This window comes from Burkholderiales bacterium, from assembly GCA_023511995.1.
GTDB lineage: Bacteria > Pseudomonadota > Gammaproteobacteria > Burkholderiales > Thiobacteraceae > Thiobacter.
Map to the genome: position 1 here is coordinate 56583 of JAIMAL010000001.1, position 220476 is coordinate 277058.

The following is a 220476-nucleotide window of genomic DNA, read 5'->3' on the forward strand; positions in this document are numbered from 1 at the left end:
TCGACGAGTTTGCGCTGGGATTTCTTGTGGGCGCGGGCTTCCTCGAAGAACTTCCAGATTTTGAGGAAGCCCAGGAAATCCGACTGCTCGTCGGCAAACTGGCGGTGGCGGTCGTCGGCGGCGCGCTCCTGGCTTAAGGGGCGCAGCCGCGGGTCCTGCACGGACAGCGCCGAGGCGATGATGAGCATTTCCGTAAGACACTGTTCCCGTTCCGCGGCCAGCAGCATGCGGCCGATTTTCGGGTCCACCGGCAGGCGGGCCAGGGCGCGGCCGATGGGTGTGAGCCGGCGGTTTGCATCCACCGCGCCCAGCTCGGTGAGTAACCCATAGCCGTCGGCGATCATGCGCCCGCTGGGTGGGTCGAGGAAGGGGAAATCCTCCACGGCGCCCAGTTGCAAAGCCTCCATGCGCAGGATGGTGCCCGCCAGCGAGGTGCGCAGGATTTCCGGATCGGTGAAACGGGGACGCGCGGCAAAATCCGCCTCGGAATAAAGGCGCACGCACACCCCTGCCGCCACGCGCCCGCAACGTCCCGCGCGCTGGTTGGCGGAGGCCTGGGAAATGGGTTCGATCAGGAGCTGATCCACCTTGTTGCGGTAGGAATAGCGCTTCACCCGCGCCAGCCCCGGATCGATCACGTAGCGGATGCCGGGCACCGTGAGCGAGGTCTCCGCCACATTGGTGGAAAGGACGATGCGCCGCGCCGCGTGGGGCTCGAAGACGCGGTCCTGTTCCTCGCGCGACTGGCGGGCGTAAAGGGGCAGGATCTCTACCCCCGGCGGGTGATGCTTGCGCAGCATCTCCGCCGTATCCCGGATTTCCCGCTCCCCCGGCAGAAAGATGAGAATGTCCCCCTCCCGGGAAAGTCGGGAGACCTCGTCCACCGCATCGACGATGGCCTGCTCCATGGCGTCTTCCCGCGTATCCTCGTCTTCCGCCTGCACCGGCCGGTAGCGGATTTCCACCGGATACAGGCGTCCGGACACCTCGATCACCGGCGCACCGCCGAAGTGGCGGGAAAAGAGCTCGGTGTTGATGGTGGCCGAGGTGATCACCAGTTTGAGATCGGGGCGGCGCGGCAGCAGGCGTTTGAGATAGCCGAGGAGGAAATCGATGTTGAGGCTGCGCTCGTGGGCCTCGTCGATGATGATGGTGTCATACTGGCGCAGCTCGCGGTCGGATTGCGTCTCGGCAAGCAGGATGCCCTCGGTCATGACGCGGATGAGATTGTCCGCTGAGGCCCGTTCCTGGAAGCGCACCTTGTAACCCACCACATCGCCCAGGGGGGTGCCCAGTTCCCGGGCGATGCGGGCGGCCACCGAGCGGGCGGCGATGCGCCGCGGCTGGGTGCAGCCGATGAGGCCCCCAATGCCGCGCCCCGCCTCCAGACAGATTTTGGGCAGTTGTGTGGTCTTGCCGGAGCCGGTCTCGCCAGCGACGATCACCACCGGATGTTGGGCGATGGCGCGGGCGATCTCCTCCCGTCGGGTGGCGATGGGCAGTTCCTCCGCATAGGTGATGCGCGGCACCCGCGCCGCGCGGGCACGCTGTTTTTCCGGGGGCAGGGCCATGTCAGCGGTTCGGTTTGCGTTTCCCCGCCGGCCGCTCCACGCCCGCGGGCAGGGTTTGCGCAAGATGCTGGGCGAGACGCGCGACGGTCTCGCTGCGGGGGCTGCGCCGCCGCCAGACCAGCGCAATGGTGCGGCCGGGCACCGGCGGGGCGAAGGGACGCAGGGCGATGAGCCGCTGGCCGCCGGCGGGCCCGCTGTGCGCGGCGAGCCGGGGCAGGAGGGTGAGCCCCAGGTCCATGGCCACCATCTGGCGCAACATTTCGAGGCTCGTGGCAGCCACCTCCTCCGACGGACGGCTGTATTCCCCGCACACCTCGAGGGCCTGCTCCCGCAGGCAATGGCCCTCCTCCAGCAAAAGTAGGGACTGGCCGGCGAGGTCGGCAAGGCGGATCGTCTCCCGGGCGGCGAGGGGATGACGGGCGGGCAGGGCGACGAGGAAGGGTTCGCGATAAAGGGGGAACACCTCCAGCCCCTCGCCCTCCACCGGCAGGGCGAGCAGCGCGGCATCGAACCGGCCTTCCTTGAGGCTTGCCAGCAGGCGCGCGGTGAGTTCCTCCCGCAAGACGAGTTTCAGCGCCGGAAAAGCCTTGTGCACCGAGACCAGGGCCTGGGGCAGGTAATAGGGACCGACGGTGGGAATGACCCCGAGGTGCAGCGTGGCCGCCATCACATCCTGCCTCACCGTGCGGGCGAGCTCGCGGATGCGGTCGGCCTCGGCGACGATCACCCGCGCGCTGTCGATGATGGCACGGCCGACGGGGGTGGGGACGATGCGCTTGAGACTACGGTCGAAGAGGGTCAGCCCCAGGTAATCCTCCAGTTTCTTCACCTGAGTGGAGAGGGTGGACTGGGTGACGTGGCAGGCTTCCGCGGCCTGGCCGAAGTGGCCGCAATCCGCCAGGGCGATGATGTAGCGGAGCTCCTGCAGGGTCATGCATGCAATCGATGGAAAAATCAAGATCCATCGATTGTATCGCACCCCTGCGGATGACAGAAGGCAGGGCTTGGGGCCGAAGGCGTTTCCGTGATGAGCCGCTTGAGTTCCGGCAGGCAGGCGCCACACCCCGTGCCGGCGTTGAGCCTCGCTTGAAGCTCGATCACCGTGGTGGCCCCGTTGCGGATCGCTTCCCGGATGCGTCCCTCGGCCACGCCGTGGCAGGCACAGATGAGCCGCCCCTGCGGCGCCCCTTCCGGCGGCTCACCCCGTAACAGGGCCAGACGGTCGGCGGTGTCGAGCTTCTCCCGGTCGAGGAGGCTGGCAAGCCAGGTGGGATCGGGCAGGCGGCCCTGTCCGGGTTCGATGAAGAGCAGGGCTTCCAGCCGGCCTTCCACCAGCCGGGCGAGGCGCAGCCGGCCCTGGGCGGGGTCTTCCAGACGCAGCCATTCCCCTCTCCCCGCCACAAGGGGCGGCAGGGCAGCGGTCCCCTTCGCCAACCCGGCGAGCTGCAGACGGTAGCCGCCGGGAACGGGCACGCGGTGCCACAGACAGCCGGCGGGAGGGGTGACGGGGTGGCGCGTCAGCAGCAGCGCCTGCCAGGCGGGGGTAATCGGGTCGAGCTCCACCCGGGCTGCCTTGAAAGCGGGTTGACCGGAGGTGGGGTCGCAGCAGGCGGGAATGATGGCGCCGACGCGTCCGGCAGCGGCGAAGAGATCGTTCCAGTGCATGGGCACGAAGATCTCGCCCGGCCGCTGGCCGGCGCTGATCTGCACCCGGGCGGCGATACGGCCCAGGCGGTTGGCCACCCACGCCCAAGCCCCCTCCTTCAGCCCTGCGCGTGCCGCATCGCGTGGATGCACGCTGACGACGGGTTCGGGGGTATGGGCAAAAAGCCGGGCCACGCGGCCGGTGCGAGTCATGGTGTGCCACTGGTCGCGCACGCGACCGGTGTTGAGGCAGAGTCCCGCGGCCTCCCCGGCTGGCGCTGGCGCCACCGGCTTCATCCGCGCCCGGCCATCGTCGGTGGCGAAACGGCCGTCACCGAACAGGCGCGCCGCACCAGCGGGCCACTGGTGGGGGCCGGCGAGATCATAGGCTTCCCGCGAGGCGGCGATCGAGGGGTCAAGGCGCAGCCGGGGACCGGCAGGGGAAAGCGCGGTGAGCGCCGCGTGTTCGCGGAAAATGGTGTGGGGGCCGGGGTAGGCGAAGGCTTGGCCAAAACCCATGCGGGCGGCCACCTGGCTGATGATCCACCAATCGGGGCGCGCCTGGCCGGGCAGCGGCAGGAAAGCGCGCTGGCGGGAGATGCGCCGTTCGGAGTTGGTGACGGTGCCGTCCTTTTCTCCCCAGGCCGCGGCAGGCAGCCTGACGTGGGCCAGGCGCAGGGTGTCATTGTCGGCCACCACGTCCGATACCACCACAAACTCACAACGGGCAAGCGCCGAGCGCACCCGTTCCGCTTCGGGCAGGCTCACCGCCGGATTGGTGGCCATGATCCACAGCGCTTTGATTTTCCCCGCATGCACGGCCTCGAACAAATCCACGGCCTTGAGCCCGGGCCTGGCGGCGATGCGGGGCGCCTGCCAGAAGGCCTGCACCTGCTGTCGGTTGGCGGCGGAAAAATCCCGGTGTGCGGCAAGCTGGGTGGCCAGTCCCCCCACCTCGCGGCCGCCCATGGCATTGGGCTGCCCGGTAATGGAGAAAGGACAGGCGCCCGGTTTGCCAATGCGTCCGGTGGCAAGGTGCACGTTCAGGATGGCAAGGCAATTGTCCACGCCGGTCACCTGCTGGTTGATGCCCTGGGAGAAAACGGTGACGGTTCGCGGCGTGGTGGCGAAGAGACGGAAGAAGGCGGCGACATCCGCCTCCCGCAGATCACAGCGGCGTGCCACTTCGGGGATGGACAGGCCGCTCACGGCATCGAGGGTGGCGCCGAAACCACGCACGTGGTTTTCGAGGAAAGTCCAGTCGAGACGCCCCTCCCGCTTGAGATACTCCAGGAGGCCGTTGAACAGCCAGATATCGCTCCCCGGCGAAAGCTGCAGATGCAAATCGGCGAGCTCACAGGTGGCGGTGCGCCGGGGATCGATCACCACCACGCGTTTGCCCGGGTTCTTTTCCTTGGCTTCCGCCATGCGTCGGTAGAGCACGGGATGGGTGAAAGCCGCATTCCAGCCCACCAGCAGCAGGAGGTCGGCCTGTTCCAGATCCTCGTAGCATCCCGGCACCAGGTCCTCGCCGAAGGCGAACTGCTGCGCCGCAGCGGGGGAGGACATGCAAAGCCTCGAATTGGTGTCGATGTTGGCGCTGCCGATGAAGCCTTTCATCAGCTTGTTGGCCACGTAGTAATCCTCGGTGAGGAGCTGCCCGGAAACGTAGAAGGCGATGGCTTCCGGTCCGTGGCGATCCACCACCTCGGCAAACTGCCGGGCCACCGTCGAAAGCGCCTTATCCCAGTCCACGCGCTCGCCGCGGATTTCCGGGTAAAGGAGACGGCCCTCCGGGCCGAGGGTTTCGGCAAGGGAGGCGCCCTTGGCGCACAGGCGACCGCGGTTGGCCGGATGGTCGGGGTCGCCCGTGATCTCAACCCTTTCGCCCACGCGGCGCACGAGGAGGCCGCAGCCCACCCCGCAATAGGGGCAGGTGGTGGCGATTCCGTCTTTCATGCTGCCTCGGGGGCCAAAGCCGACGCCGTGACACAGAGTTCCACCATCCCGTCCCGGATGCGCACGGGGTAGCGCGCCACACAACCCTCATCCGGGGCGATGGCGCGGCCACTGATGAGATCGATGCGCCAATCGTGCAGAGGGCAGGTGACGCTGGTGCCATGCACGATGCCTTGGGAGAGGGGGCCTCCCCGATGGGGGCAGCGGTCGTCCAGGGCGAATACTTCATCCCCTGCGGTGCGGAAAATGGCGATGTTTCCTTCCGCACGCCTGACCACCCGCGCGCCCCGCGGCGGGATGTCGCTCAGACGGCCGATGACGATCCACTGTTCCTCCATGATTCACTCCATGTGGGCGAGAGGTTGAAATTCATGGGCCTCCCGGCCTTGCGCCCGTTCGGCCCAGGGGTCGCGCTGCGCATGCTGCTGGGAGGCCTGGAAGCGCTCGGCAAGCGCCCGGCGTGATGCCCCATCGTGCACCACCCGTTCCTGGATGTAGTTGAGGCCCACGCGTTCCACCCAGGGTGCGGTGCGTTCCAGGTAGCGGGCTTCCTCGCGGTAGAGCTGGATGAAAGCCGCGCAGTGTTCCAGCACCTCGGCCTCGGTGGCCACCTTGGTGAGGAGATCGGTGATGCGGACCTTGATGCCGCCGTTGCCCCCCACGTGGAGTTCATAGCCGGATTCCACACACACCACGCCGAAGTCCTTGATGGTCGCTTCGGCGCAGTTGCGGGGACAGCCGGACACCGCCATCTTGAACTTGTGGGGCATCCACGAACCCCAGGTGAGTTTTTCCAGCTTAACCCCTAGCCCGGTGGAATCCTGGGTGCCGAAGCGGCACCACTGGCTGCCGACACAGGTTTTCACGGTGCGCAGCGCCTTGCCGTACGCATGACCGGAGACGAAGCCGGCAGCGGCGAGATCGCGCCAGACAGCAGGCAAATCCTCCTTGCGGATGCCGAAGAGGTCGATGCGTTGTCCGCCGGTGATTTTCATCTCCGGCACGCGGTACTTTTCCGCCACGTCGGCGATGGCGCGCAGTTCCTGTGGGGTAACCAGACCACCCCACAGGCGCGGCACCACCGAGAAAGTGCCATCCTTCTGGATATTGCCGTGGGCGCGCTCGTTGATGAAGCGTGACTGGGGATCGTCCCGATATTCCCCCGGCCACGCCGCGAGCAGGTAGTAGTTGAGGGCCGGCCGGCATTTGGCGCAGCCGTCCTCGGTCTTCCAACCCAGAGCGCGCATCACCGCCGGGATGGATTTCAGACCCTGCTCGACGATGGCGCGCCGCACCTCGTCGTGGCTCACCTCCGTGCAGGGGCAGAGGGGCTTGGCCGAGGGTTTGGCCGCGTACTCGCCACCCAGGGTGTGGGCGAGCAGGGCCTCCACCAAACCAGTGCACGAACCGCAGGAAGCGGAGGCCTTGGTGTGGGCGCGCACCTCTTCCAGGGTGTAGAGCTGTTTGTCGCGGATGGCGCGCACGATCTCGCCCTTGCACACCCCATTGCAGCCGCAGATTTCCGCGCCGTCGGGCAGCGCGGCGACCCGCGCCTTGGGATCGGTGCCGGCATCACCCACGTGGGGGCGGCCGAAGAGCAGGCTCTCTCTCAGCGCTCCGATGTCCGTGCCCTCGCGCAATAGGTCGAAATACCACGCGCCATCCACGGTGTCGCCATACAGGCAGGCGCCCACCAGCCGGTTGTCGCGCACCACCAGCTTTTTGTAAACGCCACGACCGGCATCTTCGAAGAGCAGGGTCTCATCGCCGGCTTCCGGCAGAAAGCGGCCTGCGGAGAAAAGATCGATGCCCGTCACTTTCAGGCGGGTGGCGACAGCCGAGCCGCCATAGCGGGCGATGCCCCACTCCGCCAGGTGATTGGCGCACACCTTGGCCTGCTCGAAGAGGGGGGCCACCAGGCCATAGGTCACGCCGCGGTGGTTCACACACTCCCCCACGGCGTAGATGCGCGGATCGGTGAGCGTCTGCATGGTGTCGTGCACGCGCACGCCCCGCTCCACCATGAGGCCGGCCGCCTGGGCAAGTTCGGTATCCGGGCGGATACCCACCGCCATCACCACCAGCGTGGCGGGCAACACCTCGCCGTTGGCCAGACGCACACCGCGCACTTCCCCATTCTCCGTTTCGATGGCCTCTGTCTGGCTGGCCAGGCGGAAGGTGATCCCACGTCCCGCAAGGTGCCGGGCGAGCAGCCCGGCCGCCGGTTCGTCCAGTTGTTTTTCCATCAGCCACGGCGCCAGGTGCACCACCGTCACCCGCATGCCGCGCGCCGCCAGACCATTGGCGGCTTCCAGCCCCAACAGGCCACCGCCGATCACCACTGCCGGCGCCCCGGCACGGGCGCGGGCAAGCATGGCCTCAACGTCGGCGAAGTCACGGAAGGCGACCACACCCGCCGCCTGCGCACCCGGTAGCGGCAGGATGATGGGACGCGAACCGGTGGCCAGCACCAAGCGGTCGTAACCCACCACCGAGCCATCGTCGGCGTGCACCTCGCGCCGCCAGCGGTCGATACGGGTGACCCGCACGCCCTGACGCAGGGTGATGCCGTGGCTTGCGTACCAGTCGGCGGGATGGGTGATGATCTCCTCCGGGGCCTGTTCACCGGCCAGCACCGGCGACAGCAGGATGCGGTTGTAACCCGGGTGGGGCTCGGCACCGAAAACGGTGATGGCAAAACGGTCGGGCGCAAGGCGCAGGAGTTCTTCCAGAAGGCGGGTGGCGGCCATGCCATTGCCGACCACCACCAGACGGATGCGGGAGGGAGGGTGCATGTCCATGGTGTGCTCCTCAGGCGGCCGGCCGCAACTGGCGCTGGTGGAGGAATTCCAGCACCCGGCGGCGCAGCAGGTGGTAACGGGAATCGTCGGCCAGGGCAAGGCGGGAGCGCGGACGCGGCAAATCCACGGTCAGAATTTCGCCGATGGTGGCGGCCGGCCCGTTGGTGAGCATGACGATGCGGTCGGAAAGCAGCACCGCCTCGTCCACGTCGTGGGTCACCATCACCACGGTGACCTGGCGGTCGGCAACGATGCGCATCAGCTCGTCCTGGAGGGCGGCACGGGTCAGGGCATCGAGGGCGCCGAAGGGCTCGTCGAGGAGCAGCACCGCCGGTTCCATGGCCAACGCACGGGCAATGCCCACCCGTTGTTTCATGCCGCCCGAGATTTCGTGGGGATAGCGCTCCCGCGCATGGGCAAGCCCCACCAGGGCGATGGCAGCGTCGGTGCGCTGACGCAGCTTTGCCTTCGTCTCCCGGGCGCCGAACACCTTGTGTACCGCCAGGTACACGTTGCCGAAGACGGTGAGCCAGGGCAGCAGGGAATGGTTCTGGAACACCACCGCGCGGTCGGGACCGGGGCCGGGAATCTCGCGACCGCTGCAGAGGGCGGCGCCGCTAGTGGGCATGACCAGACCGGCGATCACATTGAGCAGGGTGGATTTGCCGCAGCCGGAATGGCCGATGAGGCTCAGGAATTCGCCGCGGCCGATGGCGAGCGTGATGTCCTGCAGGGCAACGAAACGCCCGCGGGGTGTATCGAAGGTGACCGAGACGTGGTCGAGCACGACGTGTTTTTCCATGGCGGGTCTCCTCATTGGCCGGGGCTGAAACGACGGGCGACGAGGAGGATGAGCTGCTCCAGCGCCAAGCCCACGATGCCCACGACGAAGATGGCGATCAGGATGTGTTCCACGTTGAGGTTGTTCCACTCGTCCCACACCCAGAAGCCGATGCCCACGCCCCCGGTCAGCATTTCGGCGGCGACGATCACCAGCCATGCCACACCCACTGCCAGCCGCACGCCGGTGAGGATGGCGGGGAGCATGGCCGGCAGAAGAATGCGGGTGATCGTCTGCAGTTCGGAGAAGCCGAGCACCCGCGCGACGTTCAGGTAATCCTGGGGCACCTGGCGGACGCCGACTGCGGTGTTGAGGATCATGGGCCAGATGCTGGAGATGAAGATCACCCAGATGGCGGCCGGATGCGCCGCCTTGAATACCAGCAGCCCGATGGGCAGCCACGCCAGGGGCGATACCGGGCGCAGCAGGGCGATGATGGGTGCCGCCATGCCGGCGAAGAAGGCAAAACGGCCAATGAGAAAGCCAAGGGGAATGCCCACCGCCGCCGCCAGGCCGAAGCCGATGCCAACGCGGGAAAGCGAGGAGAGGAGGTTCCAGCCGATGCCCTGGTCGTTGGGACCGCGGTCATAGAAGGGATCGGCGAAGAGCTGCCGCGCCGCCTCCCAGGTGGCCAGCGGTCCCGGAATGCGGCCGTCGGCGGCGATGGCTGCCCACAGGCCGACGAACAGGGCAAGGCCCAGCATCGGCGCGGCAAGGGGGATGAGAAGACGGCGCAGGTGGCCGGCCGCCTGGCGCAAGGCATGGCCACGGCGCTGTGGTGGCAGCGGCAGGACCGGGGCCGGGCGGTCAAAGGGTTTTGCTGTGGGATAAGGCATCATGGCGGGCTCCACGTTCAGACCTTGATGGAAAAGCTGTCGGCATAGGCCTGGGGATTTCTGCCATCCCAGACCACGCCGTCGATGAGCCGGGAGGTGCGCAGCGGCTCCTTCGGTAGCGCCGTGCGGGTGGCGGTGGCGGCATCGCGGTAGAGGTCGATGCGGTTGATGGCCCGCGCGGTGGCGAGGTAATCCGGGTGCGCCTTGATGAGGCCCCAGCGTTTGTGCTGGGTGAGGAACCACATGCCGTCCGACAGATAGGGGAAATTGACCGCCCCCTCGTCGTAGAACTTCATGAAATGGGGGTCCTGCCACTTGCGCCCGATGCCGTTGTCGTACTGGCCCAGCATGCGGCCTTCGATGGAAGCAACATCGGTGTTGACGAACGACTTGGCGGCGATGATCTGCGCCACTTCCCGGCGGTTGGCCGGGGTGTCGATGTAGCGGGACGCCTCCAGCACAGCGCTGACCAGGGCGCGGGCGGTGTTCGGGTATTTTTCGACGAACTCGGCGGTGGTGCCCAACACCTTCTCCGGATGCTCCGGCCAGATGTCCTGGCTGGTCGCGGCGGTGAAGCCCACCCCATCGTGGATGGCGCGCGCATTCCAGGGCTCGCCCACGCAGTAGCCATCCATATTGCCCACCCGCATGTTGGCGATCATCTGCGGCGGCGGCACGGTGATCACCTTGACGTCGCTGAAGGGATGCACGCCATGGGCGGCCAGCCAGTAATACAGCCACATGGCATGGGTGCCGGTGGGGAAGGTCTGGGCGAAGGTGTACTCCCGGTTTTTCGTCCGCACCAATCTGGCGAGTCTGGCGCCGTCGGTGACCCCCTGGCCTTGCAATTGCCGGGAAAGGGTGATGGCCTGACCGTTGCGGTTGAGGGTCATGAGCACGGCCATGTCCTTCTTCGGCCCGCCGATGCCGAGGTGCACGCCATAGACCAGGCCATAGAGGACGTGCGCGGCGGAAAGCTCGCCATTGATTAGCTTGTCGCGGACCGCCGCCCAGGAGGCTTCCTTGCTGGGGACGATGCGGATGCCGTATTTCGCGTCGAAACCTTTGACGGAGGCGATGACCACGCTGGCACAGTCGGTCAAGGGAATGAAGCCCACCTTGACCTCGCGCAATTCCGGCGCATCCGATCCCGCCGCCCAGGCCGCATGGCGCACTGCGGGCGGTACCAGCCCCATCAGGGTGGCGGCGGCAGACAAGCCTGTGTTTTTGAGGAAGCGCCGGCGGTGCGGGTCACGGGGTGCGGTGTGCCTTCCGCTGCGCCTTGGGCGTGGGCTTGTGCGGTTTGACGACTCCATGGGTGTGCTCCAAAACAAAACGGCGTCCCCCTTCGCGGGGTGGACGCCGTTGTCCCTGAAAAACGTTCCGATCTTCGAGCCGGCACGCCATTGCACCGGCTCGCTTTCACGTCAAGCAATCCACGTGCCAGGGCGCCTTGAGCGCAAAACTGCATCCCTCAAGGCATTGCGCCGCAGGCCGTGCCCGCCCAAGGTGCAAACGGCGCAAACATCGCACCGGCCTGGTGCGCCTCAAGTGCGGCGGCTCCGTTGCAGAAGGCGCCGTGCCGCCTCCGCTTTGGTGATGCCTGCATCCATGGCCAGCCGGCGCAGGCGGGCATGGGCTTCACTCTCGCTCAACCCCTCCTGCATCAGCAGACGTTTGGCCGCATCCACCGCCTCCCGCCCGGCGAGTCGTTGCTTTGTCGCCTCGAGTTCCGCATGCAGGTTGCGCAGGGATTCGTGGCGCACGCGCGCCGCTTCCAGGATGGGCAACAGCCGCTCGGGGGCAAGGCCCGCGACCACATAGGCGGCCACGCCGGCGCGCACCGCGCGGCGCAGTTTGCCCACGTCCGGGTCTTCCGTGAACACCACCATGGGGCGGGGCAGCGCCGTGCCGAAGAGGCAGATGCTCTCCAGGGTGTCCCTTTCCATGGCATCCGCCGCCACCATGATCACATCCGGTTGCAGCGCGGAAATGGTGGCTTCCAGACGGAAGAGGGGGCCGTCAAACACCTCCACCCGGCAGCCAATGGCGGCCAGGCAGGAACGGGCCTCCTCCCAGTAACGGTCGTGGCCGCGCAGGAGCAGAACGGTGATGGGGGATTCCATGGCGGTGTGCGGACAAGGGCAATCTATGCAAACGTTGTGCCAGGCGGCCGATCGAGCCTATCGATGAAGACCATGGGAACAATCGATCACACCCCGAGGCGGCGGTGACCATAATAGAGATATGGGTGCAGGGCGGCAGGATACGGATCGAAGAGAACCCGCGTGGAGGCAAGGACCGATGGGCGCTGGAACATTTGCAAAGGACAGGCCGTTGATGGCCACACTGCGGCCGGCCAGGGCCGGCGACCTACCAGCCGTCAACGGCGTGATCCAACGGGCCATCGGCACCTGGCGGCTGCCGCCGCGGGTCAAGCGTCTGGCGGTGCCCCTTTATTGCTATCGTGAAACGGATCTCACCGCCCTCGAGCTCACCGTGGCCGAGCGCGCGGGCGAAGTGGTGGCGGTCGCCGCCTGGGAGCCCGCGGCGGCGCAGGATTTGCCGTCGGGGCAACGCGGTCTGTTGCTGCATGGGCTCTATGTGGACCCGGCCTGGCAGGGGCGTGGCCTGGGGCGGCTGCTGCTATACAGGGCCTGTGCTGCCGCGGGGGAGGCGGGTTTCGATGGTGTGCTGGTGAAGGCCCAGGCAGAGGCAGCGCCCTTTTTCGCCGCCGCGGGGTGTCGGTTGTTGCCGGTGCAGGATCCCGCGCGCGACTATCCCCACCGTTACTGGTGTGCCCCGGCGGCGGGCTGTCCCGGCGGCTGATCTGCCCGGGGGAATGTTTTGCGAGGCGACGTTGCCATGGAACTTGCCCCCCACTCCCAAGCCCCGGCCTGGCGCAGTGTCTGGCGCGCGCAAGCCCGGGCGCATCCCCATGCGGCGGCGGCGCTTATCGCCGGTGCCGGCGCCGTCCTGCTGCTTTTTGTGGTGAGTCTCAAGCGCCTCTTTGCAGGGGAGGCTGAAGGGGCGCTCCGGCTCGCCCTGCTGGGCGGGGCGGCCGGTTTCCTCGCCACCGCCCTGGGTGCCCTGCCGGCATTTTTCCTCACGCGGCTTGCCTCCCGCGTCGAAGACATTCTGCTGGGCTTCGCGGCGGGTATGATGCTGGCCGCCAGCGCCTTTTCCCTCATCCTGCCAGGACTTGCGGCGGGTGCCGCCCTCACCGGCCAACCCCTCGCCGGCGCCGGCCTGGTGGTGCTGGGGCTGATTTTCGGCACGGCGCTCATGGTGGGGCTCGACGATTTCATGCCCCACGAACACGCCCATCTCGGCGTGCACGGAGCGGGGGGTGAGCGACTGTCGCGGGTGTGGCTGTTCGTCTTCGCCATCGCCCTGCACAACCTGCCGGAAGGCATGGCCATTGGTGTGGCCTTCTCCCGCGGCGATTGGTCGGTGGGGCTGCCGTTGACCACGGCCATCGCCGTGCAGGACATTCCCGAAGGGCTGGCGGTGGCCATGGCCCTCAAGGCGGCTGCCCTCCCGCCGGGGCGTGCGGTGGCGGTGGCCGTGGCCAGTGGTCTGATGGAGCCGGTGGGAGCCCTGCTCGGGTTGGGCCTTGCCGGCGGGCTGGCCGCCGCCTATCCGGTCGGTTTGGGGCTTGCGGCCGGCGCCATGATTTTCGTCGTCTCCCACGAGGTGATCCCGGAGACCCACCGCAACGGGCACCAGACCCCTGCCACCCTGGGGCTGATGGCGGGGTTTGCGCTGATGATGGTGTTGGATACCACCCTGGGGTGAGGCGGTGACGGAAAAGTTTTTTCATCCCACCTGACGGAGGAAGCCATGAAGCGGAAAGCAGACAAATCGGGCGCCAAGGCAGAGAGCGCCTTTCTCACCGACATCAAGCTGTTGCGCGAGCGTGCGCGCAAACACATCGAGGATGGCGCCGTCACCCCCGGCTACAAGGCCGACCGGGAAACGGTGATCAAGCTCCTCAACGAAGCGCTGGCCACGGAGCTCGTGTGCATCCTGCGCTACAAACGCCACTACTTCATGGCGAGTGGCATCAACGCCGATGCGGTGGCGCAGGAATTCCTACAGCACGCCAACGAGGAGCAGATGCATGCCGACCAGATCGCCGCGCGCATCGTGCAACTGAAGGGGGAACCCAACTTCAACCCCGACGGCCTGTCCTCCCGCAGCCACGCCGAGTATGTGGAAGGCCGGGACCTGATCGACATGATCCGCGAGGACCTCGTTGCCGAGCGCATCGCCATCGACAGCTATGGCGAGATGATCCGCTACATCGGTGACAAGGACCCCACCACCCGCCGCATGCTGGAGGGGATCCTCGCCATGGAGGAGGAGCACGCCGACGATCTGGCAAGCCTCCTCGCCGATCTTGCGCGTTGAGGCGCGGCCGGGACGCACAAACCGTCTCCGCAATGAGGGGTTGCCCGCGGTTTCGCCGCGGGCTTTATCGCCGGGACAGCCTGCGCCTCAACTTCGTGTATAAAATGGCGCCAGCGCCACCCCCGCGCACCGGGACGGGGGCGGACGGCTTTCAGTGAGGGGGCGCAGAAATGAACAGAACAAGAATGCCGCGCGCGGTGCGGCTGGGTCTGCTTTTGCTGGGGTGTTTCGCGGCGACCGCTTTGGCAGAGGTGGTGCCGCAGGAAGGGAGCCCCAGGCCGTCGGCACCCCGCGGCGGCTTTGGTCTTTCCATTGATCTGGGCAGTCTCTTCGGGGCCATCCGCGATGCGGTGAAGAAAAGCGAGACGGCGGAGGAAACGCCGCCCCTTGCCAAGCAGGCGGTGCAGGTGAGCCCCGTTTCCGGCGGGGGTTACACCATCGACTGGGTGGTGCAGTACGCCAACAATACCAATGCCGTGCAAAACGGCGTGACCCTGGTGGACGGGCCGATCGCCACGATTCTGCCGGGCTCCCTGCAGCAGCCCGCGGGGTGGGTGGGGACCACCAATGCCAATCCTCCGGTGGACAACTGGGTGAAATGGACGGGCAACGCGCCGCCCCTTTCCGGTTACATGAGCGCCACCCTGCCCACGGCGGCACCCGCTTCCTTCAACCCCGGTGCCGGCTCCGGTGACGGCTTCATGCCCATCCCCTATCGGCGCGCGGGGGTGCTGCGCATCTATTTCATCAACCACCACATCGGCGGCGCGCTCCCGCCCAACGATGTGAACACCGCTAAGCCCTTCGGTTGTGTGGACACCACGACCGGCATGCCCTGTGCGGGGTTCCCCAAGAAGTTGCCAAAGGGCGATGGCAGCGGCCAGCCTTCGGCGGTGAACTTCTATCCCGAGGAGTATGACCTGCAGGGTGGTCTCCTGTTTTACGCGGTGACGGCGCGCGGCGCGGGCGGTGTCTGGGAATACGGGCTTGGCTGCTATGACCTCAACCTGGATCAGGAATGCGGTTTCTATCGTCTGGGCACGCTAGCGCCCAGCTACAGCGGCGAAGCCTATGTGAAGGGGCCTTGGCGGATTGGCAATCGCCTCTACCTCCTTGGCGGTGACCGCAGGCTCTATTGTCTGGACGCCGGCAATCCCTCCGTCTTTTGCCCGGGCCTGTCTTCCTACGCCACGGGCTTTATCCTGCCTGCGGCCGCCTTCCCCCTGCCGGGGCCCTTCAACTACTGGGGACCAGCGGTGTTCGGGGAGGTGATCGGCGGGCGCCTCTACCTCACCACGGACAGCAATCCCCAGAGTGGTTGGTCGGCGGTGGGGAAGACCCTGCGCACGTTTTGTTTCGATGCCACGACGCAGGGTCCCTGCGCCGGCTTCGCCGTGGTGCCGCGCAACGTCACTGCGGTGCGCACGACGACTTTTCTCTACTACGATGCGGCGGGGGTTGCCCGCCATGTCTGCACCCGCCTTATGGGCATGAACCAAAGCTGTGTCGATGCGGCCACCGGGGCGCCGAGCACGCCGCCGGTGGTGATGCCGGCTTTCTCCTCCAACGAGGGTTTCGGCTCCGAGGTGACGGTGGGTGGGCGTACCTATTTTCCCGACTACCACATGGGCGATCAGTCGGTGAAGTGCTGGGACTGGGCGACACAGGCGGCCTGCACGCCGGTCCCGTCCTTCCTGGCGTGGACCGCCATGCCCAAGAATTACGCGGTCAACGTGGATGATCAGGGCTGCATCTGGGTGCTGGGCGACAATGCCTCCGCCACCTGGAATTTCGATCCGCGCAAGCCCCTTGCCAACGGCAAGGCGCAGCGCTGCGGCGGTCCCGAGGGGGTGTACGAACAGGTGTTCCTGCCCTGGCGTTATTGCTCCGGGCCGCGGCCCTTCGCCTGGACGCAGCTGGAAATTGCCAACGCTGCGCTCGCCCAGTTCAGCAAACTCATCCTGCGCGTCAAGGATGCGGCCGGCAATGTGATCCTGACCTTCGATGCACTGGCCAATGGCAGCCTCATCGCCCCCCTTGCCGCCATCGATCCCCAGACCAACGGCCAGCCGCTGCGCGTGGAGGTGGAGTATGCCCTGGTACCCGGTGCCAGTGTGACGCCGGAGCTGCGCGCCCACTACCGCGCCTCGCCCCTGGAATTCTGTTTCCGCAGCACGCACACCTGCGGCCAGGGCCCGATCACCAACACCCTCGGCATCACGGCGCCCGTGGCGCTTCAGGCGCCACCCGTCACGGTGCAGGTGCCCCTGCCGACGGCTTGTGGGGAGGGCGCACCGGCGGAGGGGACGCCTGCTGGCGGCGCCTCATCGGCTTCCCCTGCCCCCGATACGGGCGGTGGGGCGGGCGGCGCCGGCCCGCTGGCGGGGGCGCTCGCGGGGGGTGTGGCCGCGGCCATCCTAAATCCCCAGGCGGCGGGCGTGGAGCCGGTGGAATGTCCGCCCGGCATCGCAAACTGCCGGCCTGCGCAAAGCACACCCGAGGCCCCGCCGAAACGCTGCTATTGGCGGCCCAAGGTCAAGGCGGCCCAGCCTGCGCCGGCCGCGGTCAAGCCGGCCCATTCAAGCGCGCCGCGCAAAGCGAGCCAGGGGACGGCGGCCAAAGCGGCCAGCACGGCCGGCAAGCCGGCCCGCGCGCCCGTTAAGCCCAAGGCGCGGCCGAAGGCGAAACCCAGGCAGCCGGAAATGGAATGGGTGTGCGATGAGTGAACGGCCGGCGCCAGTTCAGCCGGTGCTCCAGGCGCGGGGTTTGATCATCCCGGCAAGTTTGCACGCCTGCTTCACATAGCCATAGGGGAAGAGGCGGTAGAGGTGTTCCTTGGCCGCCTTGCGGTCCATGCCGCGCTGCGCAAGGAAATCCTGCACATGGCGGACATCGGGCGCGAGCTGGTGTTCGTTCCAATACCTGCGCATGAAGTGGAGTACCTCCCAGTGGTCATCGGTGAGCACGATACCCTCCTCGCGGGCAAGCTCCCGCGCCACGTCCTCGTTCCAGTCCTCGGGATTGATCAGATAGCCCTCCGCGTCCCGTGGCAGGGCCAGGGCATGGGCCTCAACGCTTTTCATCCTGTACCTCCGCAGCCGTAAAAACCCGTCTGGCAACATACGGGCGACGATGCATATAATCAAGCGATATTCTTTGCGGCTTGCTATCGAAAAAAGCGATAATAACCCCATGCACCCGGCGAAACGGCTGCCCCTCGACGTGGAACAGGCGAGGACTTTCCTTGCTATCGTCGCCCGCGGCAGTTTTCTCGAGGCGGCGCATCAGCTCAATCTCACCCAGTCCACCGTGAGCGCCCGCATCCGCGCCCTGGAAGAGGCGCTGGGGGTGCGTCTTTTTCAACGCAACCGCGCCGGTGCCAGTCTCACCCTTGCCGGCCGCCGGTTCCTGCCCCACGCCCAACGTCTGGTGCGCGTGGCGGAACAGGCCTGGCGCGAGGTGGGGCTGCCTTCCCGCTATCGCAGCACGCTGCGGGTGGGGGCGCGCATTGCCCTGTGGGAGGGGCTATTGCCCGCATGGCTTGCCCGCCTGCGCCGCCTGCACCCGGATGTCGCCGTGGAGGCGGAGATCGGCTTCGAGGCGGATCTGCAGGGCCGGCTCACCGAAGGCAGCCTGGACCTCGCCTTCATGTATTCCCCTACCCATACGCCGGGGCTGGTGGTGCGTCATCTCTTCGACGAGACCCTGGTCCTCGTCTCCGACCGCCCCCGCCGGCGGCCAGGGCGGGAGTACATCCACGTGCGCTGGGGACCCGGTTTCGATCAGCAGGAAGCGGCGGCTTTCCCCGGCCTCGAACCGCCGCCGCGGGTGGTCAATGTGGGCTGGCTTGCCGTGCAACTGCTGCTCGCCGAAGGCGGCTCCTGTTACCTGCCCTGGCGCATGGCGCAGCCCTTTGTGGAGGCCGGCCGTTTCCATGTGCTGCGCCAGGCGCCGCGCCTGGCATTGCCGGCCTATGGGGTGTACCGGGAGGAGGAAGGGCAGGGACTGCCGGGGACGGCGCTGGGGGTCTTTTCCGGCTTGCTGCGGCTGGCGCAAGCTTAGAGACGGTGTCGCGCATCGCGCAGGCCGAAGCCGGTGGGCAGGCGGTGGAGATTGCGGGCAAAGCCGATCACCTTGACGAGCTCGCCCATCTCCGCCGGTGACAGGAGGGTTTGCACCTCCGCCGCAAGGCGAAGATAGCGGGCATCCACGACCGGGGTTTCCGCAAGCCGCTCGGTGATGCCGCAGCCAAGCAGGAAGGCGGCCTGGCTGGTGTAGCCCAAAAGTTCCAGCCCCTCGCCCAGGGCGGCTTCTGCGATGGCGGTGAATTCCACATGGGCGGTGATGTCGGCAAGCCCCGGCCAGAAAAACGGATCGTCATGGACATGGTGGCGGTAATGACAGAGGAGGGTACCTGTGCGCCGCTCCGGGTGGTAATACTCGGCACGTCCAAAGCCATAGTCGATGAAAAGGAGCATGCCGGCGGCAAGGCGTCGGGCGAGGCTTGCCACCAGCGCAACGGCGGCGGGGTGCAGCTCCACCAGATAGTTTTCCGGAAGGTCGAGGGCGGCCGCCTGCGCGATGAGGGCGGGCGACCCACAGGGGCGATCCTTCCAGACGAAGGCGTCGCCGGCCACCGTCACCCCCCTTTCCAGCCAGATACCGTCGCGGCGCAGCAGCAGATGGACCGGCAGCGCATCCAGCACTTCGTTGCCGAAGACCACGCCGCTTGTCTTCTCGGGCAGTTCCTCAAGCCATTGCACGCGCCCGGCGAGGGTGGCGGGCAGGGCGGCGAGCCGCTGCTTCTGGCGGGCAGCGAGCTCGGCTGAAGGCTCCAGGATGAGATAGCGCCGCGGCAGACAGTCAAGCCTGGCCAGCTCCTGCAGCACATCCTCCGCCAGACGGCCGCTGCCTGCGCCCAGCTCCAGGATGTCGCCGCCGGTCTCGGCGAGCACGTCGGCAAGGCAGTGGGCGAGACTCCTGCCAAAAAGGGGGCTGATTTCCGGTGCGGTGACGAAATCGCCCCCGGGACCGAATTTGGCCGCCCCCGCCGCGTAGTAACCCAGCCCAGGCGCGTAGAGGGCAAGCTCCATGTAGCGGGCGAAGGAAAGCCAGCCGCTTTTGCGGATTTCCTCACGGATGAGCTGCGTAAGGCGCCGACTGTGCTGCGCGGCCTCGGGCGAGGGAGCGGGCAGGGCAGGCATGTGGTAGATTTCCCTTGACGGCCAGACCGGCCATTCTACCGTGGCGGCTTCGGCGGCAAGCCGCTGCGTTTTCTGACTCTAAAGCGATGCCCAACTCGGAAAGCGACAAAGTCGTCCTCATCACCGGCGGGGCCAAACGCGTTGGCGCGGCGATCTGCCGCATGCTCCATGCCGCCGGCTGCCGGCTGATGATCCATTACCGTTCCTCGCGCGGCGAGGCGGAGGCGCTGGCCGCGGAACTCAACGGGCGCCGTCCCGACAGTGTGGGGCTTACACAGGCAGACCTCCTGGATTGCGCCGGGTTGCCCCGCCTGGTCAAGGATACGCTGGCGAAATTCGGCCGGTTAGACGTGCTCATCAACAATGCGTCGAGTTTCTATCCCACCGAGGTGGGTTCCATCACCGAGGAGAACTGGACGGATCTCATGGGCACCAACCTCAAGGCGCCCCTGTTCCTCGCCCAGGCGGCGGCGGATGCCCTGCGCCATGCCCGGGGCGCCATCGTCAACATCGCCGACATCCATGCCGAGCGGCCCATGAAGTCCTACGTCGTGTACAGCATCGCCAAGGCCGGGCTGCTCGCCCTCACCAAGTCCCTGGCCCATGAGCTGGGACCCTATGTGCGGGTGAATGCCATCGGCCCGGGGCCGATCTTGTGGCCGGAGGACGACCCCACCTTCGATGAGACCGAGCGCCGCCGCATCATCGCCCATACCCTGCTCAAGCGGGAGGGCACGCCGGAAGACATCGCGCGGGCGGTGCGTTTCCTGATTTTCGATGCCACCTACACCACTGGTCACATGCTGACCGTGGACGGCGGACGGAGTGCCAGCCTGTGACGGAAACCGTGATCCCGCCACGCAGCCTGGTGGTACGCGCCGGGCGTGCCATCGGCGACTATGACATGATTCGCGACGGTGACCGCGTTCTGGTCGCGGTGTCCGGCGGCAAGGACAGTCTGTCGCTGCTCCACGTGCTGCTCCATCTGCAACGGAAGGCGCCAGTGCGTTTCCATCTGGCCGCCGCCACGGTGGACCCCCAGTCGCCGGACTTCGACCCGAGCCCCCTCAAGGACTACGTGCCGCAACTGGGCATCCCGTATTTCTACGAGTCTTTCCCCATTGTCGAGCAGGCGAAGACCTCGATGGAGGGCGATTCCTTCTGCGCCTTCTGCGCCCGGCTGCGCCGCGGGCTTCTCTATGGCTGCGCGCGCCGCGAGGGATACAACGTGCTGGCGCTGGCCCAGCATCTGGATGATCTGGCGGAGACCTTCCTCATGTCGGCTTTCTTCGGCGGCAAGCTGCGTACCATGCAAGCCCACTACGTGATCGACGCCGGTGATCTGCGGGTCATCCGCCCCTTTGTCTATGTGCGGGAGCGGCAGACCGCCGCCTTTGCCAGGCAAGCCGGTCTGCCGGTGATCCAGGAGAACTGCCCGGCGTGTTTCAAGCATCCCACCGAACGCATGCACATGAAACAGTTACTCGCCGGGCTGGAGAAGGCGCATCCGCGACTGTTCCCCAACCTGCTTGCCGCCATGCGGCCCCTGATGGGCCCGATGCAGGAAAAACTCCGCCACATGCCCCGCCGCGAGGCGGGCGCGCGGCTGGTGGTAGATTGAGCCTCAGGCGCCAAGCCGCCGGCGCACCTGGGCGGCCGCCGCCACCATGTTGGCGAGGGCGACCTCCACTTCCTCCCAATTCCGTGTCTTCAGGCCGCAATCGGGGTTGACCCACAGGCGTTGCGCCGGAAAGACCGCCACCGCTTCTTCGATGAGCTGCGCCATGGCCGCGGTGCTGGGCACCTGCGGGGAATGGACGTCGAAGACCCCGGGACCCAACTCGTTGGGGTAACCGATGCGGGCGAAGCCGGCGAGGGAATCCATGGCCGAGCGGCTGGCCTCGATGGTGAGCACGTCCGCATCCAGCTCCACCAGGGTGGGCAGGATGTCGCCGAATTCGGCGTAACACATGTGGGTGTGAATCTGGGTGCTGTCCCGCGTCTGCGCCGCAGCGAGACGGAAGGCGCGGGCGGCGGCCTGGAGATAGCCGGACTGCGCCGGACCCCGCAAGGGCAGCCCCTCCCGCAGCGCCGGCTCGTCAATCTGGATGATGTCGATGCCGGCCTCTTCCAGATCCCGCACCTCGTCCCGGATGGCCAGGGCAAGCTGCAGCAGGACCGTCGCCAGAGGCAGGTCGGTGCGCACGAAGGACCACTTGAACAGCGTCACTGGCCCGGTGAGCATGCCCTTCACCGGCTTGTCCGTGAGCCCCTGGGCGAGGCGTGTCCAGGACACGGTGATGGCGTGGGGCCGGTGGATGTCCCCATAGAGGATGGGGGGCTTGACACAGCGGGAACCATAGGACTGCACCCAGCCGTTGCGGGTGACGGCGAAGCCTTCCAGATGTTCGGCGAAGTATTCCACCATGTCGTTGCGTTCCGGCTCGCCGTGCACCAGCACATCGAGTCCCAGTGCTGTCTGCAGCCGCAGGGCACGGGCGATCTCCCTTTCCATCATGCCGCGGTAGGTGCCGGCATCGAGCTCGCCGCGGGCCAGGGCGGCGCGGGCCTGGCGGATTTCCCGTGTCTGGGGGAAGGAGCCGATGGTGGTGGTGGGCAGCACAGGCAGGGGATGGCGGGCCCGCTGGGCGGCGCGCCGCTTGCCATAGGGTGTGGCGCGGAAACCCGGCTCCTGCCCGAGGGCGGCGATCCTTTCCGCCACCTGCGGCCGGTGGACACGGGGGCTTATGCGGCGGGATTCCAGGGCGCGGCGCATCGCGGTCCAGTCCACCGCTTTGCCCCGCGCCGCGTTTGCAAGTTGCGCCAACTCGTCGAGCTTTTCCCGGGCAAAGGCGAGCCAGCTTTTGAGCTCCCCATCGAGGCCCGTTTCGCCGGCGAGCGTCAGCGGCACGTGCAGGAGCGAGCAGGAGGGGGCCAGCCACACCTCCGCTCTCTGTCGCAGCGCCGGCAGCAGGCGCGCGCTTGCTGCATCGAGATCGGTGCGCCAGACATTGCGCCCGTCGATGATGCCCAGCGAGAGTACCTTGTGCGCCGGTAGCCAGTCGAGCACGGGAACAAGATCGGTGCCTGCGCTCACGAGGTCGAGGTGCAGCCCCGCCACGGGGAGCTGACAGGCCAGGCGCGCATTTTCCGCAAGGGGCGAAAAATAGGTCGCGATGAGCAGGTTCACCCCACTGCCGGTGAGCGCCGCATAGGCGGGTTCGAAAGCCCTGCGCCAGGCTTCCGGCAGTTCCAGGCCCAGCACCGGCTCGTCCATCTGCACCCACTTCACCCCCAGGGCGGAAAGCTGTGCCAGCACTTCGCCATAGACCGGCAGCAGGCGGGGCAGCAGGTCGAGCCGGGAAAAGCCCGCGGCCTTTTCCTTGCCCAGCCAGAGGAAAGTCAGCGGACCCAGCAGCACGGCTTTCAGCGGCCGCCCGAGGGCGCGTGCTTCGGCCACCTCATCGAAGAGCCGTCGCGAGGCGAGGCGGAAAGTGGTGTCCGGCAGAAACTCCGGGACCAGGTAGTGGTAATTGGTGTCGAACCACTTGGTCATTTCCAGTGCCGCCCCGTTTGCCCCACAGCAGCCGGCCTGTTGACTCCCCCTTGCCATGGCGAAATAGCGGGCAAGCGCCGTGTCCGTGGGGGAAAAGCGGAAGCGGGCCGGCTCGCAGCCGAAAAGCTGGATGTGGTCGAGGACATGGTCGTAGAGGGAGAAATCGCCCACGGTGAGGAAATCGAGACCGGCCTCCATCTGGTGGGCCCAGTGGGTGGCGCGCAGCCCCCGGGCCACCGCCTCCAGTTCATCGGCGCGGGCTTCCCCCCGCCAGAAAGCTTCCAGGGCGAATTTGAGTTCCCGTTGCGCCCCCATGCGTGGGTAGCCCAGGATGTGGGTGCGGATGGTTGGTGTCATGATGTGCTCCTCGTTCCAAGGCAGGCATCATGGGGCGGGTGGTAAAATGAAGCAAGCGCATTCTTTTCATGAAATCATGAACGACCTGCATGATTGAGCTTCGCCACCTGAAGACCCTGCTCACCGTGGCGGAGACCGGCAGCATCAGCGCCGCCGCCAGCCGTCTCCATCTCACCCAGTCGGCGCTGTCGCACCAGATTGCGGCGCTGGAGGATGTCCTCGGCCTTGCCCTTTTCGAGCGCGGCCAGCGGCCCCTGCGGCTGACCGCTGCCGGGACCAGGTTGCTCGCGGTGGCGCGGCGGGTGGTGCCGGAGGTGGAAAACGTCCGTCAGGAGCTGCTGCGGCTGGCCAAGGGGGGTGTGCGCCGCGAGCTGCGCATCGCCGTGGAGTGCCATACCTGTTATGACTGGCTGATGCCGGCCATGGATGCCCATCGGGAGCGCCATCCGGAAGTGGAGCAGGACCTGGTCCCGGGCTTCCATGCCGATCCGCTGGGGCTGCTTGCCGCGCGCACGGCGGATCTGGTCATCGTCTCCGAGGCGCGGCCGCGGCGCGGGGTGGCCTACTTTCCCCTCTTCCGCTACGAAATGGTGGCGCTCCTTGCCCGCGGCCACAGGCTTTTGGAGCGGCCCTATCTGCGGCCGCGGGATTTCGCCGGCGAGACCCTCATCACCTATCCCGTTCCCGACCGCATGCTCGATGTGGTGCGGCGGGTGCTTCAGCCCGCCGGCGTCAATCCGCCGCGGCGCACGGCGGAGCTCACCGTGGCCATCCTCCAGCTCGTCGCTTCCAGAAGGGGGATCGCGGTGCTGCCCCGCTGGGCAGTGCAGGGCTATCTGGAACGGGGCTATGTGGTGGACAGACCGGTCGGGCCGCGGGGGTTGTGGGCGCGCCTCTATGCCGCGGTGCGCAGCGCGGAAAAGAGCCAGCACGCCGATTTCGCCGCCCTCCTCATCGACTGCGCCCGGCAGCACCTCAAGGGGGTGGGCGGGTAGGCGGGCGGCTTACGGACGCCGAAGCTTGATGACCTTGGCCGGGCCGCTGTGGGTGTTTTTGCGTGCCAGTTGTTCCAAGGCCAGGTGAAATTCCCGCGGCAGCCGCTTCATGGTTTCCCGGCCCTTGGTCTGGTAATACACCCGCTCATAGGGCACGGGCTCGTCCAGGGCTTGACGCAGATGGGGGGCAAAGCTTTGCCAGGCCAGTTCGATCTCCCGCCGGCCTTCGCGGTCCACGAAGATGATTTCCTCGTGGTCGATCACCGCCAGATACTGCATGCTGCGGATGGGGACGAAGACGCAGCCATGGGGGCTTCGCGCCAGCAGGATGCGGGTGAGGTTGTAAGTGGCGGCCGGCAGGCGGGAAGCCTCGCGGGCGATTTCGGCGTCGCGCCAGAAGGATTCTTCCACGGGCGCCTCCAGGGGTTGGCCAATCCTGACTAGTCGGCAAATTCCAGACGATCTTGCACCGCGGCCACGGCTTCCCACGCGCAGGCTTCATCCTTGTCGCCCCCGGGGGCGCCCGATACGCCCACCGCGCCCAAAAGCGCGCCTTGGGCGCGGATGGGCACCGCCCCTTCCAACATCAACAGTTCCCGCACGCTGTTGATTTCCTCGCGGATGTCCTGACGGGCGCGGCGGAACTCGGAGCCGGCAGCGCCCGACAGCGTCACCGCATTGGCCTTGCGCTGCGCCAGCTCCATGGTGAAACGGCTGGCCAGGTTGTCGCGCAGAACGACCTGCACGATACCGTCCCGGTCCACCACCACGGCGCTGACGTTGTAGCCCTGGCGGCGGCAGGATTCCACGGCCTTCTGCGCGATGTCCCGGGCAAGTTCCAGGGACATGCGGCGCAGGGGCAGCAGCTCGCCTGCGGTCGCGGCGGCGGCCAGGGTCAGGGCGGTGAGGAGGGCGGCAAGACGCAGCGCGGCGGGCATGTTTCCTCCGTTTTCCTTGCGGGGACAGGGCGCGTCTCCTATTGTGGGGAATACGTGGCGGGTTTTCCAGCGCCACGGACAAAACGTAAGGAGGAGACCATCATGACCCGCGTCCGTCTCGATACCCCTTTTGATCTGCGGCCTTTCACCGATTTGCTTTCCCTCTTCGCCCCGGCCACCGAGAGCGGCCAGCCCCTCGGGCACATCAACATCGATGTCCTGGAGACCAATGATGCCTTCGTCGTGGATGCGGAACTGCCCGGTGTGTTAAGGGACGCGATTCACGTGAAGGTGGACCGCAACCAGGTGGAGATCAGCGCCCAGGCCCGGCCGCGCCAGCTTGCGGAGGGTCAACGCTTCCTTGCCCGCGAACGCCACGAGGGGCTGTTTTACCGGAGTTTCAGGCTGCCTCAGGAGGTGGATCCGGAACGCGCCACGGGCCGCTTTGCCGACGGCGTCCTGGAGCTGGTCCTGCCGAAAAAGGCGGGGGCCCGCCGCGAGTTGCGTATCCAGTGAGGGGCGCTACGCCTTCTGCCGGTAGCCGAGGGCGGCGGAAATGGCCTGCGCCGTTTCTTTGACCTTCTGCGCCCAGTTGCGGTCGAAGCGTTCGGCGGGAGCGGAAATGGAAAGTCCCGCCACCAGCCGGCCGTCAGCATCGCGGATGCCGGCACCGATGCAGCACACCCCTTTTTCCGCCTCCTCGTCGTCGAAGGCCACGCCGCGACGCCGCACCCGCGCCAGCTCCTCCAAAAGCGCCTTTTCGTTGGTGAGGGTGTGGGGCGTGTAGGCGGGCAGTCCCGTGCGCCGCGCATAGGCCCGCGCTTCCTCATCCCCCGCCTCGGCGAGGAAAATTTTGCCCACCGCGGTGATGTGTAGCGGCGCGCGCGCCCCCACGATCTGCACCACGCGCATCATGGCACGGCCGCTGGCGGTGCGCTCCACGTACACCATCTCGTCCCCTTCGCGCAGGCTCAGGTTGACGGTTTCGTTGATTTCCTGATGCAGGCGCTGCATGAAGGGCAGTGCCTCGCGCCGGATGTCAAGCCGCGCCTTCACCAGGTTGCCCAGCTCCAGCAGCTTGAGTCCCAGCCGGTAAGTGCCGGGTTCCTGCTTGGCCACCAGCCCCTTTTCCACCATCACGTTGAGGATGCGATGGGCACTGGAGGGGTGCAGGCCGGTGAGGCTGGCGAGCTGCTTGAGATTCACCGGCTCCGTGTGGGCGGCCAGCACTTCGATCAGCTTCATCATGCGGTCGATGACCTGGATGGAGGATTTGCCGTCGTGGGTGTTCATGGCGGAACGGGGGTGATTTCAGATGGTGAAATGGTATTGCAAAATTTCCCCACGGCCAAGCCCGGCTTGATTAAACTTGCTCCATCGTGCAAACGGGCGCGGCCATGCGTGTGGGATTGTTCGTCACCTGTATCGCGAACCTGATGCGGCCTGCGGTGGGGTTCGCTGCTCTGCGTCTTCTTCAGGCGGCAGGCTGTGAGGTGGTCGTGCCCCCCGGCCAGACCTGCTGCGGCCAGCCCGCCTACAACTCGGGAGACTTCGAGACGGGCCGGAAGATTGCCTGCAAATGGGCGCAAGACTTCGCCGGCTGCGATTATGTGGTGGTGCCCTCCGGCTCCTGCGCGGGCATGATCCGCGTCCACTATCCGCGGCTTTTCGCGGAAAGCGACATGCAGGGCGAGGCGGTGAGGCAGCTTGCCGCGCGTACCTGGGAGCTTACCGCCTTCCTCGTCGAAGTCGCGGGACTGTCGCAGCCGCCGGGGTGGTACCAGGGAAAGATCACCTACCACGATTCCTGCTCCGGCCTGCGGGAACTTATGGTGAAGACGGCGCCGCGCACGCTGCTTGCCCGCATGCCGGGCCTGGTCCTCGAGGAGATGGACGGTTGCGAGACCTGCTGCGGCTTTGGCGGCACCTTCGCCGTGAAGTTCGGCGAGATTTCGAGCCACCTGGCGGACAACAAGTGTGCCGCCATCCATGCCACCGGGGCGCAGGCGGTGGTCGCCGGTGATCTTGGCTGTCTGCTCCACATCGAAGGCCGCCTGCGCCGTCTGGGCGATACCACCACACAGGTGCTGCACGTGGCCGAGGTGCTGGCCGGCAGGCAGGGGGAAGTGGCATGGAAGTGAAGGCCGTGGAATTCGTACGCAAGGCGCACGAAGCGCTCCACAATCCCCGCCTGCAGGAGGCCCTGCGCCGCACCGAAGCCAAGTTCGTGCAGGGCCGGCGCGAGGCCCTGCGTCACCTGGAGGACCCCGATGCGGTGCGCCGGCATGCGACGGCGATCCGCGACACCGTGCTGCGCCAGCTCGATGCCTGGCTGATCCATTTCGAGCGGCAGGCGCAAGCCCGCGGCGCCACCGTGCACTGGGCCGAGGATGGGCGGGAGGTGGCGCGCATCCTCACCGACATCGCCCGCCGCCATGGCGTGAGGAAGGCGGTGAAATCCAAATCCATGGTGAGCGAGGAGGTGGGGCTCAACGCGGCCCTTGAGGCCGCCGGCGTGCAGGTGGTGGAAACCGACCTCGGCGAATACATCCTGCAGCTAGCCGAGGAGCCGCCCTCCCACATCGTCGCGCCCGTGCTGCACAAGACGCGCGATGAGATCGCCGACCTCTTCGCCCGCCACCACGGGCGGCCGCGCAAGACGGACACTGCCGCGCTCACGCGCGAGGCGCGCGAGTTTCTGCGGCCCCATTTTCTGTCCGCGGACATGGGCATCTCCGGCGCGAATTTCCTCGTTGCCGAGACCGGCTCGGTGCTCATCGTCACCAACGAGGGCAACGGACGGCTTGCCACCACCCTGCCGCGGGTGCACGTGGCCATCACCGGCATCGAAAAGGTCGTGCCCACCCTGGAGGATGCGGCGACCCTGCTCCGTCTTCTGCCCCGCTCGGCCACCGGGCAGGACATCACGAACTACGTCTCCCTGCTCACCGGCACGAAACAGGCGGGGGATGCGGACGGGCCCGAGCATTTCCACATCATCCTCCTCGACAACGGCCGCAGCCGGCTGCTGGGCAGCGAACTGGAGCCTATCCTGCGCTGCATCCGCTGCGGCGCCTGCATGAACCATTGCCCGGTCTATCAGAGCGTGGGCGGGCACGCCTACGGCTGGGTCTATCCCGGTCCCATGGGCTCCATCCTCACGCCGCTGTTGGCGGGCCTCGAACGGGCCACGCCGCTGCCCAACGCCTCTACCCTTTGTGGGCGCTGCGCGGAGGTGTGTCCGGTGAACATTCCCCTTGCCGACCTGTTGCGGGAGCTGCGCCATGTGCAACAGGTGCGCGGACTGCGCCCCCGCCTGGAAACCCTGAGCCTGCGTCTTTGGCGGGCGCTGGTGCTGCGGCCCCGTCTTTATCACGCGGTGATGGGCATGGCCGCGTGGCTTCTTACCCGCCTTGCCGGTGCGCGGGGCCGGCTTTGCCGTCTGCCCGGCGCGGCGGGATGGTTCGCCCACCGCGATCTGCCGGCGCCCGCCGGCGAAACCTTCCTTGCCGCCTGGGCGCGCCGCCGGGGCAAACCATGAGCGCTCGCGAGCGGATTCTGGGGCGGCTTGCCGCCGCCCGCCGGGATGACACGCCGGTGGCGGCCCGGGTAGAAAATCCCGTGCGCGGCCCTGCCACGCCCCACTGCAGCGATCCCGCAAGCCGCTTCACCGAACGCGCCCGGCAACTGGCCAGCACGGTGGCGCGGGTGGCGGATTTCTCTGCCGTGCCGGCGGAGGTGGCGCGTTACCTCGACGCAGAGGGCCTGCCCCGGCGCCTTGCCGCCTGGCCGGAGTTCGCCAAGCTTGCCTGGCAGGCGGTGGGCATTGAGGCCGTCTTCCGCCCGGCTGGCGCGGATGATCCGGTGGGGCTGACCGGTGTCTTTGCCGCCATTTGCGAGACCGGCACCCTCATGGTGACGTCCGGTGAGGGCACGCCAGCCACCACCAGCCTCCTGCCGGAGACCCACATCGCGGTGGTGCCGGTGCAACGGCTCGTTCCCACCCTGGAGGATGCCTTCGCCCTGCTGCGGCGCGAAGCGGCCATCTGGCCGCGGGCGGTGAATCTCATCTCCGGACCGTCGCGCACCGCGGACATCGAACAGACGGTGACCCTGGGCGCGCACGGACCCTACCGGGTGCACATCATCCTGGTGGGACCCTGAGGGGAAGTCCCGGTGTCTGCGCCGCGATCAAAGTGAAGACCTGCCCCCGAGGTGCAGATCGAGGAGGTATTCCATGGCAGTGCTGCGCCCGTGGAGCGATGGCAAACGCGAAGCGGCCGCGTCGGCGACGTGTTCAATTCCGCCACGGAGCAGGCGGTGCGTCAGGTGGCGCTTCCCGGCGAGGAGGACGTGGCGCGGGCGCTGAGGCGGCCCGGCGCGCCGCTTCGAGCACGACGTGGAGGCGGGCATGGTGGGCATCAACGTGCCGATTCCGGTGCCCATGGCTTTCTTTTCCTTCGGCGGCTGGAAACAGTCCTTGTTCGGGGACCTGCACGTTCATGGCATGGAGGGCATATGGTTCTATACTCCAACGAAGACGGTCACCAGCCGCTGGCTGACCCCGACGCGGGAGCAGGCCGGCTTGAGCATGCCCACGCTCTGAGGGGGCTTGAAAATCTCCCGCTTGCGGTCTAGGCTTTATCACAGGACAAGACTCGTTTTCACGATGTAAAAAAATCGGCCGGTGCGTTGGCACGACCGTCTGAGTGGTCCCACGTCCCATCAACAACCGTCAGGAGGCAACATGAGCAAGACAAAAACCCCCACCCCGCAACAACCCAGCCGCCGCAAGTTCCTGGGCGCGGCCGCCGCCACCGCGGCCGGTGCCACGACCCTGGGCTTCCCCATGATCGCCAAGGCGGCCGGGCCCATCACCCTGCGCTTCCAGAGCACCTGGCCGGCCAAGGATATCTTCCATGAATACGCCTTGGATTTCGCCGCCAAGGTCAATGCCATGTCCGGCAACGAGCTCAAGATCGAGGTGCTGCCTGCCGGCGCGGTGGTCAAGGCCTTCGACCTGCTGGATGCAGTGAGCAAAGGCACCCTGGATGGCGGCCACGGCGTGGTGGCCTACTGGTACGGCAAGAACTCCGCGGTGGCCCTGTGGGGTTCCGGCCCGGCCTTCGGCATGGATCCCAACATGGTGCTCGCCTGGCACTACTATGGCGGCGGCAAGGAACTGCTGGACGAGATCTACAAGAGCATGAACATGGATGTGGTGTCCATGCTCTACGGCCCCATGCCGACGCAGCCTTTGGGCTGGTTCAAGAAACCCGTGACCAAGGTGCAGGACTTCCAGGGCCTGAAATACCGCACCGTGGGCCTGGCGGTGGACATCTTCAAGGAACTGGGCGCCGCGGTCACCCCCTTGCCCGGTGGTGAAATCGTGCCCGCCATGGACCGTGGCTTGATCGATGCCGCCGAATTCAACAACGCCTCTTCCGACCGCGTGCTGGGCTTTCCCGATGTGTCCAAGGTCTGCATGCTGCAGAGCTTCCATCAGGCCAGCGAGCAGTTCGAGATCCTGTTCAACAAGAAGAAATACGACGCACTCAATGCCGAGCACAAGTCCATCATCAAGCATGCGGTGGAGGCGGCTTCCGCCGACATGTCCTGGAAGGCCATCGACCGTTATTCCAAGGACTATTTCGAAATGTCAACCAAGCAGGGGGTGAAGTTCTACAAGACGCCCGATGCCATCCTCAAGGCGCAGCTTGCCGCCTGGGACAAGGTCGTCGCCGCCAAGAGCGCGGAAAACCCAATGTTCAAGAAGGTGCTGGAATCCCAGCGGGCCTTCGCGGCGCGGGCGGCGCGTTGGCAGAATGACACCTTGGTGGACTACAAGATGGCCTACAACCACTTCTTTGCCGCCAAGAAGTCCTGATCCCGATCACCCGCCGGCCGCAAGGCCGGCGGATTTTTGCAGGAAACCCCATGCAGAATTTCCTTCTCGCCGTGGACCGGCTGTCCACTTTCATCGGCCGCTTCTTTGCCTGGGCCATCGTGCTGCTGACGCTGATGGTGGTCTGGGAGGTCTTCTCCCGCTATCTGCTGCTCAATCCCCATGCCTGGGCGCTGGATGCCCAGATCATGCTCTACGGCATTCTGTTCATGATGGCGGGCGCCTATGCGCTGGCCCATCAGGCCCACGTGCGCGGCGACATTCTCTATGCCTCGTTTTCGCCCCGTGTTCAGGCCGCCATCGATCTCATCCTGTACGGGCTTTTCTATTTCCCCAGCGTGCTTGCCCTGACCTGGGCCGGCTGGAACTTTGCCAACGAATCCCTCGCCATCCGCGAGAACACCTTCAGTCCCGAGCCCTTGCCCCTTTATCCCTTCAAATTCGTGATTCCCGTTGCGGGCGCCCTGCTCATGCTGCAGGGTGTGGTGGAGGTCCTGCGCTGTGTCATCTGTCTGCGCGATAACCGCTGGCCGCCGCGCAGCAAGGACGTGGAGGAGATCGACGTGGAAGAACTCAAGGCCATGGTCAAGGATGCGCCGGAGGTCCGGGAATGAAGAAGCTCAAACCGGAGGTCGCCGTCGGCGCGACCCTGATGGCCCTGATCCTGATCGGGATCGCCGTTCTCACCCCCTGGTCATCCCTCAACAACGGCCATATCGGCATCATCATGCTGTGCCTGATCGTGGTCGCCATGATGATGGGCTTCCCCAGTGCCTTCACCCTCACCGGTCTGGGGGTGCTCTTCTCCTGGATCGCCTACCGTTCCGTGGACCCCAACATTGCCGTGCGCCAGACGCTGGACCTTGCCGTGCAGCGGGCCTATGGCGTGATGACGAGCGACGTGTTGATCTCCGTACCCCTTTTCCTCTTCATGGGCTATCTGGTGGAACGGGCAAACCTCATCAAGAAACTGTTCCACGCCGTCCACATCGCCACGGCGCGCATTCCTGGTTCCCTGGCGGTGGCCACCCTGGTCACCTGCGCCGTGTTTGCCACCGCCACCGGCATCGTCGGTGCGGTGGTGACCCTGATGGGGTTGCTGGCCATGCCGGCCATGCTGCGCGCGGGTTACGACACCAAGCTCACCTCGGGGGTGATCGCCGCCGGCGGCACGTTGGGCATTCTCATTCCGCCTTCCATCATGCTCATCGTCTATGGGGCGACGGCCGGGGTGTCGGTGGTGCAGCTCTATGCCGGCGCGTTTTTCCCGGGTCTCCTCCTGGCGGGAATCTACATCGTCTATGTGATGGTGCTGGCCAAGCTCAAACCGCAGCTTGCACCGCCCCTGGCCGAAGAGGCACGCCGGGTGCCGCTGCCGCCGCATCTTGCCGCTGTGGCGCAACGCCATGGCCGGCTGGCCCTGCCTGCTCTGCTGCGGGCTTGCGTGGCGGGGGATGCGGAAATCCCGCGCCGTGTCCTGTGCAAGGAGCTGGCGATTGCCAGCCTGCCGCTTGCGGCCTTCGTCCTCATCATGGGGCTCACCTGGAATGCACTCACCAAGCCTGATGAGGCTTACGACACCACCGGCCTCGTGGAAATGGGGGTGACGGCGGAAGCCCTCGACCAAAAGGCGGAAGGTGGTGCGCCGGGTATTGCCGAGCCACCGGCCGAGGAAGCCGCCCCGGCGATCGCCGAACCCCCCGCGGCAGAGGGCGCTACCGCGGCGGAAGCGACGCCTGCGCCGCAAAAGCCTGCCGAGGCCGCCCCCGCGGCTTCCCATGGGGCGAAGGAGACGTCGCGGCTTCCGACGCCGCCCGCCTTCTGGAAGGTGCTTGGGATCGGTGTGGCCGTGCTGGTGGTGGGTTATCTGCTCCTCAACTTCCCCCGCCTCGAGGTGTTCCGCATGTTGCTCACCTCGTTTTTCCCGCTGGCCCTGCTGATTCTGGGGGTGCTGGGTTCCATCATCTTCGGTCTGGCCACGCCCACCGAGGCGGCGGCCATCGGCGCCTTGGGCGGCTTCGTGCTTGCCGCCTTCTACCTGGCGTTGGAGCAACCAAAGGAAATCCGGCGCCGCTGGTGGCCGGCCTGGGCGGTGCTATGGGGGATTTTCCTCTTCTCCATCGTCTGGTTCATCCTCTACCGGGCGCAGGTAGTGAGCACGCCCCTTGATCGCACCGTGGGCACGATTTCCATGCTCGCCTTCCTGCTCTGGGCGGTGTTGGCGGTCCATCAGGTGAAGCTTCTGCCCGTGCTCACGGAATCGGTTTTCCTCACCGCGAAAACCTCGGCCATGGTCTGCTGGCTGTTCGTGGGGGCGAGCATCTATTCCGCGGCCTTCTCCCTCTTGGGTGGGCACCAGGTGGTGGAAAACTGGGTGCTTTCCCTGGACATGAGCCCCACCCAGTTCCTGATCCTCACCCAGTTCATCATTTTCCTCCTCGGCTGGCCGCTGGAATGGACGGAGATCATCGTCATCTTCATGCCGATCTTCGTGCCCCTGCTCTCCCACTACGGCATCGATCCGCTGTTCTTCGGCCTGCTGGTGGCGCTGAATCTGCAGACGGCTTTCCTGTCGCCCCCCATGGCCCCTTCCGCCTTCTACCTGAAAGGGGTGGCCCCGCCGCAGGTGACACTGACCCAGATTTTGCTCGGCTCCATGCCTTTCATGGCGCTGGTGATCGTCTCCATGGTGATGCTGTACATCTGGCCGCAGATCGGGCTTTGGCTGCCGGCCCAGTTCTACAAATAGGCCATGCACGGGACGGACACACTCGTCTCCTTAACCGCGACGCAGGTGGTTGCGGCGCTCACGGCGGGCGAACTTTCGGCGGCGGATTACGCCGAAGCGCTGGTTGCGGAGGTGGAAAAGCGCGAAGGGCGCATACACGCCTTCGCCTGGTGGGACCCCGCCCGCTGGCGGCAGGCCGCCCGGGACTCTGGCAGGAGCAGCCTTCTTGCCGGCATCCCGGTGGCGGTCAAGGACATCATCGATACTGCGGGCATGCCCACGGAATACGGCACTGTCGCCTGCCGGGGGCGTGTGCCCGAGTCCTCGGCCACCGTGGTGCGGCGCATCGAGGCGGCCGGAGGCTATGTGGCGGGCAAGACGGTGACTGCGGAACTCGCCTACAGCGAGCCGGGACCGACCCGCAATCCCTGGAACCTCGCCCATACCCCCGGCGGCTCCTCCAGCGGCTCGGCGGCGGCGGTGGCGGCGGGTTTTGTTCCCCTGGCCGTGGGCACCCAGACCAATGGTTCGGTGATCCGTCCCGCCGCCTTCTGTGGCGTGGTGGGATTCAAACCCTCCAGCGGCCTGATTCCCCGCACAGGCATTCTGCGTTTTTCCGCCACCCTGGATACGGTGGGCGTGTTTGCCCGCAGCGTGGAGGATGCGGCACGGCTGGCCTGCTGCCTGGCGGGGTTCGATGCCGGCGATGCCGCCGGGGTGGATGCCCCCCAGGTGCTTTGCCGGCTTAAAAGCCCACCGCCGGCGCGCGGTCAGCCGCCCCGTCTGGCGCTGGTGCGTTCACCCGCCTGGTGGCAGGCGGAAGTCCATCAGCGGGAACACCTTCTCGATGTGGCGAGCCGCTTCGCCGCGGCCGACGCCGTGGTGGAGGAGGTGGCGCTGCCGCCGGTGTTCGAGGAGGCGTGGACGTTGCATCGCACCATCATGTTCGGCGAAGGTGCGCGCGCCCTGCGGTCGTTCCAGGAACAGCACCGCGCGCAGTTGAGCGAGCGGCTCAACGCCCTCATCGACGAGGGCCTCAGCATTTCCGATGCCGAGATCGAGGCGGCGCTGGCCCGGCGGCTGCAACTCAACGGGGAGATGCGGGCCATCCTGGGGCGGTTTGATGCCATCCTCACACCCCCCGCCAGCGGCGAGGCGCCGGCGACCCTCGAACACACCGGTGACCCGGTTTTCTGCACCCTGTGGACGCTCACCGGACTGCCGGCGGTGACGTTACCCTCCGGTTTCGGTCCCAACGGCCTGCCGCTGGGGGTGCAGTTGGTGGGCGCCTATCTGCGGGATGACCGGCTGGTGGGCGTGGCGAAATGGTGTGAAGAGGTGATCGGACTGGCGCCCCTTCGGGCGCCGGATGCAGTGCATTGATTTTTTGAGGCACGGAGGAGAACACATGAACATCGCTTTCATCGGCATGGGCATCATGGGCAAGCCCATGGCCATCAATCTGAAAAAGGCCGGTCATACCGTCTATGTCCACGGCCGTCGTCCCGAATCCATGGAAGGGCCGGCCCAGGCCGGCTGCATTCCTTGTCCCTCCTCGGCCGATGCAGCCTCCCGCGCGGAGATCATCATCATCATGGTCTCCGACACGCCCGACGTGGAGGAGGTGCTGTTCGGTGAGAGGGGCGTCATCCACGGAGCGAAACCCGGCTCGGTGGTGGTGGACATGAGCACCATCTCCCCCACCGCCACCCGCCGCTTTGCCGCCATGCTGGGCCAAAGCCAGATCGACATGCTCGATGCGCCAGTCTCCGGCGGCGAGATCGGGGCCATCGAGGGTACCCTTTCCATCATGGTGGGGGGCAAGCCCGAGGTGTTTGAGCGGGTGAGGCCCGTCTTCGAGGCCATGGGCAAAAACATCGTCCACGTCGGGGATCATGGCGCCGGCCAGGTGGCCAAGGCCTGCAACCAGATCGTCGTGGCGGTGACCATCGAGGCGGTGGCGGAAGCGCTGCTTTTCGCACGCAAAAACGGTGTGGATCCGGCCAAGGTGCGCGAGGCCCTCATGGGTGGCTTCGCCGGCAGCCGTATTCTCGAGGTGCATGGCAAGCGCATGCTGGACAACGAATACAAACCCGGTTTCAAGACGCGACTGCACCAGAAGGACATGAATATCGTCATGCAGACGGCAAAGGAGCTGGGGCTTGCCCTGCCCGCCGCGGCGCTGGTGATGCAGCACTTGAATGCCCTGATGGGCATGGGCGGCGCGGAGCTGGATTCGGCGGCGGTGATGAAGGTGGTCGAGCGCACCTCCGGCATGGAGCGCTGAGTCGGCAATCCCAAACCCCATGGGTCAGGGCGGGGCAAAGTTTTTCCGCCGTGTCCTGCGTTGGGCAAGAGGCTTCTCATGAAACACAGGATCGTTTTCCTCGACCGCGCCAGCCTGATCGCGAACCTCCGTGCGCCCGCCTTTTCCCATGAGTGGATCGAATACGAGCGCACCCGCCCGGAGGAAGTGGTGGAGCGCATTTCCGGGGCGAGCATCGTCATCACCAACAAGGTGCGCCTCACGGCGGAGGTGCTGAGCCAGGCCCCTGCGGTGAAAATGATCGCGGTGGCCGCCACCGGCACCGACAACGTGGACCTTGCCTACTGCCGGGCGCATGGCATCGTCGTCTCCAACATCCGCGGCTATGCCGTGCATACGGTGCCGGAACACGTGTTCATGATGATGCTCGCCCTGCGCCGCAGCCTGCTGGGCTGGCGCGAGGATTTGCGCGCGGGCCGGTGGGAGACCGCGGACCAGTTCTGCCTCTTCACCCGTCCCATCCATGACCTCCATGGTTCCACCCTGGGCGTCATCGGCTATGGTTCCCTGGGCCGTGGCGTGGCGCGACTGGCGGAAGCCTTCGGCATGCGTGTGCTCATCGCTGAACACAAAGGCGCGCGGGAAGTGCGCGAGGGTTACACGGCCTTCGAAACGGTACTCAAGGAGGCGGACGTGATTACGCTGCACACGCCGCTCACGCCCGAGACGCGGCACCTCATCGGCTCCCGGGAGTTACTGATGATGAAGCCCAGCGCCATCCTCATCAACACGGCGCGCGGGGGACTGGTGGATGAAGCGGCGCTGGTGGATGCGTTGAAAAGCGGGGCGATCGCGGGGGCCGGCTTCGATGTGCTGTCGGTGGAGCCGCCGCGGCAGGGCAATCCCTTGCTCGAACTCGACCTGCCCAATTTCATCCTCACGCCGCATGTGGCCTGGTCCAGCCGGGAGGCGATGCAGACCCTCGCCGACCAGCTCATCGACAACATCGAGGCCTTCGTCGCGGGCACGCCACGCAACGTGGTGACGTGAACATCGTCATCGCACCCGATTCCTTCAAGGGCTCCCTCACCGCCCTCGAGGCGGCGCAGGCGATGGCCGCCGGTGTGCGTCGGGTGTTTCCCGAAGCGAACCTGCGCCTCGTGCCCCTGGCCGACGGTGGCGAAGGCACCCTTGACGCGCTTCTCTACAGCGTGGGGGGTGAGCGCCGCACCGCCAGCGTCAGCGGCGCCGATGGCCGGCCGGTCTCCGCGGCCTGGGGCGTGTTGTCAAGCGGTTCCCGCCTCGAGGCCGTCATCGAATCGGCGCAGGTGGTGGGCTTTGCCCAGGCCGGGCAAAGCCGGGTGGCGCACCGGTCGAGCCGCGGGGTCGGGGAGCTCTTGCGGCTGGTGCTTGAGGCAGGCTTTGCCCGCATCCTCGTCGGCCTGGGCGGCACCAGCACCAATGACGGTGGCGCCGGTTTCCTGGCGGCGCTGGGCGTGCGGCTCCTGGATTACGCCGGGCAGCCGGTGGACCCCACACCCGAGGGGCTTGGGCGCCTTGGCCGCGTGGATTTTTCCAACCTCGATGCGCGCCTGGCCGACGCACATCTCATCGCCCTTACCGATGTGGACAATCCATTGACCGGGCCGCAGGGTGCCACCGCGGTGTTCGGTCCGCAGAAGGGCGTGGAAGCCCACGAGGTGGCGGAATTCGATGCGCGGCTTGCCCACTTCGCCGCCCTTTGCGATGCCTGGGCGGGCCGTGCCGTCTCCCGCCTTCCCGGGGCGGGGGCGGCTGGCGGGCTGGGCTATGCCCTGCTCCTCATCGGCGCGCAGCGTATGCCCGGGGCGAGGCTGGTGTGCGAACGGGTGGGGTTGGCTGATGCGGTGAGAAAGGCCGACTGGGTGCTCACCGGGGAAGGGCGATCGGATGCGCAGACCCTGCACGGCAAGCTTCCCCTGGAGGTGGCGCGCATCGCCCGTCTCCATGGTGTGCCCGTGACCCTGGTCTCGGGCCGCATCGAGGCCGACGCACGTGATCTCCTCGCCCGCCAGTTCGATGGCTGTTTCGAGGCCGCGCCGGAACCCATGCCGCTTGCGACGGCGCTCAAGGAGGCGGCACAATTGCTGGCGCAGGCGGCGGAGGCGGCGGCGCAAAGGCGCAAGGCCCCGGGCCGCGTGAGCACGGAGGATGACAAAGGTGTCTGAGGACGAGATTCGCTACGGCCGGTGTTACAGCAACGGCGCCTATGGTGCCAAGTGGGCGGTGTATCAGGTCATCGCCGAAAACGCCGATGGGTCCATCACCTTCAAGGTCGTGGCCGGAGCCAACCGCCGCCGGACGGCCACTCTGCCCCGCGGGGACTTCGCCCGTTGGGCCCAGTATGAGGTGGTGCTGCGGGAAAACGAGTGGGTGCGGCTTGAGCAGTCATGAGGCGCTGCGCCGCGCCCGGCCCGTGACGGGGCAACCCCGCCCCGATTTTTGCCCGCCGGCAACAGGCGGGCAGGTCTGCTGACGCGGGTTTCCATGCTGGGCGGCTTCACCCTCCTGCTCCTTTTCCAGCTGGCCGGCGAAGTGCTGGCGAAGGCGTTGGCCCTGCCTGTCCCCGGGCCGGTGATCGGCATGGCACTCATGCTTGCCTTCCTGATCCTGCGCGGTGGCGTGCCTGCCGCCCTGGATGGTGCCGCCAACGGCCTGCTCGCGCATCTATCCATCCTCTTCGTGCCGGGCGGGGTGGGGGTGATGCTCTACCTGCCGCAACTGCGCGCCGAGTGGCTGCCCATCGCCGGCAGTCTGCTTCTCAGCACTCTCCTCACCCTCGTCACCACCGCCCTGCTGCTGCGCTTCCTCATGCGCCATTGGGGGAAAAAGCCATGAGCGGCCGGCTCGGCCATCTCTGGGTTTATCTTGCCGCCAGTCCCCTTTTGTGGCTCACCCTCACGTTGGCGGCCTACCAGGCGGCGCACGCGCTCGCCGCACGCCTTAACTTCCATCCCCTGGCCAACCCGGTGCTGTTGTCCATCATCGCCCTGGTGGCGGTGTTGCGCCTCAGCGGCACGCCCTATGCCGTGTATTTCGACGGCGCGCAGTTTGTGCACTTCCTCCTCGGTCCGGCCACCGTGGCGCTGGCCATTCCCCTCTATCAGCATTGGGATCGGCTGCGGCGCATGTGGCTGCCCCTGGGGCTGAGCCTCGTGGTGGGTTCGGCGACTGCTGCCCTGTCCGCCTTCGGCATCGCCCGCCTGCTGGGGGCAAGTCGGGACGTGGCGCTTTCCACTGCGCCCAAATCGGCCACCATGCCCATTGCCATGGGCATTGCGGAGAAAATCGGCGGCATTCCCAGCCTCACCGCGGTCTTCGTCGTGCTGACCGGCATCCTGGGTGCCATGCTGGGCAAGGGGCTCCTCGACCGTCTGGGCTGCCGCGACGATGCCATCAAGGGTTTTGCCATCGGGCTGACTTCCCATGGCATCGGCACCGCGCGCGCCTTCCAGATCTCCAATCTCGCCGGTGCCTTTTCCGGCCTGGCCATGGGGCTCAACGGCCTGATGACTGCGGTATTGGTACCCTTTCTTCGCGGCTGGATGACTGCATGAATCGTCCGCCCCGCATCGGTCTCGCCTTGGGCAGCGGCTCCGCGCGCGGTTGGGCCCATGTGGGCGCGCTGCGCGCGCTGGAGGAGGCGGGCATCCGGCCGGATGTGGTCTGCGGCACCTCTATCGGGGCGCTCGTCGCCGCCGCCTATGCCGCAGGGGAGATCGAGCGGTTCGAGCGTTGGATTGCCGGGCTGCGTGTTGCCGACGTGATCAGCTTCCTGGATGTGAAGCTGGCCGGCGGGTTGATCCAGGGCGAGCGTCTGATGGATTTCTTCCGCCGCAATTTCGTCGACCGGCCGGTGGAGGCGCTCGCCCTTCCCTTCGCTGCCGTTGCCACCGAGCTTGCCACCGGCAACGAGGTCTGGCTGCGCGAAGGTTCCACCATGGATGCGGTGCGGGCGTCCATCGCCCTCCCGGGTCTGTTCACGCCGGTGGTGCGGGACGGCCATCTGCTGGTGGATGGGGGACTCGTCAACCCCGTCCCGGTGTCGCTGGCGCGTGCCATGGGTGCGGACATCGTGATCGCCGTGGATTTGTCCGCCGACGTGCTCGGCCGCCATCTGCGCCCCAAGCGGCAGATCGCCCGCGAAGGGGAGGTGAGTGCCTGGCTGCGCAAGCTGCAGGAACGGCTGTCCGACTTCGTGCCGCGTAACGGCCCGGCGCTGCCTTCGCTGCTGGACGTGGTGGCCTCCAGCATCAACATCATGCAGGTGCGCATCGCCCGCAGCCGCATGGCGGGTGAGCCGCCGGATGCGGTGATCGCGCCGCGGCTTGCGCACCTGGGTCTCATGGAATTCCACCGGGGCAAGGAAGCCATGGAAGAAGGACGCCGCGCCACCCGGGCGGCGCTGCCCCAAATCCGTCAGGCTCTGGAAAGCTGGGGGTGATCAGGCGGCCTGGCGGCGGGCGAAGTCGCTGGCCAGCAATTCCTCGAGGAAAGCCTGGTAGTCGCGCGCGCCGCGACAGTTGGGGGCATGCTGGAAGACGTTCTTGCACAGGGCGGGGCTTTCCGCCACGCGCACGTCTTCGCAGATGGTGGTGCTGCACAGATCTTCGCCGAAGCGGGCGCGCGCGGCAGCAAGGATTTCCCGGGCCATGCGCCGGCGGCGGTCGAAACGGGTGATGAGGTAGCGCCGCGGCAGACGTCTCTTCAACACGTGTTCCAGGGCCTTCAAGGTCTTTTCCACCTGCTGGGCGCCGTTCAGGGCCAGGAAATCGGTGGAAATGGGCACCACCACCAGATCGCAGGCGAACAGCGCATTGAGGGAAAGCACGCCCAGCATCGGACTGCAGTCGATGATCACCGGCGCATTGGGGCTCACCAGGGCTTCCGCGCGCAGACTCGTGGCGAGCCGGGTGACGATGTTGTAGCTCTTGCCGAACACCGCATCCGCCTTGGCCAGATCCAGATGGGCGGGGATGAGCCGCATGCCACCAGCCACACGGACCAGCTCGGTGAGGGTGCGGCTGCGTTGAAAATAGGCGTAGAGACTCTGCTCGCCGGAGTCTATGCTGACACCCAAGGTGTGGCTCAGGTGGCACTGGGGGTCGAGGTCGATGAGGAGCGGACTTTGCCCGCGCGCCGCCATCGCCGCGGCGAGATTGAGGCTGGTGGTGGTCTTGCCCACCCCACCCTTCTGATTGAAGATGCTGATGACTGCCATGGTGCCCCCCTTGCCCCGCAGTCCGGCACGGAAAACAAAATATGCAACAAATCGAGCCCTTACGCAACGAATGTGAGGAATAGCTCCAACTATGGGCGCTAACTTTGCTCAGGTGTCTCTCCGCCGGCGGCTCCTCGCGTGGCTCGCGGGGCTTTTGCTATCGTCGGTCTGCGGGGCACAGGGGTGGGTGGACACGCACCTCCACCTGGATCAGGAACGGCGCCTGCGCCCGGAGTGGCTGGCGCGCATCAACCAGTTCCCGGACCGTTTCCTTTTGGGCAGCGACGCGTTCCTGCGCGTCCCCCGCGAGGGAAGACGGCGCGCCGGGGAACTGCTGGCCCCCACCCTGTCCATTGCCGAACAATTGCCGGAGGAGCTGGCGCGCCGCGTCGGCTACGAAAATGCCCAACGACTCTACCGCAGGCCCGCGTTCTGATTCACCGCCCGATGTCGCGGCCCTCCTTTCCGCGTGTCGGCCGCGCACCCTGCTGCTTTTGGGCATTGCGGAGGGTGTGAGGCCTCCCGCGGATTGTGTGGTCACCCACTGCCCCGCCGGGGAGGTCGGCGGTGCACTCGACGGGGCCGCCCGCTTCGACGTGGTTTTCGTCCGCGGGGTGCTGGAGGCGCTCAACAAGGTGGAGGGTCTGCGCCTGCTGTGCCGGCTGCGGGATTTCCACACTTCCCGCCTTTACGTGTGGGTCCGCCTCGATGCCTGGGAGGAAAACGATTTGTTCGGGCTCGGCATGGAGCGCCTCGCCGTCTGGCAGGAGGAAGGCCAAGCCCACGCCCTCTTCCGTTTCGACATCGCCACCTACAAGCCGGCCCCGGAATGGTTCAACGCCAAATACTGGGCGCATCCCGAATTGTGGGACAAATACCCCTGGCTACCCTCCTGAACGGCGGCCGGCGTCAATCCAGCGCGCCGGAATCAAGGCGCGGCACGATGGCGCGCGCCTCCTCGGCGAAACGGGCCGGGCTTTTGGCCTTGCCGAGGGCAAAGGCCGGCGGCTTGAGTTCGCCCGGATAGGGCAGCTCATCGCTGAATTCCTGCTGCGCTGCGTAGTCGGAAAGCGCCGCCATCCCCACCAGCGCCGCGGCAGACAGAAACGCCGTCACTCCCACCACCCGTGGCGTGAGCAGGGTGGCGAACCGCAGATGGCCATAAAGGGCAGCCGCCGCCACCACGATGGCCGCCACCTCGAAGACGAGATCGGCGGACATCTGGGCGGAAAAGGCAAAGGCGTAGTATTGCGCGGCGGTGTCGAGGAGAAAGAAGCCCACCACCGCCGCGCCGGCAATGGCCAGGTGGGGCACGAAATACGCATGGTGGGCAAAGCTGCGGCTCACCAGCGCCCACACCCCCGCCCACACCGGCAGGGCAACGGCGAGGGGCACTGCGGAGGCGAGGAGTTGCTGCGGACTCATCACCTCCGCGCTGCTTTGCACGTGTTCCAGCACCATGAGGCCCAGGGCGAGCATATAGGTCAGGGCCGCGCCCGCGCTGTGGGTGAGCCAGCGGGTGGCGGGGTTCAACCCCAGATTGTCCCGCCGCGCGGGCGGTACCTGGAAATCGGCGCGGCGCAGACGGATGAGGGTGTGCCCCAACCGCAGCAGGCTTTCCCCGGCCAACGGTTGGCGGGTGATGCGGGTCAATGCCGGCAGGAGAAAGGTGCCGTTGTCGCTGGCGAGATCGACGATGACCGGCTGGCCCGTTTCGTCCAGTTCGAGGCGGGCGTGGTCGGGGGAGACGAATTCATCATCGAGGATGATGTCGTTGTGGTAGGCGCGCCCGATGGAAACCGGGAAGTGGTCGAGGCGCAGCCGCTCGTGCACCCGGCCGGATTTGTCCAGTACCTCCGCCACCATCAGCGGTTCCATGGCCTGCTCCCCTCGCTGAAGCTTTCCAGATAATGGCGGGCGAAGCGCCGCGCATTGTCCTCGGTGACCCCACCCAGGATCAGGGTGGTGACCAGGCCCCGGGTGGGGGCGTTGAGGGTGGCCGCGCGCAGCACCGCATCATAGAGGCCGGGCACGGTCTTGTAGCGGCGCAGACATAGGGCGGCCTTGAAGGTGAGGCTGCCGTGGCGCACGAAGTCCGTATGGCAGGCGAAGCGGGAGACGTCTTCCCGCTCCGCGGGAATCTTCTCGTAGGGTTGATTGAATTGCGCCTGATACAGGGCATAGAAGCGGAAGCGGTTGATGTTGCGGCCGACGGAATAGTCGTGCTGATAGTGAATCATGCCCGTCTGCTGGGTGCGCGAGAGGTAGAGGTCATCCTCGGAGGAACATTGCTGGGTGACCTGCTCCACCACCTGGCCGGGCTCGCGCCGGGCATCCCCCCAACACCGCAGAAAGGAAGCGATGCGCCCGGGCACCTGGTATTCGCCGAGGCGCGTGGTGGCAAGGGGTGTGGCAAGCAGCGTTTCCACATAGCGGGCCTGGTTGGCGATGAGGTCGTGGCTTAGCAGCCGGCGCGCCGCCTCGGCGGTGAGGGGGGTGCGGTCCGGGGTGCGGGCCAGCAGCGCCGCCACATGGCGCGCCGGGACAAGGAAGCTCACCTGGTTGCCGGCGGTGGCCACATTCACGCCCACCACACGCCCGTCCCCGAGCAGCGCCGGCCCACCACTCATGCCGGGGTTGAGGGAGCCGGTGAAGTGGATTTTCTCGTAGAGGGAGTGCTGCAGCAGGCCGTTGTAGGTGCCTTCGACGATGGTGAATCCCAGATCGAGGGGCGTGCCGATGGAGTAGACCCGCTCCCCCACGGCCACCGGGCCGGTGGCAAGCAGCAGGTGGCCGCGGAAGGGCAGGTCTGTCGCCACCAGGGCGAGATCGTGCACCACGTCGAAGTTCACCAGATGCAGGGGCGCGAGCCGGCCATCGGCGGTCAACACCTCGCCCCGGTAGTGTGCCGGCTTGTGCACGAGATCCGCGATCACGTGATAGTTGGTGACGATGAGGCCGGAAGGCGAAGCAACGAAGCCGGAACCCACGCCCGCCTTGGCGCCGGAGGAGGCCTCCAAGATGCGCACCTGGACGATGCGATCCTGGTAACGGCTGAAGATTTTTTGCGTCTGCGCGGCGGCGCAAGGCGCCGCCAGCCCAAGCAGCAGGAGGGAAAAGCAGAAAAGTCGCAAGCGGTGCATCGCGCGATTGTACCCGGCGCGGCACGGCTCACCAACGTTGCGCGCGCCCGGAGACCGGGGCTTTAGCCCGTGTCACTGCAGACCCAGGCCCGCGCCTCATCGTAGTCGTCGAACACCTCGATGTCGGCATCGACGAAAATGCGCTGCAGCCAGGCGCTCCAGGCCACCCATTGGCTGTCGGTCACCACCGCGATCTTGTCGAAGTCGTACTGATGCTCGCGGGAGAATTTGATTTCCTCCCACACCACATCCAGGGTGTAGCCCACCATGTCGCGCAGATCGATGAGCAGGGTCACCGGCCCGAGCTTCGCCGCATAAAGGACGTGTTCCTCGAACTGCCGGAAATCGTCGAGGGTGAATTCACCCAGGACGGACAGGGTGACGACGTTCTTCTCCACGGAGAGGCTGATCATGATGGGCACCTCGACTGGGTTTCGCGCCCATTGTAGAGAGGCGCTGACAACCGGGGCAAGGCTTGGGGCGATTCTCCTACCGCCTAAGCGCCCGGGCGGCAATCAGCCCATGGCCTTGGCCTGGCCTGCCCGGCTCGCCCAGGCACCGCTCAAGGCGATGAGGAGGATGGCCAGCCACGAGGCTGGCGGCAGAACCTCGTTCCAGAGCATCAGGCCCAGGAGACTGGCGAAGACCACCGTGCTGTAGGCCAGACTGCCCACCACCAGGGGATGGCCCCGCTTCCAGGCGCGGGTCATGGCGAGCTGCCCCAGGGTGGCGGTCGCGCCCAGGCCGAGGAGGAGGGGCAGATCGGCCACACCGGGAAGCCGGATACCGGTGAACCCCATCCAGATGGCCGCCCCCACCGTGCACACCAGGGTGAAGTAGAACACCACGCGCCATTCCGGTTCGCCCAGGGCGCCGAGCTGTCGCACGTTGAGGTAGGCCACGCCGGCGAAAAAACCCGAGGCCAGGCCGAGGAGCCTGGGCAAAAACGCCGTCCCCTCGAAACGGGGATTGAGCAGCAGCACCACGCCGACGAAACCCAGCACCAGCGCCGCGATGAGCCACCAGGCGGGCTTCTCCCGCAGGGTGAGGATGAGGAGCAGGGCGAGGAAAAGGGGTGAGGTGTAGTTGAGGGTGATGGCGGTGGCAAGCGGCAGGGCGGTGAGGGCGTAGAAGAAAAGCATCAGGGCGAAAAAGCCGGCAAGCCCCCGCGAAACATGCATACGTAAGTGGGGCGTGGCCAGACTGAGGCGCTGCCAGCGCACGCTGCCATAGACCACAGCCAGACCGATGAGGGAGCGGTAGAAGACGAGCTCAACGGCGGAAAAATGGCGGGCGCCCAGTTTCACGAACACGCCCATGAGGGCGAACATGAACCCGGCCACCACCATCCAGCCGGATTTCATGCCGTGAAGAAGGCAAGCGGTGGCACGGGCAGGCCTTCAGAGGTGGGGCTCGATGTGCCGGCGCAGAAAGGCGTGGAAGTGGAGCATGCCGTCCTCGGTGGGCGACTGGTAGGGGCCGACTTCGTTGTCGCCCCGCTGCCACAACGCCTTGCGGCCATCCTGCATGCGCTGGCAGATTTCCTCGTCCTCCACCGCCGTCTCCATGTAGGCGGCCTGCTCCGCCTCGACGAACTCGCGCTCGAAGAGGACGATGTCTTCGGGATAATAGAACTCCACCACGTTGATGCAGGACTCGATGCCCGTTGGCCAGACAGTGCTCACCACCAGGGTGTGGGGGTACCACTCCACCATGATGTTGGGGAAATAGGTGAGCCAGATCGCGCCATAGGGGGGCAGTCTGCCCTCGTCGTAGCGCAGCACCTGCTCGTGCCATTTCTGGTAGACGGGTGAGCCGGGTTTGCGCAGGCCGTCGGCAACCCCCACCGTCTGCACGCTATACCAGTCGCCGAACTCCCACTTGAGGGCATTGCAATCGACGAAATGGCCAAGCCCGGGGTGGAAGGGCACGACGTGGTAGTCCTCCAGATAGACCTCGATGAAGGTCTTCCAACTGAAGTTGTAGGGCTGGATGTGCACCCGGTCCAACATGTAGCCCTCGAAGCTCAGCTCCTTGGCCACGCCCAGCCCGGCCAGATCACGCGCCGCATCCCGCGGGCCGGTGAACAGCAGGCCGTTCCAGGTTTTGAGGGGCGTGCGTTTGAGGTCGAGACAGGGCTGGCTTTCGAACTGGGGTGCCCCCATCAGTTTGCCGGTGAGATCGTAGGTCCAGCGGTGCAGGGGGCAGACGATGTTGCGGGTGTTGCCGCGGCCGCTCAACATCAGCGCCTGCCGGTGGCGGCAGACGTTGGAGAGGAGCTCGATGCCCTGCGGCCCGTTGACGAGGGCACTGCCCTTGTTCATCCAGTCGAGGACGTAATAATCCCCCGGGTTGGGGACCATCAGCGCGTGGCCCACATAGCCCGGCCCCTCATCGAATAGGAGCTTTTTCTCCAGCTCGAAAATCTTCGGATCGAAATACCACTCGATGGGAAGCTGGGTGGGGTTGCGCGTCAGCGCGGAAGTGGTGGACAGATCGGACATAGGCCCCTTGCGGATGGAACGCTGTCAGTCAACGCCCTCGGCGGTCAGGGATGACCGCTGTAGCCCCCTCTTGCGACGGCCGCCGGCAACTCGGCGCCCCGCGCTAAAAATGACAATTATGTCCACTTTTCGCGACCGCGGCAAGGGCCGCAGAAGGAGGGGCTTTCCGCATTGACCGGCCCGGCCCGGCTGCGGTACTTTTAGACTCTTTTCCCGCACAGGGTTCCCATGAGCAAATCCCAGAAAGCGCCCACCTTCGAGGCGGCCATCGCCGAGCTGGAAAAAATCGTCGCCAGCATGGAAAGCGGCCAGTTGTCCCTCAAGGAATCCCTCGACGCCTACCGCCGTGGCGCGGAACTCGTCAAGCTGTGCCAGCGCGAACTGCAAGATGCCGAACAGCAGGTGCGCATTCTCACCGAATCCGGCGAGCTTGCGCCCTTCGTGCCCGAGGCGGCCAAGTGAGCGGTCCTGACGCCGCGTTCTCCCCGGCCTTCGAGGACTGGGCGCATCGCCACTGGGCGCGCATGGAGGAGGTGCTCGGCCGCATGCTGCCCGCCCCCGACATCTCCCCCATGCGCCTGCACCAGGCCATGCGCTATGCCGTGCTGGGCGGGGGCAAACGGATACGGCCGCTATTGGCCTTTGCCGCGGGGGAGCTCGCCGATGCCCATCCCGAACGGGTGGAGGTGGTGGCCTGCGCGGTGGAACTCATCCACACCTATTCCCTCGTCCACGACGATCTGCCCTGCATGGACGATGACGTGCTGCGGCGGGGCAAACCCACCGTCCACGTGGAATTCGACGAGGCCACCGCCCTCCTGGTGGGGGATGGGCTGCACAGCCTCGCCTTCCAGCTCCTCGCCCAGTATCCCCTGGCGGACGATCCCCACCGGCAACTGGAAATGGTGGCCCTGCTGGCGGTCGCGGCGGGCTCCCGCGGCATGGTGGGGGGCCAGGCCATCGACCTTGCCAGCGTCGGCAGGCAGCTCACCCTGCCCGAGCTGGAATCCATGCACGTGCATAAGACCGGGGCGCTGATCCGCGCCTCGGTCATGCTGGGCGCCCTCTGTGGCCGGCTCGCCGAGGAGGACGTGGCGCGGCTGGATCACTTTGCCAAGTTCATCGGGCTTGCCTTCCAGGTGGTGGATGACGTGCTGGATGCCGAGGCCAGCACGGCCACCCTGGGCAAGACGGCGGGCAAGGACGCCCGGCAGAACAAACCCACCTATGTGAGCCTGCTGGGGCTCAACGAGGCGCGCCGCCTGGCCCAGGAAATGCGCGAGGATGCCATCGCCGCCCTGGAACCCTTCGGCGATCGCGCCCGGCGGCTTAAGGAGATCGCCGATTTCATCGTGCTGCGCCGTTTCTAGCCATGTCCACGTCTTGGCTGCTCGAGACCATCCACGACCCCCGTGACCTGCGGCGGCTTAACCGGCGCGACCTGCCGCGTCTGGCTGCCGAGCTGCGGGCCTTTCTCGTGGAAAGTGTTTCGCGCACCGGTGGTCATCTCGCCTCCAATCTGGGCGCGGTGGAGCTCACCATCGCCCTCCATTACGTCTTCAACACGCCGGAGGACCGGCTGGTGTGGGACGTGGGCCACCAAAGTTACGTGCACAAGATTCTCACCGGCCGCCGCGAAGCCATGGCCACCCTGCGCCAGCGGGGTGGGATTGCCGGGTTCCCGAAGCGGGAGGAAAGCCCCTACGACACCTTCGGCACGGGGCATTCCAGCACGTCCATTTCCGCGGCGCTGGGCATGGCCATCGCCGCCAAACGGGCCGGCCTCGACCGGCGCACGGTGGCGGTCATCGGCGATGGGGCGCTCACCGGCGGTATGGCGTTCGAGGCCCTCAACAACGCCGGGGCAAGCGATGCCAACCTGCTCGTGGTGCTCAACGACAACGAGATGTCCATCTCCCCCAACGTGGGGGCGCTGACCAACTACCTGGCCAAGCTTTTGTCCGGCCGCTTCTACACCGCCGTGAAAAAGACCGGCGGCCAGATGCTGGAGGCCATCCCCCCCATCCGCGAGCTCGCCAAACGGGCGGAGGAACATTTCAAGGGCATGGTCATGCCCGGCACCCTGTTCGAGGAATTCGGTTTCAACTACGTGGGCCCCATCGACGGCCACGACCTCGACGTGCTAATCGATACCTTGAGCAACCTGCGCCGCCTGGAGGGGCCGCAGTTTCTCCACGTGGTCACCCGCAAGGGGCAGGGTTACAAGCTCGCCGAGGAGGACCCCTGTCTCTACCACGGGGTGGCGCGCTTCAACCCGGCGCAGGGGCTCGCCAGCCGGTCCGCCCCGGCGAGGACCTATACCGAGGTCTTCGGCGAGTGGCTGTGCGACATGGCCGAGGCCGATTCCCGCCTCATCGGCATCACGCCCGCCATGCGCGAGGGGTCGGGCATGGTGGCCTTTGCCGAACGCTTCCCGGATCGCTTCTTCGACGTGGGGATTGCCGAGCAACACGCCCTCACCTTTGCCGCGGGGCTCGCCTGCGAGGGCCTGAAGCCGGTGGTGGCGATCTACTCCACCTTCCTGCAGCGGGGCTATGACCAGGTCATCCATGACATCGCGCTGCAGAACCTGCCGGTGATGCTGGCCATCGACCGCGCCGGCTTGGTGGGGGCGGACGGGCCCACCCACGCCGGCGCCTTCGATCTGTCCTTTCTGCGCTGCATTCCCAATCTCACCGTCTTCACCCCGGCCGATGAGAACGAATGCCGGCAGATGCTCTACACCGCCTTCACCCTGGATACCCCCACCGCGGTGCGTTATCCCCGGGGGGTGGGCCCCGGGGTGCCGGTGGAGCCCACCCTGCGCGCCCTGCCTATTGGCAAAGGGGAGATCCGCCGCCGGGGCAGACAGGTCGCGCTGCTTGCCTTCGGCAGCATGCTGGCGCCCGCCCTGGCCGCCGGGGAGGAGTTGGACGCCACGGTGGCCAACATGCGTTTCGTCAAACCCCTGGACGATGCGCTGGTGAAGCTGCTCGCGGAAAGCCATGGGCTGCTGGTCACCCTGGAGGAAAACGCGATTGCCGGCGGGGCGGGCAGCGCGGTACTCGAATCCCTGCAAAAACAAGGGCTTGTCGTGCCGGTCCTGCAGCTTGGGCTGCCCGATCGCTTCATCGAGCATGGGGACCCCGCCGAGCTTCTGGCCGAGTGCGGCCTCAATGTGGCGGGCGTGGTGGCCAGTGTCCGTCGCCATACCCGAGTACTTTACTCAAGTATTGAGCTGGCTTATACTGGGGCCAAGTGAACCCCGCCCGCTTGCGGGCTCCAGTCGAGAAGGACCTCCCCATGAACCAGTGTGAAGTGCTCCCCATGGCCGACGTGCAGGCCACGGCCGACACCCGACAGCTCGCCATCGACAAGGTGGGCGTCAAGTCCGTCCGTCACCCCATCCGGGTCGCCGACAAGAGCGCCGGTGTGCAGCACACCGTGGCCGTCTTCAACATGTATGTCTATCTGCCCCATCACTTCAAGGGCACCCACATGTCCCGCTTCCTGGAGATTCTCAATGGCTATGAGCGGGAGATCTCCGTCGAGAATTTCGAGCACATGCTGCGGGAGATGGTGCGGCGGCTGGAGGCGGAGTCGGGTTATGTGGAGATGACCTTCCCCTATTTCGTCAACAAGACGGCGCCGGTGTCAGGCGTGCAGAGCCTGATGGACTACGAGGTGACCTTCATCGGCGAAATCGACAAGGGACAATACCGGCAGACCATGAAGGTCGTGGTGCCCGTCACCAGTCTGTGCCCCTGCTCCAAGAAGATTTCCGCCTACGGTGCCCACAACCAGCGCTCCCACGTGACCATCACCGCGCGCTGCAACAGCTTCGTCTGGATCGAGGACTTGATCCGCGTGGCCGAAGAACAGGCCTCCTGTGAGCTTTATGGGCTGCTCAAGCGCACCGACGAGAAATACGTCACCGAGCGCGCCTATGACAATCCCAAGTTCGTGGAGGACATCGTCCGCGACGTGGCCGCCGTGCTCAACCGCGACGACCGCATCGACGCCTACATCGTCGAGTCGGAGAATTTCGAGTCCATTCACAATCACTCGGCTTATGCCCTGATCCAGCGGGACAAGACCAGGCAATCGGTGGTCTGACTCGAAAAGCCTGGGGCGGGCACCCGCCTCCGCCCCGCTGATCCCTGATTCCTGCTCCCTCAGTAGTTCTGGGTGAGGGTGAGGACGTTGCCCTCGCGGCTCATTTGCAGGCGGGAAAGAAAGCTGTTGCCCAGCAGGGCGAAGCCATCGGGCAGGCTGTCGACGACGGTGGCCTCGACGAAATTGAGGGAGATGGGCCCCACCTTGACGTTGTCCAGGGTGACCTTGTAGGCCATCACCATGCCGCCTGCGGTGGAAACCGCGCCCTGCGGAGCGCGGGTGAGGTCGATGCCCATCTGGCGCGCGGTGTTGGTGCTGAAGGAAACCAGGGTGGCGCCGGTGTCCACGAGGAAACGGATGGGCCGGCCGTTGATGCTGCCCGTGGTGGAGAAATGGCCGCCCGCGTCCGCCACCAGCTTGACGGTGGGCTTGGCGCCGCCGGCGTAGGCGGTGGCAATGCGCTGGCCCATGGCCACCCGCTTGCGTTGGCCATCCACTTCGAACACCGCCGCTGCCGAGTCGGCACTGATGAGCTTCACCCCTTCGGGGGAGGTTTGCCCCACGCTCATCACCCGGGGCGGGCCGCCGTTGATGGAGACCATGGCCTTGTTGGCGAAAAGCCCGCTGACTTCGATGTCCGTTGCCCACGCCGGGGCCGCGGCGAGCAGAAACAGCAGGAAGCGGTTAAAATGGCGGCGGATTCCCTTGCCCATTTCGTCTCCCCCATGAAGCCGGTTGCCGTCTTTCGTCATGCGCCCACCGAAGGGCCAGGCTATTTTGCCAGCTTTCTCGAACGCCGGGGTATTCCTTTGGCATTGATCCCCATCGACAATGGCGCCCCTGTGCCGCGGGAGCCCGATGCCTATGCCGGTCTGGTGTTCATGGGCGGCCCGATGAGTGTGAACGATGATCTTCCCTGGATTGCCCGCGTGCTGGAACTCATCCGGCGCGCGGTGGAGCGGGAGGTGCCGGTGCTGGGCCATTGCCTGGGTGGCCAGCTCATGGCCAAGGCCCTGGGCGGCCAGGTGGGGCCCAATCCGGTGAAGGAAATCGGCTGGGGCGAAGTGGAGGTGCTTGAAAACGACGCCGCCCACGCCTGGTTCGGCGATGCACCCCGGCGTTTCCTTTCCTTTCACTGGCATGGCGAGACCTTCACCCTGCCGCCGGGCGCAACCCACATCCTGCGTTCCGCCCATTGTGAGAATCAGGCCTTCGTGCTGGGCCCGCATCTGGGCATGCAATGCCACGTGGAGATGACGGCGGAGATGGTGAGGACCTGGTGCGAGGTGGGAGCGGAGGAAATTGCCTCCGCGAAAAGCCCGGCAGTGCAGACGCCCTTCGAGATCCTCACCGATCTCGAAGGGCGGGTGAGCCGCCTCAATGCCGTGGCGGACCGGCTCTACAGTCACTGGATCGCGGGCTTGCGCACGTGAAAGCCTCCCTCCCCCCGCCCTTCGGGGGAGAGGGAAACGCTTTGACGGAACGGATAAGGGGGAAGGGGAGCCTTGCCGAAAGACACCCCAAGGGCCCGGGCTTTGATCTGATGCTTGATGCCTGATCCCTGTCACCCCATCGCCTTGATGGCGGCGGACAGGCGGCTCTTGTGGCGCGCAGCCTTGTTCTTGTGCACGATTTTCTTGTCGGCGATGCGGTCGATGATGCGCATCGACTCGCGGAACACCTGCTGGGCCACGGTCTTGTCGCCGGCCTCGATGGCCTTGCGGACCTTCTTGATGGCGGTGCGCAGGCTCGAGCGCAGGCTCGCATTGTGCATGCGGGCTTTCTCCGACTGGCGCGCGCGCTTGCGGGCTTGGGCTGAGTTGGCCATGTAAGCTCCTGAAGACGAGAACTCGGAAAAAGGCGCAAATCCTACCCCAGAGTCGGCCGTTTTGCAACGTCACCAAGGGCTTGCACGCCTGCGCCGCGGCTGCCTGTATCATGCAGACTTTTCGCCTTTTCCATGAATCTCCTCAAAGCCCTGGCCACCGTGGGGTCCATGACCCTGGTGTCGCGCATCCTCGGTTTCGTGCGCGACGCCGTGATCGCCCGCGCCTTCGGCGCCGGGGTGATGACCGACGCGTTTTTTGTCGCTTTCCGCATTCCCAACCTGCTGCGGCGGCTCTTTGCCGAGGGGGCGTTCTCCCAGGCCTTCGTCCCCATCCTCGCCGAATACCGGACCCAGCGCGGCCAGGATGCCACGCGGCTTTTGCTGGACCACGTGGCGGGGATGCTCCTGCTGGCACTGTTTCTGGTGACGGTCCTGGGGGTGCTTGCCGCGCCGTGGGTGATCTATGTCAGCGCGCCGGGCTTTGCCGACGAGGCGGACAAATTCGCCCTCACGGTGGCCATGCTGCGCATCACCTTTCCCTACATTCTCTTCATTTCCCTGGTGGCTTTCGCCGGGGGCATCCTCAACACCTACAGCCGTTTCTCGGTGCCGGCCTTCACGCCGGTGCTGCTCAATCTCTCCATGATCGCCGGCGCCCTGTGGCTTGCACCCCACTTCGATCCCCCGGTGTTGGCGCTGGCCTGGTCGGTGTTCATCGGCGGGGTGCTGCAGCTTGCCTTCCAGTGGCCCCATCTGGCGCGCCTCGGCCTTTTGCCCCGGCCCCGCTTTGCCTTCCGCCACGAGGGGCTCTGGCGCATCCTGCGTCTCATGGGGCCGGCGGTGTTCGGTGTGTCCATCGCCCAGCTTTCGCTCCTCATCAACACCATCTTCGCCTCCTTCCTGGTGACGGGCAGCGTTTCCTGGCTCTACTATGCCGACCGGCTGATGGAATTCCCCACCGGCATTCTCGGCGTGGGCCTGGGCACCATCCTGCTGCCCAGCCTGTCCCGGCACTTCGCCAGCCAGGACCACGGCGAGTATGCGAAGCTGCTCGACTGGGGACTGCGGCTCACCCTGCTCCTTGCCCTGCCGGCGGCGCTGGCGCTGGCGCTCCTTGCCGTTCCCCTGATCACCACGCTCTTTCACTACGGCCAGTTTTCCGCCCACGACGTGTGGATGACGCGCAAGGCGCTGATGGCCTACAGCGTGGGGCTGGTGGGGCTGATCCTGGTCAAGGTGCTGGCGCCCGGCTTTTATGCCCGCCAGAACATCAGGACTCCGGTGAAAATCGCCGTGCTCACCCTGGCTGCCACACAGGCCATGAACCTCGCCTTCATTGGCTTCCTGCACCATGCCGGGCTTGCCCTTGCCATCGGCCTGGGGGCGTGTCTCAATGCGGCGCTCCTCTTCCGCGGCCTGCGGGGCGCGGGCGTGTATGTGCCGCAGCCGGGTTGGGGTGGTTTCTTGCTGCGCCTTGCCATCGCCCTTGCGGTGATGGGCGGGGTTCTGGCGTGGCTGGCGGGGCCTAACGAGGCCTGGCTTGCGGCCGGTGCCGCCCGCCGCGTCCTTCACCTCACCCTCCTGGTGCTGGCCGGTGCGGTGAGCTATTTCGCCATGCTCTTCGCCCTCGGCATGCGTCCCCGGGATTTCGTCCGCCGCGCGGCCGACTAGTGGCTTGCGCCGTGCCTGGCTGCCGTTAGAATCGGAAGCCTATGCTGAATACCCTCAAACTTACGCCCCGTGCCTGCCGGGCGCAGGCCGGTGTGGCCCTCACCATCGGCAATTTCGATGGCGTGCACCGCGGACACCAGGCGATGCTCGCCCGGCTTCGGGCCGCCGCCAATGAGTGGGGATTGCCCGCGGCGGTGATGACCTTCGAGCCCCATCCGCGGGAATTCTTCGCTCCCCAGCAGGCGCCGGCGCGGCTTACCACGCTGCGGGAGAAGGTCGAGCTGATGCGGGAGCTGGGGGTGGACCTCGTCTATCTTTGCCGCTTCGGCGCGCGGCTGGCCGCCATGGCTGCGGAAGCGTTCATCGAGCAGGTGGTGGTGGGCGAAGCGCGCGCCAAATGGGTCCTGGTGGGGGACGATTTCCGTTTCGGCGCCGGGCGCAAAGGCGATTTCGCCCTCCTTGAGGCTGCAGGCCTCCGCCATGGCTTCACCGCGGAGAGCCTGGGGAGCGTCATGGTGGATGGCACGCGTGTGTCCTCGACGGCGGTGCGGGAGGCACTCGCCGCCGGTGACATGGCGTGGGCGGCGCGTCTGCTGGGACGTCCCTACAGCATCAGTGGCCGGGTGGTGCATGGCGACAAGCTGGGTCAGGTGTTCGGCTTTCCCACCGCCAACATCCAGATGAAGCACAACCGCCCGCCGTTGTCCGGCATCTTTGCGGTAGAATTGTGCGGCCTCGAAGGCGCCTGCCTGCCCGGGGTGGCAAGCCTCGGGGTGCGCCCCACGGTGAAGCGGGACGGAGCCCCCACCCTGGAGGTCCACATCTTCGATTTCCACGAACGCATTTACGGCGCCCATGTGCGGGTGAATTTCCTGCACAAGCTGCGCGACGAGGAAAAATACCCCACCGTCGAAGCCCTCATCGCCCAGATCGAACGCGACGTGGCGCAGGCAAAGCTTTTTTTCAAGGCAAGGGCACAAGGCTAGCGAGGGCTTCGTTCCCCTTGCTGCCTGCATTTGGATTGGACATGGCTGACTACAAGAGCACGTTGAATCTGCCGGATACGCCTTTTCCCATGCGGGGCGATCTGGCGAAACGGGAACCGGGCATGGTGGAGCGCTGGCAGCAGGGGAGGCTCTACCAGCGTATCCGTGAAGCCTGCCGCGGCCGGCCCAAGTTTATCCTGCATGACGGACCGCCCTATGCCAATGGCGACATCCATATCGGTCATGCGGTGAACAAAATCCTCAAGGACATCATCGTCAAGAGCAAGACGCTGGCCGGCTTCGATGCGCCCTACGTGCCGGGCTGGGACTGCCATGGGCTGCCCATCGAGCTGCAGGTGGAAAAGACCCATGGCAAGAACATCGACCCCGCCCGCTTCCGCGAGCTGTGCCGTGCCTATGCGGCAAGCCAGATCGAGCGCCAGAAAAAGGACTTCATCCGCCTCGGTGTGCTGGGGGATTGGGACAATCCCTATCTCACCATGGATTACCGCTTCGAGGCGGACATCATGCGCGCCCTGGGGAAAATTCTGGAAAGCGGCTATCTCTACCAGGGCATGAAGCCGGTGCACTGGTGCGTGGATTGCGCCTCGGCGCTGGCCGAGGCGGAGGTGGAATACGAGGAGCGTGTCTCCCCCGCCATCGATGTCGCCTTCGCCGCTGAAGACAGCGCCGACATTGCGCGGCGCTTCCATCTTGCCGGCGTGGCGGCACCGGTGTTCGCCGTGATCTGGACCACTACCCCCTGGACGCTGCCGGCCAACCAGGCCATCTGCGTGCATCCGGAGTTCTATTACGACTTGGTGCAGACGGAAAAGGGTGTGCTGCTTTTGGCCCGCGATCTGGTGGAAGCCTGCATGGCGCGCTACGGTCTTGCCCAGTGGGAGGTGCACTCCAGCGTCCGCGGTGCCGCGCTGGAAGGGGCGCGCTTCGTCCATCCCTTCCTTTCCCGTGTGGTGCCGGTGATTCTCGGCGAGCACGTCACGCTGGAGACGGGCACCGGGCTTGTGCACACCGCGCCCGGCCATGGTCTGGAGGACTACGTGGTGGGCCTGCGCTACGGCCTGCCGGTGGAGGCACCGGTGGGGGACGACGGCCGTTTCCTGGAGGGCACCGCGTTTGTCGCCGGGCAGAACGTCTGGGCGGCCAATGAAACCATCCTGCGTCTGCTCGCCGAGGGCGGGCGGCTTTTGAAGCACGACAAGGTGCAGCACAGCTATCCCCATTGCTGGCGCCATAAGACGCCCATCATCTTCCGCGCCACGCGCCAGTGGTTCATCGCCATGGACCGACCGGGACGCAGCCGTGAAGCGACCCTGCGCAGCCAGGCCCTCGCCGCAGTGGAACACACCCGCTTCTTTCCCCACTGGGGGCGGGCACGCCTGGAAGCCATGATCCGCAATCGCCCGGACTGGTGTGTCTCCCGGCAGCGCAACTGGGGCGTGCCGTTGCCGCTGTTCGTCAACCAAGAGACTGGGGAGCTCCATCCGCGCACACCGGAATTGATCGAAAAGGCCGCACGCCGTGTGGAGGAGGCGGGCATCGAAGCCTGGTTCAGCCTCGATGCGCGGGAATGGCTGGGGGAGGAGGCGGAGCGTTACCGCAAGGTCACCGACACCCTGGATGTCTGGTTCGATTCCGGTGTCACCCATGCCTGTGTCCTGAAGCGTCGCGCCGGGCTTAGCCATCCCGCCGATCTCTATCTGGAAGGCTCCGACCAGCACCGCGGCTGGTTCCAATCCTCACTCCTTACCGGTTGCGCCATCGATGGCCATGCGCCTTTCAAGGCGCTGCTCACCCATGGTTTCGTCGTTGACGGCCAGGGTCACAAGATGAGCAAATCCAGGGGTAACGTGGTGGCGCCGCAGAAGGTGGTGGACACCCTGGGGGCGGACATCCTGCGCCTATGGGTGGCGGCCACCGATTACTCCGGGGAGCTCTCCATCTCCGACGAGATTCTCAAACGGGTGGTGGAAGCCTACCGCCGGCTGCGTAACACGTTGCGCTTTCTCCTTGCCAACGTGGCGGATTTCGATCCCCGCCAGCATGCCCTGCCGGTGGATGAATGGTTCGACCTCGACCGTTACGCCTGGGTGCTCACCGCCGATTTGCAGGCGGAGCTGGAACGGCATTACGCCGAGTTCGAGTTCCACCACGTGGTGCAGAAACTGCAGACCTTTTGCTCGGAGGAGCTGGGCGGTTTCTATCTCGACATCCTCAAGGACCGTCTCTACACCACCGGCCGCGACTCCCGCGCGCGCCGTTCGGCGCAGAATGCCCTCTACCACATCACCCACGTCCTCACCCGCCTGCTGGCGCCGGTGCTCTCCTTCACCGGCGAGGAGGTGTGGGCGGTGCTGACGGGGCGCGAGGATGACAGTGTCTTCCTCACCACCTGGCACCGCCATCCGCTGCCCAAGGATGCTGCGGCCCTGCGCGCCAAGTGGCAGGCGGTGCGCGAGGTCAAGGCCCAGGTGCAAAAACGCCTGGAAGAGGTGCGGGTGGCAGGCAGAATCGGCTCCTCCCTGCAGGCCGAGGTGGACATTTATGCAAGCGGCGCCCGCTACACCGTGCTGCGCGAGCTGGAGGACGACCTGCGCTTCGTGCTCATCACTTCCCAGGCGCGACTCTTCGAAGTGGCCAATGCTGCGGAGGAACGCATCGAAGTGACACCCAGCCCTCACCCCAAGTGCGAGCGCTGTTGGCACTACCGCGCCGACGTGGGGGCGGACCCGCGCCATCCCACCCTGTGCGGCCGGTGTCTGGCCAATCTCTTCGGCGGCGGGGAGCCACGCCGCCATGCCTAAGGCGTGGGCGGATCTTGTCCGCTGGTACGCGGTCGCCCTTGCCGTGGTCGTGATCGATCAGGCGAGCAAGCTCGCAGTGACGAAGTTTATGCTGCCCGGCAGAGAGATCCTGGTGACGCCCTTTTTCAATCTGGTGCTCGCCCACAACACCGGTGCCGCTTTCAGCCTCCTGGCCGGGGCGGGGGGCTGGCAGCGGGGGTTTTTCATCGTCGTCGCCACCATTGCCGCCGTGGTGATCGGTGTGCTCCTTGCCCGGCATCGCGAGGAACCGCGTTATTGTCTCGCGCTGGCCGGCATCCTGGGCGGCGCCCTGGGCAATCTCCTGGACCGGCTGCGGCTCGGTTATGTGGTGGATTTCCTGGATTTCCACGTGGCAGGCTGGCACTGGCCCGCCTTCAACGTCGCCGACATGGCCATCACCGGCGGCGCGGCCCTGCTCATCTGGGACAGCCTGGCCCGGGGGCGGGCGCAATGAACACCGTGGCGCCCGGCGACACGGTGGTCCTTCATTACCGCCTGGCGGCGGGGACGGGGGAGGAACTGGAGGGCACCTTCGGCGGCGAGCCGGCTACCATCACCCTTGGCCAGGGCGAGCTGGCGGAGAACCTGGAGCGCTGTCTCATCGGGCTTGCCAGCGGGGAGCAGCGGGTTTTCCTGCTGCCCCCGGAGCAGGCCTTCGGCCATTGCGACCCCGCACTCCTGCAGCGCCTGCCCAGGGCGGCCTTTCCCCCCGACATGGCCGTGGCCCCGCGCGCCCTCATCCGTTTCACCCTGCCCAACGGCAACGACCTGGTGGGCACGGTCGTGGAATGCGGGGCGGAGACGGTCGTGGTGGATTTCAACCACCCGCTGTGTGACTGTCCGGTACAGTTCGAGGTGCAGGTTTTGGCGATCAGGCGGCGGGGGAATCCGGCGCCGGAACGACGTTGATGGCGTGGGCCCCCTTTTCGCCATAGGCCACATCGAAGCTCACGCGCTGTCCATTGCGCAGGGTGCGGTAGCCATCCATCAGGATGGACGAATAGTGGACGAACAGGTCCTCGCCCTCCTCGGGCTCGATGAACCCATAGCCCTTGCTGTTGTTGAACCACTTGACGACGCCCATGGCCATGGCAGGCTCCTCCTCCTTCCAGTGAAACACCGGCGGTTGCCGTAAAACCTTGTTATTATTGGAAGCGCATCCTATTACACCATCTGAGGCAAACATGCAAGTCCTGCTGGCCAATCCCCGTGGCTTCTGCGCCGGGGTGGACCGTGCCATCGAGATCGTCGAGCGCGCATTGGAAAAATTCGGCGCGCCCATCTATGTGCGCCATGAAGTCGTGCACAACACCTTCGTCGTCGAGAGTCTGAAGGCCAAGGGCGCGGTGTTCGTTGACGAGCTATCCCAGGTGCCCCCTGGCGCCACGGTGATTTTCAGCGCCCATGGCGTGTCCAGGGCGGTGCGCCAGGAAGCCGAAGCGCGCGGCCTGCGGGTGTTCGACGCCACCTGCCCGCTGGTGACCAAAGTGCACGTGGAAGTGGCGCGCATGCGTGCGGCCGGCAAGGAAATCGTCATGATCGGCCACCGCGGCCACCCGGAGGTGGAAGGCACCATGGGCCAGGCAGACGGCGGCATGTATCTGGTGGAAAGCGTGGAAGACGTGGCGAGCCTCCGCGTCGGGGAGCCGGAAAACCTCGCCTTCGTCACCCAGACCACCCTTTCCGTGGATGATGCCGCCCAGGTGATCGCCGCCCTCAAGGCGCGCTTTCCCCTCATCCAGGGGCCGAAGAAGGACGACATCTGTTACGCCACCCAGAACCGCCAGGACGCCGTCAAACGCCTGGCCGCTGCCTGCGACGTGGTCATTGTCGTGGGCTCCCGCAACAGCTCCAACTCCAACCGTCTGCGGGAAGTGGCGGAAAACCTCGGCACCCCGGCCTACCTCGTGGACACCGCCGACGACCTGCGCCCCGAGTGGTTCGCCGAAAGCCAGCGGGTGGGGGTCACCGCCGGCGCCTCGGCGCCGGAAGTGGTGGTGCAGCAGGTGGTGGCCCGCCTTCAGGCCATGGGCGCCGAAGTCGCCGAAATGCCCGCCCCCGCCGAGATCGTGCACTTCCCCCTGCCCAGGGGGCTCGCTGACTGAGCCCCCGGCGCCTTCACTGATCGACGATCTCCCGCCACATGATGCGCCGCTTGGCGCTGCCGCTGGTGGTCACCGGCACGCTGCCACCTTTCTGGGTCTGGTCTGACTGCTGGGTGAGCCACTTGGGCTGGCCGTTGGGCAACATGATCACCGTCGGCCGGCTGGCAAGCGCATTGCCAAGCGACATGCCACTTGCACTAAGCGTCGAACCATAGACGCTGCTGCTGAAGGCGTAGTCGAAGAAATAGATCCAGCTGCTGCCGCCCGGTTCACAGGGATCGCTGTTGGGCACGTTGGTGGTGACCACCAAGGTGCCCAGGGCGAGGAAGGGAGCGCCGATGACCCGCTGTCCCACCGTCGAGGGGGTGGTGGCCGTGGTGTTGGGGAAGTCCACGAACCAGCCTTTCTTCGTGTTCCAGTTCACCGTGGTGGGCGTGATGGAGACCGTGCTGCCACTGACGCTGATGGTCTGCTGCACCAGATTGCTGCGCAGGGGATTGATCAGCGGATTGGGCGAAAGATCGTCCAGCAACGCATAGAGGCTTTGCGTCTGGGTGGCATGGGCATTGGCGCCGGCTGTGCCGGGGATGTCGCTCTGACCGAGATAACGGCCGGTGCCCACATAGACCACGCGCTTGCCCAGCGTGGCCAGTTCCGCCAGTTCGGGTGGCGTGGTGATCGGCTGGTAGTTGCCGGAAGCATCCACCAGTGTCGCCAGTTTCTTCACGTTCCAGCTCCCCGAGGCACCGGTCAGGTCGAACCGCCACACATTGCCTTTCAGGTCACCACCGTAGACGTAATCGGTGGTTGCATCCACGTCGCCGTTCTGCACGTAGGCGCTGATGAAGGCGAGCCCGCTGGGGTCGGTGGAAGAACCCACGCCCGTGCTGATGTCCTTGATGAGATTGCCGGTTTTTGCATCGAGGACGAACAGGTGGCCTTCCCCGTCGCCCCCGGTGTCGGAGCCGTTGTTGTAACCCGAGGTGACCAGCACCACCCAACCCTTGCTTTGGGTTTTGACGATGATGGGGGTGCCGAAGGAGTAGCCGATGTTTTTCTTCACGCTCGGGGGCGTTGAATTATTGGGGAACTCCCACAACACCTTCGCCGCCACGTCGGCATCCGAGCTGGCGGAAGGATTGGTGATGTCCAGGGCGTAATAGCCGCGGCCCCCCTTGCCCAGGCCGCCCACCAGGATGGTGTGCCAGTCGGGGCTGCCCGAGGAGCTGGCGGTATTGTTGAAGTCCACATCGCCGGAAACCGGTGTGGCATCGATATAGTTGAGGTGGGTGAAACCTGTGCGCAGGCTGAGGTTCACCAGGCTGCTCGTCCCGGTGTAGCTGCCGAGATTGGTGTTGAGCAGGATGCCCGGCACATAGGCCCACATCTCCTCGCCGGTATCCGCCTTGAAGGCATGCAGCATGCCATCGTTGGCCCCCTGGTAGAGCATTTTGGTGCGGCTCGCCTGGGCGGTCTTGAACGCCCCGTAGCCGCTGTCCCCGTAATTGGCGCGGGGTGGCGGCACATAGACCGCCTCGGCATTGATGATGTCACCCAGAATATGGGTCCGACCGCGGTAGTCCAAGTTTTCCCGGCTCCGGTCGCCGCGCAGGAAATCGAGCACCTTATTGCCGTCGCTGGTGCCGGGCGGACTCACCGGGGTGTTGAGCCTGCTTTTGAGGCTGGACGGCAGGCTCGACCAGGTGAAGGGGATGCCGCTGCTTCCGTTGTAGGTGGCGATCTTGCGGCTGCTCCAGGGCATGGCGTCAAGCTGGATCTGGGCGGGGCTAACCCATTTGGGAGCGCTCAGGTTGGGCAGTCCGGTGACGAGGTCGATGGCGTAGGCATTGAGCTCGCCAAACCAGTTGCCCGAGTTGTAACCGGAAATGAAAGCCGAATTGTCGCTGCTGGTGACATAGGGATTGCTCACCGTGATCGCCGCCGCCGCCCCCTCGCGGCCGATGATGTTGTTCAGCGCATCGATCAGCCCCTGGGCGAACTCGGTGGGATTGGAGGCACTGAAGAAGCGCCCATGCCCGTTGATGGCGGCGTGGAAAAGATCGTCCACATTCTCAAACGTACCGCTAGCGGAGGGCTGGGGCCAGGAAATGGCGTAGCAGGCCGTCGCATTGTAGGGTGGCGGGCAAGTCGCGGGATTGATGGAGCCAACCACCCCCAGGCCCACGGTATAGGTCACCATGTGTTGCCAGAAGGCCTCGTCTTCTGCGGTGCGGCGCAGCTTGTTGGGCAGGTCCGGGCGCAGGTCACGATACCAGTAATACATGGCTACATCGGCCAGGGTGTTGCTCCAGTTATCGCTGTAGGGCGCTGCCTTCACCGTCTGCGGGTTGCTGTAGGGGGGTGAGCCCGTGGGAGCCTTGTACTGGTAGCTCAGGGCGGCACCCGTCGCGGGATCGGTGCCACTGATGAGGGGCCCGTTGGTGTTATCCACGTTCCCGGTGGCGGTGGAGGCAGCCGTGCTGTTCCAATAACCGTCGGTCATGAGCACCGTATAGTTCTGCCGGCAGTAGGCATGGGGCGTGGTGGAGGTGCTGGAGCCGGGATTGTCCCCCCACGGCCCTGCATTGTCGGTACGCATGAAATATTGGCCCACGTCATCCAGGGCCCTGCGCAGGGGTGTTCCTGCCGCGGGGATCACGTGGTTGTAGAGGGTGGAGAAGAAGTTTCCGCGGTCGGTGCCCGTGAAGGGCCGCACGCCGTTGATGATGGTGGCCGTGGCTACCCCGTCCACCGTGGTGGAACCCTTGTTGATGGCACCAAAGCCCACGCGCGGGGTCTCGGGCAGGCGGGAAAAAGCATGACCTACGCCGGCGCGAGCGGCCAGTACCCGGGAACGGTAGTAGGTGTACCAGTTGGCGAAGTTCTGGATTTCCTCCGCGTAGGTACAGGTGGCGGTGGCCGCACTGGCGCAGTCGGTGCGGTTTTCCCGGCCCTCACCCGTATAGGTGGGGGTGCTTGATTTGATCTCCACCTTGGTGAAATTGCTCCAAGCCGTGCCAGTTCCCGAGTCGAGGCGGAAGTAGGTCGCCGGGTAGTAGCTCTTGGATCCCGTACTGCAGCTCCACGATCCTGGCCATGTGGGCCCTACCTTGCACCACGTCGCCGACTCAGTAAGCGTGGTGGTCAGATTGCGGCAACCCTTGGAGGTGTCGGCTGGGTTGTTGTAGGCACAGGTGGGGCTGGCGGCAGGCCACAGCGTCCCATCTGCCTTGGCCCAGGGACGGTAGGTCACCGCAGGGTTGTAGTAGAGCTTGTTGATGTCCTTTGAGCGGCTGCGGGCGTTGAAGGCGTCATTGTTGTCCGGGGTGGGCACCATATTCGAGTAGTCGCTACCACCGTATATACCGCTCACCAGTCTGGGAAAGACGTAGTAAACCCAAGTCACCTCATCGGGCAGCAACTCCCACTGCATGGACCCGGAGTCATCCAGCACGAACATGATATTGGGCGCGGCGCGGGTGGTGACGGCCATGGGTACATCGGCAATGTCGGTGGAAGCCGCGTGCGCCATGGGCAACGCCGTGGCCAGCAGCGCAAGCCAGGGAGGGAAACGGGATGGACGGTTCATGGATGGGTCCTCCTCATCAGCGGAAACCGACGACGGCCTGGGCCAGGGTCGTGGTGCCCCGCGGCCCCTGCACCCTTGCCGTGACGCGGTAATAGATCATCCCGGTGCCTGCAAAAACGGGGACACCGGCTCGTTTCGAGCCGCCACCGGTGGCTTGATCCTGCACACAGTTGGCATCCTTGTCCGTCACCGGCAGGCTGCCCTGGCAGAGGCGGTCGATCACGTACTGGATGCGGTCGGCGCCGGCGGCAACGCTGCCACATGTCACGGCGGCACCAATAGCGGTGCGGCAGGGCACGGTGCTCCAATCGATGGTGGTGGGTACGCCAAGGGGATCAACCGGTTGTTGCAGGGCAAAGTACTGGTTGGGGACATCTGCCTCCGCGGTGGTGGACAGGTTGGCCGCCAGCCAGTCGAGGGCCATTTCGAAGGCCTGGTCGGTGGCCTGCAGGGTGTCCTGCTTGAAGGCCATGTTGCCGGCAATGAGGCTGCCGGTACTGTGGGAACGCACCAGACCGATGGCAGCCAGCGTCATCGCCACCAAGGCGATGAGGGCGATGATCAGCACCACGCCGCGTTGACGATTGATTCCGCTCATACGCTTCCCCAGATGACATTGCGCAAGGGCACGACGGTTTCATAGACGCGGAAACGATGGCATTGCCAGTTGGCGGGCAGGTTGAAATTGCCGCCGCTCCAGGTGGGGGCCACGGTGGTGGTGTCACATGCCCCTCCGGCCACGGACGGCTTTTCCGCGATGGGTGAGCGCACCAGCACCGCCAGACGCACCGCCCGGATGCCGCGAACCTGGGCCGCCGTGGGGGTTTGCCAGTTCCCGGGGGCGCAGGCGCTGCCGGCCGCTGTGGCATCCACCCAGCAGGTGACCTGCTGGCTGCCCGCGGGGGCGACGCCATACTGGGCTTGTAAATCCACGACGTCCGCCGCCAGGGGGCTTGCGCCGGCACCTGGCGGAATCAGTTCCTCCACAAAAAGGGACTGGGTGGCGGCGGAGGGTTGGACGGAGTACCGGCGCGATACCAGTTGCCCCAACTGGTAGACGTTGGCACCGATCCCATAGGCGGGCCAGCCGCTGGTGATGGCGCCACTCATGTTGTAGGGCGCGCCAGCGCCGTTGTTGTGCACGAAGCCGAACAGCCCGGACCCCCCCGCGGGAGCCTGGATGTTGGTGATCTGCATGAGGCTGCAGTTCACTCCGTCGCTGACGATGATCACGTCGCCGACACTGAAGCCGGTGGTGTTGGTGACCTTCAAGTCCCCAGCCGGGGAGGGCATGGCCTGGCGGATTTGCACGGGAATGCCGGGGCGCAGGGAGGCACTGGAGATGAGTTCGATCTGGTCGGGGTTGCTCCCGCCTTCGATGATGCGCACTGGCATGATGGCCGTGGTGCCGAGACCGGGCGCCGGGGTGACCACGCCGCCCGGCCCATCGTAGCCGCTGAAGACATTCGTGCAGGTCATGAGGGGGTTGGCGGTGAGTCCGTAGCCCGCCATGCGGATGTCGCGTTCCAGGGTGAGGAGGGCGGCGAGGCCGTTTTCCTGGGTATTGGCACCCGCAACGCTGGTGCGTTTCTGCCCCTCGAAATTGGCGTACATCTGGGTGATGACGAGGGTGGCGATGAGCGCCACCGCCATCCCCACCAGCAATTCCACCAGGGTGACGCCGAGCTCACGCAGACGGAAGGCATTCATAGGGCGTTGGGTCCTTTGATGAGGGTGCTCACGCTGTGACTGTGAAAGGTGCCGCTACTCACGTCCTGCGCGGCCTGCCAGCAGAGGGTCACCGTGACGCGGCGGCTTACGGCATCGACGGTGATCTGCTGCCGGTTGGCGCCGGCACCGGGCAGGGTGGCGTTGACCTGGGCCTGCCATTTGGCGATGTTGGTGGCGGCCTGGGAGCCGCCGGGCGCGGCGGACCCGCCGACGAAAGCGCAGTTGGCACCACCGGTGTTGAGGGCATACTGGGTCAGATTGTTGTCCGGGTCGTCCGACCACATGGCGCCAATGATCGCGTTGGCGAGAAAGGCCGCATCCGCCCGGTACTTGGCATCCCGCACATCGCTGATGGCCGTGGCTTGCAAACCCATGAGGGCGAGGATGCCGAAGGAAAAGATCAGGATGGCGATCAAGGCTTCCAGGAGCGTGAAACCCCGGACATTGCCCCGGCTCCGTGAGCGCTGCCGCATGGTTTTCTCCTCAACAGGCCTGAACGTTGCCGGCAGGCAGCGCCGGATCGCACAGCCGCACCTGCCCGGCGGGGCTCACCGTGGCGCGTAGGGGCCGGGTGGCGGCCGCCACACTGCTGCCGAAATCGATGGTGACATTGCCCCCGCCCGCCAGCCGCCCCTGGCCATTGAAGACCAGGGAGGCCTGGGTGGCGTTGACCGTGGCGTTGGCGGTGCCTTCGGCGCGGGTCCGGCCCTCGATGAAGTCGTCGGCGCCATACACGCCACTTGCCCGGAACACGCGCACCACCCAATGGGGGCCCTGGGGGTCCGGCGCCAGGGCGTTGACATTGGCCGCCACCGGCTCCGTGGAGGTGAACAGAAATTCCACCGGAGCATTGCGCCGCACCGCTTCGGCCCGCGCCCGTTGCAGGCCGGCCATTGTGGATTCGGCATAGGTGCGGATCTGGCTGTTCTGCATCCACTCCGTGAACGCGGGCAGGCCTAGGGTGAACAGCACCGCCATGAGCAGGATGGTGATCATGAGTTCGAGGAGGCTGAACCCCGCGGCTTTCAGCATACGCCTCCCCTCCGGGTGATCCAGCAGTTGGTCAAGGGCGCGGCCCAGCCCCCGCCTGCCGTGATGACGGAAGTGCGGTTGCCATCCTGATCGATGGTGTAGGTGAAGTTCGCCATGGGACCGATACCATTGGCCGTCAGGACGAAAGTCTGACCGCCATTGGCTGTCACGCAGTTGTAGGTGAAGAACTGGGTGTTGGGGCAGGGCACCCCACAGTTGCCCCCGCACTGGGCTCCGGCATAGGTGCGGTTGTCCTGATAGAACTGTTCCATCCGCACCCGCAGGGCGGCCAGGGTGCTGGTGCCATCCTGTATCTGGCCACGCCGGACGTAATCCTGGTAGGCGGGTACGGCGATGGATGCGAGGATGGCGATGATGACCACGACGATCATCATCTCGATCAGGGTGAAGCCATTTGCTGTCTTGGGCTGCGCCATGGGAACCTCCTCTGTTACGCTCCGGATGCTAGCGGCATGGCCTGGCGCGTGCCAGCCCGGCCCGACGAGCGGTCAGCGCCGCGGAATGACCGGCCGGGTGGTTGCCGCGGGGGTGGTTTTCGATCCATCGGGGCGGCCGGGTCGCAGGGGGTTTGTTAGAATCCTCTGATTCATTGATAGGACGGGCGAGGGGCGGGATTTTGCGTGATTTCCTCATTATCGGCGGTGGCGTGATCGGCTGTGCCACCGCCTGGGAGCTCACCGCAACGGGGGCGCGGGTGACCCTCGTGGAGCGGGGCGCGCTGGGTGGGGAGTCGTCCTGGGCCGGGGCCGGGCTGCTGTTTCCCCTGTTGCCCTGGGACTACCGGCCAGAGGTGGCGCAGCTTGCGCAGGCGGGCCGCCGGCGCTTTGCCGCGTGGGCGGCTGAGCTGGCGGCGGAAAGCGGTGTCGATCCGGAATACCTGGAAAGCGGCCTGCTGGTGCTGCCACCCTATGACCGCGAGGCGGCGCTCGCCTGGGCCGCGGCGGAACGGGAGGAGGCCGCGGAAGTGAGCCCGCGCCTGGTCGAGCCGCAGCTCGACGCCAGGGGGGTGGCCCTGTGGCTGCCCCGGGTGGCTCAGGTGCGCAATCCACGGCTGCTTGCCGCGCTGCGCGGCGCGCTTGCCGCCCGCGGCGTGCCGATCGTGGAAAACGCGGGCGTGATGCGCTGGCAGGTCAAGGCCGGGCGCATCGAGGCTGTGCTCACCGCCGATGGGCAACGGCTGGAGGCGGAGCGATACGTGGTTGCCGCCGGTGCCTGGAGCGCCTCCCTGCTCGCGCCCTTGGGGCTTGCGCTCCCCGTCTGGCCGGTGCGGGGTCAGATGCTGCTTTTCCACGCGCCGGGCGCACTCGGCCACATGGTGCTCGCCGGCGGCCGCTACCTCATCCCCCGCCGGGATGGCCACCTGCTGGTGGGCAGCACCCTGGAGGAGGTGGGGTTCGACAAAGCCGTGACGGAGGCGGCGCGCAGCGAACTTCTGACGCTCGCCCAGACCCTGGTGCCGGCCCTGCGGGGCCGCGTGCCCCTGCGTCAGTGGGCGGGGCTGCGCCCGGCCAGCCCCGACAATCTGCCCGTCATCGACCGCGCCCCCGGTTTTTCGAATCTTTGGCTCCACACCGGTCATTTCCGCTATGGCGTGACCATGGCCCCCGCCTCGGCGCGGCTTTTCGCCGACCTCGTCCTCGGCCGGGAGCCCCTCCTCGACCCCGTGCCGTACCGCTACAGGGATCAGTGATCAGGCATCAGTGATCAGGGGACAGGGGACAGGCGACAGGGAACGCCGTGCTCTTCCGCGACCGTGGCGCTTGGGCCGCAAGAAGCCTGCATCCCGGATGGTGGAATGACCCTGGCGCGGGGCAGGGAGCGCACTTTACAGCCCTGGGGGAGGTTCATATACTGCGGCCACTGGCGCCATAAAGAGAATTTATGCAGTCAGCATAAACCGTCGCCGGTCCGGCTCTGCCGGTTGCGTCCGTTCCCCAACCCGTTCGAGGAGGCATCGTGGAAATCACCGAAAAGCATCGCGAGTACTGGCGAAGGAATCTCGTCCTTACCGGGGTTCTGCTCGTCATCTGGTTCGTGGTCACCTTCGTGGTGGGCTATTTCGCCCGGGAGCTCAACCAGTTCACCTTCCTTGGCTTCCCCTTTGCCTTTTACATGGGCGCGCAGGGGTCGCTGATCATCTACGTGATCATGATTTTCTACTACGCCAAGCGCATGAACCGCCTCGATGAGGAATACGGGGTGGCGGAAAGGGAGGAAAAATAAATGGCTGCCACGACTCAGGCTCAGTTCACCCAGTCGCTCAAGAAGTACTACAGCTTCTACACGGGTGGCTTCATTCTCTTCATCATTCTGCTCGCCATTGCCGAGCAGATGGGCATGCCGGCGAAATGGATCGGCTATGTCTTCCTCTTCGCCACTGTGGCCCTCTACGCCGGCATCGGCATCATGAGCCGTACCGCGGACGTGGCCGAGTATTACGTCGCGGGGCGCCGCGTGCCGGCGGTGTTCAACGGCATGGCCACCGGCGCCGATTGGATGAGCGCCGCTTCCTTCATCGGCATGGCGGGCGGCCTCTACATCCAGGGCTATGACGGCCTTGCCTTCATCATGGGCTGGACCGGCGGTTATGTGCTGGTGGCGCTGTTGCTTGCCCCCTACCTGCGCAAATTCGGCCAGTTCACCATTCCCGATTTCCTCGGCGCCCGCTATGGCGGCCATACCGTGCGCACCATCGGCGTGCTGGCGGCCATTCTGTGCTCGTTCACCTACGTGGTGGCGCAGGTGATGGGGGTGGGGCTGATCACGGCGCGTCTGACCGGCATCGAGTTCCAGATCGGTGTCTTCGTCGGCCTGGCGGGTATCCTGGTCTGCTCCTTCCTGGGCGGCATGCGCGCGGTGACCTGGACGCAGGTAGCGCAGTACATCATCCTCATCATCGCCTATCTGATTCCGGTGGTCTGGCTTTCGGTGCAGCAGACCGGCAATCCGGTGGCGCAGATCGCCTATGGTCAGCAGCTTGCCAAGGTGTCGGAGCTGGAAAAGAAAATCAAGGACGATCCGAAAGAGATCGAGGTGCGCCAGATCCACAAGGAGAAGCAGCTGGCCCTGGAGGCGCGCATCAAGGAGCTGGACGCCAATCCCGAAGCCGTGTACGCGGAGGAGAAGGCCAAGGTGCAGGCGAAGCTTGCCGAGCTCAAGGCTTCACCCACAGCGGATGAGAAGGCCATCGCCGCTGCGGAAAAAGCGGTGAAGGAGTTTCCGCCCACGCCGGCCAAGCTCAAGGAGAAGCTGAAGAAAGATGCCGACGCCGCCAAGGCGAAGGCGGCTCCGCCGCGCGCCCATGCCGAGGCCTTCCCGGGCAAGGACGAGGAGGAGCGTAACGTGAAACGGCGCAACTTCCTGGCGCTGATCTTCTGCCTCATGCTGGGCACGGCGGCACTGCCCCACATCCTGATGCGCTACTACACCACGCCCTCGGTGCGGGAAGCGCGGGAATCGGTGGGCTGGTCGCTGTTCTTCATCTTCCTCCTCTATTTCACCGCGCCGGCGCTCGCCGTGCTGGTGAAGTTCGACGTCTACAGCCACCTGGTGGGCACAAGCTTTGCCACGCTCCCGGCCTGGGTGGCGAAGTGGGCGGCGGTGGATCCCACGCTCCTGTCGGTGAAGGATGTCAACGGCGATGGCATCGTTCAGCTCGCCGAGATCTCCCTGGGTCAGGACATCATCGTGCTCGCCACACCGGAAATCGCCGGCCTGCCCTACGTGGTGTCGGGCCTGGTGGCGGCGGGGGGTCTGGCGGCGGCGCTGTCCACTGCGGATGGGCTTCTGCTCACCATCGCCAATGCCCTCTCCCATGACGTCTACTACAAGATGATCAACCCCAATGCGTCCACCAAGACGCGGCTCACCGTGGCCAAGACGCTGCTTCTTCTGGTGGCGGTGGCAGCGGCGTCGGTGGCGGCGCAGAAGCCTGCCGACATCCTCTTCCTCGTGAGCGCGGCCTTCAGCTTCGCCGCGGCGAGCTTCTTCCCGGCGCTGGTGTTGGGCATCTTCTGGAAGCGGGCCACCAAGTGGGGGGCCATTCTGGGTATGATCGCGGGGCTGGGCATCACCTTCTACTACATGGCCACGACCCAGCCCTGGCTGCGGGGCGTGTTCGGCGTGACCATGCCCATTGCGGATGCGAAGTGGTGGGGGATCGAGCCCATTTCCGCCGGCCTGTTCGGCGTGCCCCTGGGCTTTGCGGTGATGATCATCGTGAGCCTCCTCACCCCGGCGCCTGACAAGGCGACCCAGGAGCTGGTGGAGCATGTGCGCTATCCCAGCCTCGAGGGGGATATCCGCACCGAAGCCACCTGATGGCTGGATGAGTGGAGCTTGCGAGGCCCGCCTCCGGCGGGCCTCGCTTTTTGCTATTCGAGTTCCCGTACCAGATGCGCGAGGTCGGCGCGTTGGGTGTCCTGGATGAGCTTTTTGCACACCAGCGGGTGATAGCGCAGAAGATGCCGGGCCACCGCCTCCACCTTGTCGGGGGCGTGGGCGTGGTGATGGGCAAGGCCCAGGGCATACCAGACGTGGGGATTGCGCGGCTGCAGGGCCGCGGCCTGCTCCAGCGCGGCTACCGCTTCTGCATGGTGGCTGAGACGGGCCTGGCAGAGCCCCAGGCCATACCAGGCGCGGTCGAGCCGGGGATCGAGGCGGACGGCCTCGCGAAAGGCGGCGATGGCTTCCTCGATGCGGCCCCGTTGTTCCCGCAGGTAGCCCAGGTTGAACCAGCTCACCGCATCGGGCGCGAGGGTGATGGCCTTGGTGAGATAATCCTCCGCGGTGAGGAAATCGCCTTCCTCGCCATACAGGTAACCCAGCGCCCGCAGCAGGCGCGGGTCCTGCGGCGCGCGCGAAAGCGCCGCCTCATAGGCGGCGATGGCCGGCCGCCGGCGTCTGAGCCGCGCCAGCAGGCGGCCCCGCCAGTAATGACGGAGAAAATCGAAATCCATGCAGGCTCCGTGAAGGCAGGGCCATTGTCGCCGCAGCCCGGCTTGCCGGCAAGGGTGCGGCATGGGGGAAAGAGATGAGTGTTGCGCAGCAGATCTTTCTTTTGAGCGCCTTGCGGGCGATCGTGGAAGTGGCGGGGCTTGCCCTGCTGGGGCAGGGGGTGCTGGCGCTTTTAGCGGGCAGCCGCCGGCACGAAAACTTTTTCTACCAGATTTTCACCATCGTCACCCGGCCGGTGATCCGTCTTGCGCGCCTGCTCACCCCGCGTGTGATCGTGGATGACCACGTGCCGCTGGTCGCCTTCTTTCTCCTCCTCTGGCTTTGGCTTGCGCTGGCCTACTGGCGGCATCAGCTTTGTCTGGCGCACAGGCTCGCCTGCTGAGCTTGAGCAGGTGGCCACCCTCCGGTATAGTTCCTGGCCTTGGCTGCCGATCATGGCGGCCTCGCGCGCCTTGCTTTGCGTCGGACGTGGCATGCGCCCGCCGGGCGACCCGTCGAGCATCCAGTCAACGCCGCGTTGCCCCCGCCTGCGACGGAGCGGGATGAGCCCACGAACCATGCTGAAAACAACCGCACTCAACGCCGCACATCGCACTCTGGACGCGAAGATGGTGGATTTCTCCGGTTGGGAAATGCCCCTTGCCTACGGCTCCCAGATCGAGGAACACCACCGCGTGCGGCGGGATGTGGGCATGTTCGACGTCTCCCACATGCTGGTCATCGATCTCCAGGGCGAGGGCAGCCGCGCCTTCCTGCGCTGGCTGCTTGCCAACAACGTGGACCGCCTGCAACTGCCGGGCAAGGCGATGTATTCCTGCATGCTCAACGAGCAGGGCGGCGTGCTCGACGATCTCATCGTCTATTTCATGGCCGAGGACTGGTTCCGCGTGGTGGTCAATGCCGGCACCGCGGAAAAGGACCTTGCCTGGATGATGCGCCAACGGGATGCGCATGCCCCGGGGGTGGTCATCGAGCCGCGGCGGGATTTGGCCATCATCGCCGTGCAGGGGCCCAATGCCCGGGAGCGGGTGTGGCTTGCGAAGCCCGAACTGCGCGCCGCCACCGAATCCCTCAAACCCTTCCAGGCGGCGCAGGTGGATGAATGGTTTGTCGGCCGCACCGGCTACACCGGTGAGGATGGTTTCGAAATCATCCTCCCCGCGGCCCACGCGGAGGATTTCTGGTGGCTCCTCTACCGGCTGGGGGTGAACCCCGCGGGGCTGGGCGCACGGGATACCCTGCGCCTGGAAGCGGGCATGAATCTCTACGGCCAGGACATGGATGAAACCACCACGCCTCTGGAATCGGGGCTCGCCTGGACGGTGGATCTCAAAAGTCCCCGGGATTTCGTGGGCAAAGCCGCCCTGGAGGAACAACGCCCCCGCCGCAACCTTTACGGGCTCATCTTGCTGGACCCGGGTGTGCTGCGCAGTCATCAGCGTGTGCTCACCGCCCACGGCGAGGGCGAAACCACCAGTGGCAGTTTTGCGCCCACCCTGAACCGCTCCATCGCCTTTGCCCGTCTGCCCATCGAAGTGCAGGTGGGGGATTTGGTGCAGGTGGCGGTGCGGGACAAACTGTTGTCGGCGAAGGTGGTGAAATATCCCTTCGTCCGCAATGGCAGAAGTCTGATCGATTGAAGGAACCCACCATGACCATTCCCAGCGACCTGAGATACACCAAAACCCACGAATGGGCGCGCCGCGAGGCCGATGGCACCGTGACGGTGGGCATCACCCACCATGCGCAGGATCTCCTCGGCGACATGGTATACGTGGAAAACCCCGCCGTGGGGCGCAAGGTTGCCGCCGGTGAGGAATGTGCCGTGGTGGAATCGGTGAAGGCCGCCTCCGACGTCTATGCGCCTGTCGCTGGCGAAGTGGTGGCGGTGAACGAGGAAGTGGCAGCAAGCCCCGAGCGCATCAACAAGGATCCTTACGGTGCCTGGATGTTCCGCCTGCGGCCCGTTGACCCCGGCGAGTTCGACCGCCTCCTCGATGCCCAGGCCTACCAGGCGGTGGTGGAGAGCGAAGCCCATTGAGCGCTTGAGCCGCTGCCAGCCGAACCCGGAACGGTCATGCCTTTCATCCCCCATACTGAAGAAGACGTGCGGGCGATGCTGGAGGCCATCGGCGTGGCTTCCATCGATGCCTTGTTCGATGAGATCCCGCCGGGGCTCGCCGCGGCGGAACTTGCCGGCATTCCGCCGGGGCTGACGGAGATGGAAGTGACCCGCCTTGCCGAGGAGCGGGCGGGGCGCGACGGACGCTATCTCAATTTCATCGGCGCCGGTGCCTACGACCACCACATCCCCGCTGCCGTGTGGCAGATCGTCACCCGCGGCGAGTTCTATTCCGCCTACACGCCCTACCAGGCGGAGGCAAGCCAGGGTACGCTGCAGGTGGTGTACGAATTCCAGACCATGATGGCTTCGCTCACCGGCCTCGACGTCTCCAATGCGAGCCTCTACGACGGCGCTTCGGCGCTGGCGGAGGCGGTGCTGATGGCGGTGCGGGCCCACAAGGGAGCACGCCGGGTGGCGTTGCCGCGCACCGTGCATCCCTTCTACCGGCGGGTGGTGCAGACCCTGGTCACACCGCAGATGATCGAGCTCGTGGAGGTGGATTTCGATCCCGAGCGCGGCATCACCGATTGCGGCTCTTTGCCGGAGGGGGAGCTTGCCGCGGTGGTGATCCCGCAACCGAATTTCTTCGGCTGCCTGGAAGAGGTGGATGCCCTCACCGACGCCGCCCACGCCCGCGGTGCGTTGGCGATTGCCCTGGTCAATCCCACTTCGCTCGCGCTCCTCAAGCCGCCGGGCCGCTGGGGAAGCCGCGGTGCCGACATCGCGGTGGGAGAGGGACAGCCATTGGGTGCGCCGCTTTCCTCCGGTGGGCCCTATTTCGGTTTCATGTGCTGCCGCCAGGCGCTGGTGCGCCAGATGCCCGGCCGCATCATCGGCCGCACGGTGGACGTGGAGGGCCGCCCGGGCTTCGTCCTCACCCTGCAGGCGCGGGAACAGCACATCCGGCGCGCCAAGGCCACCTCCAACATCTGCACCAATCAGGGCCTGCTCGTCACCGCGGCGACCCTGTACCTCGCCCTGCTGGGGCCGAATGGCCTGCGCCGGGTGGCGGCCACCTCCCATGCCAACACGCGGCGCCTGGTGGAAAGCCTCACGGCCATTCCCGGTGTCACGCGCGCCTTTGCCCGGCCCTTCTTCCACGAGGCGGTATTGCGCCTCACGGTGCCGGTGGCGGGCGTGCTGCATGCGCTGGAGGCCCAGGGCATCGTTGGCGGCTTCGATCTCACTCCCTATTATCCGGAGCTGGGTCACGCGTTGCTGGTGTGCGCCACGGAAAAGCGCACCGAGGCGGACATCGCGCGCTATGCCGAGCATCTCGGGCGTATCATGGAGCGGCGCACCGCGGCGCCCCCCTGTCCCATCAAACCCCGCATCTGAATGGTGGAGGTCCCATGAGCACTGTCACCCTGGAAGGCACACCGCTGCACGTAAGCGGCCATTTCCCCCAACCCGGTGAAAAGCTGCACAGCTTCATGCTGGTGGACAAGGATCTCAACGACGTGTCCCTGTCCAAGTTCGCCGGCAAGCGCAAGATTCTCTCCATCGTGCCCAGCCTGGATACACCGGTCTGTGCCCAGAGCACACGGGTATTCAACGAAAAGGCGGCGAGTCTGCCCAACACCGTGGTGCTGGTCATCTCCGCCGATCTGCCCTTCGCCCAGGCGCGCTTCTGCGGCGCGGAAGGCCTCGACAACGTGATCACCCTTTCTTCCATGCGGGGCCGCGATTTCGCCAAGGATTACGGGGTGATGATCACCGACTATCCGCTGGCGGGCCTCATGGCACGGGCGGTGATCGTGGCCGACGAAAACGACACCGTGCTCTATTCCCAGCTGGTGCCGGAAATCACCCAGGAGCCGGATTACGATGCCGCACTCGCGGCGCTGAAATGAGGCTTGGGCGCCTGCCATGCTGATCTTCGAACTTTCGCGGCCCGGGCGGCGTGCTGCGGCGCAGATGCCCAGCCGCCTGCCGGAAGTGGATCTGCCCGCGGAACTGCTGCGGCAGGAGGGGCCGTGGCTGCCCGAATGCTCGGAGCTCGACGTGGTGCGCCACTACACCCGGCTGTCGCAGAGGAATTTCTCCATCGACACCCATTTCTACCCGCTGGGTTCCTGCACCATGAAATACAACCCGCGGGCCTGCAACAGCCTGGCCATGCTGCCGGAGTTCCTCGGCCGGCATCCCCACGCGGCGGCGCCCACCGGACAGGGCCTCCTTTCCTGTCTTTTCGAGTTGCAGGAAATCCTCAAGGAAGTGACGGGCATGGCCGGCGTCAGTCTCGCCCCGATGGCGGGGGCGCAGGGGGAATTCGCCGGGGTCGCCATGATCCGCGCCTATCACCTGGCGCGGGGGGACACGGCGCGCACCGAGATGCTGGTCCCGGATGCGGCCCATGGCACGAACCCGGCCACGGCGGTGATGTGTGGCTATACGGTGAAGGAGATTCCCACTGACCGCAACGGCGATGTGGATCTCGCGGCGCTGCGGGCGGCGGTGGGCCCCCGGACGGCCGGTCTCATGCTCACCAATCCTTCCACCCTGGGCGTGTTCGAGCGTAACATCGTGGAAATCGCGCGCATCGTGCACGAGGCCGGCGGGCTCCTCTACTACGACGGGGCCAATCTCAACGCCATCCTCGGCCGCGTGCGGCCGGGGGACATGGGCTTTGACGTCATCCACGTCAATCTGCACAAGACCTTCTCCACGCCCCACGGCGGGGGCGGTCCCGGCGCGGGGCCGGTGGGGGTTGCCGAACGGCTGCTGCCTTTTTTGCCGGTGCCCATCGTGCAAGAAGAGCGGGGTGTCTATCGGTTGCTGAGCGAACGGGACCGACCGCAAAGCATCGGCCGCCTCTCCGCCACCCTGGGCAATGTGGGCGTGCTGCTGCGGGCCTGGGTCTATGCGCGGATGCTGGGCCGCGAGGGCATGCGGCGGGTGGCCGACTACGCCACCCTCAACGCCAACTACCTGATGGCGCAACTCAAAAAAGCCGGCTTCGAGCTCGCCTATCCCCAGCGGCGGGCGAGCCACGAATTTATCGTCAGCCTCAAGGGGCTCAAGGAGCAGACCGGCGTGTCGGCGATGGATGTGGCCAAGCGTCTCCTCGACAAGGGCTTTCATGCCCCCACCACCTATTTCCCCCTCCTCGTCCCGGAGTGCCTCCTCATCGAGCCCACCGAGACCGAGTCGAAGGAAACCCTCGATGCCTTCGTCACCGCGCTGCGGGAAATCGTCGAGGAGGCCCACACCGACCCCGAACGGGTCAAGGGCGCGCCCTACACCACGCCGGTGCGGCGGCTGGATGATGTCCGCGCGGCGCGCGAGCTCGATCTCGTGTACAAACCCGCCGCCTGATGGAATCGCCCCACAAGAGCAAAGGCGGCGTGGTCCGCATCTGGCGCGCACTTTTCTATTCCCTCGCAGGGCTCACCGCCGCGATGCGCCACGAGCATGCCTTCCGCCAGGAGCTGGCGGCCGCTGCGGTGCTCATCCCGCTCGTTTTTTTCTTGCCGGCAGATGGCACGGGCCGCGCGCTCATGATCGGCGTCGTGCTTCTGGTGTTGATCGTGGAATTGCTCAATTCCGCCGTGGAGGCGGTGGTGGACCGGGTGTCCACTGAGGACCATCCCCTGGCCAAACGAGCCAAGGACCTGGGCAGCGCGGCGGTGTTCCTGGCTTTGCTTAGCGTGCCGACGGTGTGGGCGCTGGTGCTTCTTGGCTGACCGCCAGGTCTTTGAGCAGCGCCTGCAGTTCCCCCTTCTGGTACATCTCCGTCATGATGTCGGAGCCGCCGATGAACTGCCCCCGCACATAGAGCTGGGGGATGGTCGGCCAGTTGGAAAACTCCTTGATCCCCTGACGGATCGCCGGGTCTTCCAGGACGTTCACCGCGAAGAATTCCTTCACCCCGCAGGCGCGCAGCAACTGCACGGCGTTGTGGGAAAAACCACACTGAGGGAACTGGGGCGTCCCCTTCATGTAGAGCACCACCGGATGGGTGGTAATCTGATTGCGGATCACATCGTGGATGTTCATTTTATACTCCGGAAAGATGAAATACCCGAGCAGTTTATTCAGGTATTAGCCCCCTGTCAAGGCGGCCTGTCCCGGCGGGCGGCGGGGGGTTGCCGCCGCGCCAGCGCCTTGCGCAGGAGATGGGGGAGCAGCAGGTGCAGCGGCATGCGCAGCCAGTGGCCCCGGACATAGAGGGCGAAATGGGCAAGGGCGGTGAAAGGCCCGCGGCAGCTTGCGTGCTTCGGGCGGAAGATTTCGGCCGCCAGCCCATCCATGGCAAGGCGCAGGGGCAGGGGCGGGGCGGCCTGTTGGGCTGCCTGCATCACCGCTTCCGGGATGGGGGTGCCCAACAGCCTTTGCGCGTAGCGGAGTGCGTAGAAGAGGGGCCGGGCGAGATCAAGCAGCCTGGCGCGGGGCACGAGGCCGGCATAGAAACCGGGCTCGACCGCGGCGAAATGGCGCAGCAGGCCGTCGAAATCCATGAGGTCGCGCAGGGCGCGGTCGGTCTCCCCTTCGTGGAAGAGGTGGGTGGCGCAGTGCACCACGAGATCGGCGGGACTCGGCAGGCGGAAGCCTGCCCACGGTGATGCCCGGGACGCAGCGAAGATGAGCGCGGGATCGGGGTGGTGCCGGGCAGTGAGGGGTAGCAGGGTGTGGTGGACGTCCACCACGGTCTGCCGGCGCACGTGCTCCAGGGGCGGGATTTCGTGCATCCACCGGCGGTAGTAGCGCTGGTCGTAGGGGTCGAGTTTCATCGGCGCCCAGCCATGGGCAAGGAGCGCGCCTTCCACCTCCCTAAGCCGCGGCCGGGGCACCAGGAGATCGATGTCGCCGAAGAGGCGGCCTTCCGCCACCGGTAGCCCCGCCGCCCCATAGGCTGCGCCCTTCAGGAGCACCACGGGAACCTCGAGGGGCGCGAGCAGCCGCCCAAGGCACTGGAATTCCCACTCCAGTGCCTGCCGCAAGCGGCTTGCCACCTGCAGCGCGGCGTCGAGGTGACGGCGGACCGCGGGCGGCACGGCATCCAGCGCTTTCGCCTCCCGCAGGCGCACGGCGAGCCGCCCGGTGAGCGCCGCCGCCCGGGCCTGGCGCAGGGCGAGGTCCCATTCGTCCGGCGAAAGGGCGGCGGCCATGGCCGGCGCACGCAGCAGGCGGAGCAGGAGGTCAGCCGTCATGGGCGAGCCCATCGAAGACCGCCAGCGCATCGGTGAGCCGGCTGTAGGTGAAGTCGTAACAGTCACAGGCAGCGATCAGGCGCACCAGGGTCTCGTAGCCCACCTCCCCCAGCACGCTGTAATTGAAGCCATTGCGGGCGAATTCCAGCAGGGCATGCCCCCGCGCATGGGGTGTGAGGCGGGGCGCTGAGGCCGGCACATAGCGGGGAAAGATCACCCAGGCGGGCCGCGCCGGCTCGTCCATGCGCGCCACACTGTCGGTAGGGGGGCGCATGTGGGTGACCAGCCCCTTGCGCGTATCCCGGGCCGGCGGCCCGAACACGGCCTCCGGCGCCCAGGCGCGGAGGAGTTCCACCGAGGCGTTCTTGAGATTCACCGGCCGTGCCAGCCCGTGCACGAGGCCGCTCGCCGGATCGATCAGGGCGAGCTCGTCGGAAAGGAGGCGCCAGCCCCGCTGCACCAGGGCGGCGGTGAGGGTGCTCTTGCCCGAGCCGGGGGGCGCGGGCAGGAGAGCGGCGCGGCCCCCCTTTTCGATCACCGCCGCATGCAGGATGAGAAACCAGTGGGCGTGCTGGGTCACCGCCCAGTTGAGCCCCCACTCCAGCATGGGGAAGGCGTGATCATAGGGCAGGGGCTTGAAGGGCTCGGTGTCATCGAAGGCGAACCTGACCTGGGGCCGAAAAAAGCGGCGCAGCCCCAGGGGACGGAAAACGCGGACGGTAAAGTCGCAGAAGACCGGCTCTTCCAGCACCGGGTGTTCGGCGTAGAGCACTGCCAGGGCCTCTTCCACGGCGGGGATGCGGCTTCGGATGCGCACCGTGAAAGGCCCGGTGCGCAGGCAAAGCCCGGCGCCGTGAAGCCGATGCTTGAGCTCAGCGGGGGCAAGTTCAGAGAGTTTCACAGGGGCGGGGGTGGGCCGGGTGGCTGACGGTGGAGAGGCGGCGCCTGAAGAGGGGCACGGCCGGCGGTGCTGCTTCAGGGGGACACCAGGACCAGGTGCACGCGTTCCAGGGCGGCGAGCGCCGTTTCCATGGCCGCCCGCTCGTCGCTGCCGAGGGCGGCCAAGGGGCGATCCATGAGGGCGAGGGCCAGCTCTTCGAGCCCCATGGGGCCGTTTTGGAGACAGGATAGGACCTGACCGGCGAAAGGGTCAAGGAGGTGGGTATCGCCGCTTGACGTGTGGAAGACGGTGTAACCATCCTCCCAGGCGGCAAGACGCACCTCCGGGGCAATGCGCCAGCGGGGGCCACTCACGGGATGGGGTTACCGTGGGCGTCGTAGCCGCAATAGAGGCTGTTGTACTGATCCCACTCCGCCTTCAGTTGGGTGAGGGCGGCGCCGCAGTCCAGTGCGGCGTTGTCGAAGGCAGCCTGGAAGGCATTGATCACCTTCTGCGGCGTGTCGTACTGGGGCAGATAACGCCAGGCGAAGGTCGCCGCGTTAAGGAGCGCCGCCACCGCATGGAAGGCGGCGTTGCGGACCTTCCCGTAGTAATCCTTGTGGTTTTGGCAGGCGGGGGGGATGCTTGCCAGATCAAGCTTTTTGGACTGCTGGGCGACCTCGCCCAGGGTGGCGTTGTTCTTGAACACATTGCGCCCGAACACGGTGTTGAACACCATCTGGGGCAGGTAGAGATTGTCCGTGAGTCCTCCCCACACCTCCGGATGCTGACCCCAGTAGCCGGGGCTGCAGCCGCACTGCACCGGGCTTTGGCCTTGGGAGAGGTTGCCGGAAAGGATGGCCGAGCGGGTGCACTGGTTGGCCCCCAAAACGGGGTGACTCACCAGGGTGAGCAGGACACCGGAGCCGGCGAGCCCGCCCCGGGTGAAGCGCCGCCGGCTTTCATCGACCCTGCCGGGTTCGCTTTTGGCCTGCCTGACGTTCTCGTCTTTGCCTGAATCCACCATGGAATACTCCTCGCGCCTTGGGCCGGTGGCAGCCGGCCGCCCCTCACCGGAAAAAAACAATGCAAGAATCGCGCCATGCCGTCATGATGCAACAAAATCATGGCAAAACAGGGACATGGCCAAAAGACAGGGGCTGCCCCGCGCTCCCTTTCGGGGGGAAGTGTAAAGTTTCCCGACAGGCTCCGCCAGCGCGCGAGGCGCTCAGCCTGGTTTTTGCCCGCCGCTCACCCGCTCCCAGCCCGCCAGGTCCCGGTGGGTCTGCACCGCGCCAAAGCCCGCCGCCCTGAGGAGCGCCCGGCAGGCTTCCCCCTGGTTCCAGCCGTGTTCCACAAACAGCCAGCCGCCCCGGTGGAGCCAGCGGGGCGCCTCCGCCACGATGTGGCGCAGGGCGGCAAGGCCATCCCTGCCGGCTACCAGCGCCGCCCGGGGTTCGAAGCGCACATCGCCCTGGGCGAGGTGGGGATCATCCTCCGCCACGTAGGGGGGATTGGCGACGATGAGGTGGAAACGCGCTTCCCCCTCGAGGGAGGTGAACCAGTCCCCTTGCAGGAACCGCACCCGGGTGAGCCGAAGCCGCCGGGCATTCTCATGCGCCACGGCGAGGGCGGCGGGAGAGCGCTCGATGGCGGTCACCCGCGCCGCCGGCCGGGCATGGGCGATGGCCAGGGCCACCGCACCGCTGCCCGTGCCCAGCTCCAGCACCTCGCACGGATGGCCATCGGGCAGGTGAGCGAGCGCCAACTCAACCAGCCGTTCCGTCTCCGGACGGGGAATCAGCACGGCCGGCGTCACCGCCAGGGTGAGACCGAAAAACTCCCGCCGCCCGAGGAGGTAGGCCACGGGTTCCCCGGAAAGCCGCCGGGCAAGAAGCCCCTGGAAGCGCGCCAGGGCCTCGGCCGGGACCGGGTCGGTGTCGTGGGCGATGAGCCAGGCGCGCCCTTGGCCGAGGGCCTCGCAAAGGAGTATCTGGGCTTCGAGGCTCGCATCCCGGGCATCGAGGCTAAGCGCAGAGGCCAAAGCCCCGCGCGCCTGGCGCAGGGTTTCCCCGACCCGCCGGGAAGCTTTCTGGGCCACCTCGGTGGGGGAAGGGGGGAGGCATGGGCGGGTCATGGGCCGGTTGCCGGTCGAGCTCGCTTCGCCCCTCAGGCGGCCTCGCCGAGGCTTGCAAGCTGCTCCGCCTGGTGCTGGTTGGCCAGGGCCTCGATGAGCTCGTCGAGTTCCCCGTCGAGGATCTCCGGCAGCTTGTAAAGGGTGAGGTTGATGCGATGATCGGTGACCCGACCCTGGGGGAAGTTGTAAGTCCGGATGCGTTCGGAGCGGTCGCCGGTGCCGATCAGGGAGCGGCGGGTGGCCGCCTCCTTCGCCTGTTGCTGCCGCACCTGCATGTCCTTCAGCCGGGCGGCGAGGATGGCCATGGCCTGCGCCTTGTTGCGATGCTGGGAACGGTCGTCCTGACATTCGACGACGATGCCGGTGGGCAGGTGGGTGATGCGTACCGCCGAATCGGTCTTGTTCACGTGCTGGCCGCCCGCCCCGCTGGCGCGGAAGGTGTCGATCTTGAGCTCGGCGGGATTGAGGTCCACCTCGCCGATTTCTTCCGCTTCCGGCAGGACTGCCACGGTGCACGCGGAGGTGTGAATGCGGCCCTGGGCTTCCGTTTCCGGGACCCGCTGCACGCGGTGCACCCCGGATTCGAACTTGAGCCGGGAATAGGCGCCGGCGCCGCTCACGCGGGCGATGATTTCCTTGTAGCCCCCCACCTCGCCATCGCTGTGGGAGAGGACTTCCACCTTCCAGCCCTGGCGTTCCGCGTAGCGGCTGTACATGCGGAAAAGATCCCCGGCGAAGAGGGCGGATTCGTCGCCGCCCGTGCCGGCGCGGATTTCCAGGAAGACGTTGCGGTCGTCGTTGGGGTCCCGCGGCAAAAGCGCCTTGCGCAGGTCGAGCTCCAGCTCGGCAAGCCTGGCCTCTGCCGCTTTCAGCTCGCCTTCCGCGTAAGCCTTGAGTTCCGGGTCGGCCAGCATCTCCTGCGCCGCCTCGCGGTCGCGCAAGGTGTGCTCATAGGCGCGGAAGCGTTCCACCACCGGCGCGATCTCCGCGTGCTCCCGCGACAGGCGCCGGTATTGGGCGAGATCGGCGGTGATCTCCTGGTTGGCAAGGAGCTGGTTGAGCTCGTCAAGCCGGGCGGCGAGCTGGCGAAGGCGGGCAAGGAGAGCGGGTTTCATTCGAGGTGGAGGTGGTAGAGGCGGCGCAGCCAGTTTTCAAGTTCCGCCCGCTCCTCCGGCCGCACGTGGTGCAGCGCATCGGTGGGCCCGTGCAGCAGTTTGTTGGTGAGCGCCTTCGACAGGTGATCCAACACCCGCGCCGGATCATCGCCCCGCGCCAGATGCTTGAGGGCGCGCTCCAGCTCCTGGCGGCGGAAGCGTTCCGCCGAGTCGCGCAGGGCGCGGATGGTGGGCACCACCTCCCGGCTTCGCACCCATTCCATGAAGCTTTGCACCCGGCTTTCGATGATGGCTTCCGCCTGCTGCGCCGCCGCCTGCCGGTTGCCGATGCCTTCCTGCACGATATGCGCCAGATCGTCCACGGTGTAGAGGAAGACATCGGGCAGTTCCCCCACCTCCGGTTCGATGTCGCGGGGAACCGCCAGATCCACCATGAACATGGGGCGGTGTTTCCGTTGCCGGATGGCCCGCTCCACCATGCCCTTGCCCAGGATGGGCAGCGGACTCGCGGTGGAGCTGACGACGATGTCGTAGTGGTGCAGCGCCTCCGGCAGCTCGTTCAAGGTGAGACTGCCCCCGTTGCAGCGGCGGGCGAGGTGTTGGGCACGATCCAGGGTGCGGTTGGCGATGGTGATGCGGCGGGGATGCTGGGCGGCGAAATGGTCCAGGCATAGCTCGATCATCTCCCCCGCCCCGATGAAGAGCACCGCCTGTTCCGCGATGCTGGGAAAAATGCGGCTGGCCAGTCGCACCGCCGCCGCCGCCATGGAGATGGAATTGGCGCCGATGTCGGTGGTGGTGCGCACTTCCTTGGCCACGGCGAAGGTGCGCTGGAAAAGCTTGTGCAGCAGGGTGCCCAGGGTGCCCGCCGCCTGCGCGGCGCGCACCGCCTGTTTCATCTGGCCGAGGATCTGCGCCTCTCCCAGCACCATGGAATCGAGGCCGCTGGCAACCCGGAAGGCGTGTTTGACCGCCTGTTCCTGGGGCAGAAGGTAAAGGTATGGGGTGAGGCTTGCCCGCGGCAGGCTGTGGAATTCGGACAGCCAGTCGATGGCCGCCTCCGGCACCTCGGTGTTGCAGTAGATTTCCGTGCGGTTGCAGGTGGAGAGGATGGCCGCTTCCTTCACCGCCCGGCGGGAAGCGAGGTCCCGCAGGGCCGGCATCAGTCGGTCGGAGGGGAAGGCCACCTGTTCCCGGATGGCCAGCGGTGCCGTCTGATGGTTGATGCCGAAGGTGAAAAGCTGCATGGGCGAAAAAGCGGAACCGTTGCCGAAACTTTCCGATTTTACTCCTTTTTCATCAATGGCTTCAGGCCCGCTCCCGCAAGCTTGCGCAAAAGAGCCTTTTCCGCCTCCACCAGCAGGAGCACCAGCACGCCGAAAAGAAGGATCATGCCCCAGGCTTCCACGGGCAGGGGCGCGGTGTGGAAAAGACGCTGCATCAGGGGGGAATAGGTGAACGCAAGCTGCAGCGCCACCACCACACCAATGGCGATGGCCACCCAGCGGTTGCCGCGGAAAGCGGCGGCGGGAGAGAGGGGGGCAAAGAGCCGGCGGCAGTTGAGGAGGTAGAAGGCTTCGCCCACCATGAGCAGGTTGACGGTGGCGGTGCGCGCCACCTCGACGGGGGTTCCCTGCGCGGTCTCCCACAGGAAAAGGGCGAGGCCGCCCCCTACCAGAAGCAGGGAGACGAAAGCCACCCGCCAAGCCATGAAGGGAGTGAGCACCGGCTCCCGCGGATCCCGCGGCGGGCGCTTCATGACGTCGGCTTCGGCCGGTTCGAAGGCGAGCGCCAGGGCGAGGGTGACGGCGGTCACCAGATTCACCCACAGAATCTGCACCGGGGTGACCGGGAGTTGCGCAAGCCCCAGGAGCACCGCCGCCACCAGCACCCCCGCCTGGCCGCCGTTGGTGGGCAGGATGAAGACGATGGCCTTGCGGATGTTGTCGTAGATGGTGCGCCCCTCCTCCACGGCGGCGGCGATGGAGGCGAAATTGTCGTCGGCGAGCACGATCTCCGCCGCCTCTTTCGCCGCCTCCGTTCCCTTGCGCCCCATGGCGACGCCCACGTCGGCGCGCTTCAGGGCCGGCGCATCATTCACCCCATCCCCGGTCATCGCCACCACTTCGCCATTTGCCTGCAGGGCCTGGACCAGCCGCAGTTTGTGTTCGGGGCTTGCCCGGGCGAAGACTTCGGTGTGGCGCACCGCCTCGCGCAGGGCGGCATCACTGAGGGATTCGATTTCGGCGCCGGTGAGCACCCGCACCGCTGGCCGGCCCAGACCCAGGGCCTCGCCGATGGCGCGGGCGGTGGCGGCATGGTCGCCGGTGATCATCTTCACCGCGATGCCCGCGGATTGGCAGGCCGCCACGGCACGCCGGGCCTCTTCCCGGGGCGGATCGGTGAGTCCGATCACCGCCAGCAGGACGAAGCCGCCGGCCTCCACGTCATCGAAGGTGAGCTCCCGTTGTCGGGCGGGCTTTTTCGCCAGCGCGAGCAGGCGCATGCCCTCCGCCGCCGCCGCTTCCATGGCCGCGTGCCAGCGGGGCGCATCGAGGGGGCGGTCTTCCCCGTCCAGGCGTTCCCACGGGCAGAGGGCGAGCAGGCGCTCCGGCGCGCCCTTCAGCAGGATCACGCCGTGCCCGGCGTGATCGTGGTGCAGCGTGGCCATGAAACGGTGTTCCGATTCGAAGGGAATGACATCCAAGCGGGGCCAGGCTTCGGCCTCGAAACCGGGGTTGAGTCCCGCTTTCATCGCCAGGGTGATGAGGGCGCCTTCCGTGGGGTCGCCCGCAAGCTTCCATTCCCCGTTCTCCCAATGGAGCGCCGCATCGTTGCAAAGGAGCCCCGCCCGCGCGGCTTCCAGGAGCGTCGGCTCCTCTTCCGGCGCCACCTCCACCGCTTCCCTGAGAAATCCCCCTTCCGGCGCATAGCCCACGCCGGTCACCCGGAACACGCCCTTGGCGGTGATGATCACCTGGGCGGTCATCTCGTTGCGGGTGAGGGTGCCCGTCTTGTCGGAGCAGATGACCGTGACCGACCCCAGCGCCTCCACCGCCGGCAGGCGGCGCACGATGGCATTGCGCCGGGCCATGGCCTGCACCCCGATGGCGAGCGTGATGGTGATGATGGCGGGCAAACCCTCGGGGATGGCCGCCACCGCCAGACCCACGGCGGCGAGGAACATCTCCCCACTCGAATAGCCGCCCACCAGGGTGCCGTGGGCGAAGGTGCCGGCGGCAAGGAGTAGGATGAGGACGGTCAGCCAGCGGCCGAACTGCTTCATTTTGCGCAAAAGCGGCGTGTCCAGCGGCTCCACGTCGGCAAGCAGGCTGCCAATGCGGCCGATTTCCGTGGCAGCACCCGTTGCCACCACCACGCCCATGCCCTGGCCGGCGGTGACCAGGGTGCCCGACCAAGCCATGTCACTGCGATCCCCCAAGGGCGCGTTTTCGGCAACCGGCTCCACCTGCTTGTCCACGGCCAGGGATTCGCCGGTGAGGGCCGATTCGTCCACCTTCAGCCCCTTCACCGAAAGCAGACGCAGATCGGCGGGCACCCGGTCGCCCGCGGCGAGGAAGACGATGTCGCCGGGCACCAGTGCCTCGGCCTCGATTGCCTGGCGACGCCCCTCGCGCAGCACCATCGCCTGGGGCGAGAGGAGATTGCGGATGGCATCCAGCGCCGCCTCCGCTTTGCCTTCCTGGATGAAGCCGATGAAGGCGTTGATGAGCACCACGCCGAGGATCACGCCGCTGTCCACCCACTGGCCCATGGCGGCGGTGATCACCGCCGCCAAAAGCAGGACGTGGATGAGTACGTCGGAAAACTGGGCGAGGAAGCGCAAGGTGGGGCTGCGGCGTCCTGCGGCGGGCAGGCGGTTGGGGCCGATGGCCTGCCGGCGGCGCGCGGCCTCCTCGTGGGCCAGACCACTGCGCCCGGTGTCCAGTCGGGCGAGAACGGCATCCGGCGCGAGGCTGTGCCAGGGGGGAGGCGACGGCGGGAGGGGATTCACACGCCCCCCGGGAAGCCGTTCTGCCGCCAGGCCTCGTAGAGGATGACGGCGGCGGCGTTGGAGAGATTGAGGCTGCGGGAGTGGGGCAGCATGGGGATGCGCAGCCGCTGCGCTGGCGGGAATTCCGCGAGGACCGCTTCCGGCAGGCCGCGGGTTTCCGGCCCAAGGACGAAGACATCGCCGGGCTGAAAGCGGGGGTCGCTGTAGCGGCGGCTGCCCCGCGTGGTGAGGGCGAACAGGCGGCGCTTGGCGAGCCACTCCCGACAGGCATTCCAGTCGGGGTGGACGACGAGGCTCGCAAACTCGTGGTAGTCCAGGCCGGCGCGCCGCAGCGCTTTGTCCTCCAGACCGAAGCCCAGGGGCTCAACCAGATGCAGGCGCGTGCCGCTATTGGCGCACAGGCGGATGATGTTGCCGGTGTTGGGGGGGATTTCCGGCTGGTAGAGAACGAGTTCGAACATTGCCTTGCGTTCTGCCTGGAAAAGGGTTAGTGTTGTCAAATCAAGGATATGCAGCGTGAATATGAAGTGTAACGTCAAGTATGGAGCAGGCCGGGCGAAAGCGCCCGCAGCCAGCGGAGGTGCCGGTGGCCCGACCTGAAAAAATCCGCCTGGGGGAGGTCCTCGTCCAGCAGAAACTCCTGTCCCAGGAGCAGCTCGCCCTCGCCCTGGAAGAGCAGAAACGCAGCGGGCGCAAGCTGGGGCGCGTGCTGGTGGAGCTGGGTTTCGTCACCGAGGAGCAGATTTCCGAGGCCCTCGCCCGCCAGCTCAACATCCCTTACATCAACCTCAAGTTCCACAACCTGCGCCCGGAAGTGGTGAAGCTGTTGCCGGAAACCCAGGCGCGGCGTTTCCGCGCCATCGTCATGGAGGTCAAGGGTAACACGGCGCTGGTGGGCATGGCCGATCCCACCGATCTTTTCGCCTATGACGAAATCTCGCGGCTCCTCAAGCGGGAGATCAGCCTTGCCGTGGTCAACGAAGGCCAGTTGATGGAGGCTATCGACCGGCTCTACCGTCGCACGGAGGAGCTCACCGACCTCGCCCATGCCCTGGAGGAGGAGCTTGGCGACACCGCCGTCGATTTTGGCCTGCTTTCCGCCGGCACCACCCTCGAGGATGCCCCGGTGGTGCGCCTTTTGCAGACCATGTTCGAGGACGCGGCGCAGGTCCGGGCTTCCGACATTCATATCGAACCCCAGGAGAAGGTGCTGCGCATCCGCTTCCGCATCGATGGCGTGCTGCATCTGCAGACCGAGGTGGATGCGAAAATCGCCCCGGCGCTGGCGCTGCGGCTCAAGCTCATGTCGGGCCTCGACATTTCGGAAAAGCGCCTGCCCCAGGACGGCCGCTTCCATGTGCGGGTGAAGAACCGTACGGTGGATGTGCGCATCTCCACCCTGCCCACGCAATACGGCGAATCGGTGGTGATGCGGCTCCTCAACCAGGAGGAGGGCATCCCTTCGCTGGAGAGCCTGGGGTTTCCGCCGGCCATGCTGGCGCGTTTTCGCCAGATTTTCCACCGTGCCCAGGGCATGGTGCTGGTCACCGGCCCCACCGGTTCCGGCAAGACGACCACGCTTTATTCGGTACTGGCCGAGCTCAACTCGGTGGAGCGCAAGATCATCACCGTCGAGGACCCGGTGGAATACCGCCTGCCCGGCATCAACCAGGTCCAGGTCAACGAGAAAATCGACCTCACCTTCGCCCGCGTGCTGCGTACCGTGCTGCGCCAGGACCCGGACATCGTGCTGGTGGGGGAGATGCGTGACCAGGAAACCGCCCAGATCGGCATGCGCGCCGCCATGACCGGCCACATGGTGCTCTCCACCCTGCACACCAACGATGCTGCCTCCACGCCCATCCGCCTGCTGGACATGGGGGTGCCTTCCTACATGGTGGCCATGTCCGTGCATGTGGTGCTGGCGCAACGGCTGCTGCGCCTGGTCTGCGACAGTTGTGCCACGGAGCGTGCCCCGGAGGACCATGAACTCGCCTGGCTTTCCCTGGAGCTGGGGCCGGAGGCGGGCCGCCACCGCTTTGTCGCCGGGCGTGGCTGTGGCCATTGCAATGGCACCGGCTACCGCGGCCGGGTGGCGATCTACGAGATGCTGGAGATGACCGCTCCCCTCATCGAAGCCCTCAATCGCCACGACACTCACGGCTTCGTCAAACTGGCCCGCAATCAGCTTGCCGGGCACACCCTGCGCCGCGCGGCGGTGGAGCTGGCGCTGGCCGGTCGCACCAGCGTGGCCGAGGCCATGCGCGTCACCGCGGCGCTGGAGGATTGAGCGGCATGCCCCACTTCGCCTACAAGGGCCGCAACCAGCGGGGAGAACTGGTGGAGGGCACACTGGAAGCGGCGAGCGCGGCCGCCGTGGCCGACCGTCTGCTCACCATCCGCGTCACCCCCGTCGAGATCCGCGAGGCACCGCGCCCCCGGGCAAGCCAGCGTCCGGAGTGGTTGAACCGCCTGCTCGAGCCACGGGTCACCCCTATCGACGTGCTCCTTTTTAGCCGTCAGATGCACACCCTGCTCAAGGCGGGCGTACCCATCCTGCGGGCGCTGGCGGGGCTCGAGGAATCCACCACCAACCGCAGCTTCGCCAGAGTCTTGCGCAATCTGCGGGAAAGCCTGGAGGCGGGCCGCGAGCTTTCCATGGCCATGCGCCGCGAACCCGTGTTCTCGCCTTTTTACGTGAGCATGGTGCGCGTGGGGGAGATGACCGGCCGGCTCGATGAAATCTTCCTGCGCCTCTTCCATCATCTCGATTTCGAGCGGCGCACCAAGGAAAGGATCAAATCCGCGCTGCGCTATCCCGCTTTCGTGGTCATCGCCATGGCAGCGGCCATCGTCATTGTCAACCTCTTCGTCATCCCCGCCTTCGCCAAGGTGTATGCGGGTTTCGGTGCCAAGCTCCCCCAGGTGACGCGCTGGCTCATCGCCTTCTCGGATTTCATGGTGGCCTCCTGGCCGGTGCTCGCCGCGCTCCTCGTCTTCGCCGTGCTGCTGTTGCGGCTGTGGATCCAGACACCGGCCGGGCGCTACCAGTGGGACCGCGCGAAGCTGCGGCTGCCGGTGGTGGGCGGGATCGTGCGCAAAGCCACCCTGGCGCGTTTTGCCCGCTCCCTGGCGCTCGCCGTCAAAAGTGGCGTGCCCATCGTGCAGGCCCTATCCACGGTGGCCCGGGTGGTGGACAACGACTACATCGGCGCCCGCATCGAGCAGATGCGGGATGGCGTGGAACGGGGGGAGACCATCCTGCGCACGGCAATTGCCAGCGGCGTGTTCACGCCCGTGGTGCTGCAGATGGTGGCGGTGGGAGAGGAAACCGGCGCGGTGGACGAGCTGATGCAGGAAATTGCCGACATGTACGACCGCGAGGTCGAATACGAGGTGCAGAACCTCTCGGCGCAGATCGAGCCCCTCCTCATCCTGGCCATGGGCGTGCTGGTGCTCATCCTCGCCCTGGGCGTCTTCCTGCCCATGTGGGACCTGGGCCGCGCCGCCCTGGGCAAGTCCATGTGAGCGTGGCAGGGGCGAGGCATGGGCGCGCGGCGCGGGGCGGGCTTCACCCTGCTGGAGCTCGTGGTGGTCGTGTGTGTGGTGGCGCTTCTGGGGCTTGCTGCCATCGACCGCCTGCTCTACCTGCGGGAACAGGCGGAAAAGGCCATGCTGGAGCAAAACATCCAGATGCTGAAGACCGCCCTGCGCTTCCAGGTGGCGGCGGCGGTGGCGGCAGACCGCCCGGCAGAAATTGCCGCCCTCGCCGGGAAAAACCCGGTGGATTGGCTGGAGGAACCCATGGCGGGCTACCAGGGCGAGCTTGCGGCGCCGCCTGCCTGTCGGGGCTGTTGGTATTTCGACACAAACCGCCGGGAACTCGTTTATCTCGTGGACCGGGGCGACTATTTCGCCCCGGATGCCGGGGGCGAGAAGCGCGTGCGGATGCGGGTGGAGGTGGTTTTGCCTCAAGTTTCTGGGGCAGATGCCGTAAAAACAACAATGCCCTTCGCCCGGCTGGTGGTGGAACCCTACCGCTGGTTTGGCGGTGCGCATGCGCCGCTCCCGCCCCGCCTTCCAGGGCAGCGGGCGGGGTGAGGGGGTGAGGCAACTGGGCCGCTGCCCGCCGCGCCTTACGGGGGTGCGGCTTCTGGTACGGACTTTGCTTCACCGTAGGGTGTCTTTGGTTTTTGAGGCTTTTTTTGATAAGGAGAAACATCATGCGCAGCCAACAAGCAGGTTTCACCCTCATCGAACTGGTGGTGGTGATCGTCATTCTGGGCATCCTGGCCGCAACGGCGTTGCCGAAGTTTGTGGACTTGAGCAGCGATGCTGGAAACGCTGCCGCCAAGGGCGTGGCCGGCGCCATTGCCAGTGCTTCGGCCATCAACTATGCGAAAAAATTGGCTGATCCGACTGCCACCGTGACGACGGTCGGAAGTACGACCACGTGTGCAGGTCTGCAAGCCTTGGTTACTGGTGTGGACTGGACGAATGATTTCGAGTGGGCGAACTCGGCTGCCACCCTAAGCGGGTGTACCGGCGCCGGTGCTGTGGCGACAAACTGCTCGGTCAAGAGCAAAAAAGGTGGCGTGGCTCAAACCGTCACCGTGACCTGCACAACGAACTGATGTCCAGGGGGAGAGGGGGTTCCGCTTTGGGGCTGCAAGGCTTGGGAGTCGGGGCGGCGCCCCCGCGGGGACAACGAGATGAAAGAGGACTGAAATCATGAAAGCGCGAAGAGCCAAACGACTCGCCGGGGGCTTCACCCTCATCGAACTCATCGTGGTCATCGCCATCCTTGGCATCCTGGCAGCGACCGCCCTGCCGCGCTACATCAACGCGCAACAGCAGGCGCGGATAGCGAAGGCCCAAGGCATCTACGGCGCCGTCCGCTCCGCGGCGGCGCTGGCCCACGCCCAGGCGCTGGTGACCAACACGACGCTTAGCGGTGCCGCGACGATCAGCATGGAAGGGGTGAACGTCACCCTGATCAACGGCTATCCCACGGCCAACGCTGCGGGCATCGTGACGGCCGCCCAACTCAATGCGGCCGCTGATGGCCTGATCATCAGCGGGGGTGGGGCGGGTGCGGGCGCAACCATCACCATGGATGTCGTCGGGGCGACTACCCCTGCGACCTGCCGGATCAGCTATACCTCCCCGGCAGCGGCCAACGGCTCGCCCACCATTACCCTCAACACAGCCGGCTGCTGAGGCTGCGCGGGGGGGGGGCGGGCGCCCCTCCAGGCTGAGGAAGACGGGTATGCGCGGCTTCACCCTCGTCGAGCTGATCGTTATCCTAGTCATCCTCGGCATCCTGGCCGTGGTGGTGCTGCCACGCTTCTTCGACCGGAAGGAGTTCGACGCCCGCGCCTTCCTCGATGAGACGGCCGCGGCGCTGCGTTATGCGCAGAAGGCGGCCATCGCCCAGCGGCGCACGGTGTGTGCGGCCTTCACGGCGAATTCGGTGACCCTTACCGTGCGTTCCACGCCCGGCAGCGGCCCCTGCGACACCCCGCTCGCGGGTCCCGGCGGCACGGCCCCCTACACCGTGACGGCACCGGGGGGCGTGACCTTCACCAGCGCGCCTGCTTCCTTAAGCTTCGATGCCGAAGGGCGACCCAGCGCGGCGGCGACCCTGGCCGTATCCGGCATTTCGGCCACCCTCACCGTCGAGGCGGAGACGGGCTATGTGCACCCGTAAGCATGCGCGGGGGCTCACCCTGGTGGAGCTCATCATTTTCATCGTCGTCGTCTCGGCGGCGGTGGCCGGGGTGCTCGCCGTCTTCACCCAGGCCACCCGCGCTTCCAGTGATCCCCTGATCCGCAAGCAGGCCATCGCTGTCGCCGAAAGTCTGCTGGAGGAAATCCTGGCCGTGCCTTACACCTGCCCCAGTGGGGCGAGCTGTGTCGCAGTGACCACGGCCAACCGGGGCGCCACCCATGCGGTTGCCGATTACAACGGCTTTGCCATGACCGGCATTGCGGCCTTTGACGGCACGCCCATCCCTCAGCTTGCCAACTACACGGCGAGCGTGACGGTCACGCCGCAGCCGTTGAATGGGGCCAACGGCAGCCGGATCACCATCACCGTGGCAAGCGGAGGCGAGACGGTCACGCTGGAAGGCTGGCGGGGGAACTACTGATGCGCGCGCAGGGTTTCACGCTGGTGGAGATGATCGTGGTCATCGTCATCACCGGCATCGTCGCCGCCATGGTGGCCGTGTTCATCCGCAGGCCGGTGGAGGGCTACCTGGACAGCGAGCGCCGCGCCCGCCTGACGGACATCGCCGACACCGCCCTGCGCCGCATCGCCCGCGACGTGCAGGCGGCGCTGCCCAACAGCCTGCGGCCCAACGGCAGCGGGCAGAACCTGGAAATGCTCATCACCGCGACGGGGGGACGCTATAGCCAAAACGCCGCCGACAGCCAGGGCTGCTTCGCTGCGGGGTGCACCAGCCTCACCTCCCTGGGCAGCGTGATTGCGGCAAGCGGTGAACAGGTGGGGCGACGGCTCGTCATCTACAACCTCTATAACAACGATGCCGGCGGTTGCGGCCCCACCAATCCTTCCGCCTGGTGCGGCAACAACTCGGCGCAAATCACCGCCTCCACCGACGGGGGCGCGACGGACACCTTCACCTTTGCCAGCACGGTTTTCCGGCCGGCCACCGGCAGCCCGTCGCGGCGTTTTTACATCGTTTCCGGCCCCGTGGCCTATGTCTGCGCCAATGCGGGGGCAAGCGGGGGCAATGGCACGGGAACATTGAGCCGTTACGAGAACTATGCCATCACAAGCTTGCCCAGCTTCCCGCCGGCCGGGGCGACGGGGCGGCTCCTTGCCCAGCGGGTGAGTGCCTGCCAGTTCACCTACCAGCCGGGGGCCACGGAACGGCAGGGGCTGCTCACCCTGTATCTGGAACTGATGGAGGCCGGTGAAAAGGTCGGGCTCTACCATGAAGTGCATGTGGACAACGCGCCCTGAGGGCTTTGCCATCGTCTCCGCCCTCTTTCTCATCACCGCGCTGGCGGTGCTGGGGGCGGCCATCATGCATTTCAGCGCCACCCAGCACGTCACCGGCGCGCAGGATATCCAGGGCTCACGGGCGCTGGCCGCCGCCCGCGCCGGCGCCGACTGGCAGGTGACCCAGATCCTTGCCCAGGAGTTGCCCAACAACCCGCAATATGCCTGTGGGCCCGCGGCGGGCTTCAGCTTCGGCGACTTCGCCCTGAACGTTTCCTGCACCCACAGCGACCACGACGAGGAGGGCAACAAGGTGCGCGTCTATAACATCACCGCCATTGCCAGCAGCGGCGGCAGTCCCGGCGCCCTGGGTTTCGTCGAGCGGCGGGTGGATGTGGTGGTGGCCACCTGCAGGAAAACGCCAGATGGGGATTTGTGTTGAAAGCCGGGGCAATCGCTCTGGGGGCGTCTGAAAAAGGAAGCCGGAATCGCGCCGCAGGGGCACAGGGCGGACCGGTGGGCGCCAGTGCGCGGAAGGGGTTTGCACTCCGGCTTAAGGAAGCGGCGTTCAACCACCAGAACAGGGGGAAAAGATGAGCAGAGGATATCGGTTGATGCGCAGCCTGTCTGTTGTCACCCTCGCCTCGTCGGTTTTCGCGCTGGCGGGTGAGGCAAAAGCGGCGCTGATTGCCGAATACCGCTTTGAAGAATCCCTCTGGAACGGCACGCCGGGGGAAGTCAAGGATAGCAGCGGCAACGGCTACCATGCCACGGCGGTCCAGGCCGGGGGTGGCGTGCGGCCAGGGGTTGTGGTAGGGGGCAAGGTCTGTCGCGGCGCGCAGATCAGCCACAATACGAGCAAAGCCGACATCAGCGCGATCGCCACCCCCGTGGCGATCCCCACCACGGTCGGCAATGCCGGCACGATCATGTTCTGGTACAACAACAGCGCCAACACGCCGAACCTCACCCGCGTGTTGTTCGATGCGACCACCACCGCCAACCGCTTCTTCTACCTGCGACGCACCACGAAGCGCGCGCTTTCGTTCACGGTGACAGACAGTGACAACACCAACCGTACCGTCGCCACGTCCAACAACGTGCTGCCGAACACGGGCTGGTCGCACATCGCGGTGTCATGGAACTTCAACAACCTGGCCGGTTCCAACCAAGACCGCCTGCGCATCTGGGTGAATGGCGTGCTGCAAAAGACCTCCTCATTCACCACCAACGCTGGCGTGTCGAGTGAGATTGGCACGCTCTACATCGGCGATAACCGCAGCGCCAACAGCAGCAATGGTGTCTCGGCCGGCAATCCCGGCAGCACTTTCGCAACGATTGACGAATTCGTCCTCTACAACCATGAAGCCGACTCCGCGCTGATACAGCAACACAAGGACCAGACCCGGGTCTGCCATTACGCGATCTCGCACGCCGGCACTGGCCCAGCCTGCCAGGCCAACAACGTGACCGTTGCGGCACACGACGCGGCGCATGGCCCCGTTACCATCACGGGGAAAACCATCACGCTTTCCACCTCGACTGGCCAGGGTAACTGGGCGCTGGTCAGCGGTAGCGGCGTGTTCAACAACGGCACACCCAATGATGGCATGGCCACCTACACCTGGAATGGGGAGTCCCAGGCGGTGTTTGCCCTGTCACATCCTACGCCAGGGGTGGTCAACATCAACGTGAGCGATGGTGCAGTCACAGAAGATGCAACGGAAGACCCTTTACTTAACCTGACGGCATGCTTCGCCAAGTTCAGTGCCTGCCACAACTACACCACTTCACATTGCTCCGCGGCGACGGGTCGGCTCTATACGCGGCTGGCCGGGGTGGGGAGCGACTATGACATCGTGGCCCTCGATGGCTCGGACAACGTCGACACCTCGTTCAACGGCAAGGCCCAGGTCTTGCTGATCGCGCGCGTCAATCCCGGCGCAGTCGATGCGCAGAACTGTTTCTCGCCCGATTACACGCAGGTGCTCGATAACGCCGTGACCAACTTCACGGCGGGGCGCCTCACCCTGACCAACAAGATTGTGCCGAACGCCTACCGCGAGGCGCGTATCAAGGTGGTGTGCGATGCCACCAACTGTCCGCCCTCGGGAATCGCGTGGTGCAGCGTGGACAATTTTGCCATCCGCCCGCAGACGTTCACGGTGACGGCGAGTGCCAGCGTCAACAACCCGCCAACGAGCAAGCTTGCGGCCGGCAACGACTTTACCCTGACCGTGGCAAGCGGCACCAGTACCTACGATGGTGCGCCCACTGTGGATGCGGCGCTCGTGCGGGATCACAACAACAATGCCATTGACCCAGGATCTCTGGTCGGAACGTTCCCGTCGGCTAGCGGGGGAAGCAGCACGGGAACTTTCCAGTACCACGACGTCGGCACGATTTCCCTGCTCGCTGATGCCGTCAAAGACGCCACCTACACCAGCGTCGATGGCAGCACCGGCTGTGTAGCCGGCTCGACCTCGAACACCCTGAGCGGGGGTAAATACGGGTGCGTCATCGGTAGTGTCGCTGCCGGCCCCTTCGGGCGCTTCTATCCCCACCACTTCACCTATACGGCGACCCTCACCTCGGGATGCAGCTCCGGCGACTTCACTTACATGGGTCAGCCGGCCTTGGAGATCGATCTGACCCTGGAGGCCAAAAGTGCCAACGGCACCACCACCACCCGCTACACGAGCGGCTACAGTCCACTTGGCACCTTCAGCATCACCGGTGATAATGGTGGAACACCAGTGAATCTCACCGGCCGTCTTGCGTTGCCCGCCTTTGTGTGGAACAACGGGGTGTACAACGGGAGCGGCACCTACACTTTCAATCGCCAGGCCTCACCCGATGGTCCCTTCGACAGCTTTGCCCTGAAGGCGACGGTGAGTGACCCCGACGGCGCCACCCTCTCCGGCAGCAATCTCAGCGACACCACCAAGCTGCGCTTTGGCCGCCTCGTGCTGTCCAACGCCCACGGCTCGGAACTGCTCAGCCTGGTGATGCCCTTCCAGACCCAGTATTGGACCGGCAGCGCCTGGGCGACGAACACGCTGGATTCCTGCACCGACCTCACGGGGCAGTTCGTTTTCGTGAAGAACCCGGCCGGCATGCCCACGCCCACCGGGGGCACCGTCATGAGCGGCAAGGGAAGCCTCACCTTCAGCGCGCCGGGCACCAAGGGCACTGTTGATGTCTGCGCCAACATCGGCAGTGACGGGGACAATCCCATGACCACGTGCCGCACGGGCAGCTCCTATCCGTGGCTGCAGGGCAGTTGGGATGCCGACGGGCAGTACAACGACAACCCCTCGGCCCGGGCGACCTTCGGCATCTTCGAGCAGAAACCGCCCATCATCTACCGGCGGGAGCGGTACTAAAGCAGGGGTCAGGTTACAGTGGGCAGGATACAGACACCTTACGCGCCTCCGTGGGCCGTGGCCCTCGGAAGCCTTCAGCCCCGCCCGCCGGTGGCATGCGAAAATGGTTTGACAACAACCACTTATTGCTTTAAGTTCGAGTCATTTCACGAAACAGGCGTAAGGCGCGGGGCGTGGGGTTCTGGTTGAAGAAAAAAAAGACCGCCGGGTGGCTGGTCTTGAGCTTTGCTGGGGAGGAGCTGCAGCTCGCCCACAGCGAGCCGGGCGCGGATGGGCGGGCGGTGGTGACGCTGTGCGGCACCGCTTCCCGGCCGGTGCGGGATGCCGCCGGACTCGGGCAGGTGGCGCGGGAGATGCGGCTTGCCCATTACCCGGTGAGCCTGGTGTTGCGCCTCGATGAATACCAGATGCTGGTCACGGAGGCTCCGGCGGTGCCGCCGGAGGAGCTGAAGGCGGCGGTGCGCTGGCGGGTGAAGGACATGCTCGACTATCACATCGACGATGCCACCCTCGACGTGCTGGACATCCCGCCTGATCCCAATGCGCCCAACCGTGGCCATTCGCTTTATGTGGTGGCGGCGCGCAACGAGGTCATCAGCCGCTACATCGGGCTTGCCCAGGAGGCAGACATTCCCCTCCAGGTGATTGACATTCCGGAAATGGCAAGCCGCAACATCGCCAATGTGGTGGCGGAACCCGGTCGCGGCGTGGCCATGCTGACCTTCACCGACCAGGGGGGACTGCTCACCGTCAGTTACGGGGGCGAGCTCTATCTTTCCCGGCATCTCGACGTCACCTGGCAAGACGTGAATGACGAGGGCCCCATGCGCGAGGCCCATTTCGACCGCGTCACGCTGGAGCTGCAGCGTTCCCTGGATTATGTGGAACGCCAGTTTTCCTTCGTCTCGGTGGCGCGGCTGTGGCTCGCCCCCCTGCCCGGGGCAGCTTCGCTGCGGGACCATCTGGCGGCGAATCTCTACGTGCCGGTGGAAGTCCTCGACATGGGGCGGGTGTTCGATTTCTCCCGCGTTCCCGCCCTGGCCACCCCGGAAAACCAGGCGCGTTTTTTCGTTCCCCTCGGCGCCACCCTGCGGCGGGAGCCCACCGCGCTATGAGCCAGCAGATCAACCTCTTCAACCCGATCTTCCTCAAGCAGAAGAAGATTTTTTCCGCGCGCACCATGGCGCAGGCGCTGGGGATCATCGTGCTGGGTCTTTGCGTGCTCACGGGGCTTGCGGCATGGCAGGTGCACCGGCTGTCGCGGGACATCGCCACCATCGAAGCGCGCTTCCGCGCCGAGGAGGCGCGCATGAACGAAGCCCGCGCGGCGCTTTCCCAACGCAAGGCCAGCGCCGCCCTGGAGCAGGAAGTGCGCGCCCTTGAGCAGGAGGTTGCCCTGCGCGAGGCGGTGTTGAGGCTCATGGAAAGCAACGTCCTTGGCGAGGTCACTGGCGCCGGTGTCTATCTGCGGGCGCTGGCGCGCCAGCACCTGCAGGGTCTGTGGCTGACGGCGGTGGAGCTGGAGGGCGGGGAGCTGAATCTCGCCGGGCGCGCCCTCTCCGCGGAGCTCGTGCCGGAATATCTGCGCCGGCTGGGTGAGGAGGAGGTGCTGCGCGGCCGTCGGTTTGCCACCTTTCAGATGGCGCGGCCGGTGGCCACGGACAAAGAGGCGCCGCGTTATATCGAATTCGTCCTGCGTTCCCGGCCGCCACGGGAGGCACCATGAAGCAGACCCTTGCCCTCTGGGCGGAACGCATCGACGCCCGCAGCCTGCGCGAGCGGCTTTTCATCTTCGCCGCCGCGGCGCTGGCGGTGAGCATGCTCTTCGTCTCCCTTGCCCTCGATCCCCTCACCGCGAAGCGCAAGGCGCTGCTGGCCACCCTGCAGGAACACCAGACGCGCATGGAGGCGGCGCGGCTGCAGGTGCAAACCCTGGTGAAGGAGGCCTCGCGGGACCCCGATGCCCCTCTGAAGCAGCGCCTTACCGAGCTGCGGCAGCGGGCCGTGGCGGCGCAGGCCCGGCTCGACGCCCTGGCCAAAACGCTGGTGGGTGCGGAAAAAATGGGCGAGGTGCTGCGCGATCTTCTGGCGCGGCATCGCAACGTGCGGCTCATTGCCCTGAAGAGCCTGCCGCCCGCCGGCATCGGCGCCGATGGCAAACTGGTGAGTGGCGATGCTCCGCCCCTCGTCTATCGCCAGGGAGTGGAGATCACCGTCGAGGGCACCTTCCCCGATCTGCTCGCCTATGTGGAGGCCATCGAAGCCTCCCCCTGGCGCCTGTTGTGGGGCGGGGCGCGCCTGACGGTGGAGGAATATCCCCGTTCCCGCTTGACCCTCACCCTCTATACCCTCAGTCGGGACAAGCCGTGGCTTACAGTCTGATCCTTTTGCTCCTTCTGCTGGCGGCACCCGCAGGCGCGGCCGGCCTGCCCGACCCCACGCGTCCCGCACTGTCCGACGCGCAGGAAGCCGCCGAAGGGGCGGCGGCCAGCAGCGGCCCGCGGCTCACCATGGTGCGCATTGGCGCCAAGCGACGCATGGCCGTCATCGATGGTCAGGAGGTGACCGTCGGCAGCCGCATCAACGACATGCGGGTGGTGCGCATCGGCGAAGAGGGGGTGGTGCTCAAGGGGCCCGCCGGCACGGAAGTGCTGAAGCTCCTGCCGGAGGTGGAAAAACGTCCCCTTCCGACCCCCCAAGGCAGGAAACCGGGTGACAAGCCCGCATCGAGGAAGACACGACCATGAGAATCCATCCCCTTTTGCTGCTGGCTTTGGCTTTCGCCGGCTGCGCCACGCCGCCGGAGCGCCCGCCCACCACCCTGGAGCGAATCGACGCCGCGCTGCGGGAGGCCACCCAGCCCGCCACGCAGACGGGCCCGGCCCAGGTGGCCGATCAGCTCCTGCCGCCCCTGAAGCTGGACCTGCCGGCGCCCCCCGCTACCGAACCCCGCTTCGATCTGGTGGTCAACAACGCGCCCGCCAACCAGGTGTTCATGGGCATCGTCCATGGCACCCGCTACAGCATGCTGGTGCATCCCGAGGTGAGTGGCACGATCTCCGTGAACCTCAAGGACGTGACGGTGAAAGAGGCGCTCGATGCCATCCGCGAGCTCTATGGCTACGACTACCGCATCGAGGGTAACCGCATCTTCGTGCAGCCCCTCACCCTGCAGACGCGGGTGTTCAAGGTCAACTACCTGACCGCCACGCGCAAGGGGGCCTCGGATGTGCGCGTGGTGTCCGGTTCCGTGAGCGACAGCCCGCGTCAGGCCACGCCGGGCACACTCGGTGCGCCCGTCACCCAGCCGGGGGTGAGCAGCGAAAGCATCCAGAGCACCCGGGTGTCCACCCAGTCGGAGGCCAATTTCTGGGCCGAGCTCACCGACGCCGTGAAGGCCATCGTCGGCACGGAAAACGGGCGTAGCGTGGTCGTGAGCCCCCAGTCCGGTGTGCTCGTCGTGCGCGCCCTGCCCAGTGAGCTGCGCGCCGTGGAGCAGTATCTGCGGGCCACCCAGGGGGCGGTGGATCGCCAGGTGATCCTGGAGGCGAAGATCATCGAAGTGGAACTCAACGAGGGCTTCCAGTCCGGCATCAACTGGGCGGCCTTCGACAGCCTCGCGCGGCATCGTTTTTCGGTGGGCGCCGACACGCGCAGTTTCCCCATCCCTCCCGATGTGCCGGTGAATCCGGCCACCACGGGACCGGCGACCGTGGGGGATGTGCTGGGGGGCGCACTGGCCGCCACCGGGCGCACGGCGGGGGGGCTGTTCGGCATTGCCTTCCAGACCGGCAGCTTCGCCGCCCTCATGCAGTTTCTGGAAACCCAGGGCGGTGTGCAGGTGCTCTCCAGCCCGCGCATCGCCACCCTGAACAACCAGAAGGCCGTGCTCAAGGTAGGCACGGATGACTTTTTCGTCACCAACGTGAGCACCACCACCACCACCGGCACGACCACCACCACCACCCCCAACGTCACCCTGCAGCCCTTCTTCTCCGGCATCGTGCTGGATGTCACGCCCCAGATCGACGATGACGACAACATCACCCTCCACATCCACCCCGCGGTGAGTGACGTGAAGACGAAGGTGAAGGAGGTCAACCTCGGCACCGCCGGCTCCCTCACCCTGCCCCTTGCCTCGAGCACCGTAAGCGAAACCGACAGCATCATCCGCACCAGAAACGGCCAGGTGGTGGCCATCGGCGGCCTCATGAAATCGGCGTCGCTGTCCGACCGCTCCCAGGTGCCCGTGGCGGGCGAGGTGCCCCTTTTGGGCAACCTCTTCAAGCAACAGAACAAAAGCAGCGTGAAGAAGGAACTGGTCATCCTCCTCAAGGCGACCGTGGTCAAGGGTGAGGAGACCTGGGCGCGCAACATCCTCGACAGCCAGCGCAACATCGAGCAGATGACACGGCCCTCACCCTTGCCCTAGACTGTGCCCCTCAACTGTGCCCCTGACGGGCAGGGTGGCTCAACACTTAAGACCATGTATCGCCGGCATTTCGGGTTGCGGGAGGCGCCCTTCAGCATCACCCCCGACACCGCCTTTTCCTTTGCCTCGTGCAGCTTCCAGGAGGCCCTGAACACCCTGCTGGTGGCGGTGCGCAATGGCGAGGGTTTCATCAAGATCACCGGCGAGGTGGGGACGGGCAAGACGCTGCTGTGCCGCAAGTTCCTCTCCAGTCTCGACCAGGGCTTCGTCAGCGCGTATCTGCCGAATCCTTATCTCGAGCCGCGCACCCTGCTCCTCGCGCTGGCGGAGGAGCTGGGCGTGAGACTCCCGGCAGAGGCCGACCAGCATCAGGCCCTCAAGGCCGTCACGCGGGCTCTCCTCGACTTTGCCCGCGCCGGCAAAAAGGTGGTGCTGTGTCTCGACGAAGTGCAGGCCATGCCCCTGGAAACGCTGGAAGCCCTGCGGCTGCTGTCCAATCTGGAAACGGAAAAACGCAAACTGCTGCAGGTGGTGCTGTTCGGCCAGCCGGAACTGGACGCAAAGCTTGATCAACACGCCGTGCGCCAGATCAAAAGTCGCATCACCTTCCACTACACCCTGGGTCCCCTGACCCGGCAGGAGATGGATTACTACATCGCCCACCGCCTTTCCGTGGCGGGCTATGCCGGCGGCCCCCTGTTCAGCCGGCGGGCGCTGGCGCTCCTCTATCGCGCCAGTGGCGGCATCCCGCGGCTCGTCAACGTGCTGGCGCACAAGGCCCTGCTCCTCGTCTTCGGGGAAGGCGGCCAGCGGGTGACCGGCCGCCACGTGGTCCTCGCCGCCCGCGACACCCCGGCAGCGCGGCCGCTCGCCCGTTTATCCTTGACGCGTTTTGGGCTCTGGGCCTGGGCGGCGGGGCTCATGGGGCTGGGATTGCTTGCCGGCGCCTGGGTGGTGCTGCGATGAGCGTCATCAACCGCATGCTGCAGGAGCTGGACGCGCGGCACGAGTCCCTCGACACCCTGCCGCAGCCCGTGCGCGCCGTTCCCCCGGCCACGCCCCGCCGCTTCCCGTGGCTCATCGGCGCCCTGGTCCTGATTGCGGCAGGCCTGGGGCTTGCTCTCTGGGGGTACTTCTCGCATTCCCGGCCGCCCGCACCCAAGCCGCCCGTAAGCCGGGCACCACTGGCGGAACCCCAGCCCGCCCATCCCCCTGCGGTCCCTGCTCCTGTGCCCGTGGCGCCCGCAGCGCCCCCCGCGGCGCCCGTGGCGGACACCCCCTCCGTCGCGCCGGCGCCCGCCGTGGTCGAGGCAACCGCGCCTCCCCGCCGCACGGTGGAGAAGCCCGTTGTGATGCCCGCTGCGCCTCCGCCCGCAGCTGCCGGGGAGGTGGCATCGCCGGGAAGCCTCAAGCGTTTCACCCCCGCCCAGCAGGCGGAGCAGCGCTACGCCGAGGGCCTCAATCTGCTCGCCCAGGGAAAGGCCATGGAAGGCGAGGCCGCGCTCAAGGAGGCGGCAAGCCTCGACCCCAGCCATGGCGGCGCGCGCCAGGCGCTCCTTGCCCTCTACCTCAACGGTCGGCGGCTCGACGAGGCGGAGCGGCTGCTCCAGAGGGGGCTTGAGGAGGCGGGCGGCAACGGCCGTCTCATCGGCCGGCTGGCCATGGCGCTCGCGCGGGTGCAACTGGAAGCCAAAGGGGAACAGGCTGCGCTGGCCACCCTCGAGCGCTACGCGGCCCAGGGGGAAAGTGAGGCCGCGTATGCGGCGTTCCACGCGGCCGTGCTGCAGCGGCTGGGGCGCCATGGGGAAGCGATCGCCCAATACCAGGCCGCCTTGGGCCGCGAGCCGGAGCGCGCTCCGTGGTGGGTGGGGCTGGGCATCTCCCTGGAAGCGGCGCAAAGACCTGCCGAGGCGGCGGAGGCCTTTGCCCGCGCGATGGCGCTGCCGGGCTTGAGCCGGGAACTGCGCGCCTTCGCCGAGCAGCGCTTAAAACAGCTGCGCCCCGGCAGGGCGGGCGAGTAGCTTTCAGCGCCACGGAGGAGGCGGAGCGCATGGAGGAGCAGGGCGTTTCAATGTTCTGCACCCTGAAGCCTGTGCCCTGAAACCTGAAACCTGTCTCATTTTTGCAACACTGCCGCCATGGGGACTGGTCATTTCCTACCAAAACGCTTTGCGCAACACCGAACCATAGGTTAGTATCGCCCCAACGACGCATCGCGTTGTTGGGTCATCCTTCAAGCAAAAACCGCTCATCTCAAGGAGGAAAAGCAATGAAGCTTCGTGCTCTCGCAGGCGCCCTGGCTCTGGCAGGCCTGATGGCTCCGGCCTTCGCCACCAATGGTTACTTCTCCCACGGCTATGGCATCAAGTCCAAGGGCATGGCGGGCGTAGGCATCGCCTACGGCCAGGACGCCCTCGCCGCCGCCACCAACCCGGCCAACATGGTGCTGGTGGGCAGCCGCTGGGACGTGGGTCTCGATTACTTCCGGCCGCAGCGGGAGTCGACCATCACGGGCGCAGGGACGTTCGATGGAAACGACACCGAAAACTTCTTCATCCCCGAGTTCGGCTACAACCAGATGATCAGCAACAACATGTCCCTGGGGGTGTCCGTGTATGGCAACGGGGGCATGAATACGGATTATGGAAACCTGAATAGCAGAACATTTGGTTTGATTTTTGGCACCGGCAATCTCGGCGTCGATCTCATGCAACTGTTCATCGCCCCCACCTGGGCGATGAAGATCAACGACCGCAACGCCATCGGTGTCAGCCTCAAGCTCGCCTATCAGCGATTCAAGGCTTATGGACTTCAGAACTTCGACAATGGCATGATGTCCTCTTCCCCGGGCAATGTCACGAACAATGGCTATGACAGCTCCTGGGGCTATGGCATTGGCCTCGGCTGGACGGGGCAGCTCACGCCCACCTTCAGCGTGGGTGTGACCTACCAGTCCCGCACCTGGATGCAGAAATTTGACAAATACAAGGGCCTCTTCGCCGAGCAGGGGGATTTCGACATTCCCGAGAACTACGGCATCGGCTTTGCCTGGCAGGCCACCCCGCAACTTACCATCGCCGCCGACGTGCAGCGCATCAACTATGGCGACATCAAGTCCATCGCCAACCGTGGCTCCAACACGGCTCAGCTGGGTACGGACAACGGCCCGGGCTTTGGCTGGGAGAATATCACCGCCTACAAGCTGGGCGTGTCCTATGACCTCAATAAACAATGGACCCTGCGCGCCGGCTACAGCTGGAACGACGTGCCCTATGCCGGCACCGAGACCTTCTTCAACATCCTGGCGCCGGGCGTGATCAAGGAACATGCCACGCTGGGTGCCACCTGGCGCATGCCCAATGGCGGTGAGCTGTCCTTCGCCTACATGCATGCCTTCAAGAACACCGTCAATGGTACGGGGCCCAGTACCGGTATCAACAACACCATGTACGAGGACAGCTTCGGCGTGGCCTACGGCATGAAGTTCTGACGGTATCGCCAACGAAAAAGCTGAAAGTTGCAGTTCGACTTTCAGCTTTTTTTTGCTCTGCATCGGACTGGTCGGAACCTACCGGTTCCGGCCGGTCTTTCCGGAACAAGCCGCCCGGTGAGGCGGCGCATCACCAGAGGAGACTGCCATGAGGATTGCGAAATGGTTCGCGGTGTTCTGCCTGGCTTTGCTGGCCGGCACGGCGATTGCGGATGACCTGCTCAAACCCTTCGTCCTCGCCTACAAGGGCCCCGGCGATCAGGCGGCCAAGGTGGAGGAAGTGAAGAAAGCCCTTACCGCCAATGGCTTCCAGGTGGTGGGGAGTTACACGCCCTATCCCGGCACGACCATCATCGCCGTGACCAACGACGAGCTCAAGCGCACGGCGGCGCAGAGCGAGCACGGCGGCTTCGGCGCGGCCATGCGCGTGGCGGTGGTGAAGGCCGGCAACGAGGTGCAGGTGTCCTACACCAACCCGCCTTACTGGGCCAATGCCTACCGCATGAAAAACGATCTAGCGGGCGTGAGCGCGGCGCTGGAAAAGGCCCTGGGGCGCGTGGAGGAGTTCGGTGCGAAGGGGCTTTCTGCCTCCAAGCTGCGCAAATATCACTACATGATGGGCATGGAATACTTCGACGAGCCGAGCGTGCTCGCTGAGTACAAGTCCTATGAGGAGGGCGTGAAGACGGTGGAGGCGAATCTCGCCAAGGGGGTGGCGGGCGTGACCAAGGTCTATCGTATCGACATCCCGGGCAAGCAGGAAACCGTCTTCGGCGTGGCCATGAAGGGCAAAACCGAGGCCGACAAGTACATGGATGACAAGTACATCATGAGCGAGATCGACTTCAAGGAGGTGAAGTCGGCGGCTCACCTGCCCTATGAAATCCTGGTCTCCGGCAACAAGGCCTATGCCCTCTATGCGCGCTTCCGCATCGCCGTGAGCTTCCCCGACCTCTCCATGATGGGCAAAAACAGCTTCATGAACATCATGAAGAGCCCGGAAGCCATCCGTAAGGCGCTCACCCTCGCCGCGGGCGGCGAATTCGAGGAAGTGAAGTTCTGACCGGGCTACACCCCAGCACGTGGGCAGGGCCGGCCGCGCTTCGAGAGTTGGCGCCGGCCCTGATTTTTTTGCGCGGTGAAAACACACCCGCGTCGCCATGCTCGTCCTTATCCGTGCCCGGGGAACAGTGCCTTGCGGGTGAGGGGGGGAGGCCTCTTCACCGCGGCGGCCTTCTTCCGTGATCCTCGCCCAGCGGGCGTTTGCACATCTTTCCCGAGGAGGGACGGGTGGGGAAGCGTCGGGGTGGCGCCGCCTGCCTACGGTAGCCGTCCGGCGGCGATCAGGCGGTGGAGCAGGATGCTGGGCGAAAGCCAGGTGACGATGTCGTCGAATTCGCAAAGGGGCGTGCCATTGTCGTCGCAGGGGGTCTGCGGGCCTTTGCTGGGGCGTGCGTAAAAGGTTTGCGTGCTCGTGGCGTTGGTGGTCTCGTCCGCATTCTGGGGCGGCACCGGCGCTGCCGGCATGCCATCGCCGTCGATGCCGCCGTAACCGTTTTTGCCGTGGGAAAGGACCACGGCGGGCACGCCGTTCACCTTGGAGACGGCGATGCTGTTGCCGTTCGCATCCCGCGATTTCACCGTGAGGGTGGGGCTGCTTGTCAGGCTGATGGCCTGGCTGAACTCGGGGCTCACGGCGTAACGGAAAAGCCGGCCCCACGCATCGGTCTTCGCCACGCCTAGCTCGGCCCAGGGGAGATTGCCGGCCTGGGCGACGCAATCGCCGGTGGGGGTGCGGTCTTCCAGCCCATCGTTGGGCGTGTAGCCGGCGGCGGGGCTGCGAAGATCGGGGCAGGGCAGGCGGCCATTGGCGATGGCATAACCGATCAGGGCTTCTTTCGCTTCCTCGAGGATTTTCTGCGTCTCCGCCACGCGGCGCTGTTCCACCTGGCTGTTGAAGGGCACCAAGAGGCTACCCAGCAGGAGCACGACGATGAACAGCACCACCGCCATTTCGATGAGGGAGAAGCCGCCTGGCCTGTGGCCAGTCATGGTTCGTCCTCCTGGGTGGGGCCAGGCAGCCTGGGCGGGCGCCGTCCGATGACGATGTCAAGCCGCTTTTCCCGGCCCTGGCGCACGATGGTGGCGGTCACCCTGCGCCCTGGGGCGAGCTGCGCGATCTGGCGCAGGGCGGCATTGGCATCGGCGAGGGGCTTCCCGTCGATGCGGGTCAGGATGTCCCCGGCCTCGATGCCGGCGCGGTCGGCCGGGCCATCGCGCAGCACGCCGACGATGAGGATGCCCCGGCTCTGGCCGGGCCCCTGGGCGCGCGCGGCCTCGGGCGGGAGATCCCGCATGGAGACGCCGATCCAGCCCCGCACCACCGCGCCGTGCTGCACGATTTCGCGCAAGACCTGTCTTGCCTGGGTTTCGGGGATGGCGAAGCCGATGCCCAGCGAGCCGCCGCTCCTGGAAAAGATGGCGCTGTTGATGCCCACCAGGGCGCCGTTGGTGTCCACCAGCGCGCCGCCGGAATTGCCGGGGTTGATGGGGGCGTCGGTCTGGATGAAATCCTCGAAGGTGTTGATGCCCAGATGGCTGCGGCCCAGGGCACTGACGATGCCCATGGTGACCGTCTGGCCGACGCCGAAGGGGTTGCCGATCGCCAGCACCACATCGCCCACGGCGAGGCGTTCCGCATGGCCGAACTCGATGACGGGCAAATCCGGCAGATCGATGCGGATCACCGCGAGGTCGGTCTCCGGGTCGGAACCGACGAGGCGAGCCGGGGCGCGGCGTCCATCGGCGAGCAGAACCTGGATTTCGTCGGCGGCCTCGATGACATGGTGGTTGGTGAGGATGTAGCCCTGGCGATCGACGATGACCCCGGAGCCGAGGTTGGTCACCCGCTGCGGCTCGTTGGGGAACTCATCGCCGAAGAAGCGGCGGAAGAGGGGATCGTCGAGGAAGGGGTGTCTGGAAGGACGCACCCGCTTCGCCGTGTAGATGTTCACCACCGCCGGCATCGCCTTTTTCGCCGCGGCGCGGTAGGATGCCGGCGCGGGCGTGGCCGGCAAGGGTAGCGTCACGTTGCCTTCCGGCGCAGACCCACGGCGCAACAGCTCCGGCCGGAAGGTGGCGACGACGAAGAGCACGGCCACGCACAGGGTGGTGAACTGGGCGAAGAGGAGCCAGAGTCTTTTCATTGGGCAGAGGAAAACATGCGGCTCACCGACTTGGACGATTATACGCGCAGCCTCCTTGACGTCGGCCGCTTCCGCGACTATTGCCCCAATGGCCTGCAGGTGGAGGGCAGGCCGGAGGTGCGGCGCATCGTCACCGGCGTGAGCGCCAATCTGAGCTTCCTTGCGGCGGCGATCGAGGCGGGAGCGGATGCGGTGCTGGTCCATCACGGCTTCTTCTGGAAGAACGAGCCGGCGCCCATCGTGGGCGTGAAGCGTCGTCGCATCGGGCTCCTGCTGCAACACGAGGTGAGCCTCTTTGCTTTCCATCTGCCCCTCGATGCCCACCCGGAACTGGGCAACAATGCGCGGCTTGGCCACCGGCTGGGGTTCACCGTGGAAGCGTGGGTGGGCGAGCAGGGCCTCATTGCCGTGGGGCGGGTCGATGAACCCGTTCCCCTGGCGCAGCTTGCCGGGCGCATCGCCGCGGCGCTGGCGCGCCCGCCGCTGGTGGTGGGCGAGGCGGAACGGGTCATCCGCCGCATCGCCTGGTGCAGCGGCGGCGCCCAGGGGTGGTTCGAGACCGCCGCCGGCTATGGCGTGGATGCCTATCTCACCGGCGAAGTCTCCGAGCACAACGTCCACTTCGCGCGGGAATCCGGGGTCGCCTTCCTCGCCGCAGGACACCACGCCACCGAACGGGACGGGATCCAGGCCCTGGGCGAGCACCTGGCCGCTCGCTTCGGGCTCGAACATCAATTCATCGACATTCCCAATCCCGTGTGAGGCCCCGGCAGGGATGGTTTCCTTGAGCGAAATCAAGGCGATATAGAGCAGGGGCTTCTAAAGCCGCACCGCTTTTGGGTAGAATGCCGCTTTTGCCTTTTCTTGGACATTTCGACAGGACGGGATATGAGCAACCAAGGAGTGAATCGCACCCGCCGCCGCCTGGTGATCGCCACGTCGGTGGTGGGGGGAGCGGGGGTGCTGGCGGCGGCCTGGCCGTTCATCGCCAGCATGAACCCGAGCCAGCGCGCCAAGGCGGCAGGCGCCCCGGTGGAAGTGGACATCAGCAAAATCGAGCCCGGCAGCTACGCCACGGTGGAATGGCGCGGCAAGCCGGTCTGGGTCGTCTACCGCACCAAGGAAATGCTGGCGCTTCTCGACAAACATGACGACCGCCTGTCCGATCCCAAGTCCGAAAGCTCCATCCAGCCCGAATACTGCAAGAACCACCGGGCGATCAAGGACCAGTATCTCGTCGTCATCGGCATCTGCACCCACCTGGGCTGCTCGCCCACACCCAAGCTCAAACCGGTGTCCGACAACGAAACCGGGCCGGATTGGCACGGCGGCTTCTACTGCCCCTGCCATGGTTCCCGTTTCGACCTGGCGGCGCGGGTGTTCAAGGGGTCGCCGGCACCCACCAACATGGTCGTGCCGCCGCACCGCTACCTCAGCGACACCCGCATCCTGATCGGCGAAGACACCAAGGGAGCGTGACATGAGCAAGATGCAACAACTCCTCGCCTGGGTGGACGAGCGCTTCCCCCTGACGGCCACCTGGAAAGCCCATCTGTCCGAGTACTACGCACCGAAGAACTTCAACTTCTGGTACTTCTTTGGTTCGCTGGCCCTGCTGGTGCTGGTCATCCAGATCGTGACCGGCATCTTCCTCACCATGAACTACAAGCCCGACGCCGGGCTTGCCTTCGCCGCCGTGGAATACATCATGCGCGACGTGGACTGGGGCTGGCTCATCCGCTACATGCATTCCACCGGCGCCTCGATGTTCTTCGTCGTGGTCTATCTGCACATGTTCCGCGGTCTGCTCTATGGCTCCTACCGCAAGCCGCGGGAACTCATCTGGATTTTCGGCGTGCTCATCTACCTCGCGCTGATGGCGGAAGCCTTCCTGGGCTACCTCCTGCCCTGGGGGCAGATGTCCTTCTGGGGCGCGCAGGTGATCGTCAATCTCTTCGCTGCCATCCCCGTCATCGGTCCTGATCTGGCGGTGTGGATCCGCGGTGACTACGTCATTTCCGATGCCACGCTGAACCGCTTCTTCGCCTTCCACGTCATCGCCCTGCCACTGGTGCTCATCGCGCTGGTGTTCGTGCACCTGGTGGCGCTGCACGAGGTGGGCTCGAACAATCCGGACGGCATCGAGATCAAGAAGAAAAAGGACCCCAACACCGGCATCCCCCTGGATGGCATTCCCTTCCACCCCTACTACACGGTGAAGGACATCTTCGGCGTGGTGGTCTTCCTCATCGTCTTTTCGGCGATCATCTTCTTCGCGCCGGAGATGGGGGGCTATTTCCTCGAAGCCAACAACTTCATCCCCGCCGATCCGCTGAAGACGCCGGAGCACATCGCGCCCCTGTGGTACTTCACCGCCTTCTACTCCATCCTGCGCGCGGTGCCGCCCATCCTGGGTTCCCAATTCCCGGGGGTGTTGGCCATGGGCGCGGCCATCGTGCTCCTCTTCTTCCTGCCCTGGCTCGACAAGTCGCCGGTGAAGTCCATCCGCTACCGGGGTGTGCTCTACAAGACCGCGCTCACCCTGTTTGCCATTTCCTTCATCGGGCTCTCCTACCTGGGCATGCAGCCGGTCACACCCGTGTACACCGTGCTGGCGCGGATCTTCAGCGTGATCTATTTCCTCTTCTTCCTGCTGATGCCCTGGTACACCAGGATCGACAAGACCAAACCGGAACCGGAAAGGGTGACTGGATAATGAAAAGCAAGCTGATCCTCCTCCTCTTTGCGCTGCTGCCGGCAACCGGCCTGGCCAGCGGGCCAGCGGTGCATCTAGACCGCGCCCCCGTCAATGTCAACGACAGGGTTTCCCTGCAAAAGGGCGCGCGTCTGTTCGTCAACTATTGCCTCAACTGTCACAGCGCCAATTACATGCGCTATTCGCGGCTGACGGATCTGGGGCTCACCGAGCAGCAGATTGCCGACAATCTGCTCTTCACCCAGGAAAAGGTGGGACAGCCGATGACCATCGCCCTGCGGCCGACGGACGGCAAGGCCTGGTTCGGGGCCACGCCGCCGGATCTTACGGTGATCGCCCGTTCCCGCGACCCGGACTGGCTCTACACTTACCTGCGCAGCTTCTACCGTGACCCGTCCCGCCCCACGGGTTGGAACAACACCGTCTTCCCCAACGTGGGCATGCCCCACGTGTTGTGGGAGCTGCAGGGGGAGCAGGTGGCGCACTTCAAGACGGTGAAGGACCACGAAGGCAAGGAAAAACAGGTCTTCGACCACTTCGAGCTGGTCAAGCCGGGCAAGCTCACCCGGGCCGAGTACGACGCAGCGGTGGGCGATCTGGTGAACTACCTGGTGTACATGGGTGAGCCGGCCCAGGCGCAGCGCAAGCAGTTGGGCATCATCGTGATCTTTTACCTCCTCGGCTTGGCGGTGCTGACCTATTACCTGAAGAAGGAATACTGGAAGGACGTGCACTGAAGCCCGGGCGGAAGGGGGCGGGGGCGGCAGGGCCTCCGCCCCTTCTCCTTTTGGGCGCCCTGCTCTTGAACCGGGGCCGGCCCCGCCCCATCTAAAGGGGCCAGTGAGGCTTACACGACGGGTGAACGCCTATGATGACTCTCTACTCGGGGATGACCGACCCCTTCAGCCAGCGCTGCCGCATCGTGCTCTATGAAAAGGGCATGGACTTCCAGGTGATCGACGTGGACGTCGAGAACCTGCCGGAGGACATCGCGGTGATGAACCCCTACAACCGGGTACCGGTGCTGGTGGAGCGCGACCTGGTCCTGCACGAGGCCAACATCATCAACGAATACATCGACGAGCGCTTCCCCCACCCCCAGCTCATGCCCGCCGATCCGGTGATGCGTGGGCGCGCGCGGCTGTTCCTCTTCCGCTTCGAAAACGAGCTTTTCTCCCACATCGACACCCTGGAAAAGGGGCCGAAGAAGGAGGCGGACAAGGCGCGGGCCATCATCCGGGATCACCTCACCCTCATTGCGCCGGTGTTCCAGAAGCAGAAATACATGCTGGGCGACGAGTATTCCATGCTGGATGTGGCCATTGCGCCCCTCCTCTGGCGCCTGGATTACTATGGCATCCAGTTGCCCAAGCAGGCCTCGCCGATCCTCAAATACGCCGAGCGGATTTTCTCGCGGCCCGCCTTCATCGACGCCCTGACGCCGTCGGAAAAGGCCATGCGCAAATGACGAGGGAGGGCGGCAGCCTCGAGGGGTGTCCGTAGAGGGTCAAGCGCGATGTTCGAGCCATCCACCAAGCCTTATCTGATCCGCGCCATCTACGAATGGTGCGTCGATCAAGGCTATACGCCCTATCTCGCGGTGCAGGTGGATGCCCGCACCCGGGTGCCCATGGAGTACGTGAAAGACGGCCAGATCGTCCTCAACATCAGCTACACGGCCACCCACAAGCTCAAGATCGACAACGACTTCATCCGCTTCGCGGCGCGCTTCAATGGCGTGTCGCGGGAGCTGGAAATCCCCATCGAGGCGGTCTCCGGCATTTTCTCCAAGGAAACCGGGCAGGGCCTCTTTTTCCAGATGCCCGCCGTTGGCGACACGCCGCCCCCTTCCGGCACCGGCACCAACCCCGGTCCCGGCGGCAAGCCCCCGCGGGGCGCCCACCTCAAGGTGGTGAAATAAGCTTGAGCGGGCGAGTGGGGGATAAGCCACGCCCCTGCCGCGGAGCATTCGCGGCCACCCTTCTCCTCATCCTCCTTGCCTTCGCACCCGCGTCTGCGCAGACGCCCCCGGCGGTCATCCGCAATTCCCTGGGCATGGAGTTCGTGCTCATCCCGGCGGGGGAGTTTTTCATGGGCAGCGATGAAGCGCCGGCGGCGCTGGCGCGGGACTTTCCCGCCTATCCCCTGCGCCGTTTCCTGGAGCTTGTGGACGAGGCGCCGGTGCACCGGGTGCGCATCACCCGGCCGTTCTATCTGGGACGGCACGAGGTGACGGTGGGGCAGTTCCGGCGTTTTGTCGAGGCATCCGGCTACAAGCCGGAGTCGGAGGCTGATGGCACCGGCGGCTATGGCTTCATTCCCGCCCATGATCCGGCCCGCTCTCCCCGCGAGGATGCTTTTGACGGGCGCGATCCGAAATATTCCTGGCGCAATCCGGGCTTCCCCCAGAGCGACGATCATCCGGTGGTGAACGTGACCTGGAACGATGCCGTGGCGCTCGCCCAGTGGCTTAGCGAGCGCGAGGGCAGGCGCTATCGGCTCCCCACCGAGGCGGAATGGGAATACGCCTGCCGCGCCGGCACCCGCACGCGCTATCACAGCGGCGACGATCCGGAATCCCTCCTGGGGGTGGCTAACGTCTTCGACGCTGATGCGCGCCCCTACTGGCCACAGTGGGCGGCCTTCGCCCTTGCCGGTCATGATGGGTTCGCCTTCACCGCGCCGGTGGGCAGTTTCGCCCCCAATGCCTTCGGCCTCTACGACATGCATGGCAACGTCTGGGAGTGGACCGCCGATTTCTACGCCGAGGACTATTACGCCCACTCGCCCGTGGACGATCCCCAGGGACCGGCAACCGGCACCGTACGTGTGCGGCGCGGCGGCTCCTGGCACACCTGGGCGTTCTATGCCCGCTGCGCCTATCGCAACTGGAATACCGAGGATACGCGCTACACCCTAGTGGGCATCCGGCTGGTGCGCGAGGCCGAGTGAAAATGGCAAAGGAGAGACCATGACCGAAGACAAACCCGCCTCTCCGGCGCCGGCGACCCTGGGCGAAGCCTTCAAATACTGGCTCAAGCTGGGCTTCATCAGCTTCGGCGGTCCGGCCGGGCAGATCGCGATGATGCATCAGGAGCTGGTGGAGAAGCGCCGCTGGATTTCCGAGCGCCGTTACCTGCACGCGCTCAATTACTGCATGCTGCTGCCGGGGCCGGAGGCGATTCAGCTGGCGATCTACATTTCCTGGCTGATGCACGGTGTGCGTGGCGCGGTGGTGGCGGGCGTGCTGTTCTTCCTGCCGGCCTTCGTGCTGCTGTCGCTGCTGGCGGGCATCTACCTGGCCTGGGGCGACGTGCCGGCGGTGGCGGGCATCTTCTACGGCATCAAGCCGGCAGTGGTGGCCATCGTGCTGTTTGCCGCCTGGCGCATCGGCTCGCGCGCGCTGAAAAACGAAATCCTGTGGGGCATGGCGGCGCTGGCCTTCGTCGGCATTTTCTTCTTCGACATCGGCTTTCCGTGGATCGTGCTGGCGGCAGGCATCCTCGGCGCCCTCGGTGGCAAGCTCATGCCCGCCAAGTTCCAGGGCGGCGGCGAACATGGCGCGAGCAACAAGACCTACGGTCCGGCGCTGATCGACGACGATACGCCCACACCACGGCACGCGAAATTTTCCTGGACCCGGCTGGCATTGACGCTCGCCGCCTTCGCGCTGATCTGGTTTGCGGCCCTGTTTGCCATCAGCGGCAGCCAGACGCTCACCGACATGGCTAAGTTCTTCACCCAGGCGGCCTTCCTCACCATCGGTGGCGCCTATGCCGTGCTGCCCTACGTCTACCAGGGCGGCGTCGAGCACTACACCTGGCTCACCGGTCCGCAGATGATGGATGGCCTGGCGCTGGGCGAAACCACGCCCGGGCCGCTGATCATGATCGTGACCTGGGTCGGTTATCTCGGCGGCGTGGCCAAGGGCGTGTTCGAGCATCCCGTCGCGGCCGGCCTGGCCGGTGCGGCGGTGGCGACCTTCTTCACCTTCCTGCCGTCCTTCCTGTTCATTCTTGCCGGCGGGCCGCTGGTGGAGGCCACGCGCAACGAGATCAGGTTCACCGCGCCGCTCACGGGTATCACCGCCGCTGTGGTGGGCGTGATCGTCAACCTGGCGGTGTTTTTCGCCTGGCACACCTTCTGGCCAAAGGGCACGGCGATCGCGCCGTTTGCCGGTGGCTTCGAATGGTTTCCGGTGGCGATCACCGTCGCCTCCTTCGTGGCCCTGTGGAAATACCGGGTGGACATCATGAAAGTGATCGGCGCGTGCGCGCTCGCGGGGCTGGCATGGGAGCTCGGCTTGAAATCGCTGCTGGGGACATAGCGGGCCGATGCGCGACCGCCGCATCCTGCTGACCACCGCTTGCCTTCGCGCTTTCGCCACCGGCTTGATGGGGGTGCTGCTGGGCTTGTACCTGGCGCACCTAAACTTCAACGCGGGCGAGATCGGCGTGGTGGTCGGCGTCGGATTGACCGGCGCGGCGCTGTCTTCCCTCGTCGTGACTTTCCTCGGCGACCGGCTGGGACGGCGGTCTTCGCTGCTGGTGCTGGTGGCGCTGGCTGCTGGCGGCGGCGTGGTGCTGTGGTGGACCACCCACCTGCTTGCGGTGTGTGCCGCGGCCTTCTTCGGCATGGTCAACGGCGCCGGACGCGATCGCGGTGCGGCATTGGTGCTGGAGCAGGCGATGCTGCCGCAGACGACCGACGATGCCCATCGCACCAGAAGTTTTGCCTGGTACAACGTGCTGCAGGATGCCGGCCATGCGCTGGGCGTGCTGGCGGCGGGGCTGCCTGCGCTGATGGGCAACGGCGCGCTTTTCGGCTATCAGGTCGCGATCGGCGTCTATGTCGCGTTGTACGCGCTCACCGGCCTGCTGTATCTCGGCCTGTCTGCCGCGGTCGAACCCGCCGCGCCGTCGCCCCGATGGATCCCACCCGTCAGTCCCGAGAGCCGGCGCATCATCGCGCGCGTGGCGGGTTTGTTCGCCATCGACAGCTTCGCCGGCGGCTTTCTCGGCACGGCGCTGCTGTCGTATTTTTTCTTCGTGCGCTTCGGCGTGGGGGAAGGCGCCATCGCGCTGCTGTTTTTCGCCGCGCGCATCGCCAACGGCGTGTCGCATCTGGGTGCGGCGTGGCTGGCGGCGCGCATCGGTTTGGTGAATACCATGGTGTTCACCCATGTCCCGTCGAGCCTTGTCTTGATCGCCGTGGCGCTGGTGCCGCAGTTCTGGATGGCGGCGCTGTTGTTCCTGGTGCGCGAACTGCTGGTGGAAATGGACGTGCCCACGCGCCAGTCCTATGTGATGGCGGTGGTGAAGCCGGAGGAGCGGACGTTCGCTTCAGGTGTGACTAGCCTGGTGCGGCTCGCCGGCTGGGCCATTGGACCGTTTGCCGCAGGGGTGCTGATGCAGGGGGTGGCGCTCACGATGCCGCTTATCGTCGGCGCCGGCTTGAAGATCGGCTACGACCTCATGTTGTATCGCTCGTTCCGCGACTTGAAACCGCCGGAGGAGCGTCAGGGCGACTGAGCGAGGGCGGGAGGAAACAGGCTCTCGATCTTGCTGGTCGGATCCGCTTCGTCCCATTCCAGGGAGCCGGCCACCGCATAGCGGATCATGCCTTCGGCATCAACAAGGAAACTCGTGGGAAAGACGTGGACCTTCCACGCCTTCATCGCTTCGCCCTTGGGATCGAGGAGGATGGTGAAGTCGGGTTTCGCCTCCTTGAATTCCCGCAGGAAGTCGCGGATCTCCTTTTCCGTCTCCGCCATGTCCACCGCCAAAATCGCGAACGGTTTGTCGCGCATCATGGTTCTCAGCCGCTGCATGGAGGGCAACTCGGCGCGGCAGGGCGGACACCAGGTGGCCCAGAAATTCACCAGCACCACCTTCCCCCGGTAGTCCCGCAGGTCGTGGGGGTTGCCCGCCAGGTCCCGCAGCATGAGGGGCGGGGCGGCACGGGGGCTTACCGCCTTGAGCTCGGCGGCGCAGGCAGAGGCGCTCGCGAGCAGAAGAAACAGGAAGGTGGTCAGGGAACGGATCATCTTCGGCTTCCGGTTGGGGGTTCACGCAGGGTCTGGCTGATGAGCTCCGGCAGACGCGCCGCTAGGGCTTTCTCTTCGGCAGTGGCGTCGGGCCGGAAATAAAAACGGTCGCGGATGCCGGAGAAGGTTTGCACCCTCACCCGGCTGCCACCGGCCTCAAAAGCGGCCTTGAGCGTGTCGAGGGTCCAGTACCAAGGCGAAAGCTCCCCCTGTAGGATGTGGAGGGAAAGGCGGGTGTCGCGGGTGATGGGCAGATACACGGGGTCAGTGCCCGGCTCGGGCTGGCCCACGTAGAGGTTGGGGTAGAGGAGCACGGCCCCCGCCAGCGCCGGCTGCCGGGCGTGGCTTTGCCGCAGGCGCGCGCCCTCCAAGGCATATTTTGCCCCGCGTCCGGCGGTGACCAGCCACACCTGCCGGGTACGTGCGAGGGCGGCGTCGATGAGCGCGGCAACATCCTCCGCCGGCAGCGCCTCGGCGCTGCTTGCCACGGTGGGCAGGAAGCGGGCGGCGTAGAGGTCGGCAAGCCAAACCTCCCAGCCGCGGCGGGCGAGTTCCTCCGCGATGCGATGTTCCTCGGCGAGCACCCCGTACTCGGAGGGCAGCCACAAAAGGAGGCGCTTGCCCGCGGCCTGATGGCGGGTGACAGGGATGTCGGCGGCGGGGGTGTGGACGGTGAAGACATCGGTGGCGGCCAGCAGCGGCGGGCTGAGAAACAGCCCCAGGCAGAGAAGCAGCCACCTCATGGAGCCTGCCAGTGGCCGGAGCGGCCGCCGGATTTTTCCAGCAGGCGGATTTCCGTAAGCCGCATGCCCCGGTCCACCGCCTTGCACATGTCGTAGATGGTGAGCAGCGCCGCCGCCACCGCGGTGAGCGCTTCCATTTCCACGCCGGTGCGCCCCACAGTCTCGGTGGTGACGGTGCAGTCGATGGCCGATTCCGCCTCGTTCATCTCGAACTCCACCGCCACGCGCGTCAGCGCAATGGGATGGCACAGGGGGATCCAGTCGGGCGTGCGTTTGGCGGCCTGAATGGCGGCAATGCGCGCCACGCCCAGCACGTCGCCCTTTTTGGCGCCGCCTGACTGGATCAGCGCCAGGGTCTCCGGCTGCATGCGGATGCGCCCCCTGGCGCGGGCCACGCGGTGGGTTTCTGCTTTGTCGGCCACGTCCACCATGTGGGCCTGGCCTTGGCCATCGAAGTGGGTGAGTTCGCTCAAGTTCGGTCACCATGAACCAAATGCCGTGGGCGCTATCATAGCACCATGCCAAAACGCTTTCGTTGTGTCGCCCTGCTTTTGGCTTCCCTTCACCTCATCCATCCGGCTTACGCCGTGCAGGAGCTGCCGGATTTGGGCGAGGTGTCCCAGTCCGTTTTCTCCGAGCAGACCGAACGCAGGCTGGGCGAAGCCATCATGCGCGAGCTGCGCGCCTCGCGCGCCTATTACGACGACCCGGAGGCCCTCGACTATCTCAACAGCCTGGGCTATCGCCTCGCCGCGCACAGTGGTAACAACCGCCAGGATTTTGAGTTCTTCCTCATGCGCGACGACACCCTCAACGCCTTCGCCCTCCCCGGTGGATATATCGGCGTGCACACCGGCCTTCTCTCCGCCGCCCAGACCGAATCGGAGCTTGCGGGCGTGCTGGCGCACGAAATCGCCCACGTCACCCAGCGCCACATCGCGCGCATGGTGGCCGCCGAAAGCCGCACCACCCTGACCACGCTGGCAGCGCTGGTGGTGGCCATCCTCGCGGCGCGCTCCAACGGCCAGGTGGCGAGTGCCGCCGTGGCCACGGCCCAGGCCGGCGCCATCCAGAGCCAGCTCGATTTCACCCGCGACAATGAACGGGAAGCCGACCGCGTGGGCCTGAAGACGCTGCAGGCGGCGGGTTTCGATCCCCGGGGCATGGTGACCTTCTTCGAACGCCTGCAGAAATACAACCGTATCTACGAAAACAACGCGCCGAGCTATCTGCGCACCCATCCCCTCACCACCGAACGCATCGCCGACATGGCAGCACGGGTGGCGGAACTGCCCTACCGTCAGGTGCCGGACAGCCCCGAATTTGCCCTCGTGCGGGCCAAGCTGCGCGCCCAGTCGGGCAGTGCCCGCGAGGCCGTCGCCTACTTCCGCGATGCGCTGCGGGAGCATCGCTATGCAGCCGAGCTTGCCACCCGCTATGGCCTGGCCGCCGCCCTCCTGCGGGATGGCGAGATTGCTGCCGCATGGGAGGAAATCGAGCGGATGAAGACGCGCTTTCCCGCCTCCCATCCCATGGTGGAAACCCTTGCCGGCGAGATTCTTGCAGCCCAGGGTAACGCCGAGGCCCTGCTCGCCCATTACCGGCAGGCGATGGCGCGCTTCCCGGCCCATCGCGCCCTCATCTACGGCTACGCCCGGGCGCTCCTCGATGCGGGACGGTCCGCCGAGGCGCTGGCGCTGGTGGAAAACCGCCTGCGCGCAACACCGTCTGACCTGCGCCTCTACGAATTGCAGGCGCGGGGCTATGCCCAGCAGGGGCGGGTGCTGCTGCAACACCGTGCCCTAGCGGAAGCGGAAGTGCTGCGGGGCAACCTCCCCGCTGCCATCGAACACCTGCAGATCGCCCTCAAAAGCGGCGAAGGCGACTTCTACCAACTTTCCAGTGTCGAGGCGCGGCTCAAGGAGCTGCGCGCCCGGGACGCCGAAAGAAGGGCGGAGGGTGGCAGGTGACAGGCTTCAGGTTACAGGGTACAGGTTACAGCGGGGGCGGGAGGCAGACCATCGAAATTCTCGTCTCTCCGGTCCTCCGTGTCCTGCGCGTACTCCGTGATTCTCCAACTTTTTTCGCAATCGATGTGATGGGCTTTTAGTCTTAAAAGACTAGAAGCCCATGTTTTGGCAAAAAAATCCGGTCGTCGAGGGTTGCGTCGGCAGAAAATCTTTGGGTATGCTATGCAAACCGACTGATCGCCAGGGCTGGTGTTTCCCCGAGCCCGCTTCCGGCCGATTCGCTCGATCAACCAAAAACACAGAGGTAAAGGAGGATGTACATGCGCAAAGCCCCCGCCTTGCTGCTGGCCGCCAGTATCGTTGGCGCGCTGATGGCGGCTCCCGCTCTGGCTCAGGAGCAGAAGAAAGAGGAAACGGGCCAGGACATTGCCTTCAACAACCGCAAGGGCAACTGCCTCGCCTGCCATTCCATTCCCGGCGACCCGAAGGCGGTGACCATTGCCAACATCGGGCCTCCCCTCATCGCCATGAAGGCTCGGTATCCGGATAAAGCCAAGCTGCGTGCCCAGATCTGGGATGCCACGGCGGCCAATCCTTACACTTCCATGCCGCCCTTCGGCAAGCACAAGATCCTGAGCGAGCAGGAGATCGACAAGGTGGTCGATTACGTTTATGGTCTGTAACACAACGAAGGAGTCGTTTATGAATCACGCACGCAGGACATTTATCAAGGGCGCCGGTGCCGCGGGTACGGTGGCCGTCGCCGTGGCGGCGGGCCTGCTCCGCCCCACCGAAGTGCTGGCCGCAGAGTGGAACAAAGCCGCCTTCGAGGCAAAGGCGGTGGCCGATGCGCTGAAGGCCATGGGCGCGTCCACGCCGGCCGACAGCAAGGATATCCAGATCAAGGCGCCGGACATTGCGGAAAACGGTGCCGTGGTGCCGGTGGAGGTGACGAGCAAGATCGCCGGCACGGAAGCCATTGCGCTGCTGGTGGAAAAGAATGCCACCCCGCTGGCGGCCGACTTCACCCTGGCCAACGGAGCCGAAGGCTACATCTCCACCCGTATCAAGATGGGGCAGACTTCCAACGTCCGCGTCGTGGTCAAGGCCGGTGGCAAGTATTACGCCGCGGTCAAGGAAGTGAAGGTGACCATCGGCGGCTGCGGCGGCTGATCCCCTGACTGGACAATACTGAAACCGATTGCGAGGTAGCGAAAATGGCAGAACCGATGCGAATTCGTGCAACGTTGGCCGGTGATGTGGCCGACATCAAGGTGCTCATGAACCACCCCATGGAGACGGGGCAGCGCAAGGACGCCAAGACCGGCCAGCTCGTCCCCGCCCATTTCATCCAGACGGTGAAGGCGGAACTCAACGGCAAGCCCGTGCTGGAGGCCCAATGGAGTGTGGCCATCTCCCGCAATCCTTTCCTGGGCTTCCGGGTGAAGGGGGCCAAGGCGGGTGACAAGGTAACGGTGAGCTGGACCGACAACAAGGGCGATCACAACAGCGCCGAAGCCACCGTGGCCTGATGTGGGCCTGGGGCGGCGGCAGGCACCGTCGCCCCGATTCAGAACGACGAGGAGGATAAAGATGAAAAAATTGCTCATGGCCGTGTTGGGCGCAAGCCTGACCCTGGGCGTCATGGGGGCGGCGCAGGCCAGCCCGGAGCAGGACCGCAAGGAAATTTTGGAGTACTTCAAGAACAAGTTCCCCAACGTCAAATTCGAGGACTACGTCCACGGCGCTTTTATCTACTCGCCGGACGCCTTCGCCCAGTACCAGGCGATCATGGAATTACCGCCGTTCGTCTCCGTCATCGAGCAGGGCAAGAAGATGTGGGAGACCCCCTTCAAGAACGGCAAAACCTACGCCAGTTGCTTCCCCAACGGCGGCAAGAATATCGCCGGCCATTATCCCTACTTCGACGAGCAGTTGGGCAAGGTGGTCACCTTCGAGATGGCCATCAATGCCTGCCGTAAAGCCAATGGGGAGGAGGAGTACAGCTACAGCGACATGAAGACCATGGGCGTGCTCACCGCCTATGCGCGCACCCTCTCCGACGGCATGAAGATGCAGATCAAGGTGGAGGGGCCGAGGGCGCTGGAAGCCTACGAGCGGGGCAAACAGCATTTCTTCCAGCGCCGGGGCCAGCTCAACTTCTCCTGCGCCACCTGCCACATCCAGAATGCCGGCAACCTGCTGCGGACTGAGTATCTGTCTCCGGTGCTGGGTCAGGCGACCCACTGGCCGGTGTTCCGCGGTGGCGAAAACCTGGTGACCCTGCAGGTGCGCTATGAGGGTTGCAACAAACAGGTGCGGGCCAAGCCGTTCAAGCCGGGCAGCGAGGAATACAACAACCTGGAGTACTTCCATTCCTACATCAGTAACGGATTGCCGATGCAAGCATCGGTGTTCCGCAAATAATTCCTTCCGGAAGCAAACAAGGCTTGTGGGCGTCTCCAGCAAGCCTTGTTTTTTTGTGACCGGGGCAAAACAGCACTAGGGTCCGCGCAAGCGGAAAACGAGCAGCAACTTTGCAGGAGCGAACCAGATGTCGATGACGCGTCGTGAATTCATGCAGGTTCTGGCGGCGGCGGCCGCCGCCGGGCTGGCAATCGATAGCAAACAGGTGCTGGCGGGCAACGTGCCGGCGAATTTCTACGAACTGCCCAAGTTCGGCAACGTCTGCCTCATGCACTTCACCGATTGCCATGCGCAACTGCTTCCCATCTATTTCCGCGAACCCGACGTGAACATCGGCGTCGGCTCCGCGAGCGGGCGGCCGCCCCACCTGGTGGGCGAGCACTTCCTCAAGGCCTTTGGCATCAAGCCCGGCAGCGCCGAAGCCCATGCCTTCACCCACCTCGATTTCGTCGCCGCTGCCCGCATCTACGGCAAGGTTGGAGGCTTTGCCCATCTCGCCACCCTGGTGAAGAACATCCGCGCGCAGCGGCCCGGCGCCCTGCTCATGGATTCCGGTGATACTTGGCAGGGCTCCGCCACCGCGCTGTGGACCAAGGGTCAGGACATGGTGGATGCCCAGAAACTCCTCGGCGTCCAGGTGATGGCCCCCCACTGGGAATTCACCCTCGGGGCAGAACGGGTGAAGGAGATCGTCGAGAAGGACTTCAAGGGCAGCGTGGATTTCGTCGCCCAGAACGTGAAGACCGCCGATTTCGGCGACCAGGTGTTCAAACCCTATGTCATCCGCAATGTCAACGGCGTGCCGGTGGCCATCATTGGCCAGGCCTTCCCCTACACGCCCATTGCCAACCCCCGCTATTTAGTGCCCGAATGGACCTTCGGCATCCAGGAGGAAAGCCTGCAGAAATACGTGGACGAGGCGCGCGCCAAGGGCGCCCAGCTGGTCGTTGTCCTTTCCCACAACGGCATGGACACGGACCTCAAGATGGCCTCCCGCGTCACCGGCGTGGACGTGATCTTCGGTGGTCACACCCACGATGCCGTGCCCCAGGCAATTCCCGTCAAAAACGCCAAGGGCACCACCCTTGTCACCAATGCCGGCTCCAACGGAAAATTCCTGGGCGTCATGGACCTCGATGTGCGCAACGGCAAAGTGCAGGGTTACAAATACCGGCTGCTGCCCGTTTTCTCCAACCTCATCGAGCCGGACCGCGCCATGGCGGATTACATCCGCAAGGTGCGCGCACCCTATGAAGCCAAGCTCAACGAAAAGCTCGCCGTCACCGAAGAGCTTCTCTACCGCCGCGGCAACTTCAACGGCACCTTCGACCAGCTCATCGTCGATGCCCTCCTCGAGGTCAAAGGGGCCGACATCGCCTTCTCCCCCGGCTTCCGCTGGGGGACTACGCTCCTGCCGGGTGATGCCATCACCATGGAGCGGCTCATGGACCAGACTGCCATCACCTATCCCGCGACCACCCTCAACGAAATGACCGGGGCGCAGATCAAGGAAGTGCTGGAGGATGTCTGCGACAACCTCTTCAATCCCGACCCTTACTATCAGCAGGGTGGCGACATGGTGCGCGTGGGCGGACTGCAGTACACCGTGAATCCCACCGCCAAAATGGGCAGCCGCATCACCGACCTGCGGCTCAAGGGCAAGCCCCTCGACCCCAACAAGAAATACCTCGTCGCGGGCTGGGCCTCGGTGCAGGAAGGCGTCAGCGGCACACCCATCTGGGAAGTCGTCGCGGAATACCTGCGCAGCGTCAAAGTGGTGAAAAACCTCAAGGTCAACCGCCCCACCATCGTTGGCCTGGGCAAAAACCCCGGGCTGGCCTGAGCCCCACACAGCGGCTCCCGCTGCCGGCCGGGAGCCGCGTTTACCTCCCTTCTGCCGGCCCTATTCGCCGAAACGGCGGTTTCAGGAAACTTTGTCAAAGGGCGGAGCGCGCTTATTGTCCGTTGACTGTGCGCCTCGCTCCCCTGTGGTTCAGCCCCGCCACTGGCTCCTACCCGCTTGGGTGACGACGACGAAACCCGAGGCCGTGCCTGGGCAAGCTTCCTCTGTGGGCGAGGGCTACCCTGCCGGTCTGTTGGGCTGCCGGCGCCACAAAAACAAACCCCCGCCGTGGCGGGGGTTGTCTCGAGGTCGCCACCGCGACCGGTGGCCTTCGACCCGTCAACGGCACTGGGCGGGACGGAACCGATCTGCCAGCGTACCACCGGTGCAGTTCCAATCGACGCTGCCCCCCGCAGGAATGGCCCCCGCTGCGAGATCCGCGCCACCGGAGGACGGGTGCATGATGATCGTGCCGTTGCCCGCAGCAGGCGTGTAGGTGATGGTGATCTCGCCGTTGGCGCCGTTACAGGCAACCGACGCCACCGAAGCCGTCGCGCCGGGCGCCGTGAAACCAGCACACAGGTCGGCCGCTGCGTTCGCTGCGTTCTCGGAAACGGTGGTTTTTGCGGAGGCGGCCAGCGTGAGACCTTCCGATACCCTGGCTCTCACCGTGTAGTCCTGATACGCCGGAATGGCGATCGCCGCCAGGATCCCGATGATCGCTACGACGATCATCAGTTCGATCAAGGTAAAGCCTTGTTGGACGCGTTTCATTGCATGCTCCTTCTGCTCAGGGTTGATGGGAAAACGGACACGCGAGTGTCTGGACGACCATCAGCAAGCTCCGTGCCAGGGCCTATGAACGGCAGCCCGGAGGAAAACTTGAGGGGCGCGGCCTCGCGATGCCTGCGTCATTGCCCCCGCAAACCGCGCTCGGGCCCCGGCAGCAGCCGGCCGCCGCAGGACTGGGCTGGGCTCCGGGGTGACGCTCTGCGTCAGTTTTGGCCGCAGTGGGCGTCCTACGGGAGTGTTACCTCAGGCAGAACTGGAGCTTCACCGGGCCCAGTTGGATGAGGTCGTGATGGTTCAGGGGGCAGGGCTTGTCGTTGATGGGGCTGCCGTTCACCAGCGGGTGCTGGTCCCCATCCACATGGGCGAGGAAGTAGCCCAGGGGTTTGCGGGTGATGAGGGCGACCCCCACTCCGGGCTTGCCCAGGGAGACGATGGGCTTGTCCAGGGGGATTTCCCGTCCGCTGTCGGGGCCGGAGAGCACCCGCAGCAGGGCCGGGTGCGTGGCGGATTCGACCCCGGTGACGGTCTGCACGCCCCCATGCGCCCGGGGCGAAAGCTCGGGGGAAAAAGTGGGCGGGAAAGGCTCCGTGGCGGCATCGGGATCACTCGTTTCCCCCTTGAGGGCGGCGAGGGACTTGCCGGCGAAGGGGCTGCGCATGACCACGGTCTTTTCCAGCTCCGCCTCGCGCGGGGTCTCGGGGGCGGCGAGAAAACGCAGCCGGTAACGGCCGATTTCCAAGAGATCGCCATCCTTCAGCAGGTGGCGGGTGATGGGCTCGCCCTTGAAGAGGGTGCCGTTGGTGCTGCCCAGGTCCTCGATCATCCATCCCTTGGGGGTGCGCAGGATCACGGCGTGATCGCCGCTCACCGCCAGGTTGTCGATGACGATGTCGTGGTAAGGCCGCCGCCCGATGGTGGTACGGGCGCGGGTGAGGACATGTTCCTGGACGATCTGCCCATCCAGGCTGAGCACGATCGTGGGCATGGCCGATCCTCCGGGTTTTGGCGCTGGCTTGCCGACGTTGGAATTCTATGACACCGGCCTGAAAAGCCAGACGCCGTTCGTCGGCCCAGACTGTCCACAGAAGCTGTGGAAAACCTTGTGGATAGCTTGTCGGAACAGGACTTAAACTGCCCCCGGACAAGGAAATTTTTCCCCTGACCAAAAAACGCGCAGCAAAATAATCACACAAAAACAATGCCTTGCAAAACAGCGGCGGCGGTGGGGGCGCCGCGCTCGGGTGGCCCCCGGGAAAGCGCCTTGTTGTGGGTTTTTGCTGGCGCCCGACCTGCGGAAGCCCACCCGATGCGCCTTGCGGGGAGGGCTCGGGCGCAGGGTCGGTGGCGTGCGCCCCCGGCGGGTGCCTTTCGTCTCTGCGAGAACCTAAGCGGCTGCGAGAGGGATGGGGACTTATAGACAAGAGGACCGGCGGTGGGCCGATCCTGCGAGGATGGTGGGTCGTGCAGGATTCGAACCTGCGACCAACGGATTAAAAGTCCGCTGCTCTACCGGCTGAGCTAACGACCCGAAAAAAGAAGCGGCGATTATAGGGAGGGCGTGGGGTGCTGTCAACGAAAGCCCCGGTGCCTGCGGGCGCCTGAAGGCCCCACCCATACCCGCTCCCCGAAGGAGCGGGTAGCCGAAACACCGTCGGCGCCGCGTTTGTCTTCTGCCCGCAAGGGGCGGCGTGGTCAGACGGCTTCCAGTTTGCGCATGCCGGCGGGCAGGAGTTTCATGTCCACCAGGGCGGTGATGAAGGCCTTGTAGAAGGTGGCTTCGCTTTCATAGACCATCTTGTAGTACTGGACCTTCATGGTGATGGCGCTGCCCAGCACGATGGCGACGAAGGTGATGATGGAACCCACGGCCAGGGTGGAGACGCCGGTCACCGCCTGGCCGATGGTGCACCCCATGGCCAGCACGCCGCCAAAGCCCATGAGAATGGCGCCGATGAGATGGTTGATGAAGTCCCGCAGCGAGGCGAACCACTCGATCTTGAAGCTGCGGGAAATCAGCGCCCAGAGGAAGGAGCCGAGAACGACGCCAAACACCGACATCACGCCGAAGGTGATGAGCGCCTTGTTGAACCCGCCCATGGCATAGCCCAGGGTCTGCCCCATGGGGTTGATGAAGGTGTAGGACTGGGGGGAGAGCGCTGCCGACTGGGCGGGCTTCACGTCCTCGGGCGAGGCGAGGAGGTCCCATTGCTCGGCGACGAAGTTCTGCAGGGTGTAGGTCTCGCCTTCCGCGCGCACCATGATGTTGCTGGTGACATACCAGGCGGCGAGCACGGCGAGCCCCACCACCAGCCCGCCCAGGACGTTGTCGAAGCTTTTGCGGAAATCCTCGGATTTCAGGGCGAAGGCGATGAGGAGCAGGGCGATCACCACACCCAGCCCCAGACGGGCCAGTGCCGGCTGCTCACCGCCGATGATGGCACCCAGGTCCTGCTTGGTGGAAAGGGTCACGGCGGCAGGCCGCATCCAGTCATAGAAGAGAATGGTGAAAAGCGTCTTGTCGCTGTTGGGGAAGGGATTGATCATGTAGTAGGCGATGACGGCGATGACGAGGAACACCATCACGGATTTCAGGTTGCCCCCGCCGATGCGCACCAGGGTCTTGTTGCCGCAACCGGAGGCGAGCGTCATGCCCACGCCGAACATGAGTCCGCCCACCAGGTTTTCCAGCCAGACGAGCTGGTTGGAACGGTAGGGCGGGAAAGCGAGATCGGGCTTCGCCAGGCCCAAGTACTCCAGCACCGCCACACCCAGCATCGCCACGGCGGCAGCGAAGAGCCAAGCGCGCAGCCGGCCCGTGTCCCCCATGTTCACCCAATCGGAGACCGCGCCCATGGTGCAGAAATTGGTCTTGTTCACCACTGCACCCATGATGACGGCAATCACGAAACCCGCCCACAGGAAGACGGACTGGGCCTGTCCGAAGCTGTCGAAAATCATCTTGGTGTCCTCGCGCGTCGTTCAAGGGACCGGCCCGTGGGCCGGGCTGAATGCACCGATTTTACGGCCGCCGGCAGGGCGCGGCAAGGCAGGGTCGGCCGGTTTTTGCCAATGAAATTCGGGACTTAGTACGTCCGTACCAGCTCAGGCGTAACGGGTGGGGTCGGGCAGCCCCGCTTCTTCGAAACCTTTGCGGCGGAACAGGCAGGCGTCGCAGACGCCGCAGGCGCGCCCCGCTTCGTCCGCCTGGTAGCAGGAGACGGTGAGGCCGAAATCGACGCCCAGGGCCACCCCCCGGCGGATGATGTCGGCCTTGGTCAGGGCAATGAGGGGCGCGTGGATGCGGGTGGGTCGCCCTTCCACTGCGGCGCGGGTGGCGAGATTTGCCATGCGCTCGAAGGCTGCCAGATATTCCGGCCGGCAGTCGGGGTAGCCCGGGTAATCCACGGCATTGGCGCCGATGAAAATGTCCTGGGCGCCCAGCACCTCCGCCCACGCCAGGGCCAGGGAAAGGAGGATGGTGTTGCGCGCGGGCACGTAAGTGATGGGGATGGTGTCGGGCGCGCTGCCGCCGGTGGGCACGCCAAGACGCGTGTCGGTGAGGGCGGAGCCGCCGAAGACGGAGAGGTTTAGGCTCACCACCCGATGTTCGGCGGCGCCGACGGAGCGGGCCACGCGCGCGGCCGCCTCGAGTTCCGCCCGGTGGCGTTGACCGTAATCCACGGACAGGCAATGGCAGCGGAAACCCTCCGCGCGGGCGATGGCAAGGGTGGTGGCGGAATCAAGTCCGCCGGAAAGCAAAACGATGGCGTCGCGTTGGCTCAAGCGTCCTCCATTTCCATGGGGGTGGTGCAAAGGCTCAGCGTCCCGGCTCCCCGCCCCAGAGAATCTTATGCAACTGAAGTTGGAAACGCGCCGGTACCCTATCCCGCAGCATCCATTCCGCCAGGCGCCGGGGCTCGAGCCTCCCCCAGGCGGGGGAAAAGAGGACCGGGCAGCGGGCGACCAGGCCGTGCGTTTCCATCACGCCGCAGGCCCAGCGGTAATCGGCTTCGCTGCAGAGCACGAATTTGACTTCGTCCGTGGCGCGGAGACTGGCGAGATTCTCCCAGCGGTTTTTTTCCACTTCGCCCGAATCGGGTGTCTTGATGTCCATGATGCGCGCCACCCGCTCGTCCACCGGTGCAATATCCAGCGCGCCGCTCGTTTCCAGCGAGACCTGGTAACCCGCCTCGCACAGGGCGGCAAGCAGCGCCAGGCAATGCTTCTGTGCGAGCGGCTCGCCGCCGGTGACGCACACATAGGGTGTGTCATAGCGGGCCACCTCCTCCAGCACTGCGCCGAGGGTCAGCGTGCGGCCGCCGGTGAAAGCATATTCGGTGTCGCAATAGGTGCAGCGCAGGGGACAACCGGTGAGCCGCACGAACACCGTGCGCAGCCCGGCGCGGGTGGACTCCCCCTGCAGCGAATGGAAAATCTCCGTCACCCGCAGGGGCAGGGAAAAATCCACCTTCATGGCGCCTCCGCCCGCGGATGGCGGCCCCGCTTGAGGGCGAAGACGATTTCCGCGGCGTCCCTGGCGATGATTCCGCCGGGACAGAAAAAATCGAAGTAGAGCACATGGTGCTGGCGGTTGCGGTCCTGGTAACGGATGGGGGCCCATTGCGCGTAACGATTGCGGGACCACTCCCCGTTGCGGCCGAAGGCGTAGATCTTGAATTCCCGCGTGCGGCAGCGGATGCCCTCGAAGGTGATGTTGGTGGCGCCGGCCGGTGAGCGCACGATCAGCGTGTAGCGCACCACGTCGTCCTCCCCGACGGAGAGGGAGGCGGGGTCGATAAAAAAGCGGTTGTCGCTGGCGGCGGAAACGAAAAACGACAGCGCCGCGTCGAGGTCCGGAAACGCCGGTAGCTTGGCCTGCAGCTCCACCCAGGGTTTTTCATTGTCGAATTCGAAGTCGAAATCACCCCACGCCCCCCGCGCGGCAGGCGAGGTGAGGAAGAGGAGGGAAAGGCAAAGCAAAACGGCGCGCATGGCCCATTCTAACGTGAAACAATGGGAGCGTTTCCCCAGGAGTCGCAAAGCCCCGCGGGGGCCAAGGCGACAGACGCGCAGGAGGCGCAGGCCACGGAGGAAGGGTAAGTCGCCGCAAAGGCGCCCCCGCAGTGGACAGGAACCGGGAACTCGACAGGCTTGCCCGAGCAGGCAGCCCCTCTTGGACACGGGGCCTTGGATTGCCTTCTCTGCTCCCTGAGCTCTGATGCCTGATCCCTGTCAGCCGTAGACGTGCTCCCTCGTCAGGGGGTAGGGGAGACGGCCGTCCGGCAGGGGTTTGCCGGCGAGCACCTGGAAGAGGGACATCCAGCCGCGCTCGAAGGCGTGGGCGGAGCCGGCCATGTAAATCTGCCAGATGCGGAATTTCTCCTCCCCCACCAGCCGTTTGGCTTCGGCGGCATTGGCTTCCAGTCGTTCCACCCAGTGCCAGAGGGTGCGCGCGTAATGGGGGCGCAGGCATTCGGCGTCCCAGGTTTCCAGGCCCTGTTCCGAGAGGGCTTCCAGCACTTCGGAGATGTGCACGAGCTCGCCCCCGGGGAAAACGTATTGGTCGATGAATTCGCTGATGTCGCTGCCGAGCCCCTTGGCGTGGCGCTGGGCGGCGGTGATGCCATGGTTCATGACCAGGCCGCCGGGTTTGAGCAGGCGATGGATCTTGGCGAAATATTTGCCCAGATTGGCGCGCCCCACGTGCTCGAACATGCCCACCGAGGCGATCTTGTCGAAGGGTTCCTTCTCCGGCACGTCCCGGTAGTCCATGAGGTGCACCTCGACGCGGCCGGCAAGCCCCTGCCGGCTAATCTGTTCCTTCACGTATTCGTACTGGTTTTGGCTGAGGGTGATGCCCGTGGCGTGGACGCCGTGACGCTCGGCGGCCCAGAGGATGAGGCCGCCCCAGCCGCAGCCGATGTCGAGGAGGCGTTCCCCTGGTTTCAAGTGGAGCTTGCGGCAGATGTGTTCCAGCTTCTGTTCCTGCGCCACCTCCAGGGTGTCGTCGGCGGTGCGGAAATAGGCGCAGGAATACACCCGCCGCTTGTCGAGCCACAGGCCGTAAAAATCGTTGGAGACGTCGTAGTGGTAGCTGATGTTTTTGCGGTCGGACGGCTTGGAGTGCCGCCACCAGGAAAGGAAGCGGCTGCCTTTCTTGTCCACGCACATGACGTCATCGCAAAGGGATTCCCCAAGGCGGATGATGTCGCGCGTGCTGCCGCTAAGGTCGATGTCCCGTTCCACGTAGCTCTTGGCGAGCTTGCCGAGACTCGGGTTGGCAAGATGCAGCAGGGCGTTGGGCCGGTTGATGCGCACCGTCACCTTCGGTGTTTGCGCAAGGGCAAGCGACTGGCCGTTCCATAGTTCCAGCGCCACCGGCAGATTGTGTTTTTTGAGGCGCGTCTCTACCAGCTTGAGCATCTGGCTTTGCAGCATACTCCCTCCTCATGGCTCGCCTTGACCGCTACGCCAAGTATAACGGCCCCGCCCCTATTCCGTGAGGGGGCGCAAGCCTTCAGGTGCGGCACCGCGTCTTCAGGCGAGGTCCTGGGCGATGGAGGCGCGCACCGCCTCGGGCAGGGGCTCGACGGCTGCGGTGTATTCCGGATGATCCACCCCCACGCCGATGGCGGCGCCGCTTTTCACCGCGGCGATCATGGCGGGGGTGAGTTCGAAGCGGAGGAAATGCACGGAGGAGGTTTTCTCTTCGTTTTCCCGCTCCAGGTCTTCGTCGGCGATGGCATAGACCTTGTCGAATCCCGCGACCCGCACCCAGGTGCGATCCTCGATGCCCTTGAGACGCCGCAGCATGCGCAGGCGTTCTTCGGGGTCGGGGTATTCGATCATCTGCGTGACCTTCCAGTTGGTGCCGTCGGGAATCAAGGGGTTGTAGGCATCGAGCTCGTCCTGGATGCCTTCCTCCTCGAAGATGCGCTCGGCACGCAGCATTTCCTGCACCTGGTAGCTGATGGTGAGGGAGTCCTCGAAGATGAGGGTCATGTGAGGGCCCAGGTGGACGGTGCGGTTTTTCTTGTGGGCCATGACCTTGTCGCGGATTTTCGGCCGCGCCTTGGCGTACTCTTCCAGGGAAAGCAGGTCGGCTCGGGTCAGTTTCGGCATGGCGGTATCCTCAGGTTCACAGTCCGTAGGCAATGCGCAGCAGGGTGAGGGGATGGGCCTTCTGCGCCCGCGTCCCTTCGCCCATGCCCTGCATGATGTGGCGGCCGGCGATGGCGCAGTCGGAGGAGACGTAATCGGGACCCGGCTCGGCCATGGCGCGGAAGACCGGCTTGCCGATCTTCATGGAGTTGGCGAAGAACTCGCTTTTCACCCCCCAGGTGCCGTCATGGCCCGAGCAGCGTTCCACCACGTTGATCGTCGTGTCCGGCACGAGCTGAAGTAACTCGCGGGTCTTCTGTCCCATGTTCTGCACCCGCAGATGGCAGGGGATGTGGTAGGAGACCTTGCCCAGGGGTTTCTTGAAGTCGGTCTTGAGCAGACCATCGAGCCGGCGCAGCACCAGATATTCGAAGGGGTCGAACATCGCTTCCTGCACCGCCTTGACGTCGGCATCGTCCGGGAACATGAGGGGCAGCTCCTGCTTGTACATCAGCGTGCAGGAAGGCACGGCGGTGAGGATGGCATAGCCCTCCCGCGCCAGTCTGGCAAGATGCGGAATGTTGGTTTGGGCAAGCTGCGCCACCGCATCCAGATCGCCCAGTTCCAGCTTAGGCATGCCGCAGCAGGCCTCCTTTTCCACCAGGCGCACCGGAATCTCGTTGTGCTCCAGGATTTTCAGCAGGTCATGGCCGATGCCCGGTTCGTTGTAGTTGACGTAACAGGTGGCGTAGATGGCCACCTTGCCCGGGGTGCGCTGGCCGTCTTTGACCGGGAAGTCGTCCCGGGGACGGGCATGGGCGCGGAACCGGGCGGGGCTATATTCGGGCAGCACCCGATCCTTGTGGATGCCGAGCACGCTGTCCATGACGCGGCGCGCTGGACCGTTGCGGTTGAGGGCGTTGACGGTCTGCACCACCACGGGAATGGTGGCCAGTTTCCCCAGCGCGTCGGTGGAGGAAAGCAGCTTGTCGCGGAAACGCACCTCGCCCTTGCGGAACTTGATCGCCTTGGCGCGCAGCATGAGGTGGGGAAAATCCACGTTCCACTCGTGGGGGGGCACGTAGGGGCATTTGGTCATGAAGCAGAGGTCACACAGGTAGCACTGGTCCACGACCTTCCAGTAGTCCTCCTTTTTCACGCCGTCCACCTCCATGGTGGGCGACGCGTCCACCAGGTCGAAGAGGGTGGGGAAGGCCGTACACAGGCTCACGCAGCGCCGGCAGCCGTGGCAGATGTCATAGACGCGCTCCAGCTCCTGATAGAGCTTGGCCTCGTCGTAGAAGTCCGGATTCTTCCAGTCGATGGGGTGTCGGGTGGGGGCTTCCAGGCTGCCTTCGCGTACGGTCATGATCGCTCTCTTCGTGTGGGGAAATGTCTGCGGCCAGCTCCCGGGCGGCGCGTTGTCAAGGGGGTATGGCCATCAACAGAAGGGCCCGCGTCCTGCGGGCCCTTCGGTTGACAGCCCCACAGGGGGCTGTCCCCGGGGCTTCAGGAGCCCAGGGTGTCGAGGGCCTTCTGGAACCGGTTGGCGTGGGAACGCTCGGCTTTCGCCAGGGTTTCGAACCAGTCGGCGATTTCGTCGAAGCCTTCCTCACGGGCGGTCTTGGCCATGCCGGGGTACATGTCGGTGTACTCATGGGTCTCGCCCGCGATGGCCGCCTTCAGGTTGTCGGCGGTGGAGCCAATGGGCAGGCCGGTGGCGGGGTCACCCACCGCTTCCATGTACTCCAGATGGCCATGGGCATGGCCGGTTTCGCCTTCTGCGGTGGAGCGGAACACGGCGGCCACGTCGTTGTAGCCCTCCACGTCGGCCTTGGCCGCGAAATACAGATAACGGCGGTTGGCCTGGGATTCACCGGCGAAGGCGTACTTCAGGTTTTCGTAGGTTTTGGAACCTTTCAGGCTGGGCATGTTGCTCTCCTTGGTCAAGAAATGAACACCATTCATCAGTTAGACAAAGTCTAAACTGTGAACGCAGTATAGTTCCGGCGCCGGGCAATGTCAACGCCGGAACGAAACTTTTCCGGGCAGGCCCCAGGCATGGGCCAACCCGTTGTCAGAAAAACCTTTTTTCCCCAATGAGGCGCGCTTCGGGCAGCCGTTCCCGGATCCGGGCGGCGACTTCCAGGGTGATGCCGCGCCTCACCCGCAGGGAGACCCAGAGGAGGTTGCGGGCGAGGTTGAACTCGGCGAAGACCACCTCGGGAACCGGCAGCAGAGCGAGGTGGATGGCTTCGAGGGCGGCGCCCACCGCTTCCGGCCGGTCCCGAAGGCCCGGCACCCACATGATGAGGTCAGTGAGATACCGGCCCGCCTCGTCCCGGGTGGGCACCCGTTTCCACAGGGGCTCCGCCGCCGCCCAGGGAGGGGCCCGCCGGGGCCTTGCCGCCACCTTATTTCCCCAGCGCCGCTTCCAGCTCGGCGAAGGTTTCCGCCCGCCGAGCGAGGGGAATGGGCATGCCCACCTGGCGGGCGATCTGGGTGGAGGAGAAAATCCCCCGCACCTGCTGCCAGCCGCTCGATTCCAGACGCTCCACCACCAAGGCGTGCTGGCGCCCGCAGGCCTGCAGGGTGGCCACCACGTCCCCCACCCGGGCGCGGAGGACGTCGGCAAGGCTTAACGCATCGAGCTCGTCGTGGGGGGTCATGATGTCCCGGACGCGGATGTCCTCCCGCCTGCCGCCATGGCGTTCGATGTGCTGCAGGGGTTTTTCGCCGAGGATGTCGGTGGCGGTGATGAGTCCCAGGAGGTGATCCTCCCCGTCCACCACGAAAAGCAGACGCACGCCCCGCTGCATCATGTGCTGGTGGGCCTCTTCCAGGGAGACGTCGGGCCCAATGGTGACCGGCGGCACCACCCGCAGATCGGTCATGACCATGAGGGCGGGGTCGGTCAGTCGCGTCTGCTGATAGGCGTGGCGGTCACTGCGCACCAGTCCCGCCCCGGCATCCAGCCGGTGGCGGGGAAGCGGATGGAATTCGCTGAGCATGGGTGCTCCTTTCTCCCCGATGGGGCAACGTCACACCCTTCCAGCATAGACGATCACGGGCAGGTCAAAGGCCGGCTTTGGCCGGCCCCGGGTACCGACGCGGCCGCGGCTTGTCCCGCTGGAGATAGGGGGCAAGCTCAGTGAGCGCCAGGCGATAGACCTCCCGCTTGAACTCGATCACGCTGTCCAGTGGCACCCAGTAGTCGTGCCAGCGCCAGGCATCGAATTCCGGGTGCTCGGTGGCGCGCAGGGAGACATCGCAGTCCCGTCCGATCAGTCGCAGCAAAAACCAGATTTGTTTTTGCCCCTTGTAGGTGCCGCGCCATTCGCGGCGTACCCATTGGGTCGGCACCTCGTAGCGCAGCCAGTCGCGGGTCCGGCCCAGGATGCGGACATGCTCTGGACGCAGGCCGACCTCCTCGTAAAGCTCGCGGTACATGGCCTGCTCCGGGGTTTCCCCCCGGCGGATGCCGCCCTGGGGAAACTGCCAGGCGTGTTCCCGGATGCGCTTGCCCCAGAAGACCTCGTCTTTGGCGTTGGCCAGGATGATGCCGACGTTCGGGCGATAGCCGTCACGGTCGATCATTGCCAAATCCTCATTCCAATAATCCCGATTGTTCCACAATTCGTGTGGGGATTAAAGTCGCGTGGAACACGGGGCCTGCAGGCTCAGACCGGCGGCTTGTGCATTCGTTCGTCCACGGGCTTCCCGTTTCACGTTACCCTTGCCCCATGTAGGGCGAAGACTGGCTCGAAATCGACGGTGCCTGGGGCGAGGGGGGCGGGCAGCTTTTGCGCACCGCGGTGGCGCTTGCCGCGGTTTGTCGCAGGCGAATTCGCGTCTTCAACCTTCGCGCCGCAGCTTTCCCTGCACGCGCAGACGGCCTTGTGGCTCATCGAACGCTTCCTTCCCCTTGAGCGCCGGGAGGATGCGGGAGCCGGCCGCATCTGCCTGACCTTGCGCCGCCGCTAGAGGGGCCTCAGGCGCCTTCGCCGCGGAAGGCGCCTTCCAGCTCCGCCCGCAGCAGATCCTCCTTGCCGCGATAGATGGGGGAGAAGTGGAAGGGGATCACCTGTTTCACACCCGCCGCCCGCGCCAGTTCCCCCGCCTGGCGGGCGGTGAGGTGACAGCGCTCTCTGGCGCGTTCTGCCTTCTCGTCGAGGAAGGGGCTTTCGATGAAGAGCCAGTCGGCTCCCCGGGCGAGGGCGATGATGCGCTCGGCGTTGTCGCCGTGATACACGGCATCGGTCACGTAAGCGATTTTCTGGCCCGGTACCACGCGGAAGACCTCCTGCCGCAGCACACCAAGGGGCAGGGTGTGGATGCGGCCGTCCGTCCCCTGGGCGGAAATGGGGCTGTCATCCGGCCTGCCCTCGATGGCGGCCCGTTTGGCTACGGCCAGCCACGGTCCCGGGGCGAGCCCTTGCTCAAGCAGCCGGTTTTTCCAGACGTTGACGTGGAGGCTTTCCTCCAGGGCGAAGGCAAGACAGGGCGTGCGGTGATCGAGGAGGGTGGCGCGCACGCGAAAGAGGGGCTCGGCAAGGAGCACGTCGGAGGGGGGAAGCGCCGTTTCGTTCTCCCGCCGGAAGGCATTCCGGCAGCGGAAGGTGGCGCGGCGGGCGCTTTTGCCCGGCTCCACCTCGGTGACGTGGAGGGTCAGCGGCGTGGCGTAGTTGTGCACCAGGTTCCAGGTGTAGGCGGCGAGCTTGTGTTCCACCTGGGCAATGAAACCGGGCGGGCCGAAGAGATGCAGGTCCCGGTCCCGTGCCAGCACAATGCGCAGCAGCCAGTCGAAGCCCATGAAATGGTCCATGTGGGCATGGGAGACGAAGACGTGGGACAGCCGCATCAGCTTGCGGGGGGCAAGCACCCGGATCTCGCCCAGATCGAAGAGCAGGGCGCGGCGCTCGAAGAGGCAGTCGATGTAGAGCGCCGGATCCCCGAAGGGATCGTTCACCAACTGGGGATGGAAGAGGGGACGCATGCTTTGTCCTGGGTTGCGCACCGGCCGCACGGGGCCGCCTGCCGCCGATTGTAGCCGGAGCCTGCAAGTCCCGGGGTTTTCTGGCCGGGCCCGCCGGCGGCGGCTAAAATGACGCCTTTGTCCATGCGAGTGTTGCCATGAGCAAGTCGGAAGCCCCTTCAAGCCTGCGCGAAGCCGCGCTGGCCTATCATGCCCTGCCGCGTCCGGGGAAACTTTCCGTCACCCCGACCAAGGCCTGCGCCACCGCTGCCGATCTCACCCTCGCCTACAGCCCCGGCGTGGCGGAACCGGTGCGGGAGATCGCCCGCGATCCCGATGCCGCCTACCGCTACACCAACAAGGGCAACCTGGTTGCGGTGATTTCCGATGGCAGCGCCATCCTGGGGTTGGGCAATCTGGGGCCGCTGGCGGCCAAGCCCGTGATGGAGGGCAAGGCGGTGCTGTTCAAGCGCTTCGCCGACATCGATGTCTATGACATCGAGGTCAAGGCGCACTCCCCGGCACACTTCATCGAAACGGTGGTGGCCATCGCCCCCACCTTCGGCGGCATCAATCTGGAGGACATCGCTGCACCCCACTGTTTCGAGATCGAGAAGGCGCTGGCGGAGCGGCTGGACATCCCTGTCTTCCACGACGACCAGCACGGCACCGCGGTGATCATCTGCGCCGGGCTCATCAACGCCCTGGAGGTGCAGGGCAAACGGCTTAACGAGGTGCGCATCGTCTGTCTGGGCGCGGGGGCGGCGGGACTGGCCTCCATGAACCTGCTTGTGGCGATGGGGGCGAGGGCGGAGAACATTCTCGTCGTCGACAGCAAGGGGGTGATCCACAGCGGCCGCACCGATCTCAACCCCTACAAGCGCGCTTTTGCCCGTGATACCGACAAGCGCACCCTGGCCGAAGCCATGGTGGGGGCGGATGTCTTCGTCGGCGTGTCGGGGCCCAATCTGGTCACTCCCGAAATGGTGCGCAGCATGGCGGAAAGACCAGTGGTGTTCGCCCTCGCCAACCCCGATCCGGAAATCCGCCCGGAGGCGGCCCACGCCGTGCGCGACGATCTCGTCATGGCCACGGGCCGTTCCGATTATCCGAACCAGGTGAACAATGTCCTCGGCTTTCCCTTCATCTTCCGCGGGGCGCTGGATGCGCGGGCGAAGCGTATCAGCCGGCCCATGCTCATCGCGGCGGTGAAGGCGCTCGCTGATCTCGCGCACGAGCCCGTTCCCACCGAGGTGCTGGCCGCCTACGGCCTGACGTGTCTCAGCTTCGGGCGCGACTACATCCTGCCCAAGCCCTTCGATCCCCGCCTGATCGAGCGCATCCCCCCGGCGGTGGCGGCCGCCGCTAATGCCTGAGGCGATGATTCCCTTCACCGCGCGCGGGTCCTTCGCGAAAGCGGCCGAGCAATCGGAGACCAGCAAGCTCGTCCTGCTGCTGGCGCTGGCCGCCGCCTGGCTGATTCCGGGCCTGGTGGGGCATGATCCGTGGAAGCCCCGCGATGCCGCCACCTTCGGCGTCATCCATGCCATGCTCACGCGGGGAGAGTGGCTCATCCCCACCAATGCCGGGGAAATCACCTTAAGCCACGGCCCGCTTTATTTCTGGGTGGCGGCGTTGTCGGCGAAGCTTTTCGCTGGCCTGTTGCCCGTCCATGATGCGGCGCGCCTTGCCACCGGCTTTTTTATGGCCCTCGCTTTCCTCGGCATGGGCGTGGCTGGGCGGCTCACCCTGGGACAGGGCATGGGGCGGCCGACGGTGGTGATTCTCCTGGGTTGCGTGGGCCTGCTCACCAATGGCCACGAGATGCAGCCGGAGGTAGCCGTCCTTGCCGCCTGTGCCGTGGCGCTGGCGGGCTTTGCCCTCATCCTGCGCGCGCCCCTGTGGGGAGGGCTGGTCCTGGGTCAGGGGTGGGGCATGGCGTTCCTCGCCGGCGGGGTGACGCCGCTTGCCCTCCTCCTCGCCATGGCGCTTCTGCTTTTCTCCTTTCCCGCCTGGCGCAATCGCGCCTACCTGAAGGGGCTGGGGATGGCGCTTGCTGCCGCTTCCCCCTGGCTTTTTGTCTGGCCGGTTTGGCTGGCCCGCCATGCACCGGAGGCCCTCGCGCTCTTCTGGCGGGAAAGTGCCCCTCACCTCCATCTGCTCTCGCCCTCTGTCCTCGCCGCGCAGTTGGCCTGGTATCTGGAGCTTTTGACCTGGTTTGCCTGGCCCGCACTGCCCCTTGCCGCGTGGACCCTGTGGGGCTACCGGCGCAAGCTCCTTGCGGAGCCGCGCTACCAGTTGCCCCTCGCCTTCCTCGCGGTGATGCTGGTTTTCCTGGCCACCGTAGGGGAGCGTAACGATACCCTCGCCCTGCCTTTGCTGCTGCCCCTGGCCTTGCTCGCCGCCGCCGGCATCGATACCCTGCGCCGGGGCGCGGCCAATGCCTTGGGCTGGTTTGGCATCATGGGCTTCGGCGCGGCGGCGATCTTCCTCTGGGTGGGCTGGTTTGCCCTCGTGACGGGCGTGCCGGCCCGCTTCTCCGCCCACCTGCTGAAGCTGGCGCCGGGCTTCGTGCCCGGCTTCTCCTGGCTGCCTTTCCTCGTGGCGGTGTTCCTCACCGCCTTTTGGCTGATGCCCCTGCGCCGTTCCTTCCGCTCCGGCCGGCGTGCGGCGGTCCACTGGGCGGCGGGCATCACCCTCTTCTGGGGACTGCTTGCGACCCTGTGGCTCCCCTGGCTCGACCACAACCGCAGCTATGCCCGCGTCTTCGCGGAACTTCGGCAGCACCTCCCTGCGCATTACACCTGCATCGCCGGCGCGGGGCTCAGCCCGGCCCATCGGGCGCTTTTGGATTACCACGCGGGGGTCCTGGTGCGTCCCGTGGAGGATTTCCAGGGGCTCGAGTGCGATCTTTTCCTGCTGCAATGGGACCCGCGCACCGTCGAAACCCGGCCCGGGCCGGGCTGGGTGATCCTGTGGGAAGGGGGACGCCCCAATGAGAAGAAAGAGCGCTTCCGCCTGCTCAGGGCAGGAGGAGAGCCATGACGGGCGGAAAAGAGGTGAAGGCGGTGAGCGATTTCGGGCGGTTTTTACCCGCTGCCTTCGTTTTCGCTTTCGCCTTCAAGCTGATCCTTGCCGCCGTCGCCCCCATGTCGGGGGACGAAGCTTATTTCCTCATCTGGGGCCGGCATCCCGATCTGGGCTTCTACGACCATCCCCCCATGGTGGGATGGCTCGCCTCCCTGCTCCTTCTGTTTTCGGATGCCGAGTGGTGGGTGCGGCTGCCGGCGGTGCTGGCTTCGCTTTTGGTGGCCTGGGGCATTTACCGGTTGCTGCGCGACACCGACGAGGAGAAAGCCGCGCTGGCCGCGCTCCTCTACCTCGCCGCGCCGGTGAGCCTGTTCAACGTCCTCCTCACCACCGACACGCCCCTCATCGTTGCCAGCTTCTTTTCCGCGGCCTTCCTCTGGCGCGGCGAGCAGAGCGGGGTACGCGCCCACTACGTATGGGCAGGGGTGTGGCTGGGGCTTGCGTTCCTGTCCAAGTATTTCGCCGCCCTGCTCCTTCTCGCCTACGGGCTCCTTTGGCTCACCGGTCCCCGCGATGCCCGGCGCAACCGGAATTTCCTCTGGCTCCTTCTGGCAACGCTGCCTTTCCTTGCCCTCAGCCTGTACTGGAACGCCACCCATTGCTGGGCGAACATCATGTTCAACGTCTTCAACCGGCATGGCGATGCCGGCTTCGCCCCCTCCCGCCCGCTCCTGTATGCGGCCGCGCTCGTCTATCTTCTGACCCCGCCCCTTCTTCTCGATCTGTTTCGCTCGCGTAGCCAGCCGGTGGATTCCCCGTCACGGTTTTTCGGCTTGCTTTTCGGCGTGCCCTACGGGGTGTTCGCCGTGCTGTCTTTGGTCAAGGTGATCGGCCTGCATTGGCTGCTTTCCTTCTACGCCTTCTTTTTCCTCTTCGCCGCGTGGCGGCTCGATGCGGCACGGCTGCGCCGGGCGTTGCGCTTCATGGTGGGCTTGAGCGGCGTGCATCTGCTCCTCATCGTGCTTTTCGCCCTGCTCCCCCTGGAGACCTTCCAGCGCTGGAGCAAATACGACGGCATGGTGCTCATGCTGCGCCCGCAGCTCATCCTCGCCGAGCTCAACCCCTTCGCCGATCGCTACGTGTTCGCCACCGATGGTTATTCAGCGTCCGCCATCATGTCCTACCATGCCCGCCGTGAGTTCATCGTTTTCGGCGAGGCGTCGAGCCATGCGCGTCATGACGATATCATGACCGATTTCCGCGCCCTCGACGGCAAGAACATCCTCATCCTGCTCAAGAAGGAGCCGGAGTTCGACAAGTTCGGCCCCTACTTCCGCAGTGTGACTTTCCAGGATTTCACCGTGGCCGGGGCACGCTTTTATCTCGTGCTGGGGCAAGGCTTCGACTATGCCCGCTATCGGCAGCAGGTGTTGCGGGCGGTGAAGGAGAAGTATTACGCCATCCCCCGTTTCCTGCCCATGGCGCGCTGTTATTTCTGCGAGCGGTATTTCCCGGCCGAAGCTTGTCGCCGCTAGAGCCATGCGTGCTTACGATCTCATCCGGCTGCTGCGGCCCCGTCAGTGGGTGAAGAACGTTTTCGTCTTCACCGGCCTGTTGTTTTCCCATGCCTGGGGCGATGGGGACCTGGTGCTGCGGGTGGTGGGGGCGGCGCTGGCTTTCAGTTTCATGGCCAGTGCCATCTATGTCATGAACGACCTGGCCGACCGGGAAGCCGACCGCCGCCATCCCGTCAAACGTCACCGGCCCCTGGCGAGTGGTGCAGTGAGTGTGCCGGTAGCCCTCGCTGTGGCGGCGCTTTCGGCCACGCTGGCGGCGGCTGTCGCGGCCTGGGTGTCCTCCACCGTGTTGTGGCTGGTGGCCGCCTACTGCGTGATCAATCTCGCCTACTCCGGCGGTCTCAAGCAGGTGGTGATTCTCGATGTATTCCTCATCGCCGCCGGCTTCATGTTGCGTATCCTCGCCGGGACGTTGGGCGTGGGCATTGCGCCTTCCCAGTGGCTATTGCTCACCGGGCTTTTCCTCACCCTGTTTCTCGGTTTCGCCAAGCGGCGGGCGGAATGGGCGGCCTTAGGCGAAGGGCAGGGCAGCCGCAGGGTGCTGGCGCATTATGGACCGGAGCTTCTGGATCACATGCTGTCGGTGGCGGCGGCCGGCGTGGTGATGAGCTACAGCCTCTACACCGTGAGTCCGGAGACCGTCGCGCGCCACGGCACAAGCCACCTCATCTACACCGTTCCCCTCGTGCTCTACGGCATCTTCCGCTACATCCACCTGCTGCATCACCGCCAGCGTGGCGAGGACCCCGCCGCGGAGCTTCTCCTCGACCCCCACATGCTTTCCACCTTCGTCGCCTGGCTGGCCCTCACCCTCTGGTTCATTGCGTAGGGGGACCCACGGCATGCCCGCCAGGGGCGTGATCGCCCCGTGGGGCTGATGCGTTCCGTTTCATCCCATGGTTTTCTTCAATATCGGCAGCAGTTCCTTGAGGCTGCGGGTGTTGAGCACGTCCTTCGCTTCCAGCCAGCCGCGGCGGGCCTGGCCCACGCCGAAGCGCAGATGGTCGAAGTCGAGCAGGGTGTGGGCGTCGGAATTGATGGACACCAGCACGCCTTCCGCTTTTGCCAACTGACAGTGAATGTCGGTGAGGTCCAGGCGCTCCGGCTGGGCATTGAGCTCCAGGTAACAACCCCGCTCCCGGGCATGGCGGATGATGCGTTCCATGTCCACGTCCATGGGCGGGCGGCCGCCGATCTCCCGCCCGCTGGGATGGGCGAGGAGGGTGAAGTGGGGGTGATCCATGGCGCGCAGGATGCGGCGGGTCTGTTGCTCGCGGGGCAGGTTGAAATGACTGTGGACCGCTGCCACCACCAGGTCAAGCTCCTTGAGCAGGCTGTCGGCGAGATCGAGGGAACCGTCTTCCAAGATGTCCACCTCGATGCCTTTGAGCAGGCGGATGCCCTTCAGCGTTTCGTTCAGGCGGTCGATCTCCTCCATCTGCTGCATGAGGCGCTTGGCATCGAGGCCATGGGTGACGGCAAGGCGCGGTGAATGATCGGTGATGGCGAGATACTGCCAGCCGCGGCGGTGCGCCTCTTCCGCCAACTCGCGCAGGGTGTGGCGGCCATCCGACGCCTTGCTGTGCACGTGCAGGTCGCCCCGCAGGGCCTTGAGTTCGACAAGCTGCGGCAGGCGCCCGGCGCGCGCCGCCTCGATTTCGCCGCGGTCTTCGCGCAGTTCCGGGGGGATCCAGGGCAGACCCACGGCCGCGAAGACGGATTCCTCCGTCTCGCCGGCGATGCGCCGTTCGCCGCGGAAGACACCGTATTCGTTGATCTTCAGCCCCCGTTCCTGACCCAGCTTGCGGATGGCGATGTTGTGGGGCTTGGAGCCGGTGAAATAGTGGAGGGCGGCGCCGAAGCTTTCCTCCGGCACGACCCGCACGTCCACCTGGATGCCGCTTTTCAGCACCACGCTGGAACGGGTCTCGCCGTGGGAGAGCACGTCGGCGATCTCGTCATAGGCGAGCAGATGGGTCATCACCGGCGGGCCGCTTGCCGCCGTGACCAGGATGTCGAGATCGCCCACCGTCTCTTTTGCCCGACGGAAGCTGCCCGCCACCACCGCCTGCCGCACGCCCGGCCCCTTGCGCAGGTGGGCCACCAGGGATTGGGCGTACTGGGTGGCCACGGCGATGGAATAGCGTCGGCTTTGTGAGGCATGGGCGCGAATCGCCTCCAGGATGGCGCGCTCGGTCTTTTCGCCAAAGCCCGGCAGTTCGCGGATGCGTCCGGCTTCCGCGGCCTTGGCGAGCTGGTCCAGGGTCTCCACCTGCAGGCTGTCGTAGAGCATCTTCACCCGCTTGGGCCCAAGACCGGGGATGGATAAAAGCTGGGTGATGGTGGGTGGCAGTTGGGCGCGCAGTTCCTCGAGGAAACGGGAACGGCCGGTGGTGGCGATCTCCTCGATCTTGGCGGCGAGGTCGGCGCCGATACCCGGCAGCTTCGGCAGCTTGCCGCCGCCAGCGAGGATTTCCGCCACTTCGCGGCCGTATTCGCCGATGGTGCGGGCCGCGTTACGGTAGGCACGCACGCGGAAGGGATTGGCGTCCTGGATTTCCAGGAGGTCCGCGATCTCCTCGAAGATGGCGGCGATGTCAGCATTGTGGATGGGCATGGCTTCAGTCTAGCAGGAGCCGGGGCCGCGGTACGGGGGTGGGCTACGTTCGGGGTTGCGCCCGGGGCTACCGCATTCTCCGGCGGGGGACGATAATGGTTTTGTCGCGTGGAGGTGAACCATGGAAGTGTCTTCGTCCATCGTGGGCGGTGCGGTGAGCGATCCGCTGGCGGCGGAACGCCAGGTGCTGGTGCTGAAGAAGGCCCTGCAGATGGAGGCGGCAAGCGCGTTGGCGCTCCTCAAGGCCGTGCCGCAGCCGCAGCCGGTGGCGGCCAGCAATCCCCCGCATCTCGGCCAGAACATCGACACCCGCGCCTGAATCGGCGGGGCCGCGTCGCCTGAGGCGGGTTTCGTGCCGCGCGCCTGAATCCACTAAAATGGCGGCTTCCCGGAAGGAAGCCCCATGCCCGTCAATTTCACCCCCACTCCCCCCGAAGTCCTGAAGCCCGTTCCCGGCGTACGCCTGGGTGTGGCCGCCGCCGGCATCAAAAAGCCCGGTCGCAGGGACCTTACCGTCATCTCTCTGGAGCCGGGCAGCCGCGTGGCGGGGGTGTTCACCCGCAACCGTTTCTGTGCCGCGCCGGTGACCGTCTGTCGCGAACGGCTGGGCGAGGGGCGGCCCATCCGGGCGCTGGTCATCAACACTGGCAATGCCAATGCCGGCACCGGTGCCCAGGGTCTGGCCGATGCCCGCCGCACCTGTGCCGAGGTGGCGCGGCTACTCGTCTGCCCGGAAGAATCGGTGCTGCCCTTTTCCACCGGCGTCATCCTGGAGCCGCTGCCCATGGCGCGGCTCCTCGCCGGCTTGCCCCAGGCCGTGGCCGATCTGGCGGCCGATCGCTGGGGGGCGGCCGCGGAAGCCATCATGACCACCGACACCGTGCCCAAGGCGATTTCCCGGACCGTCGTCATCGAGGGCAAGCCGGTGACGGTCACCGGCATGGCCAAGGGCTCAGGCATGATCCATCCCAACATGGCCACCATGCTGGCCTTCATCGCCACCGATGCCGCGGTGGCCCAGCCGGTCCTCGAGCATCTGGTGCGGGAAGCGGCGGATGAATCCTTCAACTGCATCACCGTCGATGGCGACACTTCCACCAACGACGCCTTCATCCTCATGGCCACCGGCCGGGCGGGACACGGCGAGATCGACAGGCCCGAAGGCCCCGCCTATGCCGCGCTGCGGGAAGCGGTGACGGAGGTGGCGCGTTTCCTCGCCCAGGCCATCGTGCGGGATGGGGAGGGGGCGACGAAGTTCATGACCATCGAGGTCAACGGCGGCAAAAACCGTGCGGAGTGCCGGCAGGTGGCCTATGCCATCGCCCGCTCGCCCCTGGTGAAGACGGCATTCTTCGCTTCCGATCCCAACCTGGGCCGCATCCTCGCCGCCATCGGCTATGCGGGAATCGACGACCTCGAGGTGGAGCGTGTGCGCCTGTATCTGGGCGATGTGCTGGTGGCCGAGCACGGCGGACGCGCCGCGGGGTATGCGGAAGAAGATGGCGTACGGGTGATGCGCGCCCCGGAGATTCGGGTGCGGGTGGAGCTCGCGCGCGGGGAGGCGTCCGCCACCGTGTGGACCTGTGACTTTTCCTACGACTACGTGCGCATCAACGCGGAGTATCGGAGCTGATGCCGCACCTCGAAACCCTGCTTGAGCGCGCGGACAGGCTGCTTTCGCGCCTGGAGGCCCTGCTGCCCGCCTCGGCCGAGCCGCCCTGGGAGGCGGCGATGGCTTTCCGCTGGCGGGCCACCCCGGTGGGGGGGCGGCTGGTACCGGTGACCCATCCCCACCGGGTGCGGCTTGCTGATCTCAAGCACATCGACGAACAGAAACGCATCATCGACCGCAACACCCGCCAGTTCGTCGAAGGCCGGCCCGCCAACAACGTGCTCCTCACCGGCGCGCGGGGCACCGGCAAGAGCTCTCTGGTCAAGGCCGTTTTCCATCAGTACGCGAAACGCGGCCTGCGCCTCATCGAAATCGACAAGGCGCATCTCGGTGATCTGCCGGAGCTGGTGGAACTCATTCACGACAGGCCGGAACGCTTCATCCTCTTCTGCGATGATCTCTCCTTTGCCGCGGAGGAGCCGGGCTATCAGGCACTGAAGGCCATCCTCGACGGCTCGATTGCCTCGGTGGCCGACAACATGCTCGTCTATGCCACCTCCAACCGCCGCCATCTGATGCCGGAATATTTCGAGGAAAACGCGGCCACCCGCCACGTGGAGGGAGAAGTGCATCCCGCCGAGGCGGTGGAGGAAAAGATTTCCCTTTCCGAGCGGTTCGGCATCTGGTTGTCCTTCTATCCCTTCGATCAGGACGAATACCTGCACATCGTGGAACACTGGGTGGGCGTGCTGGGCCGACTGCCGGAAGACCGCACCGCCCTGCATCGCGCGGCGCTCAACTGGGCGCTGGGGCGCGGCGCCCGCAGCGGTCGTGTGGCCTGGCAGTTCGCCCGCGACTGGGTGGGGCAGCAGAAGGCGTGAGTGCGGCCATCGTTCCTGTGGCCGTTGCCGTGCTCATTGCCCGGGATGGCCGTTTTCTCCTTGCCCAGCGGCCCGCGGGTCGCGCCTATGCCGGGTTCTGGGAGTTTCCGGGGGGCAAGGTGGAAGCGGGCGAATCCCCCCTTGGGGCGCTCGCGCGGGAGCTCGAGGAAGAACTGGGCATCCATGTGGGGCGCGCCTATCCCTGGCTCACCCGCCTGTTCACCTATCCCCATGCGACCGTGCGTCTCCATTTCTTCCGCGTCACGGACTGGGAAGGCGAGCCCGTGCCGCGCGAAGGGCAGCGATTCGCCTGGGTGCGGGCGGAAGCGCCGGAGGTCTCGCCCATCCTGCCGGCCAACGGGCCCGTGCTGCGCGCCCTCACCCTGCCGCCGGTGATGGGGATCAGCCGTGTTGCGGAGCTGGGGGAGGCCACGTTTTTCACCCGCCTGGAGGATGCCCTTGCTGCCGGCCTGCGGCTCATTCAGGTGCGGGAGCGGGGGCTCACCTCGGCGCAGTTCGCGCGGCTTGTGCGGGCAACCCTCGACCGCGCCCACCGCCATGGCGCGCGCGTGGTGGTGAATGACGAGCCGGCGGTGGCCGCCCGCTTGGGGGCCGATGGCGTCCATCTCGCCAGCGCCCGCCTGCTGGCGATGGGGCAACGCCCCGACCTCCCCCTCTGCGGCGCCTCCTGCCACGACCGCAAGGAGCTCGACCATGCCGCGCGCCTTGGCCTCGATTACGTGGTGCTGGGGCCGGTGCTGCCCACCCTGAGCCATCCCGGCGCCCACACCCTGGGTTGGCAGGGTTTTGCCGCACTCATCGCCGCCTATCCCCTGCCCGTGTACGCCATCGGCGGCATGCGGCCGGAATGCCTGGAGAAGGCCTGGTCCCACGGCGCCCACGGTATCGCCATGTTGCGGGGGGCATGGTGAGGACCTGGCTGGCAGTACTCGTGCTGGCGGCGTGTACACAAACCCCGCCGCCGGCCGTCCCCTGCGGGGATCTGGTCGCCGGCTGCCAGGCGGGCAACGTCTCGGTGCGCACGGACCAGCGCCCTTCGGGCCTGGTGCCCTTCACCCTCATGGTCACGGCGCCGGGGGCAAAGGAGGTGGTGGCCGAGTTTGTCATGCCCGGGATGGAAATGGGGCTCAACCGCTACCGTCTGCAACAGGTGGGGGAAGGGCGCTTCAGCGCGCAGGTGATCCTGCCGGTGTGCGTCAGCGGCCGGCGCGACTGGGTGCTGTGGCTTGCGGTGGATGGCCGCCCCGTGGGCTTTGCCTTTGCCACCGGTTAGGGGAAACCACCCAAGGGTTGCCGCGGCCCTCGAGTTGGCCCTCGGCTCCTAAGTAAAGACAACGCGGGCGAACCTGGTGATCCTCAGTTCTGCTGCGGGCCCTTGGCCCCTTCCTCTGGCGCTGCTTCCGGCCCGGGGATGCGGTATTGTTCGTTCGCCCATTGGCCCAGGTCGATGAGCTTGCAGCGCTCGCTGCAGAAGGGGCGGAAGGGATTGGTGGCGTCGAAGGGCGCGGGTTTGCCGCACACCGGACAGTTGACGAGGCGCGTCATCACAGGGAACAGAGCGTGAGTTCGAAGGGAACGTCCAGGTCGCAGGCCTTGGGTCGTTCCGTGCCGTCGAGGGTGGTGAAGCGGATGTTGATGGCGTACTTGTTGGCGCTGATCTCGGGAAAGCAGGGCAGGTCATTGAGCATGGTCACCCGCAGCATCTGCGCCACCCGTCCCGACAGCATCTGCTGGTAGGCCCCGTGCGGGGCCGTCTTCTGCACCGGTTCGCCGCTGTCGCGCAGAATCTGCAGGACGATGTCGATGGCGTTGCACAAGGGCTGGAAGGGCGCCAACCAGCCATAAAGGTCCTGTCGCCGCACTTCGGCATCCAGATTCAGCCAGTAGTGGTAGGAAGGCAGGTCGAATTCACAGACGCCACCGGGGATCGAGGCCCGCTGCTTGATGCTCATCACCCATTCGTTGTCCCGCAGATGCTGGCCCAGCTTGCCCGGCATGGCCTGCAATTCGCCGACCGTGCGGTTGATCCTGGTCAGCACCTCATCCAGCGTGTCCTGCTTGACGCCGGGATTGTTGCGCAGGGGCTCCAGGATGGCCTTCTGGCGTTCCAGCTCCTGGATCAGATCGGATTTGAGATCGCCCCGCGCCACCTGCAGGGCTTCGAAGAGGGAAAGCAGGGCCGCGTGATGCTCCAGCGCCTCGTCCTGGGCAGCGAAATGTTCGAAACGGGCGAACAAATCCTCCAGGCGCATCAGGGTCCTGATGCGTTCGTTCAGGGGGTACTCGTACACGATCACGGCGAAGGCCCGGCCGGAAAGGGGCTATTCTGGAACAGAAGCCCCGAAAACACAAACCCGGCTAGGGTGCCCCGGCCAGCCGGCGGTAGCGTGCATCCAGGGCGCGCACCGCCTCCTCCAGGTCCGCCACGCTGCCGTTGTTGACGATGACGTCATCGGCCAGGGCAAGGCGCCTGGCGCGGCTCGCCTGGGCGGCCATGATGGCCTGCACCTCCTCCCGGGAAAGCTGGCTGCGCGCCATGGTGCGGCGGATCTGTTCCTCTTCCGGGCAATCCACCACCAGCACCCGGTCCACCCGCTCCCGCCAGCCACCCGTCTCCGCGAGCAGCGGCACCACCAGGATCACGTAAGGACCGGTGGCGGCGGCGAGGGCGCGGTCCACCTCCTGTCGGATGAGGGGGTGCAGCAGCGCTTCCAGGCGGTGGCGCGCGTTTTCGTCGGAAAAAACCAGGCGGCGCAGGCGGGCGCGGTCGAGCCGGCCCTGGGGGTCGAGGAGCTCCCGCCCGAAGGCCTCCACGATGGCCTGCAAGCCCGGCTGTCCGGGACGGGTGAGGGTATGGGAGAGCGCATCGGTGTCGATGATGGTGGCGCCCAGCCGGCGGAAGATCTCCGCCACCGTGCTCTTGCCGCTGCCGATGCCGCCGGTGAGGCCGATGACGTAGGGCATTCAGAAATGCAGATAGAAACGGGCGAGGGCATCGCCCCAATAGAGCGCCGCCAGTCCCCCGCCGGCCAGATACGGCCCGAAGGGGATGGGCGTGTGGCGTCCCCGGCGGGCGGCGACGATCAGGGTGATGCCCACCGCCGCCCCCACGACCGAGGAGAGGAGCAAAATCGCCGGCAGCTTCTGCCAGCCCAGCCAGGCGCCCAGTGCCGCGAGGAGTTTGAAATCGCCATAGCCCATGCCTTCCCTGCCGGTCACCAGCTTGAACAGCCAATAGACCGACCACAGGGAGAGATAGCCCGCCGCGGCACCGATGACGCTGGAGGAGGGGTCGGTGAACAGACCGCCCACGTTGGCCAGAAGCCCGAGCCAGAGCAGCGGCAGGGTGAGATCGTCCGGCAGGAGCTGGGTGTCGAGGTCGATGAAGGTGAGGGCGATCAGACCCCAGACCAAAACCAGCGCCAGTCCCCCCTGCCAGCCGAAACCGAAATGCCAGGCGGTGAAGGCGGACAGCAACGCGGTGAGTCCTTCCACCAGCGGATAGCGCAGACCGATGGGGGCCTTGCAGGCGCGGCAGCGGCCCCGCAGCCAGAGGAAGCTCAACAAGGGGATGTTTTCCAGAATGCCGAGGCGGTGGCCGCAGTGGGGGCAGGAAGAGGGTGGCCACCAGAGGTCGTAGCGGCCATCGTCAGCGGCGATGCGGCCCTCGAGCTCTGCGCATTGGCGGCGCCACTCCCGTTCCATCATCTTCGGCAGACGATGGATCACCACGTTGAGGAAACTGCCCACGACCAGGCCCAGCACCGCGCAGGTGAGGACGTAGGTCCACGGCAGACTGAGGTACAGGGCAGCCGGATTCATGCGCCGCCCCGGCCGGGCATGATGCCGCGCTCACTTTGGGGCGCGGCGGCCGGAGCAGGGCCCGGCAGGCTTGCCACCCTTTGCCGACGCCGGGCGGAAAGGAGGGCGCTTGAGGCGGGTTTGGCCATGCAGTGCGAAAAACGCGGGCCGTGGCCGATGCCCCGTCAGACGGCCTGCCCCATCTTGAAGATGGGCAGGTACATGGCGATCACCATGCCGCCGATGAGGACGCCGAGCACCACCATGATGATGGGCTCCATGAGGCTGGAGAGCGCCTCCACCGCCTCGTCCACCTCCCGCTCGTAGTATTCCGCCACCTTGCTCAGCATGGAATCCAGGGAGCCGGATTCCTCTCCGATCTGGGTCATCTGCAGGACCATGTTGGGAAACAGTCCGCTGTTCTGCATGGCCACCGTGAGGCTGGTGCCGGTGGCTACTTCGCTCTGGATGCGCTTGGTGGCCTGGTGGAAGACCCGGTTGCCGGCGGCGCCTGCCACCGAATCCAGCGCATCGACCAAGGGGACGCCGGCGGCGAACATGGTGGCGAGGGTGCGTGTCCAGCGGGCGATGGCCGCTTTTTCAATCAGCGGGCCGAAGATGGGCAGCTTAAGGAAGAGGCGGTCCATGAAGTCCTGCATCTTCGTCGAGCGCTTCCAGGCATAGAAAAAGGCCCAGATGCCGCCACCGATGCCGCCAAAGATGGCCCACCAGTATTGGACGAAGAAGTCGGAGATGGCGATCACCACCAGTGTGGGAGCCGGCAGGTCGGCGCCGAAGCTCTGGAACAGGTCCTTGAAGGCGGGGATCACGTAGATCATGATCACCGCGGTGATGATGAAGGCCACCACGATCACCGCCGCGGGATAGAACATGGCGGACTTGATCTTGCCCTTGATGGCGAGGATCTTCTCCTTGTAGGTGGCCAGCCGGTCGAGGATGGTGTCGAGGATCCCCGCCTGCTCGGCGGCATTGATCAGGTTACAGTAGAGCTGGTCGAAATACAGCGGATGCTTGGCGAAGGCCTGGGCCATGCTGCTGCCGGTGGCGATGTCGTTGCGAATGTCCGTGAGCAGTTTCTGCACCGCCGGATTGCTGTGCCCCTTGGCGACGATGTCGAAGGCCTGCAGCAGCGGCACCCCCGACTTCATCATGGTGGCAAGCTGCCGGGTGAACATGGTGATGTCCTTCTCGGTGATCTTGCGGCTGCGGCCGAAGGTCCATTGCTTTTTCACCTTGACCGGGTTGATGCCCTGCCGTCGCAGTTGCGCGGCGACGAACTGGGGCCCCGGCGCGCGCATGTCGCCCTTGAGCTTCTTGCCCTTCTTGTCCACCCCTTCCCAGATGAAGGTGAATTCCTTGACGGGGGCTGGTCTCCGTGCAACGGCCATGATTTCTCACCTCATTCGTTGGTGACGGCTTCCACTTCCTCGAGGGAAGTGATGCCCGCCTTGACTTTCAGCAGTCCGGATTGACGCAGGTCCTTGACACCCTCGCGCCGCGCCTGATCGGCGATGTCGTGGGCGGTGCCGTTTTTCATGATGATGCGGCTGATCTCTTCGGAGATGGGCATGACCTGGTAGATGCCCACCCGTCCCTTGTAACCCGTTCCCTTGCAGTGCTCGCAGCCCACGTGGCGATAGGGTTGCCAGGAACCATCCAGGTCTTCCTCGCGGAAACCGGCGCGAAGCAAAGCTTCCGGCGGAATGTCGGCGGGTTCCTTGCAATGGGGGCAGAGGCGGCGCGCCAACCGCTGGGCGGTGATGAGGATCACCGAGGAGGCGATGTTGAACGGTGCCACGCCCATGTTGGCCAGGCGCGTCAGCGTCGTCGGGGCATCGTTGGTGTGCAGCGTGGACAGCACCAGATGGCCAGTCTGGGCGGCCTTGATGGCGATGTCCGCAGTTTCCAGGTCGCGGATTTCGCCCACCATGATCACGTCCGGATCCTGGCGCAGGAAGGCACGTAGCGCAGCGGCGAAGGTGAGGCCGGCCTTCTCGTTCACGTTCACCTGGTTGATGCCCGGCAGATTGATCTCCGCCGGGTCCTCTGCGGTGGAGATGTTGATGCCCGGCTGGTTGAGGATGTTGAGGCAGGTGTAGAGGGACACCGTCTTGCCACTGCCGGTGGGGCCCGTCACCAGGATCATGCCGTAGGGCCGGTGGATGGCGGCGAGCAGGGCATCCCGCTGCTCCGGCTCATAGCCCAGGGCATCGATGCCCAGATTGGCGCTGGAGGGGTCGAGGATACGCATCACCACCTTCTCCCCGTGCAGCGTGGGCAGGGTGCTGACGCGGAAGTCGATGGCCCGGTTCTGGGACAGCTTCATTTTGAAGCGGCCGTCCTGGGGCACCCGCTTTTCCGAGATGTCCAGGTTGGAAATCACCTTGATGCGGGAGACGATCTTGTCTTTGATCGCCAGCGGCGGCCGCGCCACCTCGTAGAGCACTCCATCGAGCCGGTAACGGATGCGGTAGAACTTTTCGAAGGGCTCGAAATGGATGTCGGAAACACCGGAATTGATGGCATCCAGCATGACCTTCTGCAGGAATTTCACCACCGGCGCGTCTTCCACCTCGGCGGCGGCTTGCTCCGCGGCCTCAGTGTCGCCCGCGGCCTCCAGCAGGTTCTCCTCGACCTCCTCGCCCACCAGCTCGGTGAGCTGCTGGGTCGCCGAAGTCGTGAACTTTTCCAGCGCCTGCCCCAGCTTGTCGTCCTCCACCACGATGGGATCGACCTGCATGCCGGTCTGGAAGCGGATGTCATCCAGCACCTGCAGATTGGTGGGATCGGACACGGCGACGAAAAGCCGGGCGCCCCGCTTGAACAGGGGCACCACGCGACGCTCCTGCACCATCTTCGCCGGCAGGAGTTCGCCCAGCTCGCGGCGGAGGTGCTCCACATCCACCGCGGCCAGATCGAGCAAGGGATAGCCGAAAGTCTGGGAAGCGAACTCCGCCACCTCGGCGGCCGTCATCTTGCGCGTCTTCACCAGTTCGGTGACGAAGGTGGAGCTCGCGGCATTGGCCTGCGTCTGGATGGCTTCCGCATCGGCCTCCTTGAGCCGGCCATGCTGGACCAGGGTGCGCGCCAGGCCCGAGAGTGCGGGGGAAAGGGATGCAGCAGCCATGGGTCGATGCTTCGGCGTTCCTAAGACAATTTCATAAACCCGTTAAATACTGCCCGCGATCAGTTTGTTTGTAAAGGCGATTTTTCCGCCGTCCCCTCTTCCGGCTCGGGGTGGATGCGCACCACCTTGACCAGCCTGCCCTGGGTCTGCACGATCTCCAGCGGATGGCCGGCGATCTTCAGGCTCACCCCCGCCTCCGGGATGTCCTGGAAGTGCTCCAAAATCAGGCCGTTCAGGGTGCGCGGCCCGTCGAGGGGGAAGTGGGTCCCCAGTTTGCGGTTGAGCTCCCGCAGGGGCGTGCCGCCATCCACCAACCAGCTGCCGTCTGCTTCCTGTTGGAATTCGCCACCGTGACTGGGTGCGGGGCGGGTGAACTCACCGACGATTTCCTCCAGGATGTCCTCCATGGTGAGCAGGCCCTGCAACTCTCCATATTCGTCCACCACCAGCCCGACTTTACGCTGGTTTTGCTGAAAGTTTTGTAACTGGGTGAAAAGCGGCGTGCCCATCGGGATGAAATACGGCTCGCGCAGGATTTTCTTGAGTCCTTCCGTGGTGACCGGCCCCGAGCGGGCCGCATGCAGCACCTGGCGCACGTGGACGACGCCGATGACGTTGTTGGGTTCCCCCTGGTAGACGGGCAGAAGGCTGTGGTGGGCCGTGGTGAGCTGCTGCCACACCGCCTCGTCGCCCGCTTCGATATCGATGGCCTCGATCTTCCCACGCGGCGTCATGACGTCCTCCACGGTGAGATTCTCCAGATCGAAGAGATTGAGCAGGATGGTCTGGTGGGTGGCGGGCAGATAGCCACTTGCTTCCAGCACCAGGCTGCGCAGCTCGGCCAGCCCCAGCTTGTCCCGTTCCACGGTGTGGGGACGCAGGTGCAACAGCATAAGGAGGCCGCGCACGAAGAGATTCACCACCCACACCGCCGGATAGAGCAGGGTGGAGACCGGGCGCAGCACATAGGCCGCGAAGAAGGCCAGAGGCTCGGGATAGGCGGCGGCCACCACCTTGGGGGTCACCTCGGCGAACACCAGGATGAGGAAGGTGACGGAAAGGGTCGCCACCGTCACCGCCAGCTCGCTGGAGCCCAGCAGGCGCACCACGATCACGGTGACGAGCGATGCCGCGGCGGCGTTGACCAGATTGTTGCCCAGCAGGATCACGCCCAGCAGCTGGTCGGTGCGCGCAAGCAGCCGGCTTGCGAGGCGTGCCCCGCGATGGCCTTCCCGGACGAGATGTCGCAACCGGTAGCGGTTGAGCGACATCATGCTGGTTTCGGAAAGGGAGAAGAAGGCGGACAGGCAAAGCAGCACTGCCAGCGCGGCAAGCAGTGCGCTCAAGGGGATGTCATCCAAGGGATGCAGACCTCGAAGCAGGGTTGGCCCGATTCTGGAAAGGCCTGTCCCGCCTGTCAAGCTGGTGCGGCCCGGGGCGCGCGCAGGCGGGATAAAGGCGGCGTTCGCCGACGATAGCGGTCATGGGCCGCCCTGCTCGAAGACCACGTGGCCGTCCATGAGGGTCATGCGCACCCGGCCCGGCAGCGTCTGGCCGAGGAAGGGGGTGTTCTTGCCCTGGCTGCGCAGGGACTGGGGTGTCACCCGCGTCGTTCCCTCCGGATCGAAGAGGCAGATGTCCGCTGCCGCGCCCACCGCCAGGCGGCCGTGGGGAATGCCCAGGATGCGGGCGGGGATGCTGGTCACGCGGGCCAGGGCTTCGACCAGGGGCAGGCCCGCTTCCTGCGCCCAGCGCAGGGTGAGGGGCAGCAGGAGTTCCAGGCCGGTGGCACCGGGCTCGGCCTCGCCGAAGGGCAGCTGTTTGGCGTCGTCATCCACCGGGGTGTGATCGGAGCAGAGGGCATCGATGGTGCCCTCCTTCAGCCCCGCGGCGAGGGCGGCGCGGTCCTCGCGCCCGCGCAGGGGCGGGGTGAGTCGGCAATGGGTGTCGAACCAGCCGATATCCTCGTCGCACAGGTGCAGATGGTGGATGGAAACGTCGCAGGTCACGGGCAGCCCGTCGTGGCGGGCGCGGCGGACCATCTCCACCCCCTGCCGGGTGGACAGCCGGCACAGGTGCACCCGCGCGCCGGTGGCCCGCACCAGCAGCAGAATGGTGGACAGGGCCACGGTCTCCGCGCAGGCGGGGATGGCGCGCAAACCCAGTCGGCTCGCCACCGCCCCGTCATGGGCCACGCCGTCGCGGGCGAGGTGGGGATCCTGGGGCCGCAGCCAGATGGGCAGATCGAAAGTGGCGGCATATTCCATGGCCCGCAGCAGCACCTGGGTGTCGGTGAGGGGGGCTTCCGCCTGGGAAAAGGCGACACAGCCCGCTTCCCGCAGTACGGCCATTTCCGCCAGGCGTTCGCCGGCGAGCTTCTGCGTCAACGCCCCGAGGGGATGGACTCTCGCCAGGTTCAGGCTGCGGGCGCGGTAGCGCAGCATTTCAATGAGGCCCGGCTCATCCAGCGGGGGATCGGTGTCGGGTGGGCAGGCGAGGCTCGTCACCCCACCGGCGGCCGCCGCCTGCAATTCGGACTCCAGGGTGGCCTTGTATTCGAAACCGGGCTCGCGCAGCCGTGCGGAGAGGTCCACGAGGCCTGGACAGGCGACCAGCCCCGTGGCCTCGATCACCCGGTTGGCATGGAAGCCTTCGGGGGCCGCGCCCAGACCGACGATGTGGCCGGCGGCGATGAAAAGGTCCGCCACCCCATCGAAGCCGCTTGCGGGATCGATGACGCGGGCGCCTTTGATGTGGATTTTCATGCGCCACCCCCTCCCGCCAGGAGGCTCATGACGGCCATGCGCACGGCGATGCCGAAGGTCACCTGGGGCAGAATCACCGCCTGCCGGCCGTCGGCGACGCTGGAATCAATTTCCACACCGCGGTTCATGGGGCCGGGGTGCATGACGATGGCATCGGGTTTGGCTGCCTTCAGCTTTTCCGGGGTGAGCCCGTAGTGCTTGAAGTATTCGCCGGCGCTGGGCAGAAGCGGCCCGCGCATGCGTTCATTCTGCAATCTCAGCATCATCACCACATCCACGTTCTTCAGCCCGCGGGCCATGTCATGGAAAACCGTCACGCCCAGCTCCTCCACCCCTTTTGGCAGCAGGGTGCGCGGGGCCACCACGCGCAGATCGGGTACACCGAGGATGCGCAGGGCATGGATTTCGGAGCGCGCCACGCGGGAGTGCAGGATGTCGCCGACGATGGCGATGGACAGCTGGCGGAAATCCCCCTTGTAGCGGCGAATGGTGAATACGTCGAGCAGACCCTGGGTAGGATGGGCATGGCGGCCATCGCCGGCATTGATGACGCGGATGTGGGGCGCCACATGGCGGGCGATGAAATGGGCAGCACCCGATTCCGGGTGACGCACGACGAACATGTCGGCACCCATGGCGGCGAGGTTGTCCACCGTATCGAGGAGGGTCTCCCCCTTGGTCTGGCTGGAGGTCCCGATGTTGAGATTGACCACGTCGGCGGACAGGCGCTTGGCGGCGATCTCGAAGGTGGTGCGGGTGCGGGTGGAAGGCTCGAAAAAGAGATTGAAGATCGCCTTGCCCCGCAGTAGCGGGACTTTCTTCACCTCCCGTTCGTTGACGCCAACGAAGGATTCCGCGGTATCGAGGATGGTGTGGATGAGTTCGGCGGGGAGTCCCTCGATGGTGAGCAGGTGGCGGAGCCTGCCGTTTTCGTCGAGCTGGGGATTCGGCGCCATGGAAAGTGCGTCAGTGTCGCTTGTCCAGAAGACTCAGGCTGAGCCGCCCATGGGGATCCCGCGCAAGCTGGATGTGCTGGTGGGGCGGCAGCGGCAGCACAGCCCCCACGTATTGAGCGCAGATGGGCAGTTCCCGCCCGCCACGGTCGATGAGCACGGCAAGCTCGATGGATGCCGGCCGGCCGAAATCGAACAACTCGTTCATCGCCGCACGCACGGTGCGCCCGGTGTAGAGCACGTCATCCACCAGGATGATGTGCGCCCCCTCGACGGGGAAATCGATGCTGGACGGACGCACCTGGGGATGCAACCCCATGCGGCTGAAGTCATCCCGGTAAAAAGCGATGTCCAGCGTGCCCAGGGGAATCTCCGCCCCGAGGAGGGCGAGGAGTTTCTGTGCCACCCAGGCGCCGCCGGTGTGGATGCCCACCACGGCGCTTTGCGGCGTGAGGTGCCCGGCGATCTCCTCCGCCAGGCGGCGGATCAGGGCATCGGCCTCAGGCAGCGCGGGCGCGGTGCTCATCGAAAAACCTCTGCAAGATATGGCTTGCCGCCAGCGCATCGGTGGGGGCGGTAACGCCCCCCGTGGCGCGCCGGTCCTCTTCCGCCGCCACCGAGGTGAGCCGCTCGTCCACCATCACCGCCGGGCGATGAAAGCGCCCCATAAGCTGGCGGGCAAAACGCCGGCAGCGGATGGCGAAGGCGTGTTCACCGCCATCCAGATGGTGCGGCAGACCCACCACGAAAAGCGCCGGCTGCCATTCCGCCACCAGCGCCGCGATGGCCGCGAAGCGGGCCTCCTTGCGGCTTGCGGCAAGCGTGGTGAGGGGATGGGCCACGCCCAGGGCGAGCTCGCCCACCGCCACGCCGATCCGCTTTTCGCCAAAGTCGAAGGCGAGCACCGTGCCACTGGCAGGCATCTTAAGCATGGCCCGCGTCCTCGGCGAGGTTGGCGGCGTTGAGCCCCAGAAGCGCCATGGCGGCGTCGAAGCGCGCTTCCACCGGCAGCTCGAAGAGGATGCTGAGGTCCGCGGGTGCGGTGAGCCAGGCGTTCTGGGCAATTTCGTGTTCCAACTGCCCCGGCGCCCAGCCGGCATAGCCCAGGGTGATGAAAAACTGCGCCGGCCCCCGCCCTTCGGCGAGGGCTTCGAGCACGTCCCGGGAGGTGGTGAGCCCGATGTCGTTGCCCACGAGGAGGGTGGCGGCCCAGGGTCCGGCCGGCCGATGGAGGACGAAACCCCGGTCGGTTTGCACCGGCCCGCCGAAGTGGATGGCGCGCTCGGCGAGTTCCGGCACCTTGAGTTCGATGCCCACCTGTTTGAGCAAGCCACCCAGGGTGAGGTCGAGGGGCCGGTTGATGATCACCCCCAGGGCGCCATGCTCGTTGTGTTCGCAGAGATAGGTGACCGAGCGGGCGAAATAGGGGTCAGCCATCGCGGGCATGGCGATGAGGAAGTGGTGGGCGAGATGGGTGCCGTCCATGGCGGGATTATCGCACACGCCGGGGGCGGCCGCGCTCTCCCGGCGGAGGTTTTGCGCCCTGCGCCTTTGTGGGAGAATGGCGCGCCGGAAAGTCCCCCTTAACCCATGGCGAGGAGAAACGCATGTCCACCCAAAATGCCCCCTATGAAGTCCAGGTCGAGGCCGGCCAGGAATACTGGTACTGCGCCTGCGGCAAAAGCAGCAACCAGCCCTGGTGTGATGGCTCCCACCAGGGCACCGGGGTGGAGCCCATCCCCTTCACCGCGAAAGAAACCGGCACCGTCTGGCTGTGCGGCTGCCGCATGAGCGAAAACCTGCCCTACTGCGACGGCACCCACAATTCTCTCTAAGCGTGCGGCGCGGGCAGCCCCCTTTGTCGAAGAGGATCGCTGGTCCTTAAAGAGGCAACTTCCCTGCAAAGGCGGATGAGGGCCTCTTCCCCCGGGCGGGGAAGAGGCCGGCGTTGCAGGCGGCCTCGGCCAGCGGCACCGCATCCCGTCTTTTCGCGCCCAACCCCTGCAAGACCCCATGGGCGAACGTTTCGACCGCGTGCTGGTGTGGTTTCGCCGCGATCTGCGGGATGAGGACCACGCCGCGCTCTCCCGCGCCCTACATGACGCGCGGGCGGTGTACTGTGCCTTCGTCTTCGACACCGACATTCTTGAAGCCCTGCCGGATCGCGCCGACCGGCGCGTCGAGTTCATCTGGCACTCGGTTGAGGCCCTCGATGCCGCACTCACCGCCCGGGGCGGGGGCCTCATCGTGCGCGTGGGGCGTGCCGCGGAGGTGATCCCGGCGCTGGCGCAGGCCCTTGCCTGCGACGCAGTGTTCGCCAACCGCGACTACGAACCCGCCGCCCTGGCGCGGGATGCGCAGGTGAAGGCGGCTCTCGAAAGTGTCGGTCGAAGCTTTCACCTTTTCCGGGACCAGGTGATCTTTGACCCGGAGGAGGTGCGCTCCGCAAGCGGTCGACCCTACCAGGTGTTCACCCCCTTCAGCCGGGCCTGGCTCAAGCGCCTTGACGAGGCGCACCTTTCGCCCCAGCCCGTGGCGGTGCGGGCCGCGCGCCTTGCGCCGCCGCCGCGGCGGGAGATGCCCTCCCTTGAGGCCTTGGGCTTTTCCCCCACCGATCTCCTTGCCCTGGGCGTTGCGCCGGGCATGGACGGGGCCCGCGCTACCTGGGACGCCTTCCGGCAGCGGCTTGCGGACTACGACCGCTTGCGCGACCGGCCCGACCTCGATGCCACTTCCCACCTTTCGGTGCATCTGCGCTTTGGCACGATCTCCGTGCGGGAGCTGGTGCGCTATGCCCTGCAGGCGGGGGGCGGCGCGCAGGCGTGGCTTGCCGAGCTCATCTGGCGGGAGTTTTTCCAGATGATCCTCTTCTTCCACCCGCAGGTGGTGAATCATGCTTTCCGCGCCGAGTTCGACGGGCTTCCCTGGCCGGGGACGGACGCGGACTTCGCGAGATGGTGCGAGGGACGCACCGGTTATCCCCTGGTGGATGCGGGCATGCGGCAGTTGCGTGCCACCGGTTTCATGCACAACCGGGTGCGCATGGTGGTGGCTTCCTTCCTCAGCAAGCACCTCCTTGTGGACTGGCGCCGGGGCGAGCGCCATTTCGCGCGCTGGCTGTTGGATTACGAGCTGGCCTCGAACAATGGCAACTGGCAGTGGGCGGCGTCCACCGGGTGCGATGCCCAGCCGTGGTTTCGTATCTTCAATCCGGTGGCCCAGTCGCGCCGCTACGATCCGGAAGGACGCTACATCCGCCGCTGGGTGCCGGAACTGTCCCGCGTGCCCGCGCCGGCCATTCATGCGCCTTGGGAGATGAGCCCTTTGGCGCAGGAGGCAAGTGGCTGCCGCATTGGCCGGGATTATCCCGCGCCCTGTGTCGATCACGGCCACGCCCGGGAACGGGCGCTGGCCTGGTTTCGCGCCCACCGTCATGCTCACGGTGGCTGAAGGCGCACCTCCCGGCGCGGCCGCTCGATCAGGCGACCTTTTCCTCCGCTTCCCTGTGATAGGCGACGATGCGCTCCACCTCGTTTTTCGAGCCCAGGATCACCGGCACCCGCTGGTGGATGTGGGTGGGGTTGATTTCCATGATGCGGGTACGCCCGGTGCTCGCGGCGCCCCCCGCCTGCTCGACAATGAAGCTCATGGGATTGGCCTCATACATCAGGCGCAGCTTGCCGCCCTTTTCCTTCAGCTTGCTGTCCATGGGATACATGAACACACCGCCGCGGGTGAGGATGCGGTGCACCTCGGCCACCATGGAGGCAATCCAGCGCATGTTGAAATCCTTGCCCCGCGGACCCTGGCTGCCCTGGATGCACTCGTCCACGTAGCGGCGGATGGGCGGCTCCCAGAAGCGGTAGTTGGACATGTTGATGGCGAATTCCCTGGTGTCCTCGGGGATGCGCATGTTCTCGTGGGTGAGCACGAACTCACCCACGTTGGGGTCCAGGGTGAAGCCGTTGACGCCGTGACCGGTGGTGAGCACCAGCATGGTGGACGGGCCATAGATGGCGTAACCGGCGCACACCTGCTTCACACCCGGCTGTAGGAAGGCTTCCACCGGGGTGGGACCTTCGACGTTCCTGTCGCCGGGGCAGCGCAGGATGGAGAAGATGGAGCCCACGGACACGTTCACGTCCATGTTGGAGGAGCCATCGAGGGGGTCGAAGAGCAGCAGATACTTGCCCCGCGGGTAGCCGGCGGGAATCTGGTAGGGCTCCTCCATTTCTTCGGAGGCCATGGCGGCGAGGTGGCCCGCCCATTCGTTGCGCTTCAGGAAGATTTCATTGGCGATCACGTCCATCTTTTTCTGCTCTTCCCCCTGGACGTTCTCGGAGCCCGCTGCGCCCAGCACGCCCAGCAGGCCGCCGTGGTTGACGCCATTGGAAATCATCTTGATGGCGGTGACGACGTCGTTCAAAAGGCCGGTGAAGTCGCCGGTGGCGCCCGCGACGCGCCGTTGTTCTTCGATCAGAAACTGCGTCAAAGTGGTGCCGAGGTGCATGGGATGCCTTTCCTGTCCAATTAGAAAATTAGAAACTGCTGATTATAAAGGATTCCCGGGGCGGGACAAACTCGCTGCTGCCCCCAGACTGCGACAACGTGTCGCATTCCGGGTGGAGTGGAGGGTGAGTAGCATCGTGTTGCCAGAAAACCATAAAAGCAATTCAAAACCGGAAAGGCCCCAGCATGGCTGTTCGCTATCCCCTGTTTGTCCTGCTGTTCCCCCTCACCGCCTTCGCCGCCGACACCCTCGACGAAGTCACCGTCACCGGTACCCGCGAAGGCCAACTGCTGTCTGAGACCCCCGCCAGCGTCAAAGTCATTTCCGGCGAGACGGTGCGCCAGGACAAGCCCAGCCATCCCTCCCAGATCCTCGGCCAGTCTCCCGGCGTGTGGGTCAATGTCACCGGCGGCGAGGGCCACATGACGGCCATCCGCCAGCCGCTCACCACCAATCCGGTCTATCTCTATCTCGAGGACGGCATCCCCACCCGCTCCACCGGCTTTTTCAACCACAACGCCCTGTACGAGATCAACGTGCCCCAGGCCGGCGGCATCGAGGTGACGCGCGGCCCGGGCACGGCGCTCTACGGCTCCGATGCCATCGGCGGGGTGGTGAATGTGCTGACGCGGCCGGCGCCGTCGAAGTTCGAGGCCGAGCTCGCCGGCGAGGTGGGCGAATACGGCTGGCGGCGGCTCCTGGGCAGCGTCGGCAATACCTGGGGCGAAGACGGCCTGCGCGCCGATCTCAATCTCACCACCACCGACGGCTGGCGCGAGCACACCGGCTACGACCGGCAAAGCGCGACCCTGCGCTGGGACCGCGCCCTGGGTGCCGATGCGCTGCTCAAGACCGTGCTCACCGCCTCCCGCATCGACCAGCAGACCGCCGGCAGCTCGGCCCTCATCCGCAGCGACTACGAGAACGCGCCCACGAAGAACTACACCCCCATCTCCTACCGCAAGGTCAGCGCCCTGCGCCTGTCCAGCGCCTGGGAGCGCGAGGTGGGCGACACCCTGGTGTCCCTCACTCCCTATCTGCGCGACGACAGCATGGAGCTGCTTCCCAACTGGTCGCTTTCCTATGACCCCACCGTCTACATCACGGCCAACCGTTCCTTCGGTGTCATGGGCAAATGGCGCCGGGATTTCGCGCCCTTTCGCGCGCGCCTGATCGCAGGCATCGACCTCGACCTGACCCCCGGCAGCCGCGAAGAAAACCGGCTGGCCACGCTCACCACGAGCGGCAACGGTGCGTCGAAGGTCTATGCCGCTTACACCGTGGGCACGCGGATCTATGACTACGCCGTGACTTTCATCGGTGTTTCGCCCTATGTACACAGCGAGTTTTCGCCGAGTGAACGCATGCGCGTGAGCGCGGGTCTGCGCTACGACAATCTGCGCTATCGCTTCGATAATCACCTCTCCGGTGCGGTCGCGGCCAGCACCCGCGAAAACAGCGGCGCGCCGGTCACGCGTTACTACGGTCAGGCGGAAGACACCACGGTGCGCTTCACCCATCTGAGCCCCAAGCTGGGCCTGACCTTTGCCGTGTCGCCGCAGACAAGCCTCTTCGCTTCCTACAACCATGGCTTCCGTGCCCCTTCGGAGGGGCAGCTGTTCCGCCCTGCCGCGCAGACGACCTCCCTGCGCGCGCAGCTTGCGGCGGCTTCGGCGCTGGGGCTCAAGCCGGTGAAGGCGGACCAGTATGAGGCGGGTGTGCGCGGCAGGAGGGGCTTGCTCGACTACGATCTTTCCGTCTATCGGCTGCAAAAGCGCGACGACATCCTGAGCTATCGTGATCCCTTCACCAATGCCACCCAGGTGGTGAACGCGGGCAAGACCCTGCACCGGGGCGTGGAGCTGGGCCTGGGGGCGCCGCTCGCGCAGACCTGGCGCCTGGATGCGGCGCTCTCCTACGCCCGCCACACCTACGAGACGTGGGTGATTCCGGGCACTGCGGATTACAGCGGCAAGGAAATGGAGACCGCGCCCCGTGTCATCGGCAATGTGCGGCTGACCTGGGCACCGGCGCAGGGACAGCGCGTGCAGTTGGAGTGGGTGAAACTGGGGCGCTACTGGATGGACCAGGCCAACACCCGCCAATACGCCGGCCATGACGTATTCAACCTGCGCGCGAACTGGGCGCTCACCCCTTTGCTGAGCGTCTATGGCAGCGTGCAGAATCTGCTGGACACGCGCTATGCGGAAAGCGCCTCCGTCTCCTCCGGCGCGGAGGTATTTGCGCCCGGCCTGCCGCGCACCCTCTACGCGGGGATCGAAGCCAAGTGGTGAGGCGGCTCACCGTTTTCCTGCTGCTTGCCGCCGCGCCCGCGTGGGGGCAGGGGCACCATGGCGCGGACATGCCGCTTGTCGTCTCGGCGATCTTCGATGACGCGGGCCGGCTGTGGCGGGCGCAGGTGTGGGAGGGCCGGGTCTGGGTGAGCCACTCCGACGACAAGGGCCAAAGCTTCTCCACGCCGGTGGCCGTCAACGACCAGGCCGAGTCCATCGCCGCCGACGGCGAGAACCGCCCCAAGCTCGCCGTGGCGGGGCAGCGGGTCTATGTCTCCTGGACGCAGCGTCTCGACAGGCCCTACACCGGCCATGTGCGCTTCGCCCGCTCCCTCGATGGCGGCAGGCACTTTTCCGCGCCCCTCACGGTCAACGACGACCGCGCGGTGATCAGCCACCGTTTCCACAGCCTGCTCGTGGACGGCAGGGGCCGGATTCACCTGTTCTGGCTGGACAAGCGCGACGCCGCGGCGGCGCAGGCCGCCGGCCGCCCCTATGCGGGGGCCGCCCTCTACCATGCCGTGTCTGACGATGGCGGCGCGCACTTCTCGCCCAATACGCGCCTTGCCGCCAACAGCTGCGAATGCTGCCGGGTGGTGAGCGCCCTCGATACCGACGGCCTGCCCCTGGTGTTCTGGCGCCACATCTTCGGCCGCAATGTGCGCGACCACGCCCTGCTCAAGCTGGATGGCAGCGCGCCCGTGCGCGTGTCCCACGATGGCTGGGAAGTGGATGCCTGTCCCCATCACGGCCCGGCGCTGGCCGTGGGGGCGGATGGCACGCGGCATCTGGCCTGGTTCAACGATGGGCCCGAGCGTCACGGGTTGTTCTATGCGCGGATGGATCCGGCGGGCCAGCTGTCGCCGCCGCTGGGCTTCGGCAATTACGACGCCCAGGCGGGACATCCCAGCGTGGTGGTGGTAGGGACGAGGGTGTTCCTGGCATGGAAGGAGTTCGACGGCCAGCGCGCGAGCGTGTGGATCAGGGCCTCACGCGACGGCGGCCGCAGTTGGTACGCGCCGCACCGCCTGATGGACACCGCGGGCGCTTCCGACCATCCCCTGCTGATCAGCGACGGCGCGACGGCTTATGTGTCGTGGAACACCGCGCAGGAAGGCTATCGCCTGCAAGCCATCGAGGATCCCGCGCCATGAGGCGTCTTCTGCTCGCATGGGCGCTTCTGCTGGCGGCGTCCGCGCAGGCGGAGGACGCGGCCCTCAAACGCTTCGTGCCCGGCAGCGCCAAGGCCATCATCGAGGCCCGCGCCGGTCGTCCCTTCATCCTGACCTTCTGGTCTGTCGACTGCGTGCATTGTCACGCCGAACTGGAACAACTGGCCGCGCTATCGCAGGCGCACCCCGCACTCGAAGTGGTGCTGGTGTCCACCGATGGCCCCGAAGCGTCGCGAGAGGTATCGGCAGCGCTGCGACCGTATCGGTTTGCACGCATGGAATCCTGGGTGTTCGCCGATGCTTTCGCCGAACGCCTGCGTTTCGAGGTTGATCGCCGCTGGCGAGGGGAGTTGCCCCGCACTTACCTGTACCGGCCGGATGGCAGGGCCGAAGCCGTGACCGGGGCCATCGCCCCGCAGCAGCTCGAGGCATGGCTCGCTTCGGCTGCCGGGGATCGTCCCTGAACGGGGGCGAAGGATGAAAATTCCCCGCGAGCCGCTTCCGGCAGCGGTGAGCTTCCTGGGCTCGGTGCTTTTACACGCCCTGCTTCTTGCCTGGCTGCCACCCCTGAGACCCGCCGCGGTAGAGGCGGCGCCGACAAGCTTTTCACCCCTCGTGGTGCAGCTCGTGGACAGCGGCAAGACAACCTCCCTGCCGCCGCACTCCGCTCCCACCACGGCAGCAAGGGCCGGGCCCGTGCCCGGGTCGCCGCGCGCGGTTCCCGTGGCAAAAGTTTTCCCTGCTCCGCTCCCCCAGTCTGCACCCTTGACTTCCGTGCTGGAGGCCACGGCGGCGCCAGCCGCGAAGGAGGCCGCTCCCACGCCCGCGGCAGCGCTCCCATTGGTGGCTTGGACGCCGGCGACGCGAAAGGAGACGGAGACCGCGATGGAGACCACGCCTCCTGATCTGAGGGCCGCCTACGCTAGCAATCCGCCGCCTTCCTATCCCCTCGCGGCGCGCCGGCTGGGCCTGGAGGGGCGGGTGGTGCTGTGGGTGGAAATCCGCGCCGACGGCAGCTGCGGGGAAGTACGGGTGCGGCAGACGGCAGGCCATCCGCTGCTCGATGAGGCTGCGGCAGCCGCGGTGAAGCGCTGGCGCTTCCTCCCCGCGCGGCACGGTGGTGAGCCCGTCACCACCTGGGCGGAGGTTCCCATCCGCTTCCGCCTCACTGGCTCGTCAACTGATCCTGACGGGTGAAGGTCCAAGTGCGGGTGATGGCGAGGATGTCGGTGTCCCTGCGCACGTTTTCCGGGAAGGGGGCGAAGGGCGCGGCAAGCTTGACGATGCGGATCGCCGCTTCGTCCAGGATGGGGGAGCCGGAGGAGCGGTCCAGATCGATTCTTTCCACGCTGCCGTCGCTGCGGATGTGCACGGTGAGCAGCAGGCTGCCGTAGATTTTCTTCCGCCGCGCTTCCTCCGGATAGTTGAGATTGCCCACCCGCTCCACCTTCAGCCGCCAGTCCTCCACGTACTGGGCGAAGCGGTATTCCTCGGTGCGCGCCCCGACGAAGCGGCGTTTGGGCCGTTCCTGATAGGCCTGATAGTCCTTTTCGATCTGGGCCTGCAGGCGGGCAAGCTGCAGGCTCTGGGTGATGAGATCCTGGCCCGCCGACCGCGCCGTCTCCGCGGTGGACTCCGCGGGCGGACTGGGTGGAGGCTCATTGCGGGTGGCGCGCACCTGGGCGAGGAGGCGGGTCGCCTCCCGTTCCAGTTCCTTCACCCGTTCCTCCCGCCGCTTGAGCTCCGGCTGCGGGTCTTCCTGGCCCACCGCGGGCAGCGGCGAGGTGGCACGCAGCCGGCGGTCGGTGTTGCCTCCCCCTTCCAGATTGGCCTGGGCGAGGAGACGGGCGTCGCTGGGGCGTTGCGGCGAGCGGGCATTGACCAGCACCACCTCCAGCGCCGGGCGCGCTTTTTCCATGCTGCGGGGCGGCGGCACGAAATGGAGGCTGAGCACGGCGGCATGGAGTAGCGCCGATAGCGTCATGGTGATCGCAATCGGCGGCAGATTGCCAAAGGGGCTGCGCACAGAGGAAAGGCGAAGGTTCACGCGAGTGTCGAAGGATCGGTGGAGAACGGCCTCCTCAGCGCATTGTAACGGTTTGCAGCACTACGGGGTGACCACTTCCCGGAAGGGACAGACGACCTCCAGGGTGAGGAGGTCCACGCTGCGGATGGCAAGCCGCACGCGGGTACCAGGCTCCAGCGCAGGCAGGGCGACGGCCTTGTTCACCAGCGGCAGCGTATCGAAGCGCACCAGGTTTTCCCGGATCACGGTGGCGGTGGCTTCGGTGAGGTTTTCCTGCAGCAGATAGCGAAGGGTCCAGTAGCGTTCCATGTGGCGCTGGAATTCGTTATAGGCCTCGTAGGCGGTCTCGAAATCGCGCGCAATGGCCTGCAACGCTTCTCTGCAGTAGGGGGGAGGCTCCCCGCGCAGATGGGCGATTAGTTGTCGCTGGTTGACGAGGTCCACGTAACGGCGCAAGGGGGAGCTCGTCCAGGTGTAGTGGCTCACCCCCAACCCCTGGTGGGGCAGGGGCTCGGTGGTCATCAGGGTTTTGCCGTTGGTCTGGGCGCGGTAGAGGGCGGCGAGCTTCTGTTCCGCCAGCAGTTGGCCGAGGCGGCTGTTGACCAGGATCATCATCTCCGCCACCACCTTGTCGATGGGGGTACCCCGTTGCCGATGCAGGATGCGCACCGTCTCGCCCTCGACGCGGAAGGTGTACTCCGGCACCAGGCTGCGGCCGCGGTCCTTGCCGCCGCGTTTTTCCTCCAGGTGCTCGGCGAAGTGCCACAGCCACTCCAGTTCCGCCCGGTAGCGGTAATCCGCCTCCTGGCCGATGGTGTCCCGGTTGAACAGGGGCTCCAGGGTCTCATGGCGCAGGTTGGCGACGATGGGCACCTTTTCGATCCGCATTTCCATGGCCGTGATTTCGTAATCCGGTCCCACGGTGAAATAGGTGGAAAAAGCGGGACAGGCAGCGCCTTCGCGCAGGGTGTAGGCGGCCACCGCTTCGTCCGGCAGCATGGTGATCTTGTCGCCGGGCATATAGACGGTGGAAAGCCGCCGGCGGGCGATGGCATCCAGTTCGGCGCCCACAGTCACGCCGAGCGCCGGACAGGCGATGTGGATACCCACCCGGGTTCGGCCATCGGGCAGGGGGGTGAGGGAGAGGGCATCATCGATTTCCGTGGTCGTCTCGTCATCGATGCTGAAGGCCGCCACCTCCGCCAGCGGCAGATCGTCCGGCACTTCCACTGGCGGCAGCGGCGGAAAACCACGCCCCTCGGGGAACCACTCCAGCAGGAAGCGGTTGAGATGGTAGTCACGGCTTGAGGGAATCGCGCCGCATTTTTCCAGCAGGTGGGGAATGGAAAGATTGGTGGCGGCGGCAGCCTGTTCCAGCGCCTTGGTCTCCAGCGCGCCTTTTTCCGGCGCATAGAGGAGGCGCTGCAACGCGGGACGGAATGCCTCCGGCAGGCGAAAGGCGGTGAGCTCGGCCACCCACTGGGCGAGCTGCTCCGCCTGCCGGCGCTTGCGTTCTTCGCTGGCCAATGCCGCCTTCAGGGCATCCTCCGGTGCCGGTTTGTAACGGCCGCGTCCTTTGCGATAGAAGTACATGGGCGCGCCTTGGAGCTTGAGGAGCAGGGCGGCCGCTTCCACCGCGTTGGGCTCATGGCCGAAATATTCCCGTGCCAGGTCCCGGTAATCGAATTCCTCCGTGCCCGCCGCCTGCCAGAGGAAATCCAGATCCATCTCGTCGGCAAGCTTCTGCGCCGTTTCCATGAAACCGTTCAGTGCCGGCTCGCCAAAACGGATGAGCACGTCGGCTGCCTTGATCTTGGCACGCCGGCCGTGCTGGGCTTCGATGTGCAGGGAGGTGCCGTTGTCGGCGAGGATGGTGCCCACCCGGAAGTGGCCATCCTCGAAATAAAAGGCGTACATGGGGCAAACCGCGGCGAAAGGGGCGCAAGTTTACCGTAAGGGGAGAATCGCGACTAGCCGCGATGGAGGAGCATTTCCAGCACGGTCTTGGTGCCCACGTAGGCGAGCAGCAGGGTGAAGAAACCGGCCAGGCTCAGAATCAGCGCCGTGCGCCCGCGCCAGCCATAGACACGCCGGCCGACAAGGAGGGCACCATAGAAGAGCCAGGACAACGTCGCGAACACCGTCTTGTGCTGGGTGAAATAGGCAAAGGAAAAGGGCCGGCCGAACAATTCCTCGGAAAAGAGCATGCCGCTTACCAGGGTGAGGGTGAGCAGCAGAAAGCCGGCGCCAATCAGACGGAACAGCAACTGTTCCATGGTCATGAGGGGGGGTAGCCCGGCGAGTGGGGAAGGCTGCCGGGTATGCAGCCGCTTTTCGGCGAAGGCCATGACGATGCCGTGCAGGGCGGCGATGGTGAACAGGGCATAGGCGAGAAAGGCTGCAGCGAAGTGGGCGTGAAAGAGGGCATAACCGCCATAGGGCACGACGTGGCTGTCCCGCAGCAGAAGGGGCGCGAGCGCCCCCACGGCGGCGATGGGCAGCACCACCGGCGTGAGGGCCCGCAGGTGATAGCGCACGCTGCTTGCTCCATAGAGGACCAGGGTGACCCAGGTGATGACGGAAATGGCATTACCAAGACCGATGTTCACCCCCTGCGCGGTGAAGATGGACACGTAAAGGAGCAGACCGTGCAGCAACAGGGGGGCTGGCAAAAGCCACTCGACGCCGGGCCCGCCCTCGGCACTGGCGCGACGCCGGCAGTACCAGGCCAAGGCCCCGTAAAGCAGCGCGGTGAGGAGGGAAAGAAGGGTGAGAGGCATCAGGTGTAGAATGGCATTTTCCGGCGCTTGATCCCCGGGGATTATAGCCCAGCCTTTCCTTTGCCTGACTTCATTCCATGCTCGACACACTGACCAGCCGATTGTCCGGTCTCATCCGGAACCTCCGCGGTCAGGCCCGCCTGACCGAGGACAACATCGCCGATGCCCTGCGCGAGGTCCGCATGGCCTTGCTGGAGGCGGATGTGGCGCTGCCGGTGGTGAAGGATTTCATCGCCCACGTCAAGGCGCGCGCGCTGGGGCGGGAGGTGATGGCGTCGCTGACGCCTGGCCAGGCCCTGATCCAGGTAGTGCACGAGGAACTCACCCGCCTCATGGGGGGCAGCCATGCCGCCCTCAATCTCGCCACCACCCCGCCGGCGGTGATTCTGCTCGCCGGTCTGCAGGGCTCGGGCAAGACCACGACTGCCGCCAAACTGGCGCGCCTGCTCAAGGAACAGAAAAAGAAAGTCCTTCTTGCCAGCTGTGACGTCTATCGGCCGGCGGCCATCGAGCAGTTGCGTCAGCTCGCCCGCGCCCTGGAGGTGGATTTCTTCGAGTCACCCGCCGGAGCGGGTCCACTCGCCATTGCCTCGGCGGCGCTCGATTATGGGCGGAGACACTACCACGACGTGCTCATCGTGGATACCGCGGGGCGGCTTGCCATCGACCAGGAGATGATGGAGGAGATCCGCGCCCTTCACGCGGCGCTCAACCCCATCGAAACCCTCTTCGTGGTGGATGCCATGCAGGGGCAGGATGCCATCAACGTGGCGCGGGCCTTCAACGAGGCCCTGCCGCTCACCGGCATCGTGCTCACCAAGCTGGATGGGGATGCGCGGGGCGGGGCGGCGCTGTCGGTGGTGAGTGTCACCGGCAAGCCCATCAAATTCGTCGGTGTATCGGAAAAGCCCACGGGCCTTGAGCCCTTCCATCCGGAACGCATGGCTTCCCGGGTATTGGGCATGGGCGATGTGCTCTCCCTCATCGAGGCGGCGCGGCGCCAGGTTGATGAGGCGGAGGCGGCGAAGCTCGCTCGAAAACTCAAGACCGGCAAGGGCTTCGACCTCGAGGATTTCCGCGACCAACTGCGGCAGATGCAAAAAATGGGGGGGCTCGCCGCGCTGCTGGACAAGCTGCCGGGTGAGCTTGCCCACGCGGCCAGGGGGCAGGCCATCGATGATCGCCTCCTGCGCCGGGTGGAGGGCATCATCAATTCCATGACCCCGGAGGAGCGCGCCAATCCTGCCATCATCAAGGCCTCCCGCAAACGGCGCATCGCCGCCGGCGCCGGGGTGCAGGTGCAGGAGGTCAACCGCCTGCTCAAGCAGTTCGAGGACATGCAGAAGATGATGAAGTCCCTGAGGCGGGGGGGCTTCGCCAAGATGCTGCGGGGCATGAAAGGCATCCTGCCCGGTTTGTGAGGATCCTTGTTGCGGCTGCCGCCGGAAAGGTTTCGAGACGAAACCATCTCCTCGCGGCGCACAAGACCCCGCAAGCCTCAAGTCCCGGGGGTGGGATCCCTATGGCGTTCCTGTCTGCGTTTCCTGCCGTCGGGGGCGGGGGCCTGCGGCGCAAGCGCAGCCTCGATGCGGCGCAGGGTCTCCGCGGCCTGCGGGTTGCCCGGGGAAAGGGCAATGGCCTGCCTTGCCGCTTCCAGTGCCTCGCGCCAACGCTTCTGTTCCATGAGGGCCCAGGCCAGGTTGTTGTGGGCCGTCCATTCACCGGGATGGTCGAGGCTTGCCTGGCGGAAGGCGGCTTCCGCCCCCCGCCAATCCCCCCGTGCCGCCGCGGTGTTGCCCAGCCCCATCCTGGCCAGGAAATTCCCCGGCCAGCGGGCAAGCGCGGTACGGTAGGCGGTCTGCGCCGCTTCCACTTCACCGGCCTGCTCCAAGGCCACCGCCGCCGCCACATAGACGCTTTCCCGGGCCGTGGCGGGCAGGCGGTCGGGGGGCAATGCCAGCATGGCCCAATAGCCACTGCGTGCCCAGGTGTGCTCGAAGGTGGCAAGGGGCATCACTTCCCGGGCGGTAAGCCCGGAGCGCAGGAGGAGGGTTTCCTGGGGCAGGTCATAGCCGATGGCCACGGCGTAGTGCCACAGGGGCAGTGCCGCCAGGCCAAGATTCTGCAGCACGATCACGGGATGGCCTGCCGCCAGCTCGGTCAGCAGATCGGCAAGAGACGGTGCCAGGGGATAGGCGAGCAGCCCCTGGCGGCGGGTGGCGGCGAGCATTTCCACCTGGAGACTGCCTTCCCGCGCCGGCAGATACACCTGCGGTGTGAGCGCTTCGGGCGTGACCGGCCGCCCGGCGAAGGCCATGGCCATGGCCAGGGAGGCCGGGCCGCATTGATGGCTTTCCTGGGGGAAGAAGGGCACGGCGGTGAGTTCCACCCGCGGCGGCAGCGCCGGCGCGGCCTGCCGCAGCGCATCGAGTTGCGGTGTGCCGGCGCAGCCGGCGAGCAGCAGCAAAAGCAACAGGCCCGCGCCGAGGCGGGCCTTCGCCATGGGAAAGCGGTCCAATCAGCGCACCGGCCGCGTGAAGGGGAAGACCTTGGTGAAGCCCAGGATGTCGGTGACGAGGAGGACGAGGAAGAGGAACACGATCACCCCCAGCACATCGCCACCCGCCGGGACCTCGTCCAGCTTGCCGGCGATCAGGGCCACTTCCTCGTCGGTGAGCGCGGCGACCCGCTTTTTGGCTTCGTTCATGTCCACGCCGCGGGCTTCCAGGGCGGCGCGCACTTCGGCACGGTCGAGCAATTCGGCCACGCGCTGCCGGTCATTGGCCTGCTCGCGGACGATGTCGCCGGTGGTCACCAGGCCCGCCTGGGCGGTTTGCAGGGGCAGGGTGATGAGCAGCATGACGGCAAGGGCGAAACGGCTGGTAAGGCGCAGGAAACGGCTGTTCATGATGGCTCCTTTTCTGGGTTGGAAGACAGGCTTGTTGCAAAGCAAGGCCAGTTTAACCTCAAATGACGCGAAGCGTTTTCTCCTCCCTCCCGCCCCTGTGGGAGAGGGCAGGGGTTAAGGCAACGATCCTGGCGAATCGCCGTTTAATCGCTGGGGGCGGCGGGGTGCCATGATCGTCGGGGTGAACGGAAGTTTAAGGGCTGCCCGCGGCCTTCCCCATTACCGCTTGTTCATCGCCGGCTCAGTGCAGGGGGGAGAGGCTGCGTGCGAGTTGCGCCACGAGCTCCGGCTCCATGTCCAGGCCCAGCTCGTCACCGGGATTGATGACGATGCCGAAGCCCGGTTCCATCCGCTCCAGCACCCAGCGGAATTCCGTGAGCAGTCCGCCGCGGAATTCCGGGTAATTTTCGAGGAAGGGTTTGGCCCGCTCGGGGCTGGTGAACAGCACCAACACCGCGGGGCCCTCCGCATCCTGCACCACCAGCGGCGTGGCGCGGGTGGAACGCTGGATGCCGCCGGGCGCCGTGTCGTCCTTCACCGGCATGAACACCTGCGCCTCCACGAGCTGTCTCATGAAGGTTTCGCTGTCGGTCTCGCCGGTCTGGGCGGCGTAGAGCTGGCGTTCCAGTTCGTTCCTGAGATCGGCTTCATCCATGGCTTTTCTCCGGGCGCTCACGCATGCTGCTCGCTCCCTACTTCGCCCAGCAGCCGGGCACCCGTGGGCGACAGGCACAGGTGCATCACGTTCTTTTCATCGGTGGTGAGTTCCACGAGCCCCATCTCCCGCAGCAGGGCAAGGCGGGCGTTGACGACTTCCTTCGCCGGCGGCTTGGCGCTGAGGGTGGTCAGGTTGTCGTAGACGGAGCCGCCACGCGCCACTGCCTGCATGATTTCCAGGTCACCGGGGGATAGACCGACGCGAAAGAATTCCTCCACGGTGCGGGGTGGGCTCACCGGGGCGCGGGCCGCCCGCTGCAGCAGGCGGTTGGCCACCGCCTCGAAGAGGCGGCGGGAGAGCAGCACATAGAGGAGACAGAAACCGGCGAAGACGAACACGGCAAGGGGCCGCGTGCGGCCGAATTCGAGGAGATTGCTCGAGGTCATGTTGAGGAAGAGGGGCACGGTGAGGGCGGCGACGATGCCGAGGATCACGTATTTGACGAGCTCCCGGCTGCTCGTGGCTTGCGCGAGGAAGAAATTGGCCACACCGGCCAGCACGCCGGCGCTCACCATGACGGTGAAGACGACCACCATGTAGGCATCGAACAGGTTGGCGGTGTTTTCCATGGCGCCCTCTCAGTCCTGTCCGCCACCGACCGCGGCGCGCAGGCGGTCCGAGAGGTTATCCAGAAGCCGCCGTGAGAAAAGCACGAACAGGAGGCAGAAACCGGCGAAGACGAAGAGATCGATGGGCCGCGACTTGGCCATGGCCAGGAGATCGCTGGAGATCATGTTGAGGAAAAGGGGCACGGTGAAGGCGGCGACCACACCTAGCACGACGTGGCGCAAAAGCGCCTTGAGGGCGAAGCCCGCCGCCCGTTCGCTGAGGAAATAATTGGCGATGCCGCCCAGCACCCCGGTGGACAGCATGATGCCCAACAACAGCAGAAGATAGCTTTCCAGCATGATGCCGCCGGTCACCATCTGGGTCGATCCCTGCAACTCCATGGTCCTCCTCCTTGTTGTTTTTGCTTGGGGCACCGTGCCTCATGGTGCAAGCCGGGTCTCCACCAGGGTGACCCAGTAGGCGGCACCGATGGGCAGCAGCGCGTCGTTGAAATCGTAGCGCGGATTGTGCAGGGTGCAACCGCCCGTGCCGGGACCATTGCCCAGCCAGACATAGCAGCCCGGTTTTTCCTGCAGCATGTAGGCGAAATCCTCGGCGCCCATGGAGGGCGGCAGATCAGCCCGTACCTGTTCTTCCCCCACCAGTTGCGCGGCCACCTGGCGGCAGAATTCCGCCTCCCGCGGGTCGTTCACGGTGGCGGGATATCCGCGCCGATAAAACACCTGCGCCTCCATGCCATGGGCCTGGGCAATCCCCATGGCAAGCCGCTTAAGGTTGCTTTCCACCTCCTGCTGCACCTCCGTCCGCAGGGTGCGCACCGTGCCGCCCAGCTTCGCTTCCGGAGGGATGACATTGTAGGCCTCGCCGGCGTGGAAACGGGTCACGCTCACCACCACGGCATCCAGGGGATCGGTGCTGCGGCTGACGATGGATTGCAGGGCCTCTACCAGCGCGGCAGCGGCGACGATGGGATCCCGTCCCTGGTGGGGCATGGCGGCATGGGCACCCTGCCCGCGCAGGACGATGTCGAACTGGTCCGTGCCCGCCATCACCGGCCCCCGGTGTACGGCGAACTGGCCCAGGGCAAGGCCCGGCCAGTTGTGCAGGCCGTACACCGCCTCCATGGGGAAGCGGGTGAACAGGCCGTCTTCGATCATGGCGCGGGCGCCGCCCTCGCCTTCCTCGGCGGGCTGGAAGATGAAATACACCGTGCCGTCGAAGCGGCGGCTGCCCGCCAGGTATTCGGCGGCCGCCAGCAGCATGGTGGTGTGGCCATCGTGGCCGCAGGCGTGCATGCGGCCGGCATGACGGGAACGGTGGGGAAAGGTGTTTTCCTCCTCGATGGGCAGGGCGTCCATGTCCGCCCGCAGGCCGATGGCACGGCGGCTGTGGCCGGCGCGCAGCACGCCCACCACGCCGGTGCCGGCCAGTCCGCGATGGACTTCCACCCCCGCCTTTTCCAGAAAGCGGGCAACGACGTCGCTGGTGCGGTGTTCCTCGAAGGCGAGCTCCGGGTGGGCGTGCAGATCATGGCGCAGCGCCGCCAGACGGGGCAGCTCGGACTGGAAGCGGGAAAGGACGGACATAAGCGCTCCTGGTGGGGCTCCACAGATTATGCCACGCGCCTTACACCCCTTTGGCGCCGCTCCTGCCGGTGGCGCGCGGGGGCCGTCGCCGCCCTTCCGGCGCAAGTCCCGTGCCCGGCGGCTGCCAGGCGGGGACGAGATGATGTTTGCCGTTGCCGATGAGATCGGCGCGACCCATGCGTTTCAACGCCTCCCGCAAAAGCGGCCAGTTCTCCGGGTCATGGTAGCGGAGGAAGGCCTTGTGCAGCCGCCGGATGCGGCCTTCGCGCACCACCTTCACCTTCTGCGCATGCCGCAGTCCGCGCAGGGGATTGAGCCCGGTGTGGTACATGGTAGTGGCCAGCGCCATGGGCGTTGGCAGGAAGGTCTGCACCTGATCGAGGCGGAAGCCGTTCCGCTTCAGCCACAGGGCGAGCTTCAGCATGTCCTCGTCGGTGGTGCCGGGATGGGCGGCGATGAAGTAGGGAATGAGGTATTGCTCCTTGCCGGCCTCACGGGAAAAGCGGTCGAAGAGCTGCTTGAATTTCTCGTAGCTGCCGATACCGGGTTTCATCATGTGGGCAAGGGGGCCCGGTTCCGTGTGTTCCGGCGCAATCTTGAGGTAACCGCCGACATGGTGCTGCGTAAGCTCCCGGATGTATTCCGGCGAGCGCACGGCGAGGTCGTAGCGGATGCCGGAGCCGATGAGCACCTTTTTCACGCCGGGAATGGCGCGTGCCTTGCGGTAGAGGGCGATGAGGGGGCTGTGATCGGTGTTGAGGTTGCCACACACGTCCGGATAGACGCAGGACAGCCGCCGGCAGGCGGCCTCGATCTCCCGGCTTTTGCAGGCCATGCGGTACATGTTGGCGGTCGGTCCGCCCAGATCGGAAATGACCCCGGTGAAGCCCGGCGTCCGGTCGCGGATGTCTTCGATCTCGCGCAGGATGGACGCCTCGGAGCGGCTCTGGATGATGCGTCCCTCGTGCTCGGTGATGGAGCAGAAGGTGCAACCGCCGAAGCAGCCGCGCATGATGGTGACGGAAAAGCGGATCATCTCCCACGCCGGAATCCGCGCCTCCCCATAGGCCGGATGCGGCCGCCGCGCATAGGGCAGGCCATAGACGTAATCCATCTCTTCGGTGCTCAGGGGCAGCGGTGGCGGATTGAGCCAGACGTCCCGCTCCCCGTGGCCCTGCACGAGGGCGCGCGCATTGCCGGGGTTGGATTCCAGGTGCAGCACCCGCGAGGCATGGGCGTAGAGCACGGGGTCGCTGGCCACCTGCTCGAAGGCGGGCAGGCGGATCACCGTCCTCGAGCGGTCCGCCCCGGCCCGGGGACGTTCCAGGCGCACCACGTGGGTGGACGGGGCTTCGCAGGCCACTGGCGGTTCCGCGGCATAGGGATTGACGGGGGGCATCAGCGGCCCTGGTGTGTCCACCCGGGTGGAATCGATTTCCACCCACTCTGGCCCGGGCCGCCAGCCCCGCGGGCGCAGAAAGGCCGTGCCGCGGATGTCGGTGATGGCGCCGATGGGCTCGCCCTTCGCCAGCCGATGGGTGAGCTCCACCAGCGCCCGTTCCGCATTGCCGTAGATCAGCATGTCCGCCTTGGCGTCCACCAGGGCCGAGCGGCGCACCTTGTCCGACCAGTAGTCGTAGTGGGCGATGCGGCGCAGGCTCGCCTCGATGCCGCCGAGGAGGATGGGGACATCCGGATAGGCCTCGCGGCAACGCTGGGCATAGACCAGCACCGCGCGGTCGGGACGCCGGTTGGGCTCGCCATTGGGGGTATAGGCGTCGTCGGAACGGATGCGCCGGTCCGAGGTGTAGCGGTTGACCATCGAATCCATGTTGCCGGCGGTGACGCCGAAATAGAGATTGGGCCGGCCCAGGGCGCGGAATGGCTCGGCGGAATGCCAGTCCGGCTGGGCGATGATGCCCACGCGGAACCCCTGGGCCTCCAACAGCCGGCCCACCAGCGCCATGCCGAAGCTGGGATGGTCGATGTAGGCATCGCCCGTCACCAGGATCACATCGCAGGAATCCCAGCCTAGGGCGTCCATCTCGGCCCGGCTCATGGGCAGGAATGGGGCGGTGCCGAAGCGCCGGGCCCAGTAGGGGCGGTAACGCATGAGGGGCTTGGGGGCTGAAACGTTCATGGCTCCATTCTACCCGGGGCGTTTTTGCGCCGGGACTTGGCGTGGCTGGCCTTGGGCGAGGCGCATCACGGGAACCCCTTTTGGCCCCGGAGGCTGCGGGCGTTTTTGAGCCCATCCCCGCCTTGAGGTTCCCGCCGGTGGCGCGAAGCCTCCCGGGGGCGGCCGATGGTAAACTTGCAGCTTTGCGCCATCATTCCAAGACTTAAACTCCAAGGGAGCCATCATGCAACTTCCCCTGCAAGTCACTTTCCGCGACGTGCCCCACTCCGATGCCATCGAGGCCGCGATCCGGGAAAAGGCGGAAAAACTCGACCGCTTCTACGACCGCATCATGGCGGTGCGGGCCGTGGTGGGCACCATCCAGCGCCATCATCATCAGGGCAAGCTCTACAACATCCGTCTCGACATCACCGTGCCGGGGGGCGAGATCGTCATCAACCGTGACAAGGCGGAAGACATCTACGTGGCGATCCGGGACGCCTTCGACGCCGCCCGGCGCAAGCTCGAGGATTTCGCGCGCAAGCAGCGGGGCGAGGTGAAGACCCACGAGGTGGAGAGCCGCGGGCGCATTGCCCGCCTCTTCCCCGAGGAAGGCTATGGCTTCATCGAGACCGCGACCGGCGAGGAGCTTTATTTCCACCGCTTCAATGTGGTGCACCCGGATTTCGAACACCTGCGGGTGGGGGACGAGGTGACCTTTCTCGTCGAAACCGCCGACGAGGGGTTGCAGGCGAACCGCGTCACCGTCCACCGGGCCTGAGTCACCTGGGCCGTGTCCGTCAGCGGGGATCCATCCCGGCGGGGGATCGCCGCGCCAGGGGTTCCAGCGCCTTGGCCTGCCGGGGGCTGAGGCTGCGCCCCGGCCATGGCAGGAAGGCGGGCACCTGCCGGCGGTAGCGCCGGTAGGCTTCCCCGTAGCGGGCGATGAGCTTGTTCTCCTCCAGGCGGCTGCCCACCACGAGGTAGAGGGTGAGGCTTGCGGCGGTGACGAGCCAGGCCGCATCCATGTCCCGTGTCCAAAGAAAGAGCAGCCCCAGCGCATACCAGGGATGACGCACATGGCGGTGCAGGGGGGAGAGGGTGAAGGCCTCCGCCTCGGCGTCGGGGCCCACGCGGTCGCGCCACTGGCGCAGGCCCAGGAAGGTGGCGCCGTCATACCAGCGCAGGCTGACGGCGAACCCTCCCACCGCCAGGAGCGCCCCCGCCCATTCCACCGGCGCGGGGACGTCCCACAGCAAGGGGCCCCGGAAGCGCCAGGTGAGGGCCAGTGGGGGCAACAGCAACACGGTGGCGATCAGGTTATAGGCGAGGCGGTAGGCGGGCAGGAAGGGGGGATAGTGCTTTGCCACCCAGCCCTTGACCCTGAGGCTTGCGGCAAGGGAATGCAACGCGCCGTAGGCAAGCCAGGCCAGGGCGATGATGATGAGTTCTCCCATGTCAATGCTGCAGCGCTCCATACAGGCGCGCATACAATCCATCGCGCCGGATGAGCTGCTCGTGGGCGCCTTCCTCCACGATCTGACCGTTCTCGAAGACCAGGGCGCGGTCCGCCTGTTTCACCGCTGAGAGACGATGGGCGATGATCAGGGTGGTACGCCCTTCCAGGAAATCGGCCAGGGCGGCGTGCACGCGGGCTTCCGTTTCCGCATCGAGGGCGGAAGTCGCCTCGTCGAGGATGACCACCTGCGGCTCGGACAAGACCAGTCTGGCGATGGCCAGGCGCTGACGCTGGCCACCGGACAAACGCACGCCCTGGCGCCCGATGAGGGTGTCGAGGCCCTTCGGCATGGCGCGCACGGTGTCGGCAAGCTGGGCGATTTCCAGCGCCCGCCACAGCTGGTCGTCGGTGAGTTCCCGCCCCAAGGTGAGATTCATGCGCACCGTCTCGTTGAAGAGCGCAGGATGCTGCAGCACCGTGCCCACGTGGGAGCGCACCACGTCGAGACCGATTTCCTCGATGGGGACGCCGTCGAAGCGCACCGTTCCCGACTGGGGGGTGTAAAGCCCCAGGATCACCTGCACCAGGGTGGACTTGCCCCCACCGGAAGCCCCCACCAGGGCCACCTTTTCCCCGGGCGCAATGGACAGGGACACGCCGTTCAACACCGGTGTATCGCCGTAGCTGAAATAAACATCCTCCACCGCCAGGCTCACTGTGCGCTTGCCCCGAAAAGGGTTTTTGAGATGGGGATATTCCGGCTCCTCCTGCAACCGCAGCAGCTTGTTCACCCGTGACAGGGCGGCCTTGGCACCGTAATAGGCATACTGGATGCCCAGGATCTCCTGTACCGGGCCCATCATGAACCAGAGGTAGCCGAACACCGCCATCATCTGGCCGATGGAAAGACCCGAGAAGAGCACCATGAACATGGCGAGTGCCCGGAAGACATCGAAACCGAAGAGGAAGACGAGGAAGGACAGCCGTCCCGCCGCATCGGATTTCCAGGAAAAGGCTGCCGTGTGGGTGCGTATCCCCCGCGCCCGATCGATGACCTGGGCGATGTAATGGCGTTCCCGGTTCAGGGCCCGGATCTGGTGGATGGCATCCAGGGTCTCGGTGAGGGATTGCTGGAACAGTTCAAACGCGCTGTTCTCGCGTTTCTTGAGCTCCTTCACCCTTTTGCCCAGGACCATGGTGAAGTAGATGACCGCAGGGTTGAGGAGCAGAATGAACAGGGCAAGCTTCCAGTGCATCCACAGCAGCACCACCGCCGTGCCGATGATGGACAGCACGGCCACCACGAACTTGGAGATGGACACGCCGATGAAGTTGTCCACTGCATCCAGGTCCTTCACCAGGTGGGAGGCCACGGTGCCGCTGCCCAGGGTTTCGTATTCGGCAAGGGCGATGCGGGACAGGCGCAAAAGGAGCTGCTCCCGCATGCGATAGACCACATCCTTGGCGATGAGCACGAACTCGCGGGCCTGCCACACCCCGAGCACGAGGGCGGTCAGACGCAACAGCAGGGTCAAAAGCAGGGCGGCGAGGATGTAGAGCACCGGCCCATGCCACGCCGCGGGGGTGAGCCGGTCGATCATTTCCACCATGGGACCCGGCTTCTGCAGCAGGACCTCATCCACCATCAGCGGCATGAGCAGGGGAACGGGGACGCTGGCCAGGGCCCCACCGATGGCCACGGCGTGGGCGATGAGGAGGGATCGGCGGTGTTCCCGCAGCAGGGCGAGGATGGAAGACCAGGTGAAGCCGCGACGGGGCATGGTTACTGGACTCTGCGCATATCCTCGATGACGACCATCTGCTGCGGCACGTCGGCGGGGAAGGGGCCGCCGGCGCCGGTGGGCAGCCGGGCGATGCGATCGACGACCTCTTCGCCGCGGATCACCCGCCCGAACACGGCATAACCCCAGCCGCGCACCGTTGGCGCCGTGTAGTTGAGGAAATCGTTGTCCCGCACATTGATAAAGAACTGTCCCGTTGCCGAATGGGGTTCCATGGTGCGCGCCATGGCCACCGTGTAACGTTCGTTGCGCAAACCGTTGTTGGCTTCGTTGGGAATGGGCGGGCCGGTGGGCTTTTCCCGGAAACGGGTGTCGAATCCACCCCCCTGGATCATGAAGCCGGCGATGACCCGGTGAAAAATCGTGCCCTTGTAATGGCCGCTCTCCACATAGCGGAGGAAATTCTCCACCGTCTTGGGCGCCTTATCGGGGTAGAGTTCGATGACCACCGTGCCCAGGTTCGTCTGCATTTCCACCACCGGCGGCGAGGCGTGCGCAGCCGGGGCCATCAGGAGGGCAAGGAGAAGGAAAACCAGGGTTCGCATCATGGACAATCTCCCAGCGTAAAGGCCCTATTGTAGGGAGGCGCCACTGCGGGCGCGAGCCTTGCCCTGGCAATTTTCCGGCCATGTTCTATTCAGTGTGAATGTAAAACCCACCTGGAAACGCTTCCTTCACTGGGAGCGCTTTGGCAGGGGCAGCGGCGTGGCGGCTGCCTGGGTTGACGGGGGGATTCCATCGCCCCCGGGGAAGCGGTGCCGGGATCGGCTTGCCTGCGTGCACGGGGTGCGTGAGGAGAAGGTGGTGTACCGATTTCGTCTCTTGACCTTGTTGTGTCTTCTGACTTCCACCCAGGCGTGGGCCGATCCGCCGCCCGGTTATCCCTTCTTGCCGTTCGACGAGGGCGTCGTGCGGGCGCGTAAGGAGAACAAGCCGCTGTTTATCTACTTTGGTCGCTTCGGTTGTGCATGGTGCGATGAGGTCAACAAGAAGACCTTTGTCGATCCCCAACTGAAGTCGCTGCTCACCCGCCACTACGTGCTGGTCTATGTGGATGCGGAAAGCGGAAAACGACTGCGTCTGCCCAGTGGGGAGCGGATCACGGAGGCGGACCTGGGCGTGCGCTGGCGGGCCTTTGCCACGCCCCTTTTCCTCTACATGCTGCCAGACGGGACGGAGCTTGTGCGCGTCCCGGGCATCCAGACGGTGGAGGATTTCCTCCACTATGACCGCTACGTCCGCGAAGGGCACTACCGCAGCCAGACCCTGACCGAATTTCTGCGGGCAGCACCATGAGCCGCTGGCTCGTCTTCCTGGTGGGCTTATCGGGTTTTGCCCACGCCACCTGGCAATTCGATGCAGTCGTCGACGTGGTGGGTGGGCCGCCCCGTTTCTTTCACGTGGAATCCGCTGGGCGCAAAAACATTGCCATTTCCGGTGACTGGGTGGCGGTCGTCTACGCGGAGGATGAGGCGGGCGTGAGCCGTTGCCATCTCGCGTTGAAGAAAAGAGGGAACCCGGGCTTCCAAGCCCCCCTGCGTCTGAGCGGCGATGGCGAGTGTGCGGAGCCCACGGTCCAGGCACTCGGAGCAGGTGACTTCCTCCTCGGCTGGCAGGAGGCTGACCGTGTTTGGCTGCGGCAATTGCGGGGCGGACGGTTGACTCCCGCTCGGCTGCTGGCACGGGCAGCCGCCACCCAGGTGAGCCTTGGTTTCCACGCTGAAACCGGCGCCTTCGCCACATGGAGTGAACACGACGGCAAAGCCTGGCGCATCCGTGTCGCCGCCCTGGACCGCCACGGACGCCTTCGCCGCAGTCGGTTCGTGGATGCCGTCTCCGCGGCGGACCAGAACTATCCCAGCCTGGCGGTGTTGGCGGAAAACCGCTTGGTGGTGGCGTGGGAGGACCGGCGGGCGGGGCACACGCGACTTTACTACGCCGTTTCCCGTGACGCGGGGAGACATTTTTCCACGGCCCTTCCCCTCAACGAATCCGACTGGCCCGGCCAGAGCCTGGGGTTCGGGCGGGGAACCGGGGTGATGCGGGTCGCGCTTTCCCCTTGGGCGCAGGGGGTGGCCGCAGTGTGGGCGGACAAGCGCGATTTCCGCTCAGGGTATGACGTCTATGCCGCTTTTGCGCCGCTGCCGGCGCTGCGTTTCGGCCGCAACGAAAAAGTGCAGGACCCCTTCGGTGACAACATCGCCCAATGGCATCCCGCCATTGCCACCACGGGGGACGGCCAGGTGGCCGTGGTCTGGGAGGACGACCGTGACGGTACCCCCGACATCTGGTTGTCCTGGAGGACGCCGCAGGGTTGGAGCGATGATCTCGCCGTGCCCGGCGCTTCCGGTGCGGGGGTGCAATCCGACCCCAGTGTGGCCTTCGACGAGGCGGGCAACCTGCATCTCGTGTGGCTCGCCAAACCCGATCTCAATGCGCCGGCACGGCTTCGTTATGTCAGCGGCCGCCGGCTGCGTTGAACCTCCCGCACTGCGCCATCGCGGTGCACGCTGCGCCACAAGGGTGCAACAGTGGCGGCTTATGCTGCGTCCCATGGCGGAAAAATGCTATCCAATGGCCGGCACGCCTCTTGCATCGGGGAAAGGAGACCGCGTTCCGGCGGGGAGGTGTCCATGAAGGGGAAGAGATTCGATGCCCTGGGTGAGCCCGCGCGCTGCCCGGAATGTGAGGCGCTGGCGGAACAGCTCCGCCGGCTGGAGGTGCTGGCCTGGCGGGAAGTCTTCGTTCCCATGAACTGCCGGGAGGGCAGACGGCCGCCCCCAGCGGGCGAGCCCTACGTCTTCTTTCCCACCGCCATCGATCAATGGCCGTGAGGGTGGCCGCCGGCCGCACCGCCTTCGCGGCGCATCCGCCCCTTCTCGAGGATGCGTGCCTTCAGACCATAGTCGGCCGACACGCCTGCCTGGTTGAAGAAGTCTGCCGGGGTGCCGATTCCGAGTTCCCGGTGAGTCCTTAAAAAAATTTCCAATAAAGCTTGCATCCGCCCCCTGCCTCCCCCATACTGGCGGAAGCGAGATGTTCAAGCAGTGTGTTGGCTCGTTGGGCTGTGCCTCATTCTTGAACCCAGATTTGCCATTAGGGCGCGCCCAGGCCGGGATGGCCCAGCGAGGCGGAGGCCATTCGACTTGCCGAAACGCCAAGCGAAGGCACGGGCCGCTCTAATGACAAATCTGGGTTGAATTCGGTACCTGTTCGTCGGCTTCTCCGTCTTGATCCTCGTCCCCTGGGCTTGCGCCCATTTTCAAACTTGTTTTCAGGAAATACAGACATGGCAACGGGTACAGTCAAATGGTTCAACGACGCCAAAGGTTTTGGCTTCATCACTCCGGATGGGGGTGGCGACGATCTCTTCGCCCACTTCTCCGCCATCCAGGGTAGCGGTTTCAAAACCTTGGCGGAAAACCAGCGGGTCACTTTCGACGTGACCGAAGGCCCGAAGGGCAAACAGGCATCCAACATCCGTCCTGCGTAAGCGGCGGTTTACCGATCCGGAAAAGGCCCGGGCGACCGGGCTTTTTCCTTTTCATGGGCGCACCGCCCGCAGGAGGCAGACATGGCAAAGGAAGAACTCATCGAACTCACGGGCACCGTCACCGAAGTGCTGCCGGATACGCGTTTTCGCGTGTTGCTGGAAAACGGCGTGGACGTGGTGGCCTACGCCTCGGGTAAGATGCGCAAGTTCCGCATTCGCATTCTCGAGGGCGACCGGGTGACGGTGGAAATGTCACCCTATGATCTCACCAAGGCGCGCATCAGTTTCCGCCACAAGGACGAGCGACCGGCGGCGCCCCTCCCGCGCCCCGCCTCCTTCCGCCGCCGCTGACGGGACACGTTTTCCAGCCAAGGTACACTTCCGGTTGGAGTGGGGGCGGGAAGGGAACCCGGCTCCCGGGAATCTGCTCTATAAATACGAAGGGCGCCGCCCTTGCGTCCTTTTCACCGAGCGAAAATCCCAACCCCGCAGAAAGAGAGAGGAGATCATCATGCGCCAACGTCTTTGCCTGATCTTTGCTGCTTCCGCCCTCCTGGTTGTCTCCGCCCAGGCGGCCGATCTGCCGGTGGCGGTGAAGATTCCCCGCCTCACCGTGGAGGCCTCGGAAAAGCTCGCCCGGGCGACGCTGGAGGCCTGCCGCAAGCAGGGGATCCAGATTGCGGTGACGGTGGTGGATCGCAGCGGGGACCCCATGGTGGTGCTGCGGGATACTCTGGCGCCGCGCCTGACGCTGGAGGTGAGCCGGCAGAAGGCCTATACCGCAGTGAACTTCAATGCGTCCACCGGTAGCATGGCGGGACGCTTCACCCATCCCTTCTCCGTGGGCAAGGTGGAGGGGCTCGTCTTCTCCGCGGGCGGCCTGCCCATCGAGGCGGCAGGCAACATCGTCGGCGCCGTGGGCGTGTCGGGCGCGCCCACCGGGGAACAGGACGAGGCCTGCGCCAAGGCGGGGCTTAACGCCATCGCCATGGACCTGGAGACGGCTGCGCTGTGAGGGGGCAACCGCGGGTGTGGCCGCCCGCCAGAGGGAGAGCGGCGTGAGTGCAACGGTCACGGCCCCGGCCGATCCCCAGCGCGTGCTGGCGGCGCTGGCCGCCCTGCACCGGGCCTGGCCGCTGGAACGCCGCATCCGCGAGGGCGCCTGTGAGACGACGCGGGAGACCTATCTTGCCGTCCTCATGCGCTGGCTGCAGACGGGGGCCCCGCCCACGGCCGATGGCTTCGACAGGGAGGCCCTGGATGAGCTCACCGCCCTCGATGTCCTCTTTCCCCGCGATGGCCGGCTGGCCTGTCCCCCTTTCGCCGTGGGTCCTGCGGACATTCGCGTGCATTTCCCCCATGAGACGGTGCATGCGTTTTCCGCCCTCGACGCCCTGGCACTGCCGCGGCTTCTCGGCATGGCGGGCACGATAGAAGCCACCTGCGCCGTGACTGGGCAGACACTGCGTTTCGTCGTTACCGAGTCCGGCAGCCCCCGTGCGGAGGACCTGGGTGCGGCCCGGGTGGTGCTGCGCAAGCTTGCCGATGAGGTCAACCGGTACGTTTTCGATCTGGCGCCGGGCATCCGCTTCGTCAAGCCGCAGGCGGGCGAGGCGCTGCGGCAGACCCTTTCGCTAGCGGAAGCGGTGGCGGTGGCCAACGCCTTCTATGCCTTCCAGCGGGCCATGCTGCGCGGTTGATGGGGCTAGCGGCCGGGCTTGCGGGCGCGCACCCAGACATAGAAATAGCGCGGTTCCTCGTCCATGAAGCGCTCGATGATGGCCGAATAGGAACGGCTTTCCCCCGGAATCATTTCCGCCCGGTCGCTGATGTCCCCCGATCCCACCTGCACGCCCCGCTGATCGAAGACGAACACCCGCACCTCCGGACGCAGCAGGCTGTCGCTCATGTTTTCCAGGACGGCGCGGTATTCATAGCGGGTCTGGCCATTCTGGCGCAGCACGGTGAAGACGATATTTTTCACATAGCCGGTGTTGACCGGGATGACCGTGTCGGGGATCAGTTCCTTGAGATGCGGCAGCCGGCCGCGGGTGAGGTGGGCAAGTTCCTCGCGGGCTTTCTTGAGCTCGGGCTCGAGGCGTTCCAGCTTCTGCCGGGCCTCAAAGAGCTCACGGGCCAGCGCGCCGTTCTCCGCCGACAGCCGGTCGATTTCGAAGCCTGCCATCACTGACACCGCAAGCAGCAGAAGCAGGGACACGGCAAGGGCGATGCCCAGCAGCAGCCGCTGGCTGTGCCGCCGGGACTGGCGCGCGGCATGAAGCGCCTGGCGCCGCGACGCAGCGGTATGCTCCTGGCTGGCCACCTGTGGGGAGGCGGGTTCGGCCATGGTGACCGGCACGCGGTGGGGACAGACGGGGATTGCCCCGTGCCCCACCGACCCGATTCAGTCCTGCTTGCAGGTGGAAATCTTGAACGGCACGTAAATCGGGCACCAGCCGATGATGCTGGTGACGAGGAAGGCAATGGCGATGATGCCAAGAATGATCGCCAACGTGCCGCTGATCTGTCCGGTGAAATACAGGACGGCGATGATGGCGGCGATGATGAGACGGATGATGCGGTCTGCGTTACCCATGTTCTTTTTCATGATGCTCTCCTTGGTCGAGGACGAAACGTCAAGATCGATATTCTCGCAGAAGTCTGCTACAGCCAGGTTTCCACGAGCCAAACGAGGGCGGCGATGCCCCCGATGCACAGCAGACAGGCGGCGGCAAGCCGCCACCAGGGGAAAGCGCCACGCATCCATTTTCCTTGCAGGAAGCCCCTCGGGCTGCTACAGCATAGAACATTCCGGCCCACAATTCGACCACCCCGTGTGCGCCCTGGTGCGCCAGGATGCCGGTCTGGATTGGCGGGCCAGGCAGCGGGCCGAGCCGCTCCGGCTCAACCCGGGTTCCCCGCGCATGCTGCGGCCAACCATGGAAGGGTGAGGTCATGTACAGGATTTTTCTTTGCACCGCTTTCCTGGCAGCGCTTCCCAGTGCCGGTTTTGCGGCCGGCGAGGCGATTCCACCCGCCGCGCCGGGTGTGGCGGCGAAAGAGGCGCAGGTGCCGGAACCGCCGCGCCCCTACCGCTCCCGGCGGGAGATCGAGGAGGACATCCGGGCGCTGGAAGCGCGCCGCGCCGATCTGCTCGCCCGCTACGCGCCGGCCCATCCCGACGTGCGGGCCGTGGAGCGGCGCCTTGCCATCCTGCGTGCCCAGCTCCGGCTGTTGGACGAGCCGGCGCGGTGAGGGTGCGGGCCATATGTCTGCGCCGTCATCCGTGTCGTCCTGCGGCTGTGACTTCAGTGGTTTTCCCGGTTGAGTCCGACGCCTCTGAGGTGCGAGGGGCAGTGGCGGCAAACCGGTCCCATCTGGTGAAGGTGGCGTCGGACCGCGCGGGCTGAAGGGGGGAAAGTCCCCAGAAGACAGCCGCACACCGAACATGGTGCTGCAGAAGAATCGATCAGGTTGCCTCCTGCGGCCGGTTTTCCGGCCAGGCGGAGGCATCGATGGTTTCCCGATAGGCATGCCAGGTGGCGTGTCCGATTACCGGCAGCAGCACGACGAAGCCAAGGGTGGCGGTGGCGAAGCCCAGGATGACGGCTGCGACGATGATGAGGCCCCACAGGAGCAGGGGGCCCTTGTTGCGCAATACGGCGTTGACGCTGGTGAGCACGGCGGTGATGGCATCTACCCGGCGATCCAGCAGCATCGGCAGGGAAAAGGCGGTGGCGGCGAAAACGATGGCGGCGAACACTGCCCCCACCAGGCTGCCCACGCCGAGGAAAGTCGCCAGCGCGGCCAGGCGGACCTCTCCTTCGGTGGGAAAGAACACATGCACCATCGCGGCAGCCCGTGCCCACAGCAGCAGGATGATGAGGAGAACCATGCCCAGCACGAGGAGCTCCCGGATATGTTCCCTGCCTTCCCGCAGGCAGTAACCCAGCACCGGCTGCTGGCCGCGGGCAAGCTGGCGGCTGATGGAATACAGCCCCACGGCGAGCACCGGGCCAACAAAAACGAAGCCCGTCGCCAGGCCCAGATAGAGGGCGAGGAGGCCGAAACGCCAGGTGGCAAGCAGAATGAGGAGACTCAGGGCGGTGAGCACAGCCCCGTAGGTGAGACTTATGGGCAGCGCCTGCCGGAAATCCCGCCAGCCCTGGAGGAGCCAGCGCAGGGCCGCGCTCCACTCGAGAGAGCGGCAGGGGGCGACGAAGGGCAGGTTTTCCGGCGGCAGATTCCCCGCAGATGGGGGCGTGGCGAGCGTGGACATGTTTTCCTCCCTCTTCGGATGTCCGCAGGCGGCCTGTTGTTTTATAGACCGTGGAGGGGGAGGAAGCCAAGGCACAAAAAAGGCCGGGGGCAACCCGGCCGCGTGGGTTGTGGATGTCCGATCAGTCCCAGCTCAGGGTACCGCCGGTCTGGTACTCGATCACCCGTGTTTCGAAGAAGTTCTTCTCCTTCTTGAGGTCGATCATCTCCGCCATCCAGGGGAAGGGGTTGGTGGCGCCGGGATAGAGCTCGTCCAGACCGATCTGCTGGCAGCGGCGGTTGGCGATGAAGCGCAGATATTCCTTGAACATGGGCGCGTTCAAACCCAGCACCCCGCGGGGCATGGTGTCTTCGGCATAGGCGTATTCCAGTTCCACGCCCTTCCTGATCAGGCCGCGGATTTCCTCGCGGAATTCCGGCGTCCACAGTTGCGGGTTTTCCATCTTGATCTGGTTGATGAGGTCGATGCCGAAGTTGCAGTGCATGGACTCATCGCGCAGGATGTACTGGTATTGCTCGGCGGCACCTGTCATCTTGTTCTGCCGGCCGAGGGCGAGGATTTGCACGAAGCCCACATAGAAGAAGAGACCCTCCATGATGCAGGCGAAGACGATCAGGCTCTTCAAGAGCTTCTGGTCGTTTTCCGGTGTTCCCGTCTTGAAGGCGGGATCGGTGAGGGTGTCGATGAAGGGGATCAGGAATTCATCCTTGGCGCGGATGCAGGGCACCTCATGGTAGGCGTTGAAGATTTCGCCCTCATCCAACCCCAGGCTTTCCACGATGTACTGGTAGGCATGGGTGTGGATGGCTTCCTCGAAGGCCTGCCGCAGCAGAAACTGGCGACATTCGGGGGCGGTGATGTGGCGATAGGTGCCGAGCACGATGTTGTTGGCGGCGAGGCTGTCGGCGGTGACGAAGAAGCCGAGGTTGCGCTTGACAATGAGGCGCTCGTCCTCGGTGAGGCCATTGGGATCCTTCCACTGGGCAATGTCGCGCCCCATGTTGATTTCCTGGGGCATCCAATGGTTGGCACAGGCGGCGAGGTATTTCTCCCAGGCCCATTTGTATTTGAAGGGAACGAGCTGGTTGACATCGGCGGCACCATTGATGACGCGCTTGTCCTCCACCCGCACGCGGCGGTATTTGATGTCGGTGAAATCCGGCTCCGGTTCGCGCGCCGGATAAGCGGCCATGCCGCGGGCCAGGGGGGAGAAGTCCTCTTCGAAACTGAGCATGGTTCCGGTCTCCTACGTCAGGGATCAGGCATCAGGGATCAGCAATGATGACTTTTGGTTTTTACTGGCAGGCTTCGCACTCCTCGAAGCCGGGGTCGCCGGGGCGGAGGGTGCAGGCGCGCCCCCCCACTTCCGGTTCGGGCAGCCTTCCCGCGAGCATGGGCGCCCCTGCGGCCACGGCGCCAAGACCGGTGGCTGCGGCTTGGCCCATGCCACCCTGCGCCGGTACGGCGTTGAGTTCGCCCCCTTTGCCCGTGGATTTTTCCGCTGAGGTGGCGGCCAGCGTGCGCAGGTAATAGGTGGTTTTCAGGCCGCGGATCCACGCCAGCTTGTAGATCTCGTCCAACTTCCTGCCGGATGCGCCCGCCATGTAGATGTTGAGGGACTGTGCCTGGTCGATCCACTTCTGCCGTCTGGCGGCGGCCTCGATGAGCCAGCGCGGATCGATTTCAAAGGAAGTGGCGTAGAGGTGGCGCAGCTCCGGCGGCACGCGGTCGATTCTGGCCAGTGAGCCATCGAAGTATTTGAGATCGCCCACCATCACCTCATCCCACAGACCCAGTTTCTTCAGGTCGGCGACGAGATATTTGTTGACTACGGTGAATTCACCGGACAGATTGGATTTCACGTAGAGGTTCTGGTAGGTGGGCTCGATGGAGGCGGACACCCCCACGATGTTGGCGATGGTGGCGGTGGGGGCGATGGCCAGGCAGTTGGAATTGCGCATGCCCACCTTGCGGATGCGCTCACGCAGCGCATTCCAGTCGAGGGTCTCGGAATCGTCGTATTCCAGCCAGCCGCCGCGTTCCTCGGCCAGGAGTTTGAGGCTGTCCTTGGGCAGAATGCCCCGGTCCCACAGCGAGCCGCTGAAGGTGCTGTAGCGGCCCCGCTCCTCTGCGAGCTCCGTGGAAGCCCAGTAGGCGTAATAGGCGACCGCCTCCATGGAGCGATCGGCGAACTCGACCGCCTCGGCGGAGCCGTAGGGAATGCGCAGCTCATACAGCGCATCCTGGAAGCCCATGATGCCGAGACCCACCGGCCGGTGCTTGAGGTTGGACGTGCGCGCCTTGCCCACGGCGTAATAGTTGATGTCGATCACATTGTCCAGCATGCGCATCGCCGTGCGGATGGTCTTCTTCAGTTTGGCGTGGTCGATGCCGCCGTCCTTCAGATGGTTGACGAGGTTGACCGACCCCAGGTTGCACACGGCGATCTCGGTATCCGAGGTGTTCAGCGTAATTTCCGTGCACAGGTTGGAAGAGTGCACCACCCCGACGTGCTGCTGCGGGCTGCGGATGTTGCAGGGATCCTTGAAGGTGATCCAGGGGTGGCCCGTTTCAAAGAGCATGCTGAGCATCTTGCGCCACAATTGCACAGCAGAAATTCGGCGGAAGTTTTTGATTTCGCCGCGCGCGGCCTTCTCCTCGTAGGCCACGTAGGCCCGCTCGAATTCGCGCCCGTACTTATCGTGTAAATCGGGCACTTCGTTGGGGGAAAAGAGGGTCCACTCGCCGTTTTCCATCACCCGTTTCATGAACAGATCGGGAATCCAGTTGGCGGTGTTCATGTCATGGGTGCGGCGGCGATCATCCCCCGTGTTCTTGCGCAGCTCGAGAAATTCCTCGATGTCGAGGTGCCAGGTCTCCAGGTAGGAACACACCGCACCTTTGCGTTTGCCACCCTGGTTCACCGCCACTGCGGTGTCGTTCACCACCTTGAGGAAGGGGATCACGCCCTGGGATTTGCCATTGGTGCCCTTGATGTGGGAACCCAGCGCACGCACAGGAGTCCAGTCGTTGCCCAGGCCCCCGGCAAACTTCTGCAGCATGGCGTTCTCCTTGATCGCCTGGTAGATGCCCTCCAGGTCGTCGGAGACGGTGGTGAGATAGCAGGAGGAAAGCTGCGGATGGCGCGTGCCCGAGTTGAACAGGGTCGGCGTCGAGCTCATGAAATCGAACTTGGACAGCACGTCGTAAAACTCGATGGCGCGTGCCTCGCGGTCGATTTCGTTGAGGGCAAGGCCCATGGCCACCCGCATGAAGAAAATCTGCGGCAGCTCGATGCGCCTTTCGTTGATGTGCAGGAAATAGCGGTCGTAGAGGGTCTGCAACCCAAGGTAACCAAACTGCAGGTCACGCGAGGCATCCAGCGCTGCGCCCAGTTTCTCAAGATCGAACTGGGCAAGCCGCTCATCGAGCAATTCCGCCTCCACCCCTTTGCGGATGAAGCGGGGGAAATATTCCGCATAGCGCGTGGCCATTTCCGCCTGCGAGACGTCCTCGCCGAGCACCTCGTAACGGATGCTGTTGAGCAACAGGCGGGCCGCCACCTGGGAATAGGCCGGGTCCTTTTCGATCATGGAGCGGGCGGCGAGGACGGTGCACTTGCGCACCTCCTCCATGCGCACGCCATCATAGAGGTCGCGCATCACCGCTTCCATCACCGCCTGGGGTGAGACCTGATTGCCGAGGCCGGCGCAGGAGGCCTCGATCAGATCCTGCAGACGTTGCACGTCCAGGGGATGGCTCGCGCCGTTTTCCACCACGTTGATGGTGGCGGCGCGCGGTGCCTGCTGTTTCGCGGCGGCGCGTTCCTGTGCCCGCTTTTCCCGGTAGAGCACATAGGCCCGGGCCACGTCGTGCTCGCCGGAGCGCATCAGGGCCAGTTCCACCTGGTCCTGGATATCCTCGATGTGGAAGGTGCCGCCGTTGGGCTGACGGCGCATCAGGGCGTTCACCACCTGCTGGGTGAGAGTCTCCACCAGCTCCCGCACGCGGGCCGAGGCGGCCGCCTGGCTGCCCTTCACCGCGATGAAAGCCTTGGTCATGGCGATGCTGATCTTGGTGGGCTCGAAGGGCACCACGCTGCCATTGCGGCGGATGGTCTTGTAGTCGGCGTAGGGCCGGGGTTCGCCCAGCGGGGCGGCATAGTCGGTGGGGGGCACGCTGGCGGAGGAGGATTCGGCGAGGGTCGGGGACGGTTGCATGGGGTGGTCTCCTCTTTGGTCTCGACGGCTTTTTTCGGAAACGGCTTAAAAATGACCAGCTTAGCGGGCGGCGGCCCACCACAACATCTTGTGGTCGGCGGCTCGCCAGAACCCCAATTCTAGTGATCCCGGGTGGGGTGTCAACAGGAATCTCGTGAGGGACGGAAAAACGCCGCGACAAGCCCGGCGCGCGCTTTACGGCTATCGAGGTCCGAAATCGGCGGGTGCTATGATGGAAGAAAGAGCCTTGCCAAGTCCATGAAAAACACCGCCGTCCTCCTCATCAGTTGCCCCGACCAGAAGGGGCTGGTCGCGGCGATCGCCGAGTTCCTGCTGCGCCACGATGCCAACATCCTGCACGCCGATCAACATCAGGATGCGGAGCTCAAGCTTTTCCTCATGCGTGTGGAGTGGGACCTTTCGGATTTCCGCCTGGGGCTGTCGGAATTCGAACCGGCGTTCCAGCCCATCGCCCAGCGCTTCCAGATGCAATGGCGGCTGGCGCTGTCCAGTTATCGGCCGCGGATGGCGATTTTCGTCTCCAAGTACGACCATTGTCTGGCCGACCTCCTCTACCGGCACCAGGCCGGAGAGCTTTTCTGCGAGATTCCCCTCATCATCAGCAACCATCCCGACACCCATTGGCTGGCGGAGGCCTACCGCATTCCTTTCCAGCACATGCCGGTGCACAAGGATTCCAAGCGGGAGGTGGAGCGGGACCAGCTTGCCCTGCTGCGGCACCATCATGTGGATTTCATCGTGCTCGCCCGTTACATGCAGGTGCTCTCGCCCGAGTTCATCCACCACTATCCCAATCGCATCATCAACATCCATCATTCCTTTCTGCCCGCTTTCCACGGGGCGCGGCCATATCACCAGGCCTATCAGCGGGGCGTGAAGCTGATCGGGGCGACCAGCCATTATGTGACCGAAGTGCTGGATGATGGCCCCATCATCGAACAGGATGTGGTGCGCATCTCCCACCGGGACCAACTGGAGGATTTGATCCAGAAAGGCGCCGACCTGGAAAAAATCGTACTTTCGCGCGCGGTGCGCTGGCACATCGAAAACCGCGTCCTGGTCTATGCCAACAAGACCGTGGTGTTCGATTGATCATGATGGGGGAAATCAGCGAGCTCATCGGCAACCCCCCAGCTGCCTCACCCCCCTCGCCTTCCTGCCGCAGGCGAGGAAGTCCTGGCGCACGGGGGATCTCGCCGGCATTTCCCTGCCCATGTATGGGCGCTTCACCCTGGGCGCCGCCCTGTGGCTGGCCTATGGGGTGATCATCGGCAGTACGCCCATCGTCCTCGCCAACGGCATCACCCTCGTGCCCACGGCCGTCGTGTTTGGCGCAAGTGGACCGATAAGCACGCCTAGCGTGTTTCGGCGGCTGGCACGCGGGTGTGCGCCGAGGCGGGTGCTTCCTTTTGCAGGGAGCGCTGGGGCATGGGGGACACGGGCCGGGCGCGCCCCCGGCGGATGTGGGCCCACAGCAAGAGCGGCAGCGCCAGCCCCGGGACCCAGTGCAGCGGCGGCAGCCAGGCCTCGTTGGCTTCGCTGCTGAAGTAGTACAGCGCGTAGCCCGTGGCGGCCAGCCACAGCATCCAGGATTTCATCAGCACGCCGGTGGCGCGGTTCTTCTTCCTTTGCCACGCTCCGTGGACATGCGCGGGCAGCACCGAGCCCAGCGCCACCAGGGTGGCGAAGGCGAACAGGCCGTGCAGGCGCAGCCACCATTTCTCCAGGGGATTGGGGGCGGGCCCGAATTCGCCGGGGGTGGCGAGGAAATGATGGAACAGCAGCCACAGCGCACCGGAAAGCCACACGCCGAGAAACACGCCGTAGAGCGCGCGACGGTGGCGCGGGCCGAAACGGATGGGCAGCGGAATTCTCTTATGCATGAGATTCTCGCAACGGTGTGGAGTCGCGCAGGCGCCAGGCGCCGGTGTGGTTATCGCGGTCGATGACGAGGGCGCGTGCGCCGAATCGTTCGAGCACGGCGCCTGCTGCATGGCGGTCGGCCAGCACGACCTTGGTGAGGGCATCGGCGGTCATGCAATCCCGGGCGAGCACGGTGACGCTGAGGTCCCCGGCAAGGCTTCTGCCGGTGCGCGGGTGGATGTGGGGCGAGCAGGGCAGACCGCCGGAGCGGTGCAGGGCGAAGTAGCTCGCCGAGGTGGCGGCGGCTCCCTCGCCCAGTTCGATGACGGGCAGGAGCAGGGTGGGCCACTGCGGATGCCGGACGTGCACGGTTTCCCGTTCCGGTCCGAAGCGGCGCAGATCGCCGCCGGCGTTGACGCGCGCGCTTGTCACGCCACCGGCTTGCAGTGCCTCGATGGCCCGATCCACGGCAAAACCCTTGGCGATGCCGCCAAGGTCGATGTGCAGCGGGCACGCGAAGCGCACCTGGTGCCGCGGCAGCAGCTCGATTGAGCGCCAGTCGGCGCGGCTGGAGGCGCGCGGAAAGTCCGCGTGACGCGGCAGGTAGCCGAGGCGGGTGAGGGCGGGCGCCACCGTGATGTCGAACAGGCCGTCGCTGGCGAGGGAGAATTCACGCGCCGCGTGAAGCACCTGCCAGGTCCAGGGGTGCACCGTGACCGTCCGTGCGGCCGCTTCCCGATTGAGGCGCGAGACGTCGGAGGCCGGATCGTGGTAGCTCATCAGGGCATGCACCTGCTCCACCGCGCGAAAGGCCGCCGCCACCGCTGCCTCCGCGTCGGGGCCGTGGGCGGCGATCTCGACCAGGGTGCCGAGCAGGGGGCGCGCGCGGCGGATTTCCGCAAGGTTCATTTCAGCACCGCCTCGTAGCTTGCCAGCAGGCGGCGCACGCCGTCGGCGATGTGCTTGCACGACAGCGTGGCGCCGCTGATGTTCTTGATGTCGTTGTCCAGCTCCAGCGGCGCACCGGCACGCTTGCCGACGAACTGGGCGCGCCAGTTGGCGTTGCGCACTTCGCCGCCGTGGGTCTCGCGGTAGTCCAGGATCTCGATGCCGCGCACGGCGCCGCTGTAATCCAGCGCGAGAGCATAGGTGATGAACTCGTGCTTGCCGTAGACCTCGTCCAGCAGGAACCAGCCCAGGGTTTTCCCCGCGGATTCCACCCGCCAGGCATTGAGCTCGGGCACCCGCACGCGCACCCGGGAGGCCTTTTCGATGGCCGCGCGCTGCTCGGCGGTCAGCAGGATGCGCGTCTCGCGGAACGCAGCCGCCTCGGGAAACAGCGCGCGCTGCGCCTGCTCCAGGGTGAGATATTGCACCGCGTAAGCCGGCAGCGCGGGCGCGGCCAGGGCAGGCAGGGACAGCCAGATCAGTTCCTTGTGCATGATGGGCCTCAGAAGTTGTAGCCGAGCTTGAGGCGGATTTCCTGCTTGGTTTTTTCCACCAGATGCAGGTGCTCCGGCTGACCGGGATAGGTGGAGGCACCGCCGCCAGCGAGCTGGGGCATCCAGGTGAGCGTGGCCCACCATTGCTTGCTGCCGTAATGCAGGGACGGACCGGCAAATACGGACCAACGCTCTTGGCCGACTTCGGTTTCGAATTCGGTCTGGTAGACCACTTCGCCGCCGACGAACCAGTTGGGCGCGAAACGGTAGGACACACCGGTCTTGGCGGACAGTTCGATTTCCATTTCGGGCGTGGTGGGCCAGTCGAAGCCGGGTGGCAGGTCGGCGATGGCCTTGCGTTTGGCCCAGGTGCCTTCAAAGCCGAGGTTGCCCACCCAGACCAGCGTGTCGTCCATGAAATTTTTTTGCAGCAGCAGCTGGGTTTCCAGCTTGTAGCTGTCCTTGTCCTGGCCCGAGTGCGGGTCCTTCCAGAAATAGGAGGGTTCGACGTAGATCGACAGACCCAGGCCATCCTTCACCGGGCTGAGGATGTTGTACTTCATGCCGAGCTGGATGCCGGAGGCCTTGAAGCCATAGCGCTCGTCCTTGGGCAGGTAGCCGTCGATGCTCAGGCCGTGGGTGTCGATGCCCAGGCCGTGCAAGGCGAGGGAACCGGTGAAGCGATGGGTGAAGCCGTATTCGAGCTCGGCCTTGTAGTCCCGGGCGGCATAGTGGCCGCTGCCCTTGTCGTTGCGCTGGGTATACCAGAAATAGCCTTCGGTCGCGCCCTGGGGCAGGGTCTCCGCACCGGTGGTGTAGCCGAGGAGGTTTTCATCGGCCCGCGCGGTGGGAACGAGGGCGGCAAGGGCGAGGGCCGCCACGAGGGAGCGTGAGAGCAAAGGTTTGTGGGTCATGGCAGTTCCTTATCCGGGTCAGTCAACAAGTCAATGGTCTGGCTGGCTGCCCGGGCGCCCTGGGGGGGCCGGAACTGGCTGGCTGCAAAACGGGTGTCCTCCCCTTGCCGCGCTCAAGCCGCTTCTCCGGCGGCTTGCGCTTACGACAGGCGGGGGCACTATTTCGTGAGAATGAGCTTGCCGGCGCGGGTGCGCCGCAGGCGGTATTCCATTCCCTGGTGGAGGATGCGGATTTCCTCGCCGAAAGCGAACAGCCGTTCACTGGGAATCGGCTGAGCGCGATCGAGGATGAGGTAGCGTTTCGTCACGCGCCCCGCTTCGGTGTTCTTGTCCATGGGTCACTCCGTAAATGCGAGTAATTCGCATTCTACATTGGGCGGGCCCAGGGCGCAAGGGGGTCAGGATTCCCGCAGGACGAAGGCGAGCTCAGTGGTGAAATTGCCGACACCCTTGTGAGTGGTGGGCGTCCAGCCGTGGGTTTTGAGGAACTCGGTCATCTCCCGCGTCATGGCGGGGTTGCCGCAGACCATCACCCGGTCCACGTCAGGCTCGGGGGCAGGCAGGCCCAGGCGGCGGGAGAGCTCACCGGAGCGGAACAGGTCCGCGCCCCGTTCCTGCGTGGCAAAGGGTTCACGGGTGACCGTGGGCACGTAATGGAAGCGGCCGTCCTCCCGGGCGGTGAGCTCTTCCCGGTAGGCCAGCTCGGCCACGGTGCGCACCGAGTGCACCAGCACCACGTGTTGGAAGCGGCGGTGGGTTTCCGGGTGGCGTACCAGGCTCATGAAGGGGGCAAGCCCCGTGCCCGTCGCCAGCATGTAGAGAACCCGGCCGGGCTGCACATGATCCAGGGTCAGCGTGCCCGTGGGCTTGTCGTTGACCCAGACCGTCTGGCCGGGGGAGATGCGCGCCAGCAGACTGGTGAGAGGGCCATCGGGCACGTGGATGCTGAGGAATTCCAGATGGTCTTGATCGGGCGTGGAGACGATGGAATAGGCACGCGCCACGAGCTTGCCTTCGCGCCGCAGGCCGAGGGTGACGAATTCCCCGTTGCGGAAAACGAGCCCCCGCGGGCGGGTCACCGCAAAGCTGAAAGTGCGCGGCGACCAGGGCCGCACCCATTGCACGGTTTGTTCGCTGTAGGCCATGACTATCTCCGGAATGCGCCGGTGAGACCGCGCGCCCGTTGTCCGGGTTCCAAAAAAAAGCGCCCGAATGGGCGCTGAGCGAAAGGGGTTTTTTGCTTTCAGTCGGCCACCAGGTCCCGATAGGCATGCCAGGTGGCGTGCCCCAGCAGGGGAAACACCACGATCATGGGCACGAGCCACAGGGCAAAGGACAGCGCGGTGAGAACGACGATAATGGCCGCCCAGATGAGCATGGCGAGCGGATTTTCTTTCACCGTCCACAGGCTGGTGACGATGGCATGGGCGATGTCCGCCTTCCGATGCAACATCATGGGCAGGGAGACCACCGACAGGGCGAACACCAGCACCGCGAGCGCACCGCCGGCGATGGCGTACACGGCGAGGAAAGTGGAGTTGGCCCCGGCGAACAGGCCGGCCAGGGTGAACTGTTCGCCCACGATGTCACCGGGGTGGAAGAGGGCCACCAGGATCGCCGAGACCCGTTCCCAGCTCGACAGGATGAAGGCCAGTCCCGCTGCGAACAGGCCGATGGAGCCCCAGTTGCCCCGCGCGCTGGCGAACCAGGGGCCGCCCCCCGCCTCCCGGCGCCGCGACTGCTCATAGAAGGAGAGCGCCAAAAACGGTGAGATGAGCAGGAAGCCGGAGAGCAAGGTGAGGACCAGATGGGGGCGGGGCCAGGCATAGTTGATCAGCCCCCAACCGATCAGGGTGAAGAGCGCGCCCACGGCAAGGGAACGCAGCCAGCAGTAACCCAGGTCGGCCGCGCCTTTTTTCAGCCACTGGAAGGGGCGGCTCGCCTCCACCCGGTTGATGCCAGGCAGGTCGATGAAGCGGGTATCCGGTTTGATGGTTACGGTGCTCATCACTTCCTCCTTTCACGGGTTGTGGTGGGTCATTTCCATCGTCAGTTTAGACGATGGCCGGCGAGGGGTGTTCCGGCCCCGGGCCGGCGATTGATTGGCGGAAGGGAGCGGGAGTCGAACCCACCCGGGCACGTCTGACGTGCCCAACCGGATTTGAAGTCCGGCCGCCCCACCGGGGACGTATCCCTTCCAAAATGCCTTATGCCGCCTGGGCCTCCGGGGGGGTGCGCAGCCGATGGCGGTCCCCCGTCCGCCGGGTGAGCCCGGAGCGGTCGAAAAACTCCAGAATCTGGATGGCGAGTTTCCGGCCCGTGCCGATGCGGTCGCGGAAGGCGGCCGCGGTGAGACCGTCGGCCAGGGCCATTTCACTGGCGATGCGGGCAAGTTCTGCCACCGCCTCGCTGAGGAAGAAATGGTCGTGGGCCACCTGGATGACCTGCCCGGTGCGGGCAACCCGCTTCAGCAGCAGGCGCACCTTGTTCTCCTCCAGAAGCTGGCCGCGGGCGATGTCCCGCACCCGCGGCGGCATGAAGGGCTGGGCGGCAAGGAGCGGCCGGATGCGGGCCCAAAGGACTTCTTCGTTTGGTGCGAGGCTCACCCGGTGTTCCGGCAGGTGCAGCGCCGAGCCGGTGAGGACGACACGGCCGGTGGCGAGCAGCGCCTCCAGCACGGCGCGGAAGAGGCCCCGGGGCAGGGTGGGCAGGGTCATGCGGCGCAGGCGCTCCCGGTCCGGCCCCAGATGGTCAGGTTCCTGCTGGTGGAAGACGGCGAGACGCTCCAGGATGCGCCGGCCCAGGGCTTCCCACTGCGCGGGGTTCATAAGCCAGTCCACATCCGCCCCCTGGATGCGGGCCAGGCCGCTTTCCGCCGCCCATCGATCGCATTCCTCGGGGCCAAGGTTCCGGTTGCGGGCAAAACGTCGGAGATCGACGCCGAAGGGAGAAAGCGCGGCGAGCCGGGGGAGGGCCCGGGGGTCGGCTTCGGCGGCAAGCCAGGCCAGCCGCTCAGGGGTGCGGCGGCGCCGGCTGGGTGGCTCGATGTCGAGAATGTGGCCGCCGGCGACGGTGAAGCTCGCGCTGCAATCCCGCAGCACGAAACGGTCCCCATGGGCGCCCACCACCGGTCTGTCGCTCACGATCTGCACGAAGCCTGTCTCGCCGGGGTCGAGGGCATCGTGATCCAGGGGCAGCACCCGCGCCAGGACGTCCGCACTGCCCAGGTGCAGATGGACCGGCGTCCATGGCGCAAGCCCCCGGGGCGCGGTGGGCAGAACCGTAAGCCAGGCATCGAAGCGGCTCGTGGGCAGATGGGCGGCAGGGGCCACCACCCAGTCCCCGCGGCGGATGTCCCCTTTGCCCACTCCCGCCAGGTTGAGGGCGATCCGCTGGCCGCCATGGGCCGTTTCCGCCGGACGGTTTTGCGCATGGAGGCTACGCACCCGCACTTCCTTTCCTGCCGGCGACACGACGAGCCGGTCGCCCACCGAAACCCGTCCCGAATGGGCGGTGCCGGTCACCACCGTGCCCGCCCCGGCGAGGGTGAAGACGCGATCCACGGCAAGACGGAAATGTCCCAGGATGCGGTGGGGTGGCGTGTCCCGGCATTGTTGCCGCAGATATTGGAAGAGGGCGGCGATGCCCTCGCCCGTCACGCTGGAAACCGCAAACAGTGGCGCCTCGGTGAAGGGCGAGGAGGCGAGCCAAGTGCGGATTTCCGCCTCCACCTGGCGGCGCCGCTCTGCGCTGACCCGGTCCACCTTGGTGAGCACCACCGCCCCCGCCTTGAGACCCAACAACTCGAGGATGGCCAGATGCTCCCGGCTTTGCGGCATGATGCCGTCGTCCGCCGCCACCACCAGGAGGACGAAATCGATGCCGGTGGCACCGGCGAGCATGGTGTGCACCAGCCGCTCATGACCGGGCACGTCCACGAAGCCCAGCACCGTGCCGTCTTCCAGGGGCAGGTAGGCATAGCCGAGATCGAGGGTAATGCCCCGTTCCTTCTCTTCCTTCAGGCGGTCGGTATCCACGCCGGTGAGGGCTTTCACCAGCGAGGTCTTGCCGTGGTCGATGTGACCTGCGGTGCCGATGATCATGCCCCTCACCCCCCGCATGAGCCCGAGGGAGCGGCCGCGCGCAGGTGCGCGGCCGCAAGCTGCCCGAAGCCTCGCCCGTTCAGCATGACAGGGCCTCGAGCTGGGCGAGGAAGGGGCCCACGTCCGCCTCTTCCAGACCACGCACATCGAGCCGCAAAGCCCCCTCCGCCACCCGCCCGAGCACAGGGATGGGCAGGCGGCGAAACGCCCGCTCCAGGTTTTTCAATGCCGTGCCCTGCCCCCTGCCCCGGGTGTGTGGCGTGATGGCGACGCACACACTGGGCAGCCGGTCCACGGGCAGCGAGCCGCTGCCGATCTGGCTGGCGGTGGGGGCGAGACGCACCTCGGCGACCCTGGCCAGCGACTTTTGCAGGGCGGGGAGGATGGCGCGCGCCGTGGCTTCGATGTCCTCGAGGGGGCGCGTGAGCAAGCGAAGGGTGGGCAGACGGCTGGCGAGCCGGTCTGGGTCGCGGTAGAGGCGCAGCACCGCCTCCAGCGCGGCGTAGGTCATCTTGTCCACCCGCAGGGCCCGTTTGAGGGGGTTTTTCCGGATGCGGGCGAGCCACTCCCGCCGGCCGACGATGATGCCGGCCTGGGGGCCGCCCAAAAGCTTGTCGCCGCTGAAGGTGACGAGGTCGGCGCCCGCCGCCAGCGCCTGTTGCGGCGTGGGTTCGGCGGGTAGCCCGAAACGGGTGAGATCGACCAGGGTGCCGCTGCCCAGGTCCACCATGAGGGGCAGACCATGTTCATGGGCGATGGCGGCAAGAGTTGCCTCATCGACGCTGGCGGTGAAGCCCTGGATGGCGTAGTTGCTGGTGTGAACCTTGAGCAGCAGCGCCGTGCGCGGGGTGATGGCGTCCCGGTAGTCGTGGGCGTGGGTGCGGTTGGTGGTGCCCACTTCCACCAACCGGCAACCGGCGCGGCGCATGATGTCTGGGATGCGGAAGCTGCCCCCGATCTCGATGAGCTCGCCGCGGGAGACGATGACCTCCCGGTTGCGGGCCAAGGTGTTGAGGGCCAGCAGAACCGCGGCGGCATTGTTGTTGACCACGGTGGCTGCCTCGGCACCGGTGAGCTCCACAAGCAGCGGCTCCACCAGGCTGTCGCGTTCACCCCGTTCACCGGTTTCCAGGTCGAATTCCAGATTGGTGGGGAAGCGCATCGCTTCCATCACCCGCGCCATGGCTTCCTCGGGCAGGGGGGCTCGTCCCAGATTGGTGTGCAGCACCGTGCCCGTCAGGTTGAACACCCGGCGCAGGGCGGGGCGGGCGCTGGCTTCCAGCTCGGCGGCGATGAGGCCCACCAGATTTGCCTCCGCGGCCGCGGCCTGGGGCAGGGCGCCGGCGAGGGCCTGGCTGCGCAGGCGGCCGAGGACGTTGCGCACCGCCTCCACAGTGGGCCTGCGCCCGTAGCGATCCTGCAGGGTGCGCACGCCGGCAAAGGCCAGCACCTTATCGACGGCGGGCAGCAAAGAAGGGGTCAGGGTTTGCATGGTTCACCAAACGGCACGCGTCATGGTGGGGGAGGAGCATGGCTTCAGCTTTGAATGTGGTAGGCGTTGGGGCCGCTGCGGGCCAGATTTTTTTCGTCCATAAGGAGATCGAGGGCGAGGCTTGCCACATCGTCGGCCACCGCATCCAGGTGGGGCTCCCGGTCCCGGCGCATGATTTTGAGGTAGGAGCCGCAGGCTTCGCACGCCTCCGCCTGGACCCATGGCATGCGGCCTTCGATGCCGAAATAGGAAAGGGCGCGGGCGTCACCGCAATTGCTGCACTGGGCGCGCACGAAATGCCATTCGCTGTTGCACAGGCTGCAGTGGAGATAGCGCAGCCCCTGTTCCGGCCCGATCTGCACCACCGCCGCCACCGGGTGCGAACCACAGACGGGGCAGAGGCTCAAGGGTTCGGCCCCCCCCATTTGCGCCTGCCGGGTCTTACCCAGGGTGAGCGCGAGCCGCACCCAATACACCTCCAGCGCCGCGGCGACAAAGGGCGTCCAGGCCGGCGGGACGCTGGTCTGCCGCAGCCCCAAGAGGTGCTGCGCCGCCCCATCGAGGGAGGCGTCGTCGGCCCCGGGGAGGGTGCCGATGGCCTGGCGCCCCTCCTCGGGCAGGGCCATGCCGGCGCGCTCCACCAGTGCCCGCGCGAGCGCCCGCCAGGCGGGGTCCAAGGGCAGGCCGGCGGGGGAGAGGGGCGGCATGCGGTGGGCAAATGCCTGTTCCAGGCTGTGGGCGTCGGGCAGGGGCGCTGGGGCGAGCTCCTCGAGGAGGGTCTGCTGCGCCTCGGCGAGGACCGTGAGGAAGCGCAGGAAAGGTTCCAGCGCGTGACCCGCCGCCAGCTCCCGCAGTCGGGCCGCGCGTTCGGCAAAGAGGCTGGCCGCCGGCAGACGCAACCGCGGGGGTTCCGTTGCCGTGGGGGAAACTGGGTGGGCAAGGATTCCCGTCATCGGCGGCTCACTTCCTCATACCAGGCCGGGTGATGATGCCGCGCCCAGGCGGCGGTCACGGTGCCGCGGGTCATGGCGCGGATGGAACCCCGGGTCCAGATGGCCGAATAGATGTGGATGATGATGCCGAGGATGGCAAGGAAGGCCGACACCGCATGGATCACCACCGCCAGTCGAATCAGCCCGATGGAAAAGTAGGGGGCGAACCACGGCTGCCAGATGACGATGCCGCTCACCAAAAGGAGGGGAATCAGCACCACCAGGGACCAGAATAGGTATTTCTGGCCGATGTTGTACTTGCCGATTTTGGGCAGTGTCACCGGCTCGTTGCGCAGAATTTTGGGCAGATGCTTTCCCCACTCCCGGTCCGCGGCGGTGATGCGGTTGTCCGGCAGAAGCCTGACGGCAAAGGCGGCGAATGAGATGAACAACACCACCCCGATGAAGGGGTGGAGGATGCGGTTCCAGGTGCCTCCCCCCAGAAGGTGGCTCAGGAAGTAAAACGCCGGATGAAAGAGGGCGAGACCGGAGATCGCCAAAAGGATGAAGGTGATGGCGATCACCCAGTGGTTCGCCCGCTCCCGCGGCGAGTAACGGGGAACGAGTGTGCTCATGATTGTTTCTCCTCATCCTCGACTTCGTTGGGACCGGCGGTCACGTAGTGGAAGAAGCCGGCAAGCACGGCAAGCCCCAGGCCCAGGCTCGCCAGGGGCTTGGCGACGCCCTTCCACAACGACACCAGGGGGCTGATGCCGGGGTCCTGGGGCAGGCCGGCGTAGAGTTCCGGGCGGTCCGCATGCTGCAGCACGTACATGACATGGGTGCCGCCCACCCCCGGCGGATCGTAGAGCCCCGCGTTCTGGAAACCCCGTGACTTGAGGTCGGCGATGCGTTCCTCGGCGTGGTGGATCATGTCCTCCTTGGTGCCGAAGACGATCGCCCCCGTGGGGCAGGTCTTCACGCAGGCGGGCTCCAGCCCCACCGCCACCCGGTCGGAGCAGAGGGTGCACTTGTAGGCCTTGCCGTCTTTCTTCGACAGGCGGGGGATGTTGAAGGGGCAGCCGGTCAGGCAATAGCCGCAGCCGATGCAGTTTTCCTCGTGGAAATCGACAATGCCATTGGCATACTGCACGATGGCGCCCGGCGAGGGGCAGGCCTTCAGACAGCCGGGATCGGCGCAGTGCATGCAGCCATCCTTGCGGATCAGCCACTCCAGACGGCCAGGGGTGACCTCCACTTCGGAAAAGCGCATCACCGTCCAGCTTTGCGCCGTGAGGTCCACGGGGTTGTCGTACACGCCCACGTTGTGGCCGATCTCATCCCGCAGATCGTTCCACTCCATGCACGCCACCTGGCAGGCCTTGCAGCCGATGCACTTGGAGATGTCGATGAGCTTGGCCACCTCGGGCCCCGCCCCCCGCGCCGCAGGGGACGGCGTCGTGGTGGCGGAGCGGGCCTTGATGTCGAGGGATTGCAAAGCCATGGCCGCCTCCTCATGCCTTCTCGATGTTGACCAGGAACGCCTTGAATTCCGGCGTCTGTGCATTGGCATCGCCGACGAAGGGCGTCAGCCGGTTCGCGAGAAAGCCCTTCTGGGCCACGCCGACGAAGCCCCAGTGGATGGGCACGCCCACGGTGTGAATCTTGCGCCCATCCACCATGAGGGGGCGCAACCGTTTGGTGACCACCGCCACAGCGCGGATGTAGCCGCGGTTGGAGACCACCTTCACCGTATCCCCATGCCGGATGCCCTTTTCCTTCGCCAGCTCTTCGTCGATCTCGACGAACTGCGAGGGCTGGACGATGCTGTTCAACCGCACGCTCTTCGTCCAGTAGTGCTGGTGTTCGGTGAGGCGGTAGGTGGTGCCCACGTACGGGAACTTGTCGGCCTTGCCCAGCCGCTCCCGGTCGTACTTGAAGATGCGGGCTGCCGGATTGCTCACCACCTGCGGGTTGTTGGGATGGAAGGGGTTGGCAGCCAGCGGGGTCTCGAAGGGTTCGTAGTGCTCGGGGAAAGGACCCTCGGCCATGCCCTTGAGAGCGAACAGACGGCCCACGCCTTCCGGATTCATGATGAAGGGCCCCACGTTCTCCTCCGGGGCGGCGTCAGGCCGCATGTCCGGCACATCGAAGCCGCTCCACTTCGTGCCATCCCAGGCGATGGTCTTGCGCTTGGGATCCCAGGGTTTGCCGGCGGGGTCGGCATTGGCGCGGTTGTAGAGGATGCGCCGGTTCGCCGGCCAGGCAAAACCCCAGTTGAGGTAAAAGCCCAGGCCCGAAGGATCGCTGTTGTCCCGCCGCGCCATGAGGTTGCCCGCCTGTGACCACGCCCCGCAATAGAGCCAGTTGCCGCAGCTGGTGGAACCGTCGTCCCGCAACTGGGCGAAGCCCGCCAGTTGTTCCCCGGCCTTGGCCAGCACCTTGGTGGGGTCCTTGGGGTCCACCACATCGGCAAGGGCCTTGCCGGAAAACTCCCTGGCCAGCTCTTCCGGTGAGGGGTCATCCGCTTTCGCGTAGGCCCAGCTCAGGTTGAGGATGGGATCGGCAAAGGTACCGCCTTCCTTGCGGTAGAGCTCGCGCAGACGGGTGAAGATGCCGGCGATGATGGCGGTGTCGCTTTTCGCCTCGCCTGGCGGTTCCACCGCCTTCCAGTGCCATTGCAGCAATCGCCCGGAATTGGTGAAGGAGCCGGTATCCTCGGCGAAACAGGCGGCCGGCAGGCGGAAGACTTCGGTCTGAATCTTGGCCGGATCGACCTCGTGGTATTCGCCATAGTCGCGCCAGAATTCGGACGTCTCCGTCGCCAGGGGATCGATGACCACCAGATACTTGAGCTTGGCCAGGCTTTCCTGCACCTTCTGCACGCAGGAGACGGCGGCCAGGGGGTTGAAGCCCTGGACGATGAGGCCGTTCATCTGCCCGTTGTGCATGCGTTCAAACATGTGCAGCACGTCGTAGGGCTTGTCGATCTTGGGGAACCACTGGTAGGCGAAGTCGTTCTCCTTGGTCGCCGCATTGCCGTAGAAGGCCTTGGCCAAAGAAACCCAGAACTTGGGAAAGTTCTGCCAGTAGCTCATCTGGTTGGGCCGCAGCGGCTTGAGGGCGCGTGCCTCGAGGAAGGCCTTGAACTCCTGCTCCTTGTCCGCGGGCAGCCGCAGATAACCCGGCATCACGTTGGTGACCAGGTTCATGTCGGTGATGCCCTGCACGTTGGCATGGCCCCGCAGCGCGTTCACGCCACCGCCGGGACGGCCGATGTTGCCCAGCAGAAGCTGGATCATGGCCATGGCGCGGATGATCTGGGAGCCCTTGGAATGCTGCGTCCAACCCAGGGCGTAGAGAATGGTCATCACCCGGTCGGGCGTGCTGGTGCTGGCGATGAGCTCGCAGATCTTGAGGAAGTCCTCCTTCGGCGTGCCACACACCCGGCTCACCATGTCCGGCGTGTAGCGCTCGAAGTGCTTCTTCATGAGCTGGTAGACGCAACGGGGATGCTGCAGGGTCTCATCCACCTGCACATAGCCGTCCGCGCCCAGGGCATAGTCCCAGCTATCCCGGTTGTAGGTGCGTTTTTCCGCGTCGTAGCCGGAGAAGAGGCCGTCCTTGAAGTCGAAGTCCTCCCGCACCAGATAGGACGCATTGGTGTAGTGCTTGACGTAATCGTGGTGGATTTTGTCGTGGCTCAAGAGGTAGTTGATGACCCCGCCCAGGAAGGCGATGTCCGAGCCGGGGCGGATGGGCGCATAGAAATCCGCCACCGCGGCCGAGCGGGTGAAGCGGGGGTCCACCACCACCAGCTTGGCGCCACGTTTCGCCTTGGCTTCCGTCACCCATTTGAAACCACAGGGGTGCGCCTCGGCGGCATTACCGCCCATGATCAGGATGAGGTCGGCATTCTTGATGTCGACCCAGTGATTGGTCATCGCACCGCGCCCAAACGTCGGGGCAAGACTTGCCACCGTTGGCGCGTGTCAGATGCGTGCCTGCGTATCGAGGGCAACGATGCCGAGGCTGCGGGCGAACTTGACCGACAGCCAGCCGGTTTCGTTGGACGCCGCGCTGGAGGCGAGGAAGCCCGTGGTCAGCCACCGGTTGACGGTCTGCCCGTCGGCGTTCTTCTCGATGAAGTTCTTGTCGCGGTCGTCCTTCATCAGGCGGGCGATGCGGCTGAAAGCCTCATCCCAGGAGATGCGCTTCCATTCCCGGCTGCCCGGGGCGCGGTATTCGGGATAAAGCAGCCGGTTTTCGCTGCGCACGAAGTCGAGCAGACCGGCGCCCTTGGGGCAGAGGGTGCCGCGGTTGACGGGATGGTCCGGGTCCCCCTCGATGTGGATGACCGCTCCGTGGGCATTCTTGGCTTTATCGCCCAGGGTGTAGATGAGCACCCCACAGCTTACCGAGCAGTAGGGGCAGGTGTTGCGGGTTTCCGTGGCCCGGGTGAGCTTAAACTCACGGACCTCGGCAAGGGCGTTGCCGGGGGCGAAGCCCAGAGCGGCAATGCTGCCGCTGCCCACCCCCGCCGCGCAGATCCGGAAGAACTGGCGCCTGGTGATGTTCATGTTGCCTCCTGATTGTTTTGCCTGGCGCTCCAGAGCGGAGCCCAGATTCTTTCCGTTTAGCACAGCGCGGCGATTTTGCAAGGTTCAAATCACGATTTCACAATGCGGAAGGAGGAGGGCAGGCGGGACCAGTCGAAAAAGGGTCCCGGATCGGTCTTGCGTTGGGGGGCGATGTGGGCGTGGCCGGTGATGTCGGTGATGGGGTGGGCTTTGGCGCAGGCCCGCAGCAGCCCGTCGAGGGTTTCGTACTGGGCCAAGGTGAAAGGTTCGAAATCGGTGCCTTCCAGCTCGATGCCGATGGAGAAATCATTGCAGCGTTCCCGCCCGCGGAAGCAGGACACCCCTGCGTGCCAGGCGCGGTCGTGGGTGGAGACGAACTGGATCAGTTCCCCTCCGCGCCGGATGAGGAAATGCGCCGACACGCGCAGCCCCCGCAGGGGTGCATAGGCAGGATGGGCATCCGGGTCGAGGCGGTTGGTGAAAAGTTCCAGAATGCCAGGGCCGCCGTATTCCCCTGGGGGCAGGCTGATGTTGTGGATGACGATGAGGCTCACCACCTCGTTTTCCGGCCGCGCATCGAAATTGGGGGAAGGCACCCGGCAGACCCCCTCCACCCAGCCGGTTTCGTCGATGACGAAATTCTTCACGGCTCCTCCTCCGGGAGGCCGGCCAGCGCCTCGTCCACCGCCCGGCGCAGGCTTGCGCCGGTGAGGAGGCTGCTGAGCAGCGCATGGAAACGCCCGTCGCGGTAGAGAAACAGGGTGGGCAGGTGGAAGATGTCGAAGGCGCGGGCAAGCCCCGTGGCTTCCTGCACATCGACGCGGAAGCAGGTACAGCCCAGTTCCGCCGCGGCGCAGGCAAGGTGTTGCTCCGCCACCCGGCAGGCGCCACAGGTGGGGCTCGTAAAGAGCACGAGACTGATGCCCGGTGTGGCGGCCAGGGTGTGGTGATAGTCGAATTCCGTGAGGGGGCGCAGCATACACCACTATCATCCCAGATTTTGGCTGCCGGCGGCCAGCGCGTCTTTGACTTGGCTTCAAGAGAGGGGAAGCAGGGAAGGGGCGATGGGAGGAGGTCACGCAAAATCTGGGATAATCGCGGCTTTGTCCACCGGTGGCCGCCATGGTTTTTGTCCAGCTTTTCCTTGCCCTTATCGTCATCCTCGTCGCCGCGGAGATTTTCACCAATGCCCTGGAGCATCTCGGGGAAAAATTGCGCATCTCCGAAGGGGTCACCGGCTCGGTGTTCGCCGCGGTGGGCACCGCGCTGCCGGAAACCCTGGTGCCGCTTCTGGCCATCTTCGCCGGCACTGCCAATCAGGCGGTGAACGAGCAAATCGGGGTGGGTGCGATCCTCGGCGCCCCCCTCATGCTCTCCACCCTTTCCCTCTTTCTCATGGGCCTGGCGGTTTTGAAACGCCGCGGGCTCAAGGGCCGTCTCACCCCGGAGCGCTCGGGGCTGATGCGCGACCTCAACACGTTTCTTCTCGCCTTTGGTTTTGCCGCGATCGCTCTCTTCTTGCCCCCCGAGGAGGCCATTGTCCGGGGGACCATGGCGGCCGGCCTGGTCACCCTCTATTTCATCTATCTGATGCTTACCTTCCGCGCCTCGGCCCAGCTGGTGGAAAATGGTCACGGCACCGAGGCCCACGAAAAGATGTTCCTTGCCCGGCTGGGGCTGCCGGAGCACATGGTGACCATCCTCTTCCAGCTCGCCCTTGGCCTCGTCCTTCTGGTGGGCGGTGCCAAGGGGTTCATCCATGGTGTGGAGGAGGCTTCGCGCCTCATGGGCATCTCGCCCCTGCTCCTTTCCCTGCTCATCATTCCGGTGGCCACCGAATTGCCGGAAAAGGTGAACAGCATCCTCTGGATCCGGCGCCACAAGGACACCCTGGCCTTTGGCAACATCACCGGCGCCATGGTGTTTCAGGGCACGCTTTTGCCCGCCATCGGTATCACCCTCACCCCCTGGGGGCCGGATCGTGCCGTGCTGGCGGGGGTGCTGATTACCTTCGGCGCCGCGCTCTGGTTGCGGCTGATGCTCACCCGCGGCCAGTTGCGTCTGTGGCATCTCGGGGTCAACGGCTCGCTTTATCTCCTCTACCTCATCATCGCCCTGGCGTAAGGAGCGGGGGCGGGTCCTTCAGCGGCCCTTGCCCCGGGAGAAGGCGCCAGGGGGCCCCCTCTGCCGCGTTTGAGAAACGGGCGGCAAGGGGTATATTAATTGATTGGCAACCGAAAAACCTGACAACCAGAGGGAGCCCTCCATGCACGTTTCTGCGAAAGCCTGCCTTGCCTCCCTTGCCGTTGCCGTGGCGCTCTTTGGCTGCGGCAGGAAAGAGGAGGAAGCCGCCAAACCCGCCGCCCAACCGGCTGCGCCCCAGACCCTCACCGTGAAAATCGGCCATGTCGGGCCGCTGACCGGTGGCATCGCCCACCTGGGCAAGGACAACGAGAACGGTGCGCGTCTGGCGGTGGAGGAAGCCAACGCCGCCGGCATCCGGCTGGGCGGCGCGCCGGTCAGGTTTGAGCTTGTCGCCGAGGACGATCAGGCCGATCCCAAGATCGGCAACACGGTGGCGCAGAAGCTGGTGGATGCGAAGGTCGCCGGGGTGGTGGGCCACCTCAACTCCGGGACCACCATCCCTGCTTCGGCGATCTACAACCAGGCCGGCATTCCCATGATCTCCGGCTCGGCGACCAATCCGGCGCTCACGGAGCAGGGGTTCAAAAATGTCTTCCGCGTTGTCGGCCGTGATGACCAGCAGGGCCCGGCGGTGGCCAATTATCTGCTGGCCACGGTGAAACCCAAGGTCGCGGCGGTGATCGACGATGCCACCGCCTATGGCGAGGGCCTGGCCAACGAGGTGGAGAAAACCCTCAAGGCCGCCGGCGTGATGGTGCTGCCGCGGGAGAAGGGCACCGACAAGACGGTGGACTGGAAAGCGGTGCTGACCAAGATCAAGGGCAAGAAGCCCGATGTCGTCTTCTATGGCGGCATGGATGCCACCGCCGGGCCGCTCATCAAGCAGGCGCGGGAGCTAAAGATCGAGGCCACCTTCGGCTTCGGTGATGGCGCCTGCACCGACAAGATGGCGGAACTTGCGGGCCCTGCCGCCGAAGGGCTGATCTGCTCCCAGGCCGGCATCCCCGTGCAGGCGGCGGGCAAAAAGTTCCTCGACGCCTACAAGGCCCGCTTCAACATGGCCCCCATCCTCTATTCGCCCTTCACTTACGATGCCACGTGGCTGCTGATCGAGGCGATGAAGCAGGCCGATTCCCCCGATCCGGCCAAATACCTGCCGGTGCTTGCCGCCATCCGCTACGACGGCGCCTCCGGCCACATCGAATTCGACGAAAAAGGCGACCGCAAGGACGCCGAGATGACCATCTTCACCATGAAGGGCGGCAAGGTCACGCCACTGGCCATCATCAAAGGCGACAAGTCGCTGACCCTCGACGAATACGCTGTTAGGTCCGCCGCAAAATAAGACTCTTCGTCCGGGCGCTGCGGCACCGATCGGCTTTACCTTGGTGGAAACCCGGCGGTGCCGTGGCTGCGGCTCCTTTATAATACGCGGCCGTGGACATCCTCCTGCAACAGCTCATCAACGGCCTGACCACCGGCAGCGTCTATGCCATCGTCGCCCTGGGTTACACCATGGTCTATGGCGTGATCCAGTTGATCAATTTCGCCCATGGCGAGGTGGTGATGATCGGGGCCATGGTCGCCTTCACGGTGATCATGGCGCTCCTGGGTGCCAACCTGCCTCCCGCGTTCATCGTCGTTTGCGGCGTCATCGCCGCGATTCCTGTCTGCATGGCCATCGGCTATCTGCTGGAGCGCCTCGCTTACCGACCCCTGCGCCATGCACCCCGGCTCGCACCTTTGATCACCGCCATCGGCATGTCCATCATTCTGCAGCACATCGCGCTCCTCATCTGGGGACGCGATCCCCTCGCCTTTCCCCAGATCATTGAAAACACGAGCTTCACCCTGGGCGGGGCAGCGATCAGCACGGTGCAGATCATCATCATTCTCCTCGCCTGGGTGCTCATGGGCGGCCTCACCTGGTTCGTCTATCGCACGAAGTTCGGCGTGGCCATGCGCGCCACCGCGGAGGACGTGCGCATCGCCGCCCTGATGGGCATCGATGCCGACCGGGTGATCGCCGCCACCTTCGTCATCGGTGCGGCCTTGGGCGCGGTGGCGGGTGTGATGGTGGGGGCCTATTACGGCATCGCCCATTACACCATGGGCTTCACCCTGGGCCTCAAAGCGTTTTCCGCGGCCGTGCTGGGGGGTATCGGCAACCTCGCCGGGGCGATGCTGGGCGGGGTGCTCCTCGGCATCGTCGAGGCCCTCGGCACCGGTTACATCAGCGAGGTCTCCGATCTCTGCCGCTGGCCCCTCATCGGCCAGATGCTTTCCGAGCGCTGCAGCGCGGAGGGGCACCTGGTGCTCTTCGGCAGCAACTATCAGGATGTGTTTGCCTTCCTGGTGTTGATCCTCGTGCTCGTCTTCCGCCCCTCGGGGCTTTTGGGTGAACGCGTCGCGGAGCGCGCATGAAACGCCGCACCCTGGGCCTCATCCTGGTGGCCACGGCGCTCGTGCTGCTGCCGCTGGTATTGACCCAGATCGGCACCGCCTGGGTGCGCATCACCAACCTGGCCATCCTCTTCGTCTTCCTCGCCCTGGGGCTCAACATCGTCGTCGGCATGGCGGGGCTGCTCGATCTCGGCTATGTCGCCTTCTATGCGGTGGGCGCCTATACCTGGGCGCTGCTCGCCTCGCCGCACTTCGACCTGCATCTGCCCTTCTGGGTGATTCTGCCCTTAGGCGCCCTGTTTGCCTGTATCGCCGGCGCCCTGCTGGGCGCGCCGACTTTACGCCTGCGCGGCGATTATCTGGCGATCGTCACCCTAGGCTTTGGCGAGATCGTGCGCATCTTCATGAACAATCTCTCGGCGCCCTTCAACATCACCAATGGGCCGAAGGGGATCACGCGCATCGACGGGCTTAAGATCGGGGGACTGGATTTCCGCGCCACCGACCACTTTCTCGGCCTCGACTTCACCGGCCCGGTGAAGTATTACTACCTCCTCCTGCTGTTGCTGCTTGGTGTCATCATCGTCAATCTGCGCCTGCAGGATTCCCGCATCGGCCGCGCCTGGGTGGCGATCCGCGAGGACGAGATCGCTGCCAAGGCGGTGGGCATCAACACCCGCAACATCAAGCTGCTCGCCTTCGCCATGGGCGCCTCCTTCGGCGGCATTGCCGGCGGCATGTTCGCGGCCATCCAAGGCTTCATCAGTCCGGAAAGTTTCGTGCTCAACGAATCCATCATGATCCTGGCGATGGTGGTGCTGGGGGGCATGGGCAATGTCTGGGGCGTGATCGCCGGCGCGCTGCTGCTTTCCTTCGTCCCCGAGCTTTTGCGTTACTCGGTGGAGCCCCTGCAACGCGCGATGTTCGGCCGCATGCTGATCGATCCCGAAGTGCTGCGCATGCTGCTCTTTGGTATGGCCCTGGTGCTCACCATGCGGCTGCGACCGGCCGGCCTGTGGCCGGAAGCGCGCCACCGGCGGGAGATGAGCGGGGCGGATCGATGAGCGTGCTCCTTGAGGCGCGCCATGTCAGCAAGCGTTTCGGCGGCGTGCAGGCGCTCAAGGACATTTCGCTCACCATCCGCCGCGGTGAAATCTATGGCCTGATCGGCCCCAACGGCGCCGGCAAGACTACCTTCTTCAACGTGCTCACCGGTCTTTATCCGCTCGATGCCGGGGAGGTGCGCTTCGATGGCCGGCCGCTTAACCTGTCCAGCCCGCACCGCGTCGCTGCCGCTGGCATCGCCCGCACCTTCCAGAACATCCGCCTCTTCGGCAACATGACGGCGCTGGAAAACGTGATGGTGGGCCGGCATCTGCGCACCCGTGCCGGCGTCTTCGGTGCCATCCTGCGCACCCGGGCGCAGCGGGAGGAGGAGCGCGCCATCCGCCGCCGCGCGGAGGAACTTTTGCACTACGTGGATCTTGGCCACCGCGCCCATGACCTCGCCCGGCATCTTTCCTACGGCGAGCAGCGCCGCCTGGAAATCGCCCGGGCGCTCGCCACGGAACCGAAACTCCTCGCCCTCGACGAACCCGCCGCCGGTATGAACGCCACCGAGACGGCAGCCCTGCGGGAGTTGATCGCCGGCCTGCGCGAGGATGGCGTGACCGTGCTGTTGATCGAGCACGACGTGAAACTGGTGATGGGGCTTTGCGATCGTGTCGCCGTGCTCGACTACGGTGAAAAAATCGCCGAGGACGTGCCCGCCGTGGTGCAGAAGGATCCCAAGGTCATCGCCGCCTACCTCGGGGGCGCGGCATGAGTGCGCTTCTGACCGTGACCAATCTCGCCGTCCACTACGGCGGCATCGCTGCCGTCAAGGGCGTCTCCTTCGCCGTCGAGGAAGGGGAGATGGTCTGTCTGATCGGGGCGAATGGCGCGGGCAAGACCTCGACCCTGAAGGCGCTTGCGCGCATGATCCCCAGCGAGGGGGAAATCCACTATCGCCACACCCGCCTCGACAGGCTGCCCGCCCACGCCCTGATCCGGCTGGGGCTTGCCCTGGTGCCGGAAGGCCGCGGTGTGTTCAGTCGCCTGACCGTCGCCGAGAACCTGCTGATGGGCGCCTATCATCGCGACGACCAGGCAGGGATCGCCGCCGACCTCGAACATGTCTATGCGCTGCTGCCGCGGCTTGCCGAACGGCGCCGCCAGCTTGCCGGCACGCTTTCCGGCGGCGAGCAGCAGATGCTGGCCATCGGCCGCGCCCTGATGGGGCGGCCCAGGCTACTGCTCCTCGACGAACCGTCGATGGGGCTTGCACCCATGATGGTGGAGAAAGTCTTCGAGGTGATCCGCACCATCGCCGCCGAAGGGGTGACCATTCTCCTCGTGGAACAGAACGCCTGGCTTGCCCTCCACACCTGTGGCCGCGGCTATGTCATGGAAAGCGGCCGCATCACCCTGGCCGATAGCGCGCAAAACCTCCTCGCCGACCCCCGCGTGCGCGCGGCGTATCTGGGCGAGTGACATCCGCCCGACCGTCTCCTGCCTTGAAGCCGGCCGGCGTTTTCTCACCGATGCGGGTCTGACCGCCATTCCGGTGGTGGATGACGGCCGCCGGCCCATTGGTCTCATCGCCCGCCAGCGTTTCCTCGAGGATTTTTCCCGGCCCTACCGCCATGAACTGTTCGGCCGGCGCTCCTGCGGCCATTACGTGGCGAAAGGCCGCATCGTCGCGGCACAGACCACGATCCACGAACTGACGCGCTACTTCCAGACTCTGGACCTCACGGAACTGGGCTGCCCTTTCGTCATCGTCGACGACGGGGGACGTTATGTGGGGATGGGGACGGCCAGGCTCTCCTGCGCACCCTCGTCGAGGTGCAGCTCGAGGCGGCGCGTTATGCCAACCCCCTGACGGGCCTGCCGGGTAGCGTGCCCATTAACGACCGCATCGAGCAGTACCTCGCGCGTTCCCTGCCTTTCGTCGTCGGCTACGTGGATATCAGTCACTTCAAGGCTTACAACGACGTGTACGGGTTTGTCGAAGGGGACGAAATGATCCGGATGGTGGCGGAGCTCCTGCGGCGGCACACCCACCATCCCGATGACTTCGTCGGACACATCGGGGGTGATGATTTCATCGTGCTGTGGGCCGACCCAGACTGGGAAAAACGGGTCGCGGCTCTGTTTGGCAGCTTCGCCACTGCTCTGCCGGCGTTCTATCGGCCCGCTGATTGGCAGCAGGGGGGCATCAACGCCGAGGACCGACAGGGCAACCGCGTCTTCCATCCCGTCTCGGCCCTGACCATCGGTGCCGTGCGGGTGCTGCCGGGGATGTACGATTCCCACCGCTCGGTGGCCGCGGCGGCCACCGAGGCGAAGAAAATGGCCAAAAAGTTGAGCCAGCGCCAGGCCGCCCAAGGCATTCTCCCCGCCAATGTGCTCTTCGTCGAGCGCAGACGCCCAGAGAAAAGGAGCTGAGGTGGGACAGGAGGCGGCCAAAGGCCCCGCGCCCCCGTGGCGAAGGGACGTCCCCACAAAGCAAAACCCCGGGCCGCAGGTGTGCGGCCACGGGGTTTGCGGAAAATGGTGGCGGCGTCCCTCAAACAAATTCGCCAAGGCATTGATTTTGGCGCTGTCGTGAGCACTGGATTTTCAATCTACCCCCAAATCTACCCCTAAATTTTCTCGGTAGGCGCGCTCGATCACGATGGCCCCGCCGCCAGCCGGGCGGCCTCCAGCCGCGCGATGGCCTCGTCCCGCCGGCTCTTGCTGCGCAGCGCAGCGGGCCCAAGGCGTAGGATGTCGCCACGCTAAACGAACCGCCGGTTTGTTCAGTGTTACCCTCGGTGTTACCCGGCATGGGTCAATAGCGCTCGCTATACCTTGGGCGCAAAAAGGTTTGTTCAGTGTTGCCCTCGGTGTTACCCGGCATGGGGCCTTCGGTGTCCATGAGCGGCGCGCGATCATCGCCGAAGGCCTCGGCAAAACGGGCGTCGGCTTCCTCGGCGAACTGGCTTTCCAGTTCCGCGCCCTGCCCAAGCAATGGCCTCGATGGATCGAACCGCCCTTCCTCCCAAGCCCGGCGCAGCCAGCCCTCCACGGCGGCCACGACTTCGCCGCCGCTTAGTGCAGAAAGGGCTGCGCGCTCCGCGTCCAAGTGGCCAAGCAGCGCCTTTTGCTGCGCCAGCAGCTCGGCAGCCGCGCCCTCGTGAAAGGCGGCATCCTCCAGCGCAGATTGAAGCTTGGCCTCCAGCTCGGCAGCCGCGCCCTCGTGAAAGGCGGCATCCTCCAGCGCAGATTGAAGCTTGGCCTCCAGCTCGGCAACGCGATGGTGCAGGGCGCTCAGCTCCCCAATCAAAGGCGCAAGCACTTTAGCCCGCACCCTGGCCGGGTCGGAGTGGCGGAGCAGCTGCGCAACGGCCACCCGTGGATCAAGGCGCCCATCGGCTCCAATGGTGATTTTGCCGCTCTTCACCCACGTGGTGACCGCCTGGCGGCTCGTGCCCATCATCCGCGCGAACTGCGCGCGCGTCACGCGCAGGCCAGATCGAAGCTCGGCGTGGTCGAGTCCAAGGGGCGAAAGCGGGGTTTTGTCACCGTCAAGCCTAGTCGTCATGGCGTAACCCAGTCTGTTGAGGATGTTTCGAGTCGCTACACTCCCGGCCGTCTGCGGTTCGCATTACCCGCGTGGGGAAAGAGTAGGAAGGACCCGCGCGGCCTCGGAATCACGTGTTGGCACTTTGGGCATGTCGGGCACTCCATAGGGCAATCAGGATGGCGTCGGCGCGGTCATGGCGGGCGGCCTTGCCGTCAAGGAAGGGCCGGGCCAATGGACACAGGCGCAAAGCGGCGGCGATGCTGGCCTCCTTGGATACGCCGGCGGGCAGGCCGGCCAACCGCCGCCACGTGATGGGGTGCACGCGATCAAGGGGGATACCGGATGCCAACACCACGGCTTCCAGTGCGCCAAGATTGCGGCCAAAGGTGAAAGCGCTCACCTTGCTATCGGTCGGTCTCGCATGCACGGCCTCAATGGCGGCGCGGGCGATGGGGTGGTGTTTGAGCAGGGCGGCCAGCCGCGCGGCGTCGATACTCTTACGGCGCGGGCCTTCATCAAGGATGGGCAGGTCGGCCACGTCGATCACCTCGCCGGTTGGTCGCAGCCATGCCAGCGCGCCGGATAGGCCGGGGTCAATCCCAAGGATGCACCCGCCGCCCATTAAACTACCTCGCAATCTGCGGCCAATGTCATGACCAGCCAGCAGGCGCGGACGGCCTCCACATCGGCGCGGTTATAGGCGGCCAACGCGTCATGCTGGCCTTCCTTCCACAGCGCCAGCACGTCGCGCCCATCGCCCCCTTGTTTCGGGTCGGGAATGTTCAGGGCGCGGCACAGCTTGGACAGGCTCACCTTGCCGCCGTATCCCGCGAAAACTTGCATGGTGTCGCCGTAGTCGCGCCCCAGGCGGGCATCGGGCTTGGGCAGCCAGCGCGGGGGATGGATGCGATTTGCCCAGCAGCGGGCGCGCAGGAATCCGCAGTCAAACGGGGCATTGTGGGCGATCAGGAACGGCCGGCGGCTTTCGTGCCAGAATTCGCCGCCATCCATCTCAATCGCGGCGTGGATGGTCGATATGGCGCGCTTGAGAAAGTCGCGTTCCGCCTCATCCAGCCGGCGCACTACGGACACAGCGGGGGAGTCTTCGCCGAAGGCAAACCCGATGGCGCAAAGCTCACCCAGGGCCGGATCAAGCGCTTGCTTGCGCCATGCTTCTTCTACGGCGGCTTCGCCGTGCTCAGCCCACCATGCTTCGATGCTCTCGGGCTTTTTCAGGTTACCGGGGGCTTTCGTCTCGGCGCGGGCGATGGCGCGGGCCTCGTCGCTCTGGCCGGGGATAGTTTCAATGTCGATGGTCAGCATGGCATCCCCTCAAAAGGCAACGTCGCAATCTTCGGGTTCGCTCCTGGCTTGACGGCCTTTCCATTCCGGGCTTGCCTCGATGGCCTCTTGCTGGCGTTTGCTCAGCCGGTCAAAGGCCGGCCAGGTGTCGGGGTCGTCAATATCAAAGATGATCGGATCGGCAACATCAGGCGGCGGGGTCATGCCCTTGGGCAGCGGGGCGATGGATCGGATTTCGGCAAACGTGTTGCCGCTTCTCTCGGCGTGCACGATGTTGAGCAGGCAGGGCGCACCGATCAGGCGGCGCAGGTTGAAACCGGCTAGCTCCTCCGGCGTAAAGGGGCGGCCACGCCACGCCTCAAGGAAGGCGCGCAGGGCGGACTTTGTGTGCACGCTTGCCGTGAAACGGCGGCTCAAGGTGAACGGCGTTCCATCGCTCCGGCGCTCGTCCAGTTGCCATGCAATGGCGATTTTGCGGACGTGCTTACGCTCGCCCTGGAATTCCACGGGTTGGGTGCCAAGGTCGATCACATGACAGCAGCGGGCGGGCAGGCTTCCAGATGGGGGCAGTTCAAAGGTTTGCATATCGGCGGACAAGTTCAGGCTCATGGTTGATGCTCCTTGATGATGTTTTCCTTGTTTGCAGGGTTTACGGTCAGGGCTCAGGCACCACGCGGGCAGGCCGTAGGGCGGTTTGCTCACGGGGTCGGGGGAATCCGGCAAGGCCGGATCATTGAAGGCCAGCCGCAGGGCAGCCCACGGCAGGCACATATTGCGGGCCAGCAGCCCGGTTGAAGCACGGGCAGATGCCTCGGCTTCGGCACGGGGCAGCCCGCCGTCGTGCTCAAGAATGCCGGAGCGTTCCTCGTAGTGCTCCCGCAGCATCTCGGCCCACAGGTAGGCGAGCAGGTCGGGCTTGCGCTCACGGATCACCGGCAGCCAGCGCTTCAGCGCCGCCTTGTTGCCGGTCACCTTGATGGTGCCAGCAGGGGAAAGCGCCAGCCT

The 220476-nt window shown here is 65.7% G+C and carries 227 protein-coding genes and 2 tRNA genes (2 of these 229 running past the window's edge); 116 read left to right on the top strand and 113 right to left on the bottom strand.

Annotation, left to right across the window (positions count from 1 at the left end):
• From hrpA to K6T56_00310, 8 genes are all read right to left on the bottom strand, one after another.
• Nucleotides 1–2078, bottom strand: partial view of an ATP-dependent RNA helicase HrpA gene (gene hrpA / locus K6T56_00275; GenBank protein ID MCL6554774.1) — the beginning only. Its footprint begins 2185 nt before the window's first position; only the first 2078 of its 4263 coding nucleotides appear in the window; the start codon lies at nt 2076–2078; its stop codon lies beyond the left edge, outside the window.
• 447 nt (nt 2079–2525) lie between these two features.
• Nucleotides 2526–5174, bottom strand: coding sequence for a molybdopterin-dependent oxidoreductase (locus tag K6T56_00280; protein ID MCL6554775.1), 2649 nt, complete (start codon nt 5172–5174; stop codon nt 2526–2528).
• Nucleotides 5171–5512 carry a nitrite reductase small subunit NirD gene (nirD, locus tag K6T56_00285; protein ID MCL6554776.1) on the bottom strand — a complete coding sequence of 114 codons (342 nt, stop codon included), beginning with the start codon at nt 5510–5512 and terminating at the stop codon, nt 5171–5173. Before nirD ends, K6T56_00280 begins: the two co-directional genes overlap by 4 nt.
• A gap of 3 nt (nt 5513–5515) precedes the next feature.
• On the bottom strand, nt 5516–7969 hold the full coding sequence (nirB, locus tag K6T56_00290; protein ID MCL6554777.1) for a nitrite reductase large subunit NirB: 2454 nt from the start codon (nt 7967–7969) through the stop codon (nt 5516–5518).
• Between the two features lie 16 nt (nt 7970–7985).
• Nucleotides 7986–8777 carry an ABC transporter ATP-binding protein gene (locus K6T56_00295; protein ID MCL6554778.1) on the bottom strand — a complete coding sequence of 264 codons (792 nt, stop codon included), beginning with the start codon at nt 8775–8777 and terminating at the stop codon, nt 7986–7988.
• Nucleotides 8778–8788: 11 nt separating this feature from the next.
• Nucleotides 8789–9652 carry a nitrate ABC transporter permease gene (gene ntrB, locus K6T56_00300; GenBank protein MCL6554779.1) on the bottom strand — a complete coding sequence of 288 codons (864 nt, stop codon included), beginning with the start codon at nt 9650–9652 and terminating at the stop codon, nt 8789–8791.
• Nucleotides 9653–9669: 17 nt separating this feature from the next.
• Complete coding sequence (locus tag K6T56_00305; protein ID MCL6554780.1) at nt 9670–10968, bottom strand: ABC transporter substrate-binding protein; 1299 nt, start codon at nt 10966–10968, stop codon at nt 9670–9672.
• A gap of 231 nt (nt 10969–11199) precedes the next feature.
• The gene (locus K6T56_00310) at nt 11200–11778 is read right to left on the bottom strand and encodes an ANTAR domain-containing protein (protein ID MCL6554781.1); all 579 of its coding nucleotides are present in this window, start codon (nt 11776–11778) and stop codon (nt 11200–11202) included.
• Nucleotides 11779–11992: 214 nt separating this feature from the next.
• Between K6T56_00310 and K6T56_00315 the strand changes: the two genes are divergently transcribed.
• The 4 genes from K6T56_00315 (at nt 11993) to K6T56_00330 (ending at nt 16791) form a co-directional block, all read left to right on the top strand.
• A complete protein-coding gene (locus K6T56_00315) occupies nt 11993–12481 on the top strand; it encodes a GNAT family N-acetyltransferase (protein ID MCL6554782.1) in 489 nt (162 codons plus the stop codon).
• A 36-nt stretch (nt 12482–12517) separates the two neighbouring features.
• Nucleotides 12518–13450 carry a ZIP family metal transporter gene (locus K6T56_00320; GenBank protein ID MCL6554783.1) on the top strand — a complete coding sequence of 311 codons (933 nt, stop codon included), beginning with the start codon at nt 12518–12520 and terminating at the stop codon, nt 13448–13450.
• Nucleotides 13451–13495: 45 nt separating this feature from the next.
• Nucleotides 13496–14065 (top strand): bacterioferritin, encoded by a 570-nt coding sequence (locus tag K6T56_00325; protein MCL6554784.1) that lies wholly within the window; start codon nt 13496–13498, stop codon nt 14063–14065.
• A 170-nt stretch (nt 14066–14235) separates the two neighbouring features.
• Complete coding sequence (locus tag K6T56_00330; protein ID MCL6554785.1) at nt 14236–16791, top strand: hypothetical protein; 2556 nt, start codon at nt 14236–14238, stop codon at nt 16789–16791.
• A 15-nt stretch (nt 16792–16806) separates the two neighbouring features.
• Here the strand turns inward: K6T56_00330 and K6T56_00335 are convergent, their stop codons facing one another.
• The gene (locus K6T56_00335) at nt 16807–17148 is read right to left on the bottom strand and encodes a TusE/DsrC/DsvC family sulfur relay protein (GenBank protein ID MCL6554786.1); all 342 of its coding nucleotides are present in this window, start codon (nt 17146–17148) and stop codon (nt 16807–16809) included.
• A 109-nt stretch (nt 17149–17257) separates the two neighbouring features.
• On the opposite strand from K6T56_00335, the gene K6T56_00340 reads away from it, so the two are divergent.
• On the top strand, nt 17258–18127 hold the full coding sequence (locus K6T56_00340) for a LysR family transcriptional regulator (protein MCL6554787.1): 870 nt from the start codon (nt 17258–17260) through the stop codon (nt 18125–18127).
• Here K6T56_00340 and K6T56_00345 read toward each other — a convergent pair.
• On the bottom strand, nt 18124–19269 hold the full coding sequence (locus K6T56_00345; protein MCL6554788.1) for a class I SAM-dependent methyltransferase: 1146 nt from the start codon (nt 19267–19269) through the stop codon (nt 18124–18126). The two genes, K6T56_00340 and K6T56_00345, sit on opposite strands and share 4 nt — an antisense overlap.
• An 86-nt stretch (nt 19270–19355) precedes the next feature.
• On the opposite strand from K6T56_00345, the gene K6T56_00350 reads away from it, so the two are divergent.
• Together K6T56_00350 and K6T56_00355 are read left to right on the top strand one after the other, a co-directional pair.
• Nucleotides 19356–20108, top strand: coding sequence for a pteridine reductase (locus K6T56_00350; protein MCL6554789.1), 753 nt, complete (start codon nt 19356–19358; stop codon nt 20106–20108).
• Nucleotides 20105–20890 (top strand): tRNA 2-thiocytidine(32) synthetase TtcA, encoded by a 786-nt coding sequence (locus K6T56_00355; GenBank protein MCL6554790.1) that lies wholly within the window; start codon nt 20105–20107, stop codon nt 20888–20890. The genes K6T56_00350 and K6T56_00355 overlap by 4 nt, the downstream gene beginning before the upstream one ends.
• 3 nt (nt 20891–20893) lie before the next feature.
• On the opposite strand, the gene metE is transcribed toward K6T56_00355, so the two are convergent.
• Nucleotides 20894–23182, bottom strand: coding sequence for a 5-methyltetrahydropteroyltriglutamate--homocysteine S-methyltransferase (metE, locus tag K6T56_00360; GenBank protein MCL6554791.1), 2289 nt, complete (start codon nt 23180–23182; stop codon nt 20894–20896).
• A gap of 89 nt (nt 23183–23271) precedes the next feature.
• On the opposite strand from metE, the gene K6T56_00365 reads away from it, so the two are divergent.
• Nucleotides 23272–24177, top strand: coding sequence for a LysR family transcriptional regulator (locus K6T56_00365; protein ID MCL6554792.1), 906 nt, complete (start codon nt 23272–23274; stop codon nt 24175–24177).
• A 9-nt stretch (nt 24178–24186) separates the two neighbouring features.
• Here K6T56_00365 and K6T56_00370 read toward each other — a convergent pair whose 3' ends face one another.
• Together K6T56_00370 and K6T56_00375 are read right to left on the bottom strand one after the other, a co-directional pair.
• The gene (locus tag K6T56_00370; protein MCL6554793.1) at nt 24187–24588 is read right to left on the bottom strand and encodes a hypothetical protein; all 402 of its coding nucleotides are present in this window, start codon (nt 24586–24588) and stop codon (nt 24187–24189) included.
• A gap of 29 nt (nt 24589–24617) precedes the next feature.
• Nucleotides 24618–25115 (bottom strand): heme-binding protein, encoded by a 498-nt coding sequence (locus K6T56_00375; protein MCL6554794.1) that lies wholly within the window; start codon nt 25113–25115, stop codon nt 24618–24620.
• A gap of 102 nt (nt 25116–25217) precedes the next feature.
• Between K6T56_00375 and K6T56_00380 the strand changes: the two genes are divergently transcribed.
• Nucleotides 25218–25631, top strand: a complete 414-nt coding sequence (locus K6T56_00380) for an Hsp20/alpha crystallin family protein (GenBank protein MCL6554795.1) — start codon at nt 25218–25220, stop codon at nt 25629–25631.
• Between the two features lie 6 nt (nt 25632–25637).
• Here K6T56_00380 and K6T56_00385 read toward each other — a convergent pair whose 3' ends face one another.
• Nucleotides 25638–26408, bottom strand: coding sequence for an IclR family transcriptional regulator (locus K6T56_00385; GenBank protein ID MCL6554796.1), 771 nt, complete (start codon nt 26406–26408; stop codon nt 25638–25640).
• 104 nt (nt 26409–26512) lie between these two features.
• Here K6T56_00385 and K6T56_00390 point away from each other — a divergent pair, with 104 nt between their 5' ends.
• The 15 genes from K6T56_00390 to rssA all read left to right on the top strand — a co-directional run bounded on the left by K6T56_00390 (nt 26513) and on the right by rssA (nt 40497).
• Nucleotides 26513–27256 carry a (Fe-S)-binding protein gene (locus K6T56_00390; protein MCL6554797.1) on the top strand — a complete coding sequence of 248 codons (744 nt, stop codon included), beginning with the start codon at nt 26513–26515 and terminating at the stop codon, nt 27254–27256.
• Entirely contained in the window at nt 27247–28656 is a 1410-nt protein-coding gene (locus K6T56_00395) for an iron-sulfur cluster-binding protein (protein ID MCL6554798.1), read from the top strand. The genes K6T56_00390 and K6T56_00395 overlap by 10 nt, the downstream gene beginning before the upstream one ends.
• Nucleotides 28575–29279, top strand: a complete 705-nt coding sequence (locus K6T56_00400) for a lactate utilization protein C (protein MCL6554799.1) — start codon at nt 28575–28577, stop codon at nt 29277–29279. Before K6T56_00395 ends, K6T56_00400 begins: the two co-directional genes overlap by 82 nt.
• A gap of 247 nt (nt 29280–29526) precedes the next feature.
• A complete protein-coding gene (locus K6T56_00405) occupies nt 29527–29721 on the top strand; it encodes a methylmalonate-semialdehyde dehydrogenase (GenBank protein MCL6554800.1) in 195 nt (64 codons plus the stop codon).
• Between the two features lie 141 nt (nt 29722–29862).
• The gene (locus K6T56_00410; GenBank protein MCL6554801.1) at nt 29863–31002 is read left to right on the top strand and encodes a TRAP transporter substrate-binding protein; all 1140 of its coding nucleotides are present in this window, start codon (nt 29863–29865) and stop codon (nt 31000–31002) included.
• A gap of 50 nt (nt 31003–31052) precedes the next feature.
• On the top strand, nt 31053–31634 hold the full coding sequence (locus K6T56_00415; protein MCL6554802.1) for a TRAP transporter small permease subunit: 582 nt from the start codon (nt 31053–31055) through the stop codon (nt 31632–31634).
• A gap of 692 nt (nt 31635–32326) precedes the next feature.
• Nucleotides 32327–33769: a TRAP transporter large permease subunit gene (locus tag K6T56_00420; protein MCL6554803.1), complete on the top strand. Its 1443-nt coding sequence runs from the start codon at nt 32327–32329 to the stop codon at nt 33767–33769.
• Nucleotides 33770–33772: 3 nt separating this feature from the next.
• On the top strand, nt 33773–35131 hold the full coding sequence (locus tag K6T56_00425; GenBank protein MCL6554804.1) for an amidase: 1359 nt from the start codon (nt 33773–33775) through the stop codon (nt 35129–35131).
• Nucleotides 35132–35156: 25 nt separating this feature from the next.
• Nucleotides 35157–36035, top strand: coding sequence for a 2-hydroxy-3-oxopropionate reductase (locus K6T56_00430; GenBank protein ID MCL6554805.1), 879 nt, complete (start codon nt 35157–35159; stop codon nt 36033–36035).
• 78 nt (nt 36036–36113) lie between these two features.
• Nucleotides 36114–37064, top strand: a complete 951-nt coding sequence (locus K6T56_00435; protein MCL6554806.1) for a D-2-hydroxyacid dehydrogenase — start codon at nt 36114–36116, stop codon at nt 37062–37064.
• Nucleotides 37065–37066: 2 nt separating this feature from the next.
• Nucleotides 37067–38221, top strand: coding sequence for a glycerate kinase (locus tag K6T56_00440; GenBank protein ID MCL6554807.1), 1155 nt, complete (start codon nt 37067–37069; stop codon nt 38219–38221).
• Complete coding sequence (locus K6T56_00445) at nt 38214–38447, top strand: hypothetical protein (protein ID MCL6554808.1); 234 nt, start codon at nt 38214–38216, stop codon at nt 38445–38447. Before K6T56_00440 ends, K6T56_00445 begins: the two co-directional genes overlap by 8 nt.
• A 93-nt stretch (nt 38448–38540) precedes the next feature.
• A complete protein-coding gene (locus K6T56_00450) occupies nt 38541–38891 on the top strand; it encodes a CidA/LrgA family protein (GenBank protein MCL6554809.1) in 351 nt (116 codons plus the stop codon).
• On the top strand, nt 38888–39610 hold the full coding sequence (locus K6T56_00455) for an LrgB family protein (protein ID MCL6554810.1): 723 nt from the start codon (nt 38888–38890) through the stop codon (nt 39608–39610). The genes K6T56_00450 and K6T56_00455 overlap by 4 nt, the downstream gene beginning before the upstream one ends.
• On the top strand, nt 39607–40497 hold the full coding sequence (gene rssA, locus K6T56_00460) for a patatin-like phospholipase RssA (protein ID MCL6554811.1): 891 nt from the start codon (nt 39607–39609) through the stop codon (nt 40495–40497). The genes K6T56_00455 and rssA overlap by 4 nt, the downstream gene beginning before the upstream one ends.
• Here rssA and K6T56_00465 read toward each other — a convergent pair whose 3' ends face one another.
• The gene (locus K6T56_00465) at nt 40498–41274 is read right to left on the bottom strand and encodes a ParA family protein (GenBank protein ID MCL6554812.1); all 777 of its coding nucleotides are present in this window, start codon (nt 41272–41274) and stop codon (nt 40498–40500) included.
• Nucleotides 41275–41461: 187 nt separating this feature from the next.
• Here K6T56_00465 and K6T56_00470 point away from each other — a divergent pair, with 187 nt between their 5' ends.
• Together K6T56_00470 and K6T56_00475 are read left to right on the top strand one after the other, a co-directional pair.
• Nucleotides 41462–41710, top strand: a complete 249-nt coding sequence (locus K6T56_00470) for an amidohydrolase (protein MCL6554813.1) — start codon at nt 41462–41464, stop codon at nt 41708–41710.
• Nucleotides 41676–42170: a DUF6231 family protein gene (locus tag K6T56_00475; protein MCL6554814.1), complete on the top strand. Its 495-nt coding sequence runs from the start codon at nt 41676–41678 to the stop codon at nt 42168–42170. Before K6T56_00470 ends, K6T56_00475 begins: the two co-directional genes overlap by 35 nt.
• Nucleotides 42171–42183: 13 nt before the next feature.
• Here the strand turns inward: K6T56_00475 and K6T56_00480 are convergent, their stop codons facing one another.
• The 5 genes from K6T56_00480 to K6T56_00500 form a co-directional block, all read right to left on the bottom strand.
• On the bottom strand, nt 42184–43152 hold the full coding sequence (locus K6T56_00480; GenBank protein ID MCL6554815.1) for an FHA domain-containing protein: 969 nt from the start codon (nt 43150–43152) through the stop codon (nt 42184–42186).
• Complete coding sequence (locus tag K6T56_00485) at nt 43140–44417, bottom strand: serine protease (protein MCL6554816.1); 1278 nt, start codon at nt 44415–44417, stop codon at nt 43140–43142. The genes K6T56_00480 and K6T56_00485 overlap by 13 nt, the downstream gene beginning before the upstream one ends.
• 62 nt (nt 44418–44479) lie before the next feature.
• A complete protein-coding gene (locus tag K6T56_00490; GenBank protein MCL6554817.1) occupies nt 44480–44830 on the bottom strand; it encodes an STAS/SEC14 domain-containing protein in 351 nt (116 codons plus the stop codon).
• A 102-nt stretch (nt 44831–44932) separates the two neighbouring features.
• The gene (locus tag K6T56_00495) at nt 44933–45781 is read right to left on the bottom strand and encodes a DMT family transporter (protein MCL6554818.1); all 849 of its coding nucleotides are present in this window, start codon (nt 45779–45781) and stop codon (nt 44933–44935) included.
• 36 nt (nt 45782–45817) lie between these two features.
• Nucleotides 45818–46921, bottom strand: a complete 1104-nt coding sequence (locus K6T56_00500) for an aromatic ring-hydroxylating dioxygenase subunit alpha (protein ID MCL6554819.1) — start codon at nt 46919–46921, stop codon at nt 45818–45820.
• A gap of 228 nt (nt 46922–47149) precedes the next feature.
• Between K6T56_00500 and xseB the strand changes: the two genes are divergently transcribed.
• From xseB to folE2, 4 genes are all read left to right on the top strand, one after another.
• Nucleotides 47150–47383, top strand: a complete 234-nt coding sequence (gene xseB, locus K6T56_00505; protein MCL6554820.1) for an exodeoxyribonuclease VII small subunit — start codon at nt 47150–47152, stop codon at nt 47381–47383.
• Nucleotides 47384–47445: 62 nt separating this feature from the next.
• Nucleotides 47446–48291 carry a polyprenyl synthetase family protein gene (locus K6T56_00510; protein ID MCL6554821.1) on the top strand — a complete coding sequence of 282 codons (846 nt, stop codon included), beginning with the start codon at nt 47446–47448 and terminating at the stop codon, nt 48289–48291.
• Nucleotides 48292–48293: 2 nt separating this feature from the next.
• Complete coding sequence (dxs, locus tag K6T56_00515; protein MCL6554822.1) at nt 48294–50183, top strand: 1-deoxy-D-xylulose-5-phosphate synthase; 1890 nt, start codon at nt 48294–48296, stop codon at nt 50181–50183.
• 41 nt (nt 50184–50224) lie between these two features.
• On the top strand, nt 50225–51037 hold the full coding sequence (gene folE2, locus K6T56_00520) for a GTP cyclohydrolase FolE2 (GenBank protein MCL6554823.1): 813 nt from the start codon (nt 50225–50227) through the stop codon (nt 51035–51037).
• A 59-nt stretch (nt 51038–51096) separates the two neighbouring features.
• On the opposite strand, the gene K6T56_00525 is transcribed toward folE2, so the two are convergent.
• Complete coding sequence (locus K6T56_00525) at nt 51097–51750, bottom strand: TIGR02281 family clan AA aspartic protease (protein ID MCL6554824.1); 654 nt, start codon at nt 51748–51750, stop codon at nt 51097–51099.
• Here K6T56_00525 and K6T56_00530 point away from each other — a divergent pair.
• Nucleotides 51727–52470 carry a type 1 glutamine amidotransferase gene (locus K6T56_00530; GenBank protein ID MCL6554825.1) on the top strand — a complete coding sequence of 248 codons (744 nt, stop codon included), beginning with the start codon at nt 51727–51729 and terminating at the stop codon, nt 52468–52470. The genes K6T56_00525 and K6T56_00530 overlap by 24 nt on opposite strands.
• A 131-nt stretch (nt 52471–52601) precedes the next feature.
• Here the strand turns inward: K6T56_00530 and rpsT are convergent, their stop codons facing one another.
• Complete coding sequence (gene rpsT, locus K6T56_00535) at nt 52602–52865, bottom strand: 30S ribosomal protein S20 (protein MCL6554826.1); 264 nt, start codon at nt 52863–52865, stop codon at nt 52602–52604.
• Between the two features lie 132 nt (nt 52866–52997).
• On the opposite strand from rpsT, the gene murJ reads away from it, so the two are divergent.
• Genes murJ through K6T56_00560 form a run of 5 tightly spaced genes read left to right on the top strand, consistent with a single transcriptional unit; the run spans nt 52998 to nt 59277 of the window.
• On the top strand, nt 52998–54536 hold the full coding sequence (gene murJ / locus K6T56_00540; GenBank protein MCL6554827.1) for a murein biosynthesis integral membrane protein MurJ: 1539 nt from the start codon (nt 52998–53000) through the stop codon (nt 54534–54536).
• Nucleotides 54537–54577: 41 nt separating this feature from the next.
• Complete coding sequence (locus K6T56_00545; protein ID MCL6554828.1) at nt 54578–55522, top strand: bifunctional riboflavin kinase/FAD synthetase; 945 nt, start codon at nt 54578–54580, stop codon at nt 55520–55522.
• A 41-nt stretch (nt 55523–55563) separates the two neighbouring features.
• Nucleotides 55564–58347: an isoleucine--tRNA ligase gene (gene ileS / locus K6T56_00550; GenBank protein MCL6554829.1), complete on the top strand. Its 2784-nt coding sequence runs from the start codon at nt 55564–55566 to the stop codon at nt 58345–58347.
• A complete protein-coding gene (lspA, locus tag K6T56_00555; protein ID MCL6554830.1) occupies nt 58340–58822 on the top strand; it encodes a signal peptidase II in 483 nt (160 codons plus the stop codon). The genes ileS and lspA overlap by 8 nt, the downstream gene beginning before the upstream one ends.
• Nucleotides 58819–59277 (top strand): FKBP-type peptidyl-prolyl cis-trans isomerase, encoded by a 459-nt coding sequence (locus K6T56_00560; protein MCL6554831.1) that lies wholly within the window; start codon nt 58819–58821, stop codon nt 59275–59277. Before lspA ends, K6T56_00560 begins: the two co-directional genes overlap by 4 nt.
• On the opposite strand, the gene K6T56_00565 is transcribed toward K6T56_00560, so the two are convergent.
• Complete coding sequence (locus K6T56_00565; protein MCL6554832.1) at nt 59240–59458, bottom strand: cold shock domain-containing protein; 219 nt, start codon at nt 59456–59458, stop codon at nt 59240–59242. The two genes, K6T56_00560 and K6T56_00565, sit on opposite strands and share 38 nt — an antisense overlap.
• Nucleotides 59459–59552: 94 nt before the next feature.
• Between K6T56_00565 and ispH the strand changes: the two genes are divergently transcribed.
• Nucleotides 59553–60473: a 4-hydroxy-3-methylbut-2-enyl diphosphate reductase gene (gene ispH / locus K6T56_00570; protein ID MCL6554833.1), complete on the top strand. Its 921-nt coding sequence runs from the start codon at nt 59553–59555 to the stop codon at nt 60471–60473.
• A 13-nt stretch (nt 60474–60486) separates the two neighbouring features.
• On the opposite strand, the gene K6T56_00575 is transcribed toward ispH, so the two are convergent.
• From K6T56_00575 to K6T56_00600, 6 genes are read right to left on the bottom strand one after another with little or no spacing between them, the layout of a single operon-like run.
• A complete protein-coding gene (locus K6T56_00575) occupies nt 60487–64062 on the bottom strand; it encodes a hypothetical protein (GenBank protein MCL6554834.1) in 3576 nt (1191 codons plus the stop codon).
• 16 nt (nt 64063–64078) lie between these two features.
• On the bottom strand, nt 64079–64660 hold the full coding sequence (locus K6T56_00580) for a hypothetical protein (GenBank protein ID MCL6554835.1): 582 nt from the start codon (nt 64658–64660) through the stop codon (nt 64079–64081).
• The gene (locus K6T56_00585; GenBank protein MCL6554836.1) at nt 64657–65772 is read right to left on the bottom strand and encodes a PilW family protein; all 1116 of its coding nucleotides are present in this window, start codon (nt 65770–65772) and stop codon (nt 64657–64659) included. Before K6T56_00585 ends, K6T56_00580 begins: the two co-directional genes overlap by 4 nt.
• A complete protein-coding gene (gene pilV, locus K6T56_00590) occupies nt 65769–66266 on the bottom strand; it encodes a type IV pilus modification protein PilV (protein ID MCL6554837.1) in 498 nt (165 codons plus the stop codon). Before pilV ends, K6T56_00585 begins: the two co-directional genes overlap by 4 nt.
• 10 nt (nt 66267–66276) lie before the next feature.
• The gene (locus K6T56_00595; protein ID MCL6554838.1) at nt 66277–66825 is read right to left on the bottom strand and encodes a GspH/FimT family pseudopilin; all 549 of its coding nucleotides are present in this window, start codon (nt 66823–66825) and stop codon (nt 66277–66279) included.
• The gene (locus K6T56_00600; protein ID MCL6554839.1) at nt 66819–67262 is read right to left on the bottom strand and encodes a prepilin-type N-terminal cleavage/methylation domain-containing protein; all 444 of its coding nucleotides are present in this window, start codon (nt 67260–67262) and stop codon (nt 66819–66821) included. The genes K6T56_00595 and K6T56_00600 overlap by 7 nt, the downstream gene beginning before the upstream one ends.
• A gap of 200 nt (nt 67263–67462) precedes the next feature.
• Here K6T56_00600 and thiO point away from each other — a divergent pair, with 200 nt between their 5' ends.
• The 3 genes from thiO (at nt 67463) to K6T56_00615 (ending at nt 71166) form a co-directional block, all read left to right on the top strand.
• A complete protein-coding gene (thiO, locus tag K6T56_00605; GenBank protein ID MCL6554840.1) occupies nt 67463–68536 on the top strand; it encodes a glycine oxidase ThiO in 1074 nt (357 codons plus the stop codon).
• Between the two features lie 266 nt (nt 68537–68802).
• Nucleotides 68803–69069, top strand: coding sequence for a DUF4212 domain-containing protein (locus K6T56_00610; GenBank protein ID MCL6554841.1), 267 nt, complete (start codon nt 68803–68805; stop codon nt 69067–69069).
• Complete coding sequence (locus tag K6T56_00615; protein ID MCL6554842.1) at nt 69070–71166, top strand: cation acetate symporter; 2097 nt, start codon at nt 69070–69072, stop codon at nt 71164–71166. It abuts the gene before it with no gap.
• 53 nt (nt 71167–71219) lie between these two features.
• On the opposite strand, the gene K6T56_00620 is transcribed toward K6T56_00615, so the two are convergent.
• Nucleotides 71220–71804, bottom strand: a complete 585-nt coding sequence (locus K6T56_00620) for a tetratricopeptide repeat protein (GenBank protein MCL6554843.1) — start codon at nt 71802–71804, stop codon at nt 71220–71222.
• A gap of 74 nt (nt 71805–71878) precedes the next feature.
• Between K6T56_00620 and K6T56_00625 the strand changes: the two genes are divergently transcribed.
• The 7 genes from K6T56_00625 to K6T56_00655 all read left to right on the top strand — a co-directional run bounded on the left by K6T56_00625 (nt 71879) and on the right by K6T56_00655 (nt 77613).
• Nucleotides 71879–72184 carry a hypothetical protein gene (locus K6T56_00625; GenBank protein ID MCL6554844.1) on the top strand — a complete coding sequence of 102 codons (306 nt, stop codon included), beginning with the start codon at nt 71879–71881 and terminating at the stop codon, nt 72182–72184.
• 160 nt (nt 72185–72344) lie between these two features.
• Nucleotides 72345–73442: a glycine cleavage system aminomethyltransferase GcvT gene (gcvT, locus tag K6T56_00630; GenBank protein MCL6554845.1), complete on the top strand. Its 1098-nt coding sequence runs from the start codon at nt 72345–72347 to the stop codon at nt 73440–73442.
• An 11-nt stretch (nt 73443–73453) separates the two neighbouring features.
• Entirely contained in the window at nt 73454–73843 is a 390-nt protein-coding gene (gcvH, locus tag K6T56_00635) for a glycine cleavage system protein GcvH (protein ID MCL6554846.1), read from the top strand.
• 36 nt (nt 73844–73879) lie between these two features.
• Complete coding sequence (gcvPA, locus tag K6T56_00640) at nt 73880–75265, top strand: aminomethyl-transferring glycine dehydrogenase subunit GcvPA (GenBank protein ID MCL6554847.1); 1386 nt, start codon at nt 73880–73882, stop codon at nt 75263–75265.
• 14 nt (nt 75266–75279) lie between these two features.
• Nucleotides 75280–75780: a thiol peroxidase gene (gene tpx, locus K6T56_00645; protein ID MCL6554848.1), complete on the top strand. Its 501-nt coding sequence runs from the start codon at nt 75280–75282 to the stop codon at nt 75778–75780.
• A gap of 16 nt (nt 75781–75796) precedes the next feature.
• Nucleotides 75797–77245 (top strand): aminomethyl-transferring glycine dehydrogenase subunit GcvPB, encoded by a 1449-nt coding sequence (gene gcvPB, locus K6T56_00650; protein ID MCL6554849.1) that lies wholly within the window; start codon nt 75797–75799, stop codon nt 77243–77245.
• On the top strand, nt 77245–77613 hold the full coding sequence (locus tag K6T56_00655; protein MCL6554850.1) for a diacylglycerol kinase: 369 nt from the start codon (nt 77245–77247) through the stop codon (nt 77611–77613). Before gcvPB ends, K6T56_00655 begins: the two co-directional genes overlap by 1 nt.
• Here the strand turns inward: K6T56_00655 and grxD are convergent.
• The 10 genes from grxD to trmL form a co-directional block, all read right to left on the bottom strand.
• Nucleotides 77573–77926, bottom strand: a complete 354-nt coding sequence (gene grxD / locus K6T56_00660; protein ID MCL6554851.1) for a Grx4 family monothiol glutaredoxin — start codon at nt 77924–77926, stop codon at nt 77573–77575. The genes K6T56_00655 and grxD overlap by 41 nt on opposite strands.
• A 56-nt stretch (nt 77927–77982) precedes the next feature.
• On the bottom strand, nt 77983–79080 hold the full coding sequence (locus tag K6T56_00665; protein MCL6554852.1) for a nucleotidyltransferase family protein: 1098 nt from the start codon (nt 79078–79080) through the stop codon (nt 77983–77985).
• The gene (locus K6T56_00670) at nt 79070–79981 is read right to left on the bottom strand and encodes an HprK-related kinase A (protein ID MCL6554853.1); all 912 of its coding nucleotides are present in this window, start codon (nt 79979–79981) and stop codon (nt 79070–79072) included. Before K6T56_00670 ends, K6T56_00665 begins: the two co-directional genes overlap by 11 nt.
• Before the next feature lie 74 nt (nt 79982–80055).
• Nucleotides 80056–80334 (bottom strand): HPr-rel-A system PqqD family peptide chaperone, encoded by a 279-nt coding sequence (locus tag K6T56_00675; GenBank protein ID MCL6554854.1) that lies wholly within the window; start codon nt 80332–80334, stop codon nt 80056–80058.
• Nucleotides 80331–80987 (bottom strand): hypothetical protein, encoded by a 657-nt coding sequence (locus K6T56_00680; GenBank protein MCL6554855.1) that lies wholly within the window; start codon nt 80985–80987, stop codon nt 80331–80333. The genes K6T56_00675 and K6T56_00680 overlap by 4 nt, the downstream gene beginning before the upstream one ends.
• 201 nt (nt 80988–81188) lie before the next feature.
• Entirely contained in the window at nt 81189–82097 is a 909-nt protein-coding gene (prmC, locus tag K6T56_00685; protein ID MCL6554856.1) for a peptide chain release factor N(5)-glutamine methyltransferase, read from the bottom strand.
• Nucleotides 82098–82129: 32 nt separating this feature from the next.
• On the bottom strand, nt 82130–83212 hold the full coding sequence (gene prfA, locus K6T56_00690; protein ID MCL6554857.1) for a peptide chain release factor 1: 1083 nt from the start codon (nt 83210–83212) through the stop codon (nt 82130–82132).
• On the bottom strand, nt 83209–84459 hold the full coding sequence (hemA, locus tag K6T56_00695) for a glutamyl-tRNA reductase (GenBank protein ID MCL6554858.1): 1251 nt from the start codon (nt 84457–84459) through the stop codon (nt 83209–83211). Before hemA ends, prfA begins: the two co-directional genes overlap by 4 nt.
• Nucleotides 84460–84497: 38 nt before the next feature.
• Nucleotides 84498–87227: a cation-transporting P-type ATPase gene (locus K6T56_00700; GenBank protein MCL6554859.1), complete on the bottom strand. Its 2730-nt coding sequence runs from the start codon at nt 87225–87227 to the stop codon at nt 84498–84500.
• Nucleotides 87224–87688 carry a tRNA (uridine(34)/cytosine(34)/5-carboxymethylaminomethyluridine(34)-2'-O)-methyltransferase TrmL gene (gene trmL, locus K6T56_00705; GenBank protein ID MCL6554860.1) on the bottom strand — a complete coding sequence of 155 codons (465 nt, stop codon included), beginning with the start codon at nt 87686–87688 and terminating at the stop codon, nt 87224–87226. Before trmL ends, K6T56_00700 begins: the two co-directional genes overlap by 4 nt.
• A gap of 125 nt (nt 87689–87813) precedes the next feature.
• Here trmL and tadA point away from each other — a divergent pair, with 125 nt between their 5' ends.
• The 19 genes from tadA (at nt 87814) to K6T56_00800 (ending at nt 106568) form a co-directional block, all read left to right on the top strand.
• On the top strand, nt 87814–89517 hold the full coding sequence (tadA, locus tag K6T56_00710) for a Flp pilus assembly complex ATPase component TadA (GenBank protein ID MCL6554861.1): 1704 nt from the start codon (nt 87814–87816) through the stop codon (nt 89515–89517).
• A gap of 5 nt (nt 89518–89522) precedes the next feature.
• Complete coding sequence (locus tag K6T56_00715; protein MCL6554862.1) at nt 89523–90755, top strand: type II secretion system F family protein; 1233 nt, start codon at nt 89523–89525, stop codon at nt 90753–90755.
• An 18-nt stretch (nt 90756–90773) separates the two neighbouring features.
• Nucleotides 90774–91328, top strand: a complete 555-nt coding sequence (locus K6T56_00720; protein ID MCL6554863.1) for a hypothetical protein — start codon at nt 90774–90776, stop codon at nt 91326–91328.
• A 122-nt stretch (nt 91329–91450) separates the two neighbouring features.
• Nucleotides 91451–91861, top strand: a complete 411-nt coding sequence (locus K6T56_00725) for a type II secretion system GspH family protein (GenBank protein ID MCL6554864.1) — start codon at nt 91451–91453, stop codon at nt 91859–91861.
• A 97-nt stretch (nt 91862–91958) separates the two neighbouring features.
• Nucleotides 91959–92447, top strand: coding sequence for a prepilin-type N-terminal cleavage/methylation domain-containing protein (locus tag K6T56_00730; protein MCL6554865.1), 489 nt, complete (start codon nt 91959–91961; stop codon nt 92445–92447).
• Nucleotides 92448–92496: 49 nt separating this feature from the next.
• Nucleotides 92497–92937: a type II secretion system GspH family protein gene (locus K6T56_00735; GenBank protein ID MCL6554866.1), complete on the top strand. Its 441-nt coding sequence runs from the start codon at nt 92497–92499 to the stop codon at nt 92935–92937.
• Nucleotides 92924–93379, top strand: coding sequence for a prepilin-type cleavage/methylation domain-containing protein (locus tag K6T56_00740; GenBank protein MCL6554867.1), 456 nt, complete (start codon nt 92924–92926; stop codon nt 93377–93379). The genes K6T56_00735 and K6T56_00740 overlap by 14 nt, the downstream gene beginning before the upstream one ends.
• A complete protein-coding gene (locus K6T56_00745; GenBank protein ID MCL6554868.1) occupies nt 93379–94218 on the top strand; it encodes a prepilin-type N-terminal cleavage/methylation domain-containing protein in 840 nt (279 codons plus the stop codon). The genes K6T56_00740 and K6T56_00745 overlap by 1 nt, the downstream gene beginning before the upstream one ends.
• Nucleotides 94199–94639, top strand: coding sequence for a hypothetical protein (locus K6T56_00750; protein ID MCL6554869.1), 441 nt, complete (start codon nt 94199–94201; stop codon nt 94637–94639). Before K6T56_00745 ends, K6T56_00750 begins: the two co-directional genes overlap by 20 nt.
• A 172-nt stretch (nt 94640–94811) precedes the next feature.
• A complete protein-coding gene (locus K6T56_00755; GenBank protein ID MCL6554870.1) occupies nt 94812–97583 on the top strand; it encodes a LamG domain-containing protein in 2772 nt (923 codons plus the stop codon).
• A 173-nt stretch (nt 97584–97756) separates the two neighbouring features.
• The gene (pilM, locus tag K6T56_00760) at nt 97757–98698 is read left to right on the top strand and encodes a pilus assembly protein PilM (GenBank protein MCL6554871.1); all 942 of its coding nucleotides are present in this window, start codon (nt 97757–97759) and stop codon (nt 98696–98698) included.
• Nucleotides 98695–99309, top strand: coding sequence for a PilN domain-containing protein (locus tag K6T56_00765; protein ID MCL6554872.1), 615 nt, complete (start codon nt 98695–98697; stop codon nt 99307–99309). Before pilM ends, K6T56_00765 begins: the two co-directional genes overlap by 4 nt.
• Nucleotides 99306–99965, top strand: coding sequence for an MSHA biogenesis protein MshJ (locus K6T56_00770; GenBank protein MCL6554873.1), 660 nt, complete (start codon nt 99306–99308; stop codon nt 99963–99965). The genes K6T56_00765 and K6T56_00770 overlap by 4 nt, the downstream gene beginning before the upstream one ends.
• Entirely contained in the window at nt 99950–100330 is a 381-nt protein-coding gene (locus K6T56_00775) for an MSHA biogenesis protein MshK (protein ID MCL6554874.1), read from the top strand. The genes K6T56_00770 and K6T56_00775 overlap by 16 nt, the downstream gene beginning before the upstream one ends.
• Nucleotides 100327–102015 (top strand): pilus (MSHA type) biogenesis protein MshL, encoded by a 1689-nt coding sequence (gene mshL / locus K6T56_00780; GenBank protein MCL6554875.1) that lies wholly within the window; start codon nt 100327–100329, stop codon nt 102013–102015. The genes K6T56_00775 and mshL overlap by 4 nt, the downstream gene beginning before the upstream one ends.
• 54 nt (nt 102016–102069) lie before the next feature.
• Entirely contained in the window at nt 102070–102981 is a 912-nt protein-coding gene (locus K6T56_00785) for an AAA family ATPase (protein MCL6554876.1), read from the top strand.
• Nucleotides 102978–104036 (top strand): tetratricopeptide repeat protein, encoded by a 1059-nt coding sequence (locus K6T56_00790; protein MCL6554877.1) that lies wholly within the window; start codon nt 102978–102980, stop codon nt 104034–104036. The genes K6T56_00785 and K6T56_00790 overlap by 4 nt, the downstream gene beginning before the upstream one ends.
• A gap of 248 nt (nt 104037–104284) precedes the next feature.
• Nucleotides 104285–105505, top strand: coding sequence for an outer membrane protein transport protein (locus K6T56_00795; protein ID MCL6554878.1), 1221 nt, complete (start codon nt 104285–104287; stop codon nt 105503–105505).
• Nucleotides 105506–105653: 148 nt separating this feature from the next.
• Nucleotides 105654–106568 carry a hypothetical protein gene (locus tag K6T56_00800; protein MCL6554879.1) on the top strand — a complete coding sequence of 305 codons (915 nt, stop codon included), beginning with the start codon at nt 105654–105656 and terminating at the stop codon, nt 106566–106568.
• A gap of 257 nt (nt 106569–106825) precedes the next feature.
• On the opposite strand, the gene K6T56_00805 is transcribed toward K6T56_00800, so the two are convergent.
• Nucleotides 106826–107557 (bottom strand): prepilin-type N-terminal cleavage/methylation domain-containing protein, encoded by a 732-nt coding sequence (locus K6T56_00805; GenBank protein MCL6554880.1) that lies wholly within the window; start codon nt 107555–107557, stop codon nt 106826–106828.
• On the bottom strand, nt 107554–108711 hold the full coding sequence (locus tag K6T56_00810) for a trypsin-like peptidase domain-containing protein (GenBank protein ID MCL6554881.1): 1158 nt from the start codon (nt 108709–108711) through the stop codon (nt 107554–107556). The genes K6T56_00805 and K6T56_00810 overlap by 4 nt, the downstream gene beginning before the upstream one ends.
• A gap of 15 nt (nt 108712–108726) precedes the next feature.
• On the opposite strand from K6T56_00810, the gene K6T56_00815 reads away from it, so the two are divergent.
• From K6T56_00815 to K6T56_00855, 9 genes are all read left to right on the top strand, one after another.
• On the top strand, nt 108727–109473 hold the full coding sequence (locus K6T56_00815; GenBank protein ID MCL6554882.1) for a Nif3-like dinuclear metal center hexameric protein: 747 nt from the start codon (nt 108727–108729) through the stop codon (nt 109471–109473).
• 126 nt (nt 109474–109599) lie between these two features.
• Nucleotides 109600–110190, top strand: coding sequence for a ubiquinol-cytochrome c reductase iron-sulfur subunit (gene petA, locus K6T56_00820; protein MCL6554883.1), 591 nt, complete (start codon nt 109600–109602; stop codon nt 110188–110190).
• A gap of 1 nt (nt 110191) precedes the next feature.
• Entirely contained in the window at nt 110192–111427 is a 1236-nt protein-coding gene (locus tag K6T56_00825; GenBank protein ID MCL6554884.1) for a cytochrome b N-terminal domain-containing protein, read from the top strand.
• Entirely contained in the window at nt 111427–112164 is a 738-nt protein-coding gene (locus K6T56_00830) for a cytochrome c1 (protein ID MCL6554885.1), read from the top strand. The genes K6T56_00825 and K6T56_00830 overlap by 1 nt, the downstream gene beginning before the upstream one ends.
• Before the next feature lie 131 nt (nt 112165–112295).
• A complete protein-coding gene (locus tag K6T56_00835) occupies nt 112296–112895 on the top strand; it encodes a glutathione S-transferase N-terminal domain-containing protein (protein ID MCL6554886.1) in 600 nt (199 codons plus the stop codon).
• Between the two features lie 48 nt (nt 112896–112943).
• Entirely contained in the window at nt 112944–113348 is a 405-nt protein-coding gene (locus tag K6T56_00840; GenBank protein ID MCL6554887.1) for a ClpXP protease specificity-enhancing factor, read from the top strand.
• A 134-nt stretch (nt 113349–113482) separates the two neighbouring features.
• Nucleotides 113483–114379 (top strand): formylglycine-generating enzyme family protein, encoded by an 897-nt coding sequence (locus tag K6T56_00845; GenBank protein ID MCL6554888.1) that lies wholly within the window; start codon nt 113483–113485, stop codon nt 114377–114379.
• Nucleotides 114380–114398: 19 nt separating this feature from the next.
• A complete protein-coding gene (gene chrA / locus K6T56_00850; GenBank protein ID MCL6554889.1) occupies nt 114399–115754 on the top strand; it encodes a chromate efflux transporter in 1356 nt (451 codons plus the stop codon).
• Between the two features lie 7 nt (nt 115755–115761).
• Nucleotides 115762–116958 carry an MFS transporter gene (locus K6T56_00855; protein MCL6554890.1) on the top strand — a complete coding sequence of 399 codons (1197 nt, stop codon included), beginning with the start codon at nt 115762–115764 and terminating at the stop codon, nt 116956–116958.
• Here K6T56_00855 and K6T56_00860 read toward each other — a convergent pair.
• Genes K6T56_00860 through moaC form a run of 3 tightly spaced genes read right to left on the bottom strand, consistent with a single transcriptional unit; the run spans nt 116946 to nt 118689 of the window.
• Nucleotides 116946–117473: a TlpA family protein disulfide reductase gene (locus K6T56_00860; GenBank protein MCL6554891.1), complete on the bottom strand. Its 528-nt coding sequence runs from the start codon at nt 117471–117473 to the stop codon at nt 116946–116948. The two genes, K6T56_00855 and K6T56_00860, sit on opposite strands and share 13 nt — an antisense overlap.
• Nucleotides 117470–118216, bottom strand: coding sequence for a hypothetical protein (locus tag K6T56_00865; GenBank protein MCL6554892.1), 747 nt, complete (start codon nt 118214–118216; stop codon nt 117470–117472). Before K6T56_00865 ends, K6T56_00860 begins: the two co-directional genes overlap by 4 nt.
• Complete coding sequence (gene moaC / locus K6T56_00870; protein ID MCL6554893.1) at nt 118213–118689, bottom strand: cyclic pyranopterin monophosphate synthase MoaC; 477 nt, start codon at nt 118687–118689, stop codon at nt 118213–118215. Before moaC ends, K6T56_00865 begins: the two co-directional genes overlap by 4 nt.
• Nucleotides 118690–118734: 45 nt before the next feature.
• Here moaC and K6T56_00875 point away from each other — a divergent pair, with 45 nt between their 5' ends.
• From K6T56_00875 to soxB, 6 genes are all read left to right on the top strand, one after another.
• Complete coding sequence (locus K6T56_00875) at nt 118735–120186, top strand: M48 family metalloprotease (GenBank protein ID MCL6554894.1); 1452 nt, start codon at nt 118735–118737, stop codon at nt 120184–120186.
• 320 nt (nt 120187–120506) lie between these two features.
• Nucleotides 120507–120869, top strand: a complete 363-nt coding sequence (gene soxX / locus K6T56_00880) for a sulfur oxidation c-type cytochrome SoxX (protein MCL6554895.1) — start codon at nt 120507–120509, stop codon at nt 120867–120869.
• Between the two features lie 19 nt (nt 120870–120888).
• Nucleotides 120889–121359 carry a thiosulfate oxidation carrier protein SoxY gene (gene soxY, locus K6T56_00885; GenBank protein MCL6554896.1) on the top strand — a complete coding sequence of 157 codons (471 nt, stop codon included), beginning with the start codon at nt 120889–120891 and terminating at the stop codon, nt 121357–121359.
• 44 nt (nt 121360–121403) lie between these two features.
• Nucleotides 121404–121718, top strand: a complete 315-nt coding sequence (gene soxZ / locus K6T56_00890) for a thiosulfate oxidation carrier complex protein SoxZ (GenBank protein ID MCL6554897.1) — start codon at nt 121404–121406, stop codon at nt 121716–121718.
• A gap of 61 nt (nt 121719–121779) precedes the next feature.
• Nucleotides 121780–122613 carry a sulfur oxidation c-type cytochrome SoxA gene (soxA, locus tag K6T56_00895; protein ID MCL6554898.1) on the top strand — a complete coding sequence of 278 codons (834 nt, stop codon included), beginning with the start codon at nt 121780–121782 and terminating at the stop codon, nt 122611–122613.
• A 133-nt stretch (nt 122614–122746) separates the two neighbouring features.
• Nucleotides 122747–124456 carry a thiosulfohydrolase SoxB gene (gene soxB / locus K6T56_00900; GenBank protein MCL6554899.1) on the top strand — a complete coding sequence of 570 codons (1710 nt, stop codon included), beginning with the start codon at nt 122747–122749 and terminating at the stop codon, nt 124454–124456.
• A 339-nt stretch (nt 124457–124795) separates the two neighbouring features.
• Here the strand turns inward: soxB and K6T56_00905 are convergent, their stop codons facing one another.
• The 14 genes from K6T56_00905 to K6T56_00970 all read right to left on the bottom strand — a co-directional run bounded on the left by K6T56_00905 (nt 124796) and on the right by K6T56_00970 (nt 135946).
• Entirely contained in the window at nt 124796–125230 is a 435-nt protein-coding gene (locus K6T56_00905) for a pilin (protein MCL6554900.1), read from the bottom strand.
• A 256-nt stretch (nt 125231–125486) separates the two neighbouring features.
• Nucleotides 125487–126233, bottom strand: coding sequence for an FHA domain-containing protein (locus tag K6T56_00910; GenBank protein MCL6554901.1), 747 nt, complete (start codon nt 126231–126233; stop codon nt 125487–125489).
• A gap of 467 nt (nt 126234–126700) precedes the next feature.
• Nucleotides 126701–126776 (bottom strand) — tRNA-Lys (locus K6T56_00915).
• Nucleotides 126777–126940: 164 nt separating this feature from the next.
• A complete protein-coding gene (locus K6T56_00920) occupies nt 126941–128206 on the bottom strand; it encodes a YeeE/YedE family protein (GenBank protein MCL6554902.1) in 1266 nt (421 codons plus the stop codon).
• 144 nt (nt 128207–128350) lie between these two features.
• Entirely contained in the window at nt 128351–129031 is a 681-nt protein-coding gene (gene queC, locus K6T56_00925; protein MCL6554903.1) for a 7-cyano-7-deazaguanine synthase QueC, read from the bottom strand.
• A 34-nt stretch (nt 129032–129065) separates the two neighbouring features.
• Nucleotides 129066–129722, bottom strand: coding sequence for a 7-carboxy-7-deazaguanine synthase QueE (gene queE, locus K6T56_00930; GenBank protein MCL6554904.1), 657 nt, complete (start codon nt 129720–129722; stop codon nt 129066–129068).
• A complete protein-coding gene (locus tag K6T56_00935) occupies nt 129719–130240 on the bottom strand; it encodes a CNP1-like family protein (GenBank protein MCL6554905.1) in 522 nt (173 codons plus the stop codon). Before K6T56_00935 ends, queE begins: the two co-directional genes overlap by 4 nt.
• A 240-nt stretch (nt 130241–130480) precedes the next feature.
• On the bottom strand, nt 130481–131671 hold the full coding sequence (locus K6T56_00940; GenBank protein ID MCL6554906.1) for a cyclopropane-fatty-acyl-phospholipid synthase family protein: 1191 nt from the start codon (nt 131669–131671) through the stop codon (nt 130481–130483).
• A gap of 114 nt (nt 131672–131785) precedes the next feature.
• Nucleotides 131786–132370: a DUF3501 family protein gene (locus K6T56_00945; GenBank protein ID MCL6554907.1), complete on the bottom strand. Its 585-nt coding sequence runs from the start codon at nt 132368–132370 to the stop codon at nt 131786–131788.
• Between the two features lie 16 nt (nt 132371–132386).
• Complete coding sequence (locus K6T56_00950; GenBank protein ID MCL6554908.1) at nt 132387–133718, bottom strand: Fe-S oxidoreductase; 1332 nt, start codon at nt 133716–133718, stop codon at nt 132387–132389.
• 140 nt (nt 133719–133858) lie between these two features.
• The gene (locus K6T56_00955; GenBank protein MCL6554909.1) at nt 133859–134281 is read right to left on the bottom strand and encodes a rubrerythrin family protein; all 423 of its coding nucleotides are present in this window, start codon (nt 134279–134281) and stop codon (nt 133859–133861) included.
• Between the two features lie 145 nt (nt 134282–134426).
• On the bottom strand, nt 134427–134762 hold the full coding sequence (locus K6T56_00960; GenBank protein ID MCL6554910.1) for a hypothetical protein: 336 nt from the start codon (nt 134760–134762) through the stop codon (nt 134427–134429).
• Nucleotide 134763: 1 nt separating this feature from the next.
• Complete coding sequence (locus K6T56_00965; protein MCL6554911.1) at nt 134764–135360, bottom strand: CBS domain-containing protein; 597 nt, start codon at nt 135358–135360, stop codon at nt 134764–134766.
• A 64-nt stretch (nt 135361–135424) separates the two neighbouring features.
• On the bottom strand, nt 135425–135946 hold the full coding sequence (locus K6T56_00970) for an RNA pyrophosphohydrolase (GenBank protein MCL6554912.1): 522 nt from the start codon (nt 135944–135946) through the stop codon (nt 135425–135427).
• Nucleotides 135947–136152: 206 nt separating this feature from the next.
• On the opposite strand from K6T56_00970, the gene K6T56_00975 reads away from it, so the two are divergent.
• A complete protein-coding gene (locus K6T56_00975; protein ID MCL6554913.1) occupies nt 136153–136278 on the top strand; it encodes a hypothetical protein in 126 nt (41 codons plus the stop codon).
• A 62-nt stretch (nt 136279–136340) separates the two neighbouring features.
• Here the strand turns inward: K6T56_00975 and K6T56_00980 are convergent, their stop codons facing one another.
• Nucleotides 136341–137345, bottom strand: coding sequence for a ribonuclease Z (locus tag K6T56_00980; GenBank protein MCL6554914.1), 1005 nt, complete (start codon nt 137343–137345; stop codon nt 136341–136343).
• Nucleotides 137346–137482: 137 nt separating this feature from the next.
• On the opposite strand from K6T56_00980, the gene K6T56_00985 reads away from it, so the two are divergent.
• From K6T56_00985 to K6T56_01000, 4 genes are read left to right on the top strand one after another with little or no spacing between them, the layout of a single operon-like run.
• Complete coding sequence (locus K6T56_00985; protein ID MCL6554915.1) at nt 137483–138700, top strand: hypothetical protein; 1218 nt, start codon at nt 137483–137485, stop codon at nt 138698–138700.
• A 4-nt stretch (nt 138701–138704) separates the two neighbouring features.
• The gene (locus tag K6T56_00990) at nt 138705–140369 is read left to right on the top strand and encodes a hypothetical protein (GenBank protein MCL6554916.1); all 1665 of its coding nucleotides are present in this window, start codon (nt 138705–138707) and stop codon (nt 140367–140369) included.
• Nucleotides 140366–141889 (top strand): glycosyltransferase family 39 protein, encoded by a 1524-nt coding sequence (locus tag K6T56_00995; GenBank protein MCL6554917.1) that lies wholly within the window; start codon nt 140366–140368, stop codon nt 141887–141889. Before K6T56_00990 ends, K6T56_00995 begins: the two co-directional genes overlap by 4 nt.
• Before the next feature lie 4 nt (nt 141890–141893).
• Nucleotides 141894–142760: a decaprenyl-phosphate phosphoribosyltransferase gene (locus K6T56_01000; protein ID MCL6554918.1), complete on the top strand. Its 867-nt coding sequence runs from the start codon at nt 141894–141896 to the stop codon at nt 142758–142760.
• A 60-nt stretch (nt 142761–142820) separates the two neighbouring features.
• On the opposite strand, the gene polX is transcribed toward K6T56_01000, so the two are convergent.
• A complete protein-coding gene (polX, locus tag K6T56_01005) occupies nt 142821–144548 on the bottom strand; it encodes a DNA polymerase/3'-5' exonuclease PolX (GenBank protein MCL6554919.1) in 1728 nt (575 codons plus the stop codon).
• A 121-nt stretch (nt 144549–144669) separates the two neighbouring features.
• On the opposite strand from polX, the gene K6T56_01010 reads away from it, so the two are divergent.
• The 5 genes from K6T56_01010 to K6T56_01030 all read left to right on the top strand — a co-directional run bounded on the left by K6T56_01010 (nt 144670) and on the right by K6T56_01030 (nt 148335).
• Entirely contained in the window at nt 144670–144867 is a 198-nt protein-coding gene (locus K6T56_01010) for a putative motility protein (protein MCL6554920.1), read from the top strand.
• Nucleotides 144868–144951: 84 nt separating this feature from the next.
• Nucleotides 144952–146181, top strand: a complete 1230-nt coding sequence (gene argJ, locus K6T56_01015; GenBank protein MCL6554921.1) for a bifunctional glutamate N-acetyltransferase/amino-acid acetyltransferase ArgJ — start codon at nt 144952–144954, stop codon at nt 146179–146181.
• Nucleotides 146181–147041, top strand: a complete 861-nt coding sequence (locus tag K6T56_01020; GenBank protein ID MCL6554922.1) for an ATP-binding protein — start codon at nt 146181–146183, stop codon at nt 147039–147041. The genes argJ and K6T56_01020 overlap by 1 nt, the downstream gene beginning before the upstream one ends.
• Entirely contained in the window at nt 147038–147973 is a 936-nt protein-coding gene (locus K6T56_01025) for a Nudix family hydrolase (protein MCL6554923.1), read from the top strand. Before K6T56_01020 ends, K6T56_01025 begins: the two co-directional genes overlap by 4 nt.
• On the top strand, nt 147967–148335 hold the full coding sequence (locus tag K6T56_01030; GenBank protein ID MCL6554924.1) for a hypothetical protein: 369 nt from the start codon (nt 147967–147969) through the stop codon (nt 148333–148335). Before K6T56_01025 ends, K6T56_01030 begins: the two co-directional genes overlap by 7 nt.
• Before the next feature lie 83 nt (nt 148336–148418).
• Here the strand turns inward: K6T56_01030 and K6T56_01035 are convergent, their stop codons facing one another.
• The 12 genes from K6T56_01035 to K6T56_01090 form a co-directional block, all read right to left on the bottom strand.
• Complete coding sequence (locus K6T56_01035) at nt 148419–148607, bottom strand: DNA gyrase inhibitor YacG (protein MCL6554925.1); 189 nt, start codon at nt 148605–148607, stop codon at nt 148419–148421.
• Nucleotides 148607–149359, bottom strand: coding sequence for a cell division protein ZapD (gene zapD / locus K6T56_01040; GenBank protein MCL6554926.1), 753 nt, complete (start codon nt 149357–149359; stop codon nt 148607–148609). The genes K6T56_01035 and zapD overlap by 1 nt, the downstream gene beginning before the upstream one ends.
• 61 nt (nt 149360–149420) lie before the next feature.
• Nucleotides 149421–150026: a dephospho-CoA kinase gene (coaE, locus tag K6T56_01045; protein ID MCL6554927.1), complete on the bottom strand. Its 606-nt coding sequence runs from the start codon at nt 150024–150026 to the stop codon at nt 149421–149423.
• Entirely contained in the window at nt 150027–150884 is an 858-nt protein-coding gene (locus tag K6T56_01050; GenBank protein ID MCL6554928.1) for an A24 family peptidase, read from the bottom strand.
• 164 nt (nt 150885–151048) lie between these two features.
• On the bottom strand, nt 151049–152272 hold the full coding sequence (locus K6T56_01055) for a type II secretion system F family protein (protein MCL6554929.1): 1224 nt from the start codon (nt 152270–152272) through the stop codon (nt 151049–151051).
• 11 nt (nt 152273–152283) lie between these two features.
• Nucleotides 152284–154011: a type IV-A pilus assembly ATPase PilB gene (gene pilB, locus K6T56_01060; protein MCL6554930.1), complete on the bottom strand. Its 1728-nt coding sequence runs from the start codon at nt 154009–154011 to the stop codon at nt 152284–152286.
• 59 nt (nt 154012–154070) lie between these two features.
• On the bottom strand, nt 154071–155357 hold the full coding sequence (locus K6T56_01065) for an HlyC/CorC family transporter (GenBank protein MCL6554931.1): 1287 nt from the start codon (nt 155355–155357) through the stop codon (nt 154071–154073).
• Between the two features lie 135 nt (nt 155358–155492).
• Nucleotides 155493–156776, bottom strand: coding sequence for a dihydroorotase (locus K6T56_01070; GenBank protein ID MCL6554932.1), 1284 nt, complete (start codon nt 156774–156776; stop codon nt 155493–155495).
• The gene (locus K6T56_01075) at nt 156773–157732 is read right to left on the bottom strand and encodes an aspartate carbamoyltransferase catalytic subunit (protein MCL6554933.1); all 960 of its coding nucleotides are present in this window, start codon (nt 157730–157732) and stop codon (nt 156773–156775) included. Before K6T56_01075 ends, K6T56_01070 begins: the two co-directional genes overlap by 4 nt.
• Before the next feature lie 10 nt (nt 157733–157742).
• The gene (gene pyrR / locus K6T56_01080) at nt 157743–158255 is read right to left on the bottom strand and encodes a bifunctional pyr operon transcriptional regulator/uracil phosphoribosyltransferase PyrR (protein MCL6554934.1); all 513 of its coding nucleotides are present in this window, start codon (nt 158253–158255) and stop codon (nt 157743–157745) included.
• Nucleotides 158230–158661 carry a Holliday junction resolvase RuvX gene (gene ruvX, locus K6T56_01085; GenBank protein MCL6554935.1) on the bottom strand — a complete coding sequence of 144 codons (432 nt, stop codon included), beginning with the start codon at nt 158659–158661 and terminating at the stop codon, nt 158230–158232. Before ruvX ends, pyrR begins: the two co-directional genes overlap by 26 nt.
• A complete protein-coding gene (locus K6T56_01090) occupies nt 158654–159214 on the bottom strand; it encodes a YqgE/AlgH family protein (protein ID MCL6554936.1) in 561 nt (186 codons plus the stop codon). The genes ruvX and K6T56_01090 overlap by 8 nt, the downstream gene beginning before the upstream one ends.
• Before the next feature lie 122 nt (nt 159215–159336).
• On the opposite strand from K6T56_01090, the gene K6T56_01095 reads away from it, so the two are divergent.
• Nucleotides 159337–159564, top strand: a complete 228-nt coding sequence (locus K6T56_01095) for a CDGSH iron-sulfur domain-containing protein (protein MCL6554937.1) — start codon at nt 159337–159339, stop codon at nt 159562–159564.
• A 178-nt stretch (nt 159565–159742) separates the two neighbouring features.
• Nucleotides 159743–161179 carry a DNA photolyase family protein gene (locus tag K6T56_01100; GenBank protein ID MCL6554938.1) on the top strand — a complete coding sequence of 479 codons (1437 nt, stop codon included), beginning with the start codon at nt 159743–159745 and terminating at the stop codon, nt 161177–161179.
• 28 nt (nt 161180–161207) lie between these two features.
• Here K6T56_01100 and K6T56_01105 read toward each other — a convergent pair whose 3' ends face one another.
• Nucleotides 161208–162239 carry a class 1 fructose-bisphosphatase gene (locus K6T56_01105; GenBank protein ID MCL6554939.1) on the bottom strand — a complete coding sequence of 344 codons (1032 nt, stop codon included), beginning with the start codon at nt 162237–162239 and terminating at the stop codon, nt 161208–161210.
• Nucleotides 162240–162424: 185 nt separating this feature from the next.
• Between K6T56_01105 and K6T56_01110 the strand changes: the two genes are divergently transcribed.
• The 4 genes from K6T56_01110 to K6T56_01125 all read left to right on the top strand — a co-directional run bounded on the left by K6T56_01110 (nt 162425) and on the right by K6T56_01125 (nt 166902).
• On the top strand, nt 162425–164533 hold the full coding sequence (locus K6T56_01110) for a TonB-dependent receptor (protein ID MCL6554940.1): 2109 nt from the start codon (nt 162425–162427) through the stop codon (nt 164531–164533).
• Nucleotides 164530–165687, top strand: a complete 1158-nt coding sequence (locus tag K6T56_01115) for a glycoside hydrolase (GenBank protein MCL6554941.1) — start codon at nt 164530–164532, stop codon at nt 165685–165687. The genes K6T56_01110 and K6T56_01115 overlap by 4 nt, the downstream gene beginning before the upstream one ends.
• On the top strand, nt 165684–166169 hold the full coding sequence (locus K6T56_01120; GenBank protein ID MCL6554942.1) for a TlpA family protein disulfide reductase: 486 nt from the start codon (nt 165684–165686) through the stop codon (nt 166167–166169). Before K6T56_01115 ends, K6T56_01120 begins: the two co-directional genes overlap by 4 nt.
• Before the next feature lie 421 nt (nt 166170–166590).
• Nucleotides 166591–166902 (top strand): energy transducer TonB, encoded by a 312-nt coding sequence (locus K6T56_01125; GenBank protein ID MCL6554943.1) that lies wholly within the window; start codon nt 166591–166593, stop codon nt 166900–166902.
• On the opposite strand, the gene K6T56_01130 is transcribed toward K6T56_01125, so the two are convergent.
• The 3 genes from K6T56_01130 to ccsA are packed head-to-tail and all read right to left on the bottom strand — an operon-like array spanning nt 166871 to nt 170511.
• A complete protein-coding gene (locus K6T56_01130) occupies nt 166871–167752 on the bottom strand; it encodes an energy transducer TonB (GenBank protein MCL6554944.1) in 882 nt (293 codons plus the stop codon). The two genes, K6T56_01125 and K6T56_01130, sit on opposite strands and share 32 nt — an antisense overlap.
• A 60-nt stretch (nt 167753–167812) precedes the next feature.
• Nucleotides 167813–169648, bottom strand: a complete 1836-nt coding sequence (locus K6T56_01135) for an RNB domain-containing ribonuclease (GenBank protein ID MCL6554945.1) — start codon at nt 169646–169648, stop codon at nt 167813–167815.
• 53 nt (nt 169649–169701) lie between these two features.
• Complete coding sequence (gene ccsA, locus K6T56_01140) at nt 169702–170511, bottom strand: cytochrome c biogenesis protein CcsA (protein ID MCL6554946.1); 810 nt, start codon at nt 170509–170511, stop codon at nt 169702–169704.
• A gap of 77 nt (nt 170512–170588) precedes the next feature.
• On the opposite strand from ccsA, the gene ffh reads away from it, so the two are divergent.
• Nucleotides 170589–171932, top strand: coding sequence for a signal recognition particle protein (gene ffh, locus K6T56_01145; GenBank protein MCL6554947.1), 1344 nt, complete (start codon nt 170589–170591; stop codon nt 171930–171932).
• 77 nt (nt 171933–172009) lie between these two features.
• Here the strand turns inward: ffh and K6T56_01150 are convergent, their stop codons facing one another.
• The 7 genes from K6T56_01150 to K6T56_01180 form a co-directional block, all read right to left on the bottom strand.
• Nucleotides 172010–173014 carry a PA2778 family cysteine peptidase gene (locus tag K6T56_01150; GenBank protein ID MCL6554948.1) on the bottom strand — a complete coding sequence of 335 codons (1005 nt, stop codon included), beginning with the start codon at nt 173012–173014 and terminating at the stop codon, nt 172010–172012.
• A 15-nt stretch (nt 173015–173029) separates the two neighbouring features.
• Nucleotides 173030–173419 carry a PA2779 family protein gene (locus K6T56_01155; protein MCL6554949.1) on the bottom strand — a complete coding sequence of 130 codons (390 nt, stop codon included), beginning with the start codon at nt 173417–173419 and terminating at the stop codon, nt 173030–173032.
• Nucleotides 173420–173660: 241 nt separating this feature from the next.
• Nucleotides 173661–174074, bottom strand: a complete 414-nt coding sequence (locus K6T56_01160; GenBank protein ID MCL6554950.1) for an SseB family protein — start codon at nt 174072–174074, stop codon at nt 173661–173663.
• A 17-nt stretch (nt 174075–174091) separates the two neighbouring features.
• The gene (locus tag K6T56_01165; protein MCL6554951.1) at nt 174092–174706 is read right to left on the bottom strand and encodes a hypothetical protein; all 615 of its coding nucleotides are present in this window, start codon (nt 174704–174706) and stop codon (nt 174092–174094) included.
• A 9-nt stretch (nt 174707–174715) separates the two neighbouring features.
• Nucleotides 174716–175087, bottom strand: coding sequence for a hypothetical protein (locus tag K6T56_01170; GenBank protein ID MCL6554952.1), 372 nt, complete (start codon nt 175085–175087; stop codon nt 174716–174718).
• Nucleotides 175088–175126: 39 nt separating this feature from the next.
• Entirely contained in the window at nt 175127–176293 is a 1167-nt protein-coding gene (locus K6T56_01175; GenBank protein MCL6554953.1) for an amidohydrolase, read from the bottom strand.
• Between the two features lie 40 nt (nt 176294–176333).
• Nucleotides 176334–178433, bottom strand: coding sequence for a YgiQ family radical SAM protein (locus K6T56_01180; protein MCL6554954.1), 2100 nt, complete (start codon nt 178431–178433; stop codon nt 176334–176336).
• A gap of 223 nt (nt 178434–178656) precedes the next feature.
• On the opposite strand from K6T56_01180, the gene K6T56_01185 reads away from it, so the two are divergent.
• Nucleotides 178657–179193 carry an HPF/RaiA family ribosome-associated protein gene (locus tag K6T56_01185; protein MCL6554955.1) on the top strand — a complete coding sequence of 179 codons (537 nt, stop codon included), beginning with the start codon at nt 178657–178659 and terminating at the stop codon, nt 179191–179193.
• A 19-nt stretch (nt 179194–179212) separates the two neighbouring features.
• Here K6T56_01185 and K6T56_01190 read toward each other — a convergent pair whose 3' ends face one another.
• From K6T56_01190 to K6T56_01200, 3 genes are read right to left on the bottom strand one after another with little or no spacing between them, the layout of a single operon-like run.
• A complete protein-coding gene (locus K6T56_01190) occupies nt 179213–179869 on the bottom strand; it encodes a hypothetical protein (GenBank protein ID MCL6554956.1) in 657 nt (218 codons plus the stop codon).
• A gap of 1 nt (nt 179870) precedes the next feature.
• The gene (locus tag K6T56_01195) at nt 179871–181652 is read right to left on the bottom strand and encodes an ABC transporter ATP-binding protein/permease (GenBank protein ID MCL6554957.1); all 1782 of its coding nucleotides are present in this window, start codon (nt 181650–181652) and stop codon (nt 179871–179873) included.
• A 2-nt stretch (nt 181653–181654) separates the two neighbouring features.
• Nucleotides 181655–182152 (bottom strand): peptidyl-prolyl cis-trans isomerase, encoded by a 498-nt coding sequence (locus K6T56_01200; GenBank protein ID MCL6554958.1) that lies wholly within the window; start codon nt 182150–182152, stop codon nt 181655–181657.
• Between the two features lie 325 nt (nt 182153–182477).
• Here K6T56_01200 and K6T56_01205 point away from each other — a divergent pair, with 325 nt between their 5' ends.
• The 3 genes from K6T56_01205 (at nt 182478) to K6T56_01215 (ending at nt 184507) form a co-directional block, all read left to right on the top strand.
• Nucleotides 182478–182969, top strand: coding sequence for a DUF255 domain-containing protein (locus tag K6T56_01205; protein ID MCL6554959.1), 492 nt, complete (start codon nt 182478–182480; stop codon nt 182967–182969).
• Nucleotides 182966–184153: a hypothetical protein gene (locus tag K6T56_01210; protein MCL6554960.1), complete on the top strand. Its 1188-nt coding sequence runs from the start codon at nt 182966–182968 to the stop codon at nt 184151–184153. The genes K6T56_01205 and K6T56_01210 overlap by 4 nt, the downstream gene beginning before the upstream one ends.
• Nucleotides 184154–184306: 153 nt before the next feature.
• Nucleotides 184307–184507 (top strand): hypothetical protein, encoded by a 201-nt coding sequence (locus tag K6T56_01215; protein ID MCL6554961.1) that lies wholly within the window; start codon nt 184307–184309, stop codon nt 184505–184507.
• On the opposite strand, the gene K6T56_01220 is transcribed toward K6T56_01215, so the two are convergent.
• The gene (locus K6T56_01220; protein MCL6554962.1) at nt 184495–184674 is read right to left on the bottom strand and encodes a hypothetical protein; all 180 of its coding nucleotides are present in this window, start codon (nt 184672–184674) and stop codon (nt 184495–184497) included. The genes K6T56_01215 and K6T56_01220 overlap by 13 nt on opposite strands.
• Before the next feature lie 288 nt (nt 184675–184962).
• Here K6T56_01220 and K6T56_01225 point away from each other — a divergent pair, with 288 nt between their 5' ends.
• The 4 genes from K6T56_01225 (at nt 184963) to K6T56_01240 (ending at nt 186866) form a co-directional block, all read left to right on the top strand.
• Complete coding sequence (locus K6T56_01225; protein ID MCL6554963.1) at nt 184963–185166, top strand: cold-shock protein; 204 nt, start codon at nt 184963–184965, stop codon at nt 185164–185166.
• An 81-nt stretch (nt 185167–185247) separates the two neighbouring features.
• Nucleotides 185248–185517 carry a translation initiation factor IF-1 gene (infA, locus tag K6T56_01230; protein MCL6554964.1) on the top strand — a complete coding sequence of 90 codons (270 nt, stop codon included), beginning with the start codon at nt 185248–185250 and terminating at the stop codon, nt 185515–185517.
• 160 nt (nt 185518–185677) lie between these two features.
• Nucleotides 185678–186181, top strand: coding sequence for a heme-binding protein (locus K6T56_01235; GenBank protein MCL6554965.1), 504 nt, complete (start codon nt 185678–185680; stop codon nt 186179–186181).
• 43 nt (nt 186182–186224) lie between these two features.
• Nucleotides 186225–186866, top strand: a complete 642-nt coding sequence (locus K6T56_01240) for an alkylmercury lyase (protein ID MCL6554966.1) — start codon at nt 186225–186227, stop codon at nt 186864–186866.
• Nucleotides 186867–186871: 5 nt separating this feature from the next.
• Here the strand turns inward: K6T56_01240 and K6T56_01245 are convergent, their stop codons facing one another.
• Entirely contained in the window at nt 186872–187513 is a 642-nt protein-coding gene (locus tag K6T56_01245) for a hypothetical protein (protein ID MCL6554967.1), read from the bottom strand.
• Between the two features lie 57 nt (nt 187514–187570).
• A complete protein-coding gene (locus K6T56_01250; GenBank protein MCL6554968.1) occupies nt 187571–187774 on the bottom strand; it encodes a DUF2892 domain-containing protein in 204 nt (67 codons plus the stop codon).
• A gap of 347 nt (nt 187775–188121) precedes the next feature.
• Between K6T56_01250 and K6T56_01255 the strand changes: the two genes are divergently transcribed.
• Nucleotides 188122–188421, top strand: a complete 300-nt coding sequence (locus K6T56_01255) for a hypothetical protein (protein MCL6554969.1) — start codon at nt 188122–188124, stop codon at nt 188419–188421.
• Between the two features lie 214 nt (nt 188422–188635).
• Here the strand turns inward: K6T56_01255 and K6T56_01260 are convergent, their stop codons facing one another.
• The 3 genes from K6T56_01260 to K6T56_01270 all read right to left on the bottom strand — a co-directional run bounded on the left by K6T56_01260 (nt 188636) and on the right by K6T56_01270 (nt 193665).
• Entirely contained in the window at nt 188636–189445 is an 810-nt protein-coding gene (locus K6T56_01260; GenBank protein MCL6554970.1) for a DUF2189 domain-containing protein, read from the bottom strand.
• Between the two features lie 121 nt (nt 189446–189566).
• Nucleotides 189567–190679 carry a ribonucleotide-diphosphate reductase subunit beta gene (locus K6T56_01265; GenBank protein ID MCL6554971.1) on the bottom strand — a complete coding sequence of 371 codons (1113 nt, stop codon included), beginning with the start codon at nt 190677–190679 and terminating at the stop codon, nt 189567–189569.
• Between the two features lie 61 nt (nt 190680–190740).
• Nucleotides 190741–193665, bottom strand: a complete 2925-nt coding sequence (locus K6T56_01270) for a ribonucleoside-diphosphate reductase subunit alpha (GenBank protein ID MCL6554972.1) — start codon at nt 193663–193665, stop codon at nt 190741–190743.
• Between the two features lie 258 nt (nt 193666–193923).
• Here K6T56_01270 and purU point away from each other — a divergent pair, with 258 nt between their 5' ends.
• Nucleotides 193924–194778: a formyltetrahydrofolate deformylase gene (purU, locus tag K6T56_01275; GenBank protein ID MCL6554973.1), complete on the top strand. Its 855-nt coding sequence runs from the start codon at nt 193924–193926 to the stop codon at nt 194776–194778.
• A 263-nt stretch (nt 194779–195041) separates the two neighbouring features.
• Here purU and K6T56_01280 read toward each other — a convergent pair whose 3' ends face one another.
• The 16 genes from K6T56_01280 to K6T56_01355 all read right to left on the bottom strand — a co-directional run bounded on the left by K6T56_01280 (nt 195042) and on the right by K6T56_01355 (nt 209991).
• Complete coding sequence (locus tag K6T56_01280; GenBank protein MCL6554974.1) at nt 195042–195569, bottom strand: hypothetical protein; 528 nt, start codon at nt 195567–195569, stop codon at nt 195042–195044.
• Nucleotides 195562–196458, bottom strand: coding sequence for an FAD:protein FMN transferase (locus K6T56_01285; protein MCL6554975.1), 897 nt, complete (start codon nt 196456–196458; stop codon nt 195562–195564). The genes K6T56_01280 and K6T56_01285 overlap by 8 nt, the downstream gene beginning before the upstream one ends.
• Nucleotides 196455–196991, bottom strand: coding sequence for an FMN-binding protein (locus tag K6T56_01290; GenBank protein MCL6554976.1), 537 nt, complete (start codon nt 196989–196991; stop codon nt 196455–196457). The genes K6T56_01285 and K6T56_01290 overlap by 4 nt, the downstream gene beginning before the upstream one ends.
• A gap of 8 nt (nt 196992–196999) precedes the next feature.
• Nucleotides 197000–197905 (bottom strand): hypothetical protein, encoded by a 906-nt coding sequence (locus tag K6T56_01295; GenBank protein ID MCL6554977.1) that lies wholly within the window; start codon nt 197903–197905, stop codon nt 197000–197002.
• 158 nt (nt 197906–198063) lie between these two features.
• Nucleotides 198064–198240, bottom strand: coding sequence for a hemin uptake protein HemP (locus K6T56_01300; protein ID MCL6554978.1), 177 nt, complete (start codon nt 198238–198240; stop codon nt 198064–198066).
• A 63-nt stretch (nt 198241–198303) separates the two neighbouring features.
• On the bottom strand, nt 198304–199050 hold the full coding sequence (locus K6T56_01305; GenBank protein MCL6554979.1) for a ferredoxin--NADP reductase: 747 nt from the start codon (nt 199048–199050) through the stop codon (nt 198304–198306).
• 98 nt (nt 199051–199148) lie between these two features.
• On the bottom strand, nt 199149–199913 hold the full coding sequence (locus K6T56_01310; protein ID MCL6554980.1) for a DUF2189 domain-containing protein: 765 nt from the start codon (nt 199911–199913) through the stop codon (nt 199149–199151).
• A 95-nt stretch (nt 199914–200008) separates the two neighbouring features.
• A tRNA-Sec gene (locus tag K6T56_01315) sits at nt 200009–200104 on the bottom strand.
• Between the two features lie 8 nt (nt 200105–200112).
• The gene (selB, locus tag K6T56_01320) at nt 200113–202008 is read right to left on the bottom strand and encodes a selenocysteine-specific translation elongation factor (protein MCL6554981.1); all 1896 of its coding nucleotides are present in this window, start codon (nt 202006–202008) and stop codon (nt 200113–200115) included.
• A 79-nt stretch (nt 202009–202087) separates the two neighbouring features.
• Complete coding sequence (gene selA, locus K6T56_01325; protein MCL6554982.1) at nt 202088–203500, bottom strand: L-seryl-tRNA(Sec) selenium transferase; 1413 nt, start codon at nt 203498–203500, stop codon at nt 202088–202090.
• 44 nt (nt 203501–203544) lie between these two features.
• Nucleotides 203545–204453 (bottom strand): formate dehydrogenase accessory protein FdhE, encoded by a 909-nt coding sequence (gene fdhE, locus K6T56_01330; protein MCL6554983.1) that lies wholly within the window; start codon nt 204451–204453, stop codon nt 203545–203547.
• Nucleotides 204450–205067, bottom strand: coding sequence for a formate dehydrogenase subunit gamma (locus K6T56_01335; protein ID MCL6554984.1), 618 nt, complete (start codon nt 205065–205067; stop codon nt 204450–204452). Before K6T56_01335 ends, fdhE begins: the two co-directional genes overlap by 4 nt.
• Complete coding sequence (gene fdxH, locus K6T56_01340; protein MCL6554985.1) at nt 205064–205936, bottom strand: formate dehydrogenase subunit beta; 873 nt, start codon at nt 205934–205936, stop codon at nt 205064–205066. The genes K6T56_01335 and fdxH overlap by 4 nt, the downstream gene beginning before the upstream one ends.
• Before the next feature lie 10 nt (nt 205937–205946).
• Nucleotides 205947–209012, bottom strand: a complete 3066-nt coding sequence (gene fdnG / locus K6T56_01345) for a formate dehydrogenase-N subunit alpha (protein MCL6554986.1) — start codon at nt 209010–209012, stop codon at nt 205947–205949.
• A gap of 89 nt (nt 209013–209101) precedes the next feature.
• Nucleotides 209102–209659 (bottom strand): 1,6-anhydro-N-acetylmuramyl-L-alanine amidase AmpD, encoded by a 558-nt coding sequence (ampD, locus tag K6T56_01350; GenBank protein MCL6554987.1) that lies wholly within the window; start codon nt 209657–209659, stop codon nt 209102–209104.
• Nucleotides 209656–209991 (bottom strand): thioredoxin family protein, encoded by a 336-nt coding sequence (locus K6T56_01355; GenBank protein MCL6554988.1) that lies wholly within the window; start codon nt 209989–209991, stop codon nt 209656–209658. Before K6T56_01355 ends, ampD begins: the two co-directional genes overlap by 4 nt.
• Nucleotides 209992–210134: 143 nt before the next feature.
• Between K6T56_01355 and K6T56_01360 the strand changes: the two genes are divergently transcribed.
• The 8 genes from K6T56_01360 (at nt 210135) to K6T56_01395 (ending at nt 217049) form a co-directional block, all read left to right on the top strand.
• On the top strand, nt 210135–211136 hold the full coding sequence (locus K6T56_01360; GenBank protein MCL6554989.1) for a sodium:calcium antiporter: 1002 nt from the start codon (nt 210135–210137) through the stop codon (nt 211134–211136).
• Nucleotides 211137–211278: 142 nt separating this feature from the next.
• Complete coding sequence (locus tag K6T56_01365; GenBank protein ID MCL6554990.1) at nt 211279–212502, top strand: branched-chain amino acid ABC transporter substrate-binding protein; 1224 nt, start codon at nt 211279–211281, stop codon at nt 212500–212502.
• Nucleotides 212503–212594: 92 nt separating this feature from the next.
• Nucleotides 212595–213581: a branched-chain amino acid ABC transporter permease gene (locus K6T56_01370; GenBank protein ID MCL6554991.1), complete on the top strand. Its 987-nt coding sequence runs from the start codon at nt 212595–212597 to the stop codon at nt 213579–213581.
• Nucleotides 213578–214624, top strand: a complete 1047-nt coding sequence (locus tag K6T56_01375; protein ID MCL6554992.1) for an ABC transporter ATP-binding protein — start codon at nt 213578–213580, stop codon at nt 214622–214624. The genes K6T56_01370 and K6T56_01375 overlap by 4 nt, the downstream gene beginning before the upstream one ends.
• Nucleotides 214621–215385 (top strand): ABC transporter ATP-binding protein, encoded by a 765-nt coding sequence (locus K6T56_01380; GenBank protein ID MCL6554993.1) that lies wholly within the window; start codon nt 214621–214623, stop codon nt 215383–215385. The genes K6T56_01375 and K6T56_01380 overlap by 4 nt, the downstream gene beginning before the upstream one ends.
• Nucleotides 215382–216092, top strand: coding sequence for an ABC transporter ATP-binding protein (locus K6T56_01385; protein ID MCL6554994.1), 711 nt, complete (start codon nt 215382–215384; stop codon nt 216090–216092). Before K6T56_01380 ends, K6T56_01385 begins: the two co-directional genes overlap by 4 nt.
• Complete coding sequence (locus K6T56_01390) at nt 216001–216483, top strand: CBS domain-containing protein (GenBank protein MCL6554995.1); 483 nt, start codon at nt 216001–216003, stop codon at nt 216481–216483. The genes K6T56_01385 and K6T56_01390 overlap by 92 nt, the downstream gene beginning before the upstream one ends.
• A gap of 17 nt (nt 216484–216500) precedes the next feature.
• Nucleotides 216501–217049 carry a diguanylate cyclase gene (locus K6T56_01395; protein ID MCL6554996.1) on the top strand — a complete coding sequence of 183 codons (549 nt, stop codon included), beginning with the start codon at nt 216501–216503 and terminating at the stop codon, nt 217047–217049.
• Nucleotides 217050–217434: 385 nt separating this feature from the next.
• Here the strand turns inward: K6T56_01395 and K6T56_01400 are convergent, their stop codons facing one another.
• The 4 genes from K6T56_01400 to K6T56_01415 form a co-directional block, all read right to left on the bottom strand.
• Complete coding sequence (locus K6T56_01400) at nt 217435–218106, bottom strand: hypothetical protein (GenBank protein ID MCL6554997.1); 672 nt, start codon at nt 218104–218106, stop codon at nt 217435–217437.
• A gap of 190 nt (nt 218107–218296) precedes the next feature.
• Nucleotides 218297–218707, bottom strand: coding sequence for a hypothetical protein (locus K6T56_01405; protein MCL6554998.1), 411 nt, complete (start codon nt 218705–218707; stop codon nt 218297–218299).
• A gap of 83 nt (nt 218708–218790) precedes the next feature.
• A complete protein-coding gene (locus tag K6T56_01410) occupies nt 218791–219492 on the bottom strand; it encodes a hypothetical protein (GenBank protein MCL6554999.1) in 702 nt (233 codons plus the stop codon).
• Nucleotides 219493–219501: 9 nt separating this feature from the next.
• Nucleotides 219502–220476 carry the 3' portion of a hypothetical protein gene (locus tag K6T56_01415; GenBank protein MCL6555000.1) on the bottom strand. It continues 45 nt past the right edge of the window, so the window shows 975 of its 1020 coding nt (coding positions 46–1020); its start codon lies beyond the right edge, outside the window; the stop codon is at nt 219502–219504.

What these genes read in the sequence shown, in the direction of transcription:
- K6T56_00280 (MCL6554775.1), bottom strand. Translation starts at nt 5,174, where the DNA reads ATGAAAGACGGAATCGCCACCACCTGCCCCTATTGCGGGGTGGGCTGC.
- nirD (MCL6554776.1), bottom strand. Translation starts at nt 5,512, where the DNA reads ATGGAGGAACAGTGGATCGTCATCGGCCGTCTGAGCGACATCCCGCCG.
- nirB (MCL6554777.1), bottom strand. Translation starts at nt 7,969, where the DNA reads ATGCACCCTCCCTCCCGCATCCGTCTGGTGGTGGTCGGCAATGGCATG.
- K6T56_00295 (MCL6554778.1), bottom strand. Translation starts at nt 8,777, where the DNA reads ATGGAAAAACACGTCGTGCTCGACCACGTCTCGGTCACCTTCGATACA.
- ntrB (MCL6554779.1), bottom strand. Translation starts at nt 9,652, where the DNA reads ATGCCTTATCCCACAGCAAAACCCTTTGACCGCCCGGCCCCGGTCCTG.
- K6T56_00305 (MCL6554780.1), bottom strand. Translation starts at nt 10,968, where the DNA reads ATGGAGTCGTCAAACCGCACAAGCCCACGCCCAAGGCGCAGCGGAAGG.
- K6T56_00310 (MCL6554781.1), bottom strand. Translation starts at nt 11,778, where the DNA reads ATGGAATCCCCCATCACCGTTCTGCTCCTGCGCGGCCACGACCGTTAC.
- K6T56_00315 (MCL6554782.1), top strand. Translation starts at nt 11,993, where the DNA reads ATGGCCACACTGCGGCCGGCCAGGGCCGGCGACCTACCAGCCGTCAAC.
- K6T56_00320 (MCL6554783.1), top strand. Translation starts at nt 12,518, where the DNA reads ATGGAACTTGCCCCCCACTCCCAAGCCCCGGCCTGGCGCAGTGTCTGG.
- K6T56_00325 (MCL6554784.1), top strand. Translation starts at nt 13,496, where the DNA reads ATGAAGCGGAAAGCAGACAAATCGGGCGCCAAGGCAGAGAGCGCCTTT.
- K6T56_00330 (MCL6554785.1), top strand. Translation starts at nt 14,236, where the DNA reads ATGAACAGAACAAGAATGCCGCGCGCGGTGCGGCTGGGTCTGCTTTTG.
- K6T56_00335 (MCL6554786.1), bottom strand. Translation starts at nt 17,148, where the DNA reads ATGAAAAGCGTTGAGGCCCATGCCCTGGCCCTGCCACGGGACGCGGAG.
- K6T56_00340 (MCL6554787.1), top strand. Translation starts at nt 17,258, where the DNA reads ATGCACCCGGCGAAACGGCTGCCCCTCGACGTGGAACAGGCGAGGACT.
- K6T56_00345 (MCL6554788.1), bottom strand. Translation starts at nt 19,269, where the DNA reads ATGCCTGCCCTGCCCGCTCCCTCGCCCGAGGCCGCGCAGCACAGTCGG.
- K6T56_00350 (MCL6554789.1), top strand. Translation starts at nt 19,356, where the DNA reads ATGCCCAACTCGGAAAGCGACAAAGTCGTCCTCATCACCGGCGGGGCC.
- metE (MCL6554791.1), bottom strand. Translation starts at nt 23,182, where the DNA reads ATGACACCAACCATCCGCACCCACATCCTGGGCTACCCACGCATGGGG.
- K6T56_00365 (MCL6554792.1), top strand. Translation starts at nt 23,272, where the DNA reads ATGATTGAGCTTCGCCACCTGAAGACCCTGCTCACCGTGGCGGAGACC.
- K6T56_00375 (MCL6554794.1), bottom strand. Translation starts at nt 25,115, where the DNA reads ATGCCCGCCGCGCTGCGTCTTGCCGCCCTCCTCACCGCCCTGACCCTG.
- K6T56_00380 (MCL6554795.1), top strand. Translation starts at nt 25,218, where the DNA reads ATGACCCGCGTCCGTCTCGATACCCCTTTTGATCTGCGGCCTTTCACC.
- K6T56_00385 (MCL6554796.1), bottom strand. Translation starts at nt 26,408, where the DNA reads ATGAACACCCACGACGGCAAATCCTCCATCCAGGTCATCGACCGCATG.
- K6T56_00390 (MCL6554797.1), top strand. Translation starts at nt 26,513, where the DNA reads ATGCGTGTGGGATTGTTCGTCACCTGTATCGCGAACCTGATGCGGCCT.
- K6T56_00395 (MCL6554798.1), top strand. Translation starts at nt 27,247, where the DNA reads ATGGAAGTGAAGGCCGTGGAATTCGTACGCAAGGCGCACGAAGCGCTC.
- K6T56_00400 (MCL6554799.1), top strand. Translation starts at nt 28,575, where the DNA reads ATGGTTCGCCCACCGCGATCTGCCGGCGCCCGCCGGCGAAACCTTCCT.
- K6T56_00405 (MCL6554800.1), top strand. Translation starts at nt 29,527, where the DNA reads ATGGTGGGCATCAACGTGCCGATTCCGGTGCCCATGGCTTTCTTTTCC.
- K6T56_00410 (MCL6554801.1), top strand. Translation starts at nt 29,863, where the DNA reads ATGAGCAAGACAAAAACCCCCACCCCGCAACAACCCAGCCGCCGCAAG.
- K6T56_00415 (MCL6554802.1), top strand. Translation starts at nt 31,053, where the DNA reads ATGCAGAATTTCCTTCTCGCCGTGGACCGGCTGTCCACTTTCATCGGC.
- K6T56_00420 (MCL6554803.1), top strand. Translation starts at nt 32,327, where the DNA reads ATGGTGCTGGCCAAGCTCAAACCGCAGCTTGCACCGCCCCTGGCCGAA.
- K6T56_00425 (MCL6554804.1), top strand. Translation starts at nt 33,773, where the DNA reads ATGCACGGGACGGACACACTCGTCTCCTTAACCGCGACGCAGGTGGTT.
- K6T56_00430 (MCL6554805.1), top strand. Translation starts at nt 35,157, where the DNA reads ATGAACATCGCTTTCATCGGCATGGGCATCATGGGCAAGCCCATGGCC.
- K6T56_00435 (MCL6554806.1), top strand. Translation starts at nt 36,114, where the DNA reads ATGAAACACAGGATCGTTTTCCTCGACCGCGCCAGCCTGATCGCGAAC.
- K6T56_00450 (MCL6554809.1), top strand. Translation starts at nt 38,541, where the DNA reads ATGCTGGGCGGCTTCACCCTCCTGCTCCTTTTCCAGCTGGCCGGCGAA.
- K6T56_00455 (MCL6554810.1), top strand. Translation starts at nt 38,888, where the DNA reads ATGAGCGGCCGGCTCGGCCATCTCTGGGTTTATCTTGCCGCCAGTCCC.
- rssA (MCL6554811.1), top strand. Translation starts at nt 39,607, where the DNA reads ATGAATCGTCCGCCCCGCATCGGTCTCGCCTTGGGCAGCGGCTCCGCG.
- K6T56_00465 (MCL6554812.1), bottom strand. Translation starts at nt 41,274, where the DNA reads ATGGCAGTCATCAGCATCTTCAATCAGAAGGGTGGGGTGGGCAAGACC.
- K6T56_00475 (MCL6554814.1), top strand. Translation starts at nt 41,676, where the DNA reads ATGCCCAACGACTCTACCGCAGGCCCGCGTTCTGATTCACCGCCCGAT.
- K6T56_00480 (MCL6554815.1), bottom strand. Translation starts at nt 43,152, where the DNA reads ATGGAACCGCTGATGGTGGCGGAGGTACTGGACAAATCCGGCCGGGTG.
- K6T56_00485 (MCL6554816.1), bottom strand. Translation starts at nt 44,417, where the DNA reads ATGCACCGCTTGCGACTTTTCTGCTTTTCCCTCCTGCTGCTTGGGCTG.
- K6T56_00490 (MCL6554817.1), bottom strand. Translation starts at nt 44,830, where the DNA reads ATGATCAGCCTCTCCGTGGAGAAGAACGTCGTCACCCTGTCCGTCCTG.
- K6T56_00495 (MCL6554818.1), bottom strand. Translation starts at nt 45,781, where the DNA reads ATGAAATCCGGCTGGATGGTGGTGGCCGGGTTCATGTTCGCCCTCATG.
- K6T56_00500 (MCL6554819.1), bottom strand. Translation starts at nt 46,921, where the DNA reads ATGTCCGATCTGTCCACCACTTCCGCGCTGACGCGCAACCCCACCCAG.
- xseB (MCL6554820.1), top strand. Translation starts at nt 47,150, where the DNA reads ATGAGCAAATCCCAGAAAGCGCCCACCTTCGAGGCGGCCATCGCCGAG.
- K6T56_00510 (MCL6554821.1), top strand. Translation starts at nt 47,446, where the DNA reads ATGGAGGAGGTGCTCGGCCGCATGCTGCCCGCCCCCGACATCTCCCCC.
- dxs (MCL6554822.1), top strand. Translation starts at nt 48,294, where the DNA reads ATGTCCACGTCTTGGCTGCTCGAGACCATCCACGACCCCCGTGACCTG.
- folE2 (MCL6554823.1), top strand. Translation starts at nt 50,225, where the DNA reads ATGAACCAGTGTGAAGTGCTCCCCATGGCCGACGTGCAGGCCACGGCC.
- K6T56_00530 (MCL6554825.1), top strand. Translation starts at nt 51,727, where the DNA reads ATGGCGGCGGATTCCCTTGCCCATTTCGTCTCCCCCATGAAGCCGGTT.
- K6T56_00525 (MCL6554824.1), bottom strand. Translation starts at nt 51,750, where the DNA reads ATGGGCAAGGGAATCCGCCGCCATTTTAACCGCTTCCTGCTGTTTCTG.
- rpsT (MCL6554826.1), bottom strand. Translation starts at nt 52,865, where the DNA reads ATGGCCAACTCAGCCCAAGCCCGCAAGCGCGCGCGCCAGTCGGAGAAA.
- murJ (MCL6554827.1), top strand. Translation starts at nt 52,998, where the DNA reads ATGAATCTCCTCAAAGCCCTGGCCACCGTGGGGTCCATGACCCTGGTG.
- K6T56_00545 (MCL6554828.1), top strand. Translation starts at nt 54,578, where the DNA reads ATGCTGAATACCCTCAAACTTACGCCCCGTGCCTGCCGGGCGCAGGCC.
- ileS (MCL6554829.1), top strand. Translation starts at nt 55,564, where the DNA reads ATGGCTGACTACAAGAGCACGTTGAATCTGCCGGATACGCCTTTTCCC.
- lspA (MCL6554830.1), top strand. Translation starts at nt 58,340, where the DNA reads ATGCCTAAGGCGTGGGCGGATCTTGTCCGCTGGTACGCGGTCGCCCTT.
- K6T56_00560 (MCL6554831.1), top strand. Translation starts at nt 58,819, where the DNA reads ATGAACACCGTGGCGCCCGGCGACACGGTGGTCCTTCATTACCGCCTG.
- K6T56_00565 (MCL6554832.1), bottom strand. Translation starts at nt 59,458, where the DNA reads ATGGCCATGGGCGTCGTCAAGTGGTTCAACAACAGCAAGGGCTATGGG.
- ispH (MCL6554833.1), top strand. Translation starts at nt 59,553, where the DNA reads ATGCAAGTCCTGCTGGCCAATCCCCGTGGCTTCTGCGCCGGGGTGGAC.
- K6T56_00575 (MCL6554834.1), bottom strand. Translation starts at nt 64,062, where the DNA reads ATGAACCGTCCATCCCGTTTCCCTCCCTGGCTTGCGCTGCTGGCCACG.
- K6T56_00580 (MCL6554835.1), bottom strand. Translation starts at nt 64,660, where the DNA reads ATGAGCGGAATCAATCGTCAACGCGGCGTGGTGCTGATCATCGCCCTC.
- K6T56_00585 (MCL6554836.1), bottom strand. Translation starts at nt 65,772, where the DNA reads ATGAATGCCTTCCGTCTGCGTGAGCTCGGCGTCACCCTGGTGGAATTG.
- pilV (MCL6554837.1), bottom strand. Translation starts at nt 66,266, where the DNA reads ATGCGGCAGCGCTCACGGAGCCGGGGCAATGTCCGGGGTTTCACGCTC.
- K6T56_00595 (MCL6554838.1), bottom strand. Translation starts at nt 66,825, where the DNA reads ATGCTGAAAGCCGCGGGGTTCAGCCTCCTCGAACTCATGATCACCATC.
- K6T56_00600 (MCL6554839.1), bottom strand. Translation starts at nt 67,262, where the DNA reads ATGGCGCAGCCCAAGACAGCAAATGGCTTCACCCTGATCGAGATGATG.
- K6T56_00615 (MCL6554842.1), top strand. Translation starts at nt 69,070, where the DNA reads ATGGCTGCCACGACTCAGGCTCAGTTCACCCAGTCGCTCAAGAAGTAC.
- K6T56_00620 (MCL6554843.1), bottom strand. Translation starts at nt 71,804, where the DNA reads ATGGATTTCGATTTTCTCCGTCATTACTGGCGGGGCCGCCTGCTGGCG.
- K6T56_00625 (MCL6554844.1), top strand. Translation starts at nt 71,879, where the DNA reads ATGAGTGTTGCGCAGCAGATCTTTCTTTTGAGCGCCTTGCGGGCGATC.
- gcvT (MCL6554845.1), top strand. Translation starts at nt 72,345, where the DNA reads ATGAGCCCACGAACCATGCTGAAAACAACCGCACTCAACGCCGCACAT.
- gcvH (MCL6554846.1), top strand. Translation starts at nt 73,454, where the DNA reads ATGACCATTCCCAGCGACCTGAGATACACCAAAACCCACGAATGGGCG.
- gcvPA (MCL6554847.1), top strand. Translation starts at nt 73,880, where the DNA reads ATGCCTTTCATCCCCCATACTGAAGAAGACGTGCGGGCGATGCTGGAG.
- tpx (MCL6554848.1), top strand. Translation starts at nt 75,280, where the DNA reads ATGAGCACTGTCACCCTGGAAGGCACACCGCTGCACGTAAGCGGCCAT.
- gcvPB (MCL6554849.1), top strand. Translation starts at nt 75,797, where the DNA reads ATGCTGATCTTCGAACTTTCGCGGCCCGGGCGGCGTGCTGCGGCGCAG.
- K6T56_00655 (MCL6554850.1), top strand. Translation starts at nt 77,245, where the DNA reads ATGGAATCGCCCCACAAGAGCAAAGGCGGCGTGGTCCGCATCTGGCGC.
- grxD (MCL6554851.1), bottom strand. Translation starts at nt 77,926, where the DNA reads ATGAACATCCACGATGTGATCCGCAATCAGATTACCACCCATCCGGTG.
- K6T56_00665 (MCL6554852.1), bottom strand. Translation starts at nt 79,080, where the DNA reads ATGACGGCTGACCTCCTGCTCCGCCTGCTGCGTGCGCCGGCCATGGCC.
- K6T56_00680 (MCL6554855.1), bottom strand. Translation starts at nt 80,987, where the DNA reads ATGGTGGATTCAGGCAAAGACGAGAACGTCAGGCAGGCCAAAAGCGAA.
- prmC (MCL6554856.1), bottom strand. Translation starts at nt 82,097, where the DNA reads ATGACCCGCCCATGCCTCCCCCCTTCCCCCACCGAGGTGGCCCAGAAA.
- prfA (MCL6554857.1), bottom strand. Translation starts at nt 83,212, where the DNA reads ATGAAACCCGCTCTCCTTGCCCGCCTTCGCCAGCTCGCCGCCCGGCTT.
- hemA (MCL6554858.1), bottom strand. Translation starts at nt 84,459, where the DNA reads ATGCAGCTTTTCACCTTCGGCATCAACCATCAGACGGCACCGCTGGCC.
- trmL (MCL6554860.1), bottom strand. Translation starts at nt 87,688, where the DNA reads ATGTTCGAACTCGTTCTCTACCAGCCGGAAATCCCCCCCAACACCGGC.
- K6T56_00715 (MCL6554862.1), top strand. Translation starts at nt 89,523, where the DNA reads ATGCCCCACTTCGCCTACAAGGGCCGCAACCAGCGGGGAGAACTGGTG.
- K6T56_00720 (MCL6554863.1), top strand. Translation starts at nt 90,774, where the DNA reads ATGGGCGCGCGGCGCGGGGCGGGCTTCACCCTGCTGGAGCTCGTGGTG.
- K6T56_00725 (MCL6554864.1), top strand. Translation starts at nt 91,451, where the DNA reads ATGCGCAGCCAACAAGCAGGTTTCACCCTCATCGAACTGGTGGTGGTG.
- K6T56_00730 (MCL6554865.1), top strand. Translation starts at nt 91,959, where the DNA reads ATGAAAGCGCGAAGAGCCAAACGACTCGCCGGGGGCTTCACCCTCATC.
- K6T56_00735 (MCL6554866.1), top strand. Translation starts at nt 92,497, where the DNA reads ATGCGCGGCTTCACCCTCGTCGAGCTGATCGTTATCCTAGTCATCCTC.
- K6T56_00740 (MCL6554867.1), top strand. Translation starts at nt 92,924, where the DNA reads ATGTGCACCCGTAAGCATGCGCGGGGGCTCACCCTGGTGGAGCTCATC.
- K6T56_00745 (MCL6554868.1), top strand. Translation starts at nt 93,379, where the DNA reads ATGCGCGCGCAGGGTTTCACGCTGGTGGAGATGATCGTGGTCATCGTC.
- K6T56_00750 (MCL6554869.1), top strand. Translation starts at nt 94,199, where the DNA reads ATGTGGACAACGCGCCCTGAGGGCTTTGCCATCGTCTCCGCCCTCTTT.
- K6T56_00755 (MCL6554870.1), top strand. Translation starts at nt 94,812, where the DNA reads ATGCGCAGCCTGTCTGTTGTCACCCTCGCCTCGTCGGTTTTCGCGCTG.
- K6T56_00765 (MCL6554872.1), top strand. Translation starts at nt 98,695, where the DNA reads ATGAGCCAGCAGATCAACCTCTTCAACCCGATCTTCCTCAAGCAGAAG.
- K6T56_00770 (MCL6554873.1), top strand. Translation starts at nt 99,306, where the DNA reads ATGAAGCAGACCCTTGCCCTCTGGGCGGAACGCATCGACGCCCGCAGC.
- mshL (MCL6554875.1), top strand. Translation starts at nt 100,327, where the DNA reads ATGAGAATCCATCCCCTTTTGCTGCTGGCTTTGGCTTTCGCCGGCTGC.
- K6T56_00785 (MCL6554876.1), top strand. Translation starts at nt 102,070, where the DNA reads ATGTATCGCCGGCATTTCGGGTTGCGGGAGGCGCCCTTCAGCATCACC.
- K6T56_00790 (MCL6554877.1), top strand. Translation starts at nt 102,978, where the DNA reads ATGAGCGTCATCAACCGCATGCTGCAGGAGCTGGACGCGCGGCACGAG.
- K6T56_00795 (MCL6554878.1), top strand. Translation starts at nt 104,285, where the DNA reads ATGAAGCTTCGTGCTCTCGCAGGCGCCCTGGCTCTGGCAGGCCTGATG.
- K6T56_00800 (MCL6554879.1), top strand. Translation starts at nt 105,654, where the DNA reads ATGAGGATTGCGAAATGGTTCGCGGTGTTCTGCCTGGCTTTGCTGGCC.
- K6T56_00805 (MCL6554880.1), bottom strand. Translation starts at nt 107,557, where the DNA reads ATGACTGGCCACAGGCCAGGCGGCTTCTCCCTCATCGAAATGGCGGTG.
- K6T56_00810 (MCL6554881.1), bottom strand. Translation starts at nt 108,711, where the DNA reads ATGAAAAGACTCTGGCTCCTCTTCGCCCAGTTCACCACCCTGTGCGTG.
- K6T56_00815 (MCL6554882.1), top strand. Translation starts at nt 108,727, where the DNA reads ATGCGGCTCACCGACTTGGACGATTATACGCGCAGCCTCCTTGACGTC.
- petA (MCL6554883.1), top strand. Translation starts at nt 109,600, where the DNA reads ATGAGCAACCAAGGAGTGAATCGCACCCGCCGCCGCCTGGTGATCGCC.
- K6T56_00825 (MCL6554884.1), top strand. Translation starts at nt 110,192, where the DNA reads ATGAGCAAGATGCAACAACTCCTCGCCTGGGTGGACGAGCGCTTCCCC.
- K6T56_00830 (MCL6554885.1), top strand. Translation starts at nt 111,427, where the DNA reads ATGAAAAGCAAGCTGATCCTCCTCCTCTTTGCGCTGCTGCCGGCAACC.
- K6T56_00835 (MCL6554886.1), top strand. Translation starts at nt 112,296, where the DNA reads ATGATGACTCTCTACTCGGGGATGACCGACCCCTTCAGCCAGCGCTGC.
- K6T56_00840 (MCL6554887.1), top strand. Translation starts at nt 112,944, where the DNA reads ATGTTCGAGCCATCCACCAAGCCTTATCTGATCCGCGCCATCTACGAA.
- K6T56_00845 (MCL6554888.1), top strand. Translation starts at nt 113,483, where the DNA reads ATGGAGTTCGTGCTCATCCCGGCGGGGGAGTTTTTCATGGGCAGCGAT.
- chrA (MCL6554889.1), top strand. Translation starts at nt 114,399, where the DNA reads ATGACCGAAGACAAACCCGCCTCTCCGGCGCCGGCGACCCTGGGCGAA.
- K6T56_00855 (MCL6554890.1), top strand. Translation starts at nt 115,762, where the DNA reads ATGCGCGACCGCCGCATCCTGCTGACCACCGCTTGCCTTCGCGCTTTC.
- K6T56_00860 (MCL6554891.1), bottom strand. Translation starts at nt 117,473, where the DNA reads ATGATCCGTTCCCTGACCACCTTCCTGTTTCTTCTGCTCGCGAGCGCC.
- K6T56_00865 (MCL6554892.1), bottom strand. Translation starts at nt 118,216, where the DNA reads ATGAGGTGGCTGCTTCTCTGCCTGGGGCTGTTTCTCAGCCCGCCGCTG.
- K6T56_00875 (MCL6554894.1), top strand. Translation starts at nt 118,735, where the DNA reads ATGCCAAAACGCTTTCGTTGTGTCGCCCTGCTTTTGGCTTCCCTTCAC.
- soxX (MCL6554895.1), top strand. Translation starts at nt 120,507, where the DNA reads ATGCGCAAAGCCCCCGCCTTGCTGCTGGCCGCCAGTATCGTTGGCGCG.
- soxY (MCL6554896.1), top strand. Translation starts at nt 120,889, where the DNA reads ATGAATCACGCACGCAGGACATTTATCAAGGGCGCCGGTGCCGCGGGT.
- soxZ (MCL6554897.1), top strand. Translation starts at nt 121,404, where the DNA reads ATGGCAGAACCGATGCGAATTCGTGCAACGTTGGCCGGTGATGTGGCC.
- soxA (MCL6554898.1), top strand. Translation starts at nt 121,780, where the DNA reads ATGAAAAAATTGCTCATGGCCGTGTTGGGCGCAAGCCTGACCCTGGGC.
- soxB (MCL6554899.1), top strand. Translation starts at nt 122,747, where the DNA reads ATGACGCGTCGTGAATTCATGCAGGTTCTGGCGGCGGCGGCCGCCGCC.
- K6T56_00905 (MCL6554900.1), bottom strand. Translation starts at nt 125,230, where the DNA reads ATGAAACGCGTCCAACAAGGCTTTACCTTGATCGAACTGATGATCGTC.
- K6T56_00910 (MCL6554901.1), bottom strand. Translation starts at nt 126,233, where the DNA reads ATGCCCACGATCGTGCTCAGCCTGGATGGGCAGATCGTCCAGGAACAT.
- K6T56_00920 (MCL6554902.1), bottom strand. Translation starts at nt 128,206, where the DNA reads ATGATTTTCGACAGCTTCGGACAGGCCCAGTCCGTCTTCCTGTGGGCG.
- queE (MCL6554904.1), bottom strand. Translation starts at nt 129,722, where the DNA reads ATGAAGGTGGATTTTTCCCTGCCCCTGCGGGTGACGGAGATTTTCCAT.
- K6T56_00935 (MCL6554905.1), bottom strand. Translation starts at nt 130,240, where the DNA reads ATGCGCGCCGTTTTGCTTTGCCTTTCCCTCCTCTTCCTCACCTCGCCT.
- K6T56_00940 (MCL6554906.1), bottom strand. Translation starts at nt 131,671, where the DNA reads ATGCTCAAGCTGGTAGAGACGCGCCTCAAAAAACACAATCTGCCGGTG.
- K6T56_00945 (MCL6554907.1), bottom strand. Translation starts at nt 132,370, where the DNA reads ATGCCGAAACTGACCCGAGCCGACCTGCTTTCCCTGGAAGAGTACGCC.
- K6T56_00950 (MCL6554908.1), bottom strand. Translation starts at nt 133,718, where the DNA reads ATGACCGTACGCGAAGGCAGCCTGGAAGCCCCCACCCGACACCCCATC.
- K6T56_00955 (MCL6554909.1), bottom strand. Translation starts at nt 134,281, where the DNA reads ATGCCCAGCCTGAAAGGTTCCAAAACCTACGAAAACCTGAAGTACGCC.
- K6T56_00965 (MCL6554911.1), bottom strand. Translation starts at nt 135,360, where the DNA reads ATGCTCAGCGAATTCCATCCGCTTCCCCGCCACCGGCTGGATGCCGGG.
- K6T56_00970 (MCL6554912.1), bottom strand. Translation starts at nt 135,946, where the DNA reads ATGATCGACCGTGACGGCTATCGCCCGAACGTCGGCATCATCCTGGCC.
- K6T56_00980 (MCL6554914.1), bottom strand. Translation starts at nt 137,345, where the DNA reads ATGCGTCCCCTCTTCCATCCCCAGTTGGTGAACGATCCCTTCGGGGAT.
- K6T56_00985 (MCL6554915.1), top strand. Translation starts at nt 137,483, where the DNA reads ATGAGCAAGTCGGAAGCCCCTTCAAGCCTGCGCGAAGCCGCGCTGGCC.
- K6T56_00990 (MCL6554916.1), top strand. Translation starts at nt 138,705, where the DNA reads ATGATTCCCTTCACCGCGCGCGGGTCCTTCGCGAAAGCGGCCGAGCAA.
- K6T56_00995 (MCL6554917.1), top strand. Translation starts at nt 140,366, where the DNA reads ATGACGGGCGGAAAAGAGGTGAAGGCGGTGAGCGATTTCGGGCGGTTT.
- K6T56_01000 (MCL6554918.1), top strand. Translation starts at nt 141,894, where the DNA reads ATGCGTGCTTACGATCTCATCCGGCTGCTGCGGCCCCGTCAGTGGGTG.
- polX (MCL6554919.1), bottom strand. Translation starts at nt 144,548, where the DNA reads ATGCCCATCCACAATGCTGACATCGCCGCCATCTTCGAGGAGATCGCG.
- K6T56_01010 (MCL6554920.1), top strand. Translation starts at nt 144,670, where the DNA reads ATGGAAGTGTCTTCGTCCATCGTGGGCGGTGCGGTGAGCGATCCGCTG.
- argJ (MCL6554921.1), top strand. Translation starts at nt 144,952, where the DNA reads ATGCCCGTCAATTTCACCCCCACTCCCCCCGAAGTCCTGAAGCCCGTT.
- K6T56_01020 (MCL6554922.1), top strand. Translation starts at nt 146,181, where the DNA reads ATGCCGCACCTCGAAACCCTGCTTGAGCGCGCGGACAGGCTGCTTTCG.
- K6T56_01030 (MCL6554924.1), top strand. Translation starts at nt 147,967, where the DNA reads ATGGTGAGGACCTGGCTGGCAGTACTCGTGCTGGCGGCGTGTACACAA.
- K6T56_01035 (MCL6554925.1), bottom strand. Translation starts at nt 148,607, where the DNA reads ATGACGCGCCTCGTCAACTGTCCGGTGTGCGGCAAACCCGCGCCCTTC.
- coaE (MCL6554927.1), bottom strand. Translation starts at nt 150,026, where the DNA reads ATGCCCTACGTCATCGGCCTCACCGGCGGCATCGGCAGCGGCAAGAGC.
- K6T56_01050 (MCL6554928.1), bottom strand. Translation starts at nt 150,884, where the DNA reads ATGAATCCGGCTGCCCTGTACCTCAGTCTGCCGTGGACCTACGTCCTC.
- K6T56_01055 (MCL6554929.1), bottom strand. Translation starts at nt 152,272, where the DNA reads ATGGCCGTTGCACGGAGACCAGCCCCCGTCAAGGAATTCACCTTCATC.
- pilB (MCL6554930.1), bottom strand. Translation starts at nt 154,011, where the DNA reads ATGGCTGCTGCATCCCTTTCCCCCGCACTCTCGGGCCTGGCGCGCACC.
- K6T56_01070 (MCL6554932.1), bottom strand. Translation starts at nt 156,776, where the DNA reads ATGAAAATCCACATCAAAGGCGCCCGCGTCATCGATCCCGCAAGCGGC.
- K6T56_01075 (MCL6554933.1), bottom strand. Translation starts at nt 157,732, where the DNA reads ATGGCGCCGAATCCCCAGCTCGACGAAAACGGCAGGCTCCGCCACCTG.
- pyrR (MCL6554934.1), bottom strand. Translation starts at nt 158,255, where the DNA reads ATGAGCACCGCGCCCGCGCTGCCTGAGGCCGATGCCCTGATCCGCCGC.
- ruvX (MCL6554935.1), bottom strand. Translation starts at nt 158,661, where the DNA reads ATGCTTAAGATGCCTGCCAGTGGCACGGTGCTCGCCTTCGACTTTGGC.
- K6T56_01090 (MCL6554936.1), bottom strand. Translation starts at nt 159,214, where the DNA reads ATGGACGGCACCCATCTCGCCCACCACTTCCTCATCGCCATGCCCGCG.
- K6T56_01095 (MCL6554937.1), top strand. Translation starts at nt 159,337, where the DNA reads ATGTCCACCCAAAATGCCCCCTATGAAGTCCAGGTCGAGGCCGGCCAG.
- K6T56_01100 (MCL6554938.1), top strand. Translation starts at nt 159,743, where the DNA reads ATGGGCGAACGTTTCGACCGCGTGCTGGTGTGGTTTCGCCGCGATCTG.
- K6T56_01105 (MCL6554939.1), bottom strand. Translation starts at nt 162,239, where the DNA reads ATGCACCTCGGCACCACTTTGACGCAGTTTCTGATCGAAGAACAACGG.
- K6T56_01110 (MCL6554940.1), top strand. Translation starts at nt 162,425, where the DNA reads ATGGCTGTTCGCTATCCCCTGTTTGTCCTGCTGTTCCCCCTCACCGCC.
- K6T56_01120 (MCL6554942.1), top strand. Translation starts at nt 165,684, where the DNA reads ATGAGGCGTCTTCTGCTCGCATGGGCGCTTCTGCTGGCGGCGTCCGCG.
- K6T56_01125 (MCL6554943.1), top strand. Translation starts at nt 166,591, where the DNA reads ATGGAGACCACGCCTCCTGATCTGAGGGCCGCCTACGCTAGCAATCCG.
- K6T56_01135 (MCL6554945.1), bottom strand. Translation starts at nt 169,648, where the DNA reads ATGTACGCCTTTTATTTCGAGGATGGCCACTTCCGGGTGGGCACCATC.
- ccsA (MCL6554946.1), bottom strand. Translation starts at nt 170,511, where the DNA reads ATGCCTCTCACCCTTCTTTCCCTCCTCACCGCGCTGCTTTACGGGGCC.
- ffh (MCL6554947.1), top strand. Translation starts at nt 170,589, where the DNA reads ATGCTCGACACACTGACCAGCCGATTGTCCGGTCTCATCCGGAACCTC.
- K6T56_01150 (MCL6554948.1), bottom strand. Translation starts at nt 173,014, where the DNA reads ATGGCGAAGGCCCGCCTCGGCGCGGGCCTGTTGCTTTTGCTGCTGCTC.
- K6T56_01155 (MCL6554949.1), bottom strand. Translation starts at nt 173,419, where the DNA reads ATGAACAGCCGTTTCCTGCGCCTTACCAGCCGTTTCGCCCTTGCCGTC.
- K6T56_01160 (MCL6554950.1), bottom strand. Translation starts at nt 174,074, where the DNA reads ATGGATGAAGCCGATCTCAGGAACGAACTGGAACGCCAGCTCTACGCC.
- K6T56_01165 (MCL6554951.1), bottom strand. Translation starts at nt 174,706, where the DNA reads ATGGAAAACACCGCCAACCTGTTCGATGCCTACATGGTGGTCGTCTTC.
- K6T56_01170 (MCL6554952.1), bottom strand. Translation starts at nt 175,087, where the DNA reads ATGGAGTTGCAGGGATCGACCCAGATGGTGACCGGCGGCATCATGCTG.
- K6T56_01175 (MCL6554953.1), bottom strand. Translation starts at nt 176,293, where the DNA reads ATGTCCGTCCTTTCCCGCTTCCAGTCCGAGCTGCCCCGTCTGGCGGCG.
- K6T56_01180 (MCL6554954.1), bottom strand. Translation starts at nt 178,433, where the DNA reads ATGAACGTTTCAGCCCCCAAGCCCCTCATGCGTTACCGCCCCTACTGG.
- K6T56_01185 (MCL6554955.1), top strand. Translation starts at nt 178,657, where the DNA reads ATGCAACTTCCCCTGCAAGTCACTTTCCGCGACGTGCCCCACTCCGAT.
- K6T56_01190 (MCL6554956.1), bottom strand. Translation starts at nt 179,869, where the DNA reads ATGGGAGAACTCATCATCATCGCCCTGGCCTGGCTTGCCTACGGCGCG.
- K6T56_01195 (MCL6554957.1), bottom strand. Translation starts at nt 181,652, where the DNA reads ATGCCCCGTCGCGGCTTCACCTGGTCTTCCATCCTCGCCCTGCTGCGG.
- K6T56_01210 (MCL6554960.1), top strand. Translation starts at nt 182,966, where the DNA reads ATGAGCCGCTGGCTCGTCTTCCTGGTGGGCTTATCGGGTTTTGCCCAC.
- K6T56_01215 (MCL6554961.1), top strand. Translation starts at nt 184,307, where the DNA reads ATGAAGGGGAAGAGATTCGATGCCCTGGGTGAGCCCGCGCGCTGCCCG.
- K6T56_01220 (MCL6554962.1), bottom strand. Translation starts at nt 184,674, where the DNA reads ATGCAAGCTTTATTGGAAATTTTTTTAAGGACTCACCGGGAACTCGGA.
- K6T56_01225 (MCL6554963.1), top strand. Translation starts at nt 184,963, where the DNA reads ATGGCAACGGGTACAGTCAAATGGTTCAACGACGCCAAAGGTTTTGGC.
- infA (MCL6554964.1), top strand. Translation starts at nt 185,248, where the DNA reads ATGGCAAAGGAAGAACTCATCGAACTCACGGGCACCGTCACCGAAGTG.
- K6T56_01235 (MCL6554965.1), top strand. Translation starts at nt 185,678, where the DNA reads ATGCGCCAACGTCTTTGCCTGATCTTTGCTGCTTCCGCCCTCCTGGTT.
- K6T56_01245 (MCL6554967.1), bottom strand. Translation starts at nt 187,513, where the DNA reads ATGGCCGAACCCGCCTCCCCACAGGTGGCCAGCCAGGAGCATACCGCT.
- K6T56_01250 (MCL6554968.1), bottom strand. Translation starts at nt 187,774, where the DNA reads ATGAAAAAGAACATGGGTAACGCAGACCGCATCATCCGTCTCATCATC.
- K6T56_01255 (MCL6554969.1), top strand. Translation starts at nt 188,122, where the DNA reads ATGTACAGGATTTTTCTTTGCACCGCTTTCCTGGCAGCGCTTCCCAGT.
- K6T56_01260 (MCL6554970.1), bottom strand. Translation starts at nt 189,445, where the DNA reads ATGTCCACGCTCGCCACGCCCCCATCTGCGGGGAATCTGCCGCCGGAA.
- K6T56_01265 (MCL6554971.1), bottom strand. Translation starts at nt 190,679, where the DNA reads ATGCTCAGTTTCGAAGAGGACTTCTCCCCCCTGGCCCGCGGCATGGCC.
- K6T56_01270 (MCL6554972.1), bottom strand. Translation starts at nt 193,665, where the DNA reads ATGCAACCGTCCCCGACCCTCGCCGAATCCTCCTCCGCCAGCGTGCCC.
- purU (MCL6554973.1), top strand. Translation starts at nt 193,924, where the DNA reads ATGAAAAACACCGCCGTCCTCCTCATCAGTTGCCCCGACCAGAAGGGG.
- K6T56_01280 (MCL6554974.1), bottom strand. Translation starts at nt 195,569, where the DNA reads ATGCATAAGAGAATTCCGCTGCCCATCCGTTTCGGCCCGCGCCACCGT.
- K6T56_01285 (MCL6554975.1), bottom strand. Translation starts at nt 196,458, where the DNA reads ATGAACCTTGCGGAAATCCGCCGCGCGCGCCCCCTGCTCGGCACCCTG.
- K6T56_01290 (MCL6554976.1), bottom strand. Translation starts at nt 196,991, where the DNA reads ATGCACAAGGAACTGATCTGGCTGTCCCTGCCTGCCCTGGCCGCGCCC.
- K6T56_01295 (MCL6554977.1), bottom strand. Translation starts at nt 197,905, where the DNA reads ATGACCCACAAACCTTTGCTCTCACGCTCCCTCGTGGCGGCCCTCGCC.
- K6T56_01300 (MCL6554978.1), bottom strand. Translation starts at nt 198,240, where the DNA reads ATGGACAAGAACACCGAAGCGGGGCGCGTGACGAAACGCTACCTCATC.
- K6T56_01305 (MCL6554979.1), bottom strand. Translation starts at nt 199,050, where the DNA reads ATGGCCTACAGCGAACAAACCGTGCAATGGGTGCGGCCCTGGTCGCCG.
- K6T56_01310 (MCL6554980.1), bottom strand. Translation starts at nt 199,913, where the DNA reads ATGAGCACCGTAACCATCAAACCGGATACCCGCTTCATCGACCTGCCT.
- selB (MCL6554981.1), bottom strand. Translation starts at nt 202,008, where the DNA reads ATGATCATCGGCACCGCAGGTCACATCGACCACGGCAAGACCTCGCTG.
- selA (MCL6554982.1), bottom strand. Translation starts at nt 203,500, where the DNA reads ATGCAAACCCTGACCCCTTCTTTGCTGCCCGCCGTCGATAAGGTGCTG.
- fdhE (MCL6554983.1), bottom strand. Translation starts at nt 204,453, where the DNA reads ATGACGGGAATCCTTGCCCACCCAGTTTCCCCCACGGCAACGGAACCC.
- K6T56_01335 (MCL6554984.1), bottom strand. Translation starts at nt 205,067, where the DNA reads ATGAGCACACTCGTTCCCCGTTACTCGCCGCGGGAGCGGGCGAACCAC.
- fdxH (MCL6554985.1), bottom strand. Translation starts at nt 205,936, where the DNA reads ATGGCTTTGCAATCCCTCGACATCAAGGCCCGCTCCGCCACCACGACG.
- K6T56_01355 (MCL6554988.1), bottom strand. Translation starts at nt 209,991, where the DNA reads ATGCTGCGCCCCCTCACGGAATTCGACTATCACCACACCCTGGCCGCC.
- K6T56_01360 (MCL6554989.1), top strand. Translation starts at nt 210,135, where the DNA reads ATGGTTTTTGTCCAGCTTTTCCTTGCCCTTATCGTCATCCTCGTCGCC.
- K6T56_01365 (MCL6554990.1), top strand. Translation starts at nt 211,279, where the DNA reads ATGCACGTTTCTGCGAAAGCCTGCCTTGCCTCCCTTGCCGTTGCCGTG.
- K6T56_01375 (MCL6554992.1), top strand. Translation starts at nt 213,578, where the DNA reads ATGAAACGCCGCACCCTGGGCCTCATCCTGGTGGCCACGGCGCTCGTG.
- K6T56_01380 (MCL6554993.1), top strand. Translation starts at nt 214,621, where the DNA reads ATGAGCGTGCTCCTTGAGGCGCGCCATGTCAGCAAGCGTTTCGGCGGC.
- K6T56_01385 (MCL6554994.1), top strand. Translation starts at nt 215,382, where the DNA reads ATGAGTGCGCTTCTGACCGTGACCAATCTCGCCGTCCACTACGGCGGC.
- K6T56_01390 (MCL6554995.1), top strand. Translation starts at nt 216,001, where the DNA reads ATGTCATGGAAAGCGGCCGCATCACCCTGGCCGATAGCGCGCAAAACC.
- K6T56_01410 (MCL6554999.1), bottom strand. Translation starts at nt 219,492, where the DNA reads ATGCTGACCATCGACATTGAAACTATCCCCGGCCAGAGCGACGAGGCC.